Origin of the sequence: Dysgonomonas sp. ZJ279, assembly GCF_011039205.1 — a bacterium.
GTDB lineage: Bacteria > Bacteroidota > Bacteroidia > Bacteroidales > Dysgonomonadaceae > Dysgonomonas.
This window is the reverse complement of sequence record NZ_JAAKEL010000004.1, coordinates 1-230,686: the sequence shown is the minus strand read 5'-3', so window position 1 is coordinate 230,686 and position 230,686 is coordinate 1. Positions and strand designations below refer to the sequence as shown.

Annotated in this window: 181 protein-coding genes and 3 riboswitches (1 of these 184 cut by a window edge); of the genes, 57 read left to right on the top strand and 124 right to left on the bottom strand. The window is 36.4% G+C overall.

The window, feature by feature from the left end:
- Window positions 1–624, top strand: the 3' end of a protein-coding gene (locus tag G7Y57_RS07740) for a M16 family metallopeptidase (protein WP_165021850.1). 2,181 nt of this gene lie to the left of the window's left edge; the window shows 624 of its 2,805 coding nt (coding positions 2,182–2,805); the start codon falls outside the window, past its left edge; it ends in the stop codon at window positions 622–624.
- A gap of 72 nt (window positions 625–696) precedes the next feature.
- Here the strand turns inward: G7Y57_RS07740 and G7Y57_RS07735 are convergent, their stop codons facing one another.
- The 3 genes from G7Y57_RS07735 to G7Y57_RS07725 form a co-directional block, all read right to left on the bottom strand.
- Window positions 697–1,335 (bottom strand): HAD family hydrolase, encoded by a 639-nt coding sequence (locus tag G7Y57_RS07735; RefSeq protein WP_255491369.1) that lies wholly within the window; start codon window positions 1,333–1,335, stop codon window positions 697–699.
- Window positions 1,336–1,388: 53 nt separating this feature from the next.
- Complete coding sequence (locus G7Y57_RS07730; RefSeq protein ID WP_165021847.1) at window positions 1,389–3,065, bottom strand: putative transporter; 1,677 nt, start codon at window positions 3,063–3,065, stop codon at window positions 1,389–1,391.
- A gap of 223 nt (window positions 3,066–3,288) precedes the next feature.
- The gene (locus G7Y57_RS07725) at window positions 3,289–4,134 is read right to left on the bottom strand and encodes a sugar phosphate isomerase/epimerase family protein (protein ID WP_165021844.1); all 846 of its coding nucleotides are present in this window, start codon (window positions 4,132–4,134) and stop codon (window positions 3,289–3,291) included.
- Between the two features lie 220 nt (window positions 4,135–4,354).
- On the opposite strand from G7Y57_RS07725, the gene kbl reads away from it, so the two are divergent.
- The 4 genes from kbl (at window position 4,355) to G7Y57_RS07705 (ending at window position 8,498) form a co-directional block, all read left to right on the top strand.
- Window positions 4,355–5,548: a glycine C-acetyltransferase gene (kbl, locus tag G7Y57_RS07720; RefSeq protein ID WP_165021839.1), complete on the top strand. Its 1,194-nt coding sequence runs from the start codon at window positions 4,355–4,357 to the stop codon at window positions 5,546–5,548.
- Window positions 5,545–6,519 (top strand): NAD-dependent epimerase/dehydratase family protein, encoded by a 975-nt coding sequence (locus G7Y57_RS07715; protein WP_165021836.1) that lies wholly within the window; start codon window positions 5,545–5,547, stop codon window positions 6,517–6,519. Before kbl ends, G7Y57_RS07715 begins: the two co-directional genes overlap by 4 nt.
- 188 nt (window positions 6,520–6,707) lie before the next feature.
- Window positions 6,708–7,094 (top strand): BlaI/MecI/CopY family transcriptional regulator, encoded by a 387-nt coding sequence (locus G7Y57_RS07710; RefSeq protein WP_165021833.1) that lies wholly within the window; start codon window positions 6,708–6,710, stop codon window positions 7,092–7,094.
- Between the two features lie 6 nt (window positions 7,095–7,100).
- Window positions 7,101–8,498 carry a M56 family metallopeptidase gene (locus tag G7Y57_RS07705; RefSeq protein ID WP_165021830.1) on the top strand — a complete coding sequence of 466 codons (1,398 nt, stop codon included), beginning with the start codon at window positions 7,101–7,103 and terminating at the stop codon, window positions 8,496–8,498.
- An 87-nt stretch (window positions 8,499–8,585) separates the two neighbouring features.
- On the opposite strand, the gene nadC is transcribed toward G7Y57_RS07705, so the two are convergent.
- Genes nadC through nadA form a run of 3 tightly spaced genes read right to left on the bottom strand, consistent with a single transcriptional unit; the run spans window position 8,586 to window position 12,031 of the window.
- Entirely contained in the window at window positions 8,586–9,446 is an 861-nt protein-coding gene (gene nadC, locus G7Y57_RS07700; protein WP_165021826.1) for a carboxylating nicotinate-nucleotide diphosphorylase, read from the bottom strand.
- On the bottom strand, window positions 9,443–11,020 hold the full coding sequence (nadB, locus tag G7Y57_RS07695) for an L-aspartate oxidase (protein WP_165021823.1): 1,578 nt from the start codon (window positions 11,018–11,020) through the stop codon (window positions 9,443–9,445). The genes nadC and nadB overlap by 4 nt, the downstream gene beginning before the upstream one ends.
- Window positions 11,021–11,026: 6 nt before the next feature.
- Window positions 11,027–12,031 carry a quinolinate synthase NadA gene (gene nadA / locus G7Y57_RS07690; protein WP_165021820.1) on the bottom strand — a complete coding sequence of 335 codons (1,005 nt, stop codon included), beginning with the start codon at window positions 12,029–12,031 and terminating at the stop codon, window positions 11,027–11,029.
- A gap of 352 nt (window positions 12,032–12,383) precedes the next feature.
- On the opposite strand from nadA, the gene G7Y57_RS07685 reads away from it, so the two are divergent.
- The 6 genes from G7Y57_RS07685 (at window position 12,384) to cbiD (ending at window position 19,452) form a co-directional block, all read left to right on the top strand.
- Window positions 12,384–13,331, top strand: a complete 948-nt coding sequence (locus G7Y57_RS07685; RefSeq protein WP_165021817.1) for a 3-oxoacyl-ACP synthase III family protein — start codon at window positions 12,384–12,386, stop codon at window positions 13,329–13,331.
- A 57-nt stretch (window positions 13,332–13,388) separates the two neighbouring features.
- Window positions 13,389–13,589, top strand: a riboswitch (cobalamin riboswitch).
- Window positions 13,590–13,689: 100 nt separating this feature from the next.
- Window positions 13,690–14,394 (top strand): precorrin-2 C(20)-methyltransferase, encoded by a 705-nt coding sequence (locus G7Y57_RS07680; protein WP_165022014.1) that lies wholly within the window; start codon window positions 13,690–13,692, stop codon window positions 14,392–14,394.
- Window positions 14,395–14,400: 6 nt separating this feature from the next.
- Window positions 14,401–15,546 carry an ABC transporter substrate-binding protein gene (locus tag G7Y57_RS07675; RefSeq protein WP_165021814.1) on the top strand — a complete coding sequence of 382 codons (1,146 nt, stop codon included), beginning with the start codon at window positions 14,401–14,403 and terminating at the stop codon, window positions 15,544–15,546.
- Window positions 15,546–16,586 carry an iron ABC transporter permease gene (locus G7Y57_RS07670; protein ID WP_165021796.1) on the top strand — a complete coding sequence of 347 codons (1,041 nt, stop codon included), beginning with the start codon at window positions 15,546–15,548 and terminating at the stop codon, window positions 16,584–16,586. Before G7Y57_RS07675 ends, G7Y57_RS07670 begins: the two co-directional genes overlap by 1 nt.
- Before the next feature lie 5 nt (window positions 16,587–16,591).
- Window positions 16,592–17,617, top strand: coding sequence for an ABC transporter ATP-binding protein (locus G7Y57_RS07665; RefSeq protein ID WP_165021793.1), 1,026 nt, complete (start codon window positions 16,592–16,594; stop codon window positions 17,615–17,617).
- A gap of 11 nt (window positions 17,618–17,628) precedes the next feature.
- Entirely contained in the window at window positions 17,629–19,452 is a 1,824-nt protein-coding gene (gene cbiD, locus G7Y57_RS07660) for a cobalt-precorrin-5B (C(1))-methyltransferase CbiD (RefSeq protein WP_165021790.1), read from the top strand.
- A 211-nt stretch (window positions 19,453–19,663) separates the two neighbouring features.
- Here the strand turns inward: cbiD and cobC are convergent, their stop codons facing one another.
- From cobC to G7Y57_RS07590, 14 genes are read right to left on the bottom strand one after another with little or no spacing between them, the layout of a single operon-like run.
- A complete protein-coding gene (gene cobC, locus G7Y57_RS07655; protein ID WP_165021787.1) occupies window positions 19,664–20,188 on the bottom strand; it encodes an alpha-ribazole phosphatase in 525 nt (174 codons plus the stop codon).
- Window positions 20,185–20,946 (bottom strand): adenosylcobinamide-GDP ribazoletransferase, encoded by a 762-nt coding sequence (gene cobS, locus G7Y57_RS07650; RefSeq protein ID WP_165021784.1) that lies wholly within the window; start codon window positions 20,944–20,946, stop codon window positions 20,185–20,187. The genes cobC and cobS overlap by 4 nt, the downstream gene beginning before the upstream one ends.
- 3 nt (window positions 20,947–20,949) lie before the next feature.
- A complete protein-coding gene (cobT, locus tag G7Y57_RS07645; protein WP_165021781.1) occupies window positions 20,950–21,987 on the bottom strand; it encodes a nicotinate-nucleotide--dimethylbenzimidazole phosphoribosyltransferase in 1,038 nt (345 codons plus the stop codon).
- A 17-nt stretch (window positions 21,988–22,004) separates the two neighbouring features.
- Window positions 22,005–22,514, bottom strand: a complete 510-nt coding sequence (gene cobU, locus G7Y57_RS07640) for a bifunctional adenosylcobinamide kinase/adenosylcobinamide-phosphate guanylyltransferase (protein ID WP_165021778.1) — start codon at window positions 22,512–22,514, stop codon at window positions 22,005–22,007.
- Between the two features lie 8 nt (window positions 22,515–22,522).
- The gene (locus G7Y57_RS07635; RefSeq protein WP_165021776.1) at window positions 22,523–23,356 is read right to left on the bottom strand and encodes a hypothetical protein; all 834 of its coding nucleotides are present in this window, start codon (window positions 23,354–23,356) and stop codon (window positions 22,523–22,525) included.
- 2 nt (window positions 23,357–23,358) lie between these two features.
- The gene (gene cobM / locus G7Y57_RS07630) at window positions 23,359–25,179 is read right to left on the bottom strand and encodes a precorrin-4 C(11)-methyltransferase (protein WP_185153929.1); all 1,821 of its coding nucleotides are present in this window, start codon (window positions 25,177–25,179) and stop codon (window positions 23,359–23,361) included.
- Window positions 25,180–25,186: 7 nt separating this feature from the next.
- Window positions 25,187–26,377: a precorrin-6y C5,15-methyltransferase (decarboxylating) subunit CbiE gene (gene cbiE, locus G7Y57_RS07625; RefSeq protein WP_165021774.1), complete on the bottom strand. Its 1,191-nt coding sequence runs from the start codon at window positions 26,375–26,377 to the stop codon at window positions 25,187–25,189.
- Window position 26,378: 1 nt separating this feature from the next.
- Window positions 26,379–27,326: an adenosylcobinamide-phosphate synthase CbiB gene (gene cbiB, locus G7Y57_RS07620; protein WP_165021772.1), complete on the bottom strand. Its 948-nt coding sequence runs from the start codon at window positions 27,324–27,326 to the stop codon at window positions 26,379–26,381.
- Entirely contained in the window at window positions 27,317–28,324 is a 1,008-nt protein-coding gene (locus G7Y57_RS07615) for an aminotransferase class I/II-fold pyridoxal phosphate-dependent enzyme (RefSeq protein ID WP_165021770.1), read from the bottom strand. The genes cbiB and G7Y57_RS07615 overlap by 10 nt, the downstream gene beginning before the upstream one ends.
- Window position 28,325: 1 nt before the next feature.
- Window positions 28,326–29,834 (bottom strand): cobyric acid synthase, encoded by a 1,509-nt coding sequence (locus G7Y57_RS07610; protein WP_165021768.1) that lies wholly within the window; start codon window positions 29,832–29,834, stop codon window positions 28,326–28,328.
- A complete protein-coding gene (gene cobJ / locus G7Y57_RS07605; protein WP_165021766.1) occupies window positions 29,827–31,236 on the bottom strand; it encodes a precorrin-3B C(17)-methyltransferase in 1,410 nt (469 codons plus the stop codon). The genes G7Y57_RS07610 and cobJ overlap by 8 nt, the downstream gene beginning before the upstream one ends.
- Complete coding sequence (locus G7Y57_RS07600; RefSeq protein ID WP_165021764.1) at window positions 31,227–32,732, bottom strand: PepSY domain-containing protein; 1,506 nt, start codon at window positions 32,730–32,732, stop codon at window positions 31,227–31,229. Before G7Y57_RS07600 ends, cobJ begins: the two co-directional genes overlap by 10 nt.
- A gap of 1 nt (window position 32,733) precedes the next feature.
- A complete protein-coding gene (locus G7Y57_RS07595; RefSeq protein WP_165021762.1) occupies window positions 32,734–35,067 on the bottom strand; it encodes a TonB-dependent receptor in 2,334 nt (777 codons plus the stop codon).
- Between the two features lie 33 nt (window positions 35,068–35,100).
- Window positions 35,101–36,027 (bottom strand): sirohydrochlorin cobaltochelatase, encoded by a 927-nt coding sequence (locus tag G7Y57_RS07590; RefSeq protein WP_165021760.1) that lies wholly within the window; start codon window positions 36,025–36,027, stop codon window positions 35,101–35,103.
- Between the two features lie 49 nt (window positions 36,028–36,076).
- A riboswitch (cobalamin riboswitch) is annotated at window positions 36,077–36,352 on the bottom strand.
- 110 nt (window positions 36,353–36,462) lie between these two features.
- Between G7Y57_RS07590 and G7Y57_RS07585 the strand changes: the two genes are divergently transcribed.
- Both G7Y57_RS07585 and G7Y57_RS07580 read left to right on the top strand, forming a co-directional pair.
- Window positions 36,463–37,764, top strand: coding sequence for a cobyrinate a,c-diamide synthase (locus tag G7Y57_RS07585; protein ID WP_165021758.1), 1,302 nt, complete (start codon window positions 36,463–36,465; stop codon window positions 37,762–37,764).
- A gap of 13 nt (window positions 37,765–37,777) precedes the next feature.
- Window positions 37,778–38,347 (top strand): cob(I)yrinic acid a,c-diamide adenosyltransferase, encoded by a 570-nt coding sequence (locus G7Y57_RS07580; RefSeq protein ID WP_165021756.1) that lies wholly within the window; start codon window positions 37,778–37,780, stop codon window positions 38,345–38,347.
- A 230-nt stretch (window positions 38,348–38,577) separates the two neighbouring features.
- Here the strand turns inward: G7Y57_RS07580 and G7Y57_RS07575 are convergent, their stop codons facing one another.
- A complete protein-coding gene (locus tag G7Y57_RS07575) occupies window positions 38,578–40,761 on the bottom strand; it encodes a TonB-dependent receptor (RefSeq protein ID WP_165021753.1) in 2,184 nt (727 codons plus the stop codon).
- 57 nt (window positions 40,762–40,818) lie between these two features.
- Window positions 40,819–41,077, bottom strand: a riboswitch (cobalamin riboswitch).
- Between the two features lie 203 nt (window positions 41,078–41,280).
- Here G7Y57_RS07575 and G7Y57_RS07570 point away from each other — a divergent pair.
- Entirely contained in the window at window positions 41,281–42,555 is a 1,275-nt protein-coding gene (locus G7Y57_RS07570; RefSeq protein WP_165021750.1) for a DUF1080 domain-containing protein, read from the top strand.
- A gap of 81 nt (window positions 42,556–42,636) precedes the next feature.
- Here the strand turns inward: G7Y57_RS07570 and G7Y57_RS07565 are convergent, their stop codons facing one another.
- From G7Y57_RS07565 to pflB, 4 genes are all read right to left on the bottom strand, one after another.
- Window positions 42,637–44,487: a gamma-glutamyl-gamma-aminobutyrate hydrolase family protein gene (locus G7Y57_RS07565; RefSeq protein WP_165021747.1), complete on the bottom strand. Its 1,851-nt coding sequence runs from the start codon at window positions 44,485–44,487 to the stop codon at window positions 42,637–42,639.
- A gap of 17 nt (window positions 44,488–44,504) precedes the next feature.
- Window positions 44,505–45,755 carry a dicarboxylate/amino acid:cation symporter gene (locus tag G7Y57_RS07560; RefSeq protein WP_165021744.1) on the bottom strand — a complete coding sequence of 417 codons (1,251 nt, stop codon included), beginning with the start codon at window positions 45,753–45,755 and terminating at the stop codon, window positions 44,505–44,507.
- A gap of 76 nt (window positions 45,756–45,831) precedes the next feature.
- Entirely contained in the window at window positions 45,832–46,554 is a 723-nt protein-coding gene (pflA, locus tag G7Y57_RS07555) for a pyruvate formate-lyase-activating protein (protein ID WP_165021741.1), read from the bottom strand.
- A gap of 68 nt (window positions 46,555–46,622) precedes the next feature.
- Complete coding sequence (gene pflB, locus G7Y57_RS07550; RefSeq protein ID WP_165021738.1) at window positions 46,623–48,851, bottom strand: formate C-acetyltransferase; 2,229 nt, start codon at window positions 48,849–48,851, stop codon at window positions 46,623–46,625.
- 577 nt (window positions 48,852–49,428) lie between these two features.
- On the opposite strand from pflB, the gene G7Y57_RS07545 reads away from it, so the two are divergent.
- Together G7Y57_RS07545 and G7Y57_RS07540 are read left to right on the top strand one after the other, a co-directional pair.
- A complete protein-coding gene (locus tag G7Y57_RS07545; RefSeq protein ID WP_165021734.1) occupies window positions 49,429–50,160 on the top strand; it encodes a DUF5131 family protein in 732 nt (243 codons plus the stop codon).
- A gap of 25 nt (window positions 50,161–50,185) precedes the next feature.
- Window positions 50,186–51,529: a DEAD/DEAH box helicase gene (locus G7Y57_RS07540; RefSeq protein ID WP_165021730.1), complete on the top strand. Its 1,344-nt coding sequence runs from the start codon at window positions 50,186–50,188 to the stop codon at window positions 51,527–51,529.
- An 80-nt stretch (window positions 51,530–51,609) separates the two neighbouring features.
- Here G7Y57_RS07540 and G7Y57_RS07535 read toward each other — a convergent pair whose 3' ends face one another.
- The 5 genes from G7Y57_RS07535 to G7Y57_RS07515 all read right to left on the bottom strand — a co-directional run bounded on the left by G7Y57_RS07535 (window position 51,610) and on the right by G7Y57_RS07515 (window position 60,293).
- Window positions 51,610–53,883, bottom strand: coding sequence for a cation:proton antiporter (locus G7Y57_RS07535; RefSeq protein ID WP_165021724.1), 2,274 nt, complete (start codon window positions 53,881–53,883; stop codon window positions 51,610–51,612).
- A gap of 135 nt (window positions 53,884–54,018) precedes the next feature.
- A complete protein-coding gene (locus G7Y57_RS07530; protein WP_165021721.1) occupies window positions 54,019–54,735 on the bottom strand; it encodes a LytR/AlgR family response regulator transcription factor in 717 nt (238 codons plus the stop codon).
- Window positions 54,698–55,447, bottom strand: coding sequence for a histidine kinase (locus G7Y57_RS07525; protein ID WP_165021718.1), 750 nt, complete (start codon window positions 55,445–55,447; stop codon window positions 54,698–54,700). The genes G7Y57_RS07530 and G7Y57_RS07525 overlap by 38 nt, the downstream gene beginning before the upstream one ends.
- 206 nt (window positions 55,448–55,653) lie before the next feature.
- A complete protein-coding gene (locus G7Y57_RS07520; protein ID WP_165021715.1) occupies window positions 55,654–57,138 on the bottom strand; it encodes a RagB/SusD family nutrient uptake outer membrane protein in 1,485 nt (494 codons plus the stop codon).
- Between the two features lie 32 nt (window positions 57,139–57,170).
- Window positions 57,171–60,293 (bottom strand): SusC/RagA family TonB-linked outer membrane protein, encoded by a 3,123-nt coding sequence (locus tag G7Y57_RS07515; protein WP_165021712.1) that lies wholly within the window; start codon window positions 60,291–60,293, stop codon window positions 57,171–57,173.
- 610 nt (window positions 60,294–60,903) lie between these two features.
- On the opposite strand from G7Y57_RS07515, the gene G7Y57_RS07510 reads away from it, so the two are divergent.
- Window positions 60,904–63,762 carry an FAD-binding and (Fe-S)-binding domain-containing protein gene (locus G7Y57_RS07510; protein ID WP_255491368.1) on the top strand — a complete coding sequence of 953 codons (2,859 nt, stop codon included), beginning with the start codon at window positions 60,904–60,906 and terminating at the stop codon, window positions 63,760–63,762.
- 15 nt (window positions 63,763–63,777) lie between these two features.
- On the opposite strand, the gene G7Y57_RS07505 is transcribed toward G7Y57_RS07510, so the two are convergent.
- From G7Y57_RS07505 to G7Y57_RS07480, 6 genes are all read right to left on the bottom strand, one after another.
- Entirely contained in the window at window positions 63,778–65,190 is a 1,413-nt protein-coding gene (locus G7Y57_RS07505; RefSeq protein ID WP_165021710.1) for an amino acid permease, read from the bottom strand.
- 321 nt (window positions 65,191–65,511) lie between these two features.
- On the bottom strand, window positions 65,512–67,032 hold the full coding sequence (locus G7Y57_RS07500; RefSeq protein ID WP_165021708.1) for a 4Fe-4S binding protein: 1,521 nt from the start codon (window positions 67,030–67,032) through the stop codon (window positions 65,512–65,514).
- A gap of 39 nt (window positions 67,033–67,071) precedes the next feature.
- A complete protein-coding gene (locus G7Y57_RS07495; protein WP_165021706.1) occupies window positions 67,072–68,010 on the bottom strand; it encodes a DUF362 domain-containing protein in 939 nt (312 codons plus the stop codon).
- Between the two features lie 28 nt (window positions 68,011–68,038).
- The gene (locus G7Y57_RS07490) at window positions 68,039–69,931 is read right to left on the bottom strand and encodes a TonB-dependent receptor (RefSeq protein ID WP_165021704.1); all 1,893 of its coding nucleotides are present in this window, start codon (window positions 69,929–69,931) and stop codon (window positions 68,039–68,041) included.
- Window positions 69,932–69,938: 7 nt separating this feature from the next.
- Window positions 69,939–70,337 carry a phosphoribosyltransferase gene (locus G7Y57_RS07485; protein ID WP_165021702.1) on the bottom strand — a complete coding sequence of 133 codons (399 nt, stop codon included), beginning with the start codon at window positions 70,335–70,337 and terminating at the stop codon, window positions 69,939–69,941.
- Window positions 70,338–70,347: 10 nt separating this feature from the next.
- Window positions 70,348–70,857, bottom strand: coding sequence for an ECF transporter S component (locus G7Y57_RS07480; protein ID WP_165021700.1), 510 nt, complete (start codon window positions 70,855–70,857; stop codon window positions 70,348–70,350).
- A 292-nt stretch (window positions 70,858–71,149) separates the two neighbouring features.
- Between G7Y57_RS07480 and G7Y57_RS07475 the strand changes: the two genes are divergently transcribed.
- Window positions 71,150–73,720: a hypothetical protein gene (locus G7Y57_RS07475; RefSeq protein WP_165021698.1), complete on the top strand. Its 2,571-nt coding sequence runs from the start codon at window positions 71,150–71,152 to the stop codon at window positions 73,718–73,720.
- A gap of 47 nt (window positions 73,721–73,767) precedes the next feature.
- Here the strand turns inward: G7Y57_RS07475 and G7Y57_RS07470 are convergent, their stop codons facing one another.
- The 5 genes from G7Y57_RS07470 to G7Y57_RS07450 form a co-directional block, all read right to left on the bottom strand.
- Complete coding sequence (locus G7Y57_RS07470; protein ID WP_165021696.1) at window positions 73,768–74,694, bottom strand: ROK family protein; 927 nt, start codon at window positions 74,692–74,694, stop codon at window positions 73,768–73,770.
- A 7-nt stretch (window positions 74,695–74,701) separates the two neighbouring features.
- On the bottom strand, window positions 74,702–75,424 hold the full coding sequence (locus G7Y57_RS07465; RefSeq protein WP_165021695.1) for a galactosamine-6-phosphate isomerase: 723 nt from the start codon (window positions 75,422–75,424) through the stop codon (window positions 74,702–74,704).
- A 4-nt stretch (window positions 75,425–75,428) separates the two neighbouring features.
- On the bottom strand, window positions 75,429–76,226 hold the full coding sequence (locus tag G7Y57_RS07460) for a DUF1080 domain-containing protein (protein ID WP_165021693.1): 798 nt from the start codon (window positions 76,224–76,226) through the stop codon (window positions 75,429–75,431).
- A 20-nt stretch (window positions 76,227–76,246) separates the two neighbouring features.
- Window positions 76,247–77,791, bottom strand: a complete 1,545-nt coding sequence (locus G7Y57_RS07455) for a Gfo/Idh/MocA family protein (protein ID WP_165021691.1) — start codon at window positions 77,789–77,791, stop codon at window positions 76,247–76,249.
- 170 nt (window positions 77,792–77,961) lie between these two features.
- Window positions 77,962–79,152, bottom strand: a complete 1,191-nt coding sequence (locus tag G7Y57_RS07450; RefSeq protein WP_165021689.1) for a Gfo/Idh/MocA family protein — start codon at window positions 79,150–79,152, stop codon at window positions 77,962–77,964.
- Between the two features lie 120 nt (window positions 79,153–79,272).
- Here G7Y57_RS07450 and G7Y57_RS07445 point away from each other — a divergent pair, with 120 nt between their 5' ends.
- Entirely contained in the window at window positions 79,273–80,181 is a 909-nt protein-coding gene (locus G7Y57_RS07445; protein ID WP_165021687.1) for an AraC family transcriptional regulator, read from the top strand.
- On the opposite strand, the gene G7Y57_RS07440 is transcribed toward G7Y57_RS07445, so the two are convergent.
- The 3 genes from G7Y57_RS07440 to G7Y57_RS07430 form a co-directional block, all read right to left on the bottom strand.
- Window positions 80,168–81,088, bottom strand: a complete 921-nt coding sequence (locus G7Y57_RS07440; RefSeq protein ID WP_165021685.1) for an endonuclease/exonuclease/phosphatase family protein — start codon at window positions 81,086–81,088, stop codon at window positions 80,168–80,170. The genes G7Y57_RS07445 and G7Y57_RS07440 overlap by 14 nt on opposite strands.
- Window positions 81,089–81,161: 73 nt before the next feature.
- Window positions 81,162–82,586 (bottom strand): SusD/RagB family nutrient-binding outer membrane lipoprotein, encoded by a 1,425-nt coding sequence (locus G7Y57_RS07435; protein WP_165021683.1) that lies wholly within the window; start codon window positions 82,584–82,586, stop codon window positions 81,162–81,164.
- Between the two features lie 30 nt (window positions 82,587–82,616).
- Complete coding sequence (locus tag G7Y57_RS07430; RefSeq protein WP_165021681.1) at window positions 82,617–85,775, bottom strand: SusC/RagA family TonB-linked outer membrane protein; 3,159 nt, start codon at window positions 85,773–85,775, stop codon at window positions 82,617–82,619.
- A gap of 323 nt (window positions 85,776–86,098) precedes the next feature.
- On the opposite strand from G7Y57_RS07430, the gene G7Y57_RS07425 reads away from it, so the two are divergent.
- The 4 genes from G7Y57_RS07425 to G7Y57_RS07410 all read left to right on the top strand — a co-directional run bounded on the left by G7Y57_RS07425 (window position 86,099) and on the right by G7Y57_RS07410 (window position 89,578).
- Window positions 86,099–86,920, top strand: coding sequence for a helix-turn-helix domain-containing protein (locus tag G7Y57_RS07425; protein ID WP_165021679.1), 822 nt, complete (start codon window positions 86,099–86,101; stop codon window positions 86,918–86,920).
- Window positions 86,921–87,015: 95 nt separating this feature from the next.
- On the top strand, window positions 87,016–88,002 hold the full coding sequence (locus G7Y57_RS07420) for an aldo/keto reductase (protein ID WP_165022005.1): 987 nt from the start codon (window positions 87,016–87,018) through the stop codon (window positions 88,000–88,002).
- A 94-nt stretch (window positions 88,003–88,096) separates the two neighbouring features.
- Window positions 88,097–88,495 carry a putative quinol monooxygenase gene (locus G7Y57_RS07415; RefSeq protein ID WP_165021677.1) on the top strand — a complete coding sequence of 133 codons (399 nt, stop codon included), beginning with the start codon at window positions 88,097–88,099 and terminating at the stop codon, window positions 88,493–88,495.
- 24 nt (window positions 88,496–88,519) lie between these two features.
- Window positions 88,520–89,578 (top strand): NAD(P)-dependent alcohol dehydrogenase, encoded by a 1,059-nt coding sequence (locus tag G7Y57_RS07410; RefSeq protein ID WP_165021675.1) that lies wholly within the window; start codon window positions 88,520–88,522, stop codon window positions 89,576–89,578.
- Between the two features lie 157 nt (window positions 89,579–89,735).
- Here the strand turns inward: G7Y57_RS07410 and G7Y57_RS07405 are convergent, their stop codons facing one another.
- On the bottom strand, window positions 89,736–91,172 hold the full coding sequence (locus tag G7Y57_RS07405) for an alpha-L-fucosidase (protein WP_165021673.1): 1,437 nt from the start codon (window positions 91,170–91,172) through the stop codon (window positions 89,736–89,738).
- A 330-nt stretch (window positions 91,173–91,502) separates the two neighbouring features.
- Between G7Y57_RS07405 and G7Y57_RS07400 the strand changes: the two genes are divergently transcribed.
- Window positions 91,503–92,396 carry a helix-turn-helix domain-containing protein gene (locus tag G7Y57_RS07400; protein ID WP_165021671.1) on the top strand — a complete coding sequence of 298 codons (894 nt, stop codon included), beginning with the start codon at window positions 91,503–91,505 and terminating at the stop codon, window positions 92,394–92,396.
- A gap of 169 nt (window positions 92,397–92,565) precedes the next feature.
- Complete coding sequence (locus G7Y57_RS07395; RefSeq protein ID WP_165021669.1) at window positions 92,566–95,079, top strand: hypothetical protein; 2,514 nt, start codon at window positions 92,566–92,568, stop codon at window positions 95,077–95,079.
- Between the two features lie 93 nt (window positions 95,080–95,172).
- Here the strand turns inward: G7Y57_RS07395 and G7Y57_RS07390 are convergent, their stop codons facing one another.
- Window positions 95,173–96,183 carry a GlxA family transcriptional regulator gene (locus G7Y57_RS07390; protein WP_165021667.1) on the bottom strand — a complete coding sequence of 337 codons (1,011 nt, stop codon included), beginning with the start codon at window positions 96,181–96,183 and terminating at the stop codon, window positions 95,173–95,175.
- Window positions 96,184–96,434: 251 nt separating this feature from the next.
- On the opposite strand from G7Y57_RS07390, the gene gap reads away from it, so the two are divergent.
- On the top strand, window positions 96,435–97,445 hold the full coding sequence (gene gap, locus G7Y57_RS07385; RefSeq protein ID WP_165021665.1) for a type I glyceraldehyde-3-phosphate dehydrogenase: 1,011 nt from the start codon (window positions 96,435–96,437) through the stop codon (window positions 97,443–97,445).
- A gap of 69 nt (window positions 97,446–97,514) precedes the next feature.
- Here gap and G7Y57_RS07380 read toward each other — a convergent pair whose 3' ends face one another.
- The 17 genes from G7Y57_RS07380 to G7Y57_RS07300 form a co-directional block, all read right to left on the bottom strand.
- Window positions 97,515–98,006 carry a 3'-5' exonuclease gene (locus tag G7Y57_RS07380; protein ID WP_165022002.1) on the bottom strand — a complete coding sequence of 164 codons (492 nt, stop codon included), beginning with the start codon at window positions 98,004–98,006 and terminating at the stop codon, window positions 97,515–97,517.
- A 3-nt stretch (window positions 98,007–98,009) separates the two neighbouring features.
- Window positions 98,010–98,444, bottom strand: a complete 435-nt coding sequence (locus tag G7Y57_RS07375) for a DUF3788 family protein (protein ID WP_165021663.1) — start codon at window positions 98,442–98,444, stop codon at window positions 98,010–98,012.
- 195 nt (window positions 98,445–98,639) lie between these two features.
- Window positions 98,640–101,330 (bottom strand): carbohydrate-binding protein, encoded by a 2,691-nt coding sequence (locus G7Y57_RS07370; RefSeq protein ID WP_255491367.1) that lies wholly within the window; start codon window positions 101,328–101,330, stop codon window positions 98,640–98,642.
- Window positions 101,331–101,359: 29 nt separating this feature from the next.
- Window positions 101,360–102,700 (bottom strand): sugar porter family MFS transporter, encoded by a 1,341-nt coding sequence (locus G7Y57_RS07365; RefSeq protein WP_165021661.1) that lies wholly within the window; start codon window positions 102,698–102,700, stop codon window positions 101,360–101,362.
- A gap of 48 nt (window positions 102,701–102,748) precedes the next feature.
- The gene (locus G7Y57_RS07360) at window positions 102,749–103,540 is read right to left on the bottom strand and encodes a glucose-6-phosphate isomerase family protein (protein WP_165021659.1); all 792 of its coding nucleotides are present in this window, start codon (window positions 103,538–103,540) and stop codon (window positions 102,749–102,751) included.
- Window positions 103,533–105,308 (bottom strand): class I mannose-6-phosphate isomerase, encoded by a 1,776-nt coding sequence (locus G7Y57_RS07355; protein ID WP_165021657.1) that lies wholly within the window; start codon window positions 105,306–105,308, stop codon window positions 103,533–103,535. Before G7Y57_RS07355 ends, G7Y57_RS07360 begins: the two co-directional genes overlap by 8 nt.
- Window positions 105,292–106,254 carry an ROK family protein gene (locus tag G7Y57_RS07350; protein WP_165021655.1) on the bottom strand — a complete coding sequence of 321 codons (963 nt, stop codon included), beginning with the start codon at window positions 106,252–106,254 and terminating at the stop codon, window positions 105,292–105,294. Before G7Y57_RS07350 ends, G7Y57_RS07355 begins: the two co-directional genes overlap by 17 nt.
- Window positions 106,255–106,265: 11 nt before the next feature.
- The gene (locus tag G7Y57_RS07345) at window positions 106,266–106,823 is read right to left on the bottom strand and encodes a glucose-6-phosphate isomerase family protein (protein WP_165021652.1); all 558 of its coding nucleotides are present in this window, start codon (window positions 106,821–106,823) and stop codon (window positions 106,266–106,268) included.
- Between the two features lie 32 nt (window positions 106,824–106,855).
- Complete coding sequence (locus tag G7Y57_RS07340) at window positions 106,856–108,991, bottom strand: hypothetical protein (RefSeq protein WP_165021650.1); 2,136 nt, start codon at window positions 108,989–108,991, stop codon at window positions 106,856–106,858.
- A gap of 38 nt (window positions 108,992–109,029) precedes the next feature.
- The gene (locus tag G7Y57_RS07335; RefSeq protein WP_165021648.1) at window positions 109,030–112,089 is read right to left on the bottom strand and encodes a hypothetical protein; all 3,060 of its coding nucleotides are present in this window, start codon (window positions 112,087–112,089) and stop codon (window positions 109,030–109,032) included.
- A gap of 155 nt (window positions 112,090–112,244) precedes the next feature.
- On the bottom strand, window positions 112,245–113,729 hold the full coding sequence (locus tag G7Y57_RS07330) for a RagB/SusD family nutrient uptake outer membrane protein (protein ID WP_165021646.1): 1,485 nt from the start codon (window positions 113,727–113,729) through the stop codon (window positions 112,245–112,247).
- 18 nt (window positions 113,730–113,747) lie between these two features.
- The gene (locus G7Y57_RS07325) at window positions 113,748–116,711 is read right to left on the bottom strand and encodes a SusC/RagA family TonB-linked outer membrane protein (protein WP_165021644.1); all 2,964 of its coding nucleotides are present in this window, start codon (window positions 116,709–116,711) and stop codon (window positions 113,748–113,750) included.
- Window positions 116,712–116,918: 207 nt separating this feature from the next.
- On the bottom strand, window positions 116,919–117,809 hold the full coding sequence (locus tag G7Y57_RS07320; protein ID WP_165021642.1) for an AraC family transcriptional regulator: 891 nt from the start codon (window positions 117,807–117,809) through the stop codon (window positions 116,919–116,921).
- A gap of 54 nt (window positions 117,810–117,863) precedes the next feature.
- Window positions 117,864–119,384 (bottom strand): M81 family metallopeptidase, encoded by a 1,521-nt coding sequence (locus G7Y57_RS07315; protein WP_165021640.1) that lies wholly within the window; start codon window positions 119,382–119,384, stop codon window positions 117,864–117,866.
- A gap of 27 nt (window positions 119,385–119,411) precedes the next feature.
- Complete coding sequence (locus G7Y57_RS07310; RefSeq protein ID WP_165021638.1) at window positions 119,412–120,818, bottom strand: hypothetical protein; 1,407 nt, start codon at window positions 120,816–120,818, stop codon at window positions 119,412–119,414.
- A gap of 464 nt (window positions 120,819–121,282) precedes the next feature.
- A complete protein-coding gene (locus tag G7Y57_RS07305; protein WP_165021635.1) occupies window positions 121,283–122,362 on the bottom strand; it encodes an FISUMP domain-containing protein in 1,080 nt (359 codons plus the stop codon).
- Between the two features lie 110 nt (window positions 122,363–122,472).
- Entirely contained in the window at window positions 122,473–123,444 is a 972-nt protein-coding gene (locus G7Y57_RS07300; protein WP_165021633.1) for a hypothetical protein, read from the bottom strand.
- 875 nt (window positions 123,445–124,319) lie between these two features.
- Here G7Y57_RS07300 and G7Y57_RS07295 point away from each other — a divergent pair.
- Both G7Y57_RS07295 and G7Y57_RS07290 read left to right on the top strand, forming a co-directional pair.
- Entirely contained in the window at window positions 124,320–124,493 is a 174-nt protein-coding gene (locus tag G7Y57_RS07295; protein WP_165021631.1) for a histone H1, read from the top strand.
- Between the two features lie 418 nt (window positions 124,494–124,911).
- A complete protein-coding gene (locus G7Y57_RS07290) occupies window positions 124,912–126,351 on the top strand; it encodes an FISUMP domain-containing protein (RefSeq protein ID WP_165021629.1) in 1,440 nt (479 codons plus the stop codon).
- Window positions 126,352–126,637: 286 nt separating this feature from the next.
- Here G7Y57_RS07290 and G7Y57_RS07285 read toward each other — a convergent pair whose 3' ends face one another.
- The 7 genes from G7Y57_RS07285 to G7Y57_RS07255 form a co-directional block, all read right to left on the bottom strand.
- Window positions 126,638–128,836, bottom strand: coding sequence for a glycoside hydrolase family 97 protein (locus G7Y57_RS07285; RefSeq protein WP_165021628.1), 2,199 nt, complete (start codon window positions 128,834–128,836; stop codon window positions 126,638–126,640).
- Window positions 128,837–128,861: 25 nt separating this feature from the next.
- Window positions 128,862–131,360 (bottom strand): glycoside hydrolase family 31 protein, encoded by a 2,499-nt coding sequence (locus G7Y57_RS07280; RefSeq protein ID WP_165021627.1) that lies wholly within the window; start codon window positions 131,358–131,360, stop codon window positions 128,862–128,864.
- 11 nt (window positions 131,361–131,371) lie between these two features.
- On the bottom strand, window positions 131,372–133,135 hold the full coding sequence (locus G7Y57_RS07275) for a glycoside hydrolase family 66 protein (RefSeq protein ID WP_165021626.1): 1,764 nt from the start codon (window positions 133,133–133,135) through the stop codon (window positions 131,372–131,374).
- A 57-nt stretch (window positions 133,136–133,192) separates the two neighbouring features.
- Window positions 133,193–134,629 carry a SusF/SusE family outer membrane protein gene (locus G7Y57_RS07270; protein WP_165021625.1) on the bottom strand — a complete coding sequence of 479 codons (1,437 nt, stop codon included), beginning with the start codon at window positions 134,627–134,629 and terminating at the stop codon, window positions 133,193–133,195.
- A gap of 18 nt (window positions 134,630–134,647) precedes the next feature.
- Window positions 134,648–136,135, bottom strand: a complete 1,488-nt coding sequence (locus G7Y57_RS07265) for a RagB/SusD family nutrient uptake outer membrane protein (protein ID WP_165021624.1) — start codon at window positions 136,133–136,135, stop codon at window positions 134,648–134,650.
- Between the two features lie 17 nt (window positions 136,136–136,152).
- Window positions 136,153–139,170 (bottom strand): SusC/RagA family TonB-linked outer membrane protein, encoded by a 3,018-nt coding sequence (locus tag G7Y57_RS07260; protein ID WP_255491366.1) that lies wholly within the window; start codon window positions 139,168–139,170, stop codon window positions 136,153–136,155.
- Window positions 139,171–139,396: 226 nt separating this feature from the next.
- Window positions 139,397–141,049, bottom strand: a complete 1,653-nt coding sequence (locus G7Y57_RS07255; protein ID WP_165021623.1) for a DUF6377 domain-containing protein — start codon at window positions 141,047–141,049, stop codon at window positions 139,397–139,399.
- Between the two features lie 581 nt (window positions 141,050–141,630).
- Between G7Y57_RS07255 and G7Y57_RS07250 the strand changes: the two genes are divergently transcribed.
- Together G7Y57_RS07250 and G7Y57_RS07245 are read left to right on the top strand one after the other, a co-directional pair.
- Window positions 141,631–142,455 (top strand): leucine-rich repeat domain-containing protein, encoded by an 825-nt coding sequence (locus tag G7Y57_RS07250; protein ID WP_165021622.1) that lies wholly within the window; start codon window positions 141,631–141,633, stop codon window positions 142,453–142,455.
- Window positions 142,452–143,069: a hypothetical protein gene (locus tag G7Y57_RS07245; RefSeq protein WP_165021620.1), complete on the top strand. Its 618-nt coding sequence runs from the start codon at window positions 142,452–142,454 to the stop codon at window positions 143,067–143,069. The genes G7Y57_RS07250 and G7Y57_RS07245 overlap by 4 nt, the downstream gene beginning before the upstream one ends.
- Before the next feature lie 266 nt (window positions 143,070–143,335).
- On the opposite strand, the gene G7Y57_RS07240 is transcribed toward G7Y57_RS07245, so the two are convergent.
- The 37 genes from G7Y57_RS07240 to G7Y57_RS07060 form a co-directional block, all read right to left on the bottom strand.
- Window positions 143,336–144,433, bottom strand: coding sequence for a right-handed parallel beta-helix repeat-containing protein (locus tag G7Y57_RS07240; RefSeq protein ID WP_165021618.1), 1,098 nt, complete (start codon window positions 144,431–144,433; stop codon window positions 143,336–143,338).
- A gap of 28 nt (window positions 144,434–144,461) precedes the next feature.
- The gene (locus G7Y57_RS07235) at window positions 144,462–145,529 is read right to left on the bottom strand and encodes a right-handed parallel beta-helix repeat-containing protein (RefSeq protein WP_165021617.1); all 1,068 of its coding nucleotides are present in this window, start codon (window positions 145,527–145,529) and stop codon (window positions 144,462–144,464) included.
- A 179-nt stretch (window positions 145,530–145,708) separates the two neighbouring features.
- Complete coding sequence (locus tag G7Y57_RS07230; protein ID WP_165021616.1) at window positions 145,709–146,731, bottom strand: glycosyltransferase family 2 protein; 1,023 nt, start codon at window positions 146,729–146,731, stop codon at window positions 145,709–145,711.
- Window positions 146,728–147,783: a glycosyltransferase family 4 protein gene (locus tag G7Y57_RS07225; protein WP_165021614.1), complete on the bottom strand. Its 1,056-nt coding sequence runs from the start codon at window positions 147,781–147,783 to the stop codon at window positions 146,728–146,730. The genes G7Y57_RS07230 and G7Y57_RS07225 overlap by 4 nt, the downstream gene beginning before the upstream one ends.
- Window positions 147,780–148,958: a glycosyltransferase gene (locus G7Y57_RS07220; protein WP_165021612.1), complete on the bottom strand. Its 1,179-nt coding sequence runs from the start codon at window positions 148,956–148,958 to the stop codon at window positions 147,780–147,782. Before G7Y57_RS07220 ends, G7Y57_RS07225 begins: the two co-directional genes overlap by 4 nt.
- Window positions 148,958–150,487: a hypothetical protein gene (locus tag G7Y57_RS07215; RefSeq protein ID WP_221412114.1), complete on the bottom strand. Its 1,530-nt coding sequence runs from the start codon at window positions 150,485–150,487 to the stop codon at window positions 148,958–148,960. Before G7Y57_RS07215 ends, G7Y57_RS07220 begins: the two co-directional genes overlap by 1 nt.
- A complete protein-coding gene (locus tag G7Y57_RS07210) occupies window positions 150,468–151,553 on the bottom strand; it encodes a hypothetical protein (protein WP_165021609.1) in 1,086 nt (361 codons plus the stop codon). The genes G7Y57_RS07215 and G7Y57_RS07210 overlap by 20 nt, the downstream gene beginning before the upstream one ends.
- Window positions 151,550–152,695, bottom strand: a complete 1,146-nt coding sequence (locus G7Y57_RS07205) for a polysaccharide pyruvyl transferase family protein (protein ID WP_165021607.1) — start codon at window positions 152,693–152,695, stop codon at window positions 151,550–151,552. The genes G7Y57_RS07210 and G7Y57_RS07205 overlap by 4 nt, the downstream gene beginning before the upstream one ends.
- Window positions 152,696–152,952: 257 nt before the next feature.
- On the bottom strand, window positions 152,953–153,915 hold the full coding sequence (locus G7Y57_RS07200; protein ID WP_165021605.1) for a glycosyltransferase family 2 protein: 963 nt from the start codon (window positions 153,913–153,915) through the stop codon (window positions 152,953–152,955).
- A gap of 20 nt (window positions 153,916–153,935) precedes the next feature.
- The gene (locus tag G7Y57_RS07195; protein WP_165021603.1) at window positions 153,936–155,078 is read right to left on the bottom strand and encodes a glycosyltransferase; all 1,143 of its coding nucleotides are present in this window, start codon (window positions 155,076–155,078) and stop codon (window positions 153,936–153,938) included.
- A complete protein-coding gene (locus tag G7Y57_RS07190) occupies window positions 155,075–156,187 on the bottom strand; it encodes a glycosyltransferase (protein ID WP_165021601.1) in 1,113 nt (370 codons plus the stop codon). Before G7Y57_RS07190 ends, G7Y57_RS07195 begins: the two co-directional genes overlap by 4 nt.
- Before the next feature lie 8 nt (window positions 156,188–156,195).
- Complete coding sequence (locus G7Y57_RS07185) at window positions 156,196–156,663, bottom strand: S24/S26 family peptidase (RefSeq protein WP_165021599.1); 468 nt, start codon at window positions 156,661–156,663, stop codon at window positions 156,196–156,198.
- A 5-nt stretch (window positions 156,664–156,668) separates the two neighbouring features.
- Window positions 156,669–157,535, bottom strand: a complete 867-nt coding sequence (locus tag G7Y57_RS07180) for a hypothetical protein (RefSeq protein WP_165021597.1) — start codon at window positions 157,533–157,535, stop codon at window positions 156,669–156,671.
- Between the two features lie 55 nt (window positions 157,536–157,590).
- Window positions 157,591–159,270: an ABC transporter ATP-binding protein gene (locus tag G7Y57_RS07175; RefSeq protein ID WP_165021595.1), complete on the bottom strand. Its 1,680-nt coding sequence runs from the start codon at window positions 159,268–159,270 to the stop codon at window positions 157,591–157,593.
- A gap of 23 nt (window positions 159,271–159,293) precedes the next feature.
- The gene (locus tag G7Y57_RS07170) at window positions 159,294–160,403 is read right to left on the bottom strand and encodes a nucleotidyltransferase family protein (RefSeq protein WP_165021592.1); all 1,110 of its coding nucleotides are present in this window, start codon (window positions 160,401–160,403) and stop codon (window positions 159,294–159,296) included.
- 14 nt (window positions 160,404–160,417) lie between these two features.
- The gene (locus G7Y57_RS07165; protein ID WP_165021590.1) at window positions 160,418–160,690 is read right to left on the bottom strand and encodes a PqqD family protein; all 273 of its coding nucleotides are present in this window, start codon (window positions 160,688–160,690) and stop codon (window positions 160,418–160,420) included.
- An 84-nt stretch (window positions 160,691–160,774) separates the two neighbouring features.
- Window positions 160,775–161,761, bottom strand: coding sequence for a hypothetical protein (locus G7Y57_RS07160; protein ID WP_165021588.1), 987 nt, complete (start codon window positions 161,759–161,761; stop codon window positions 160,775–160,777).
- Window positions 161,762–161,792: 31 nt separating this feature from the next.
- Window positions 161,793–161,969 (bottom strand): hypothetical protein, encoded by a 177-nt coding sequence (locus G7Y57_RS07155; protein WP_165021586.1) that lies wholly within the window; start codon window positions 161,967–161,969, stop codon window positions 161,793–161,795.
- 52 nt (window positions 161,970–162,021) lie between these two features.
- On the bottom strand, window positions 162,022–164,436 hold the full coding sequence (locus tag G7Y57_RS07150) for a GumC family protein (RefSeq protein ID WP_165021584.1): 2,415 nt from the start codon (window positions 164,434–164,436) through the stop codon (window positions 162,022–162,024).
- Window positions 164,437–164,491: 55 nt separating this feature from the next.
- On the bottom strand, window positions 164,492–165,223 hold the full coding sequence (locus G7Y57_RS07145) for a polysaccharide biosynthesis/export family protein (RefSeq protein WP_165021582.1): 732 nt from the start codon (window positions 165,221–165,223) through the stop codon (window positions 164,492–164,494).
- A 120-nt stretch (window positions 165,224–165,343) separates the two neighbouring features.
- A complete protein-coding gene (locus G7Y57_RS07140) occupies window positions 165,344–166,534 on the bottom strand; it encodes a DegT/DnrJ/EryC1/StrS family aminotransferase (RefSeq protein WP_165021580.1) in 1,191 nt (396 codons plus the stop codon).
- Window positions 166,535–167,161, bottom strand: a complete 627-nt coding sequence (locus tag G7Y57_RS07135) for an acetyltransferase (protein ID WP_165021578.1) — start codon at window positions 167,159–167,161, stop codon at window positions 166,535–166,537. It abuts the gene before it with no gap.
- Between the two features lie 77 nt (window positions 167,162–167,238).
- The gene (locus G7Y57_RS07130) at window positions 167,239–167,868 is read right to left on the bottom strand and encodes a sugar transferase (protein ID WP_165021576.1); all 630 of its coding nucleotides are present in this window, start codon (window positions 167,866–167,868) and stop codon (window positions 167,239–167,241) included.
- Complete coding sequence (locus G7Y57_RS07125) at window positions 167,849–168,955, bottom strand: glycosyltransferase family 4 protein (RefSeq protein WP_185153928.1); 1,107 nt, start codon at window positions 168,953–168,955, stop codon at window positions 167,849–167,851. The genes G7Y57_RS07130 and G7Y57_RS07125 overlap by 20 nt, the downstream gene beginning before the upstream one ends.
- Complete coding sequence (locus G7Y57_RS07120; protein ID WP_165021573.1) at window positions 168,955–170,055, bottom strand: EpsG family protein; 1,101 nt, start codon at window positions 170,053–170,055, stop codon at window positions 168,955–168,957. The genes G7Y57_RS07125 and G7Y57_RS07120 overlap by 1 nt, the downstream gene beginning before the upstream one ends.
- 15 nt (window positions 170,056–170,070) lie before the next feature.
- Window positions 170,071–170,991, bottom strand: a complete 921-nt coding sequence (locus G7Y57_RS07115; protein ID WP_165021571.1) for a glycosyltransferase family 2 protein — start codon at window positions 170,989–170,991, stop codon at window positions 170,071–170,073.
- Window positions 170,952–172,073, bottom strand: coding sequence for a glycosyltransferase (locus tag G7Y57_RS07110; protein WP_165021569.1), 1,122 nt, complete (start codon window positions 172,071–172,073; stop codon window positions 170,952–170,954). The genes G7Y57_RS07115 and G7Y57_RS07110 overlap by 40 nt, the downstream gene beginning before the upstream one ends.
- 16 nt (window positions 172,074–172,089) lie before the next feature.
- Window positions 172,090–174,033 carry a polysaccharide biosynthesis protein gene (locus G7Y57_RS07105; protein ID WP_165021567.1) on the bottom strand — a complete coding sequence of 648 codons (1,944 nt, stop codon included), beginning with the start codon at window positions 174,031–174,033 and terminating at the stop codon, window positions 172,090–172,092.
- A gap of 41 nt (window positions 174,034–174,074) precedes the next feature.
- Window positions 174,075–174,593, bottom strand: coding sequence for a UpxY family transcription antiterminator (locus G7Y57_RS07100; RefSeq protein ID WP_165021565.1), 519 nt, complete (start codon window positions 174,591–174,593; stop codon window positions 174,075–174,077).
- A 1,182-nt stretch (window positions 174,594–175,775) separates the two neighbouring features.
- Window positions 175,776–177,764, bottom strand: a complete 1,989-nt coding sequence (locus G7Y57_RS07095) for a glycoside hydrolase family 97 protein (protein WP_165021563.1) — start codon at window positions 177,762–177,764, stop codon at window positions 175,776–175,778.
- 10 nt (window positions 177,765–177,774) lie between these two features.
- Window positions 177,775–179,082, bottom strand: coding sequence for an alpha-amylase family glycosyl hydrolase (locus G7Y57_RS07090; protein WP_165021561.1), 1,308 nt, complete (start codon window positions 179,080–179,082; stop codon window positions 177,775–177,777).
- Between the two features lie 11 nt (window positions 179,083–179,093).
- Window positions 179,094–180,458: an alpha-amylase family glycosyl hydrolase gene (locus tag G7Y57_RS07085; RefSeq protein WP_165021559.1), complete on the bottom strand. Its 1,365-nt coding sequence runs from the start codon at window positions 180,456–180,458 to the stop codon at window positions 179,094–179,096.
- A gap of 22 nt (window positions 180,459–180,480) precedes the next feature.
- Window positions 180,481–181,611, bottom strand: coding sequence for a SusE domain-containing protein (locus G7Y57_RS07080; RefSeq protein ID WP_165021557.1), 1,131 nt, complete (start codon window positions 181,609–181,611; stop codon window positions 180,481–180,483).
- Window positions 181,612–181,630: 19 nt separating this feature from the next.
- On the bottom strand, window positions 181,631–182,749 hold the full coding sequence (locus G7Y57_RS07075; protein WP_165021555.1) for a SusE domain-containing protein: 1,119 nt from the start codon (window positions 182,747–182,749) through the stop codon (window positions 181,631–181,633).
- 22 nt (window positions 182,750–182,771) lie between these two features.
- Window positions 182,772–184,346 (bottom strand): RagB/SusD family nutrient uptake outer membrane protein, encoded by a 1,575-nt coding sequence (locus G7Y57_RS07070; RefSeq protein ID WP_165021553.1) that lies wholly within the window; start codon window positions 184,344–184,346, stop codon window positions 182,772–182,774.
- 11 nt (window positions 184,347–184,357) lie between these two features.
- The gene (locus G7Y57_RS07065; RefSeq protein ID WP_165021551.1) at window positions 184,358–187,342 is read right to left on the bottom strand and encodes a SusC/RagA family TonB-linked outer membrane protein; all 2,985 of its coding nucleotides are present in this window, start codon (window positions 187,340–187,342) and stop codon (window positions 184,358–184,360) included.
- A 313-nt stretch (window positions 187,343–187,655) separates the two neighbouring features.
- Window positions 187,656–189,308 carry a DUF6377 domain-containing protein gene (locus G7Y57_RS07060; protein ID WP_165021549.1) on the bottom strand — a complete coding sequence of 551 codons (1,653 nt, stop codon included), beginning with the start codon at window positions 189,306–189,308 and terminating at the stop codon, window positions 187,656–187,658.
- 114 nt (window positions 189,309–189,422) lie between these two features.
- Here G7Y57_RS07060 and G7Y57_RS07055 point away from each other — a divergent pair, with 114 nt between their 5' ends.
- Window positions 189,423–189,626, top strand: a complete 204-nt coding sequence (locus G7Y57_RS07055; protein ID WP_165021547.1) for a hypothetical protein — start codon at window positions 189,423–189,425, stop codon at window positions 189,624–189,626.
- A gap of 375 nt (window positions 189,627–190,001) precedes the next feature.
- Window positions 190,002–190,277, top strand: a complete 276-nt coding sequence (locus G7Y57_RS07050; protein WP_221412113.1) for a hypothetical protein — start codon at window positions 190,002–190,004, stop codon at window positions 190,275–190,277.
- A gap of 750 nt (window positions 190,278–191,027) precedes the next feature.
- Here G7Y57_RS07050 and G7Y57_RS07045 read toward each other — a convergent pair.
- Window positions 191,028–191,741 carry a helix-turn-helix transcriptional regulator gene (locus tag G7Y57_RS07045; RefSeq protein WP_165021543.1) on the bottom strand — a complete coding sequence of 238 codons (714 nt, stop codon included), beginning with the start codon at window positions 191,739–191,741 and terminating at the stop codon, window positions 191,028–191,030.
- A gap of 508 nt (window positions 191,742–192,249) precedes the next feature.
- Here G7Y57_RS07045 and G7Y57_RS07040 point away from each other — a divergent pair.
- The 17 genes from G7Y57_RS07040 (at window position 192,250) to G7Y57_RS06960 (ending at window position 213,417) form a co-directional block, all read left to right on the top strand.
- Entirely contained in the window at window positions 192,250–192,399 is a 150-nt protein-coding gene (locus G7Y57_RS07040; protein WP_165021541.1) for a hypothetical protein, read from the top strand.
- Between the two features lie 671 nt (window positions 192,400–193,070).
- On the top strand, window positions 193,071–194,003 hold the full coding sequence (locus G7Y57_RS07035) for a DUF4373 domain-containing protein (protein ID WP_165021539.1): 933 nt from the start codon (window positions 193,071–193,073) through the stop codon (window positions 194,001–194,003).
- A complete protein-coding gene (locus G7Y57_RS07030; protein WP_165021537.1) occupies window positions 193,954–195,369 on the top strand; it encodes a replicative DNA helicase in 1,416 nt (471 codons plus the stop codon). The genes G7Y57_RS07035 and G7Y57_RS07030 overlap by 50 nt, the downstream gene beginning before the upstream one ends.
- Before the next feature lie 227 nt (window positions 195,370–195,596).
- Window positions 195,597–196,043 carry a hypothetical protein gene (locus tag G7Y57_RS07025; protein ID WP_165021535.1) on the top strand — a complete coding sequence of 149 codons (447 nt, stop codon included), beginning with the start codon at window positions 195,597–195,599 and terminating at the stop codon, window positions 196,041–196,043.
- A gap of 71 nt (window positions 196,044–196,114) precedes the next feature.
- A complete protein-coding gene (locus G7Y57_RS07020; RefSeq protein WP_165021533.1) occupies window positions 196,115–196,327 on the top strand; it encodes a hypothetical protein in 213 nt (70 codons plus the stop codon).
- 458 nt (window positions 196,328–196,785) lie between these two features.
- On the top strand, window positions 196,786–197,208 hold the full coding sequence (locus G7Y57_RS07015; RefSeq protein WP_165021531.1) for a hypothetical protein: 423 nt from the start codon (window positions 196,786–196,788) through the stop codon (window positions 197,206–197,208).
- 4 nt (window positions 197,209–197,212) lie between these two features.
- The gene (locus G7Y57_RS07010; RefSeq protein WP_165021529.1) at window positions 197,213–197,788 is read left to right on the top strand and encodes a hypothetical protein; all 576 of its coding nucleotides are present in this window, start codon (window positions 197,213–197,215) and stop codon (window positions 197,786–197,788) included.
- 63 nt (window positions 197,789–197,851) lie between these two features.
- Window positions 197,852–198,271, top strand: coding sequence for a hypothetical protein (locus G7Y57_RS07005; RefSeq protein ID WP_165021527.1), 420 nt, complete (start codon window positions 197,852–197,854; stop codon window positions 198,269–198,271).
- A gap of 14 nt (window positions 198,272–198,285) precedes the next feature.
- Window positions 198,286–198,462, top strand: coding sequence for a hypothetical protein (locus tag G7Y57_RS07000; protein ID WP_165021470.1), 177 nt, complete (start codon window positions 198,286–198,288; stop codon window positions 198,460–198,462).
- 122 nt (window positions 198,463–198,584) lie between these two features.
- Window positions 198,585–201,572 (top strand): hypothetical protein, encoded by a 2,988-nt coding sequence (locus G7Y57_RS06995; protein ID WP_165021525.1) that lies wholly within the window; start codon window positions 198,585–198,587, stop codon window positions 201,570–201,572.
- Window positions 201,573–201,659: 87 nt separating this feature from the next.
- Window positions 201,660–202,079 (top strand): hypothetical protein, encoded by a 420-nt coding sequence (locus G7Y57_RS06990; protein ID WP_165021523.1) that lies wholly within the window; start codon window positions 201,660–201,662, stop codon window positions 202,077–202,079.
- On the top strand, window positions 202,076–205,072 hold the full coding sequence (locus G7Y57_RS06985) for a hypothetical protein (protein ID WP_165021521.1): 2,997 nt from the start codon (window positions 202,076–202,078) through the stop codon (window positions 205,070–205,072). Before G7Y57_RS06990 ends, G7Y57_RS06985 begins: the two co-directional genes overlap by 4 nt.
- A 237-nt stretch (window positions 205,073–205,309) precedes the next feature.
- On the top strand, window positions 205,310–211,654 hold the full coding sequence (locus G7Y57_RS06980; protein ID WP_165021519.1) for a CotH kinase family protein: 6,345 nt from the start codon (window positions 205,310–205,312) through the stop codon (window positions 211,652–211,654).
- Window positions 211,655–211,671: 17 nt separating this feature from the next.
- Window positions 211,672–211,914: a hypothetical protein gene (locus tag G7Y57_RS06975; protein WP_165021517.1), complete on the top strand. Its 243-nt coding sequence runs from the start codon at window positions 211,672–211,674 to the stop codon at window positions 211,912–211,914.
- Between the two features lie 27 nt (window positions 211,915–211,941).
- On the top strand, window positions 211,942–212,427 hold the full coding sequence (locus tag G7Y57_RS06970; RefSeq protein ID WP_165021515.1) for a phage holin family protein: 486 nt from the start codon (window positions 211,942–211,944) through the stop codon (window positions 212,425–212,427).
- Complete coding sequence (locus G7Y57_RS06965; protein ID WP_165021513.1) at window positions 212,417–212,830, top strand: structural protein P5; 414 nt, start codon at window positions 212,417–212,419, stop codon at window positions 212,828–212,830. Before G7Y57_RS06970 ends, G7Y57_RS06965 begins: the two co-directional genes overlap by 11 nt.
- Complete coding sequence (locus tag G7Y57_RS06960) at window positions 212,827–213,417, top strand: hypothetical protein (protein ID WP_165021511.1); 591 nt, start codon at window positions 212,827–212,829, stop codon at window positions 213,415–213,417. Before G7Y57_RS06965 ends, G7Y57_RS06960 begins: the two co-directional genes overlap by 4 nt.
- A 50-nt stretch (window positions 213,418–213,467) precedes the next feature.
- Here G7Y57_RS06960 and G7Y57_RS06955 read toward each other — a convergent pair whose 3' ends face one another.
- Window positions 213,468–214,070, bottom strand: a complete 603-nt coding sequence (locus tag G7Y57_RS06955; protein ID WP_165021509.1) for a hypothetical protein — start codon at window positions 214,068–214,070, stop codon at window positions 213,468–213,470.
- A gap of 159 nt (window positions 214,071–214,229) precedes the next feature.
- On the opposite strand from G7Y57_RS06955, the gene G7Y57_RS06950 reads away from it, so the two are divergent.
- The 6 genes from G7Y57_RS06950 (at window position 214,230) to G7Y57_RS06925 (ending at window position 216,676) form a co-directional block, all read left to right on the top strand.
- The gene (locus tag G7Y57_RS06950) at window positions 214,230–214,517 is read left to right on the top strand and encodes a hypothetical protein (protein ID WP_165021507.1); all 288 of its coding nucleotides are present in this window, start codon (window positions 214,230–214,232) and stop codon (window positions 214,515–214,517) included.
- Window positions 214,518–214,627: 110 nt separating this feature from the next.
- On the top strand, window positions 214,628–214,990 hold the full coding sequence (locus tag G7Y57_RS06945; protein ID WP_165021505.1) for an MmcQ/YjbR family DNA-binding protein: 363 nt from the start codon (window positions 214,628–214,630) through the stop codon (window positions 214,988–214,990).
- Between the two features lie 2 nt (window positions 214,991–214,992).
- Entirely contained in the window at window positions 214,993–215,439 is a 447-nt protein-coding gene (locus tag G7Y57_RS06940) for a GNAT family N-acetyltransferase (protein ID WP_165021503.1), read from the top strand.
- Window positions 215,440–215,451: 12 nt separating this feature from the next.
- Complete coding sequence (locus G7Y57_RS06935) at window positions 215,452–215,892, top strand: VOC family protein (RefSeq protein WP_165021501.1); 441 nt, start codon at window positions 215,452–215,454, stop codon at window positions 215,890–215,892.
- Window positions 215,879–216,034 carry a DNA alkylation repair protein gene (locus G7Y57_RS06930; protein WP_255491361.1) on the top strand — a complete coding sequence of 52 codons (156 nt, stop codon included), beginning with the start codon at window positions 215,879–215,881 and terminating at the stop codon, window positions 216,032–216,034. The genes G7Y57_RS06935 and G7Y57_RS06930 overlap by 14 nt, the downstream gene beginning before the upstream one ends.
- A gap of 69 nt (window positions 216,035–216,103) precedes the next feature.
- Window positions 216,104–216,676, top strand: coding sequence for a type 1 glutamine amidotransferase family protein (locus G7Y57_RS06925; protein WP_165021498.1), 573 nt, complete (start codon window positions 216,104–216,106; stop codon window positions 216,674–216,676).
- 188 nt (window positions 216,677–216,864) lie between these two features.
- Here G7Y57_RS06925 and G7Y57_RS06920 read toward each other — a convergent pair whose 3' ends face one another.
- From G7Y57_RS06920 to G7Y57_RS18185, 7 genes are all read right to left on the bottom strand, one after another.
- Window positions 216,865–217,974, bottom strand: a complete 1,110-nt coding sequence (locus G7Y57_RS06920; protein ID WP_255491360.1) for an ABC transporter permease — start codon at window positions 217,972–217,974, stop codon at window positions 216,865–216,867.
- 32 nt (window positions 217,975–218,006) lie between these two features.
- Window positions 218,007–218,747 (bottom strand): ABC transporter ATP-binding protein, encoded by a 741-nt coding sequence (locus G7Y57_RS06915; protein WP_165021496.1) that lies wholly within the window; start codon window positions 218,745–218,747, stop codon window positions 218,007–218,009.
- Between the two features lie 303 nt (window positions 218,748–219,050).
- Window positions 219,051–219,566 carry a cyclophilin-like fold protein gene (locus G7Y57_RS06910; RefSeq protein WP_165021494.1) on the bottom strand — a complete coding sequence of 172 codons (516 nt, stop codon included), beginning with the start codon at window positions 219,564–219,566 and terminating at the stop codon, window positions 219,051–219,053.
- Between the two features lie 17 nt (window positions 219,567–219,583).
- The gene (locus tag G7Y57_RS06905; protein ID WP_255491375.1) at window positions 219,584–220,612 is read right to left on the bottom strand and encodes an alpha/beta hydrolase; all 1,029 of its coding nucleotides are present in this window, start codon (window positions 220,610–220,612) and stop codon (window positions 219,584–219,586) included.
- A 37-nt stretch (window positions 220,613–220,649) separates the two neighbouring features.
- Window positions 220,650–221,213, bottom strand: a complete 564-nt coding sequence (locus tag G7Y57_RS06900; protein WP_165021484.1) for a sugar O-acetyltransferase — start codon at window positions 221,211–221,213, stop codon at window positions 220,650–220,652.
- 77 nt (window positions 221,214–221,290) lie between these two features.
- A complete protein-coding gene (locus tag G7Y57_RS06895; RefSeq protein WP_165021483.1) occupies window positions 221,291–222,163 on the bottom strand; it encodes a helix-turn-helix domain-containing protein in 873 nt (290 codons plus the stop codon).
- A complete protein-coding gene (locus G7Y57_RS18185; RefSeq protein WP_165021990.1) occupies window positions 222,160–222,519 on the bottom strand; it encodes an Arm DNA-binding domain-containing protein in 360 nt (119 codons plus the stop codon). Before G7Y57_RS18185 ends, G7Y57_RS06895 begins: the two co-directional genes overlap by 4 nt.
- Window positions 222,520–222,643: 124 nt before the next feature.
- On the opposite strand from G7Y57_RS18185, the gene G7Y57_RS06885 reads away from it, so the two are divergent.
- On the top strand, window positions 222,644–222,943 hold the full coding sequence (locus G7Y57_RS06885) for an HNH endonuclease (RefSeq protein WP_165021482.1): 300 nt from the start codon (window positions 222,644–222,646) through the stop codon (window positions 222,941–222,943).
- Window positions 222,944–223,094: 151 nt separating this feature from the next.
- Here G7Y57_RS06885 and G7Y57_RS06880 read toward each other — a convergent pair whose 3' ends face one another.
- From G7Y57_RS06880 to G7Y57_RS17860, 8 genes are all read right to left on the bottom strand, one after another.
- Window positions 223,095–223,559 (bottom strand): hypothetical protein, encoded by a 465-nt coding sequence (locus G7Y57_RS06880; RefSeq protein WP_165021481.1) that lies wholly within the window; start codon window positions 223,557–223,559, stop codon window positions 223,095–223,097.
- A 161-nt stretch (window positions 223,560–223,720) separates the two neighbouring features.
- Window positions 223,721–224,242, bottom strand: a complete 522-nt coding sequence (locus G7Y57_RS06875; protein WP_165021480.1) for a hypothetical protein — start codon at window positions 224,240–224,242, stop codon at window positions 223,721–223,723.
- Window positions 224,243–224,316: 74 nt separating this feature from the next.
- Window positions 224,317–224,559: a hypothetical protein gene (locus G7Y57_RS06870; protein WP_165021479.1), complete on the bottom strand. Its 243-nt coding sequence runs from the start codon at window positions 224,557–224,559 to the stop codon at window positions 224,317–224,319.
- 899 nt (window positions 224,560–225,458) lie between these two features.
- The gene (locus tag G7Y57_RS06865) at window positions 225,459–226,568 is read right to left on the bottom strand and encodes a type II toxin-antitoxin system HipA family toxin (protein WP_165021478.1); all 1,110 of its coding nucleotides are present in this window, start codon (window positions 226,566–226,568) and stop codon (window positions 225,459–225,461) included.
- A complete protein-coding gene (locus tag G7Y57_RS06860) occupies window positions 226,552–226,881 on the bottom strand; it encodes a helix-turn-helix domain-containing protein (protein ID WP_165021477.1) in 330 nt (109 codons plus the stop codon). Before G7Y57_RS06860 ends, G7Y57_RS06865 begins: the two co-directional genes overlap by 17 nt.
- Before the next feature lie 415 nt (window positions 226,882–227,296).
- A complete protein-coding gene (locus tag G7Y57_RS06855; RefSeq protein WP_165021476.1) occupies window positions 227,297–227,686 on the bottom strand; it encodes a hypothetical protein in 390 nt (129 codons plus the stop codon).
- A gap of 213 nt (window positions 227,687–227,899) precedes the next feature.
- Window positions 227,900–229,174, bottom strand: coding sequence for a hemolysin family protein (locus tag G7Y57_RS06850; protein ID WP_165021474.1), 1,275 nt, complete (start codon window positions 229,172–229,174; stop codon window positions 227,900–227,902).
- Window positions 229,175–229,850: 676 nt separating this feature from the next.
- Window positions 229,851–230,060 carry a hypothetical protein gene (locus G7Y57_RS17860; protein ID WP_185153927.1) on the bottom strand — a complete coding sequence of 70 codons (210 nt, stop codon included), beginning with the start codon at window positions 230,058–230,060 and terminating at the stop codon, window positions 229,851–229,853.
- A 318-nt stretch (window positions 230,061–230,378) separates the two neighbouring features.
- Here G7Y57_RS17860 and G7Y57_RS06840 point away from each other — a divergent pair, with 318 nt between their 5' ends.
- Window positions 230,379–230,594, top strand: coding sequence for a hypothetical protein (locus tag G7Y57_RS06840; protein ID WP_165021472.1), 216 nt, complete (start codon window positions 230,379–230,381; stop codon window positions 230,592–230,594).
- The last annotated feature ends 92 nt before the right edge of the window (window positions 230,595–230,686 follow it).

Genomic DNA, 230,686 nt, shown 5'->3' with positions numbered 1-230,686 from the left:
TTGGCATCGCTCCCATCAGGAAACAAAAATGCCAGATATAAAGATGTGAATTATGATATAAGAAAAGGTACATATACTAATGTTTTCGAACAAGAGATGAAGAATCCTAAAGCCTCTGTATTTGATCTTTATAGCGGTACTCTAAAGAGAGATCAGAAAACACGTATAGCTCTAGATGCTCTGAATCAAGTGTTGGATATGGTATATGTAGAAACAATCAGAGAAGAAGAAGGTGGTACATATGGCGTGCGTTCGAGAGTTGAAATCAATCGTATTCCCGAAGGGCAAACAATTGTACAAATGACATACGATACCGATCCTGATAAAGCAGCTACATTGAATAAAATTATTCATAGAGAACTAGATAAAATTGCTCAGGATGGCCCTAAGGATAAGGATTTCCAAAAAGTAAAAGAATATATGGCAAAGAAATTTCAGGAAAATACTAAACAAAACGGTTATTGGAATGCAGTATTAAATGCTTATTATTTTTACAATGACGATGTTTATTCGAATTACATGACAATACTTAATTCATTGACAACTGAAGATGTAAAGGCAGTAACAAAAGCATTGCTATCACAAGAAAATGTAATAGAAGTGATAATGGTTCCTAAAAAATAAATTGAGAATATATTAAAAAGAACGAGGCTTACTATACTATAGTAAGCCTCGTTCTTTTATAATAATCTTTATTCAGATACTATATAACTCTGAAACATCGAAATTCGTAAAATCAGGAATAACTCTCACACATTTATCTATCAGTGTATCTGCCGGATGTGTTGTTGCCAAACCAATCACTTTCATACCGGCGGCTGTTCCAGCTTCAATTCCGGCATAAGAGTCTTCAAATACAATACAATCTTTGGGATCTGCACCTAGATCTTTTGCTGCTAATAAGAAACAATCGGGTGCTGGTTTACCGTGAGTGACACGAGCTGCCGATACTACCGTGTCGAACAATGTATCGAAATGTACATCTCTGTACACCCCAATTAATTTAGTATCGGTAGAACTGGTTACTAGGCCAACCTTGATACCTTGCTTCTTCAATTCATTAACAAACTTGATAGAACCCGGTATTTCGGGGTACGTCATATTCGCTTCGAATTTATCTATCTCTTCCACAAGAGCATCTCGTTCTGCCTGAGTGTATTCAGAAAAATACTTCTTTAATATGTTTGGGAGAGTTGTTCCTTTTATTATTTTCTCGAAATTAGGGATTCCTATACTATATCTGTCGGCAGCATGCTTCCAGAACTTATCGTATTGAGGTTCAGTATCGATCATAACCCCATCCATATCAAAAAGTACACAAATATTATTCTTCATATCTATATTTTCAACAGTTTTATGAGTATAAAGTAACGAATTAAAAGCTAATGTTACAAGAAGAACAATAACAATAGTTGGGTCGATATGATTCGGATAAACATAGATACCGGGTAAACTGTTGCATAAGCAACAGAAGGCTCATCACCCTCTACTGTGGAGTCAACATAACTTAAGGCTATCGGATTAGCCATACTTCCACATAGCATTCCTACACTTTTGGCATAATTGATATGCAGTACTTTCATAGCAAGTACACCTACTATAATAACGGGAATAACGGTTAGTCCAAACCCTAATCCAACCCATAGAAGTCCTTCGGGTTGTAAAACAGTTTCGAAGAAATGCCCTCCTGCATCAATACCCAAACAAGCTAAATACACAACAAGACCTAGTTGACGCATCATCAAATTCGCACTCTGTGTAGTATAGGTTGTCAGATGAAAACGTGGACCAAAAGCACCCATTAAGATTCCAACAATTATTGGCCCTCCGGCAATGCCCAACTTAATAGGAAAATTCATTCCGGGAAATGGAAACGGTAGTGCTCCTAATAGTAAACCAAAAGCAATGCCTATAAATATAGCAATCAGATTAGGCTCTTTCAATCGTTTTACTTCGTCACCCAGAATCTTAGCTACATTATTAATGGAAGCCGCTTCACCAACTACAGTTATCCTATCCCCTATTTGCAAAGACAGGTGTGGCGATGGTAATAGATCGATGCCGGCACGGTTGATACGGGTAATATTTATACCATAAATATTGCGTAATTTCAGTGTACCAAGCTTCACACCATTAACCTTACCTCGTGTAACAATTATGCGACGTGAAACAAGCTGGCTATTGTCTATGTGATTCCAATCTATATCTTCTTTATTCCAATCCACATTTTCTTGCTCTCCAAAGAGGACTTTGATACTTTCTACATCCGATTTTATGGATATAATAAGGAGGTGATCATTTTGGTTTAATACACATTCGGATGTTGGAATAGTTACCTTTCCGTCTCTCCAGATGCGGGATATTACGAAGCGTTTAGATGTATGCTTCATAATTTCGCGTATTGTTTTTCCGAAAAGTGCAGGATTGGTTACATGGAATTCGCCCACATAGGTATCCGAGTCTTTCTTTTCCTTTATTTTGCCGGAATTGTCTTTCGGTCCAAACCATGTGCGCATAAGAGCAATAGCTAATATCACCCCTACTACACCTAGAGGATATGCTACTGCGCAAGCCAGCGCCATGTCTGATATAGATTTGGTATCGTTAGGCGCTACTTGTCTTAATGCTTGTTGTGCTGCACCGAGAGCAGGTGTATTTGTTACAGCACCTGTAAGGAGCCCAACCATATTAGGTAACGAAACGTTACTGAAATAACTAAATATAAGAGTTAATAGAATACCAATAACAACGACAGCGAAAGCCAGAGAGTTGAGTCGTAGTCCTCCTTTCTTTAATGACGAGAAAAAACCGGGTCCTACTTGTAATCCCAAGGCATAAACGAATATGATTAGTCCAAAATTTTGAGCAAAATGAAGCATATCCTCATTTATGTCTAAATTAAGATGACCAACTAGAATGCCTATAAAGAAAACAAATGTAATGCCTAAAGAGACATTGAATAATTTCAATTTCCCTAGTTGGAGGCCAATTGCTGATACTGCCGAAATTATTATAATAGACTGTATGGTAGAAGGCTGTAAAATGGTATTTAATAACCAATCCATAATTAGGTTTTTTTTAATTGCGCCAAAGGTATAACATTCTCTATGATTTTATGTTCTTAAAAAGAGGGAATTTAATAGCTCAAAACCTTTAGAATAGAGGGTTATATATGTCATTTATTTAGAATAAATCAGATTATAAAGACAGCTGCGCATTATAATAAATAAAGGGTGTAAATTCGTCGAACTTATGCCCTTTATATTATCGAAAAGTAAGATCAGGGTTTTATGTTAATGCTATCATTTTACGAATAAATTCGAGACTGCCTTTCGCCAGATCGTCGGCATCGTATTTCGATCGCTGCCATAAAGATACCGCACTTGACATTCCTTCGACTGAAGAGGAGAAGTTTTCCAGAACGAGATTTCCTGTATAATCAATTTCTTTCAACGCTTTGAATAAGTCAGCCCAATGGACATTGCCTTCTCCTAGCATTCCTCTGTTACTTTCAGTCATATGGACATGTTTCAGTCTATCGCCAGCACTTATTATGGGATCATAAAAGTTATCTTCTTCTATATTCATGTGAAATGTATCAAGATGCAAATACATATTAGATACATCTAGTCTCTTTAATAGCTCTAATACATTTTCACCGGTATTACATATATAAGACTCATAGCGATTGATTGGCTCTACGCCAATATTTACACCATATTGTTGAGCATAATCGGCGACTTCTGCCCAAACATCACAGATTGTTTGTTTCTCGCTCTCTGTACAAACATTCCCCGAAAAAGAGCCAATGCCCGAATGAAGTACACCCCCAAGATGATTCAGTTCGAGTTCAGCGACTTTGTCTAATGCTTTTTTGATCAGTTGTAAAGCCTCTTTGGGATGAGTTGGTATATGTGTGTCGGCAGATAAGTTTAAGCCACACACGGCATCTATATTGTATCTGTCAAGTTGCTTTCTCACACTATTTGTATCTATCACCATCGAGTGAGGCAATAATAACTCTATGAGATCGAAACCTATGTCCGAAGCTTTCTTTATAGCGTACAATCCGGCTTCATCATTCCATAGGGGATGTATCCAGGATAATGTGGTAGCACCTAATTGGGGATTCATGGCATATCTGTTTTTTGATGAACGATAAATTGCTGATTATAAAGATAAAAACATTTCAGTTATGACAAAGGAAATGAAAGAGTTTTTTCTCGTTAAAGGATACCAATAAAATTTAAACAGGAACTTAGCTAAAAAAGCAAAAGTTGACGAGATTATTTTTAAGAGATACCTGCTTCTAATGTAACATTTTCACTAACTTTGTTTCCAAAATCTTAAAGCTATGAGTACATATAAGAATTTCCAAAATTTTCTGCAAGAAGAACTTGCAAATATACAATCTGCCGGGCTGTATAAGAATGAGCGAATAATCACTTCTCCTCAGAGTGCTGAAATACGTGTTAGTACAGGGCAAAATGTACTTAACTTTTGTGCAAACAACTATCTGGGACTATCAGATAATCAGGAGTTGATAGATGCAGCTAAACAGGCACTCGATACACATGGATACGGTATGTCTTCGGTTCGTTTTATATGCGGTACTCAGGATATACATAAAGAATTGGAAGCGGCTATCGCTAAATTCTTCGGAACAGAAGATTCTATTCTATATGCAGCATGTTTCGATGCCAATGGTGGTGTTTTCGAACCTTTATTGAATGAACAAGACGCAATAATATCAGATTCGTTAAATCACGCATCAATTATTGATGGGGTACGCTTGTGTAAAGCTGTACGTTACCGTTATGCAAATGCTGATATGGCTGATCTTGAAAAACAATTACAACTGGCACAATCGCAACGTTTCCGTTTGATAGTTACCGATGGTGTATTTTCGATGGATGGTAATGTTGCTCCACTTGATAAGATATATGAGTTAGCTCAAAAATATAATGCAATGATTATGATCGACGAATCGCACTCAGCAGGCGTGGTCGGTAAAACAGGTCGTGGAACTACTGAATTATTTAACCTTAGAGGTAAGGCCGAAATCCTAACAGGTACTTTGGGTAAAGCCTTTGGTGGTGCTATCGGCGGATTTACTACCGGGAAGAAAGAGATTATAGATATGCTTCGTCAACGTTCACGCCCCTATTTATTCTCAAACTCTATACCTCCTGCTATCGCTGCTGCTGGTATCAAAATGTTTGAATTGATAGAAAGGACTAACGAATTACAAGATACATTACATAGCAATACTGCCTATTTCGTGGAAAAACTTACAGCTGCCGGGTTTGATATTAAGCCTACTCAATCGGCTATCTGTGCAATAATGCTATACGATGCCAAATTATCGCAAGATATGGCTTCTAAATTATTGGATGAAGGAATCTATGTAACAGGATTCTACTATCCCGTTGTTCCAAAAGAGCAAGCACGTATTCGCGTACAAATTTCGGCTGCACACAAAAAGGAACATTTAGATAAATGTATTGCAGCTTTCACTAAAATAGGAAAAGAGCTCGGAATTATATGAAAAACATTTTAATTGTAGGAAGCACTGGACAGATAGGTTCGGAATTAAGTATTAGATTACGCTCGATTTACGGTGATAACAATGTTATATGCGGATATTATAAGCCGCCTTATCCTGATAATTTTTTCGATTTAGGTCCAACAGTAGAAATAGACGCGACAAATATAGATCAGATAGCAGATGCTGTAAAAAAATACAAAATCGACACCATTTACAACCTTGCGGCTATATTGTCTGCTACTGCCGAAAAGAATCCAAAACTAGGCTGGAGTGTTGGTATGGATAGCCTTATGAATTGTCTGGATGTTGCCCGAGAATTAAATTGTGCTGTATTTACGCCAAGTTCGATCGGTGCTTTCGGGAATAATACACCAAAGGATAAAACTCCTCAAGATACGATTCAACGACCAAATACGGTATATGGTATCACTAAGGTTGTGGGCGAATTACTTAGCGATTATTATTATAGCCGTTGGGGAGTTGATACACGTTCGGTACGTTTTCCGGGGATTATTTCTAATCTGACACATCCGGGTGGTGGTACTACCGATTATGCTGTAGAGATATTCTATAATGCAGTACAAGGCGAAAAGTTTACTTGTCCTGTAAAGGCAGGAACATATATGGATATGATGTATATGCCAGATGCTTTAGATGCAGCTATTCAGATAATGGAAGCTGATCCGAGCAAATTGGTTCATCGCAACTCGTTCAACATTGCATCCATGAGTTTCGATCCCGAAATGATATATGCAGAGATTAAGAAACACTATCCGCAATTCGTGATGGATTATGATGTTGATCCATTGAAACAAGCTATTGCCGATTCGTGGCCAAATTCTCTTGACGACACTTGTGCCCGTGAAGAATGGGGATGGAATCCGAAATATGATTTGGCAAAAATGACTATAGATATGATTCAGGTATTGAAAGAGCGTCATTTACAGCAAACGCTGGCCTTAAAGAAATAAAATAATTACGATTCTATACTATTTAAGAGTTATCTGTTTTGGATAACTCTTTTTTGTTTATCATAACTACCTGATTACAAGTAGTCAGTAAATAATTATATATTTTTGTCTAAAAAAATAGACTGGATATTTTGTTGTCTAAAAATTTAGACATATATTTGTTTCATACATTATAAAACATGAATATCATGCAACTAACAAAAGCCGAAGAACAAATAATGCAGATACTTTGGAGTATCGAAGAAGGTACTGTACAAGATATATTGCAAAAGTTTGCAGACAGTAAACCAGCTCGTACAACAATTGCTACTGTACTCAATATCTTGGAAACAAAACAATTTGTAGAGCATCGAACCGAAGGGCGGGTGAATATTTATAAAGCGACTATTTCGAAAGATAATTATTCTAAAAAGCAACTGTTCGGTTTTGTTAAGGATTATTTTAATGGTTCATTCTCATCCATGGTTTCTTTTTTCGCAAAAGAAAGCAATTTTACGATAGAAGAAATGGATGAATTATTAGAAGAAACTCGCCACGCCTTGAATGAAGATAATAGTGATAATAACCAACAATAAATTGCCATGAAAGAATTTATAGTTTATCTCTTACAATCGAGTATCTGCTTGAGTATCTTCCTGATTATTTATCAGATATTCTTTCGTTCCAGTACATTCTTTAAGTTCAATAGAAGTTTTTTGATGCTTGGGATGATTACGTCTCTAGCTATACCGCTTATACCCAATACGTACAATGTATATGTGACTTTACCCGCTTCGAATGAGATAGCAGATAATTCGGTAGGGCAATTGGCGGCGAATGACAGTATAGATATCTGGACAATTGTATTTGCCCTTTATATAACAGGTATGTTGATTATAATCATACGAAACATAAGAACTCTTGGCAATTTCATACAGCTACTCAGATCGGGGACCCTTTCTAAAAATAAAACTTACAAATTGATTGATACAGTTAAAGTTAATTCTCCACTATCTGTATGGAATTATATCGTAATAAATACACAAAAATTGTCGGATACGGAGAAAGATCTGATAATAAAACACGAACAAACGCATATAAATCAGAAACATTGGATAGACTTATTGTGTAGCGAATGCATGCTGCTACTTCATTGGTTCAATCCGCTGATATGGTTTTATATATTTCTATTGAAAGAGAATCACGAATTCTTGGCGGATAAAGCTGTGATCGATTCGGGGACGTCACCCGCATTGTATAAGGCAGTTTTGATAAACCAACGATTTCAGGGCCCAGTGTTTTCTTTTTCCAATTCATTTAATTATTTAAACAATTTAAATCGATTAGTTATGATTAAGAAAACTAAAAGTTCGCCAAGGAAAAGGTTTGCTGCACTAGCAATCATTCCAGCATTAGGATTGTTTTTCTGGGCTTCTGCTCAACCACGCTATATTGTAGATGAATACGCTGTATTAAACAAAGAAACCATAGCCGATTCTAACGATAGTGGAGTTACTCAAACAACAACAAAAGATGCTTCTACTAATAAGTCGACAAGTACATTACCTAAACCTAAAATGATTAATGTATTAAATATGTTAATTATTTTAGATGGTGAAACTATTACTATTGATGAATATAGTAAAGTTGCCAGAGCTGGAAAATTGGGTGAACGAACAGCAATGTTAAGTGGAGAAGAAGCTGTAGCAATTTACGGCGAAGAAGGCAAAAATGGCGTTGTTATATTTGAAACAGAAGAATATAAGAAAAATAAGCAGTCTCAAGATTCTAAAAAAGGAGTTAAGATATCGAATGATAAAGATAATAAATTTAAAGATGCCTTAATTATCATAGATGGAAAAGAAGCTTCACAAGTAGAACTAGATGCTATCAATACTGATAATATCGAATCTATTTCTGTTCTTAAAGCTGAATCAGCTATACAACCTTATGGCGAGAAGGGTAAAAATGGAGTGATCATTATTATAATGAAGAAGTAAGTAAAAAGCATTCTACCTAGATACACTAAAGGACTACAATAATTAGTAGTCCTTTATTTATTTTGAGTATAACTAATAGACATTGAACTAAAAAGCTTTCAAACTTAGATCGATGTTAGGCGCAGAATAGATTATAGCACCCGAGGAAATGTAGTCTACACCTGTTTCTACAATAGCTCGTACCGATTCTTTTGTAATACCCCCCGAAGCCTCTGTCATAGCTGCTCCATCTATCAACTGAACAGCTTCTTTCATTTCTTCCAGCGACATGTTATCAAGCATAATAATATCGACAGCTTTTGTTGCTAAAGCTTCTTTTACTTCATCCAGATTGCGTGTTTCAACCTCTATCTTTAGATCCTTGCCTTTTTCTTTCAAGTATTTTACCGTCGATTCCACGGCTTTAGTAATACTCCCTGCATAATCATTGTGATTATCTTTCAGCATAATCATATCGAAAAGGCCATATCTGTGATTCTGTGCCCCACCGATATGTACCGCCCACTTTTCACACATTCTAAAGATAGGAGACGTTTTGCGAGTATCCAGTATTTTTGTTTTGCTATCGGCTACTAATGCAACCATTTGGTGCGTATAGGTGGCTATACCGCTCATACGCTGCATACAATTGAGTACAAGGCGTTCCATCGTCAATATAGATTGAGCAGAGCCCGAAACGGTAAAGGCAATATCTCCTTCTTTTACCTCTTCGCCATCTTGCTTGAAGATTTCAATTTTTAAATCCTTATCATAATAGTGGAAAATTTCCTGTGCCAAATCGATACCGGCTAATATACAATCGTGTTTAACCAATAGTCTTGCTCGCCGTTGCATCGAAGCTGGTACACTAGCTAATGTAGAGTGATCTCCATCGCCAATATCTTCTCTGATAGCCTCACGGATGAAGTGAGTCAGTCTTTCGTGTGTTACATAGGAAGGTCTATTCATTTTTCTAAATCTTTATTATAAAAAGCTCCTCGGTTCTCTTTTTGCTCTATGCTTTGGGATATAATCAAATAAGCCACGCTTACCAGATTTCGCAATTCGGATAATTGAGGTGAAAGAATTGAAAAGTTATATATCTCTTTCACTGCTCTATATATTTCTTCTTCTTTTTGTTTAGCTAATTTCAATCGCTTATTGCTGCGGACAATGCCAACCAGATCGCTCATTAAATTTTGCAGTTCTTTGCGAAGATAATTCAATAAAACCATTTCTTCGTTGACATTCATACCTTCCTGATCCCATTCTGGTACTTTATGCAGATTGATATAATTGAAATCGTCTTCTAAAAGCCTTTTTATAGTCTTCAAAGCGGCTCTGTGAGCAAAAACCAGAGCTTCGAGCAACGAGTTTGATGCAAGTCTATTAGCGCCATGCAAGCCTGTATTTGAACATTCGCCGACGGCAAACATATTTTTGATGGTACTCTGACCGAATAAATCTACATCGATGCCTCCACATAAATAGTGGCTTGCGGGAACAACAGGTATCAGGTCTTTGAACATATCCAAACCTTCATCTTTGCATTGTTGATAGATGTTTGGAAAATGGTTCATGAATTTCTCATGATCTAAGTGACGGCAATCGAGACAGACATAATCGTCTCCTCTCAATTTCATTTCGCTATCGATTGCTCTTGCTACAATATCTCGTGAAGCAAGTTCCTCACGAACATCGTATTTATGCATAAAACGCTCGCCCGATATCGTACATAATTTAGCCCCGAATCCTCTTACAGCTTCCGATATGAGAGGTAACTGACCGGCCCTATTACTATAAAACGCAGTAGGATGAAATTGAATAAATTCCATATTGCTTATTTTGGCTTTTGCCCGATGTGCTAAGCCAATGCCATCGCCTGTTGCGATATTAGGATTGGTTGTATTTTTATATACATGCCCACATCCCCCTGTTGCCATAAGAGTTATTTTGGCAGACATTCTTTTTATCTTTTGCGTCTTAATGTCTAAAACGTAGGCTCCGTAACAATTGAGATTGTATTTGTCGAACGATTCATTCGGAATATGATGTTCTGTGATCAGATCGACAACGTAATGGTGGGTAAGTAATTCTATATTTTCAGAAGCTCGTACAGCTTCGAGTAATGCTCTTTCTATTTCTGCTCCCGTTATATCTTTGTAGTGTACAACACGATTTTCGGTATGACCTCCTTCTCGTCCCAGATCGTATGTTTCTGTATCATTCTTATCGAAGTTAGCCCCCCACTCTACCATTTCTTTTATGCGTTCGGGCCCTTCTTTTACAACTATTTCTACAGTTTCTCTTTTACATAGATTATCTCCGGCACGCAATGTATCTTCGATATGCTTTTCGAAACTATCTTTTTGAAAATCGGTAACGACCGCTACACCCCCTTGGGCATATTTAGTGTTAGATTCTTCGTCGTCCGACTTTGTTATAACAGTTATTTTTGATTCAGGTCTTTGTTGGGCAATTTTCAATGCGTACGATAATCCCGAAATTCCTGAACCTATGACTAAAACGTCTGTATATATCATCGTTTATTACTTAATCGTTTTGGATAATTCCAACATCTTGGTGATTGGGCGTAATGCTTTGAGCCTGATATCTTCGTCAAGCAGTATTTCCGGCAACTCATATTTCATACACAAATAGAGTTTCTCTAATGTATTTAACTTCATAAAATGGCATTCGCTGCAATTACATCTTTCATCCTGTGTTAATGCAGGAATCAGCTTTTTGTGAGGAGCTCTTTTATGCATTTCATGCAAGATACCTTCTTCGGTAGCCACTATAAACTCCTGACAATCATCATTCGCCACATAGTTCAATAAATTGGCTGTAGATCCTATATAATGAGCTACTTGCAATACAGGCTTTTGTGCTTCGGGATGAGCTATTAATTTCGCCTTCGGATTATTGAGCATTTGTTGGGCAATCCGTTCTAAAGAAAACGCTTCATGCACAATACAAGCTCCATCCCACAAAATCATATTGCGACCCGTTACCTGATTTATATACCTGCCTAAATTACGATCGGGAGCGAAGATTATTTCTTGATCCAATGGTAAAGAGTTAATAATATGTTCTGCATTCGATGATGTAACTATTATATCACTTTCTGCCTTAACTGTAGAATCACAGTTTATATAACTAACTACAATGGCTTTCGGATGTTTCTTTTTCATCTCTCTGAGCCCTTCGCCCGAACATGAATCGGCAAGGGAACATCCCGCCAATGTATCTGGTAGAACAACTTTCTTAGTTGGGTTTAATATTTTTGCTGTCTCGGCCATGAAGTGTACTCCACAGAAAACAATCATATCAGCATTTGTTTTTTCTGCTTCACGAGCCAATTGAAGGCTATCGCCTAGAAAATCTGCAATATCTTGAATATCTCCTGTTTGATAATAATGAGCTAATATAATTGCATTCTTTTCCTTACGTAGCTTATTTATTTCTTCAATCAAATTGATTCCCTTAGGAATTTCCATATTTAGAAAACCCCTAGTAGAAAGTGTTTCAATCGCTTTTTCTAGTGTTGACATGTTTTTAGTTTTGAAATAGAGACCGAAATTACTGAATTATCTTGTAAGGAGTAAACTTTTGGCACTATTATTTGCCTAAATCAATATATAAAGTGTTCTCGTGATTATCTGTAATACGAAAGAGAGGTTCTGAATAGTAGAAAGAGATGATAATCAAAAGTGTATAAAGTGCGTCATTATATACTGTTAAACAATCAAAATCCTTGTATTTCAATTAAATTTATTTATGCTATGGGATTAGTTAAAATAAATATAAATATGTATACTCTTAGATTTTTTTGTGATATGCCGAATATGAAAATTTGATTGTTATAGATACATTTATCACCTTCAAATTAAAAATACTGAATTTATGTATATTAATGCTGTGGGTTACTATATCCCTGAAAAACGAATTTCGAACGATTACTTTACTGATATAAATGGACTTGACGCACAATGGATATACCAGCGAACCGGAATCAAAACTCGCTCCAGAGCTAATGATAAAGAAACTATAGACTACATGTGTACCGAAGCGGTATTAGGTGCATTGCCACAATTACCATACAATGAAACAGATGTAGACCTCATAATATTCGCTTCTTATACCCCTTCGGATACTGTAGGTACAACGGCCCATGTTATTCAGAGGGAGTTTAAAATGGAAAAAGCTAAAGCATTTCATATATCTTCGGCTTGTTCTTCCGCAATTAATGGAATGGAGATTATACAGTCGTTTTTTAAGGCTAACATGTCTAAGAAAGCTCTGCTTATCTGTGCGGAAAGGAATTCTACATATTCTGATGATGCTGATTCTATAGCAGGGCACTTATGGGGCGATGCTGCCACAGCATATTTTTTCTCATCTGAACGATATTCGAGTGATGAATTGGAAATAGTTGACATCACAAGTCAGGGATTAGCACATATAGGGCAAGGGCCGAAAGCTGTTAATCTAGAACCAAATGGTGCCGGATTACGTATGCCATATGGCAGGGATGTATTTCAGCGTGCATGTATCTATCTAGTGCAAAATACTGAAGATATTATAACTAAAAATGGATATACTATCTCTGATTTGTCATATTTTATAGGACATCAGGCGAATAAAAGGATTATAAACCATGTAGTTAAAGAATTGGGAATACCTCAAAACAAGACAATGAATAATATAGAGGAATTGGGTAATACGGGTTCTACAAGTGCGTTATTGGTTTTTGCTCAAAATTATGATACATTCAAGGAAAATGACCTGATATGTATATCTGTTTTTGGTGGCGGTTATTCTGCCGGAACGTGTTTATTAAAGAAAAGCTAAATTTATATTCTCCATATTTTTTCTTGGTTACTAAAACCATGTCAATTTAATACATTATATTTGCACTAGAATTTTGGTGTTACAAGTCTGCGTTTGCCAGATAAGTAATGAAAAGGGAATCAGGTGTAAATCCTGAACAGACCCGCTGCTGTAAGTTCCATAAGTTTTTACACAAAACTTAAGCCACTGTTCATTAAGAATGGGAAGGTTGTGTAGAAGGAATAAGTCAGAAGACCTGCCAATAAATAATAGTTTAAAGCTCGCGGTAAAGGCTTATAACATATAAGACATCATGTATGTAATCTTGTTTTATTCCTATTATCAAAGGCGTTATTAATAATACTCAAATTAAGAGTTTATAATGTACCCTATTACCTTTGTTTCTCTCGGACCGGGAGAAGCTGAACTAATCACATTAAAAGGATTGAAGACTTTACAGTCGGCTGATCGGATATTCTACCCTGCTACTATAAGTAAAGACGGTGTTCAGACCTCACGTGCTTTGGATATTCTTTCCGAGTTAGATATTGATGCGAATAAATTAGTTCCGTTTCATGTTCCGATGAGCAAAGACCGTTCGTTGGCTATAGATGCTTATAACGCAGTATCGGAAGAGATAAAGAAACAATATAAAACGGGGCAGAGAATATGTGTTGTTGCCGAAGGTGATTCGGGTTTCTATTCTTCTATACAATATATATTCGATAACCTGTCAGATAGCGATTTTCCTGTAGAGCGTATTGCAGGGATTCCTGCTTTTATAGCAAGTGGCGCTTTAGCTAAGATACATATTGTAAAGCAGGAAGAAGAGTTGAATGTTGTTCCGGGTATTATATCGGCATCAGATCTGAAAGAGAGAATAGAATCGGGAAAAGTCGTTGTAATAATGAAAGTATCGCAGTGTGCAGAAGCTATTAAAGAATGTATATGTGAAAAATTGGATGCTACATATCATTATTTCGAGAATGTGGGTGTAGATGGAAAAGAATACTATACTAAAAACACATCAGATATTCTCGATCGGAAAATTCCTTACTTCTCATTAATGATTATTCATAAGTAAAAAGCTATGAACAAATTTTCGTTTCTGTACCTTATCATTATTACTATTTGCTTTTCGGCTTGCAACCCGAACAGATCACAAGAAGGAACAAACAGTTCTTCAATAAATAATTCGGACTCTGCACATATTGAGATAAAATATGCGCAAGGTTTTAAAGTGACATATTTTGATAACTATAAGTTGGTGGATATCCAAGATCCGCAAGGTGAGAGTGAAACTATTTATCGCTACGCTTTAGTTAACAGAGGACAAAGCCATGAAAGGATTTCGCAAGATTATACAATTATAGAAACTCCTGTTCGAAGCCTTATTTGCATGACGACCTTACAACTTTCCAATTTCATTAAGTTAGATGCATTAGACAAAGTAGTAGGTATGACAAGCACCAACTTCTTGTTTAATGAAAAAATGAAAGAACGAATAAAAACAGGAAAAGCCAGTCAGATAGGTATAGAAGGTAATTTCGATAAAGAGATTATTATGGCGCTCGATCCTGATGTAGTTCTGGTTTCACCGTTTAAGCGCGGAGGATATGAAGTTATCAAAGATTTAAATATTCCTCTGATTACATTTCTTGGATATAAAGAAACATCTTCGTTGGGACAGGCAGAATGGTTGAAATTCGTTGGCATGCTATTAGGGACAGAAGAACACGCTAATCATAAATTTGTCGAAATAGAAAAGAAATACAATGAGTTAAAAGCGCTTAGTGAATCAGTTACTAATAAACCAATAGTACTGAGTGGCGAAATGCGTTCGGGAAATTGGTATGTAGTGGGTGGCAAAAGCTATCTTGCAGAACAATTCAGAGATGCAGGTGCGGAATATTTCCTGAAAGGTAATGAGGAAACAGGAGGTGTAAATCTTGATTTCGAATCGGTGTATTCGCAAGGGGCAAATGCCGATTTCTGGAGGCTTCTGGTAAGTCATACGGGTGACTATTCATACGAAGTGTTAAAGTCCAGCGATGCCCGTTACGCAGACTTTAAAGCTTTTAAAGAAAAGAAAGTGGTATATTGCAATCTTCGTCAGAAACCATTTTATGAAAACGCACCGGTAGAACCAGAAGTGGTATTAGCTGATTTGATAAAGGCTTTTCATCCTGAATTGTTGCCTGATCATAAACCTGTATATTACGAATTATTGAAATAATGAGCAGAAAGCAAAATATACTCTTCTTCATTCTTATTATAGCATCCATTATTCTATTCTTTATTCTGAATCTAATATTGGGAACTATTTCGATCCCTCCATCTTCTATAGGCAAAATACTATTCAATGTTGGTGATGAACCTATTATCTGGCAGAATATTATCTGGAAATCACGTTTTCCGCAAACAATAACAGCTTTGGTTGCTGGGGCTGGTTTAGCAATAAGTGGATTACAGATGCAGACAGTATTTCGTAATCCATTAGCAGGACCATCCGAATTGGGTATTAGTTCGGGAGCAAGTCTGGGGGTTGCATTAATGATTCTACTCTCTGGGAGCATAGGGGGTATTGCCTTAAGTAAGATTGGTTTCTTTGGTGAGATTGCAGTATCGGTAGCAGCGATACTAGGGGCGTTTGCAGTCATGTTATTGATAATAGCCATATCGCAAAGGATAAAAGGAAGCGTAATTTTACTAATTATTGGTGTTATGATCGGCTATATAGCTAATGCAATAATCGGTGTATTGAAATTTTTCAGTAATGATGAGGACGTAAGAGCCTATGTAATATGGGGATTAGGAAGCTTTTCGAAAGTATCGGGTGATCAAGTCTATACCTTTGTAGCAATTATGCTGGTACTTATCCCTCTCTCATTTCTACTTATCAAGACGCTTAATCTTATGCTCTTGGGCGATAGTTATGCACGTAATTTAGGTTTGAATGTCAGGTGGGCAAGATTATATGTTATCACTTGTTCGTGTGTCATTACTGCTATTGTAACAGCATATTGCGGACCGATTGTTTTTCTTGGGCTTGCAGTTCCACATTTATGCAGGACTATATTTCAGACATCAGACCATCGCATTCTTGTACCTGCGGTTACTTTCATGGGTGCATCCTTATCCTTGTTCTGCAATCTTGTAGCTCGTATGCCGGGTATGGAAGGAGCATTACCGATCAATTCGGTGACGGCACTTATCGGTGCGCCTATTGTTATTTCAGTATTATTCGGTAAAAGAAGAAACGAGATAAATAGTTGATCGGGATGGCTAAACAAAAGACAATAGAATTACAGAATCTTGCGATCGGCTATCAGACTAAAAACAATAAGAAAGTCGTTGCCGAAAATATTACTGCTGACATTTATAGTGGTGAACTAACTTGTTTGTTAGGCTCTAACGGAATAGGTAAATCGACTCTATTACGTACGCTATCAGCCTTTCAACCTAAGTTAGGTGGTAATATTAGGGTTTTAGATAAAGACATTTCGACATATACTGAAAAACAGTTATCGACTTTGATTGGTGTTGTTCTCACCGAAAAACCTGATGTGAAGAATATGACAGCTAGGGAATTAATCGGCTTGGGTCGTAGTCCTTATACTGGATTTTGGGGTACATTAAGTGACGAAGATAATCGGATTGTAGATGAAGCTATCTCTATGATTAAAATAGAAGATTTGGCTCAGCGAATGATTCATACCCTTAGCGATGGAGAGCGTCAGAAAGTAATGATTGCAAAAGCATTGGCACAGGAAACACCTGTTATATTTCTTGATGAGCCAACCGCCTTTCTTGATTTTCCGAGCAAGGTCGAGATTATGCAATTGCTACATCGTTTGTCCCGAAAAACGAATAAAACGATATTCTTATCGACACACGATCTGGAGCTAGCTTTACAAATAGCAGATAAGATATGGCTCATAGATCAGTATTCGAGTGTAAATATAGGAACTCCCGAAGATTTATCCTTAAACGGTCAGTTAAGCAGATTTTTTGAGCGAAAAGGAATCACATTCGATATGGAAACAGGATTGTTCCGTATTGAAAACACGTATGATAAGCAAATAAGACTTGTTGGACACGGACAAAAATATGCTATGGTGCGTAAGGCCTTATTGCGTAATGGTATATTAGCGTCACGCAATATAGAGACTGATTATTATATTGAGGTCGGCAATTTATATGATACAGAAATAAAACTATACTTGATTGAAAATGAAGTGATTTTAGTGAATAGTATTGAGAATTTGCTTGAGCATATTAATCTATTTTCGTTCTTTAATAAATAAATAGTAGGTATATGATATTGATATTTGGAGGAACAACCGAAGGGCGGCACGCTGTAAAAGTTTGTGACGAAGCCGCAAAAGCATATTATTATTCTACAAAGGGCGATTTGCAGGAGGTAGAATGTGTTTATGACATTCGTTTGACAGGTGCATTAAATGATCAGTCAATGTCGGATATTTGTACAAATAATCATATCAAATTAATAATAGATGCAGCTCACCCTTTTGCTGTTGGCTTGCATCAAACGATAGCACGAGTATCGAAAAATTTAGAAATACCTGTTGTTCGCTATGAGCGTAATTATCCTGAACATGAAGACGATTTAATATGGTGCGACAATTATGAGGATGCTATAAATTATTTGGAGAAAAATAAAATAGATAATTTATTGGCATTGACAGGTGTAAATACAATCTCTAAATTGAAACCTTATTGGGAATGTCGCAATTGTTGGTTCAGAATACTAGACCGTGATGAATCCAGATCAATTGTCGAAGACTCTGGCTTTCCAATAGAAAAGGTGCTTTATTATCAGCAGGGGGAAGATGAAGAACCATTATTTAAGCAGCTAAACCCTCAAGCAATCATAACAAAAGAAAGTGGAGAGTCTGGTGGTTTTAAGGAGAAGATAGAAGCTGCACGCAATTTAAATATTCCTATACTAGTTGTGAAACGCCCTACCCTTTCATCTTCTTTTATTTCAGTATATGGAGAACATGGATTGAGAAAAATTATAGAAAAGCTTGTTCCTGACTTTTTTGAATTAAAAACGGGCTATACTACGGGTACTTGTGCCACAGCAGCCACTAAAGCCGCACTAATAACTTTATTAAATCAAGAGATTGTAAATGAGGTGAGTATAACTTTACCAAATGGCGAATGGATACGAATTCCTATAAATTTTGTAGCATTCGACAAAGAGATGGCTACAGCTACCGTTATTAAAGACTCTGGGGATGATCCAGATGTTACAAATGGTATAGAAATACAATCGACAGTTTGTTTAAACGATGCTAAACGTGGCGTTCATTTGCTACAAGGAGAAGGTGTAGGTACAATCACTTTGCCCGGCTTAGGATTAGAGATTGGTGGACCAGCTATAAATGAGACTCCCCGAAAGATGATTAAGCGGGAAGTATTTAAAGTGTTGCGACACAATCAGGATAAATTACCGAATCAGAATATAAAAATTGGGGTTGATGTAACTATATCAGTACCCAAAGGTGAAGAAATAGCAAAACGGACATTTAACCCAAAGCTCGGAATTATAAACGGTATATCCATTATTGGCACTTCGGGTATTGTAAAGCCTTTTTCATCAGAGGCATTTGTCAATTCTATTCGTCGTGAAATGCAGGTTGCCAAAGCTTTAAGGTGCAAGCGTGTAGTAATTAATTCGGGAGCAAAAAGTGAACGTTTCGTAAAAGGTGAATATCCGGATTTACCAAGTCAGGCTTTTATACATTATGGAAACTTTATAGGCGAAACGATCAAAATAGCTTCTGAACTTCAATTCAGTTATGTAACGATGGGTATAATGCTGGGAAAAGCTGTCAAACTTGCTGAAGGCTCACTAGATACACATAGTAAAAAGGTGGTTATGAATAAAGATTTTTTGATTGATACCGCTAGAGAATCAAACTGTTCAGATAAAACGATTGAAGCAATACAAAGCATTACAATGGCACGTCAGCTATGGGACATAATTCCCAATGAAGAATCTGAGTTCTTTCATCTGATAATAAAGAAATGCCATGAAATATGCGCTCCTCTACTTCCCGGTGGTGAACTGACAATATTATTGATTGACGAAGAAGGACGAATTATAAAATAGAGTTATTTTAACGTGAGTTCAATATAAGCATCCTGTACATTATGCCTATTAGCTAGAATCTGTCTTTCACTCATTCTGTTATCCCAATACGCAATGAAGGATCTGTCTATTCTATAGCAAAGAGTAGTCGAGATCCTTCACTGCGTATCGGAATGACAAATTCAACTAAAGATTTTATTTGTTATTGTTTTTTTCTTATATCGAACTCACGTTATTTTAATTCGAACTCAAATACTTGTCCGTATTCAGCTAAATTATCAAAAGCGCTCTTAAGGTTGGTTTGTCCGAAATAGACCTTTGCACAATTAATTACACCACCATGAGCAAAAACAATCACTTCTTTATAGTCATTTTCTTTTATTTCGTCGAAAAATGAAGCTACACGGTCGTACATATGTTTGAATGATTCACCATTAGGTGCAGGGTTATTAACCCAGTCTTTTTCCCATTCAGACATATCCAGCTCGTCCCATTTGTGCATTTCCCAATCTCCGAAATGCAACTCTTTCAATCGATCGTAGAGTTGAATTTCATCAGCATATCCGCAATAATTTGCCAGCTTGCGGCATCTGCTCAATGGGCTTGAGAATACAGCATCATGATCGACATCAGCTAATTTCTGCTTTACAATTTCTGCTTCCGATTCAAAAGTGTTTTTTAAAAGTACATCGGTTTGTCCATAGCATGTGCCTTGAGGGACTCCAACCGCTGTATGTCTGACAAGATATATTTTCATAAATTGAATATTCTTAATAATATAATAATTCCCAGATAAAAAGATAGTTCGCAAAGTAGAAAAGTTGCACCGCAACAATCACCTGTATAACCTTGAATCTTTTTTCTCATCAGGAAAATTAATAATATGAATACAAATATAGGAAATAATATTGCTAGCCAAAAGTGAAATTTCCATAATAAAACAAGAGGAAGAAGTCCGAAAATACAAGATATAATGGCTGTTCCGATTGACATTTTGTTATAAACGGTCTTTGATTTACTTGTCTCTGCCGTACGCGCATAAGGCAAAAATAATGTTATCTGAGAGGCGATAAATTTACATAACGGATCGCCAGCCAATATTGCTAAACAAGCTAAATGTAAATTCATATTATCGAATAGCAGATAAAAAAGCAAGAAATAAAAGATAAGGCTTATCACACCATAAGTACCTATGTGCGAGTCTTTCATTATTTCTAAAGTTCGCTCTTTTGTGTTTCCACCTCCGAAGCCGTCGAAGAAATCGGCTAGACCATCTTCGTGTAAAGCACCAGTTATTAGTAGACGGCTAAGAATAGCCAAAACTATGGCGATAGAATATGGAAGAATATGGGCTGCACTCCATAATACACCAACCATTATGACTGACGTTAGCCAACCGACAACAGCCCAGTAATTTATTACCTGTTTGAAATAATCAGGCCGTACATTAAAGGCCTTTAGTCGCCAGAAAGGCAAGCGGGTAAAGAAAACAAGTGCAGCAGCTATACTTTTCATCAATCAGAAATACTTGGTTACCTGTATTTTCTTAAAAGAATTCATCTCATTTATCATTCTTACGGCCGAATCAACAATTGGATAAGCGCATAATGCACCTGTACCCTCTCCTAACCTGAAATCAAGATGCAGAATAGGTTTAGCGGATAGGTATTCAAGTATTTGTTTATGACCTGCTTCATCCCCCTTATGTCCGAAAACAGCATAATGCAATACATTTTCATTAAGTTTAGATGCAGCGAGTAGGCAGTTGGTCATAATGAAACCATCAATAAGGATAATCATCTTTAGTTCAGCAGCTTTTAGCATTGCACCGATAGCCATTACCATCTCGTAACCACCGAAATAACGAATAATATCTTCGGGAGAATTATCTCCTTTATAGTTTTCCAGCGACTGTTTGAGTACTTTGAGTTTATGTTCTACGACTTGCCCCGAATGGTCGCAACCAGCACCGACACATTGTTCTAATGGTGTTCCGGTAAGACATGCCATCCATAGTGCAGAAGATGAAGTATTGGTAATACCCATTTCGCCAAAGCCTATAATATTACATCCTTCATCATAACAAGCTTGAACACATTCTGCTCCTCGTTGTATGGCTAGCTCCATTTCTTCTTTAGTCATGGCTGCCTCGTGCAGATAGTTGCGTGTGCTTTTACGAATCTTTTTGTCTATAATAGAGTCTTCCGCTTTGAAATCGAAATTAACACCGGAATCTACTACCTTGAGATCGAAATTATGCTGACGTGAGAGAAAATTGACGCCTGCGCCTCCTGCCCAGAAGTTAGCTATCATCTGATATGTAACTTCCTGTGGCGATGGACTGACACCTTCGGCAGCAATACCATGATCACCGGCAAAAACAATGTGGCAAGGATGGTTTAATTTGGGCTCAAGTGTTTGTTGTATCCATCCTATTTGCATGGCTAGATCTTCGAGTATTCCTAAAGAACCTTTGGGTTTAGTCAGATTGTCTATTTTTTCTTGTATGTATGAGCGAACTTCGTCTTTAGGCTTTTCGATATTGAACTGTATCATTTTTTATTTTTGGTTTATTATTTTATTTTCATTGGAATACCCGATATCATGAGATATACATCATCGGATTTATTCGCAATATACTGATTCAGCCAACCTTGTAAATCGGCAAATTTTCGTTGAATTTCATTTTGTGATATTTCACCCATCCCTATCTCATTGGTCACAAAAATGAATTGAGCATCTTGTAGGGTGAAGTTATCGAATTCAGATTTCAAGGCATCCAAAGATTGTTCTACATTGGATTCTAAGTCAAAGAAAAAGTTTGTAGCCCAAAGGGTTATACAGTCTATCAGAATTATACGATCTGCTAAATCGTGTTTACTTAGTTCTTTCTCTTCTTCTATATTTGTCCATTCTTTCCCTCTATTGGCTTTATGTCGTTCGATGCGTCTGCGATGCTCATCATCCCAGATGCGCGAAGTTGCCATATATACAGGGTGAGGCGAAAGTGATAATGCCAATTGCTCCGCATAATTACTTTTGCCTGAACGTTGTCCGCCTGTTATGAGGGTTATTTTCGTCATTCTAATTATTATTCGCCCCCTTTAAACCAATTAAGGCTTAACTGATCTATAGTCAGATATTCATTCGGAATACTGTTTATTTTTGTAGAATCGCCTTTAGCTGTTATACGATAATATACATTTTTAAGAGCTTCGTCATTTACTTGATATTCGGGGTCCTCAATAAATTGTGCCTGATAGATTCCTTCTACACCTTCTAATTCAGAGCCCTTCCATTTTATAGTATATAATGCCGCATCCATTCCCGAATATCCGTAAGTAAGGCCTCTTATCAAACCTTCTCTTGGATAAAATGTAGGATTCATAAATTCGACTTTCTTTTTAAAAGTACCGTTTTTAGGATTTAACAAATACACATCGTGTATATTTTTAAGACAACAACCTGCCAGCGGATACCAGTGTATATCTAAATCTTTATATCCATCACCATTTATATCTCTTATTTCGTCACTCATAAATGTATTATAGCTTTGCTCATTATGGTTGACTAGTTCAAATTTATTGTTTTTGAATAAATATATATCTATCAATACATCTCCATATTCAACTGTTCTTTTGATGAATAAATGTTTATGATTTGCTGAGAATAAATTCCCCAAAGAAATAAAAACTTTAGTCGGATTATATACTTCATCACCTTCTACCTGATATTCATCGGTAAAGCTTGCCTTATCTTTATTCTGAACAGCTATAGACAAAGCATTTTTCAAAATATCATCCATTCTTAAGCTATCGGAAACGTCCTTGAGATTATCAACTGTTTGCGAATTAGCTACATTATCTTTTGCCTGAAAAGATAAAAAAGTTAGTGCAACGAGTGCAGTAATCAATAGTTTTTTCATAGTTATTTTCTGAATAAATGTTTAAACTGATGCGAGTATAATTTGGACAATCCTTTACGATTATCAATAGCGTCACCCACTACAATCATTGTAGTAAGAGTTAGGTTATTATCTTTTACAATTTTAGCTAAATCCTTTAATTCTCCACGATAGATACGCTCGTCTTTCCACGTTAGTTTGTAACATGCAGCAACGGGTGTTGTAGGTGGATAATGTTCCAATAAATCTTTTTGTACATCTTCTACTACGGTTGCACTTAGAAATATACACATTGTACTTTGGGAGCGAGCCAACAAATTTAATTTCTCTTTCTCCGGCATTGCTGTGCGACCTTCGCCACGAGTCAGTATAATCGTTTGTACTTTCTCTGGTATTGTAAATTGAGATCGTAGTGCAGCCGCAGCAGCCTGAAAAGAGGATATCCCGGGGGTTATATGATATGACATATCATATTGGTCGAAATATGCCATTTGCTCTTGTATAGCGCCATAGATACATGGGTCTCCTGTGTGTAAACGGACAACAAGTTTTCCCTTATCGTAAAACTCTTTCATTGTAGTAAACTGTTCTTCCAGATCCATCGAAGCAGAACTGCGAACAACCGCCCCTTCTTTCGCACAATAAGTTAATTCAATGGGTACAAGACTGCCGGCATAGAGAATTAAATCTGCAGTTTCTAAGAATTGACGTCCTTTTACCGATACTAAGTCCGGATCACCGGGACCTGCCCCTACTATTTCGATATGCCCCTGACGAACAACTTCTGCATCTAATGCTAAAGCAAAAGTGAAATCATTACCATGGCTCAACACACCTTTGTGTTTCTCAAGAATTAGTGGACCTCCATTACCACTTTTGATGGCTGTGGATTCAGATACTCCAAAAACAGAGGTAACTTGTTGTACCTTTTCTGATGGGTTCGGGACTTCTATATCTCGTAGCTCGTCAGCCGAGTAGATATTGACAGGAATACTATTAAAGTGTGCTTGCAATTTCTTCAATAAAGGCTCATCTTTCTTGAGATCGATAGATGAAATATCCTTTATAGAAGCTTTTGCAATATTAAGTCCTTTTAGCTCCATATCAATCAATTCTGCTATTCCTTTCGGATCACAATCTTTACGACAGCCAATACCTAAGTGTAATACCTGAGGATGATAGTATATTATCTGTATACTTGCATCCGGATATAAATAAGGAGTGACAGCAATCAGTAACTCATAATTATACAAATCGATGTCTTCGTATTTGTAGAATACTTTTACATGTTCCGGGGCTGTGCGTTCCAAATACTGAGTTCCTTCGTCGTATATATCCAATAGCAGAGCTGTAGGTCTCTTATTGACGAACGATGTAAGAGGATAATTCAGATTAGCAGCGTTAGTTTCTGTAATCCAATCATATTTTTGTCCGAGAATATCCAGTGCCCACAAATTGGTATTATCGCTTTGTGTCGTTATAATAGCTTCTCCGCCTATGATGTGTGCAATACGCGTAGTCAATTCATTAGCACCGCCCACATGGCCTGACAATACAGATATCACATATTTGCCTGTACTATCTATATTTACAACAGCGGGATCATTGTGCTTATCTTTGATATATGGGGCTATGGAGCGTACGCAAATACCCATAGCACCAATGAAAACAAATGACTCTGTTTTTTCAAATATATCCTTAACACAATCATTTATAGAACAGATATGCTCAGTGCCTTTTATACTTGCTTTGGTATAAATTTGCGAATCTGTAAGCTCTTTTTTTATTGTTTCAGCTAATGGATAGCTGGATTCTGATGTTAATATAATTGCCGTTTTAATCATTTACACATTAGATTTTAAATTTCGCTTTCATTACATCTATTGTATTAAAATCATCTATTTTAATTGAAATGCTTTGATCCAATATTAGATTATTAGAGTCAATAGCACTTAAGAACAAAGATTTACTATCTTCTGAAACAGAGTTAAAGACAATAACTCCGTCTTTATTTAAAACACCTACTAATTTAGTAACTATTTCGTTCATTTTCCCTCCATGTCCACCAATAAATACAGCATCGGGATGCGAAATAGTTGAAATATCTGTTTCTACAAAGTCCCCTATAAAAGATGTTATACCGGGTGTACCAAATCTATGGGCATTACTTTCTATTAGCACTCTACCTTCTTCACGTTGTTCAAAAGTATATATTTGCAAATGAGGAAACTGCATTTTAGCTTCTATTGAAACAGAACCGGTACAGAAACCAACATCCCAAAGTACGGCTTTACCTCTTAGTTCTAACATACTTAAGGATAGTAATCTAACAGGCATCTTAGTTATCATTTTAACTCTTCCATTCAATAAATGAAAGTCGCTTTCGGGGATTCCAAACGGACGAGGGCGAGTATATATTTTTTGCAAGATGAGATTATTGGGAAATGAGAAAGTTTTGCCTATTACATCTTTTAAGTCGAATGTGGTAACTATCTCTTCCTCTTTATTACCTAATAACTCCCCCACTGATATTGTATAATTATCGTAACCATATTCGAGCATTCGTGAAGCAATCGAAGATGGGGTATGTTCTTTATTATCGGTCAATACGCCTATCTTTTCGTACCCTGTTATCAATGCTTCGTCGAATTTGTTCCATGGGCGACCGGTCAACGATACGATGTGCATATCCTGATAGGGCATCACAAGCCGATGTGCTAATAACTGCAATGAATTGAAGTAAGGATATAAGATAATTTCGGCATCCGGCATTACTCGTTGTATTGTATTAGCAAAGCCAAAAAATAAAGGATCACCTGATGCAAATACCACTACATCTTCAAATACGCTATATTGCTTAAATACATTATCCAACGGAACAGTTATACTGATCCACATATAATTTTTCGGTAATGTTCCCTTAACAATATCATGATGGCGTGCTCCTCCCGAAAACACTTTATTTGAAGTTATTACTTCAAGTATTTCGGGTGAGAAATGCTGCTCTTTATTATCGTCTATACCTATAACGTAAAATTTCATATTATCTGAAAATATAACTGATAGTTAGTATGTATATTATAACCAATGCAATCATAAGAATCTCGACTTTGCGGTTTATCCCTACGGCTATTTGCATATCGTTGGTTGTTAGGTCTTTTGAATTATCTCCGATATATGGTTTTTCTACCAATTTACCGAAATAATTATTGGGTCCGCCAAATCTACAATTGAGTATCCCTGCCAGAGCAGATTCGGGATAACCCGAATTGGGGCTTGCATGCTGATTGCCATATTTCTTGACAAACGAAAATAGTGATAGTTTTCCACTTACTACTATCATTAATAATGCTGTTAACCGTGCCGGAATATAATTTACTACATCGTCTATTCGTGCAGCCCAACATCCGAATTGTTTATATCTTTCACTCTTATAGCCTATCATCGAATCGAGTGTATTGATCATCTTATAGGCCAACATTCCCGGAACACCTAAAAGCATATACCAAAATAGCGGTGCTATAACTCCATCACTTAAGTTTTCAGCTAACGTTTCTAGCGCTGCTGTTCGTATTTGTTGTTCATTTAGTTGTGATGTATCTCTGCCTACAATGCGTGCTACTTGTGTTCTGCCTTCTTCTAATGAACTGTCGACAGCTATAAATACTTGTTCGACCTCTTTTATAAGTGTTTTTCCCGCTAAGCAATAAAAGACAATAATTGAGGAAAAAGTTATTGCTAAATAAGGATGAATTATGTTTAACCCTTTTACTATATAAAGTGTGAATAGAAAACATAAGATTATTAAACATATAGCAAATAATCCTCCTTTTAGCATCTTTCTGTTTCCCTTATTCAATCTTTTCTCTCCCCATGATATAATTTTACCGAACCCGACAACGGGATGCGGCAAACTAGATGGATCACCAAATAATAAGTCGGCAATCCACCCTATCAATAAGGGTATTATAAAAAGTAGAGTTATATCCATTGTTTAATTGATTCTACCAATAAATTATTTTCTTGCTCTGTTTGAGTCGCTATACGAAAATACCGTTCATCCAGTCCTCTGAAATTGGAGGCATCACGGATTAATATTCCGTAATTGTCTATTAAGTATTTTTTTAAGTCTGATGCTTTTTTATTATCCAACTTGCACAAAAAGAAGTGTGTATCAGTTGGTAAAATACTTAAGCCTTTTATCTGTGATAATTCGTTTTGCAATCGCTTACATTCAATCAGGTATTCATTTATATCAAGTTGTGACGACAAATCATTATCAAGGAGAAACTTACCTGCTTCTATGGCTAATTGATTGACAGACCAAGGCATACAATACGCTTTTATTCGCTTTATAAGTTCAGAGCAAGCTGTAATATATCCTAAACGCAATCCTGGGATAGCATATTGTTTTGTCATAGAATGCAACAAGATCAAATTTGGAAACTCTATAGCCTCTTCAATTGACAATAGATCTTTAGTTGTATAATATTCGTATGATTGATCGATAACAAAACAAATATCAGAGTGCTCATTTATGTATTGTTTCAGATAATCAGCACTGTATATAAAGCCATTCGGATTATTGGGATTACATAACCACACCAATTGAGTGTTCGGTTTTATATTCTCCAATTTTTCACAAAATGATAATTCGTACTTATTAATTCTGCAAGCATCCTCGTATTCGCTGAATGTCGGGATAATAATAGTAGTTTTAGCTCTTCTATATGTTTGTGCGATTAAATAAATAGCTTCTGTTGCTCCATTAGTCATACAGAAGCTATTACTATCTGCATTATACTTTTGAGCCAAGAGCTTTGCCAACGAAATAGCATCCGGTTCGGGATAAGCATGTATCGTATTTATCTGCGAACATAAATGAGCTTGTAATAATGAAAGATCAAGCTTATTGTAAACATTCGAACTGAAATTACTCACAATCGTTTTGCCATGGCTATATATGTCGTCTCCGTGTCCGTTCAGCATATTAATTTTCGTCTGTCATTATTTTATAAACCAAGTCCATATTTACATGCTCACGGATATGGTCAGCCAGCTTATTATATTGCTCTTCTTTGAAGGCTTTAAAATCGAATGGCTTATCTGATATTTTTTCGACATATGGTGCAAGCAAATAATCTATAACTACCCCATTATCTAAAATGCCATGAATATATGTTCCAAAGCATTTATTATTCAAGAAATAACCGTCATGTGTACCATCCTGCAATTGATTCAGAGGTGAAGATTGTGTATCTTTTAAAGGAACAGTTGTTCCCATGTGTATCTCATAGCCTTCGCAAATAGAATCTGAACCGAGAAATGAAAATTTAACCTGACGGGTCACTTTCTCTCCTTGTATCTCCGTAGAGATAGGTAGTAATCCTAATCCCGGCAATCGTTCTATATCCCCTTCTAAGTGTTGCGGATCACATACCTCCTGCCCCATTATCTGATAGCCTCCGCAAATACCTACAACCGTAGCACCTGCTTTATGAGCTTTAACGATGCTTTGCGCAACACCATTGCGGCGAAGCTCATATAGATCGGCAATAGTACTTTTGCTTCCAGGTATAAGTACAATATCAGCTTTTTCTATCTCATCTGTATTATTGGTATAGTAGAGATGCACACGAGGATCACGCTCCAATACATTGAAGTCGGTAAAATTAGACAGGTGTCTTAACAATACAACCGCTACATTCACTTTGCCATACGTTGCTTGCAGATTCTTAGTTTGTAACATTACCGAATCTTCCTCTTCGATATAAATATCCTTGTAATATGGTACAATACCAACAACGGGGATATGGCATAGGTCTTCGAGTATCTTAATTCCCGAGTCGAACAACCGCATGTCACCTCTGAATTTATTGATAAGAATACCTTTTACATGTTTTCGTTCCTCTTCGGTAAGCAACATAATTGAACCGTAAACAGATGCAAATACACCACCTCTGTCTATGTCGGCAACAAGTATTACATTGGCATTGGCGTTCATCGCCATTGGTAAATTAACGAGGTCGGTATCGCGTAAATTAATTTCGGAAATACTGCCTGCACCTTCCATTACAATAGGATTAAAGCGCCTTTCCAAGCGATCGAAAGCATCGTTTACTTCTTTACGAAAAACATCACGACCCTCTTTTTTGAAGTATTCATAAGCATCTTGATTCCCAATCGGCTTACCATGTAACACAACCTGGCTTGTCTTATCTGACGATGGTTTTAAAAGTAAGGGATTCATATCAGTGTGACAAGCAACTCCTGCGGCTTCAGCCTGTACAGCCTGTGCCCTGCCTATTTCCAAACCTTCGGGTGTGGCATACGAGTTCAAAGCCATGTTCTGTGCCTTAAATGGCGCAGGATGATAGCCGTCTTGCAGAAAGATTCGGCAAAATCCACTAGTTATGATACTCTTACCGACATCGCTGCCTGTACCGGCAAACATGATGGGGCGGAGTTTCTTTTTTGTTTTATCACATATTTCACACATCGCGTCCCGGTTTTAATTGTTCAGCATCATCCAGAGTAAGGATAGAATTAACTAACGTTGCAGCTAAATTACTTCCTCCTTTTCGTCCTTCAACTATCAGTTTGGGTATATTCTTAAATGGTTTGGTCATGTGTTTCGATTCACGCACATTTACAAAACCTACGGGTGCGGCAATTATTCCTATCGGGTATGCTTTATCTTTACGGATTAATTCGCATAGTTCCATTAATGCAGTCGGGGCATTTCCAAATACATAAAGGGCATCGGGATGCTCTTCTGCTGCCAGACGAATACCTGCCTGTGTGCGTGTAATTCCCTTATCTTTAGCTAAAGCTGCAACACTATCGTCGTGCAGATAACATTTCACTTCTATACCCATACGTTCCAATGCACCTTTGCGGATACCCGAAGCAGCCATTGTTACATCTGTGATAATAATGCGAACCGTACCTTTTGTAACCTCTTTGTGTAGTTTTTCTACTGCCCTATCATCTATATTCAGAATATTTTCCATGTCGAAATCGGCAGTCGTATGAATAGCATGAAGCAGAGCCCATTTTTTATCCAATGGTATATCTTTATTCTTTAACTCGCTCTCAATTGTTTGGAAACTACGTATCATTATATCCTGACCAATGCCCACATCTTCTCGTTGAGCCTCACGATAATAACCGCGAGGTGTAATAATATGGCTTTCATCGAAAAGATAAGATTGAGAATTACCGATAATGATAATTGTAAACATATCTATTTCCTCAGGATCAAATTGACCTAATGTAGTCACTTTTACCTCTTGCTCGTCGCGTCCCGCTTGGCGTACATATCCAATCGGGGTATCAGGCGAACGGTCTTTTAGAAACAATTCTATCAGGCGGTACAATTGCCAGTAGCGACCATTACTCTTAGGATTGTATATTGCAGTAACGAAGTCTGCCGACGAAGCAGCAATAATTCGTTTCTCTATCCGATCCCATGGAGTCATTAGATCGGATAAGGAAATTATGCAAAAGTCGTGACCAATAGGACACCCTAATAATGCAGCTGCTTTCTGAAAGGCACTGATTCCGGGTAGTACTTCTATTTCAATATCACTGTTTCTCTCTTTTTTCATTTCGTAAACAAGCGGAGACATACCATAGATACCTGCATCGCCCGAACTGATAACGCAAACCGTTTTACCTTCTTCGGCATATTTGAATGCTTCTTCGGCACGTTGGCGTTCTTTCTTCATTCCTGTATCTATACAAAGGGCATCGGGTTTGATAATATCTTCTACAAATTGAAAATAATATTTGTATCCTACTACTACATCCGATATTCTGATAGCATGAAGCACTGCCGGAGTTATATCATTTTTTGAGCCGGGACCAATACCTGCGACTATAATTTTTCCTACTGACATGGGTTGTTTTTATCTTTAGATTTATTAGAACAAATATACCGTTTTAATTTCTTTATTTTGCGTTTCAAATACCTAAAACCTAGCCAGACACCCGTGAAAGAGACAAGTGTTCCTCCGATCATTGTTGTCCACATTACAATATTCCATAACACCGGGCGCTCTGCCAAAAACTTAAATTTAAAACTATGTAAGCCTTGATATGCCCATTTGCGTGCTTTCAGATTGGTATTGTAATAACGAATAGTTCCATTTTTCGGATTGATATAATAAGTACTGTTGTCTGCGTCATTTATTTCAGCTTTGTAAACAGGTAACGCTAGGTGATCTGTTCTGCCGACGTAGTAATTGTCGTATTCAGTCATTAACGATATATTTATTTCCTCTTTATGTGTTTTGGATAACCTATTTCGGATCGCATCTTTATCTAATAAGAGATTGACGACTTCATCCGAAGATGCGTCGAATACGTATAAGCTATCGCCTATAATAGCCTTATACAATGGTATATTTCCGAAAGACGACCACTCTATACTTTTTACCTTATCCGGGTATTTACTTAATATTTTTTGATACGATAAAGGATAGCCTTCCGATGGAATATGCAATTGTGATTTATATAGGCTTCTGCCAATTGTCGAATCATGTGTTTTTACCATCCAGTCAGGTACATCAGCTAATGACATCATTCCACTAAAAACAAATGTAAAAACGAATAATCCGAATACGAAACCTAATATATGATGCCATTTATAAGAAAACTTGCGGTAAGGGGTTCTTACTTTTTTCTTATTTTTGTATTGTTTATAAAAAACATAAATGCCTAGTATATTTCCTCCTAAGCACATAATAGAACCGATGCCGGATAACCATACCACAACATCAGACCACAGTTGCGAATCCTGACGAAGTGATGTAAAATAAACCCAATGTGGTATTGCTCCCACCCATGTCCAAAAACGACTGTCTTTATCTGTAAATTGTAGCGCTTCTCCAGTTTTGGAAGATACGTATAATTGATGTTCTTTATTATCCGAAAAGTGAAATTTATATATGGGGAAGTCTTTTTTCAAATAACCGAATGGTATCCACTGATCTAGTTCGTAAAGCGTATCTACTTTAGTGATATTTCTATTATTCCATTGCTTAGCATAAGATTCTATTTGCGAATATGATATATTATCAATAAATAACACGGCAGTATCAATAGATATTTTATATACGCTGTCGTTTGTAACTATTTCAAATATAGGAGTGTTATATCTTATTTTTAAAGAAAGACTTGAGATGTTTTTATCTTTTGGCAAATTATTTAAGACTGAATCAATACTCGGTACACTATTAGGTAATACCTGCATATTCTGATACTTATCCTTTGTTTTTATTTTCGGAAATGTATGATAAATCATTACAAATCCTGAAAGGAACCAAACCAAGAATAGGATGCTGAGAATAGTTCCCAGCACCCTATGAATTGAATATAATATTCTTTTTAGCATATCATTTTAAGCTATAAGATATTGTTGCTAAAAAGTTTGTCGGTGCACTCGGTACCATTTGATTTCCCAGCGCTTGGTTATAGTATTTTTCATTGAACATATTATTGACATTAACTGATAATCTAATGCCACTATTCAATTTATACGAAGCCCCCATATCTGTTAACCAATAGGATGGGAAATATATATCATTACTCAAACTGCGATATACTTCATCCATATAAGAGACAGTAAAGTTTACCCCTAAGTTCTTGAAAAAACCTTTTTGTACAGTATAGTTTCCGGCAGCAATAAATGTATTTTTGGGTATAGTAGCTAAGGTCATACCTTTATTGGGGTCGACATCTAGATATTTATTTTTAGCCAAGTTCACAATTTTAGCATCTATATATGCATATCCTAGGGTTAAAGCTAAACCGTTTGTAGGATATATACTTATATCCAAATCAAATCCTTTTGATTCGGTGGAGCCAACCTGCCCGATAACATTTTTAGTTACTCCATCCTCTTCTACAGTATCCAAAGTCTTTTTTTCATTATTACGACGAATGTAATAAACACTTCCTGTTGCTTGTAATAATGACTTATAAGTATATCGTGTGCCTATTTCGGCTTGGTAGCCTGTTTGAGGTTTGAATATTTCTTTTCCTTCCTCGGGGTAAAACCTGTCGCCATTTCCATTTATATAGACAGTTTTTTCAGAATAAACATCGCTATAAGGAGTAAAAAACGAGGCCATCGATGCATAAACAGATACATCGGGATGTGGCAGATAAACTGTTCCTAAACGATAACTGAATGCTGATGTATTATTTTTAAAATACCCTTTTTGTTCTGATTTATGATATTGTCTTTTGCCATTATAAGTTGGTATACCACTCTCACTCATATATTTGAAGAAATCATAACGTCCTGCAAGCATTACTTTCCATTTGTCATTCAGTTCTATCAGGTCTTGTAGATAAATACCATGTGTATAGAATTTAGTGAGTGTAACCTTACTAAAACTTGATGTCATATAACCCATGCTTTGAGGATCATTAACTACCACTTTCGAAAACAATCCGGGACCCTGTACATCTTTTCCCAGATTATAACCGGTAAATGAATTCCGGTTCATCTGAGAGAAGTTATAACCCCCTAAAAAGTTATGTTTAATATCTCCTGTTTCTAATTTACCGGATAATTCAAATTGATTCATCAATGTTTTACTAAGATGTGAAAATCGTAGCGGAAATGTTAATTGCACAGTATCAAGTGATATATAAACTGTTGAATCTCGTAATCCGTCTTTAGATTTTCTTTTATAATAGTGGTTATAGATAGGATTATCTTCCCCACTCTCTAAATAGCTTAATTCTTCTGTTCCAAAATAGTCAATATCGTCAGAAATGTAAGAAATATAGTTTTCAAGTTTCAAACCATTCCCGAAAACCTTATCATATCTAGCTGAAATATTGAAATTCTTATTGTAAAAGAAATCAGATTCATTATTGTATCTAGCTTTTCTATTCAGTCCCGGTTGCATTTCTCCTTTTTTCAGATAGGAAGTACCATCCAGATTATAAATATCATTAGCCATATTAGGAGGCAATCCTATTTCGGTACCATAGAAATCGCGAACTGCTCCTCCCCTAACCACAATATTACTTGTTGCATCGAGTTTGTATCCCAAAGCTAGATACCCCGATAAACGATTATTTCCATTATCTCTCCAGCCTTCCTGATCTGCATAATTGATCGTTGCTCTATAGTTGAGTTTATCAACAAGTTTGCCCCCAAAATCCATTGTGGCCTGTCTGTTTTGCCAACTACCATAAGACATACGAGTATTTACCGTAGTTGTGGCGGTCGGTGCTTTTCTTGTGATATTTAGCACTCCACCCACAACCGAATGTCCATACAGAACCGAAGCCGGTCCTTTTAATAACTCTAATGACTCGACAGAAGATAAATCAGGAAATGGATTTGAGTTTACGATAGTTCTCTCATCTCTCACGCCATCAATCATTATGGCTGCATTGGTAAATCCCCGCACCGAAAACGTTTGGAATGCACCATAGCTCGTTTGCATGCGAGTACCGGGTAGAAACTTAACAGCATCTTCGAGATTCAGAATCCCTCTCATTTCTAAGTCTTTACTTGAGACACTAGTCACTGAAAGAGGCAGATAACTCAATGGCACATTAAGATTAATCATATTTACTCTTTGTTGGATAGGAGCTTCTATAACAATCTCTTTTATAGCATGAACTGTGTCGGTAATGTTTTTATATTGGGCATTAATTACCCCTGCTGCCATTATAAAAATGGCAGATAATATTATTTTTTTCATTAAAATTAATGTGTTTTTTGTGCTTACTTAGTCTTATTTCATTTTTTCTCCGGTTACTTCATAAATGGCCTTTTTTTTCATAATGCCAATTTTACGGTGGTGAGAAATAAATTTAAGGTGAGAAATAAATAGGTCTTGTATTGCAGGATTTTGCCCTAAGCCTTCCATGTGTACATCTACAGCAAATCCTTTTTCCTCTAAGTCTGATTTCCAGTCTTCTGCAATGTCGTTTTTAGCATGTTCGCCTGCTACAAAAAGAAAAGGAACAAGCACGACCTTCTTTGCTTTCATCGAATTTAGGCGCATCAATACATCATCAAATTCGGGGTAACCCTCTATTGTTGCTACAAAATAGTTATTATACCCTTTCGATTTCAACATGTAATCTAACATCGCATATTGGGCAGTAGAAGAATCGTACGTACCGTGCCCTATCCAAATATAAGCTGTGGATGTGTCTTTCTTTTGAGCTAATACTTCTATAACATTTTCATAGTCGTGTGGTGAATACAATAACGGATCACCTATACGGATTTCTTTAAAAGAAGACCGCATCTGATCCACTTCGTTGTTTAAGGCTTCCATCTCTACCCCATCGATAATACAAGTCGCTTGTATTAAGATGTGTGTGTATCCCTCTGCTTTTAATTGTTCCAGAGCCTGAGAAGCGTTCATTTTTTGAATACCCCTCTCTCCTAAACGTTTTACTACGATACGTGAAGTATATGCTTCACAAAATTCTACATTAGGAAATTCTTCTTTTACTTTTTCGTTAATAGCATCGATAGTTAAGGCGCGAGTGTCAGCATGGGTGGTACCGAAGTGAACCATCAATATGGCTACTTTGTCTCCTTTCCCTAATGTTTTGAAGATGTCGGAGGCTTCAAAATTTGGACCGGAATGAGCTGCTAGGGCATTAGAAAAAGCTAATACCATGAGCATGAAAAAGGTTTTTTTCATTATAATAATGAATAAAGTGTTAATAAAATATTCTTGACCCCGAGAATACGTATTTACTGTTTTGCTTGGCAGGTTTCCTGACTTACTCCATCTTTGAATATCCTTCCCATCGTACCAGTTATCAGTCATCAGTCATCAGTCATCAACTAGATTGTTGTTCACTGTTTACTGTTCACCGTTTACTGTTTCTGACAGTGGTATGAGTATTATTCAAAGACTTAAGAAGAGTTTACAGTAGCGGGCACTGTCTCGGATTTTAACCGAATTCCCTTTTAAATACAATAGACGATTGTCCATTAGTATCACCTAAGCGGTTGCAAAGATAGTCTTAATAAATGTTATAGGAAATAGTTTCAATAAAATAAATAAAACTTATGTATATATAAATATGATTTATAGTGTTCATTTCATATTTTTGTAATAAGAATCAGTTTTATGAGCAAGATATCCAATTTTCTTATTGCAGCCACATCATCAGGATCAGGAAAAACGACCTTGACCTTAGGCTTATTGAGGGCATTAAAGAACAGACAATTAGAGGTGCAACCCTTTAAGTGTGGTCCAGATTATATAGATACTAAATACCATGATTTGGCATCGGACGGCCATTCTATTAATCTGGATTTGTTTCTGTCTTCCCCCGGTCATGTGAAGCAATTATATGCAAAACATAGCGCAAGTAAAGATGTTTGCGTCACCGAAGGTGTTATGGGACTTTTCGATGGGTACGATCGTATGCAGGGAAGCAGTGCACAGATAGCCGAATTAATTGATATTCCTGTTGTACTCGTTATTAATGCTAAATCGATGGCATATTCGGCAGCGGCAATGCTATATGGATTTAAAAATTTCTATAAGAATATAAATGTTGTAGGTGTTGTTTTCAATTTTGTAGGTTCAGAAAGCCATTACCATTTCCTTAAAGAAGCATGTAAGGATGTTGGAATAGAGCCTTTAGGTTATCTTCCTAAGCAAACGGATATAGAAATACCGTCACGCCATCTGGGATTAAGTCTCGATAAGGAATTTTGTTTCGACGATTTTGCTGATAAAGTAGCTTTACTTATTGAAGAACATATCGATATAGATCGTTTGCTGGAAATAACAAAACAAGAGAGACCTGTTGTTTGCCTAGCGGATAAAAAGATAACAAATAAAAACTTAGAAATTGCTGTTGCTTATGACGAAGCATTCAATTTCTTCTATTACGAAAATATAGAGTATTTGAAAGAATTAGGAGATATTACTTTTTTTAGTCCTCTGTGGGATAAGGAACTACCGAAAGCAGACTTTATTTATCTTCCCGGTGGATATCCCGAATTACATCTATCAGAATTGAGCGAAAATAAATCGATGCACGAGAGTATCAGAAATTACATCGAAAATGGAGGTAAGCTATTAGCTGAATGTGGTGGAATGATGTATTTATGCTCATCTATTGCAGATAAGGATGGAAATGCTTATCCAATGGTAGATGTTTTGAAACAAAATGCTACTATGCAACAAATGAGGTTAAAGTTGGGTTACCGTAGTTTCAATTACAATGGGCAGAATATTAAAGGGCACGAGTTTCATTATTCTAAAATCGCAGATGCGGAAGACTCTATTTCTATTGCTAAAATATATAATGCAAAAGGTATAGAAGTGGATGCCAAATTATTTCGTTACAAAAATCTGATTGCAGGTTATACCCATATTTATTGGGCACAACTGGATTTATTGAGTCTTTTTGAATAAACAAAATATTGTTATGAGAATATATACACGAGGTGGAGATAAGGGCAAAACAGGAATACACGGTGGTCAGCGTGTGGATAAAGATGATATACGTATTGAAGCAAACGGTTGCCTCGACGAACTGAACAGCATGATAGGTGTTGTACGTGCTTATCTGTCTGATGAACATGAATGGCAGCAATTATTATTTCTTATACAATCTGAAATGATGGTTGTTATGTCGCATGTGGCAACACCTTCCGATATACGCGAAAAGAATCCGAATAAACTGTCTGATAATTTAGTTACGCTATGTGAGGGGCAAATCGATAACCTGACGAATAAAATGGGTCAAAATTCTCACTTTATTCTTCCGGGTGGCAATTTGGTTTCTGCACATCTGCAATTAGCGCGAACTATTGCCCGCCGTGCAGAACGTAGATTGTGGACGCTGAATAAAATAGATGAACTACCTCCTATTATATTACAATTTGTAAATCGCTTATCTGATTTATTCTTTGTCATGGCACGTTTCGAGATGAATCAGCAAGGTGATGTAGAAGAGCGATGGAAAGATTTTCTGTATAAAAAGAAAAGAGACTGAATGCACTATTCAGTCTCTTTTTGCATATAATATTTGGCGAGAATTCGATATAAACATCAGGTAATTATGAGCTCGTCTCTATCTTTCGCCCGCTCTGTCATCCCGATATACAGTGAGGGATCTTGACTACTCCTTGGAATAGGATAACAGATCCCTCACTACGTATCGGGATGACAAGTTCAAGTAAAAAAATATCAGTTATTGTTCCTTTCCTTAATATGGAACTCACTTTATTTACTAAACTTTATTGCTAAACTTACAAAGAATGTACGCCCGGGAGATAGCGTAGCATAGCTACTTCCATAAGGTCTGTCATCTACAAAATCAAATAAGTTCTCAACACCAAAGCCAGGTTCAAGTACAACACCATTCATACTTTTGAATGTATGGTTTGTCGATAAATTCCACAATTGATATGTACGTGCCCATTCGTTCGAAAAATATCTTTTGCTTTGCAGACGTCCGTTGAAATTGAAGTTTGATCTGAATAATCCCCAATCTTTAGCATAGTTTACATTCACATTTCCCGTATGACGGCTTATACGTTGAAGATCTTCTCCTGTTTCCAGATTTTTAGCTCTTACATAAGCATATCCCCCACCTGCAGTAAGGCCTGCGCCAATGTAATAGTTGAACGATACATCGAATCCTCTGATACGTGCTTTATCCCTGTTCACATATTGGTCTCTCTTTGGAAAACCATTTTCTACATCTTCGGGCAATGGTGTAACACTTTCTTTTTCAATAATGTTTTTAACTTCATTAATGTAGCCGTTTATCGATGCGGTAAATTTACCACTGATATATTCGGTACCAATCGAGTAATAGTTTGAAGTTTCAGGTTTTAAGTCCAGATTACCTACAGTAACAGTTTCTTTTGTACCATATGACTCATAGTAAAGCTGTTTTAAATCGGGAACTCTGAATCCTGCTGCATATGATGCCCTGAAATTTACGTTATCGAGCGTATACATTGCTGACAATTTAGGTGTTAATTTACTATTGAATGTTTCGTGATATACATATCTGATACCCGGTACAAACTGTAATTTATTATTCAGCAATCTTATTTCGTCCTGTGCATAGATAGCTGATGTATAAACATCTTTCGATCCGTCTCTTACATCAGTTTCATTTTTCAGGTAATCGATTCTATATTCGGTACCGACTGAAATTTTATTATATTGTCCGGCATTAAATACACCTTTCAGATTGGCATTATAGTATTTTTGACGACGAACAAATACTTCATCTCCGGCTACGACTCCGGTTTTCGTATTATCAGCTATATATACTTGCGAATAATCGAAGTTGTCCGTATTCAAATCCAATGAGATAACACCTTCATTTTTGAGAAGATATTTACCACCCAAACCGATCGAATAATCTTCGTATAGCATATTATATGCTGATACACTTGGTACGCGTATATATTTTTTATCATAAAGACTACCTTCCACATACACGCTTAATTGTTTTGTTGGAGCAACAGAAAGCTTCTGACTTAATATATCGGAGTAAAAGCGCATGGATGCTTGCGCTTCGGTATCCACGAGTTCGCCTGTTTTACTGTCTACTGTTTTCGAGTTTAATTGCCATCCATCTGATTGATTCCGTTGGTATGCCGTAGAAGATGAAAATATTCCCAGATTCAAATCTACATTTATACCTTGAGTAAACTGTCCATATTCCGAATAACGTGTATTACTCGATGCGAAAACTTTCTCTTTACGCTTGTCGGTAATAATGTTTACTACACCGGCTATGGCTTCCGAGCCATAAAGAGACGATGCAGCACCTTTAAGTATTTCGATACGTTTCACATTATTCATATTGATACGTGAGAGGTCGATATTTCCACTTACATCACCTGCAAGCCTTCTACCATCTATCAATATAAGAATATACCTATTGCTTAAACCGTTTAGCTGCATATATGTACCCATAGCATTTGGGCTGAATGTAAAGGATGGATTAAGAGCAATCATTGCATTCTCAAAAGTAGGAATATTCACATTTCTTAATTCCTTCTGCGATATTACTTCTATTGCAACAGGCGATTCTTGCGAACGGCGATGTGTTCCTGTCCCTGTAACAACAACTTCATTGAGATTTAGAAATGATTTTACTAATGTAAGTACAATATCTTCTTTCGAGCCATTTACATCTAGACGAGTAGCTTCGAAGTCCATACGACTAGCTCTTAGAGTGTAGTCCCCATTCGGGACATTGTTCAGTTCAAAAAAACCATTTGCATTGGTAACTGTTCCAATTGTCGTTTTTTCGAGACGTACTGTCGCATTTGCAATTGGGCGGTCAGTTTCGTCGACTACCCTCCCTTTTAATGTGATTTGTGCACATAAAACATTAACAAAACAGCACAACAATGCTGTAAAAAATACTTTCTTCTTCATTGAGAATAAATAGAATAAGATGTTAATAACTTATACTCTTGACCCCGAGAGTACATAAATTAATGTATTTTGCCTGGCAGGTTTCCTGACTTACTCCATTTTGAGCGCCTTCCCATCATATCAGTCATCAGCCATCAGTTATCAACGAAATTGTTGTTTACTGTTTACTGTTCACTGTTTCTGACAGTGGCAAGAGGGTTGCTCAAAACTTAACAAGAGTTTCACAGTAGCGGGCACTGTTTCGGATTCTAACCGAATTCCCTTTTAATACAAAAGATGGATATCTTTTTGTATCACCTAAGCAGATGCAAAGGTAGGATTTTTATACTTTTTATAACATATATTAAAGAAAATAGATGTCTATTATAATATCATAAATTAAATCTATATCGTATAATTTCTAATCACTAAAATAAATATTTTTAAAATTGTAATTTTTCTTATATATTTACAATTTAAATCTATAATTAAAAACACCATAAAATAATTCTTCTCTATTATCAACTTAAATATAACAACATGAAATTAACTATCAAGAGTATAATGATGTCTGCGACAGCCTCATTAATGCTATTCAGTTCTTGCTCAAGTACTGAGCCCAACACCCTAACCGCTGAAGAAGCAGCTGACGGTTGGGTTTTATTATTCGATGGCAAGACGATGAACGGTTGGCGCGATTACAACGACTCCGTACTAACCGAACCATGGCATGTAGTAGACGGCTGCATCCAAGCCAAAGGTGACGGAAGTGATGCCAGCGGTTACATCGTCAGTGAAAAACAATACGAAAATTTCGAACTATCGTGGGACTGGAAGCTATTTAAAGGCGGAAACAGCGGTATGCTATACCATGTAGTAGAGCGTCCACAATTTGCAGTACCTTATGTCACAGGACCTGAATACCAACTGATAGACACCCCTAACTTTCCCGAACCACTCGAAGACTGGCAAAAACTAGGCGTAGACTATGCCATGCATTTACCAGACACAACATTGATGAAAGTAAATCCCTACGGAGAATGGAATAACTCGAAAATCATATTTGATAACGGTCATGTGGAACATTGGCTGAACGGCGTGAAAATATTAGAATTCGAAGCATGGACAGACGATTGGTTCGACCGTAAAAACAGTGGTAAATGGGCACATGCTCCTGAATATGGTTTAGCAAAAAAAGGCGTATTCTGCTTACAAGACCATGGTTACCCGGCATCTTTCCGCAATATAAAAGTAAAAGAACTTCCACGCAAATCGAAAGAAGTATCACTCTTTAATGGAGTCGATCTCAAAGGTTGGGAAAAATACGGCACAGAGCTATGGTATGTAAAAGACGGATTACTTATCTGCGAGAGCGGTCCCGATAAACAATATGGTTATCTGGCTACCCGCGAGTATTATAATGATTTCGATCTGTCAGTAGAATTCAAACAAGAAGCAGACGGAAACTCAGGCGTATTTATTCGATCATTCATCGAAGAAGACGTAAAAGTAAACGGATGGCAAGTAGAAGTAGCACCAAAAGGTCACGACACAGGCGGCATCTATGAATCTTATGGTCGAGGCTGGTTAATCCAAATACCAGACGAAAAAGAATCAATTCTAAAAGAAGGAGAATGGAATACACTTCGCATCAAAGCCGTTGGAGACAATGTAACAACCTGGTTGAATGGCCAAGAGATGGTTAATTTCGATGACGCTAAGATTGGAGCAGGCCAAGGACGTATCGCACTACAGATTCACGATGGTGGCGGTATAAAAGTATTATGGAGAAATCTGAAGGTCAAAACTTTGTAATATATAACTATAATAACATATAATAAAGGCTGCATAGATCAATCTATGCAGCCTTTATGTTTTATATAAATTATATACAGATTACTTAGTAGCTGAAGATTGTACTTTATCAAGAACACGTAAGTAGTTACCGCCCCATATCTTAGCTATATCTTCTTCGGAATACCCTTTTCCTATTAGCTTTACAGTGATGTTGATTAAATCGTTCGCTCCTGAACAGCCTATCACGCCTCCACCACCATCGAAATCGGAGCCGATACCTACATGGTCTATACCTGCTACTTTAGCGATATGGTCGATGTGATCGATAACATCTGTCAGACTCGCTTTTTTAGGGTCTTTATTTACAAACATGTCTACAATTGCAACTTGTACTACTCCACCATTCTTAGCAATGGCACGCAGTTGATCGTCAGTCAGATTTCTGTCTTTATTACATAATGCCCGAGCCGACGAATGAGTTGCTACAACTGGCTGAGAAGATAGTTTTATTACATCCCAGAAAGTGCTTTCTCCCGAATGAGAGAGATCGATAATCATTCCCAAGTTGTTCATCTCGCGTATCACATCTTCACCAAATGGACTTAACCCCTTCCACTCTTGGGTAGATGCAGCATTCGATGTATCGCAAATATCATTGTCCTTATTGTGACACAAGGTCATATAACCGACGCCCATTTTCTTGTAGCGAGCCAGATTACTAATATCTTTACCTATGCCATAACCATTCTCCACACCGATAAATACAGCTTTCTTACCTTCTCCTTTCAATCTGATAAGATCGTCTTTTGTGTATGCAATATCACACTTATCTTTGTTCATGCCCACTTGCTTATGTACCCCTTCTATCAAGCCTGTGATATAGTCGACAGCCTTTTGCGAAGAAGCTTTATCTCGTTCACCTTGTCTTATATAAGCAGCCATATAGACACCATCCAGTTTGCCTTCTTCCATTTTAGGTAGGTTTACCTGATTAGTATCTCTGTTAGCAATATTAAAACCCGTTTTCTTAAATTCTAAAGGCGTATCTGTATGCGTATCAACAGATAGAATACGTTGATGTATTTCTTTCGCCTGACGATAAATATTAGCTTCTTTTACCATAAATTTAAATATTTCGAGCATCGTCTTATCGCCACCCATTACATGAGCTTCGGGATGCCATTGGATTGCTAAAATAGGTCTGTTGGGATAAGCTTCGATTCCTTCTATGACACCATCTGTAGCGGTTGCAACGGCTTTAAATCCGGGTGCTACATCTTTTACGGCCTGATGATGGAACGAGTTTACAAACAATTCTGTTTTATCATCAACAACAGCAGCTAATTGCGAACTGGGAGCTACTGATACATAATGTGTTCCTATTTCACGAGCTTCGGTCTGTGAATGTTTTACACTCTTATTTTCGTACTGAGAAGGAATATCCTGAATGAGTGTACCTCCGAATGCTACATTGATTAATTGCTCACCACGGCAAATGCCAAGCACAGGCACATTACGATCTGTTGCAAATTTAAGTAACATCAGCTCATATTCATCTCGTAAAGTATCGGTATCTAATGTTTCTGTATTAGGTTCTTCGTTGTAATATGCAGGATTGACATCACCACCACCCGAAAGAACAAGTCCATCGATACGTTTTACGATATCTAGCAGTGTAGCAGGATCTGTTGTTACTGGTATGATGACAGGGATACCACCTGCTTTTACAATAGATTCTGTATAAGCTGTTGCAATCCGCGAAGCATCGTTATTACTGTAACTAGCCGAAACGCCTATATAAGGGGCATGATATGTTCGATGATTTGTAGCAGCAGAATCTGTTACATGAAATATTTTTTTCAAGCTCAGAGCATCATTTGATTCCTGTGCGTTTATCGATCCGCTAGCGAATAGAGAGCAGAGGATAGTGCTAAATAAAAACTTTTTCATATTATGTTATCTTTATTTTAATCAACATTTTCAGTAGCAATTTGTTTAACCCAATCTTTACCCTCCGATAAGCGGGTTACTAATAACGAACATACTACGTTTCCGGTAGAATTGAGTAAAGTTGCAGGAATATCTACAATAGTGGCTATGATTAATAATGTACCTGCCAGTTCGGGTGAAAATCCGAAGATAGAGCAGATCAGTAACTCGCCTGTCATTCCGCCACTTGGGATAGCACCAACAACAGCACCGACAAGCAAAGCTACTCCTATTATCATAAACATATTGGATGATACCATAGACTCCTGTCCGAAGATAGTAAGTAGAAAAATAATCTTAATGATAGCTGACATTACCGAACCGTCTTTGTGCATATTTGTTCCTAATGGAATTACTGTCTCAGCTATATTAGCAGGAACGCCCATCCGTTTAGATGCTTCTATATTGACAGGTATACAAGCGGCGCTCGATGATGTTGCTATGGCTGTTAACGAAGGGGTTAGCATGTTTTTCCAAAATGAAACAAGTCCTTTTTTACCACCTGCCAGAAGTACATAGATTGAGTTTATACCGAAAAAGATAATGCATGTAAGCATAAGATATAAAAGGAAAACATGCAGATAACCATTTAGTATCTGTTCGCCGAGCCTCCCCACTGTATTTGCAAAATAACAACCCAGACCGATGGGTGCAGCATACATTATCATATTCATCATCTTTAAGATAACATTAGTTACAGCATTTAGAAAGTCGGCAACGGGTTTACCCTTCTCTCCCGAAAAAGCAGTAGCCATTCCAAAAAGTATAGAGAATATAATAAGAGGTAGCAAATTCGCTTTAGTAAGTAGCTGAGTAAAATCGGAAACTGTAAATGTATTAACAAATATTTCGGATGATGATAATTGATTTATTTGCACTTGCTGAACTGTATTCAGTAAAAAATCTGTTTTATCAATTCCTTCCAAAGGATTGTAGAATAGAGTGAAAGTATATGCGACTACAGCAGCTATAAGAGCTGTTGCCATAAATACGAAAATAATATTACGTATCACTTTCCCTACCATGTTCGACTGCTTCATATTACAAATGGCAGACGATACACTGAAAAATACTAATGGGACAATAAGTGCAAATATGAGGTTAAGGAATACATCCCCTACAGGTTTTACTATTGTTGCTCCTTCGCCGAAAATAACACCACTGATACCTCCTATTAAAATACCTCCTATCAGGCAAAGGGTGAAAGCGTAATTCTTTAGAATATTCATCTATATAAGTTAACTATTTTTCCAACTGTAAAACTACACTTTCTTTTTCAAACAAGTTGTTTGTCAGACTCTATATTTAGCTTACAGGAAGATGGTACGACTTGAAAATATCCTCTGCGTGTTCTATATCTTCATTTGTTGGCGATTGGATATCTTTCAATTGATATTGTTTTCCTATTTGTTCCCATTTGTGAATACCCATCTGGTGAAAAGGGAGTATATCTATTCTTTCTATATTGTCGAACTGAGAAACATATTTAGCCCAATCGTGAAGGTCTTTCTCGTCATCTGTAAATTGTGGAACGAGCACATAGCGTAACCACACAGGCTTTTTTATTTCATGCAAATACTCTATGAAATTCAATGTAGGTTCAAGAGGTCTTGCGGTGAGATCATTATACTTGTCGGGATTTATGTGTTTTATATCAAGCAAAACAAGGTCTGTATATTGTAATACTTCCTTTATCTTATCATTCAGCAGATAGCCAGAAGTATCTATAGCTGTATGTATACCTTGTTTTTTACATAATTCAAAAAACTCCAGTATAAAGTCTGGTTGTAATAGCGGTTCTCCACCCGATATTGTTACACCGCCATTTTTTATAAAACTTTTTACTTTCGATACTTCTTGAAAAGCATCTTCAGGACTTATCTCATATTTATAGTCATTCATCTTCCAAGTATCCGGGTTGTGGCAATAAAGACAACGCAGAGGACAGCCTTGCATAAAGAATACAAAGCGGATGCCTGGACCATCTTTTGTTCCGAAGGATTCATAAGAATGAATATAACCTTTCATTACATATCTTTTATAAATAAACAGAGAGGACATATAATATGTTCCTCTCTGTTCAATTTTTTTTATTATCAGAACGATGCTGTGATAGTCCTGTTTATCACATCTAATTGTTGTTCTCTCGTCAGCTTTATAAAATTAACGGCATAACCTGAAACACGTATTGTCAATTGAGGGTATTTCTCAGGATGATCCATTGCATCAATAAGCAGATTACGATCGAATACATTTATATTCAAATGCTGCCCTGTCTGTAAGAAGTACCCATCCATCAAGCCTACCAGATTTGATTTCTTTTCTTCAGTATTTTTACCCAATGTACCAGGTGTAATGGCGAATGTATAAGAAATACCATCGTTGGCATCCTCGAACGGAAGTTTGGCAACGGATGATAAAGAAGCGATAGCACCTCTCGTATCACGTCCGTGCATAGGATTGGCTCCCGGACCAAATGGTTCACCCGAACGGCGGCCATCAGGAGTGTTACCTGTTTTCTTACCATATACTACATTGGATGTAATAGTCAGTACCGACTGTGTAGGAATAGCGTTCTTGTACATCTTATGTGTACGTATCTTATTCATAAACAGTTCAACAATCTCCACTGCAAACTTGTCTGTATTATCATCGTTGTTGCCGAATGGAACATAAGAACCTTCTACGACATAATCGACGGCATCACCGTTTTCGTCACGTATTACACGCACTTTACCATATTTGATAGCTGCAAAAGAGTCGGCTACAATGGAGATTCCCGCAATACCAAAGGCTTGTGTACGGCGAACGTCAACATCATGCAGAGCCATTTCTAAGGCTTCATACGAATATTTATCGTGCATATAGTGGATGATATTCAATGCTTTAACGTAGGTTTCGGCAAGCCAGTCGAGAAGCTTATCAAATTTTGTCCATACTTCATTAAAATCGAGATAATCACCTGTTACTTTTTCAAATATCTCAGGGGTTACCTGTACTTTTGTTTTCTCATCTTTGCCGCCATTAATAGTGTATAATAATGCTTTGGGTAGATTGGCTCTTGCACCGAAAAATTGCATTTGTTTACCAATATCCATTGGCGAAACACAACAAGCAATACCATAGTCATCGCCAAGCTGCACTCTCATCAAGTCGTCATTCTCATATTGTAGCGAAGATGTATCGATAGATACCTTTGCACAATATTTTTTCCAAGTTTCGGGTAAATCCTGACTCCAAAGAACAGTGAGATTTGGTTCGGGAGCAGGTCCAAGATTATATAATGTATGTAGAAGGCGATAACTGTTTTTAGTCACCATGCTTTTACCCGACATTGTCATCCCTCCTATCGACTCTGTTACCCAAACCGGATCGCCTGAGAATAGTTCATCGTATTCGGGGGTGCGAAGGAAACGGACAATACGCAGTTTCATTACGAAATGATCCATCAGCTCCTGTGCTTGTTCTTCTGTAAGAATACCACTCTTAATATCTCTTTCTATATAGATATCCAGAAAGGTTGATACCCTACCCAAACTCATTGCAGCGCCATTCTGGTCTTTAATTGCACCTAAATATCCGAAGTATGTCCATTGAATAGCTTCCTGAGCAGTTCGGGCAGGTTGGGAAATATCAAAACCATAAGAAGCAGCCATTCGTTTCAAGGCTTTGAGTGCTTCTATTTGTGAACTCAATTCTTCCCGCAAACGGATAAGGTCGTCAGTCATTTCAGTCGGATCACATTCCTCAAATCTGATTTGACGCTCTGTCAATAACCTATCAACACCATAGAGAGCCACACGGCGGTAATCACCGATAATACGTCCTCTACCATACGCATCGGGAAGCCCTGTTATAATTGCATTGCTCCTAGCCTTACGTATACTATCGGTGTAAGCTGCAAATACGCCTTCGTTGTGGGTTCTCCTGTATTTGGAGAATATCTCAGATACAGTGTCGTCTATTTTATAACCATATTCGGCTAAACTTTGTTTTACCATGCGCAGACCACCGTTTGGAAAAATGGCACGCTTAAGGGGTTTGTCGGTTTGGATACCTACTATTTTTTCAAGATCTTTATCAATATAGCCTGCCCCGTAAGCATCTATTTGAGATGGTATACGAATCTCAGCATCGTAAACTCCTTTGGCTTTTTCTATAAGAAACATTTCGCTCAATAGTTTCCATAGTTTATTAGTAGCATCGGTAGCTCCTGAAAGGAAATTTTCGTCACCGGTATATTCTGTATAGTTCTCTAATATAAAATTGTTTACATCGATATCTTTTTTCCATCGTGTACCATTAAAACCAGTATATGAATCCATATCTATAGAGTGTTTGTATAAATGTTGTACAAAAGTATATAACTGGGCGTTCATATACAATCTTGTCGAAAGATTATAACAATCGTTGAGTATAATTAACCGGTAGATAATTGTATTTTCTAAAATATATTTGCCATTCATTAGCAACAGCAAAACACTTGTATTGAAAGGTAGCAGAATAAAATTTCAAATAATGAAAAAAATAAAGGGCGTTTTAGTTTTTGTTTTACAAAATGAAAATTAAATCTTTTGTATAGAAGATTTGAACCGAAATTAGAGTGAAAATATCACTGAAAAAGGGTTCGTTTTGAGTGCTTTTAATATAATTTTGAAGTGGAAAAATACTATATACAATCGTTCAAATAAAAAGGACTTTGTATTTGTCAAATACTATGATAACACAAATAAAAATATCACAAGGTTAAGCATCTTTATCAAATTAAAATTTGATAATTCTGTGAAAGTTTGTGTAAGGTGGGAAAGAGTCTGCGAAGTGATTTTGCGGACTCTTATTTTTTCTATAATTAGAGAATATCTATATTTGTAATTCTGTCTCTAATCTATAAATTATAGTAAAATGGCTCTCTGGAATCCCTGGCATGGTTGTCATAAGTTAAGTGTAGGATGCAGGCTTTGTTATGTATACAGAGGAGATGCTAAGCGCGGTATTGATAGCTCTATCGTTACTCAAACCAAAACTTTCGATTTGCCAACACGGAAAAATCGTAAAGGAGAATATAAGATTGTATCGGGTACAGAAGTAGCTACATGCTTCACTTCCGACTTTTTCGTAGAGGATGCTGATATCTGGCGGCAAGAGGCATGGCAGATGATAAGGGAACGAAGTGACCTTACTTTTCTGATGATAACGAAGCGCATCGATCGTTTCCATTTATGCCTTCCTGACGATTGGGGCGATGGCTATGAAAATGTCACGATTTGTTGTACTGTCGAAAATCAGGATAGAGCCGATTATCGTTTACCTATCTACTTGAATGCCCCCATAAAACATAAAATAATTATCTGTGAACCCATTCTTGAATCAATCGACCTGACCTCTTATCTCGATGCGAGTATAGAACAAGTGGTAGTCGGTGGAGAATCGGGAAACGGTGCCACAACTTGTAATTATGATTGGGTACTAACTCTCCGAAAACTTTGTGCTGAACGTAAGATTTCATTCTGGTTTAAACAGACAGGGGCTAAGTTTATGAAAGACGGACAATTATATAATATCCGTCGACACTTTCAGCATTCGCAGGCTCGTAAAGCAGGAATTAATATTTTGGAGCCAAAAAGAAAAAAATAGCATTACAATAGATTACCTTTGCAGTATGAAAACAAAGATTCAACTAGATACAATATTGTCTAATCTGGGCATTGATGCCTTAAACGAAATGCAGATTGCAGCTCAGTCTGCAATAATTAACGAAAAGGATACAATACTTTTATCACCGACAGGCTCAGGTAAAACAATTGCGTTTTTACTTCCCATACTGGAATTATTAAAAGCAGATGTGAAAACTGTACAATGTTTAGTAATTGTACCTTCCCGCGAACTTGCTATCCAAATAGAACAGGTTTGGAAGAAAATGGGCACAGGCTATAAAGTAAACGTTTGTTATGGTGGACATTCTATCGATACGGAACTGAAAAATTTAACGAATCCTCCTGCCCTACTAATTGGTACACCCGGACGATTGACCGATCATCTAGAACGCGAATCTTTCTCTACCGATTCAATACATACATTAGTATTAGACGAATTTGACAAATCGTTGCAACTTGGGTTTCAAGACGAGATGAGTACTATTATTAGTCAACTACGCAATATGGAAAAGAAGATTTTAATATCAGCGACTTCAGATGTTGAAATTCCCGATTTTATACAAGTTGCATCACCGAAGACTTTAAATTATACAGAAGAAGAAAAGAGCAATGCTCTTTCTATAAAGCTTGTCTTATCTCCTGATAAAGATAAAGTGGATACTTTATTCCAACTTATTTGCTCATTCAACTCAGAACCTGCACTGATCTTTTGTAATCACCGTGAAGTGGCAGAACGTATCAGCGATTTACTCACAGCTAAAGGCATACAAACAGGTTATTATCACGGAGGAATGGATCAGGATGACCGCGAACGTGTTTTGATTCAGTTCAGAAATGGCAGTTTACGTTATCTTGTTACTACAGACCTTGCAGCACGAGGGCTGGATATACCCGAAATGAAGCATGTAGTACATTATCATTTACCATCTAAAGAAAGCGAGTTTACACACCGTAATGGCCGTACGGCTCGTATGCATGCGCATGGAACAGCTTATATTTTACTATTCAAAGATGATAAAGCTCCCGATTATATACCCAATAATTTAAACGTTTTAAAAGTTCCTGCGAATAAGTCGTTACCCGAACGCCCCGAATTTGCAACAATCTACGTAAGTGGAGGTAAAAAGAATAAACTTAATAAAGGTGACATTGTCGGCTTCTTTTTACAGATAGGGCAGCTTGATAAAGCGGACTTAGGATTAATCGAAGTAAAGGACTTTATTTCGTTTGCCGCTGTTCGTTCATCTAAAGTCAAATCTTTACTGACTATTATTAAAGATCAAAAAATGAAAGGCAAAAAATACAAGATAGAGGTAGCTCGCAATGTGATTAAAAAAGAAGAAGAGTAATATTTATTTAGAATTTTTGGACAATAAAACAATAAGCGCAATGACTGAATAATCATTGCGCTTATCTATTCCTACAAATATTAAACTTTACTTGGAGAACAAATAAGAACAGATGTAGATTTATTTATCCATTCTTTGTTAAAGTGAAATAATTTATCAAAATTCTCCAAACTTATAACGATTAAATTCTGCTTATTGAGAAAAGCTTCGTTTATATATTCTAAGCTCACAGATCGAATGTGATTTGGTGCATTATGTTCAATCAATCTGATACGTTCTTTTATTGTATGATTTTCTTTGTCAGACTGATCGAGTATTGAAATTTGTGCATCTGCGTTATGAATAAGTTTCTGTGCATATGTGATAAGGAATTCATCTCTTTCATTGAAAATAGGGATAAATACATTATCAATTTCCTCTAATTCTTTATCTACCAATATGCCAACCGGTATTTTAGTTTTAGCCAGTATTAAACGTGTGTTGTTATCAATTAGAGAGTTTTCGATCAGTTTTTCTTTTCCCGTCACGGTATTTATCAATTTTTCGGGATTAATAATTTGTGTCGTAAAACCAAACACACGACCCAGTACACTTCCTTCGAAAATCGATTCTTCTAAATTCATCAGTAGTAAATCATGATCCCCCTTATTCGCTATATCAACAACATCGGAGGCAATATCATTCGATATTTTAAATAACGATATTATTTTACGATTTAGAGAATGTGCTTCTGCAATTACGGGAGCAAAGCTCTCTTTTTCATATATATCGGTATCTATCTGATGCAATCCGCTTGAAGATGCAAAATGGATAGCCGTAATGGAAGTATTATCGTCCACCCTTTTCGACAAACCGTTCGCTAACTTTACTAATGCTGCTCCTTTCGATGGATTACGGAAAAACAAGAGTAATTTATATCGGGCAAGATCATACATCTTCTCATTAACAACTTCTTTATCGGTTTTGAATATTTTATGGATTAGGTTTAGAGATGGTCCGGTCATGAAAGTGGTGACAAGAGCCATTATAACCATCATTGCGAATGTCTCAGCATTTAAGACGCCCAATTCATACCCTATATTCAAAACAACGAGTTCCATCAATCCTCGTGTATTCATCAATGTGCCAATCGTAAGACTATCGCGCCAGTTTTGTCCAACAAATCTTGCTGCTAAAGCACTCCCTACAAATTTACCAATTACAGCTACCAGAATTATTATGCCGGTAATACCCCACAGAGCAGGATCATTTAATAATCCGATCTCTGTTCTTAATCCACTGATAACAAAAAATAGAGGCAGAAGTAAAACTAAGGCTACATCTTCGATCTTTTCGATAAACATACTTCTAAAACGCATATTCGAAGGCATAATAACACCTGCCATAAAAGCACCGAAAAGCGCATGAATACCAATTGTTTCTGTAATAAAAGATGATATAAGCAATACAAGGAAAAACAATGCAACCATCGATTTTCCTAAATTCTTTTCAGACTGATACAATTCGCCTATTCTTTTCAAAAAAGGGCGTACCATTTTCATCATGAAAAAGACATAAGCTACTGCTAATAGTATAGTATATAATGAACTGACAAATGATCCTGCTTTTACAATCGCGATAACAACAGCCAGCAAGCACCATGCTGTAATATCGTCGGCGGCAGCACAGGTAATAACAACAGCTCCCAGTTTAGTTTTGTGAATACCTCGTTCCTGAATGATACGAGCCAATACAGGAAACGCTGTAATACTCATCGATATACCTATGAATAGAGCAAAAGATGAAAATTCGACATGTTCGGGAGCATGAGCCGTATATATAAAATAGGCCAACCCAACACCTAATGTAAATGGAATTATGATACTTGCATGGCTAATTACAATCGCCTCATGCGCTTTGTTTCGAAGAACTTTCAGGTTTAATTCCATACCTATGACGAACATGAATAATATTAGTCCGATCTGACTTAAAATATTTAAATTACCTAGTGATTGTAGCGGGAATAAAAACTCTGAAACATCAGGAAAGTACATACCAAGTAGAGATGGTCCGAGGACTATCCCTGCCAAAATTTCGCCAATAACCATTGGTTGTCCAATTTTTTTAAACATCCACCCGAAGATTCTGGCTACGATAATTATAATGATTATTTGAAGTAATAATAATCCTATCGAATGATGTAGGTTGCCTATGATAGAATTCATAAATTCTTGAAAAGCTGAATTCTCTAAAGATTTGGATACAATCCCTCTCCCATTTTCCAATCCTTTACCTGTGGATATAATCCAATACATTAGTGATGAGAAGCCGCCTATGATGATGATATAGAAAAATATATTCCTGATTTTTTTCATGCTCTGATCTGTAATTTTACAATTAAATATTAATTTGAATGTAAATTTATGTATATAAACAAATGAAAAACCGGAAAGGAAATGAAATCAGGTAAAAATGTAACAAGGCAGGGAAATACTGAGATGAAATCTTACTTATGGATTGGTTTTCTTCATAAAATCTATTCTGTATATATCAGATAGAAAAAAATGAATTGGAGTTTCATTATGGATAATTGAGGTGATTATTTCATCATAAGAAAAGTATTGAATTATTCTTAACGCAATAATTTCTTTTTTATTGATGCGACAAAATAAATTATCAGGCAATAGATCTAAAAGTTTATCAAAAGAGATGTTTTTAAGGATGAGAATTTTTCCATCAGACAGATGCACCATCTTATCTCGGCTATCGGTATCTGAGATTGTTATATAATTGATCTGATCGAAGTAAAGTAAAGCTTTTCCTTTTTCACTGTTCAATTGAACAAAGGTCTTCTCTTGTCGGGCTTTCTCAACCCTTTCGATAGCTTTATCAATGGCTTGTTTCAATCGATCTCGTTGAATGGGTTTACGGACATAGTCGACTGCATTTAGATCAAAAGCTTCTGCTGCATATTCTTTGTAGGCAGTGACAAATATAATTGCTTTGTCTTTTAATAGATTAGCTATCTGCAAGCCATTCATGCCACCCATCTCTATATCGAGAATACAGACATCAAATTCTAAAAGATGAATTTCTTCCAGAAATACTTGAGGATCATTAAAAGCCTTGACTACTTCTACTTCAGAAAATTGCTCGCATAGTAACTTCAAATAAGTTAAGCCGGGCAATTCATCGTCCAGAATCAAGCATTTTAGTTTTGTATTCATTCAGATTGATTTTTAAATGAGCTATGAATGCATCATCGTCTATTATTCGTTCCAATTCGTAACAACCTTTATATAGTATATCCAGTCGTTGCTCGAATGTCACATTCCCAATTCCACTTTTTTCTTTCTTTAAACTGGCTTTTGGAGATATTTTATTTGATACTGTCAGTGTAAATACATTGTCTTTAAATCCAAAAACGATCGAAATATACGCATCTTTGCTTTGTAGATCAGCATGTTTAAATGCATTTTCAATCAAGTCGATGGTAATAAGCGGTGCTAATACTTTCTGTGCATATAGCGATGCTGTTTCGTCTATTTTTGTTTTTATGGTCAATTCGAACAAAGGGCTTAATTTAATCCTATTTACTTCAATTAGGTCTTTCGCAAATTCAATTTCTTCTTTTGGTGTAACATATCTGTTTTTGCTCTCGTAAAGGATATAATCAAGAATATTTGCCAGTTTATCCAAAGCAAAATAAGTCTGGTAAGCATGCGATTGTACCGAATTTAATATATTCTTGAATAAATGAGGATTCAGTACAGTCTCGATTGTTCCTAAATGAATATCATTATTGCCTTTCTGTATAGTATTAAGACGATTTTCTATGTATTTCTTCTGCTTTTCTGATCTCTGTAAACGCAGCCATAGATATATAACAATAGAAATAGCTCCTATAATTATAAGTATTAAAATAATAGTTGTTGCCATATTTAGAGATACATTAAAAACAATGTAAAATTAATATTATATTTAAGAAAAACAGCCACTTGTTTTATTATGATTATCGTATGCCCTATTCATCTCATAATTATAGTATGAGGTAAAACGTTATAATTAGTAGATAGTTTTAATTAAAAAAGGCAAGTAATAAATACTTGCCTTTTTTATATTTAGTCTAATGACTTGATCTAATATTATAAATTTGGATTATTCGTTGTTTCTGAAGCCGGAATAGCAAACAAATAATAAGTGCTATTTGGAGCAAAAGCATCCCCTGAAGGAAACTTAGTAATGGTATGACCTTTTATGTATACAGCCTCACCTCCTACTTCAACAGGTTTCCCATCAATTACCAATGCGGTATTGTTCGGAACAGCCTTGCGTTCAACAGCTTTTTGACGTCTGATAATATCAGATAGAGAAAATCCTTCACCAAACAATTCTTTACGTCTTTCGATGAGTATTACCTCTATAAGATCTTTTTTATTTAGACCAGATAAATTTGGCTTATCCGCATTACGTGCACTCCTAAGCTCATTCAATTTTGCAATTGCCAATGGTAACTTATCTTGTTCTGCATACGCCTCTGCTTCAATCAATACCATTTCAGCTTTTCTCATTAAAACAATATCAGCAGTCTCATCGCTACGAAGCAAGAATTTCTTGTACATTAAAGCGCCCTTATATCTACTTAAATCCCACTCAAACAATTGATAACGGATATCATTTTGGTCAAAAAAATCTTTGAAATATGGGTCGGCAAGAAAACTATAATAACCGGATGATTTAGAAGATACATCTTTGTATTGAAAACTGTAGCTAGCTGTATTTTGCTCCGTTGTTTGTCCATGTCCCCATATCCATTCGGCATTCCCTAAATCATTAAAGCCTTGCAAATAGCTGGCTGTAGCCATCCATGAATAACTTGATTGTGCTTTTTCGGCATACGATTGAGCTTCTGCCCAGTTACTGGTTTGAAGATACAATCGTGCTAAAAGTCCTGCTATAACATTCTTATCTATCTTATATTTTAGACCGGATCTATTGTAGTCTCCAATAGTTTTGTAAGCCTCAGTAAGGTCATCTTCAGCCCTTTTAAATACGTCTTTTAATTGGCTTTTTGGTTTACCTTCTGTTAATATGCTCGATGGTTCAGTATAAATAGGAACGCAAAGTGCTGCAGGATCTTTTTCATAAGATAATGCGTAGAACGATGCCATATTAAGATAAATATACCCTCTTAAAGCCAAAGCTTGAGCTTTCACTCTTGCTTTCGTTTCGGGTTTTCCTTCAACACCATCTATTCTCGCTATAATGTTGTTCATATTATCTATAGTCTTATAAGCCAACGTCCAGGCGGCAGTAACAGATGTAGTACTTGTACTCGACATTGTAGAAAACTCGTAATGTCCAATGTAACCATATTTGCCCGGTTGGATTGCAATATCACTACCCATCGCATCACTTGCCAACAAGACAGATGTCCATCCCGGATTTTGGTATGTAAAGTACGTATCGAAAAGATAACTCCATGTTCCGTTTAATACCTTATCTGCATTGTCTGCATTTTCGAAGACCAGTTCACTATTGACTGAATTTGTCGGATCAATATCCATATCGCATGAATAAAGTGTTACTCCTAACAAAAGCGCCCAAAATGAATATATAATTTTTTTCATATTAATATTTCTTTTTTAGATTCGATAATTGTTTAAAACGATAGATTCATTCCGAATGAAAATGTTTTCATTGCCGGATATCTAAAGTAAGATACCCCATTTACACTTTGTTCCGGGTCTAATCCTTGTTCTCCAAATACTGTCAACAAGTTTTCTCCCTGTATATACAATCGACAAGCACCTATTTGAGCTTTATTCAATAAAGATGTAGGAATATTATAACCTAAAGTAATATTTTTCATACGTAGATAATCTCCATCGACTAAAAAACGGGTAGATTGGCTAGTCCATGCATTTGCTGTAGAAGTCTGCATACGAGGAACATCAGTATCTCTATTTTCCGGAGTCCAACGTTTCAATATTTCTTCCGACATCGCACGACCTGCGGTTCGTCCATTATTCAAAATCATTATCTTATCTTGATTATATATCTTTCCACCAAGTGCGTATGCAAATAAAGTTGAAAAGTCAAAATCACGGAACGTAATACTTGTACTAAATCCTCCTACAAGATCAGGTATAGCCGAACCCGCTACTATTTTTGAGTTGGTAGTATTTGCTTCATTGTAAACTTTTGTTTTTACTCTGTTTCCGTTAGCATCGGTTTTATACCATTGTGCCAATCCATCAGTAGGATCTACTCCGGCCCACTCTACTAAGAAAAAATCATATACTGAACCTCCTTTTGTTAATATTTTGTTGCTTGTTATAATAGGATCCTGTGGCAAGTCGGTAATTTCATTTTTATATTGGGTTACATTTGCCGAGATAGTCCATGTTAAATCTTTTGTTTTGATAGGAGTACCTGTTATCATTATTTCATAACCAACATTTTTCAGTGCACCTGCGTTTGCTGTGTAGCCACTGTATCCGGTAGAAAGAGCCTTAGGTATATTAAATAGCAAATCTTTAGAACGACGGTTAAAATACTCTATCGATCCGGTTAATCTATTATCGAATAATCCGAAGTCTACACCGAGGTTGAAATTCAGATTTGTTTCCCACTTCAAATTAGGGTTAGACATATTTTCTTTTACAAAACCAGATTCTCCAAGATTATTTTTTATAGAAAAGAGATCTTGATATGCGTAATATATTTCGTTACCACTACTATCATTTATTCTATCATTACCTTGTCCTCCATAACTGGAACGTATCGATAGCTTTGTTATTTCTCTAATATTTTTCATGAAGTCTTCTTCCGAAATTCTCCACGATCCCCCTACTGACCAGAATGTACCCCAGCGGGAATCAGGTGAAAATCTTGATGAACCATCGCGACGTATAGATGCTGAACCATAATACTTATGGTTGTAATTATAATCGATGTTACCGAAGAAGCTTAATAGTTTATAATTGTCGGAGAAGCCTGTAAAAGAATTAAGCTGACTTGCTGCTGCAGGTTCTTCGAGACCTAACGCCGGCAAACCGGTTCGTGTTCCTTCAATAAAGGCTGTGTTATATTCATAAAATTCTTGTCCGGCCAATATCTTAAAATTATGAATTGTATTAACCGTTCTGTTATAGGTAATAATATTATTACCTGTAAATCCGGTTGTACGGCTATTATACCTTGTTATTTCTCCCGGATAAGTATTATATGAACCGCTACCATACACAGGATTAGTGTAGTCATGGTCATTTTTATTAGTGTAATCAATGTTTAGACTACCTTTATACATCAACCCTTTATAAATATCTATTTCTACTGCCGTTCTTAAGGAAGCCATATCTCTGGTTATTCTATTATAGTCGAATGGAGAAGTTCCCAAGTGATTGTATTTAGGTACTGCCCCTGATGGACGATAAGGACCATAGTCAATAATTCTTTGTCCATCGGCTGTCTTAAGAAAAGCTCCTGTTTCAAGATCTCGTTCCCAAATAGGATAAAAACTAGGGATTAGACGAGCTGTATTCAATGTGTTGCTCGTGCTGCTATCATCACCTTGCGGTGCATTTTGTTTAGAGTGTATAAGTGATAAATTTGCAGAAACGCGTAACCCTTTTCTTAAATCGGCATTCAAGTTAACCCGTCCTGTATATCTCTTGAAATCAGAAGCTAAAGCAATACCTTGATCATTCAAATAACCTAATGAGATATAATAAGTGGAATTTTCACCGCCGCCACCAATATTAATCTGGGCTTCGGTACGGTTAGCATCTTGTGTATATGCATCTGACCAATTATCGTCCCAAAGAGGAGTAGCCCCACTTACTATTTTACCATCTGTGCCTACGGGTTGCGGAATTCTTGTTCCATAAGGATTGATACCTAGTGTAGATACAATATTCGATGATGCATAAGCAGCTGCTTCAGCCGGTGATTTATCGTTATAGTACAACTGATTGTTACGTAGAGCATCCCAATACAACATGAAATATTCATTTGTTGAAACTTGCTTATAATCAGCTACTGCACGCGAAGATACACCATATTTAAAACTGGCATCAATCTGTGCTTTTTGTCTTTTACTACCTTGTTTTGTTGTTATAATTATAAGACCATTAGCAGCACGAGAACCGTAAAGAGCCGTACCGGCAGCATCTTTCATTACATTAATAGATTCAATATCTGCGGGATTTATTGAGCTTAATGCACCATCAAAAGGAGCTCCATCTACAATATATAAAGGAGTACTCGAAGCATTAACAGATCCTATACCACGAATAAATATATCGGCATCTGAACCGGGCTGACCTGATACTGCTACAGATTGCACACCGGCAGCTGCACCTTGTAACAAACGAGATACACTACTTACCTGAGATTTTGCTATTTCTTTTTTACTTACTGTAGATGCCGAACCGGTATATCCGGCTTTTGATGCCGTACCATAAGCTACAACAATCACATCATCCAACTGTTGGTCGTTAAGATCTAATCTGACATTAAGAGTTCTACCTGAAACGACAACTTCTTTTGTTTCATAACCTAGAAAAGAAAATCTAAGCGTCGTAGAATTTGCAGCGTTAATAGAATACATACCATCAGCATCAGTGGTTGTACCTACACTTGTGCCTTTTATTGCGACAACTGCACCTGCAATAGGCTCGCCTGTCTCATCAGTCACTTTACCTTTTACTGCATCATTCTGAGCAAAGGCTAAAGAGAAATTTAAAATACATAAGAAGAGAAATAATAGTTTATTCTTCATAATTAGTAAAATTAAGCGTAATAAAAAGATGTTTTATTAGAGTATGTTATGAATTTTATAAATTAAAAATTTAAATGATAGAAAAATAGCTATCTAACCTTGTATATTAATACATAGTTAGTTAGTGGACTATCTATTGACTTGATATAATAACGAGCCAATTTATTCTTAATCCCTTATTTATAATATTGTTAGAGAGTTATTAGGAAAAGCATTACGTATGTTTATAATGATAGTGTTGAGAGCTAATTTTTTGACAAAGATACTATTTTTATGATAATTTTCAATAAATTATCACTAATAACAAGTAATTAATGCACATCTGACATACTCTAAAGAAGCTAAATGTGAGTATAAATTAGATTTTGAGGATAATACCAGTAATAGTTTTACGCAATTATTAGCAACAAATAAAAGTTTATTAAGTAAAGAGAAAAGACTAATACAAGCCTTCTTCAGACTACTATCAGGGGCTATACGTGGAAGAGTAGAATCTCAAGAACATACTTGTTTTACAATCAATTTATGATTAATTTTATCGGACTGTGGTTATTATAGATGGGGCACATCTTATAGTAGATTGTGTCTAATCCAGTTAACTCACTTTTACATGAAATTAACCTTGTCAACTAAAGAAGCATTTATTATGTTACCAGCGAATTACCAGCAATTAAAAGATAAATTATCTGAAAAAATTGATCCGAAAAGATTAATCACAAATCCTTTGCAGCTTCTGGCTTATGGTACCGATGCGAGTTTTTATAGGCTGACACCTAAAATTGTGGTTCAAGTACATTCCGAAGAAGAAGCAGTTGAAGTAATCCGTTTAACAGGAGAAATGAATATTCCAGTAACATATCGAGCTGCCGGAACTAGTCTATCCGGTCAGGCAATTACCGATTCTGTATTGATGGTAGCTACGCATAAGTGGAAAAGATATAGTATTTTAGACGATGGGTTAAAAATAAAACTTCAACCGGGTATTACAGGTTCACGAGCGAATATTTTCTTAGCACCATACGGTCGTAAGATTGGCCCAGATCCTGCATCTATCAATGCTGCAATGATTGGAGGTATAGCCTCTAATAATGCTAGTGGTATGTGCTGTGGAACTTCGCAGAATTCATATAAAACGATTGCTGATATTCGGATTGTACTGTATGATGGAACCATACTTGATACATCTGATGAAAAAAGCAAAGTATCTTTTTCCGAAAAACACCCTGAGATTATAAAGGAAATAATTCAGTTAAGAGACGATATCAAGGCCGATGATATTCTATATGAGCGTATCAAGCGTAAATTTAAAATAAAGAATACTACGGGCTATAGCATTAATGCATTAGTCGATTATGAAGATCCGTTCGATATTATTAAGCATCTGATGATTGGAGCAGAAGGAACATTGGCATTTATTTCTGATCTTACATATAGTACTGTTATCGATGAAAAGTTCAAAGCTTGTGCTTTAATGATTTTTGAAACAGTAGAAAAGGCTTGTGAGGCTGTCCCTTTATTGAAAGAAAGTCCTGTCTCAGCTGTAGAGCTACTAGATCGGGATTCCATTCGTTCAGTAGAGAATGATCCGGATGCCCCTGAATATTTTAGCAAATTGCCGGAAACAGCATGCGTGCTTTTGGTTGAAATACAAGGGAATGAAAAGAGTGAAATAGAACAAAAAGAAGCTGATATAAGGAGGCTTGTATCTCCTATTCCAACAATTCAGCCCTATATATTTACATCGGATCCAAAGGAATATAATTTCAACTGGAGAGCTCGTAAAGGCTTACTGTCTTCGGTAGGCGGACTTAGGAAAACAGGTACTACGTGTATGATTGAGGATGTTGCGTTCCCTATACCACGACTAGCTGAAGCCTGTGTCGCATTGAAAAAGTTATTCAAAGAATTAGAATATAATGATGCGGCCTTATTTGGTCATGCACTCGACGGCAATCTGCACATTGTCTTTTCACAAGATTTTTCCACACCATCGGAAGTAGAACGCTATTCGCAAATGATGGATGGGCTCGCTGATATTGTAGTGAATAAGTTCGATGGCTCACTCAAAGCCGAACACGGAACAGGGCGCAATATGGCTCCGTTTGTAGAAAAAGAATGGGGAGAGGCGGCTTATAAAATAATGGTCCGTATCAAAGACTTATTTGATCCACACAAGCTGATCAATCCGGGTGTACTAATCAATCCAAATCCGAAAATTCATCTCGAAAATCTAAAGCCGCTACCCCAAGTTAATGAGATTGTAGATAAATGTATGGAGTGTGGTTTTTGCGAACCCAATTGTGTTTCGGAAGGTCTAACATTGTCACCACGGCAACGCATTGTCATTGTAAGAGAAATCTCTCGGTTAAAAGAAGCTGGTGATAATCCCCAACGTTTGCAACAAATGCTGAAAGATTCTAAATATTACTCGAACGAAACCTGTGCTACCGATGGGCTTTGTGCATTACTCTGCCCTGTTAAGATTGACACAGGTAAGTTTATAAAAGACCTTCGGCATAATGAAGCGGGTAATACATCTAAAAAGGTCGCAGCATTTATCGGAAATCATATGGCCGGCATTACTTCTGCAGGACGCGTAGGTTTAAATGTGGTAAACTTCTCGCACATGGTATTAGGTGATACGCTTATGGGTGCTATTGCGGGAGGTATGCGAACCGTATCAGGGAATACAATACCTAAATGGAATAAGGATATGCCAAAAGGTGCACGAAAGATCGCACATTCTATCGCTAATCCTGGGCAGACTGATAAGGTTGTCTATTTTCCGTCATGTATTAACAGAACAATGGGGAAATCGAATGGCTATGAAAAAGGTGATCTGGAATTGACCCGAAAAACAGAAGAATTACTTATACGTGCCGGTTTTACTATTATCTATCCCAAAGGGTTGAATAGTCTTTGTTGTGGAATGGCTTTTAGCAGTAAAGGGCTGAAAGAAGAAGGTAGTCGCAAATTGAAAGAACTCGAAGAAGCATTATATCAAGCATCGGAAGGCGGCAAATACCCAATACTGTTCGATATGAGTCCCTGCTTCTATACGTTTCATGATAGTTATACAAACAAAGACATTAAAATATACGATCCGATTGAGTTTATGCTCAAGTTCGTAATGACAAAGTTGACTGTGAAAAAACCACGGGATGTAGTAAGCGTATTTCCTGTTTGTTCAGTGAAAAAGATCGGCATGGAACAACATCTTTACAAGTTAGCTCAAATGTGTTCAAAAAAGGTTACAATGGTCGAAAGCAACTGTTGCGGATTCGCAGGAGATCGAGGATTTACATATCCCGAACTAAACAAACACGGTCAAAGATATCTTCAAGAGCAAATACCTGTCAATTGTAAAGACGGTTATTCGACAAGTCGAACCTGTGAAATAGGGCTGAGTGAGTACAGTGATATTAACTTCAAATCTATATTCTATCTGATTGACGAAGTGACTAAATAACCGATATTTTACCGATTATTGCTTGCTATTTTTCTTAACTGATTTAGTTATCAGATAATAAGCACCACCTAGCAACATAAACCATATAGGAGTGACAATAAGTGCCTGACGCGTATCTTCTTTAAACCATAAAGCTACTATCAGGAATAGGAAGAAAAGCAATGAAAGATAGCAAGTATATAATCCTCCGGGCATTTTATACTTAGATTTCTTATGCAATTCGGGCTTCTTCCGTCTGAAAGCGATATAAGAAAAAAGAATCATCGACCAGACAAATATAAATAAGACTGTTGCTACGGTTGTAACGAGAGTAAATGCATGGATAATATTCTGATTCTCGAAATAAAGCAGAAATACAACCGGTAGTAAACACATACACGAAAAAATGAGACCTATTGCCGGAACTGACGATTTAGATAGTTTTCTAAACATGGAAGGAGCTTTTTTATTTGTGGCCAAGCCATACAACATTCTACTCGTAGAAAAGATTCCGCTATTTGCCGACGATGCAGCAGATGTTAGTACTACAACATAAGTTATAGTAAATGCAGCGGCAATACCTGCAAAAGAAAATAAAACAATGAAAGGACTTTCGTTAGGATTAATTGTTCTCCAAGGCATTACCGACATTATCACAGCAAGTGCACCAACATAAAACAGAATTACTCTGATTGGAATTGCATTAATTGCTTTAGGCAATGTTTTCTCAGGATCCTTAGTTTCAGCAGCAGTAGTTCCAACCAATTCGACACCGACGAAGGCAAATACCGCTATTTGGAATCCTGCAATAAACCCAGTAAAACCCATAGGGAAAAAGCCACCGTCATTCCAAATATTGTTTAACGATGTGGTTGTACCTGATGGCGTTTCAAATCCGTAAATAATGAATAGTATACCTATAGCAATCAGTGCCATAATGGCAATTATTTTGATAATGGAAAACCAAAACTCTGCTTCTCCAAACAATTTTACAGATAGAAGATTAAGACCTAGAAATAAAATAATACAAACTAATGCGGGAACCCATGGTCCTACCAAATCCGGAACTAAATACTGAACATAACCTGATATTGCAATAAGGTCGGCTGCACCTGTTACAATCCAGCTGAACCAATATGTCCATCCCACATAAAATCCGGCCATAGGCCCTAACAAGTCAGTTGCAAAATCCATGAAAGACTTGTACTTTAAGTTAGATAACAACAATTCTCCCATTGCTCTCATTACAAAAAACAGAATGAACCCAATTATGGCATAGACCAATAATATGGATGGGCCTGAAAGACTGATAGTCTTACCGGAACCCATAAATAGGCCTGTTCCGATTGCCCCACCAATTGCAATGAGTTGAATATGACGGTTTGTAAGGTGTCTGTTAAGTCCGTTGTCCGATTTGTCAGAAGTTTGCTCTGGCTCTATTTCGTTCATAATTTCTCGCTAAGTTTGATCAATTTAAATCTTTCGTTTTTTAATTCCATTTTTATATAAACAAAGCCTCATATGACTTATTTATTCCACCACTAATTATTTGATAGAACTTCCATATATCCCATACTTCTTTTGGAAACAAAGAAAGAATATAGCATTTATAAATATTAGAATTACAAAATGCGAAAAGAAATTAAAGATACAAATAAAACAATAATATTGATAAAAAACTAACAATACTATCGTTTTATAGGGTATTTAGCTACAAATAGGTTCGAAAATTATTAAAATTACAGATATATGCACCTTGAGATGGAGTATTCAAAATCCAAAGCTATCTATTTTTTCTTCGAACTTTTCACTTTCTTCGAATGGTTTAGCCTGCTTTTGGACTGTATGCCCCTCCACATGAATAGCACGATATGGACGTACCGGGCAAATAAACTCACAGCCACCACAGCCAACACATATTTCTGGATTTATGTGCGGTATTGTTAACCCATTCTCATAAGGGATCATAGTTACCGCTTGTGTAGGACAATGCTCGGCACAAGCTCCGCAATTCGTTCCATCAGTATGCACAACACAAATATCTTCGTTAAAAACAACATAGCCTCCTTGTGTAAGATGCTTTTCGTCTTTGGTGAGTGGCTTTATAGCTTCGTTAGGGCATACCTCGGAACAGATAGTACAGTCGAAATTACAGAACCCCTTTTCGAAATACATAGTCGGCTGCATAATTCCACCAAGTCCATATTCCATAAGTGCAGGTTTTAGTACTCGTGATGGGCATTTGCTGATACAGAGATGGCAAGATGTACAATGATTCGATAAATGTTTGATACTGATTGCACCAGGGGGTGCGATCGGTGTTTTTCGAGCATAGCTCTTCTCACCTACTAATGAATCGGTTTTATCTTGTACTAATAATAAAGGGGCAGTAAATGTTGCTTTCAAGAACAAACGCTTTCCTGAATCGACAGGTTTTACTATATTTTCTACTTTTACTGTTCTTCCTACTTTAGGCGTGAAACTCAATGCTTTTTTGTTACAACTTTCTAAACAGTTAAAGCAATTTACACATCGGCTATAATCAATAACATGCTCCTTACTATTTATACAAGAGGCTTTACATTTCATTTCGCATGAACCACAGCCATTGCATTTGCTTTCGTCTATTCTGATTTTGAATAAAGAAAACTTACTTAAAAATCCTAAGATAGTGCCAACAGGGCAAATTGTATTGCAATATGTGCGTCCATACTTCCAAGCCATAAACCCTATAATAAGAAAAGTCAACACACTCACAGAGAGAGCAAATACACTATTGATAAATATATCGGTTCTGTAAAAAGTATAGTTCCCGAAACTTGTGAAAATATATTCTAATAAATTATTACCTCCCATATACGCAGGGCGAAATATATTAGCAACTATTCTTCCATAAGCACTGTAAGGATCTAATAATCCTAAAATTATAGTAAATCCCGAAACAGCACCAACCACAGTTAGTGCCAATACTGACCAACGTAATATATTTTTTGCTTGACTAAAATTATGCCGCTTTTTCTTTTTAGCTGTCCGCTTCGAAAACCAAGTTATTATATCCTGATATATCCCCATCGGACATATCGAGGAACAGTAAACTCTACCAAATAATACTGTAAGTAAAATAAGAACTATCAATACTATCAAATGACCGGCTAACAATGCCGGCACAAATTGTATCCTCGGCAACCAATTGAGACTATCATTTGGTATTAATTCTACGAAGTCGAGAAAATAGAAAGTTATCAGTGTAAACAACAGGAGTGATACTCCTACACGTATTTTTTTTAGCATTGTGTGATATTTGGATGAAGAATAAATAGGTCTATGACCTTACATTTTTATTCTCTTGATATTCAGATTATCTATATTCATAGTTCCCAGTTTCAATGACTGCCCATTTGCCAGATGCCCTACATTTGCCAAAGGCATCTCACGTATCTGGTTAAAGAATTTAGCAGCTGCCGTATCTACAGCTACAATATCAGTAGAAACAAAAAGGCTCTTAGTATCTACTACATCAGCAGATGATTTTCCTTGTGGACCGTTTGTTTTCATTGTGCGATATGCGTCTACAACATTCAATACCGGTTTTTTCTGCATAGTACAAATATCGGCTATACATTGTTGAAGATCTGAGCTATGGAATATTCTTCTGTCCCAAACAATACCCATATGATTTTTCATCGAGATAGACAGATTAGCTCCGCCATGATGTTTGAGCACAGGTACGTTGATCCATACATCGCTATCGAGTATAGCTTCGTGTACTTTAGCATCTTTTATCTTTTTTCCATTAGGAAGTTGGATAGTGCGATAGTACGACTCTTCGTGTGCCGGTACAACTTTTGCTCCTGCACCTTTAGCTGCCGCTTCGATACCACTGTTTTTATAACACTTCACCCAATCGTCGCATGTATGATCGAATACAGTTACTTCTTTAGCTCCGGCAGCAAAACATTGGCGAACAATCTCTGCAACAAGCTTGGGATTGGTATTTCCGGCTAATTCAGGTGCTTTATCCCAACCGATATTTGGTTTTACAACTACCTTGTAGCCTTTCTTCACATATTTCGACATACCGCCCAACTCAGTCATTGCCCGTTTGAACATAGCATCAGGCTCGCCACCCATAACAGCAACAATATCTACAGGTTTTCCGGTCTGTGCATTATTAACTGTCTGTGCTAATATATCCATTCCTCCTTGTGTTTTCAATGTTATAGCTGCTCCTGTGATAGCTATTGTTCTTAAGAAATTCCGTCTGTCCATAGCGCTAATTATTAAATTTAATTGATCTTTAAAAACTTAAATTTATGCCACCGAAAACCGTAGCCCGTGGCATTGGGTAGCCTTTGTTAATTTCATACTTTTGTGCAAGTAGATTTTCCCCTCTTCCAAATATTTCCAATGCCTTAGTCGGACGATACATTACTCTCGTATTCCATAAAACAAATGAATTTTTCACACTCTCTGTCGGTGTTACAGCGGTATACAAGTTACCTATGTACTGTACACCTGATGATATACCCCATTTTTTTTGAGTATAATCTACACTCACATATAATTTTTGCTCGGGTGCGGCTATCACTTTGTATTTCATTTTCAGCCAACTATAATTAGCTGAAAATCGCAAATTATTATTTATCTTGTAATGAGTGGCAAACTCAAGTCCATGATTCTTGATCTTTCCTGTGTTGACATTCAATGGTTTACCATCAATCATTATAGTTTGTATGCTATTCTCTCCTTTTATATAAAAAAGATTAAGTTCCATACTCAACCTATAATTTAAAAGGTGCTGGGAGACTGACAACTCATAATTCATCAATCGTTCTTGTTTCAAATCAGGATTTTGAGGAGGAAACATATACATCTCCCGAATAGTAGGATTTCTAAAACCTTTACTTACTATCGCTTTTAATGATGTAATGTCTGATACCAAATAGTTTAGTCCCACTTGTGGAATCCAAGCCATTCCGGCATGACTGTTATTGTCTGCTCTTATTCCGGCATTTAAAACGAGTTTATTACTCAAACGCTGTTCTATATTTACATAACCCGCCACATTATTGATTCCTTTGTCTACAATATCTTTATCCCCTCTTTCATCAAAATAAGTATTCCATGCATGTCCGCTAAAACGCTGAAAATCGAACCCTGCAGTAGCCTGATTACCTTGAAAGAAACTATATGTCTGATATATTGAGACACCTAACATATTATCATTGGAACGAAAACGATAGTCTAAAGGCGCGCTGCCTTCCTTATTTGGATTATATCCATCGTTTATTTTATGCGCACCAAAATTGCAAAAGAACTTTACTGCCCCCGAAGTCTTATTATATCTGTTTTCGAGAGAGAAAGACGTCATTCCTCTTGTAACATCAGCATCATTATCGATAAGTAGTTCCGTTATCGAACCTGGATTAGACGCCTTAAAATTAGTCAAATTCAAATCTGCGAATACATTCCAATTAGAGGTAAAATCATATCCAAGCTTGGTATATCCGCTGAATTGTTCGAAATCCATATTTTCACGATGTCCATCACTACGATTATATCCAAGCGAAACGTAACTACTGAATTTGCCTGATCTAACAGCATTATTAGCTTCTGTAGAGGACGTATTATATGATCCGTACATCGATCTAAAATGTGTTTTTACTCCCGATTGTAATTGCTTTTTTGTAATGATATTGATAACACCACCCATTGCATTCGATCCGTAAAGCACTGATGCAGGCCCTCGCATCACTTCCACACGTTCGGCCATCATAGATTGATAGGAGTCTGCTAAAGGGTGTCCCATGAGCCCCATATATTGAGGATGTCCATCTATGAGCATTAATATACCTGTGGTCGGACTATCTCCCACCCCTCTTATCTTCATCCCACCGGCCGAACCGGCTGCAACACCATACCCCATAATACTCCGTCCTGTTATAAATAATCCGGGTACTTCCTCGGTTATTATCGGTAATAATGACTGCTCTAATCTATTTTGAATCTGCTTATTACCAACCACAGTTATACTCATCGGTAAATTACGCAAATTTGTTTCTGTTCGTGATCCCGTAACTATAATCTCATTCAAATGAATAGAATCGCGAACAATAGACTGAGAATAACTCTTATGTACAATAAAAAGCTGTAAAAAAATAAAAAAGAGAACGATTGATACTTTACTCATCTATTACTTATAATATCCATGGAAACTTAAAACAATCTTCGTTGTATAAAGCATAGTCTGCATTTCCGTTCACTGCAAATGTTTTTATAAATTTTGCACCTTGCAACAAAGCTACTGCCAAAGTTAAAGATGCCCCGGTTTTGACACGGTCTTCAACTAAAAGAATGCGTTTATTTTTAAACTCAAAATCGATAGGTGCAATTAGCCGTGGGCTATCATACTTTGGTTTTTGAGTACTATCCCTTAAATTGATCTTTAGCAATTGTATTTCAATATCCAATCGTTGATTGAGTATGGCAGCCGGCACTATTCCCCCATTTGCTATTGCAACTATTATATCAAAATCTTCGTTAAAAGGAATAGTTCTGAATCGCTCCAGAACCTCCTCAAATATTTTCCCTTGCATATTAATATTTTCAGAGTTTAGCGATAGCTTTCAACAGTGCAAATCCACCAAATAACTGAATCAACATTCCGGGTACTCCAATACGGAAGTCTTGTAATGCAACAAATAAATCTTTTACCATTGCCCATTCAACGAGTGTACCTATTACCTGATAACTTATCACAACTCCTAATATAGCCCAAAATGATACTTTTTCGAAATAACGTGCTGCAGATGCTGCTACTATTGCCAGCAAGCTTGATTTAGTCAGAATGATAGGTAGAACATCTACAGGAGGCATTCCGAATAAAAGATTATTGATTAACGGAGATAGGATAGCTGTAAGTAATCCAACACGTAAACCGTACTTGTAAGACGCGATTAAAGTGAAAAAATAAATAGGTAGCCACATTAATCCTCCACCGGGTATTAAATGGCTCAATTGTGGCAATACAATATTGCCGACAACAAATAATAGTGCAAAAAGATACGTTTTAGATTCCTTGTAAGTCAAAGAATAAAGTCTTGCTGTTGTTTCCATGTTAGATAGTTGTTAATTGAGAAACAATATTAGATATTTAATTTTAACATTCAAAATATCGCTAGTTAAAAACTAAAAAAAGAACCAATATATTTTATTCAGCAATTTTACTGAACACTATTTATCAGACACTTAATTCTCGTAAAAATGAAATATTAACAAATAGCTCTATCTGTTTTTAAAATTGGAGATATAGTCGAAACACTTTGTATCATTCATTTGTTATTAATTTTAATCTAATCTTAAATAGTATAAATTTTTGTATTCGATTTACAATAACAGGTTTTTGTCTATGCGTTTTACTCTAAAATTCGGTATCGTACTTTTAACAATATACAATTTGTTTTATCTGAGTAGCTCAGCTAAAGACATTTCTGATAAAATTAAGGAAGATACAGTACCCATATACTCTGATAGTTTAATAAAAAAATCTATCTATCTACCCGACTCGCATAAACGGAGTGGAATTTATAATCGTATAGTCGGCAAACATTATAGAGAATTATATTCTACCCCTATCTCTGTGAAATCAACGAGGCTTTATGACCTTTATGGAGGACTCAAATTTGTAGGTCAACTTCCTCGATTGCATGCACTATTTCTTGAAGATAAAGAAGGGCACCAATATTTAGTAAGGCCCCTTGGTGGAGCTACAACATTTATAGAATCGGACTTTTTCAAAAACACATATAATAGAGAAGATTTCAAAGACACATATCTAGATAAATTTATAGGTGATGCTTATACAATTACCCATCCTTATGCTTTCCTTGTTGCTAATAAATTGGCCGAGGGAGTTGGATTGAGTTCTTTTGATTCCGAAATATTTTATATCCCCGAAAATGCAACTACCGATACTATTGCAGATGGCACAGGTATCGCCGATAGATTGGTAAGCATTTACGACCTAAAAACATTTACAACCCAATCTAAAGTAATAGAAACAGATAATTTATTAACAAAGATACAAGAGTCTAAATCTTTTCATGTCAATCAACACGAATACATTAGAGAGCGACTATTAGACATATTAATCGGTGATTGGAATAAAACAAAAGAAAACTGGCAATGGTATGGAATTCCACAAAGCGACAGTATTGTATATATGCCTTTGGTTGCAGATCGCAGCCATACTTTTACACGAGTAGATGGAATATTATTCAAATTGATGCTGAATGTATTTGGTTTAAACAGTATAACCAATTATGACGGTAATTATAACAATCTTAAGAAAGCAAATGGTATTGGTATTCCTCTCGATGTAGCCTTGGTAGCAAGGAGTGGACGTGAAGTTTGGGAAGAGGAGGCTAAATATCTCGGGTATCTTTTAACTGATTCTGTTATTGATAGCGCTTTCAAAGAACTACCTGAAGAAATATATGAGACAAATAGCACCGAAACTATTAAAGCGAATCTCAAAAAACGCAGAGATGCTATTGAAGACATCGCTCACAAATATTATAACATATTGCAAGAAACTCCTGTGATAACGGGTACTAACGGTAATGATTTATTCGTAATAGAACAAAGTAACAGGAATACTACTAACATATGCATTTATGATCGAAACACCAATGCCTTATTATTTGATAAGGAATACGATAAAAATACTAAGGAGATTTGGCTATATGGGCTAAGTGGAGATGATATTTTTAGAATATCGGGGAAATCAAGAAGTGGTACTCCACTTACTTTAGTTGGCGGAAAAGGTACTAATATATATAATATAGAGAGAAGCCGAAACACAACAATTTATGACTATAAGAATCATAATGTTGTCAACGACACTCTTGGCGATGCTAATATCATCAGGACTAATGTGGAAAAAGTGCATACTTATGATTACACCAAGCTAAAATATCACACTGTAAACTTTACACCTTGGGGTGTCTACGACTCCGATTTGGGCTTTTATTTGGGAGCATATTTAAGTAAAACAATGTATGGATTCAAAAGATCTCCTTATAGCTATCGACATAGAATCGGTTTTAGTTATCTGGACGGATTAATGTATCAGGGATTTTTTCCTTCGCTTGACGAGAAAAATGGCTTTAGTATAGAAGCTATATTTGGTGTTGCAAACGATTTTCATAACTTCTTTGGTTATGGAAACCAAACAAATGGCCATAGGGACGCCGAAATCGAATATAATCGGGTGGATATAGGTAGATATAGCATCCAACCCTCCTACTATTGGAGATTAAGTCCCATGTACAAAATAACAGCTCAATCAACATTAGAAGTATATACTCTGAGCGAACCAACAGACCGATTCATAAATCAGGTATATGGTGATAACAGCAAGGTATTCGACACTAAGGTTTTTGCCGACGTGAATCTGACTTACGATATACATAAAGAAATAGATGCAACCATACCTGCTATTGATTTATCGGTTACCTCTGGGCTAACTTGGAATTTGAGCGATCTGAGACGTAATTTCCCTTATTTAAGATCTAAATTATCAGTGGAGATAAACTGCACCGATCGATTTTCAATAGCAACGGCGTTTATTGGAGAGGCATTATTTACTAATCGATACGAGTTTTATCAAGCAGCATCAGTTGAGCTTAGAGGCTTTCGGGATAATCGCTTTATTGGCAGACAGTCATTTTATCAGCATACTGATTTTAGATATGATTTGGGGCGATTGAAAAATCCTTTTACCCCTATTAATTATGGTGTATTTACAGGCTTTGACCATGGTAGAGTCTGGCTTCCAAATGAGCATTCCCGAACATGGCATATATCCTATGGTGGCGGTTTTTGGCTGACATTACTTAAAAAATATACGGGTAAATTTTCTTATTTTTCATCAGACGATGGTAATCGTTTCTATATCGGGATAGGTTTAGGGCTTTGATTTTGAAAAGGATAAAAATACCTGAAATATAATATATGGTTTTCTCATCACATATGTTTAAACACTAGCGCTGCCGAACCTAGAAATCCCGCTTTGTTTCCTAACGAAGCCCGTTCTATTGTAGTAAAACAAGAAGTTTCTTTCATAACCAGTTCTTTTACCAGTTTTTGAATATTGTCTATATAGAAATCGCCGGACTCTGATATCCCCCCTCCTATTATTATTTTCTGCGGTGCAAAAACATTTATCAGGCTAACAACACCCATCGCTATATAATAGAAATGATTATTCATTGCAATAATGGCTGCCTCTTCGTTTGCTTCATATCGGGATACAATATATTTGCCATCTATTTCTACATCCGTCTGGATGTCATCTATTAGCAACTTTTTATATTCTTCGATAAGGACAATTACAGCAGCGTGTGCTTCGAAGCATCCTCTTGCTCCGCACGAGCAAGGATTTCCATCGCAATTGACGATGATATGACCTAGTTCTGTACCACGGTTTCTGTATCCTCCATAAAGTTGCCCATTCAAAATCAAAGCTCCGCCAATACCTGTTCCTATGGTTAGAAAAACAGCATCAGATATTCCTTTGGCTCCACCATAGACCACTTCGCCTAACCCCATCAGATTAGCATCGTTATCGACAAATACTGATAAGCCACTATAAGTAGCTATTATTTTTCGTAGATTCTGATTATCCAGCTCAGGTAAATTATTTGCAAATAGTACAACGCCATCATCAATAACCGAAGGGACACCGATACCAATCCCTATAATTGAAAAATTAGAAGAAGATGCGACAACCCGAATTTCAGTAACAATCGCTTTAAGAAGATCTATAAGACTAGTCATATTATCATTCGATTTAGCAGATCTGAAGGATTCATATAATATATTCCCATCATTATCTACAAGAGCATATTTTATATTAGTACCACCAATATCTATCGCTATAGCGTGTTTCATAGTATTATTATTTTAAATCTCCAGCTGCTTCTTTATCCAAAAGACAAATAACATTAGGATGAAGCCATAAAAGAGAAGCCGGTAAACCAGTTGTTATTTTTTTAGATAGAAAAGATCGCGTGATTTCGCGTTTATTCACACCATTTATAAGAAGAATTATCAATTTAGACTGCATTATATCAGCCATGCCCAATGTAAGTCCATATTGAGGTTTACTATCCTCTCCTGCTACCATAGAATGTTGAAGCGATTGAGGTGAAAGGGCTGCAATATGACAATTAGGCTGCAAAGAATCAGCAGGTTCATTAAATGCTATATGACCATTCATGCCCAATCCTAAAATGCAAATATCAATCGGCCCTCTCTTCTCTAACTCCGATTGAACTCTTTTATATTCTTTTTCCGGGTGTAAAGCATCACTTTGAAATGAAACATAGCGATCTTCAGTTATCTTCAATGGTTTAATAACATATTCTTGCAAATAAGTCTCACATGTCCCCGAATGGCTCTGTGGCAATCCTCCCCATTCATCCAGTTTAATTACTTGGATTTGAGAAAATAATTCCGGACGATTTGAATACTCCTTACTTAGCATCTCATACATTCGTGTTGGAGAATTGCCTGTTGCAGCACAAATCTTTATTGTTTTGTGCTGCAACAGATTTCCAATAATAATATCATTAGCCTTACGACTCAATTGATCATAAGAGTCGCACAATTCTATTTTCATTAAGTTAGAGTTCTTTTATGCGAATATTACGGAAGCAAACGCCATATCCGTGATCCTGAAATCCGATATAGCCCGGTTTTTTGCCACAGTCTAACATTAGTTCATAAGCATCAACACAGCTTTCAGGATCTTTACTGAATTTACTGAACTTACTTTTATCGACTAATGCTTTCCAAACAGGTGTACCGAATTTAAAATCCAGAATAAGAGTATCATTCATATAGTGATAAACATGTCCTTTATACAAAACAATTTTGGTCTTATTCCAGTTTCCATAAGGTTTTACTGGTTGTGGAACAGGAGGAATCATATCATATACAGCTCCTGCCTGACGATTTCCACCAACGCCTTCCCAAGCATCGGGCATATTTTCGTTATCAAGCAATTGGTATTCGGGACTTGAGTAGTAAATAGGTTTCCCTTCAATTTCTTGTGCTGTATAAAAAATACCGCTATTTCCAGCTTTATCTATTTTCCATTCCACTTCAAATACGAAATTTTCGAATTGTTTGTCATACATTAGATCACCACCTTCAGGATCGATTGTGTTTCCACTTCCTTTAAAAGTTATAAAGCCATCTTCTACAACCCATCCATCGGGTACATCTTTACGGCAATAGCCACGCCATCCGTCAAGTGTCTTTCCATCAAACATGGTTATCCATTCTCCACCTTCGGGTATAGCTTCTTCAGCACAATCAGAGTCTTTTACAACAAGTTCCTGACTACTTTCTTTTGGTGTGCATGAAACAACTAATAGTGTTGCCAGTACAATGAGAATGCCACAATATTTTATTTTCATATTTTTGTTTTATAAGTTATTTACAATTTTAATTCTTCCCAACCTTTACGGTATTCTCTTTTCACAAATTGATTAGCAGCTTCGAAATTGGTAATTCTCATATTTGCTCCATCCCATTGATATGTGATATTACGACCGGGATAAAGAAAAGCTTCCATTTCGCCATAAACCGAATCATTACGTTTCACTTCTTCGCGAATATTATAACTTCTGAGAATCAGATTACCCATCAGTACCGCTTCTGTTAGTGGCCCTGCATAACCTTCGAATGGTGATTCGACTTTCGCTTTATCATAGCCGGTAATACACGAATCGATCCAAGCCCAGTAATGTCCATTAGTACCGCCTTCTATCCTCTCATATTTCTGAGGAAGGTTTACATCTTTAGCAAAAAGTGGTTTTTTACTACCATCATTTACCCATAATCGGGGATCAGATCCACCCCAACCGCAAGATATCTTACCTTTAGTTCCTACAAACACTGTCGCTCCTTCAACATCAAGGGGATCTAGGTCTCCCATTGCAGTAGTCATATCTGCATTAGGATCTATTTCGTCGAAACGTTCGGGCATAATACCTCCGTCCATCCAATATAAATCGAGATTCTTACCGTTTTGCTGTTTAAACTTAAAGCGAATAGAACTTGCTACCGGAGCACTTTCCGGATAATAGGCTTCTTTAAAAATATCAGTAAACTGATTGGTTACACTGCAACTAACCTCACTTGGATATCCCAGACCGAGTAATTTGAACGGAGGTCCGATAATATGACATCCCATATCACCTAGGGCACCTGTACCGAATTCCCACCAGCCACGCCAGTTAAAAGGGATCAGATTTTCAATATAGTCGACATGCCGAGCTGTACCGAGCCATAAATCCCAATTCAATTCTTTTGGCACAGAAGCTTTTGCGGTAGGCCATGGGATTCCCTGAGGCCATACAGGACGATTTGTCCAACAATAAACTTTTTGTATATCACCTATCAAATCTGCATCGAGCCATTCGCGCATAGTTTTCATTCCATCGCACGAATTACCCTGATCTCCCATTTGAGTAACAACCTTATATTTTTTTGCGGCATCGGTCAATATACGTGCCTCATAAATATCGTGCGACAATGGCTTTTGCAGATAAACATGTTTCCCCATCCGCATTGCTCCAAATGCCTGAATAGCATGATTATGATCCGGTGTAGAAATACATACAGCATCAAAATTCTTATGCTCCTTTTCATACAATTCGCGCCAGTCTTCATAGAGAGGAGCTTTAGGGAATTTCTTTTGCGCACCGGCAGCCATGCGTCCATCAACATCGCAGAGATAGGCTATTACCGCATTCTTTCTCGGTGTATTTACCAAACACTCGAGATCGGCTGCGCCCATACCTCCACATCCCAATTTGGCAATGTATAGTTTATCGCTCGGAGCCATGTGTCCTAATCCTGAGACAGTAAAACTCGGAAGAATAGTTAAGCCTGCAACTCCAGTGGCCGCAACACTAAGAAACTTCCTGCGAGACATTTCTGCCGCTTTTAGGTTTTGTTTTTCATTTATTTCTTTCATTAATAATTTTTTACAAGTTAACAATATAATTGATTGATTAAATTTAATTTAAATGCCGGAATAACCAATATTTTGTGAAAGTTTATTATTTAGCTTATCTTAAATGAAGGAATAAAATACGAATACATAGTTTAATCCTTGATCATAAAATCGAAATTCATCTCATTTGATCACCCTATTACCGGCCATTTAAAAGAGGATTGTAAATTAATTCTTTTGCCTTGCGCCTGAGACTGGCGTGCTGCTTCAATAATCTCCAGAACGTGCAAAGCATGCTCAGGATTAATAAGGGTTTCTTTGCCTGTTGCCAGATATTCACAGATAATGGAGGCACCCTCTTCCCAAAGAAAAGTACCCTGATCGGTCGCAAATCGCTGTGTTTTCTCGTTTGCGACTGTAGCCATATCCACACCCGATGGTTTCCAATCATATCCTATCATATGCATATTTCCTGTTGAGCCTGTAACGGAGATAGTTGGTCGTTCCTGACCTGTACCCTCATGTCCATAGGGATCGAAATAGTTGAATCCACACTGAATATGGGATAGCACATTATTTTGATGTTCCATTATCACCATTGCATTGTCTTCCGCAACCACTTGTATATGACCTTTATCTCCTGTGTTTCTAGTCGGGTCTACAATATTTGTCATTGCTATAATCGATTTTGCAGGTCCAAATAGTCCTGTCAGGGTAGAGATATTATAGACACCTAAATCTGGTAAACTGCCACCTCCTTCTTCGAAGAAAAACGCAGACCAATTGGGTCCTTGATGTCCGTAATGAGCATGTGCAGCCGCAATACGACCTAGATTTCCTTCATTTATTTGCTTAGCCATAAATGCGAATTGCGGACTATTTACAACCGCAGGAGCACCCCATATACGAACTCCCTGACTGTTGGCAAGATTATATAATTCACGCCCTTCGGCATAAGTATTTGCCATAGGTTTCTCACTCCATACATTTATTTTAGCCATTAATGCCTGACGGTTCAACCTTCCGTGCTCTTGCATATTGGTAAGATTCACTAATAAATCGAATGGAACTCCGGCCAGCATCTTATCAATATGGGGATACCAATTCTTTACACCATATTTTTGTGCAGCATTTTTTGCCCTATCAGGTAATATATCACAGACACTTACTACTTCGGCATAAGGGCATTTTGACAAATGAGGTAAATACATACCCGATACACTTCCACAGCCAATGATACCTACACGAGTCTTTTTATTATTCGTAGCACCAAAAGCCGGCGAAGATAGTGAAGCTTCTAAAGAAGAGGTTCCGATTATAGGTGATGCAATTACTGCGACTCCTATTGTTCCTAAGCGTTGAATAAACTGTTTTCGGTTCATATCTTATTAATTAGTTAATAAACAAATTTACGTAATAGCCATGATGAAAAAATAGATAAATCTTGCCCAAGCAATGGATTATTATTGCTAATTTTATTACAATTAAAATGCTAAACCTAAATGACACAGATTAAACATGGATTTCATGGACAATGGAGTATTATACTTCCATTTTTCATTGTAGAAGAAATGGATAAAAATTCCATGATGAATGATTTATATTTCCATTCTTTGGGTTATTTCCCAAGTGCAAAATATCATTACATTAGTCGCCCGTCCGGCAGTCCTGAAAATATTCTTATTTACTGCACAAAAGGAAGCGGTTGGTTCGAATTTAATGGAAAAGTTCATGGGGTAAAAGAAAACCAATACATAATATTACCTGCATGTATTGCACATCGTTACGGAGCCAATAATTCTGACCCATGGACAATCTTTTGGATACATTTCAAAGGATACAAATCTGATTTATTTAAAAATGAATTCGGAAAAATAATTTCTATTGATCCGGAGAATAATTCACGGATTGATGAACGCTTGAAACTATTTGAAGAAATATACAATGTATTATCAGTATCGCATGATAATAATGCACTGCAATATGCAAATTTTGGACTTTCTTATTTTTTAGGTTCGCTATTATATGTTAAGACTCATAGAAGTTCAAAATCTGAAGACAAATATGGAACTTCATTAATTCATCTTGCAACGCATTATATGAATGAAAATATCGGAAACAAACTAAAATTACCCGATATAGCAAACTATTTCGGGTATTCTACATCTTATTTTTACAGGCTATTTTATAAAAATATGGGAATACCGCCAATGGAATATTTCAATCAACTCAAAATTCAGCGATCTTGTTACCATTTACTAAGTAGCACAATGAAAGTTAACCAAATATCTATGCGGGTTGGCTTTGAAGACCCATATTATTACTCCCGGTTATTCAAAAAGACAATGGGTATTTCTCCCGCAAGATATAGGGTATTAAATAAGCTTTCCGATAAGTTTACCGGAGAGTGAAAGTACTAAGTACAGCTCTGTGATCCGAAGGATAATTATCAAACATAATATCACTTTTTGAGCTAGACTCCCCTACTATTTGGGTATTTGAAAGTTCAAACCCATTTCCCGAAAAGAAAACAAAGTCGATACGATCTAAAACTTCTTTATATGCCTGACTTTCCGGCAATGGAGTCCATGTATGTCCCGGATTCTTAACTTCATCGGGATAAAAGAATCTGTACGAATCTGTCATTCCGCCTTTATCAATAAACGCTTTTGTCGATGGCCATTGAACAGGAATCTTACATAATCTGGCTTCTACTGCTCTGGCAGTCCAGTCTAGACAAGAAGGTTCGTTAAAATCGCCGGTAAGAAAAATGGGGTAACCTTCTTTACGAACTTCTAGTATATCAGCTATATTAGAATTAACATCGGCCTCTCTGGTGGCCAAAGCTGAACTAATAGCTTCTTCGGGAGTATTGAGTATAGGACCGCCGCAATACTCTATTCTATTTAACTGATATGGTTCGTAAGGGCAATACATCAGATGAACATTAAACATCCATACAAAATGATTATTATCAATCTGGATTTTCACACCATGCTTGTTGGCAGAAGTGTCAATTATCGGATATTTGCTGATAATAGTTTGGCTTTCAGAATATGCATATGAGTGCCATCCAAGACTACCGGCAAGGTGTACTGCAATATTTTTGCCATCACGAGTAGACTCTTGTACTCCAATTATATCAGCCCCACTTTTGGCGAAAACTTCACCTGTAGATCCAATGGATTTTCCTCCTCCAACCCATATATTAAAACTCATCACTTTTAGCTGAATTGTGGTGATATCCTGCTTTTTGTTACATGAACAAATTGTGATTGCAATAAATATACCTAATAGGTATTTTAAAATAGTATACATGATTTTATTTTAAATTGATTAAAAAATAGAGAGGCTATTTCGAATATTTAAAATAGCCTCTCCTTTCATTTAGTTACTTAGTCAGCCAAATAGGCGTGTTTGTATTATCTTCTCCTTGCAGGCTTATAGCTTGTTTATAGTTATTTCCGTTATAATTTTGTTCTGTATCGGGATATTTCCAGCGTACAGGTATTTTCCCTCCATTCAGATTACCTGTCCCGGGGTAAAGATAAGGCATACCGGTACGACGAATATCGAAAAAGACCTCATAACCTGTATTGAAATAGAATGATATCCATTTTTGAACAGCAATCTGCAATAAACCTTTACTTGGTTTGAAAACAACATTTTCTCCTATCAGATATTCGTCTACTTTAGCTGATAGTCCGTAATATTCGAATGATCCCCGTATTCCATTTTCATAATAGGCTTTAGCACTACCGCTTATCCAGTTTTTCTGTGCTGCCTCTGCTAGTATAAACTGTAGCTCTGCATAAGACATGTAAATACCTTTTTCACCAACAGGATCGTGGCTATATCGCTTGTTTATGAGCGATTGATTTTCACGTCCTCCATTATATGACACAGCATCTTCTTTACTCATTGCACATGGCACACCCACAAATTCGGGAGTACCGCTATTTACAGATGACAATGTTGGCTGAGCCATTGCATTAATACGAGGATCTTTGTAAGTCAAAAGAGTATCAGCGAGAGCTTTGCCTAAAACAACTTCTCCGGCGTCGAATCCAGGTGCATTATAACTTGGGAAACGATTAGGTGAATCTGGCAGGTAAGTGAGAGCTGCCATATCATCGTTACTTTCAAAAATGGGATATTTAGCAGGATTATCGACAATTGTTTTTATTTTAGTTTTTGCATCGGGCATTTTATCGGAAACTCTCATTAATAAACGTAAATGAAGAGAATTTGCAAATTTTTTCCATTTCAATATATCTCCGTTATAAAGAATATCTCCCGAAATAGGCACTCCATCAACATCCAATAAATCATTTGCTTGCTCCAAAAATGCCAATAGACCAACATAAACATCTTCTTGTTTGTCGTAAGTTGCCATATACACCCCTTCTTTACCTTTGAGGGCATCACTAAAAGGAATGTCGCCTACGCAATCGGTAGTTCTGGCAAACAAATAACATTTAAAAATAAGCCCTATACCTTTAAAATTATCATTACCTACATTTTCGGCCTCCAATATAAGATTGTTGGCATTGCGCAATATCGAATAATCCCAGTAAGGAGTACTATACCAGTCGTATCGTCCGAGAGAAACAACCCAGTCACGAGCTGCCAGATGTTGGGTAACTACACTACCTCCTACTCCGGCATCTACTACTGAATAAGTAAGATAGGGTAAGAGTAGATTAGGCACAATTGTTTCAGGTTTGTTTTTATTGGTATTCGTATCCTCAAAGTCTTTGGTACAAGAAGAGGACGATAACAATATCAAAGCGAATATAAATATATATTTTTTCATAACGTTTTATTTTTGAATAATGAATATTTATCAGAAAGAAACGCTTAAGTTAAACCCAATACTTTTAGGTGTAGGTATTTGAGCATCTTCGTTTCCATAACCTCCCGACTCGGGATCTATATGTTTAGCCTTCGACCACATCCATAAGTTTCGTCCTGTTACTCCTACCGAAACATTACGTAATGAATAATTTTCAGATATTTTTATCTGTGGAAAAGTATAAAGAAAAGCTATCTCACGTAGTTTCAGATAAGAAGCATCATAGCTGTTTGTTTCGAAAGAATCACGACTATGGTAGCGTCCGATCCAATCACGTAAGCTGACATTTACATCATTCTTTTCATATCCTGTAACATTTCCGTCTCCATCGGTAATTTCCATTACACCCTCACCGATCAGACCTTCTTCTCGTTGGTTTCCTATGGCTGACTCTGCCAATACTCCACCTTCCATACCTTTTGCTAAGGTACCCGAGTATATACGGCCGCCTTTTCTATAATCAAGCAATGCCGATAATTTAAAGTTTTTGTATATAAATGTATTTTTCAAGCCGGCCATCCAATCCGGATTATAGTTGCCATAACATTTCACTTCGTCTTCCCACACAGGTAGACCGCTTCTGTGAATAATTTGTCCGTCCGGAGTATGTTTGAATCCCCAACCATACAAGTCCCCCATACGTCCGCCTACACGTGCCTGAGCGTAGCCTGACATATTATAGTTAGTTATTCCTTCTGCCAACTCACGAACATAAGCACGATTAGTAGACCAATTTAGTATTACCCCCCATTCAAAATCTTTCAATTTTAGAGGTACTGCATTTAATACCACTTCAAATCCACGGCTTTCTATTTTGCCCGCATTTGTCATTCTTGAAGTGTAACCCGATGTCGGTGCAACAGCCATTGATAATATCTGATTGGTTGCAACGGTATTATAATATGAAAAATCCACCCCCAACCTATCGCCTAAAAAGCGAATATCTAAGCCAACCTCAGCACTGTTAATTTTTTCAGGTTTCAGTTCACTATTATATAATGCGCCATCTTCACGGGCAGCACTCGTACTTCCCCATTTATCAGCAAACTGGTATACAGGAATTAGCTGATACGGATCTGTATCGTTACCGACCTGAGCCCATGATCCACGCACTTTGAAAAAAGAAATGGATTTTGGTAATTTAACCATTTCAGAGATCAAAGCACTCATCGATACTGAAGGATAAAAATAAGAGTTATTATCAACAGGCAAAGTACTAGACCAGTCGTTACGGGCTGTAATATCAAGATACAACATATTTTTGTACATGAGTTGCCCCATTCCATAGATACTGTTAACTGCTTTCTCCGTGTTTTCTTCCCTGACAACAGGAGCCGATCTTGCATTTTCGAGGTTATAAACCCCGGGTATTTCTAACTCTGAAGCTCTTGAACTGGTTTTTCGTATAGAACGGTGCATTCTATTACCACCTAAGGATACTTTATATTGGAAATCGGATCGGAGAGGTTTATCCCAAGAAAGCAAAAAATCAGAGTTGCGTTCCTCAAAAATAAAGTTATTCACCGTATACATCCCATTTGGATAGTTTCTAGAACTATAAGCACGTTTGATGCGAATATTGTCATCGTACCAGTCTGTACCTGTTCGTCCCATAAGCGAAAGCCCATCTATAATATCAAGATTGAAAGACAGGTTGCCGTAAAGGTGATTTTTCAATTGAGATTGGGTATTTTCATATAATGTGAAATAAGGATTGTCCATCCATGAATTATTAAAGTTAGATTGTTCCAATCCTTCCCTATTGGGAGCCCAATAATTTTTTAAAGCTTTCACATCTTCATTCATTCCCCACCACGTGAAGCTATACATTATGGGTTTATCCCAATAATTAATCTGTGGCATATTATCGCTTTTATTCTGCACATAGTTTACATTGGCATTTACACGTAAAAATTTAGTTAGCTTATAGCCTGCATTAAGAGAAACAGTATTACGCTTCAGGTCTGTGTTTGGGATAATTCCTTTCTGATTCATATTCGTATAAGAGAGTCTATAGTCTCCATGTTCATTACCATTGCTTATAGATACATTGTTGGTAAATACAGTTCCCGTATCAAAAAAATCTTCGAGGAAATTCGGATGAGCGACCCAAGGCGTAGCAATACGTTTTCCGGTAACCGGATCAATAGGACTTGCATATTGTGGTATCTCTACAAAACCACTGGCTGTAGTTGGATCCGGCTGATTTAACTTGGGCCCCCACGAATAACCTGCGCCATCATTTTTCCCTCCTCCTTTCCCATCTACATATTCATACTCAAAGTTTTCTCCTCCTCCGTATTTGTACTGATAATCAGGTGTTCTCAACAACCATGGTTGGATAATCAAATTTGTATTGTAAGTAATACCCATACCCTTACTTTTCTTTCCACTCTTTGTTGTAATTACTACAGCACCATTTGCAGCACGACTTCCATACAAAGCTGCAGCTGTAGGTCCTTTCAATACACTTATTGATTCTACATCATCCGGATTAATATCACCGGCTCCACCACCAAAATCCATTCCATCAGTATTGAAGTTGCTAGGATTGTTATTAATGGGTATCCCATCCACAACAAAAAGAGGGCTATTATTAGTCAGTGAAGTTTCACCTCTAATAGATATTCTCGGTGATCCACCAATACCTCCCGACGATACATTTGTGATCTGAACTCCGGCTATTTGTCCGGCTAAGGAATTAAGCATGTTAGGATCCCGCACCTCTGTCAGCACATCTCCTTTGATATCCTGCACAGCATACCCTAAAGCTTTCTTCTCTCTTTTGATACCTAAGGCCGTCACAACAACTTCATCTAAAGTTCTGCTGGAATCTTGCAATGTAACATTTACAACTTTGTTTTTCTGAACGGTTATTTCCCTAGTGACAAATCCAATATAAGAGAATACCAGTACATCTCCTTCTTTTGTATTGATTTGATACTTACCATTATCATCAGATATGGTACCAATTCGAGTGTTTTTTACTACAACACTTACGCCTATCAACGGGTTTCCCTCAACATCTATCACATTTCCGGACACTTTATCAGCATCCTGATTTGGAGAGTTAGTTTGAGCAAAAACTGTAGCTGATAGGGAAAACATCACTATAAAGACAGTGAGCTTTTTAAATAAAAAAGTTTTCATAATAGTCAGTTTTAGATTAGGTTAACATGACGAATTTAGGGGATATTAAATCTAACTGAAATGGATAAAAACTGTTTAAAAAATGGATTATTATTGCTGATTTAGGTATTAAAAGCATTTTAATGAAAAGGATGAGTATAGTTGCTTTAAAAAGCATCTGCCTTCAATGATAATATGTGTTAAATTGTGTTTAATGTATTGAAATAAATTACCCTAAACCCCACCATTATGAGAAATATAATCTCATTAGATCGGATTTCTTTTTCCATTTCAAATATAGTGACTCGACAAACAAAATACTATATTTGTAAAAAAGATATGTTATGGATTTTGGACGCAACGAATCATTGACATTTAGTTATTCCGATATCTTCTTCAGTTATTACTTCAATGATAACAGAACATGCACATCAATGGTTAAAAACCACATGCTTGTATATATCTATTCTGGGGAACTACTTGTTGAACAAAAGAAAAAGAAAACAGTAATCGAAGCAGGAGAATGTGTTTTCTTGCGTAGAGATAACCGGGTAGATTTAATAAAACAAGCTGAAAATGGAGAACAGTTCAAAGGTATTTTTATGATCTTTAAACGCAATTTTTTACGTGAATTTTATCAGACAATTGATAAAAAACAACCGAAGATAGAGCCTCATAAGGAATTATCAAGCGTAGTGAAGTTGCCACAAACACCCGATATCACAAGCCTGTTTCAGTCTATGACGCCTTATTTCGATTCATCAATAGAGCCAGCTGACGAACTTATGAAGTTGAAATTACATGAAGGTGTATATTCCTTATTAAATATAAATCAAATGTTTTATCCTGTTCTCTTTGATTTCACTGAACCATGGAAAATAGACATACTTGATTTTATGGGAGATAACTACATGTATGATCTATCTATTGAAGACATTGCACACTTCACCGGTCGGAGCCTTGCCACATTCAAGAGGGATTTCAAAAAGATAAGCGAATCCTCTCCTCAGAAATGGCTCATGGAAAAAAGATTGGAAATTGCTTATGATAAAATTCGCAATGAGAATAAAAAAGTGTCCGATGTATATCTCGAAGTCGGGTTTAAGAACCTCTCTCATTTTTCATCAGCATTCAAAAAACAATTTGGATATTCTCCGACCAAGTAGAATATTGAGCTGCATAACAAATAATCTTTGAGCCACAGGGAAAACAACCACTGTGGCTCTTTTGTTATCTTTGTATTACAACTAAAATATATATGATGAAAAAGCGCATATTAGGAAATACTAATCTGGAAGTTTCTGCTATTGGATTAGGGTGTATGGGAATGAGTTACGGCTATGGTCCGGCTTCCGATAAAAACGAAATGATCTCGCTGATTCGTAAAGCATTTGATCTTGGTGTTACACTCTTCGACACAGCCGAGATTTACGGACCATACGCCAATGAAGAACTAGTAGGAGAAGCCTTGTCTCCCATTCGCCACAAGGTAGTGATAGCAACCAAATTCGGCTTCAATATCGAGAACGGAAAAGAGACAGGGACCAATAGCCGCCCCGAACATATAAAACAAGTAATAGAAGGATCGCTTAAACGTCTTAAGACAGATATTATCGACTTATATTACCAGCATCGCGTAGATCCCAATGTGCCTATAGAGGATGTGGCCGGAGCAGTAAAAGACCTGATACAGGAAGGTAAAGTAAAACACTGGGGTCTATCGGAGGCAGGTGTAAAAACAATTTGTCGTGCTCATGCCATTCAGCCGGTTACCGCCGTACAAAGCGAATACTCTTTATGGTGGAGACGTCCCGAAGATGAATTATTACCTATGCTCGAAGAACTTGGTATCGGTTTTGTTCCGTTCAGCCCATTGGGTAAAGGTTATCTAACAGGGAGGTTTGATGCCAATACAAAATTTGCCGGAAATGATTTTCGCAGCATACTTCCACGTTTCACACAGGAAGCACTTGAGGCTAATCAGGCTATTGTTGATCTGGTAAAAAAAATAGCAGAAGAGAAAAATGCAACACCTGCTCAAATAGCATTGGGATGGCTGCTTGCACAAAAGCCCTGGATCGTACCGATACCAGGTACTACGAAAAACCATCGCCTGCAAGAAAATATCAGAGGAGCAGATGTGAAACTGACAGTGGAAGATATAAGCAACATGAATGAAGCCAGCTCAAAAATCGATTTGATGGGCAACCGCTACCCAGAAGAACTTGAAAAAAGGACAGGACTTTAAGTAGCGTAATTACACAACTAATCCCCTTATTTGGGATATCCAAGGGCATTGAATGCGATAAATTATTTAAATAAAATATTACCAAAAAAAGAATATGAAAACATTCTCACTATTAATTATGCTACTGATATCCACAACTATTTTTGGACAGAAGCCAGATTCAGATATGCAACCATCTTCAATAAACAATAAAGTAAGACTTTCAAAAATCATTGTCGACCCTCTGCATTTAGATGAATACAATATTTACCTGAGAGAAGAAATTGAGGCGTCTATGCGATTGGAACCCGGAGTGCTTACATTGTACGCTGTATCTGAAAAGGAACATCCTAATCGGATAACAATACTTGAAATTTATAGCAACGAAGAAGCTTATCAGAGCCATATCAAAACTTCGCATTTTCTTAAATACAAAGAGGGAACATTGGATATGGTGCAGTCTCTTGAACTGATCGATACTATTCCACTTATTCCAGAACTAAAGATAAAATAAATAGAACTTAAAAATTAAATAATTATGGGAGCTGAAAAAACGAAAGCATTTGGTACTATAGCAGCAGATGCACCTTTAAACGAAATGAATATTCAACGTCGGGAAGTAACATCAAAAGATATTGAAATTGAAATTTTGTACTGCGGTGTATGCCATTCAGACTTACATACAGCACGCAACGATTGGGGAGGTACTATTTATCCTGTGGTTCCGGGACACGAGATTGTAGGAAGAGTAACCAAGATAGGAAATGAAGTTACTAAGTTGAAAGTAGGCGATTTAGCTGGAGTTGGATGTCTTGTCGATTCGTGCAGGGAATGTAATAGTTGCGAACATGACTTGGAACAATACTGTCTAAATGGATTTACAGGAACATACAATGGTGCTGACAAACACTTGGGAATACAAACTTACGGCGGTTACTCAGAAAAAGTAGTTGTCGATGAACACTTTGTATTAAAGGTCCCTGCGAATCTTGACTTGTCTGCTGTTGCGCCATTGTTGTGCGCAGGAATTACAACATGGTCACCTCTTCGACACTGGAATGTAGGAAAAGACAGTAAGGTTGCTGTTGTAGGTTTAGGAGGTTTAGGACATATGGCTATTAAACTTGCTAAAGGTCTTGGTGCAGAAGTTACTTTGTTTTCAAGAACACCGGGAAAAACTAAGGATGCCAAAGAACTTGGTGCAGATGAAGTTGTAATCTCTACCGATGCAGAACAGATGAAATCTGTACAAGGCAAATTTGATTTGATTATAGATACCGTTCCTTACGTTCATGATATCAATCCTTATGTTTCGACATTAAATATCAGTGGAACGCTGGTTTTAGTCGGATATTTAGGCGAGTTAGACCCTATGTTAAACACTGTTCCAATGATTATGGGGAGAAAAACGGTAGCAGGTTCTGTAATCGGAGGTATTGCTGAAACACAGGAAATGCTTGATTTCTGTGGAAAACATAATATCGTTTCCGAAGTAGAAATCATTAATATTCAGGATATTAATATAGCTTATGAGAGAATGCTTAAGAGTGATGTACGGTACCGCTTCGTTATTGATATGGCTTCTTTGAAAAAGTAATCACGACAATCGCTATATTAGTATTTCAAAGACATAGTAAAGCCTTTGGTGGTATAAAGAAACACAGGGGCTATATAAATAAGGAAAGTCCATAAATTTAGACATTACAGCTGATGAGAATCTTATTTTCATCAGCTGTAATTTTTAATAAATAATATTATTTCTCTTCCGGTTTAAATGAAAATGAAAGAGCAGGCTGATCTAGTGGTAAACCATTAGGAACAACGACTTCAATACTTCCATCCGAAAGTTGTTTCCAGTTAACAGCCTTTCCTGTTTCGACAAAAATAACCTTCGATCCTTTTATCGGATTATTGCCATTCCATACAATCTTCTTTGGTAGAGGTTGCCCTTCCTCAAGACAGGTGATAGCATAAATAGTCTCAGCATCTTTACTTTGTGTGAACCATGTTTTATCTGAATTATAGTTCGGTGTTATTCGAGTTCCGTAAATAGCCTTTTTATTTTTACTAGTCCATGTACCTATTTTTTCTAAACGTACCTTAATATCTTCTGGTAAAGTACCATCTGGATGTGGACCTATACCTAATAGAAGATTACCTCCTTTTGCAACAATCTCTACCAAAATATGAATGACTTGGGACGGTGATTTATATTTATCGCGAGGAGTCCAAGACCAAGCGTATCCCAAAGTAATACAGCTTTCCCATGGATTAGACAACTGTGTATCAGGTATTCCTCTTTCGGGAGTTTGGTAATTCTCATATTCACCCGGAACAGTACGATCTACAACTAATAGTCCCGGCTGATGGCTGCGGGCCATAGCGGCTATGCGAGGCATATCTATATTTTGTTCTCCCATATATGCTTCTCCATATTTCTCGGCATCACCTGGTCTGGCCGGACGTACCCAACCTCCATCAAGCCATAAAATATCCATCGAACCGTAATCGCCATTCATCAGTTCTTCTATCTGGTTATAGGTATACTGTTTAAATCTGTTCCATCTATCGGGATTAATTTTTATGTTATAATTATTATTTCTATTTGGAGTCGCATATTTGTCCCACCAATAGTTTTGTGAGTGCCAATCGGGTTTTGAATAATAAGCTCCAATCATATATCCCTCGTTTCTGAATGCATTAAATACCTCTTTTGCTATGTTTTTGCGAGGATGGTTTTTGAAGGCACCTTTTGTTATAGAAAAATCGGAATATTTGGTATCGAACATATTGAACCCATCATGATGTTTAGTTGTAAATACAACATATTTCATTCCAGCCTTTTTTCCCGATTCTGCCCACGATTCTGGATCTAGTTTTGTTGGATTAAACTCGTCTATAGTCCCCCAATACTTTCTTTTATCCTGATCATAAGTTAAAATGGTATCGCGCGTAATCCAATCTTCGGAACAAATAGACCATGATTCCACGATTCCTAACTGCGCATATAAACCATAGTGAATAAGCATCCCAAATTTTTGATCTTGCCACTGATCCAATTTTTCCAATACAGCCGGATTTTTCGGCAGTATATATGTTTCAGATCGTCCATGTGTATAGGTTTGTGCATAAATAACACTGAAGAAACACCAAATAAAAACGCTTCCTAAGATTAACAGTTTATTTTTCATAATATTACATTTATTTATTAAAGGAGTTAAGGTACTGATAATATTTTAATTGATTATCCTCATTAGTCAGAATTTTAACACATACAAGCAATAGAGTTATCCTAAGTTCCCTATTTACTTTATACACCCACTTTTCACAAAGTATCCCCTTATTTTGATACCAATCTAGTTTATAATAAATTTTGACGAAGATAAGAATAGAACTTCTTTGACTATCTTTGAAAATAAATATATCATTATATAAAACTCTATGAAGTCTATAAAAACAGATATATCCATCAAAATATGTAGGGTGTAGAGAGTGAGTTTTAATGAAAATAATATGGAGTAATGAATGAATCTATTCAAATTAGATACCTGATTGCAAATGAACAAGATGCTACTTGGGGGTTAACCGTAAATACGGTTGGATATCAGCAGATTGAACCTAACTCTATCTATCCCCCACAGATTCATCCCGAACAATATTTTTTCTCGATACAAAAAGGCAGAATACTTGATGAATGTATACTATTATATATAACTCAAGGTAAAGGTACTTTTGTTTCATCAAGCCAAAAAATAATAGAACTAAAATCCGGAGATATGGTACTTTTATTCCCGGGTGAATGGCATTCTTACAGTCCCGATAAATCAACCGGATGGCGTGAATATTGGATAGGATTCAAAGGTATAGACATGGAATCCCGCATCGAAAATGGCTTCTTCTGTAAGCTAAAACCAATTTTCAATGTTGGATCTAGTGAAGAAATTGTCCAGCTTTACATGCGTGCTATCAGTAGTGCAAAAAAACAAGAAATCGGATTTCAACAGATATTGGCTGGCATCGTCACTTATTTACTAGGAATTGCTTACTCCCGAAACAAGCTTTTGAGTTTCGAAGACGTGAAAGTAACCAATCAAATAGATAAGGCTAAAATGATTATGTTCGAGAATTCACATACAAACATTACACCTGAGGATATAGCGAATCAAATATGTGTCAGTTACTCTTCGTTCAGACGCATTTTCAAACAATATACAGGTCTGTCACCACTTCAATATATACAGGAAATACGAATTCAAAAAGGCAAAGATCTATTGGCTAATACACTGTTAACAAGTCAGGAAATAGCTTTCCGTATTGGCTATGAAAATCCGGATTATTTTTGTGCGATTTTCAAAAAAAAGACAGGCTATTCTCCAATAAAATACAGGGAATTTATACAAGGAAAAAATCTATAATTCTATATCCATCATCTACCAGATAAGTATTACGATCATTTCCTATAGTATATTGATCATATTACACAGTTCGTTTTATTCCCAGACAAGTATATTTGTGTGATAAAAGGGCTTTGCCTTATTTTATAATCAGTCCAATAAATAAACAATTGCTATAAAGAATAAACTGATGAGACTTAAATCTATACTATTTACCTTTACTCTTCTGCTTGTTTCACAATTTCTCTCTTTGCACTTACAAGGTGCGACAGGTAAGAATAGCGGAATAAAACATGATCCTGTTTCAAAAACTGTCAAAATTGCTGATTCTAATCAGAATCTTTTACTTCTGATTGATTATTCAAACGGATGTAAGATTACCCAATTAGATATAAAAGGGAACAATACACTATCCTCATCAGGTATTTATACAGGAATCAAGACTATGGACAAAACAATTTATTCCAGTATAAATGCTAGCGATATTAAAGTAACCGAGACTAAGGAAAGCATAACATTGAGTAATATAGCTTACGGAGGTAATTCTATCAAAGTAAATGAATCATGGATTTTCAGACTCATTGGAGACAAAATCAACTGGAATATTCAACGAGACTATAATTCCTCCGGAGAATTAGATGAAATGGCATTTTCACAATGGAATTTTTCCGACCTTACGGTATGGAAGGGCGGTATCATAGATAATGGTGGTATGGTTTGGTGTAAGTACTTACCCGGTGTAAATGATACTTATGGCGTACACACAGGAGGAGTAACCTTCTGGAATCCCGATTCGGGAAATGCTTTACGAATAATAGCCGGAGCAGATAAAGAAAATTCCATAGCAGCAAAATATTCTCATAGTGATAAAAATGAATTTACATATACACAATTTGTTACCAACGAAGAGCTGGGGCAACGCCATAATCTGAATAGGTTTGTTTATCAAAATTCGGATGTATTTTCACCTTTCGAGGTTAAAAAAGGAAGTGTGTCGATAAATCTCGAATTAGAATATATTGATTACTTTACTGAATACTCAAGAGGAACGTTACCCGGTATAGATGCAGAAGCAGTACGCGAACTTCTTAATACCACAGGTAGATACGGAGTGGTTGATAATAATATTATAGGAGCAAATGGCTGGACTACAAATTGGAAATGCCTTCACGAACCATTCTTTGCTCAAATAGGTATGGCTGTAAATGACAAAAATTACACGAAAAATATGTCTGCCACCCTCGACCAAGAAAGAGATTTAGCTATGCTTCCTGATGGTCGTGTATTATCCCGCTGGCATAATGCGGCTGACGACGAAATGCCCGGCACATTCAATCCCAAAACCGGTTACTATGAAGCTAAATGGGGTTATACTGTCGATTCTCAGACAGGCTATGTAATCAATACCTCCGAACAATTCGATTTGTGCGGTGATGTCAACTGGTTACTTTCACACAAAGAAAGCTGCGAAAAAGCCCTAGATTGGCTGATCAAGAGAGATTCAAACAATAATGGTATATTCGAAATGATGAATAATGGCATTGCAGAAGAAACCGCAAGCGATTGGCTCGACATTGTTTGGGCAAGTTTCGAGAATGCATTTGTCAATGCTCAAATGTATGAAGCACTTAATCTATGGGCAAACTGCGAACAAATCCTCGGTGATAAACAAAAGGCAGATTATTATTCAAATGTAGCCTTAAGGCTTAAAATAAGCTTTAATAAATCTATCGATGAAGGAGGTTTCTGGTCACCCGAAAAGAAACAATATGTATATTGGCGAGATAAAGATGGCTCCATTCATGGAGATAATATGGTAACACCTGTAAACTTTGCAGTCATAGCTTTTGGCATATGTGACGATCCGAAACGAGTATCTTTGATCCTTGACGAAATAGAAAAGAGAACTACTGCTGAAAATCTTTTTCACTGGCCTCTTTGTTTCGATTCTTACAAGAGAGAAGAAGTGCAGTATGGTAATTGGCCTTTTCCTAAATATGAAAATGGTGACATCTTCCCAACTTGGGGCTACATGGGTGTAAGAGCATACGTGAATTACGACAAAGGTATTGCGCTTAAATATATCCGCAATATACTCGAGCAATATAATAAAGACGGTCTCTCCTCGCAACGGTATAGCCGAACAACTCAACTAGGTTTAGGTTCTGACATTTTAGCTGGGATATGTACCAGTGTAACGGCTCTTTATCGGGATATTTATGGCATCCGTCCAAAGTGGAACAGAATGGGGATAGAGCCCAATATGTCTGAAATTTTAAATGGTACCGAATTTTCATATACTCTTCGAGATACGGTTTACCATCTGAAACTAAGTGTCGATGATTATTCTATGAGTACTGACGAATTTTCAATTAAAAGTAAAAACAGTTTCGGAGCGAATAAAGTCGGATCAAAACTCACCTTTTATCCCGAAAATAAAGAAAATATGCTCCTTGTTGTAAAAATCGATTCAAAAAAGCCTTTCCACATGGAAATTAACAATTGGGAAAAAGATGAATATTCATGGACAACAACATCACCTAACAAATATGAATTTACACTTACAGGATTGATTCCTGATTCGAAGTATAAACTTTTGATAAATAATAAATCAAAATACATCATAACAAGAAAAGATGGTAGCCTCTTGATTAAAGAGAATTGCACATCCCCTACTCGATTTAGTTTAAAAGAAATTAATTAATATTTCATCTGATTAAATAAACTAATTATATATGATACTATGGTATATAACCGATAAATACATTTTGTTCAGAAGTTAAGACACTGTTTTCTGTCATTCCATATTAATTAAAGCAGATTGAAAACTCTTGCGATATTGAGCTGGAGTTACTTCTAAAACATTGATAAACTGGCGACGCAAGTTTTCAGCATTCTTGAGTCCGCAATATGAAGCTATTTCATCTAATGATAATTGTGTCTCAATAAGATGCTGGCATGCATTTTCGACTCTCAATTTATTGATGTACTTTGCAGGAGTAACCCTTAATTCACGAACAAAAACCCGGGCAAAATTACGGGGGCTCATTGCAACATATTCTGCCAGCTTCTCTACTGTTAGTTCTTCTCTAAGATGTTCCAATATCCATTCACAGACCTTCCTTATAATAGGATTACCTATACTCTGGCAATCTAAAAATGTACTAAATTGTGATTGATTTCCGGGTCGTTTCAAATATAAAACCAGCCATCGGGCAACATGTAAAGCAAAAGCTTGCCCCATATCCTCTTCTAGTAAAGCCAGTGCCAAGTCCATACCTGAAGTAATTCCAGCAGAAGTGTATACATTGCCGTCTTTGATAAAGATTCGAGCTATCTGAACATCTACCAATGGATACATTTGCGCTAGTTCTTCATTTTTAGACCAGTGGGCAGTAGCTTTTTTCCCATCAAGTAGCCCTACCTCTGCCAGAATAAAAGCACCGGAACATACCGAACAAATCCTGCGAATAACTTTCGATTGTTCTTTCAACCACTCCAACATCTTATTTTTAAGACTTTGATCGAGGTGTCGGGCTAATCCTGTAATTATCAATGTATCTATTGAATAATCTATTTCGGTATAGCACCTTTCACTCAGTATAGGTAATCCGGAAGATGTATTTATTAGTTTGTCTGGCCCCATAGATACAACATGAGTCACATATCTGAAATCAACTTTATTCTGAACGAGATCAAACTCATCAATCGCTTTGGTAAAAACATCCAAAGGACCTGCCGTAGTCAGCAAAGTAGAATTCGGAGGAACTAATATTACAATATGTCTTATTTCCAACTGCTTATTCATCTTTTTCGTATTTCAATAATTAAGTAAATGATAGTTTTGATGCTATCCTCCCGAATTATAACAGACTATTGCTATGATGCTTACCAAAGTAATAAAAAGGTCTGAGACCTTAAAAGTAAGTATTATTTGTCAAAGCAAAACAATTATGGCAGAAATTGCATATTTTTTGTCATTACAGACAAACTTATTATGGTGTATCTTTGTTAAGACTAAAGACAATAAGAAGTTTTATTATTTAAAATCAGATTATTATGGGAACAATTAAGGTAGGTATTAATGGTTTTGGACGTATTGGACGCTTAGTATTTCGTGCTGCACAGAGTAGGAAGGATATCCAGATTGTCGGGATTAACGACTTAATGGATGTCGAGTATATTGCTTACATGCTTAAATACGATAGCATCCATGGACAATTCGATGGAACGATCGACACCAAAGATGGCAAACTTGTTGTAAATGGCAATGCAATCCGTGTTACAGCCGAGAAAGATCCGGCTAATCTGAAATGGAATGAGGTGGAAGCTGAATATATTGTAGAATCGACAGGCTTATTCCTAACAAAAGAAAAAGCTCAGGGGCATATTTCTGCCGGAGCAAAGTATGTAGTCATGTCGGGCCCATCTAAAGACGATACTCCGATGTTTGTTCCGGGTGTGAATGATGATAAATATACAAAAGGCACGCAGATCATTTCGAATGCATCTTGTACAACAAACTGTCTTGCGCTGGTAGCGAAAGTATTGAACGACAAATTCGGTATTCTGGAAGCTCTGATGACAACAGTACATTCTACAACTGCTACACAAAAAACCGTAGATGGCCCGTCAATGAAAGACTGGAGAGGTGGACGTGCTGCTTCAGGTAATATTATTCCTTCTACAACCGGTGCAGCTAAGGCTGTAGGCAAGGTTATTCCCGAACTGAATGGAAAAATAACCGGTATGTCGTTCCGCGTTCCAACTCTTGATGTTTCAGTAGTCGACTTAACAGCTCGTCTGGCTAAAGAAACAACTTATGAAGAAATTTGTAAGGCTATGAAGCAAGCTTCGGAAGGTTCTTTAAAAGGATATCTTGCATACACTAAAGACGATGTTGTATCATCTGATTTTATAGGAAATCCATATACGGCTATTTTTGATGAAAAGGCAGGGATACAATTAAGCCCGACTTTTGTCAAAGTAGTTGCATGGTATGATAATGAATGGGGATTTTCCTGTAAAGTGTTAGATTCAATAGCTACGATGAAAAAGGTTAATGGATAAAGGGTAACTATCTAAATAAATAAGTAAACAGGCTATCAATTGATATAGCCTGTTTTTATATATAGGTTTTTATAACAGTTGCATTGCAATTTCCGCGCAAGCTTCTGCATCAGCCAAAGCATGGTGGTGATTAGTGAGAATATATCCGCAATCGGCAGCTACAGTATGAAGCTGGTGATTAGGAAGATGTTTCAATTGCCGTCTGGACTCTGCCAATGTACAATAAAACCGATAGTCGGGATAGTCCATCTGATAAGTTTTGAATGCAGCTTTAAGACATGCTTCATCAAAGCCTTTGTTATGTGCTACTAACGGAAGCCCCTCAATGAGAGATTCCACTCGAAACCATACTTTAGAGAATACTGCTTCTTTCACTGTATCTTCGTAAGTTAAACTGTGAATACTACTGTTCTGAAGACTATAATAGTTGGGTTCGGGTTGAATAAGGCTATAGAAACGGTCTGTGATAATACCGTTCCTGACAACAACAATTCCTATACTGCAAACACTGGATAGTTGTTCATTAGCTGTTTCAAAATCGATAGCTGCAAAATCCCGTATCATTTATTTCAGGCTTTTCTTGTATTTTATAATTTCTGTCAAATCTGCCAGTTGTTCTCCTTTCTCAATATCGAGTATCAACGGAATTAATTTGCCGATGGCATCTGCATTTTTGAAGCTTTCTTTAATTTCGGTACTGATTTCGAGATCGTAAATTCCGCCACGTGTTTTCTCTGTAAAATAGAAACCGGTCTTTATAAATTTCGCCCAAATAGAGAGCCAAAAAACTGTCTTTTTCTTATAGACTACTTTACAAAACCATGACTTGCCATCTTTATAAAATCTCCATTCATATTCCATTTGAAATTCTGAACAGATAATCTCTAATAGTTTAGTATAAACTACGAAAAGATCTTTTCCTAAAGCCGCTTCCAAGACTATATCTGTTGGTTTTACCTCTTCTTCCCGTAAGAGTTGGATCGGATTTTCTGTTTTCATTGTATTTTGTTTTTAAGGTTGAATTACACCAATAATTAATGTCTCTATTGTATTATATAATACAAAGATATAATTTAATTGATTCCCAGTAAAAGGTTGAAATAAAACATTATCAACAAGCTTTTATTTTAAATAGTATATAAAAAATCCCTGCCTAGGATGAGGACCAAGCAGGGATGTCATTTACTAATCGTATTACAGCTTAACGACTTTCAAATAATCAAGAAATGCATCATTTTGATCTTTTTTCCCATGCGACATATTACTATCGAATCCTTTGTTTTCCGGATTCAATCGCAGCTTAATAATATGAGTGCCAGCAGGGATGTTTTTTAATATCAAGTAATTCGACGTTGTCCATGTATTCCAGTCACCAGAAGATTCTAAGATAAAAGTACCCGTATCTACATCATCTACAAATACCGAACGGATATAGCAATATACATCGTGAGGGCCTCTACCGTTAGAGCCTATCAAAGCAACTCCATAATTTCCGGCTTCCTTAATATCTATTGTCAACTCTACATTTGCGCTGTTATTCGCCATATCTTCAATATAACCTTTTCCCGAGAAACCCTTAGCAGAATTTTTAACAGTGCCTTTATATTTTGCATCTTCTACTTCATATATATTTATCGAAGTCGAATGGATAAATGGGTTGGATAGATCAGACTCAAAGCCTTTTTGATCGACAGTATACACCGAGTAAAAACCATTAGGTTTATTATTCAAATCATAAGGTGAAGTTGCAGTTTCATTGATATTAGCATCATACACGAAACTCTTCAACCCTTCATTTTGAACCCATGATAATTTACTGTTCTCTTCTTTCAATACTGGTTCTATCGGTGACCAACATTTACGTGGACCAGCTTCTACCATGTTGATCTTAGTTGAAATATTCGGATCTGCTTCCATTTCTATTTCAATGTCGAATTTGCCTTTAGATGCGGCAGGTAGTTCGAAAGGTAAGGTTTGTACTTTGCCATTGACTTTTAGCGATTTTACTTTATTACCTAAGCCGTTTACAGTAATATCCAAAACGGCATCTCTATATTTGAAATTTTTCAAATGTAATGCTCCGTTTATCATATCGGATGGAACAATAGGATTGAATTTTAATCCTGTTTCTGTCATTTCCATCCCGAATAACATACGATATACAATACTTACATAAGAGGCTACAGACCATAACTGACGATCGGAGTTTAATGCCGTATTACGATCATATCCTGTATCATGAGTCATATTTTCTTTATGAGTAAGGAACATAGCCCCTTGTCTTATTTGCGATTTCATAATATGGCTTGCCGCTGTCATATTACCAACTCGTTTTGCAGCATACATATACGGTGTTTGCCATACAGCCCACACACTTTTGTTGTGATAAGCAAAATCGTCAGGGATAGTAGGATACAATACCGCAGCTCCGTATGGATAAAGAGGAAAATTCTCTACTACATTCACCGTTTGTTCGGGTGAAGTTGCACCTAGCAAGGCACATAAACCGTTACCCATCACATCTACCCGTTGAGTAGATCGGTAGTTCAAATATTCAGGGTATAAATAAGCAGTGTAGAGACTACGCTCTTTATCCCAGAAATATTTATTTAATCCGTTTTTAACCGATGTGTAATATTTCTCCCAAACATTTATTTCTTCATCACTTTTGCCCAACATTTTACCCGACTTCATCAGAATTTCGTACATAAACATGTGTAAGGCATTAGTTCCGCTGGAAAATGATTCTCCGATATTCTCGTTCGAAAACCAGTTAGGGTAAGTATGTGTACGCCAGTCCATAGAACAGGTTTCGCCTCTGAATAAACCGATGTTCTTGTCAAAAGCCACATGGATATCTTTTGTAGCAGTATAGCTTAAACCATCATACACTTCGGCCAGCCATTCCTTATCGCCTGTTGATAAATAATATTCCCACGCAGCAAGTGCCCAAACTACCCTGTCGGTAGAGATAGGCCATGAACCGCCTGTACCTGTATCCTGAAGCGCTTCTTTAGGATTGTCCAAAGTTTGCTTGCGGAGTGTTTTTTTAGATATATCCTGATGTATCCACGAGAATGAGAAATACATGCTGTAAACCACATCGCGTGTCCATGTATCCGGCCATAAAGCACCTGTACTGAATGTAGAATCGGAACGAAGATTCATCTGCATTTCTTCTAAAGCCATATTGTACAATGCAACAACCATTGTATTGTTGTCAGCCGTAAACTGAGGAAAAGCAGAAATATCTTCCTTCAATTTCCAATGTCCGCCATCACCATGATAATTTGATAGTATTTCGGTCGGCGATATAGCTTTCGATGTACGTAATCCAAGAAAAGAAGCTTCAACAACACTGTCCGGAGACAATGTATAAGGTAGTAAAGAACCTTTTTCTCTGACAACCGTCCAATGCGAATTGAAGTCTGCATTTCTATCCAGCGATTCGAGTCTTAAACCATCTGGTGTTTGTGTCAGAAACTTATCTTCACCTCCCGATAGATTGGATATCGTAAACCAACCACAATTTTTCATTTGGCGAATGCCGAAGCCTTTGTAAGACCATGTCAGGTTATTTTCGTTAGCATTTTCAGTATCCTTACTGACTACATTACCGTCAGCATCTAACTGAAGATAGTTACCTGTCTTTTTATTTTTAAATTTTACGCTCTCTGTTTCTGTCGATTCTGCTATCCACAGATAGCTATCGTTTGCCGGTTCTTTTCCAAATTTTATAGATCCGTTATCTTCGTAGATATATTCTCCTGTCTGGCGGCATTGGAAACTCCATTCCGAATACACGTTTTCGTTATTCCCTTTGTTGGAACAGCCGGTGCTGATCAGGAGTAAAAAGAGACCTATATAGTTTAATAACTTTTTCATGTCTTCATATTTTAGTTAATATCGATTTTTTATAATCCTAATTCTTTTTCTATTTGTTCTAACGATTTTCCTTTTGTTTCGGGAATCCATATTTTAACAAAGATAAATGCCAATACGGTGAATCCTCCAAAGATAGCAAACAGCCATTCCAGCCCTAACGAACTTTTAATGATAGGCGCAAACTGGATAGTAAGGAATGTACACAACCATGTTATCGCAGTAGAAAAAGACATAGCCAATCCTTTTATCCTATTCGGATATATTTCGGATATAATTACCCACATTACAGGAGCAAACGAGGCTGCAAAGAACGATATATAAACTAATAACGCAACCAGCACGCCTGTATTGTTTGTACTTGTGCCCGAAAACTCGTAAGTAAGGTAAGCTAAGGCTATTGTCATGCCGACAGCTCCCCACAAGAGAAGAGTTTTACGTCCTTTCGAGTCTACAAGTCTTAGAGCTACGATAGTCATCAGAAAGTTGATAAGACCTACTATCATCGATTGGAAAAGTGAATCTTCTTTCATGGAACCTGCTGCCTGAAAAATATCGGGCGCAAACATAATAACTGCATTTACCCCCGTTATTTGTTGAAATGCAGCGATGAGTGTTCCTATGAGTACGACTTTACCGGTTTTCCCTCTGAATAATTCTCCGATCGAAACTTTATCCTTCGCATTTTCTGCATTGATAGAACGTTCTATCTCGGGTAAGTCTTCTTTTACAAAAGTTTCACCACCAATTCTTTGCAGAATAGCTACAGCCTCTTCTCGTCTGCCTTTCGCTAACAACCATCTTGGACTTTCGCAAAACGAAGTAAGCAGAAATATTAGATAGAACACACCGAAAACAGCAGGAACAGCCAACATATATCGCCAGCTATTATCACCGAGATCGACAAGTAAGTAATCGAAAACATAAGCTAACAATATACCGATCGTAATAGCAAACTGATTGAGTGATACGAGCCTTCCTCTATCTTTAGCAGGAGATATTTCCGATATATACATTGGAGCTACAACCGAAGTTGCACCCACTGCGATACCCGATAACACTCTGAATGCAGTAAGCAACATTGCAGATGGAGCCAGTGCGCATCCCAATGCAGATATAATATAGAGAACAGCAGTTACTGTCATAACCTTTTTTCTACCATATTTTTCAGTTATTCCTCCTGTGAATAAAGCACCTATCAGACAACCGATAGTCAGCAATGCAGCGACAGTGCCTAATCCGCTGTCAGACAGGCTGAATTCACTTTTTATCATGTCATTCGCTCCGGCAATACCCGCCATATTAAGTCCGAACATCAGTCCTCCGTTTATGGCAACGAAGACAATCCAGTATAAGTATTTATTATTTGTCATGGTATCTATATTTATTTAGTAAGTAAATATAATTAGAAAGTAGGTAACTTAAGGTGTAAAATTCGTCCAGACCTCTTCTTTTAACTGAGGTCGTGGTACATATAGAAACGTATCAGGATCGTCCTCGAATATCTTATAAATAGATTTTCCTTTTTCTATTCCGAGATTCTCGTAATTTTCAGGCGATTTACATATTAATTCCGATGGGTTGTAACAAGGGTTAGCTATCCATTCAATTTTATTTTCATTGTTGAATATGGGAAACCAAGCTATTCCCTTGTGACTCCTTACCCCATCGTAAACAAATCCATAATCTCTGTCGCACCATGCGCCGAATGTCAGTGGCTTATCAGGGTTTGCACTGATTGTAGCATGTGCCCAATAAGGGGGAACTATCACTACATCACCCGGTTTTGCATATACAGCAAAACATCTTCCCGGTTCATCTTCCGCATACTCCTGCATATAGATAATAGCTTCTCCCGACCAAATTTCATATACTTCGGGTGTAGACCATCCACTATACAGAGAAACTTTGTGTATATGTCCCTGACTTCTGATAGGTTCTTTGCCCAGTTTGCCGGCAGCATAAGTAACTACGCCATAGAGAAGATGCAAATCGTTTAGTAATTGGCGATGTGTATTTTTCCCTACATCCATTGCAATCGTATAGACGGTAGAAGGTCCATCGCATTCAGGATTCATCAGACTCTTGCGAATATCATCCAATCGGCGATTTTCAACTTCCGGTCCAAAAACATCGGTTCCATAAATGAAACCCATTGGGTTTTCTGTCATTTGGATAGAAAACCCGGGATTAAATATATTTGATTCAGGCATGGTTTCTTACATATGCTTTAAGAGTTCCACATTTCTGTCCTTCCGATTCACCATAAGGTCTTATTGTATATTCACCTACGCTTGCAGGAATAATGAAAGTCTCCGCATAGTGAACTACAAACGGCTCGAATGCCTTAGTCGGGCTTTCGATTATTACTTCACGCCCTTCTACCAGATTCAGTACATTTACACAATCGTTTGTATTATGCAGTACCGATTCGGTAAACCAATGCCTGCGAGTTTCGATAAATTCACGTTCATGCAAGCCTGTATGCTCTTCTATCCAGCCTTCGCCTTCGCCAACCACAGTGACACGATCAAGAATTTCTTTCTTTACCCAATCTTCAGTTCTATCCCATTGTATTACATTTTTGCCATGTTCTACATTTATAGGACGAGGGCGACCATCCAAACCGAGGCGTTCCCAATCCCATAGTTTGAATGTGAAAATAAAAGGGGTCGCACTTATTTCCAATACCATAGAATCTGTACCCGAGCAATGAATTGTTCCCGCAGGAATAAGTACATGATCATGTTTTTTCACAGGATAACAACCTACATATTTATCAGTATCGAATTTCCCTGTTGTTTGAGCTTCTCTTAAGTCATCTATCATTGCATCTGAGTCAACACCATCTTTCAGTCCGAGATATACTACTGCATTATCTTGTGCATCGAGCATATAATAGCTTTCGTCTTGCGTATAGTGCATTCCGAATTTATCTTGGATATATTCAGTCAAAGGATGTACTTGCAAACTAAGATTGCCGCCTTCCATTGTATCCAATAGATCGAATCGGATAGGGAATTCATCACCGAAACGGGCATGTACCGGATCACCTAACAGTTCTTTTGGATAAGCAAATACGAGGTTTATAGACGGAATCTCAAACTTAACACCGCCAAAGCCTAAGAAAAGACTATTCTCTTCGGGAACACAATCGAAGCACCATGCAAAATTGATTTGATCATCGTCCAATCCGCAGATTTGCTTCATCCACTGTCCACCCCAAGGGCCCGGGTCGAAAAATGGTACTACACGGAATGGAATATGCACAGCTTTCTTTAGCCCTGCTATCACCGCTTCGCCTGTCACCATTTTCGGTTCGTCTTTTGTATTTGTATCTAATACAAAATCCCATTTAGACATTAATGTTTTTTTGAATCTGTCGCAGACACGCCAATCAACAAAAAATCCTCTTTTGTATTGAAGCGATGCTCTTTCGGTTTTATTATTTACACCTATATTACTGATTTCGTTTCGGCGGAAGCGCATTTGTATTTCCCACCTTGCCATATCTGCATATACAAGAATATCGTATGTTGGTTGAATATAAGCCGCTCCTACTCCATAGATAATAATAACCCCTTGTTTTACTTCACAAATAGATTGTCTTACTTTCTCTACTTTTTCAGTATCAAAATAACAGTCGATATTGAATCGGGTCATATAGCCGAATATCTCATCGTCGGTTATATCTGCTTTCAGCTTATCATTCAAGACTGATTCAGATAACATTGCTTGTGAAGAATTGATGAATATAGCTGAAGCAAAAACCTTTCTTATATTCGTTTCAACTTCACTGTCAAGTACCCCTTGATAGCATTCAATCACCATTATTTTTTTCGGTGTTGTTACACTATCTATTTTTTCCTGCATCTGTTTAGTGATATTTTCCCACCCCACCGAGCACTTATTATGATGGGATGGTACTTGTATCACAGGGTATTTATCATAGTTTGGCGATTTGTCAGTATATCGTTTCATGTTTTTTTTCTTTTACGTTTATTAAACAATGTTCTATTCCTAATAATGCAGCATTGTCGCCTTCTTGTGCAACAACAATGTTTACCTTACCCGAAGGACACCATGCTAATTTATCAACGCGCTCTTTGAGATAAGGGATAATGACATCGCTGCTTTTCATTATGCCACCTCCCAGAACAATTATTTCAGGATCGTAAGCATGTATATATGTTACTATAGCTGCACTCCATACATTCATACATTCGTTGCGAATCGTGATAGCGTCACTGTTACCATTATTCGCAAGCGAAAATATTTCCTTGAAATCATATTCATCAGCACGTGCTTTAAATTCTGGTGTCAGCGACTTATTGTCTTTTATTATGACAGGCAAAAAAGAGGAAGAAGCTAGTGCTTCTACACAGCCGATATTACCACATGTGCACCTTCTGGCTTTGTAGTCCACTACAAAGTGTCCGCCTAATGAGCCGGCTTGAAAATGCTCGCCATGAAGTACTTTTCCATCTATTATAACACCCGTCCCTATGCCTGTTCCAATAGTCATCATCACCACGTTATTACGTCCTTTAGCTGCTCCATATTTCCATTCGCCCATTGCTGCAAGGCGCGAATCGTTATCCATACAAAAAGGAACAGCCCAGTTCTCTTTAACCCATACGTCAAGTTTCAGGTCGCAAGCATCATCGTATTTATCATTTGTAGATATAACTGTTTTCTTTATTGGATTTACTAATCCCGGAAATGCCAGTCCTATGCCTGATAATTGCGAAGGCTCAATACTCTCTTTAAGAAGAAGATCATTAATGGCCTTTTCGATAAATGGCAAGTTAGATTCCAAACCTTTTCGGGAATTTGCATCCAAAACAGTGAATCCGATGATTTTGCCGGAATGTATCAATCCTATTTTTACGATTGTACCTCCTAAGTCTATTCCTATGCTATACATCTTGTTTCAATTTAGATTAAGTTGGGGACTCCATTTCTATCTACCAAGCGACAGGCAAACCCGTTTTGGGCTATTTCCTCGTAATTATGTCCTGCGTCAGAAGGCCAGCAAGCTCCAAACGACAACATCTGATTGCCGGTATTGGCTACACGATGTGCTATGCCTCCGGGTATGTAATGCAAACTACCGGGAAACATTCTCTCTGCCCATACTTTTCTTTGTTCATCCATAAATATGAGCATGCCTTCACCTTTCAGACCCCAATAAAATTCTGCTCTGTCTATATTTGCATGAAAATGTCCTTTAGTCATGAAATATTCATCGCCTACTTTACCCGGGTACAAATAAGTAATCCCAAAGTATAGTCCGCCCGGTGTACCCTCTTTTACAGGTAAGAAACTGCTGACTTCATAAACAAGCTTTTCTTCTTGTATTTGCAGAAAGGCTGCTTCGTCTTGAAATATGCCTTTCAGGTCCTTCATTCTACGTACCGATTTTTCAACTTTGTCTCCGATCAGATTATCATCCGCGAAAAAAAGTGCTGGATTGATGATATTAGATGTGCTCATAATTATTTGTTTTAGTATTTATATTTCTTGAATTATCTTAGTGCTATTGTTAAGCTATTCGATTTGGAAGGATTTAATTTTATAGTATTCGATTCTTTGTTTTTAGCCCACTCTCCGAGATGAACATATATTCCTATACAAGAACTATCTGTCAACTTATCTATTGTCAAATTAGCCTCATTTCCAGCTTCATTTACTTTCAAGGTAAATGATAGTTTGCCAAATGGTGTAGCTATATCTTTCAGACTAGTTTCCATACCTGCCTGCAACCATTCTGCCGGTAAGCCTTCGAGTAAGTGCATTTCATTTCCTCTATCGAGTGCCAATAAGTGAACTGTTAAACGGACAAACTCTGCACTCCCCCAATTGTGTGGCATTTCGCCCCAAAATTTAGGTTCCAGATCTCGTGGATTTTGTTCTTCACGCCATGCGTATAATGGCGAAGCATGATTTGCAAAAGCATACAGAGATTCATAGGCGCTTTTACTATCACCCATCCAAAGACATGCGTGACCATAGAAGCTTGCGAAATAAGACCAAATTCCGTCGGGCATCCAACCTGTTCCCATAACGATACCTTCCTGTAAAGTTGTATGAAGCATATTGATAGTTCCTACAGCAATCGGATCTTCTTTTTCGAATATTTGTCCCGGATATATTCCCTGACAAAACGCCCATTGTGCACGTTGGGGCAATGCCTGAAACTTAGGGTCCATTAATACTGATAAGTACTGATTTCCGAAAGCATCTGTTTGCATATCACGATGGGCAGCAGCTTGGAATGTGTCATAAAAGTCTTTGTATTCTTTATCCCATTCTTTTGCATCTTTCTTTTCGCCGATCCAATTAGCTGCCTGAATCATAGCTTTAAGCCCTGACAGGTTCCAATATATATTAGTATATTCTGCCTGATCTTTTCCGCCCCAAAGTCCGCCGTCTATATCTCCCGGAGGTATTAATCCATCGTCGAGAGGGATATCATTGTCAAGAGTTGTCTTTCTTAATTCTTTAATATAGGCAACCGTTTTGCGAAGTTTAGGCCATATCGATCTCAACCATTCCTTATCTTGTGTCAGCATGGCATGGCGAACACATGTCCATAGTACAATGCCATTTTCTTTCCAATAGTTAGGAGTCATTTTTCCGAACTTTCCATTCTCCTGTTGAAACGAGAGAGTATAATCTATTCCATAGCGGGCATCTTTTCCTTTGTCGAGCATAGTCGCTGTTTCAAGGAAGAAAGCGCCGTCGGTGATCCACAAGCCACGATAGCAGGTTGGACCTACCTGAAAAGATATATTACCATCTTTAATTTCGCGTGCCTGCCAGATTCCCCTGATAGAAGCGTCCAGAATATTCTGAATTTCCTGATCGGGAACAGATATATGTCCGTAAGGTATTTCTGTTTTGTTTTCCCAATAAGAAATATGCTCTTCTTTTATTGTATTGATTTTATTATTTAATGATTTAGCATCTGCCTTAAGTTCATTAGCAAGCAGCGATTGTTTCCCATTGTCGTAGAGAACAACCATTTGTCTTTTTTCTCCAGCAGCCATTTGTATGGAAGCTAATTCGAGAAATGTTTTAGAATCGCTAAGTACTTTTCTTACTTTTACGATCTCTTCACTGACAACAAGTTGTTCTTTATTATTGATAGTCACGACCCGACCTTCTACTTTGACTTCATGCTCAGAGTTGATAATCAAAACAGGATTAATTGTTTTCAGGGTGTTTGTTTTATTTTCTACTGTTGTAAGAACGATATCTTCCCTGTTCCCCTTCTTCGTGCTTATTCCTTTTTGAATATAGTCTAGTCCGGTAGCAAAAGCCTCTTGGATTATTTCCATTCCTGCATACGAACTTTCGGTAACTACAATAGGAACACGAGGTGAATAGAGTTTTTGATCGTTTATTTTTACGTTCTCATCAGCTAAGACATGCACCACAGTACGAAACCCCTTATTGTTTGCGTAAGGATAAAATTTATCACTGCCAAACTCATATAATAGTTGTCCTAAAGGTCCAACCACCGTTTTGCAAGTGTCATCGGGTAAAGAAGTCGTAGAGGCGTGCCACTGTGGCGCATATCTGTAGTCTACTTTCAATGTTTGGGCATACAGAGAAAATATGCCAACAATGAATAATATAAATAATAATCTCGTTTTCATTTGTATATATTTTTGATGATTAAATCTTTATCTTTTATTTATAATTTCACTTTCAGCTTTTTCAGTATCTCTTCACCTATCGGTCGATTTATTACAGAAGGAGTTATCAGTATATAACCGCCCTTCGTTTTTGTATCTACAATTCTTACTATACAAGGGTATCGTTCGGTAGTCATCGGATAAAGCAGATTTTGCTTTGTGTTTGTATATGCGAGAACTTCGAATGTCCAAGGTTTAAACAGTGCAAAATCAGTATATGTAGTGTTTACAGGGAATGCTTCGGACGATAGCCCTTCTAATACTGTCCCATCGCAAAAGTCTATACCTGATCCCTCTATTTCGAAACCGAATAATCCATTTTTGGTACTCCACGAATTGAAAAACTGTTCGCTTCCCCAATAATTGACACCTTTTCGTTTAGGATGGGTTAATCCGATATTCGGGAGAGCATCGTCTGTTGCCTGCCATTCGTTTGCGGTTGTTTGTATACTGACGTTTGGTGAATTTGATTCGGAAAAACCGAAATCCATTCCGTCGTCATACAGCTTTACATCTATTATATTCGAGGAACCGAATTTCAATGCATTATAAGCATCAGAACCAGCTTTTACTACATACATACGGCTAAGCATTTTATAGCGGTGCGAGTCCGGATAATCAGTATTAGTCGGATATTCTTGTTTTATAAATTGCTCCATATCCCGATAATTGGCAACATATGTATTGTTGATAAATACACTATCGAGTCCAACGAGAGCTCCAAGTTCTATATAAATATCTTTTCCCTTGAAAGCGGAATTTAATGTAAATTCAGAAGTGTAATTGCCGTTCTTCTGATTCGGATATGTATTGTTTACATGTGGAGTGAACAACCAGTCTTTTAAATATTGCCTGTCTTTTGCAGGAAGATATTGATACCAATCGACAATGCCACCCTGCTCACCCAAAATGCCCGCTCCATCTTCATCACTCTTCGGGTTCACTGTAGCACCATAGAAAACGACTGTTCCACCTTTGTTTACATAGGCCTCTAAGGCTCGTTTTATATTATTACCTGATTTAGTATAGAGTGGTAAGCTATTTCCTTGTATAATAAGCTTGTTGTATGATGAACCAGCCATATTTGCTAACGATTCGACATTGATCGCATCCAATTCGAGTTCCGGTTTTACAGAATGAAATTCGGGATCATAAAATATTGCGGTTTTACCTTCTCTTAATTGGGGTACAGTAATTTTCGATACTGCACTATAAGTTCTCTCGTTGATAACCGGTTTTACATATTGTTTTTTGTTTGCACCTATTACATTTACATCATCTAATTTATCAACATGTACATATTTTATACTGGTATCTTTTACTGTTACTGTTAGTTTTCCATTTTTACAGTTGAGTAACATATTCCCGTTTGGTGTAGGTATTTTACACTCATAATCTTTCCAGTCGGCAGGAACAGCGGGAACAACTTTTACTTCTGTCCAACCCGGTGCAAGTGTTTCCACACCCATCAGGTCTTTTACTACTACTTCTAGTAGATTGCCTGCGGCAGTAATAAATACATTGCCGCCAATAGATGTACCGTCTGTATCAAGTGTTTCTTCTATTAGTCCGGGGTACTTCTCATCTTCTATTGTCGAAGCAGCTAAGTCTAATAATTTATAAGCCCCTTCTTTATCATTGCATCTGAAACGTGCTTCTACTTCCCATAGATTCCACCAAGGCCATACTTTCACATTCTGGTCGTTCTCTAGCCCTACATGATTCATACGTGGAACGATTGTTATAGAACCATAGTCGCACCAATTATTTTTCTTTAAATAATCGAGTGTCTTTTTAGCTCGCACGTCATCAGTCGCATGCATTTTGAGCAATATGGATTGGAAAGTCTGTGAACTACTTTCACTGACAATATCCCATAGAGTCATGCTGTTGAAGTATTCTTTTTCTTTATTCCAGTAAACAGTATTAATTGCGTCTACGGTTCGTGTATATAGTTTCTGCAGGCGAGCTGCTTCTTTTTTATTGCCTATTTCTGTTTCTATTTTAGAGAAATAATCTAGTGCACATGCATACATTGCATTCGTTGCCAATGTACTGACGCCATTAGTTGTTAGCATCATAATCATGTGATCCATAAATTCGGTAACATCCGTGATTAAGCCATCTTCATCATAATCTCTGGTAATCCAGTGATTGATCCACGGTCTGATTATATCTGCATCTTTTTTTAGAGTTTGAATATTACCCGAATGGAGGTAATAATTCCATGACGAACGAGCCGTCCATCCTATTTCGGATGATGTGCCTCCTTGTGAAGGATCATTTGAGTTTTTACAATCCTGAGGCGACATTAATGCATATCTATTCAGGTCGTAATCCAACGATTGTCGAGCCATTTTTGCTCGTCCCGAAACAAGTCCTCCGGGTAACATTCCTGAACCTAAATCGCGAGCCCAGATGTCTTGCCAGCGAAATAATTCGCACAGCATAATTTCGCCGTTATATCCCAGATCTAATAAAAATTGGGAAAATGCAACTGACTTATTTAGAGTAGTATTTGGCGATTTTAGTACTAATTGTTGTGTATAGATTTCCTGCAGCAAAGTATTCATAGCTTCATAGCTTTCTACAGAATCAAAATTTTCATTTTGTGTAAAAAAAGTGTAGCTTGTGCCACCATTATGAATCTCTTTTTTGTATAGTGGTATAGAGTTTTTTAGTTCAAGTTGGGTTTTTATATTTACAGGCGATTTTACACAAATAGTAAAACCTGTAGCTGGTAATACGCCATACATGACATGAACCGAATCTCTGCCTATTCTAATATCATATGATGCTCCTCCAGGAAAGAAAGTAGAATTCCATAAGGTACTTGTAGGTAGTAATTCTTCTCTTCCTTTTAAGAAATGCAACGATCCATCGAGTTTTAAATCTTTTGCGGCAATAAAACGTTCGGGTGTTGTTTTTACTATATATTTCCCATCCCCTATCAATGAGGTAGGAGCTTTTCCGATGTATCGCAAAGACAAATTATCTTGTCCCCAGAAGCAATTGGAAGATAGCACCAATAGAAATATAATTATTGATATTTTTCTCATAATCAGCCTTTTTAGAGGGTGTGTAAACTCAGTTCATATTGAATATGAAGCAATAAAATAGCCTGTCTCAAAAGTCTATAGACCTTTCAGTTTAAAATTCTCCATTACTCCTCAGATAATAGACCTCTGAGACATGGCTAAGTAAAAGTCAGTAATTAGTAACCCGGATTCTGTTTCAAATGTGGGTTTTTATCCATTACCGCCAGAGGTATTGGAAATAGGTAAGTGTGTTTATCAGCAGGGTCTTGATTAGGTTTAAAATCCCATGTTCCCTTGAATGCATCGAAACGTATAAGGTCGTTTCTTCTCCATCCTTCAAAAACAAATTCAAAGCCCCGTTCTTTAAGTAATAAATCAAGAGTCAGAGTAGGCAATGGTTTTGCCGGGCTAAAGTTGCGTTCTCTTACTTGATTTACAATAGTACGTGCACTAGGTTCGTCTCCTTTACGCAACAAGCATTCTGCTTTCATGAGTAAAACATCTGAGTATCTGAATATAGCAAAGTCGTTATTCAGGTGATTTTTACCTCCTTTTTCAACTTCCCATTTGAATAGTCTCGCTCCTTCATTCTCGTTTGCATTCGCAAAATCACCAACTTCGATTGTGAAATCAAGAGGAGTAACACCATCACGTATATAAAGAGTTTGTCCATCAGCAGAATATTGAGGTCCTATTAAGAATGAAGCATAACGAGCATCATCTTTATCAAAACTTTTCACAAAACCAGGTACTGCGCAAGGTCCGTTCCACGAACTGAATTGTACATCGAAAGTTGTATAGTTGGAGTAATGCCAAGACATTTGGTAAGGGATAAAATAACCTCTGAAATATTCTGCATCGTAAGGTATAGCAAATATATTTTCGGTAGAGCCTTCATTCTTTACTTTGAAATTATTGAAGATATTAGGTTCTAATTGATACAAACCCGATTCGATAACTTTATTGGCATAAGTAAGACATTTATCCCATTGAGCTGTACCGGTATATACTTGAGCATTCAGATATAATTTTGCTAAAATTGTATATGCAACCCATTTCGTAGCTTTAGCATACGTACTTGCGTTCTTGTCTTCGGAAAGCCCTTCTACTGATTCCAATAATTCTTTTTCTACAAAATCGTAAACTTCCTTACGTGTATTATTGGTTGGTAGTGTACCGTCGAAAGACGTAACAATAGGCACATTGCCTATATTGTCGAGCATCATAAAGTACCAGAAAGCCCTGATCGTTCTCAATTCAGCATAAGTACGCTCTTTGTTTTCAATCTGAACGGCTGTCTTATCTAACATGTCAATAATCTTGTTGACAGTAGTTACTTGCTCGAACCGCCAGAAGTCAGGAGTTTCTTTTGCAGACCATTCATGTGTATGGTATCGTAAATGGATACCGCCCGAATACCAATCCAGTCCGCGTGCCGGAATCATATATTCATCGGTAGTAATTTCTTGCATCCAGAAATCATTATTGACATAGTTGACTAATGTTCCGTATGCAGGGCCAATCAGTGAATTCATTTCTTCTGTCGTACCTCCGAATTCATCTTGAGGTGTTACACTATAGAAATCTTCATCGAGATCGGTACAAGATGTAAGTCCCAAAATGCCGGACAGAAATATGGATAATATATATTTTCTTTTCATGATATACGTTTTTGATAGTTAAAATGATACATTTACTCCCAAAGAGAATGCCCGTGTTTTAGGATAATAGTTTCGGGCATCTATACCCAATACCAGTCCGTCAGCGTTTACTTCTGGGTCTATACCTGAATAACCTGTTATAATAAATAGATTATTAGCTGTGGCCGAAAGTCTTATATTTTTAATTTTAGAGCTGGCAGGTAGTTTGAAATCGTATCCTAAAGTAAGATATTCCATGCGGACAAAACTTCCGTCTTCTATATAGTAAGAAGAATATACCAACGGTTGAGCTGCTTTATCAAGAGCCGATCTCAATACATTACTTCCGGGCATACGGTTTATATCGTCCAGATACAGTCCTGTAGAGTTAGCAATATCGTTTCCAAATACTCCTCTCATCATAAATGACAACGACAGGTTTTTATATTGGAAAGAGTTCGACATATTCATAGTAAAATCAGGTTGTGCATTACCAATCACCGTTCTATCGTCTGCATAAACAAATTTTCCATCTTTACTTACATCCTCATATTGGAATATACCGTTTTCATCTTTGCCTGTGTATTTTGCACCATAGAATGTTCCGATAGAATAACCCGGTTTAAGTATTTGAGGTGTCTCCTGTAATCCGTTTAGAGACCATTCGCCGGTGTAAACTACATCCAGTTTGAATTCGTCGTTCGACAACGATTTAAGTGTATTCTTGTTTTTAGCGAAATTGAAGCCCAGATCCCATTTGAAATCCTTAGTATCAACCATTGTTGCTTCTACAGACAATTCAATCCCTTTATTTTCTACTTTACCTACATTCGCCATCATAGTTCTGTATTGATATGGAGGTGTAGAAACGGGATAATCATAAAGCAAGTTAGATGTTTGTTTATTGTAATAATCTATACTTCCTCTTATTTTTCCACCCAAAAGGTAGTAATCGAATCCGAAATCGAGTTGAGCAGTTTCTTCCCATTTCAAATTTGGATTTTCGTTTTGATTAGGAGCATATTGAGTATAGAAGCTTCCATCGCGGTAGTAATATCCGGCAGCACCGTATAATGCAGCAGATTTGTAGTTTCCTATATCCTGATTACCTGTAATACCGTAACTGACACGCATTTTAAGATCGTCTAAGAACGAGATATTCTTCATAAAGCTTTCTTCGCTGATTCTCCAAGCCACAGAACCCGAAGGGAATGTGCCCCATTTATTATCTTTACCGAATTTACTCGAGCCATCTCGTCTGATTGTTCCGGTAAAAATGTATTTTCCGGCCATAGAATAGTTCGCTCTGGCATACATCGAAATCAGTTTGTTTTTTTCTTTCCAACTTGTTACATCAGATGGATTCATAACACCTTCTGCTGCACCGAAGTTATTGTACATAAATTTATCATTGATAAATCCTCTTCGTTGAGCCATAAAGTTTTCAGTCGAAAAATCCTGATAAGAATATCCGGCTATTGCGTTTATTTTGTGTACTTTATTAAATGTTTTATCGAAAGTTAGAGTAGTTTCCAATAGTCTAGTATTATCTTCTACTGTCGAACGTCGTGCCAATCCGTTTATTTGCTCTGCGGTTCGCGAATCTTTCGATTCGTAATAACCGTTCAGTCTATTAGTTCTTGACAACGAACCATTAACCGCAGCTGTAAACATATTTAAGAATTTGTATTCAACCTGGATACGTCCCATAAACTGATTGCGTTTACTTTCTGAGGTCATCTGTTTCAACATTGCTACGGGATTGTAATACTCGTATCCCGATACTTCTTTAAATCCTCCGTTGTCGTCATAAACAGGAATGGTTGGATTTAGATTCAACGAATATGCAAATACATTTGTGGTAGGAACACTTGTCCAGTCTTCGATTGCTGTATTAGCATTCAGTAATACTCTAAGATTACCGTCAAGAGCAGTCTGATCGAAAGATATATTTGCGTTCAAACGTTGCAGACCATTATCAAGTACAATTCCTTTTTGATCGAGATAGTTCACAGATGCTCTGTAAGTAGAGTTTTCTGTTCCACCCATCAGGCTTAAATTGTGATTTTGAGAATACCCTGTTCTATAAATTTCTTCATTCCACTTTGTATCCCCACCATAGTCCATGGCTTTTGTAATATCATTATCTTTTACATATTTTCGCCATTCGTCAGCAGTGAGCATATCCAGATTGTTGGCCAAGTTTTCTACTGCAAAAAATCCATCATAAGTAATAGATGTTTTACCTGCTTTACCTTTTTTTGTTGTAATCAGAATAACGCCATTAGCGCTTCGTGCTCCATATATAGCTGCGGCAGAAGCATCTTTCAATACACTCATCGATTCAATGTCTTGCGGCGCTACGCTATTTAATGACGCTCCGGGAACTCCGTCTATTACAACTAATGGTCCGTTTCCTCCCATCAAAGAAGTAGAACCTCTTAAGCGCATAGTGGCACTTTGAGTCGGATCACCTCCGGGTCTTGTGATTACAAGTCCTGAAACTTTTCCCTTTAGCAATTGGTCGGCAGATGTTACCACACCTTTATTAAAGTCTCTTTCGGAGATATTAGCTACAGACCCAGATAAGTCTTTCTTTTGTATTGTACCATAACCGATAGCAATTACGTCATCCAACATAACAGCATCGTCCTCCATAGTTATTCTAATATTTGTTTCGGAGCCAATAGGTATAGTTTGAGATTTCATACCAATAAGGGTCACTTTCAATTCTTTCGACCCTGTGGGCACATTAATTGAGAAGCGTCCTTCATGGTCGGACATAATGCCGACATTTGTCCCTGTTATTGTTACCGAAGCACCCGGCAAGGTTTCGCCTGATGCACTTACAACTGTACCTTTAAGTATTTTGTCCTGTTGTGTTTTAGTTTGGGCCGATAGGTTTATCCCAATTAAACTAAAACCAAAAATAATCAGGAGCATTCTTTGACAAAAACGAATTATTCGTTTGTCTAAAAGATTTTGATTTGATTTTTTTTTCATACCATCAGATTATTAAGATTTTAAAATTTAGGTAGCTTATTTGCTAAATACGAAAGTTTAAGGTGAATTGCTTTTCTACATATATTAATAGAAAAAGCCTTTATTATTACTTATTCATAGGCATTAAACATTTATGTTACAATGCAAATGTATTTTTAATAATAGAGGCTATTTTATGCGATTCTCGCCAATACTTCTGGTATCTTACTATACTGGTACTTTTCTGTTTTTAGCGCCGTATTTTCTTTGATATTCTGACGGTGACATATTAGTAGAACGCTTGAACTGATCAATAAAATTAGACAGATTATAAAATCCGGATTCTATGCTAAGAGCAGATATTGTCATCTTATCTTCAATCAAAAGTTTTTTAGCATGACCTATGCGAACATCATTCAGATACTGTACAAAAGTTTTCTTTGTGCGATCTCTGAAATAGCGGCAAAAGGCATTCGGAGTTAATCCGACAAGCGACGAGACTTCTTCGAGTCGGATTGGTCTGGTAAAGTTTCTTAATATATATTGATATACTTTGTTGAACCGCTCAAAATCGCCTGAATTTAGAGTGTTGCGGGTATAACCGACACTGGCTAATGATTCGTATTCTTCGGCAGAAGCCATTTGTTCGAGTAAGAGTATTAGTTTTGCGATGCGACCTGCACCATTCTCATTTACATATTCATTTATCAATTTACCGATCTCTTCTCTCGATTTACCTACGAACTTTACTCCTCTCTCTGCTTTTTCCAACAAAGATTTTATATTGTCCATTTCCGGTAGATTGAGTAGATTAGCACCAAATAATTCTCTCTGAAAAAATAAACATAAGCATGAAGCCCGCAAGTTCGATTCCTTGTGAAAGAATATATCGTCATTTCTCCATTCGTGAGGTAAATTTGCTCCTATTATACACAAATCGCCCTCACCATATTCTTCTATGTGATCACCTACAAATCGTGTTCCTGTTCCTTCGAGAATATACATGATTTCGATTTCAGGGTGATAATGCCAAGGGACAATAAAGTGGGGCAGTTCTTCTTTATAAACATTTACATAGCTAGCTGGTGTAAATGGCAAATCCTGATATAATGGTTTCATAGGTGTTGGTGTTAGTAATGGTTAATGATATGTTATGTACTCATTTTATATATTTTAAGGTGTTTTCCAATTCATTTCTAAATCTAAAGGATAGCTGGGTCTGCTTACGTGTTTAAATGGAAGTGTTCGCATATCTAAATTGCAAAAGCCTGAAGTAAGTGCCATCAAGTGTACCGGAGCTATGTCTCGAAGCTCAGGATATAGATAACCTAGTTTTACTACAACAATTTTAAAGTCAAGTGGATTGAATCCTATTTCTGTAAAATCCCGTACTTCGATAAATGATCGGCGTGTACTAATTATAGCAACTTTAATCCCATCAATATCGACTACTGCGGCGGCTCTTGGTGTTTTTAATATCGAATCCGGTGATAAATATATAACTTTCCCTTTTACTTGCAAGGGTTTTCCAAAAATATAATCGACTTTTCCACCAAGTTTAACATTAACATCTTTACCAATGCCAGTTTCAACACATTTTCTTAATGCGTCATTATCTACAATACCAGCTACAAATGCGTCTTTAGAGTTGTATTTTATCAAAGCTTCTAATACTTGAGTATTATCGCCCGGAGCTCCCGCTGTTGTATTATCGCCAGAATCGGAAATAAATACTGTTTTATCATATTCACCGGCTTTCACAATCATCTCATCTATTGTGCCTTCGGGCACATCCAGTTTCATTTCGGTTCTGCGATCCCATATTTGTTGAGCTAAATTATTCGCTTTTGTTTTGGCTATGTCAGCATATTTTTCATCTTTTGCTACAACAAACACACGCATAGCTGAGCGGGGAAGATCTGCCCAGCAATATCCTGCGAATATAGAAGCATCCATCATTCCTTCTGCTTTTGCAACATCAGGAATTTGAGCATATATAGAGTGCAAAGGTTCGACTTCGGTAATACTTTTCTCTCCGGGCACTAAGATGGGAATTATCACAGATTCGATATGCGGTTTTAAATCTTCTTTTATTGCTTGAATAAGAAGTGTAATTGCTCGGGTCTGTGTTTCGTTTCCATCTCTATGTGGAGCAGTACGGTAAGCTGTAAGGATATTGATGTTTTTTACAAAATCGGGCGATAAATTACCATGTAGATCAAAACTGCCACTTATAAGAACATCATTCCCTACAATCTCTCTTATTTCTTTTATCAAAGTAGCTTGTGCATCTTCATAACCTTCTACATGAAGTGCGCCATGCATATCCATATATATACCGTCCAGATGCCCTGCATTCTTTATGCTATCAAGTATTTCTTGCTTGTATTTTTCAAATATTGTACGCTCCACTATACCCCCGGGCCAAGCATAGGCATGAAGAGTAGGGATAAGTTCCACTCCTTCGTTACGGCAAACTTCAGCCCACGGCTCATCTTTTAATACGTCTTGACCTCGTAAGGTTTTAAAATCAGCTTCTGTAGTCGGCAACGTGGAGAACGTATTAGACTCGTTACGAATCCCCAATGTTAAGATACGTGTACTTCCATTGCCTTTATTTTCTGTTTTGCAAGAAATACAGAGCATTGTAAGGAAGGCTCCTAATAGGATATAAATAAATAGGTGTTTTTTCATAGCTACTTTTTTGTTTATTAAATTATTCTAGGGTTTTAGGCTCAATATTTTTTTACTGTTTAAGAAAAATGGAGGTACTATGGCAGGTATGTTCGAAAGTGGTAATATTTCTTCAGGTAAATTAATGCCCAACTCCTCGATCATAAACGTACGTCGAGCCATACATCTGTTGTAGGTATCAGGGTATTGCTCTTTGAGTTCTTTTTGCAATTTTTCGTCTGCGATAACGATACCGTCTTCCATTCTTGACGAAAAATATTTCTTCGATCTGGGAATAATATCTACTTGAAGATACATTCCTGAGCGAATCTCATCTTCTGAATCTTTATATATAGGAGAACTGACCCATTCGTCGAAGTGAATTAAATGACCGGGATTGAGATAGACACCAAAATCGTCGAAAGGAAGGAGTTTATCTATCAGTTCTCTGAAAACTTTTCCTTTTGTACCGATTTTCATTGTCTCATACCATTGGGCGCAGGCATAAAAATAAGGCGCAGCAAGATTTTGTACATATTCTCTCGCATACTCAGGTAAATCGCTTTCGTTTTCTGCTACCCACCCTGCACGGCAAATATTACTGCCCCAATAAGCGATTCCGGTAGAGCAAGGCTCTCCTTTTTTAATTATAGCGCCAACAGGACTGGAGAGACCTATATGTTGATTTCCCGAACTTTTTATCCCTGTATGGCAACCTAACGGATAACCTGTATAATGATGTTCTGCAATTAATTCAAAATCGGTAATACCTGCTCTGAAATTTTTAAATAGATTTTTAAGACCTTCGGATGCCATCACATTTACAAATTCAAAATGGGCTATTTCGAAAGCTGATAATATTGATTTCAATCCGTATGCAGGCGACATCAATATATCTGAAGCATTCAGCACATTATCGTATCCGCAGATAGAACGGAGTTTGTCAACTATAAATGATGGAATTTCAATCGCTTTTTGATAGTCGGCAAACTCAATGTCCGAATAATATTTCCAGCCCATACATCCTACTTTCGAGTCATCATTTATTCCTTCTCCTCTCAATATTTCAGCCAATCCCCTACTCTCGTCTCTTGGCTGGCTAATTAGCGAAAATGGTTGGTATCTCTCATAACGGAGTTTACCTGCATTGTATAAAGGTGATACGGTTAAATGCCCCACACATTCATTGCCTACGAGCATAAGAGGCGCTCCCTCTTTACTGATTATCATTAGTGCTTCTTCGAAACGAGGGTCAAAATGAGCGAGATACATCAAGTTAGCAAAATGTTCGCGATCTCCATACACAACTAGATGAGTCAGATTGCGATGTTCCATCATTTCACGACATTTGGATATACGATTTTCTATTTCTTCGGCTTCAGGATATATGATAGGAGAAGCAAGACCAAATTCGGGCCAATTGATTTCTTTTAGATATACGTTTTCGTTTTTCATGGTTGTATAAGAATATATGTTTTACAAATATAAAATTCATCTATAATCATTTTGTATCTTATTTTAGCCAATAGTTATAGTATTTTACCATAGCCAATGATAAGATACCAGAAAGTTAGTTAATAAATGGAAAAGTTAGAAATGCATTTCTAACTTAGTCTATATTAGAGTATTATTTACTTGAGTTTTGTACACTTTCCAATATCTAAATAATTCAACTTGTTTATTCTCAATATTTAATACTAATCTGAAAAGTATCAATTCAGTAAACAGGGAGCAGGAATAAATAAATGATATTTACGCTAGAAATAGTTTTAAAGCAAGAAAAGTGGCTTAGACAGCCACTTTTCTTGGTACGGAGAAAATAATTACTCCTGAACTCTATCAAATAATCATAAGAATAAAAGGCTGCTAATTGCAGTATTCTAAGATTATTTGTTTGTATTTATTGCATATTTCTCTAATTATTGAACATCTTTCACACAGCGCACAGGCAAATAGTAACTGGCAGCCATAAGCCTAATTCCATGCTGGGTTGCTGTATAAAAAACGAATGTAAGTGCTCCCAATACTTCGTATCCGCCCGAAATAGAGGGATATCTATTCCAATAATATCCATAAGAATCAATATTTGTTGCGGCACCATTGGCATATACAGCTCCTGTCAGCACAGCATTGAAGCCCCCTTCCTTCATTGGTCTACTTTTCCCTAAAGGCGTTACATCCATTTTCTGAGCATTTCCTGCATAATTTGCGTTCACTGAACTACGCGAAAATTGACAAGGATTTTCGGTGATTGCACGAAACAGTGTATGCCAATCATCCTGAGAGGGTAAATGCCAGCCATCAGGACAAATGCCTTGAACTTTATCGGGAAATTGCTCAACGTAAACAGGCGCTTTACGTGATGCAGCAGCATAATTATAAAAAAAGCCGTGCTCGCTTACCTTAGCCGGATCAGCCATAGGATAAGTGTACAACGGCTCGTCACCGTTACCCATATTTGTCTCACTAGGAATTGTAAATTCAAGATCTGTACTCGTTCCATCGGCCCATTTTGTAGCTCTCACGTTTTCTAACATCCACCAACCGGCATCTGTATTCGCTGATTTGAATCTGCCAATTTGATAATTAACCACTTCGCTACCTCTCACATCGGTTAACACCTCTGTTTCTCCAATAAATTTAGAAGCTTCACCCAGAGGTAACCATTCGCTGCCGCCCCACAAGTGTACTCCCGGCATAACATTGGCACAATCATCTCTCTTAACATTATAAACCATTAATCCTGAATGCTTAAGCCATGCATCATTAGTATTTTCAATTTTATTATCTCCCATCTGTAAGATTTTTAAATCAGGTATTATAACCCTAGGAAGAAGCAATCCTTTGGTCGAAGTTGTCTGGTTAGTCGAAGGCACTTCTTTTAAGTCTAGCAATGCTCCATCTGTAGCTTTTTCGCCAGAGCCGATCGTAACCTGAGCCCAAAGTATATTTTGTAAAAACAGTGTAAATAATAATAAATAAATTTTAATGTACTTCATTTCTCTATGTGTAAAATTTGTTTGTAAATTATATAGTGTATTATTGTGTCGAAGCCTAAGCGAAAAGTTATAGTTTGTATAACTATAACATAATTTGTTCTCGGCTCTATTTATAATATATTTCCCATCGAGTTTACTGACTCCCTTTGCTTTCTAAAATACTCGTACCTATATACTTGTCCGCTAGCCGATATTAAAGTAGAGTGTCTTCTAATTGAGTCAATCCACTCCTTCTGTTTTTCACAGCTTTGGGCTGATTGGGTATCCACACCGCTTATTCCATATAATCTAAGATGTGCATATTGATTATCTGCATATTGAAAATGACTATATGATGCTTCTATATTGATGTTAGATAGATATATAAAAAACTTTTCTCCTGTGCTGTAAGTTCCACTTTCTGCAATATCTTCTACATAACCAATTAAATCAAGAATCTCTTGTTTAATCAATTGCAAATCGTCCCCACTTATTAATTGCAATTGATAGAAATACTCTATATCATATTGTAAAGACGTGAATACATTTTGGTCTAATATTAGTACGGAAGAATTAATATTTTGAGCTTCTCTAACAAATTGTTTTTGTAATTCAAATATGGTCGGAGGGATAACTACCTCATTATAACTAGTATTATAGGAAGACTTCCCTAATTGATGTAGCCATTTAAAATACTGAAATCGTGAAAGATGGGGGCACTCCAGATAAAATACGAAAGGCAAGGTATTAAGAGCATACCTAGCTTCAGAATCGGAGTATGTTGTCATTTTCTTGAAAAAATTGATGCAAACAGATAGTCTATGTGTGTAAAGTTCGACTTCAAAGTGAGGCTCATGGGCATCTAAATTGAAAGATACATTCTCAGCATGATAATTAAGAATTTTATCCATCGAGAAATTAAACTTCCTAGATAGTAATGCTGTTTCTTCCAAAGAAAATGAAACCTCCCCCCTTAGTCTTCTGTAAACACTTTCTTTTCCAAGAGGTAATGCTTCCAATAAAACAGTTGCTAAAGTTATTCCTTCGGGCAAAGTTCTTTGAATTTCCTCTACTATTCTCTTATTAAATTCCAACTGTGCCATAAAGCTATTTATTTCCTACATATCGGAGTCTTGTAAAACGGTACAAACATATATAATAAAGAAATGATTGAAAGCGTCCAGTTGTTCCTTTATAAGCAAGTTGAGGCCACTAATCGTTTCGAATATCGGACACAATCAAATAAAAGTCTCGTTAATGAGGAACTAAATCTAACTATTAAGATTACATTAATCCGTTTCAGCAGCTTGTCTAGACATTAATCACCTCTTTGTGTGCCTATTGAATTTTATTAATCTTTATATTTGATCGAATCAACAAAGTCTCACATGTGAGACTTTATCTATTTTGTTATTTTGAGCCATCGCTATACTCTCCATTCCTTTACTCGCTACAATTTAGCCAAGCTTTACGGACAATTAATTATAACTGAAGTATCACTTTTCACAAAATATCAGAAGTTAAAACGGTATAAAAGCAATATTTGAATTGTCAATACAGGCAAGAAATAATGTAGAAAGAAAGCTTGTACTAAGCCTTTGTGCAGTTTTGTAAAGCTTGTGTTAATCAAACCCTTTGAACCACGATAATTCGCATTTTTTTAACATATCCTAATTCCGAGGAGTCCCAAAGACTCAATTATAATCTCTGATTATTTTACCTCTATAATATATGTTCCAGTTATCTTTTGCATAAGCTATCCCCCAAGTATTTATTTGATTTGCTAATATACATATTTGAATGAAAAAATCAGAATGATAATTTTGATATCGACATCTTATATGAAGTAGAATATCCAGTTTCAAAAGCGGATCTTATTAAAATAAACTACATTGTTAAAAACTAAAACTAGTGTTACTTTGTTTATTTTCTACTTCAAATTATCTTTGACCGAATTTTTAAATAAAAAAAAATGATTATGAAACAACAACTAGAGAATTTAAACCAATTATTTGCAGATTTTACTAAAGACGCTACGCAACAAGTAGAAAGTGGAAACAAAGCAGCCGGAACTCGTGCAAGAAAGGCTTCCTTAGCAATAGAAAAAGCTTTGAAAGAATTCAGAAAGACTTCAATAGAAGCTTCAAAGTAATATAATTTTACATTTTGTTTTAAGGTGATCGAAAGGTCACTAGTGGTCGGAAGAAATTCCGACCTTTTTTTATATTTTGAATAAATACAAAGAGATTACTGTCACGTTAACTTTGTAGCCAATATTATACATATATTTATAATGGTTTGGTTGTAAATATATAAACAAATCAAAATCAAACACTTAAACAGAAATAGATCAGTTTATAATCAAACGTGTAACAACAAAAAACAATCAGAATATTTTTCTTTCCACCACTTATAATTCCAACATAGTCTTCGTATATGGAGTGATAGAATTGAATGTTAAATTAAGACGAGAATGCAGTTAACTTTTTTTCTTATTCTTTTTTTTGTACTTTTGTCCGCCGATTGGAGTAATCAATAACATAAACTTACATTCAACGTAGCTTTTTAATATGAAAAAGAACTTTACAAAACATTTTTGGGTATACTTCGTGCTGTTTTTAATTTCCTCTATAGTAGCAAATGCTCAAGCTACTATCGGAAGTCATGTAACCCCTAATACAGGAGCATTGCTCGATCTAAAAGAAAACGCTGATGGTTCCTCAAACAAAGGGCTGGGTATGCCACGAATATCACTCAAGTCTTTAACTATTGATGTCGCAGGTGGGGAGACCAATATGGCTCCAACTCTTGATGGTACAACAACTGCCGACATCTGGGATAGAAATGAACACATTGGCTTATTGGTATATAACGTGAATACTGTTGAAAACCAAACTAATCGTATATGTCCCGGCATGCATGTTTGGGATGGTGAATTTTGGCAACCAATAGCATCCTATGCCGCTCCAATCGAAGTAAAAGAATTAGATAACACTCAACCTATTGTGCGCGGATTTCAATACTTGGACCCTTCAGTATCTGATGGTTGGTCGCTAGATAAACAGGCTGACCGATTAGCAGGAAAATATAACTTAGGACACAATACAACCAATAACACTCCCGATTTGCAAGATACCAGAGGTACGGAAAGTCGCACATATACCACCTCCCGTTTTTATGTAGGATATAAAACCATAACAAGGTCATATATTGTGAAACGCAATAATAGTTGTGATCCCGTATCTAATCCGGCATGGACCAGTGTAGAAAACATAACCCAAACAGAGAAAGTATTTACAGATGGTATTTGGATGACTCAGCACCTGAATACAACAAAAATGCCTAATGGAACAGACATTCTTCAGTTTTCGGAAAGTATGCCTGTTGGAACCCCTCATTACCAAATGTTAAGTAGTGATCCGGCCAATCTTTATGGCTTGCTATACAATTGGTACGCCAGTATCAATGTAGGATCAGGAGCAGGGCAAACACCCAATCCCGGAGATGCCAATCAGGCCGGTAGTAATCAAAGTGATGTCAATATTCAAGGTATTTGCCCTTCAGGCTGGCATCTGCCAAGTGATCAGGAATGGACTGACCTCGAAAACGGAATCATCAGAAAAACCAGTGTGTTTAGTAATGTACCCGATTTAGGAGAAGCAAAGATGATCGGCTATGACGATATGGACTGGCGTGGTATTGATGGTCTGGGGCGCGCAATGAAATCAAAAACAGCTCTTGCCGGAAAAGTTGCAACGAGAGGAGAAAGTAACACGGCTCTTTTAGGAGGCTTTGATGCTTACTTAACAGGGCACTATAATGCTGATATTTCTAATCCCACTTACAAAGAAAACAATGCCTATTTCTGGTCAGCCAGTAGTTTTGGAGCAACTGACGGTATGCGTCGCTCTCTTTATACTGAAATTAATTCACAGGCTATACATGGGGGCACTCATCGTGGATGGAGCGCTAGGGTAGATTTATTCAGTGTACGTTGTAAGAAAAATTAGGAACTTATATAAGTACTTTCTTTTTCTCTTATATTCTTAGTCGAAAAAGAAAGTAGATTGACTCATTAAACAAATCAATTATATCTTTTTAGGTGGACAATTAAAATTGTCCACCTATTTTTTTAAGTTCAGATAAGGAAAGCATAGAGATAAAAAACAAGCTAGAAGAAAATTTCGGAGATCAGTGCGACTCTGTGGTTAAAAGTCAAGACGAACTCAAAATAAATAAGTCCCAAGAAAAATCTTGAGACTTATTTATATTACAATGAAACTAAATGATATATCCTTATAGTTTTTTCAAGCCTTTGGTCTGAGTCTTATCAGTCACTTCGAAAATGCTAATTGCATAACCACCACCCGGAGCAGATGACTGTGTCAATTTAGACTTATTAGTCACAACAACTTTACGTACAGTATATGACTGTGGATTTGTTTTATAATGAGCATCTTTTGCATCGGCGTATATAGTTGCAATATACGTTTTATCAGCATCTAAGAAATCGAAAATTATATTCGATGTATAACCTTTCTCTCCTGCAACATTACCTACAAACCAATTATTTGTTCCTTTTGCTTTACGAGCTACCGTAATAAATTCTCCCGGTTCTGCCTCAAGATATTTACTATTATCCCAGTCTATAGCTACATCTTTTATAAATTGAAATGCATCCATAAAACGTTCGTAATGTTCAGGGAAATCGGCAGCCATTTGCAATGGACTATACATTGTTACATAAAGTGCCAATTGATTTGCCAACGTAGTGTTTACATGCGAATTATTATCGGGATTAATTGTATTGATATCCATTTCGAATATACCCGGAGTATAATCCATAGGACCACCCATCAAGCGGGTGAAAGGTAATATAGTTGTATGATATGCTTTACTTCCGCCGAATGCCTGATATTCTGTTCCTCTGGCAGATTCCTGCGCCAACAGATTTGGATAGGTACGGTGTAATCCTGTAGGGTGAACAGCTTCGTGAGCATTAACCATTATCTTATAGTCGGCTGCTTTCTTTATTGCATATAAATAATGATTGTTAAGCCATTGTCCGTAATGATATTCGCCACGAGGTATCATATCACCGACATAACCGCTTTTTACAGAATTATAGTTATTATCTACCATAAATTGATATGCCTGATCCAGATGACGTTCGTAATTGCGAACCGAACCTGATGTTTCGTGATGCATCTGCAATTTTACATTTTTGCTTTTTGCATAATCGCGTAGCATAGCAACATCAAAATCGGGGTAAGGTGTGACAAAATCAAATACGTAGTCTTTGGTTTTACCGAACCAGTCTTCCCAACCTACATTCCATCCTTCTACCAGCACTTGATCGAAGCCATGTTTTGAAGCGAAATCGATGTATCTTTTTACATTCTCGTTATTAGCTCCATGTTTTCCATTCGGTTTAGTTTTCGAATAATCGGTAACGCCTAGTTGCACACTCGGCAGATCGGTATATGCCCACGAACTTTTGCCTGTAATCATTTCCCACCATACACCCATATATTTTACAGGTTTGATCCATGATGTATCTGCAATCTTAGAGGGTTCGTTCAGATTCAAAATAAGTTTAGAAGCCAGAATATTACGGGCATCGTCACTCACTACTACCGTACGCCAAGGCGATTGACATGGTGTTTGCATATAACCTTTATCACCTCTTGCATCAGGTGTTAACCACGACTCGAAAGTGAAATTGCTATCATCCAGATTGAGTGACAAAGCAGAATAGTCTACCAATGCAGCTTCGTGGATATTAATGTATATGCCATCGTTCGATTTCAACATTAACGGTGTTTGAACACCTGTTTGCGAAAATTGTGTTTGCGAAGCATTATCGGTTACAGCACTCTTGAATAATCCTTTTATTTCTGACAAGTTAGAGATAACATAATCATACTCTTGCGTATCATAATCGCCCGGAATCCAGTATGCTTTAATATCGCCCGGCATAGCAAATTGAGTTCTTTCTTCTTTGATCACAAAATAATTCAGATCGGCTTGCTGTGGAAACTCGTAACGAAAACCAAGACCGTCATTAAAGAGACGAAAACGAATTACAATCTGACGATTAGTACCCGACTGATTTAATGTTACAGCCAATTCGTTATAATTGCTGCGAATTTCGTTTACTTCACCCCAAACTGGTTTCCATGTTTCATCGAAAGTTGATGTCTTGGTATCCACTACACTAAACTTATCGTATAAAGAAGTCTTTGGATTATTACTTTTTCCATTCATTCCCATTTCTGTACCAAATTCAGCTGTCGGATTTTCGTCTTTCAGTTCGAGACCTAGTTTACTGGTTTTGATAACATCCTTACCCTTATAAGTTAGTCTATAAGTCGGTACTCCCCCACCCTGAACCGAGAAGTTCATAGACAGATTACCATCAGGTGATTTTAATTCTTGTGCCATCATGTAATTTGCCATAGCAGAGATACACAACAGTAAAAATAGTTTCTTCATTATCCTCTTATTATTTAGTTTTGAATTAATTTACGGATATGCTTACAGTCCCTCTTTCATCTGGTATTTTTACCCAGCATTCCTTAGTGACTTCATTCCAAGACCATTGTACAGATTTAAAATCTAAGTCTATATTTTTTATAATATTATCGGCTTTTACATTCTTAACATCCTTACCGTTTACAAGTATATTTTTAGGTTTAGCTTCCAAATGATACTTTAAAACGATATTTCTTTTGTTCGATTGCTTGAAACCATTATCTGTAGATACAATTTCGGTTGAATATCCATTATCCAACGTCGAACAAGTAAATTTAGTCTTCGAAAAAATATCTTTCAAATAATCCTGATTCTCTCCTTCGTCTTCATACAACTCAAAACTAGTGCTTTCGCCTGCGTAATTTGGAAAAATGTCGACAAATACAGGGAAATCTTTTTTCTCATGGATATATTGCATGATTGGCATTTGCGGAATGATAGACCCTTTCTTTACGAAAATTGGAATTACATTCAATGGTGCTTTATATGCTATGGTCTGTCCTCCAAGATAAACGGTTTGTTTATCATTAAAATCAATCCATTCGCCTTCGGGTAAATAAACACGTTTTACTCGCTCTCCCTTTTTCAATACAGGAGCAATTAACAATTCTTCTCCGAAAAGAAACTGATCGTTTATCTTAGTTGCTTCCTCATCGTTCGGGTATTCCATAAACAAACCTCTCGTTATTGGTAAACCCGTGTCGTGCGCCTTGCGGGCATAGGTATAAAGATAAGGGAACAGTTGATATTTCAATTCGATAGCAGCTTTACTGTTTTGTTCTGCTACTTCGCCAAACATCCAGGGTTCTGCTGCATTATCTCCTTCGTGATGCGCACGACTCAGCGGATTAAACACACCGAATTGCATCCAACGGATATACAACTCAGCCATAGCCGGATAATCGGTTATATCACCACAATACCCCGATATATCTGTAGTCCAGAAAGGAATACCACCTAGACCGGCAGAGATACCCATAGCAACCTGATTAGCCATTTGACCCCATCCTTCAAGCACATCGTTTCCATTGCCACTATCGCCGGTCCATCCGAATGTATAGCGCTGAAGCCCTGCATAAGCAGCACGTGTCATCTGAAATACACGTTTATTGGGATTACGTTTTTCAAATTGTTCTTTTACAACCTTGTCCCATGTCAATCCGTATACATTATGTATTTTGGCATGCATACCTAAGTGATGCTTCATATTCAGACGATCCAGATCTTCTTCGTTACTCCAAGCAGGCTCGCCCATGTCGGTCCAGAACCCTCTGACACCATCATCCAATGGCTTTTGTTGGAGTTCACCCCACCAGTCGGCAACTTCGGGTAAAGTGAAATCAACCACCCCACAATTGCCTCCCCAAGGCCATGGCATATCGTACGATTTCCCTGTACGAACATCTTTTGCAAAATAGCCCAATCTGTCTGCTTCTTCCCATTGTTCTTTTGTAGCTTGCGAAACGACAGGGTCTTGCGACAGAATCATTTTGAAGCCTTGTTTATTCAATGTTTCGAGCATAGCTTTAGGATTGGTATAATTGCCTTTTCGCCAGTTGAAATCCTGAAGTCCTTGCGTCCAGCCAATATCCTGATAAATAATATCGCATGGTATCTGACGTTTACGGAATTCGGCAGCTATTTCTAATGCTTGCGCCTCCTTTGTATAAAGTCCGCGACATTGCGAAAACCCAAGTGCCCATTTGGGTGGCATAATCGGTTTCCCTGTCAATGAAATATATTGTTCCTGAATTTCTTTATAGTCTTTTCCGAAAATAAAGTAGTAAATAAACTCACCATCAGGTGCTTCAAACGAATAGTATTCATCTGATTCCGTGCCAAATTTAAACTCTGTTTTATAGGTATTATCAAGAAAGATACCATAACGGTAGCTACTCATAAAGAAAGGGATACTTTTATAAAGCGGGTCTTCTGATGTACTATAACATGGTTTATCACTGTTCCACATCTTATAATCACGACCACGGCGATTCAACGGGCCTGTTTTTTCGCCCAACCCAAAGAACTGTTCATCTTTGCGCAATACTTTATAGGCTTTTTTAGCGGTAGAATCTGATACGTGCCCGATCTCTTTGAAATCGCTAAAAATTAGCTTTTGCCATTTATCGAAGATTTGAAGTTGCATCGGATCCTTATTCAACCTGATGCGTAGTTTAGATGTATATATCTCGTAACAAGCAGCTTGTTCGTCCACATTTATCTCGCCTACATCTTCCAAACTTTCGTTCACAACAGCAAATGATTCATTTTTACGGGTAAGCTTACCTGTAGGATCGAACCATATCTTTACTACCGAACCACTATTTATAGTCAGCGAGAGCTTTGCCCCATCTTTACTATTAAATATTACCTGATTGCCATTCTTTGTATAAGAAATACATTCTTTCGCATCCTTATTAGCAGAAGCTAAAAGGCTTAACGGAATCAACAGAGATAGCAATAATATATATTTAATTTTATTCATTTATTTTGTTTTTATTGATATTCTACAACAACCATATCCCAATATTTGAGAGATGGCAAGTTAAATACAACTTCGTTTCCCGTTTGATTAAACGTAATTTTCTGTGCAACTCCCTTATTTGTGTCAGGCGATGCAACCCAAATATTTTTTACAGGTTTTGCTGCAATCATTTTCAATTCAGTATCAGCAATGAGAACCGGTTCTGCCTGGGTTCCGTTCTTATCTCTCCACTCCATTGTATTGGCGTTGGTAAAATTAATCAGATGCAATACATCTTTATCGGTAAAGCGCTTCCCTACTACCGCCACATTACCTTGTTGAGCCGGCCAGCTATTCAATGCCATTTTAGAATTGGTACATTGCAGATTGTAAGTGGTGAATGTACCACCGTCACGCAAAATATTCTGATAGGCAACCAAGAAGTCATAATAAGTTACCATCGACTGCTTCAGTTCCGTCTTCATTTGCAAGTTAGAGTTCGGGAAGTATTCGTTTGCCAGATAATGCTCTCCTAATTCGAGATGAGACGCACCGAACGAGAAAATCACGGCATTAGTCAATAATACACCCGGAGCATTTACAAATCCTGCACTGTTCGACTTGTCATAATTCATGTATGCAGCCAGAACTGTTCGTTTCGTATTATTGGTATATGTATCGTTATTTTGGATGATTTGAACTAGTTGTTCGAACGATTTATTGGGATCCCACACTTCAGTATATAAGAAATCGACATCCGATTTGGCAATACTCTCTTCTTGTCCGAATTGATTAACAGCATTCATCACCAGACTTTTTGTCGGATTAGCCTGTTTCATGGCTGCAATAAACGATTTATAGGTATTCTGGAGTTTAACCACATTGCCATTGTAATCATAAACAGTACCTCTGTCACCCAATTGATCGATATGATAGCCATCGAAATCGAATACGCTGTACACATCCTTGTTTCGTTGTATCAGATAATTCTGCCATTCGGTATTCGCAGGATTGGTAAGATAAACACTACTGCGAAACGGAGCATCAAGATGGTGATTATCTTTTTCATTATGATCTGCATCTTTGAAAATATACCATTCTTCTTTTACTCCATCTGCCGCCGCATTACTTAAAGCACCGAAAGCCAGATTGTAGAATGTCGCTTTCATACCTTTATTATGAGCTGCACTGATATATCCTTTTACAGTAGAAAGATAATTAGGACGCCCTATTAAATCGATCCATGAATCAGCAGGACTTTCGACTGTACCAGCCAATGGTCGTTGATGGTCGTTCATCCAATCGTAAAATTGGATGCCATTGATACGATAGCGGGTCAGTACATCTATGTTTTTCTCTATTTGACTATCTGTCAACTTTCCATATCCTGAAAGGAATCCGTATCGTGGAAACTTCTTCCAGTCTGACGAGACATCGATACCAATACTCTGATGTATAATCTCTTTACTGTCTGTTGACTCATATATATCAACCAGATAGCCCTTGAAATCTTCGGATGGAGCTACCCAAGTCCACGATTTACCTGACAGGTTTTCTTCCTTGATAACTTCACCCAAATACGAGTACCGTACTTTCAAATTATTACTGGGATTATCTTTCAATGAAAAATGAACTGTCTCACCGGGTTTATAAACAGCCTTATCGGTATTGAGATCGAGACTCAAATAGGTATCGCCAAAGGTTATAGGATCATTCTTTGTATCGTAGTAATCATCGCACGATATCAAGAAGAAGCTACACAAGGCTACTGCTAAAAAATTATATATTTTTTTCATGCTATTTATATTTTACTGTGGTGCCGTTTTCTACGACACCACAGTTTGTTTAACTTATTAATTTTTCTTAATAACAACAGTTTCTTTCAACTGGTCGAATTCGATTGTATAACTACCAGCTTCTGTTATCTTCCACTTGTAATCGAGTCCTGCACCTTTAGCAGTAAATACCATTTGTTGTAATTGTCCGTTTGCCGGCATATCACCCTTAGTAGCTGTAAACCAAGCACCGTTCCAATCGCTTTTTTTATCGCAGGTAAATTTCAACTCACCGGTATTTAATGAACCTGACCACTTAAATTTATAAGGGGTATCACCTGCACTCATAGCTGTAGCATTACCGATATCCCATCCGTTAGCCGAAGCATCTCCTACCAGATAAATCATTGCATAAGGAGTAAACGGAGCAATATTAATCTTCATCTCACGCGTATCTAATGCTATTTTATAAACTCCTCCAGGGATATTCCATTTATTGTCGGGATCTCCTGCCCATTTAACGACCTTGGTAGCTTCTATTCCTGCTCCATTGGTTTCAGGACGTAGGAAAGCTGCATCCCAGCTACCGGAGACTGTTCCTATTTTAAATTCTCCTCCTGCCGAAAGGTTGTCATTGTAATGAAAAATAAATGGATCAAGTGGGTCTACCGTCATCGGTTTAAAACTCCATCCCGTAGGATTTCCTACAAACCATAGTTCTGTAAACTCGGCACCTTCGGTTTTTTCTATATAAATAGCCAACGATGCGAGATTGAGCGTTATTTTATAATTTCCACCTTCGGTAATCTCAAATTGCTTATCATACGGATCATCACCATTTTCACGTAAGTAAAGTTTGGTGTTATCAGACCCGATATTATATGAAGGCGTGAATTCACCAAGAGTAGTTATAAATTTGAACTTACCCGGATTTAATCTCCCACTCCATGTAAACCCTTTTGGTGTATTCTTTATAGCAGACATTTCGGTTGCGTTATCAGCACTCCATCCGTTAGGAGTAGCATCACCTATCAAATATAAAGTCTTAGTTATGGGCTTATGTGTTTTTATTTTTATCGTTTGAATGTTCGACATAGCTGGTTCAACAGCATCAGAAGCAACGGTAGCCCTTACACGTACATCTAATATGACTTCTGTTTCAGTTGCTATTCCCCATGAAATAAGCAGATCGTTCAGTTCTTCATTTTTATAATCTTTTTGATATGTGTTTTGTCCCAGATCGAGCGTAAGTCCATTCTCGAAATTATTTCCCTGTACATCCATTTGGAATGTGTAAGAGATAGCACTATTAGTCCCTTGATTAGAACCCGATGTCCATGAAATAGTCAGGGCATTTGTTTCAGGATTAGTTGCATCCAATTCGATGTTCTCACTCGAAGCTTTCACTTCCAGTGGCTGATTTCCTTTGTTGTATTCCGTATTATCTTCATCGATACACGAAAAGAAAAATAAGGAAAACAGAGTCAATAAACTTAATATTTTATATGATTTCATAATGCATTCATTTTTTGATTAATAGCCTGTGTTTTGAGACAAGTTAGGATTAGCATCCCGTTCTTTTTGAGGGATAGGGAATAGCAAATGTTTACTTGTTGCATTGACTTTTCCGATAGAGTGTAAGAAATTTAAAGCGTATTGTCCATTGTCAAGACGAATCATATCGAACCAACGATGCCCTTCGAATGCCAACTCGATACGGCGCTCTTTGATAATTTTCTCACGCATTTGATCCTGATTTAATCCTTCCACATCTGCTCGTGTGGTTAGTCCTGCTCTTTTACGCACCTGATATAATGGCTCTTGTGCATCTTTTGTTCGTCCCAATTCGTTTAAAGCTTCTGCTTTCATTAGTAACACATCTGCATAACGTAATACGATTATACTAGCTGAATTAGTATTATAATCGGGAGACACAGATAGCGGTACTAAAAACTTACGAACATTGTAGCCTGTACTCGACATCGATTTCTTATACTGTTTGCCATCGAATGCCGGTCCTCCTTCATATAGAATAGTTTTATCTTTTCGTTTATCATTTTCTTCATATTGGCTTACAAACTCTTCAGTCGGTTGATTCCAGCCATATGCTCCGCCGACCCAACCGCTGTTGCGTGGACCCATATAAGTACTTAACCAATTAGCCTGGTTATCATCATCCCAAAAACCTGCTTTTGTAAGCCCGTAGTATTGAACTTCAAATAATGATTCTGCTGTATTTTTATTCTGTTGTTCGCCACCGAAGCAGTCGCTATAATCGGGATTGAGCGTATATCCTAAACTTTCTACAAGATTGCACATCTCCAAACATTCCTGATATCTACCCAATGTCAGATACACTTTGGCTAACATACCCGCTGCCGCACCTTTAGATGCACGACCTACATTACTGCCTTTGTACTCTTCTCTCACAGGTAATAAGTTTATAGCTTCTTTCAGATCGGGAATGATAACGTCATTATAGATTGTCATCTTATTGGTACGTGTCGGAAGTAAATCATCACCTGGTTTCAATGTCGTCACAGCCATTGGCACATCGCCAAACAATTGGACTAATATAAAGAAATAGTGTGCACGAAGGAACCGAGCTTCCCCGAGACATCTGTTTTTCAACGCCTCATTGATATTTATGTTCGGAATATTTTCGAGAACAGTATTGCAATAGAGAATACCGGGATTAGGCCCTCTCCATATATCAAGCGCAGCTGCATTGTCGGTTGTAGTCACGAAATTGGCTAGGGTAATAGTTTCTATACCATCGGTTCCACCACCTGCTCCAACCTCACTGTTTCCGGCAATAATATCTAGTGTCCAGATTCTCATATTATAGAGTTTAGGACGTTGGAGCGGTTGGTAAGCTCCATTCACTAAGGCAATAGCAGATGCTTCGTCGTTTATAGCTTCTGCACTAGGATCTTCGAATGACTCTTTGTCTAAATAATCGGAGCACGAAGCAAATAGAGCCGAGATGGATATTAATCCTATATATAATATTTTTTTCATAATCAATGTTTTTTGAATTAGAACTTAACGTTTACACCAACACTCAATGTACGAGTAACAGGGTATGTGCTTAAATCGACACCACTTACATTTACCTCAGGATCGAATCCCGAATATTTTGTAAGAGTAAGTAAGTTTTGGCATGAGATATAAAAACGAGTCATACCAAGGAATGCTTTTTGTGAAATAGATCTAGGTAGTGTATATCCCAAAGTCAGATTCTTCACTCTCAGATACGAACCATCTTCTATAAAACGGTTTGAATGGCGCACGTTTTGGTTAGGATCGCTATATATAGCACGTGGTACGCTATTGCTTGTACCCTCGCCAGTCCATCTATCCAGCACTTTTATTGTCTGATTTTGTGGTATAGACATACTTTCCTGCCATATTCTGTTTGCGTTGTATATATCGTTACCTGCAACACCTTGCAAGAAAATTTGCAAATCGAACTCTTTGTAAGCAAAGGTATTGTTCATCGAGAATGTCCATTCGGGTGACGGGTTACCAATATAGGTACGGTCATCTGCATTGATTACACCATTATTGTCTAAATCTCTGAAACGGATATCACCCGGTGCTGTTCCTCCCGGCACTTGTATAGCATATCTATCAACTTCTTGCTGATTTTGGAATATTCCATTGGTTACATAGCCGTAGAATGAACCAATAGGATGCCCTTCGGTGTTCACTCTCACTTTTGTCATGTTAATGTCACCTCCTACAAATAAAGGAACTCCATCGTTCATGCTTATCACTTCATTTTTATTGTAAGACACATTGAAATCGGTATTCCATTCGAAAGCTCCTTTCAGGTTTTGAGAAGAGACAGTAAGCTCTATACCTTTGTTTCTCACCTTTCCTGCATTTATACTAGGAACATCTATATCCGAATACCCTGTTGTGATAGGCACCGACATCGGCACCAACATGTCGGACGTATTCTTTATATAAGCATCAAGAACAACATTAATACGCTGATTCAATAAAGACAAATCTACTCCGGCATTAAATTGTTTTACTGTTTCCCATCTCACATTAGGGTTGGGCATCACTTTAGGGTATAGTGTCGAAACAGGAGTTTCGTTAAATACATATTGTCCGGTTTTCAATCGTGTAAAATAAGCATAATTGTCTATACCGGCTTGGTTTCCTGTTTCACCATATCCTGCTCTCAATTTGATATCGCTCACCCATTTATTCTTGTTATAGAACGATTCTTCCGACAATCGCCATGCTGCCGAGAAAGAAGGGAATGTACCCCAACGATTCTCTTTAGAGAAACGAGATGAACCATCACGACGGATAGTGGCAGTCAGTAAATATTTGTCAGCATAATTATAGTTGGCACGACCAATGAATGATAGTATAGACCAATCGTTTTTAGTACCTCCTACAGTAGGGTCTGTTAAGCCATTATTCAATTGATTATTGTTGTCTGTAAGAAAATTCTGAACACTTGCGCTCATATTGTTATATACATTATTTTGAGCGCTCGATCCGACCATTACATTCAAATGATGTTTTTCCTTGAATGTTTCCATAAAGGTTAGTGTATTATCCCACAGATAAGTCATACTCTTATTCGACTCTTCATAAAGATTCGATTGTGGTTGGGGAATTGGCTTCCAGTTGTACTTAGGATAGAAATTACGTTTGTCCCAGAACTTGAAATCAATACCTCCTAAGGTTTTGAACGTAAGGTTGTTCATTATCTTTATTTCGGCAAAAGCATTAGCCAACACATTATAACCCTTTGTTTGTTCTTTATTCAAGGTGGCACTTCCTATCGGATTCCTTATATCCCCATATTGATAGGCTGGTTCTCCCGGTCCTGAAAATGAACCATCTTCGTTAAATACCGGTTGAGTAGGCAGTGCAGCCATAGCATCGCGGACACTGTATGAACCCTGTTTTTTGATATCATGGCTCAACGTTACATTATTCCCGAATTTCAACCATGGACGAACTTTCGATTCGCTATTGAATTGAAATGTATAGCGTCGGTAAGAGGTATTTAATATAATGCCTTCCTGATCGAGTACCCCTCCTGATACATAATAATTACTTTTGTCGTTACCTCCCGAATAAGATAGGGTATAGTTTTGCATAACTGCCGCACGGAACAGTTCATCAAGCCAATTAGTACCAGTACCTAAGGCTGAAGGATCAGCAAAATCAGGTCTTTGAGTATAATTCGGATTGTTGTAATTCTTGATCATTTCGTTATGTAACGATGCAAATTGGCTGGCATTAAGCATTTTTGGCATACTTGTAGCTTCCTGTACTCCCCAATTGGCACTTAGGGAAATAGAGCCATCACCCGATTTTCCTCTTTTTGTTGTGACAATTACAACACCATTTGCTCCACGTGAACCATAAATTGCAGTGGCCGAAGCATCTTTCAAAACATCGACAGACTCCACGTCTTCCATGTTCAAGGCATTGAGTGGCATATCGGTAGGAACATTGTCTATTACCAATAGAGGTTCACTATTGTTTATAGTACTAATGCCACGAATACGAAAAGAGACGTTATCGCCCGGTTTTCCGGATGATATAACCTGTACGCCCGAAGCTCGTCCCTGCAATGCTTCACCGATATTGGCTACAGGTTTGTCTTTGATCGTTTGGGCAGAAATAGACGAAACAGACCCTGTCAGGTCGCTTTTTCTCATCACTCCATATCCTACAACTACGATTTCGTCTAGAATTTTAGAATCTTCTTTCAGAATAATCTTCAAATTTGATTTTCCTAAAGTAGGAATTTCTTGGCTTACAAAACCAATGTAAGAGATTGTAAGTACGGCGTTGTTATCGACATCCAATGAGAAAACTCCGTCGATATCGCTAATCGCACCCGTCGTGGTACCTTTCACTACTACCGAGGCTCCTATAATAGGCTCTCCCTGTTGGTCGGTTATTACTCCTGTAATTTTGTTCTGATCCTGAGCCAGTATATTCAGGCTGAACAGCATACACATAAATATGAAACATATTCTATGTAAGCTCGTAAAAGATTTTACATTCATCATGGCAAGGTGTTTAAATTAAAATTAGATTTTGAATTAGGATAAAAGGTAGTTTTGAAGTTTGGCTATTAAACCTCTTCTAAACTGATCTCTACAAAAATAGGGTGAGTATAAAGAAAGAAAAACAAGATATAGAAATAATATAGATAAGACATTAATATAAATGTCTTATTAATAGAAACATAAGGTGTTTTTGGATGCTAATAAAAGTAGATAGGATATCCTAAAATTAGCTATTTTTTGTAAATTTGACTCCTATTTTTGTTACTAAAAGTTCAAATTCTTCGCGAGGTACAGCTGCTTTATTTCTTACCCTTGTACGGTAATTGTAAATAGTATTTGCAGAATAATGGAGGAAAGATGCTATCTTGGAACTATCGACGATGCCCAATCGTATAAGAGCAAATATACGTAATTCTGTATTCAATAATTCATTTGGTTTCAATACAAAACGCTCTTTTTCGAGAAGCAGTGAATTGAAATCCTCAACAAAACTAGGATAAAGGTGTAAAAATATATTATCAAATTTATCGAAAAGATCTTTCAACTCATTGTCGATCATATCACGAGACTTCAACATCTTATAAAGCTCGTCCAGCCTTTTTTCTACAGCTTTTTTGTTCAGTGTGTTCTGATACTTCTCCAACTTATTTATATACATAGAACACAGATCGAGAAAGTGTCCGATATATGTTTCTTTAATTCGGTTCGCTTCAGACAGTTCACCATTAAGATTGTTGAGTTGGACATTATTCTTTTGCAAATCGGTATTCAGTTCGTTCAGTTTTACATTTGTACGGTAAAGTTCTTTTCGAATACCGGCTACTCTTTTCATTTGCCTGTATACATATATTACAGCAGCAATTAAAAATAAAGATAACAGACTGACAAGGATGAGAAAAAATAGCAAACCCTCTTTTTGCTTATTCACCTTATCTTGATATGCCGTATCTATAATCGGGAATGCCTTAGATACTTCGAAAGTTCTCAATCGGGCATTACAGAATATAGCATCTTCCATCGAAGATTTGATACATTTATAAGCATTATCAATGTTGCTCATTTCGTAGAATACACCGGCTAAAGCTTGTAACGAAGCATTTTCTTTAATAGCATTCTTTATATCACAAACAGCAGAAATAGTATAATATACTCTTTGCTGCTCAATATTGTTTTCTTTCTTATAAACATTAGCTAGTGCATAAGCTAGTACCGCTCTTTCATGATCTTCTAATTTTGATTCTTCCAAAAGATTTTGTAAAATCTGTTTTGATTCTTCCAATCTATTCTGATCCAGCAATTTTTCGGAATATACTATCTTATAATGATTAGATGTCTTATCGAGTACATTTAGAAGTGAATCACGATATAAATTGCTTTTTGCATAATAAATATTTGTATATAAGTTATTGGACGAATAAGAACTATACAATAGTTTATATGTATCGTAGTAACTGACCAAAAGTTTTTCAGGCATTGTTTTTCGATCTATGCTCCTCAACAAGTCTATAGATTCTATATACATTCCGGCAATAGTATATAAGGATGCTAAAGCTAATTTCGATTCGTCGATCCACAATATATTATTCAGTCGATGCGCTATCTGTAAATTTTCTTGAGCAAAGTGTATGGCCGAGTCCGATATATAGGTTTTATATTGATCGTACAATTTCAGATTAATATCATAGCGCTGCACCTCTGATATATTGGGCGTTTGGAGCATTCTCTTAATTTCTGATATTTTTTGCTCCTTCACATGCATATACACCTCCTTATTATCCAATAATTTGCTTAAATATTGGAAAGTAGTGTCTTTTTCTATAGCAGAATATATATAGCTAAATTGCAAAAATACAAATATCAAGAGTAAAGATTTCTTCATTGCTTTGCATATAAATAAGCTTATCGGCAAATATAAAACTATTAAACAAATTATTGTAAGTATTTAACTTAAAAGGTGATTTTGTAGTATTGTTTACTTCGATATTGATAAGATATTATATGGTGAGATTGGTATATTCGTTTTTAAGTGGTATTTGATATTCGATTAGTAATCGCAAAAGGTAATAAAATAAGTTATTGGTTGTCTTTCGAGTATACGAGTAAACTATAAATATTTAATTGTCATTCATTTCAGTTATTCCATATTTAAGATATGTTCTAACTATACTTCCATGAGAAAATAAAATTGTGAAATTTAATTATATTTGTACCTGAGAAATTAATTATGGAAAGTTTGACAATAATATATCACCAAACTTTCTTGCATATATCATAGAAAAAAAATAATGCAATCAATCAAAGATGATGGGTCGAAATTCCCTTTAAATAATACTATAACATTAGCAGACTTTATACAATACGAAATACCTGTCGAAAAATTAGGTGAATTCAATATATATATATATATATATATATATTCCTGATTATTATAGAAATTCATATAATGGTACCATATTTATCATGGAAAATGAAGTTGCTGTAAAGAACCTTTTTCTTGATGATCTGGAAAAAGAGAGCAAGAACAATCCCTTTTTTGTTTTCAGGAAAAATGTATCTGTCGAAAATGCATTAGTACAAATGGAAAAAGATTTTGGTCCTGTAACTACATTTCAAGGAGATGTTATAGCCCGGAATATTTGGATGGGAGGAGGAGAAACTACTTTCGAAAAAGACGTAACAGTTGCACAGACATTCATTGGGGTATACAACCATGGAACAACCACAGTTGAAGGTTCTCTGGCGGCTGAGGTTATTATATCATCTGATCATGCATTAAGAACTAAAAATATAAAAAAAGGTTATATAATTGGACGAAATAATGACAATACAGAATACGAACTAATAGATATATTTCAAAGCAAGTATTATGATAAATGGGAGGAGGTACTTAAGGAAAGCAATATACTGAAAGCAATTCTAAAGGGCGAATCCATTATCAGCGATAAATCAATACAAAGCTCACTGGAAAAACGGTTTTCCAAGTTACAGGAAAGTAAAATAAAGAAACTGGATTTATCATACATGGATTTGGAGAATATCCCCGATAAAGTATGGGAACTGGATGAAATCACTGTATTAGATCTTTCAGGAAACTACATAGATACTATTTCGGATGATATAGTGAAGCTAAACAAATTAAAAAAAATTAGCATAGATAATTGTGAATTCACTTCTTTTCCCGAAATATTATCTCAACTTACAAGTCTGGAAGAAATAGAATCAGGCTATAATCAGATATCTGATTTGCCTGATAGTTTTTCGTTATTACAATCCCTGAAAAGTTGAAATTTGATGAATGCCATTTTGAAATAGTTCCCGATGTATTATATAGCCTACCTCAATTAACAGAACTGGACATCTCCTCTCAGAAAACCAATAGTAAATTATCGATAGATAAATCATTTCCTAAACTAAAAAAACTTAATTTAGAAAGAAATTTTCAACCTAATATCCATTGTATTCAACCCCAATTGGTCAACCTAAATATCTCAAGTTGCAAATTAAATTCTTTTCCTGAAACTATATCAAAAATGGAAGATATATCCATATTAGGCATGATGGACAATCTTTTCACTTCTTTTCATTTTGAGATAGAGAAGCTTGTAAAGCTGAAAGATTTCTCGTTCGACCTTTCTCTATTGGACGAAAAGAGCATACAAATATTGAATGGATTATCCAAACTGACAACACTTAGGTTAAATATAGACAATACGACATCCGAGGATATAGAACAGCTTTTGCAAATAGGAAACTGGACTAACCTTTATACTAATGATGTCATCGAAGATATGTTTGTAGGAAAAAAAATATTAGAACGAAAAAATCTGCGATTGATAGAAATGAAAGGCGAGAAGATGAATTTGAAAGAAGCTCGTGCTTTGCTTGGGATATTAGTGTAATTATTCTTTCAATTTAAAGTCCACCAAAATTGTGGTCTTATCAAGCGATGTACTTCCGTGTATGCAGGATAATATAGTACTATAATCTTAATGAAAGAATCAACGTTTATTTACGATAAAAGCCCATCAGATTATTTCTGACAGGCTTTTATATTTCTAAATATGTATTTCTTTCTTCGGATATCTCTTAAAATGCTCGTATCAAATATATGGGCATAATGACGGAGCATCTTTCCATGCTTGCTCGCTTATGTAAGGCTTCTCTTTTAATAACACTTTGCATAATTATCAGTCTCCTTAATATATCCTGTTTGAGTAGAACAGTTTAACGCTCGCTCCTTAAATTCTATGTCATTCTTATTTGGTCCTTCGAGAGGCATATATACGTCTTCTGAAGTACTTGCAACCATATATGATTCCCATCCTTTTAGAGTGTTTCGCATCAGACGAATCCTTTTAGCATTGCTGCTAACTATAATGGCCGAATTATCGAATTTATTGTCTGTAGCTTCTATGTCTGTGGTGTAGTAATTGACAAAACACAAACCTTCACCTTTGGTATCTTTAAATTCGTTGTGATGAATATTAACATATTCGACCCACGATTTCCAAGGATGCAACGGATCAAGCCAATCGGTTTCGGGTTCTAAGTCTATTCCGCAACCCGGTGCCATCCCGCCTATATCGTAAATCTTATTGTAGGCTATTTCGACATTGCTTGCATGTATAATACTTATTCCTTGCATGCTATTATGAAAAATCTCACAGTTAACGATCTTAATATTCTTATTCAATCGTTTCTCGTTGGGTGCTATAAATCCATAACCAACCCACATGGCACTGCCTCTGAAGTTTTCCATTTTTACACCATCTACTATAATATTTCTCGAACAGTTTATTTCGATAGCGCATTCACTAGGTTTCGTATTGTTCTCGGCATCATACTTATCCTTGTTACCGATCAGATGCCCTCCGATGATAGTTACGTTTTCTACTTCATCTATACGAATCAGTTTATGCACGTCCTTGCTGCCGGGCTCAATATATAATGTAGCTTCTGTCAAATCGAAAGTGATATTATTGGGTATGAATATACCATTACCATTATCATAGCCTGTAGCACCTTCGCTACGTATCAGATACTCGCCCTTAGCGAGCTTTATTATACTATACCCTTCGTCTTTAGCCTGTTCGATAGCTTTATTTATTCCGTCGGTGGTTTGTCGGGCATTCGATTTGTTGGCCGAAATTCCAAATTGAGAATTATTTATAACAAATACATTACTCGGCTCAGAATCATCATTAGAACATGAGTATGCAAGTAAAGATACTAATAGGATTAAATATATATATTTAGCTTTCATTTGATTTATTTCTTTTATAACAATGAGATTATGGACAAGTAAAATTCGGAGTTTTGGTTGAGTAGTCTGTTATCTTGTAACAGATATTCTTCTTATCGCCCTCAGTGGGGATACAATAATCTTCACTCAGACCATTTTCACTACTTGCGCTGATATAGATAGTGCCTGTATTGGTCAGCGTATTCTTATAGATTTGTACTCTTTGGCAGTGTATGCCAAATATATTTAAGTTTTCAAAATAATTTTCAGATATCTCTATATCACTCCCACCCCAAAGCCTCATTCCATTGCTACAATTTTCTAATGTATTGTTGCTTATTTTAACGTTTCCCATCACACTTTTCCACGCTGAGTTAGGATTTATATCGATTGCATATTGATCTATGCCTCCCTTAATGTTAGAAATCTTATTGTTTGATATTTCAAGCCCTTTATTTTCAACTGCATGAATACCATGTTTACCACAGTCCGAAATATCACATCCGGTAACTTTTACATTTTTAGAAGGGAACCTTCCATGAAATGCTATATAAACGTATGTCGTAAATATAATACCACTTCCTGTTACACTTTCTATTTTTACATTTTCTATTTTTACATCTCTCGATGCTATAACCTGAATACCATACCCTAAGGCATGGTTTTTATTCGCATGTTGAGCTCTATCTCCAATAATATGTCCACCTCTGACTGTTACATTTTCGGCATGATCTATCTGTATCAATGCATAGTGAGGAGCGTCGTTTGGCTCTACATACAATCTGGCTTCACCCAGATCGAGAGTCATATTGGTCGGCACGAATATACCATCGGTGGCATACCAGTCGCTCTCATTAACACAGTATATCAGATAATCTCCTTTGACCAGTTTAACGGTATTATATCCTTCCGATTTTGCTTTTGCGATAGCCTTATTGATCCCATCTGTAGTTGCCTTAGCTTCTGTCTTATCTGCTCTGATACCAAAGACATTGTTGTCTATTACATATATTTTTTCAGGAACCATACGCATATCTGCATTCTGGTCTTCGTCTTTTGTACACGAAGAGACAAGCAGACACATAACCATTAAGAGCTTACTATAATATCTTATCATTATGAGTTTTATTATTGTTAAGTTAAAAAATAATAGAATTCACTTTTTCAAAAAGTTCAAATTTAATTTTATACACACCTACATTATGTTATAAAATCACATTAATATTCAAATTATTAAATTATATTTAATACATAAAGGTATATAATAAAATAATAGATATAAAATATATCAAATTATTATCGACTCATTATCAGTAAAAGAATATAAAGTATATTTGCTTTACCATTCTTAGCAGCCCAGAAAAACAGGCGCCAATGGAGTGGAAAATACTTGAGTGGTAAATTCTTCACGGCTAAACGATATTGCTCTTGGGTTATTATCTGTTTTATTACGTTTATTTTATCTTGTGTACTTCGCGGGGACTTACATTCATTTATCCCCTGCCCTATCAGCCCCAGTGCGATCCGACTGTTAAGAGCTTCATTAAAATCGGAAGGAAGATCGTATGCCACAATAATATCCGACATCATCGAATAAAGATTTATCCACCGTTCATTGAGATTTTTGTTATGACCTCCGGTAAATGACTTTCCACTTTTACGGTAGTGATACATAGCCTCGTTCACATAGAATGCTCTTTTTATACGAGTGAATACTTCTATATTAAACAATACATCTTCGGCCGAGCCAATAATATTTGTATCTACAAATCTGGTTTCTGAGATTACATTGCGAGAATAGAGTTTTCCCCATACAGTTCCCCACGAATGGAGTAATGTAGGGTCACACAGTTCTGCTCCAATAGGACCTATAATCAGACGATGTAAGGACTGTATATTGTTTTCGTCAAACAACCTATCCCCATCCATTAAAAAACGCGGAGCATTCTTCCCATTCACAAATTCGCGAGTATATGCCCAAAGCACTATATCTATATCAGAGTCTCCTATCAAAGTTATTGCTCTCTCGCATGTGGTGACATCTACCCAATCGTCCGAATCTACAAACATGATCCATTCCCCTTGTGCTTCCTCTATAGCTCGGTTACGCGCCGAGGCTATACCACTGTTTTCTTGTGTAATCATTTTCAAACGGTGGTCTTTTTTCGAATATTCGGCTAAAATAGAGCCACTTTTATCTTGTGAACCATCGTCGACACACACCACTTCTATGTTGCAGTAGGTTTGCTTCAACAGACTATCCAAGCACTTAGCCAGACAATGTTCTACATTATAAACCGGTACAATTATACTTATCATAAAATCTTGAAAAGTTCATCCCACTTGCCAGCAATGATGCTAACATCATAACGCCGTATATTACGACGGGCATTTCTACCCATTTCTTTACGCAATTGTTCATCTTCAATCAGTAAAGAAAGCTGTTTCGCAAATTGTTTTATATTGCCATTCTCAACTAGAAAACCGTCTTCTCCATCCTTGATTATATCTCTCGGTCCACAGGGACAATCAAAAGCTACACAAGGCACTCCACACGCCATAGCCTCGATTAGCACCATTCCGAAGCCCTCGAATCGAGAAGGTAATACATAAATCGAAGATGCCAGATATTCGTTCTGTATATCTTTAACCGGTTTATTTATATTTATAGAAGCTTCTCTTATAATCTCCGGCAAATTACTATTATCTGAAACCGAACCATATATGTCGATACTCCAATCCGGATACTTATGCCCAATTAGTTTCCAAGCTTCTGACAAACGTTCATAACCTTTCTGAACCGAGACTTTTCCAACACTAATAATACGTTTATTATTTAATTTAGAAACCGAATCGGGATAAAAGGGAAGAGGATTAGGTATTACCTCGATATTTTTAGATCTCCACTGCTGCTTGTTATCACTTGTCAGAACAATAAATCTATCATAGAGCCTACTTCCTATATCCATCAATAATAAAGATACTTTTTGTTTTAGATTTGGATTCTTACCATGGGTAACCATCTCTTTCGAAACATGTCTTTCGTAAATAATCTTGGCTTTACAGCCAATCCATAGGGGTACAAAAAAACCCTTTAATCCATCATCGCAAACGGAAATAACATCGGGGGCAAATTCTTTGACTATACGTCTTATACCCAAGAAATATTCGGATTTACTCTTTATTACCTCTACCGAACGAAAAACTATTCTGGAACTGAACTTATAAAATGGTTCTTTCTCTTTCTCATTAAGAGATACTATACAAATTTCATAACCAAGATTATCGGCAAGGTACGACGCCTTTACAGAGAGTACACGCTCAAGACCTCCAACTCCTGTTATTCCGTTAGTTATATACAATAACCTCATAATAATCTATATATAAGCTCTACTTCTTTAGAGTTGCCATAATCGGTAATCTCCATATTCTTACGAAACTCTTCTTGTAACGACTTATTCTCTATAAGAGATTGGATTCTAGATGCAGCACCATCGATATCCATAGGGACAATGAGACCGTCGAAACCATCTATCAATTGGCTGGCCGAAGTATTAAAAGCAGTTATCACAACCGGTTTCCCCAGTATTTGTGCTTCCCGTACGGTAACTGCTTTGCCTTCGTAACGCGAGGGTTGAATATAAATATCACAAGCGGCAATATAAGGATAGGGATTCATTTTCTTACCCAAGATAATAAAATGATCGTGCATTCCACATTCGTCAATTGCATTTCGGACTGTATCTTCATCTCCATAACCGATGGCATACCACTTGACAGGTAATCCATTCTCTACCAGTTTGGCACAGATACGCACAGCTTGATCCAATGCTTTCGGATAACAGAAACGTCCTACTGTGAGAAGCTTTATCTCTGCATCTAATTCCGGCTTTTGCAGGAGAGCCTGTTCTCTGACAAAATTTACAGAAAGAATATTTTCAATAACGACAACTTTATCAGACAAAGATGGGAATCTTGATATGAATGCTTTTTGGGCATCTTTCGAAATAGCAGCGATATAATCGTATGCACCCCACGACTTCAGTTCACGCCCCACATCTATCGCAATATTCGAGTAATCGGTATGAATCCATGCCACCTTGCATTTCGCATTCACTTTGTCTTTCACTATATTATGCGGTGTTATAAAACTTATTGCCAGATCGTAAACAATATCGTTTATCGGAGGCAAATAAGGAGTAGTAGCATCGGCAACATATTGATATATAGAATAGTTTTCTCCGTTAGTATTCCTTTTACCAAATCGTCTTGCCTGATATTTAGCCTGCAACCGCCCCAAAGCAATCCTCCAATATCCTTCAGCAGCGATCTGAGTTATAGGCCGCGTTAGAGTTGTATAGGCTGGAATTTCGGGTAGTAGGTTGACCTTCGATGGTATAAACTGCATTAATTCACCCGAATGACGATAGATAAAAAGATCCACATCATAACATGAATAGTCGAAACTATCCAGAAGACCCAGTAAGGAGCGTTCCACTCCTCCTATCTCCATATATTGCATAGAAATGAATAGCCGTTTTTTCATTATTTAAATATCTTGAGCAACATTGGTTTAATATAAGTGAATATAAGGCTTCGCATTTCAGTTGTCCTACTAAACAATATATAGTATAGCCCTATGGGAACGACTAACGAAATAATACTCTTGAGAACAATGCCAATCAGTGAGTTGTCATCCAAGAGATAGCACAGATAATAAGTGACTACCCAAGAAATAAGTGCAATCAGCGTATATTTCGCATAACTTATGAAATAGAGCCTGAGTGGTTTCTTGAATGTATATTTGTAAACAAGAAACGGAAATTGCCAAAATCCTATAGACAATACACTTATGGTTGAAGCAAGTAAAACCCCTGTAATACCCCAGAATTGCACAAAAATGAGAGATAGTATCAGGTTAGCACATCCTTGTATAAGCGGAGAAAATTTGTCTTGTACAAATATGCCCGATTTCACCTTAAATATTTGAACTGAGATACGCATACCAAAAATATAAAGGTTGATCAGGATAACAGCTACGGTAGCTATATCCAATAAATATTCGGAACCTAACCACCAAACAATAAATGGATTAATTGTATTTGAAAGTACAATTACAGGTAAGGATATTATAATAAAATTAAGTAAGAATATGGTATTGAAAACCTTATTGACATGCTCAACACTTTCCGTAGCTATGAGGTTACCGACACTCTCCGAGAAACTATTTAAAGTGTTTGTGACAATATTATTTATATAGCTTGTTATCAATGTATAATTTGAATACAAACCAACTATCGCAATGCTGACAAATGAAGATATAACAATATTGCCGGTCGAATGCATCAAATATCCCCCGAGACTATGTAGAAATAAAGCTTTTGAGTTCGTTATGATTCTTTTCCGTGTAAGTTCGTCAACCTTGTATTTCACTTTCGTTCTAATATATGAATACAGTTGATTGACTTTATAGGTAATAGCTACATTGTACCCTACAAGAAACAGAGATTCAATAATCAGATATAAAATATAATTTTTCGTATAGTATAGTATAGCCAGTTTTGTCAGGTTCAACCCAACTTGATATACCAGATTGATACGTACTAGTTTATACTGCTTCTGATCTGCATTAATTAAAGACCATTTGTATGCAGCGAAATAAGGAACTATGCTGTTGAACAGGAAAATGAAAAATACAACAGAGACATACTTCAATGATTCCCCGTCTTTAATAAATACATCAAGAAAAGGATATATTGCCAACCCCATTAATAGTACGCCGAGGCTGATGTAGCGATATATCTTTCGGTATAACTGTACGAGTGCAATGATTCTTGGCTGATCCTTTTCTGCAAGCGGTTTATACAAATTATACACTATACTGGTACCAAAACCGCCTTCAAGTAAGGATACTACACTCAGAATATTGAGCAATAACCCATTAAGCCCCAAATACTCGACACCTATGTTATCTACGAAAACTTTTCGGGTAAGAAATCCCAGAAAAGTCATCACTAGCATAACTGAGATACTGGCTATGAAATTCTTCCGCGAGTTATCCGTTCGCATATTCATTCAGATCTTTTGACAACTTCAATGCAATACCCTGTGCGAATGGCATAACTGAAAAAGAAGTAGAATAATAACCGATACCTTTTGTATCGCCCTGACAGAAATCTATAGCACCAGTTCTACGAGTCTGTCGCATCAACTGCTTTTCTATCCGAAAGGCTGCATCCAAAAATCGTGTGTCAGAATTTATCCGATATGCATTTACCATCAATAAACCTATCAAAGCTGTACCGGACGACTCGCATGTAGCCTCATTATTGAAAAACATAGCACCGAAGCCACCACCCTCTTTTTGATAAGATAATAATTCTTCTGCTAACGAAATTATGCGAATATCAAGCGATCCGCCCGTATTAGAATCCACAAGCCCCAGTATGTACCATCCGATACCTCGTGCCCAATCATATATTCCTAAAGGAACATCTCGAACTATATCATAAGCATGTGAGGGAATGGAAGAATCTGCCAATTTCGCTTTGTCATATTCTTCTATTTGTTTCATGGCAAGCTCACCTTCTCCACAGAGGACAAGAAAGGGAGTAACCATGCCTATTGTATCTATAAACCTCACATCTGGAATAGTAGCCCGATAGGGAATAGTCTCTTGGTCTCCCTTCAATTTTGTTAGGAGAGAAATAATAGTTTTCTCGGCTATTGGAGTTAATGCTTTATTTTTTTTTAGAATATATGCCAACAAAGCTTCATCGATATGTGTGGGATCTTTTTTCCAATTGCCGGTTGTAGTATCTATTTTTCCGTTACTATATCGGACAGCCTCAGTTTTGCCGAAAGCCATCAACAGACCTGCTGCTTGCCAGCTTTGTATTGTTCGGTTACGATATCTGCCACGCAACACATCATAAAGTACCCAATAATTATTGTCTGTTAGTTTTACAGTTGGAGGCCTATCTAACCATTTACGGGCTCTCGATTCGATTGCCTTTTGCCACTTGAGCCGATCATCCCATCTGCCTATATGAATTCTGGCTTGCCACTCACAAAAGAATAAGATAAAGTCGAACCCAACAAAAATAAGAAGTATAGCAAACAGCGATATAATAACTATCATATTTTTGTAATTTCTTTTCTGGCCTCTGCAGCTTTTGCTTTATATTGCCCCATAACCAAAGCATAATGATTTCTGATATCAGCTTCGTGTTCATATATATATTTAAAAGCTTTAACTAGCTGGTCATCCTTTGTTAACGACTGTACAGGTACTACATAATTATCCTCCGTTCCGAAAATATCACGTGCTATTCCCCTCGCTTTCACCGAATAGCCTACAACCAAAGTCGGTACACACTCTGAATATGCAGCAATACTGGCATGAGTACGTGCTGCTATAAAAAATCGACAGCGGGCTATATACCCCTTGAGTTCCGATGCTGCGGTATCTTCTATCATAACGATCCTTCCTGTATGAGCAAAACGATTGTATAATTGTAAAAGAGGCTTTCTGTCATCATTATGTGTCCATACTACATGTGGAATTAATGCAATATTCATATCCGATGTAGCCATTATATGTTCTATCAACCCGATATAATTGTTCAGCGTAGAATCTTTGTTTGTTTCATAACTGATAATCATGGGACTTATGTTGATCCCTACCGTATTCCCGTCTTTAAAGCCTTCAGGCAAAGGGAGATCTATCCGATTGAGTTGGAATGCCGGATCGGGGAACAATGATACTTTAGCTAAACCTTTTTTCTTTAGCGAATTATAAGTTATACTTTCGCGGGCAATTATCAGATCGAAAGCCGCAAGATCATCAAAAACTATATCATTGTTTATTGCCTCCTCTTCTATTGAACAACCCCATAGCACGGTTTTTTTTCCTAATTCTCTGACTGCTCTATTAACTAACAGAATGTGATTGTTGATTCCATAGCAATAATTATCACCTCCTATACTCATCATCAAATCACTCTGCTTTGCTGCTTTGAGGATAGGATCGAAAGCTAGTCGGTCAAATTTCTCCACACTACCGCTTATCCGAGCCAGGAGGTATCGCATGGAAAAACGGTTAATTGGCTTTTGGGCAGCCGACAATTTGCAGCATTTAGTCAATCCGTATTTTGCGTCTTCTTCAGGAGATGCCGAGAATAGCTCAAAATCGATATTTTTCAATATTTTTGCTGTCGATCTGACTATCGCTTCGCATCCGTGATTTCCACTTCCTCCATGTGGTGAAAGAATAATTTTCATATTAGTAAATGTAAAATTTGATGGTATATTTTTTCAATGTAATTATCTGATATAATTACTCTTGTATAAAATTCGTCTTGACTTTTGAAAAGTCTTTCTTCTTACTCTCTGTCATGCTGAACGATAGTGAAGCATCTTACAACCGAGATCCTTCGTTCCTCAGGATGACAAAATAATACGAAAAACAAAAAGTCAAAACCACTTCATAGATAACAAACAGGTCTGAAACCTTTACTTTGACCTCAATTCGATTTTTCTTATTTAGCCCTTCGCTGTATCAACCACATCAGTCGATAAAATTTTCCGGACATACCCATTCTCAACCAACTTGGAATGGGTATTGTGTATTTATTAAAAGCTCTCAGATCATTCAAAAACTCAATACTAAAAGCATTTTTTATCTCTTTTACAGATAACTTATTACTCATTACCAAGTCGTAAGCGATACCCCACAGACGATTTGATAAGTATATTTGAGCATTTGAACTATTGATCTTTTTCCTCTTGAAAAAGGAACAGATAATCTTCCACTGTGTGTAATTATTAGCAAAGTTTCGACTATGCGCCGAAGAAGAAAGCGATCCTTCCGATAAAATCCGGTAGTTATAATCTGCTGTGTTTATTACAAAGATGTTGGTTACATATTTCAAATATTCCAGATTGAATATCAGATCTTCACCATACTGAACTCCTGATGGAAACCTTATGTTGTTGCTTTTAATTATATATGAATGATATAACTTAACAACTGGTCCGTATAACAAGAACTTTCTATTTAATTCGACAAAACGGTTGGAATCTTCACTTCCAATTATAACCAAACCTTGAGTTGCAGTATTTATTTCCGTCGCTAAAGGGCGAACCAGTTTCATACCACCGACGATTAGTTCTGCATCAACTTGCATCATCGCCTCGTAAAGTCGGGAGAGGTAACTCTTGGCAACAGTATCATCACTGTCAATAAATGCGATATATGTTCCTGATGCGTGCTCTATTCCCAGATTACGTGCAGCAGATACTCCAGAATTTACAATATGGAATACTTTGAATCGACCATCCCGGCTAGCATATAAATCACAGATACTACTACTGCGATCGTTAGACCCATCATCTATAAGCAAACACTCCCAATCCTCGAATTGCTGTGCAATTACAGAGTCCAAGCATTCTTCCAGATATGCTTCAGTATTGTAAACGGGTATTATAACCGATATCTCCATACTCTCTTTGATCTGTGATGCTAATTATCAATCACATTATATATTTCATTCATTTGACGTTCTAATGAGAAACGGCTACCTCCTTCTATTGCCTGGGCTGTATATAGTGTAGTCTGCTCTGCATTTTCCAGGATATTTTTCATCCCGTTTAACAAAGCTATATCTTCATTTTCAACTATAATCCCCCATTCGTTACGTTCTCCCAGAAGTTGTTCCATTTCTGCACACATGACACTAATGACCGGAGTTTTCAGAATCAGAGCTTCAGCCACAACCAAGCCGTATCCTTCGTAGCGTGACGAGAAAACGAGCCAGTCTGCTACCTTGATGTACGGATATGGATTACTTTGATAGCCTAATAATCTGACAATTCCCTCAAGCTTCCATTCTTTAATTAGCTCTTCCAGATGTTTCCTTTCTGCACCTTCACCTACTATCCATAAATTGAGGTTAAAACCTTCAGCAATCAACTTGCCGACAATAGGTATCAATCTGTCATATCCTTTTTGTGGAACTAATCTTCCGACTGATATAAAGAGTAAAGTATTTTCCTTTCTTTCAACAGTAAAGAGAGAAGACATTCTTCGTATCCCTTCAGTATCGATGGGGTTGTATATAACTATCGACTCATGCAAAAACAACTCTTCGACTGATTTTTGTACACTTTTGGAAACAGAAACCACCTCGTCAAAAGATAAATAGCACTTGATTTGCTCATTCATAGATCGGAATGCGATATCCGTCCACGGATATAATTTCAAATCGATATGAACCCATGCTATTTTTTTATTAGAGCGACCACCGCTGACAATCCTTGTAGCATATCCTTCGATAAAAGCAATCTCAATGTCAAATTTATCCCTTAAATAAAGCTGTCTGAAAGCACGTGGAGAAAAATTATCATATACAATCAAATTAATCTTATTATATATTTTAGCCCAAATGCGACCTGCTTTCGATCTCTTTTTTTCTAGGTTCTTAAGAATACTTATATATTTAATATCAGCGGGATAAAACTCATTATTAATATCTTCTTCCCTGTAATTTACAAGTGTAATATTATATTTTCGTCGGTCGAAATTATTTAAAAATACCTGCAATACTCTCTCTGCTCCTCCGCCATATAGTCCATTAACGACAAATGCTATATCCTTCTTTTTCATCTTAACAAATCTTCTATGGGTTTCATTAACGACGATATGCTAAAGTCGTTACCTCTTTTTTGAGCTTTCTGAGTTAACATGGCGAGATAATCACGATCGTGTATAATTTTTCTTAACGGTTCTAGTAAGGTCACATCTTCATTTTCCACAATGACTCCATAGATGTTATCGCCTAAAAGTTCCTTCATTCCCGAACACAGTGTTGTTATTACAGGAAGTCCGAGAATCAGAGCTTCCGTTACAACTGTACTATATCCTTCGCATCGTGATGAACAAACAAAAATGTCGCTGGCTAACATGTACGGATATGGGTTAGAAATAAAACCCCAGAGCTTTACATCGTCATTCAGATTGTTTTTATCAATATAATCAGCTAGTCCTTCCTTTTCAGGTCCGTCCCCTAATATCCACAATTCAAAATCACAACCTTCATTTTTGAGTTCGTTAATCACCTTTAATAGTCGATCATATCCCTTTTGCTCTACAAGACGTCCGATAGTAACAATACGAAGTCTACTCTTTATAGGTAAAGAAACTTTTTCTTTGGATTTACTGACGATCTCATCACTATCAATCGGGTTATAAATAGTATTAGCTTTTATCCCGAACTTCGCATTAACCGATTGACTGACAGTCCTTGAAACACATATTACTTTTTCGTATTTCGAGTATGCTTTCCTTTCTTTATCTATCGAAGAATAGACCAAACCTTGAGTCCATGGATTAACCAGCATATCTGTATGTACCCATGCAATCTTACGCTTATTGGGCGAATGTGCAAATAGCTTTGTTGCAAAGCCTTCGCAAAAAGCAATTTCGACATCATTCCCTTTTGGAACAAACAAATTATAAACTATCCGTAAAGGCAAATAGAAATAGATCAAGTGGTATAATATCTTATATAAAATCTGATTACGTGTTTTTATTAATGGCTTAAATTTTACAAATCTACTAATCTGATCCACATATACACCGTTGGCTATTATAGTAGCCACAGTTATATCGAATTTATCCTTGTTTATATGATCTATAATTGTAGAAAGTGTTTTTTCTGCTCCACCACCAGCAAGCGATTCGATAAAAAACAACACTTTTATTTTTTGTTCCATGTCCTTGATTATGTATATGCAAAAGTCTTAATGAAAAAACCTTTCATTTTTCTAACGAAGAATAAATGATATTGATATATTGGTCGCCACAATCTATTTTGAACAAAAAAACGACGTTTTTTACAGTCTGTAACTTTACCTGTAGGGCTAATAATGTATTCTACCATACCAACTATATCTTTCTCCTCAATATATTCTCTAATATATGGCTGATTATCTCCTTGAAGTATTAGCTGATTTTCATTGATAGACACCAGACGATGCAATATGTATTTTTCCTTATACACAAAGAGAAGTATAATACCAATCCTCAGATATTGTTTTTGATAAGATGTTAGTACCACTTTATGTTCACCATTTAACAAAGTGGGATACATACTTGTCCCCTTAATTTTCAGTTCTACCGAATTGCCCGAATTAATAATATTTCTAACATTAGTAAAAAACAGATTATTGGATATTTCTTTCACAGCCATATAAATCAATATATTGTAGTATATGCGACCTCAGCCGCTTGCCTGTCCGGACGACATTTTAGTTCATATACAGGTGTATCTTTAAGAATTTTATCTAAGCAATAAATTATTTTCTCGGAGAATGACCCATCGTATGCTAAAAAAGGAGGAAAAGATGGATATATAGCCCCAATAGAATTTAGCTTACTTGAGCAACTCATTTTATTCTCCGGATATTGACTTAGTCTGACCATTGCTTTTAATGGAACTATTTCTTGCCGGTAACAGTGGGTTTTACCGCTCCATGGAGACCCACAAACAAATATTTTGTCGCCTTCGATACGTAACAGAGGTGAATCGTCATTCAGTAAGTAAGTATTTTCAATATATTGCAACCATAATCTTGTATGTGTACTTTTACCTGTTCCTGACTCACCAAGGAATAGAACGGCCTCCGAATCTTTGACGATCGTTGATGCATGTATTGGAAGCACTTTTTCTTTCACTGCCGGTAAAGAGTACGCAATCCACATGGCAAATTTGATAGATATTGAACAGTTGCAAGAAGACATTAAAACATCATTGCTATGCGGATTATAGATAACGCTTACAATCTTACTACCATCCTGCCGGTGCATTTCATAGAGATACCCTTCTTTACAAGTCGAAAAAGAGTGCTCTATATCCAATACGTTAAAACGATGAACATGGCAAACTTCTGTAAAGTAAGCAGCATCCACATTTTCGTCCATGCGGATGAAAATATCAATATTAACTTCACTTTGATCATCGATTTCGAATACATCAAACTCGGGTAATCTAGTCAATTGTTGCATAGTACTTTCTCCACTCAGCTCCACTTTCAAGCCGGCTATCGAATATATTTTTCTCATTATTTTAAAACTGTCAAAACCAAAATTTTCTCACTCAGTTGTTATAGTGAAATAATTATATGTCTACTATGCGATTGCAGAATTGGAGTGTACTCTCCCGATGCGAAATGATCAGAAGAGTGAAATTATCAGAAGTTAAAGAGTGTAGTAAAGAAACAATATCTTCCTCTCTTTTTGTATCCAGAGCAGATGTGGCTTCATCAACAAAGAGAATTTTCGGATTTTTATACAATGCTCTTGCTATCCCAATCCGCTGTTTTTCACCTCCGCTAACGGTTGCTCCTCCCTCTCCTATAATCGTATCTAAGCCATCTTTAAGACTCTCAAACCATGGCTTAAGTCCCACTTGGTCAAATATCTCCAATATCTTATCGTTATCCGGTTCAGCCGTTGACATCGCAATATTTTTAGTTAGAGAATCATTTTTTATAAAGACATCCTGCTCTACATAACCGACCTCCTTATGCCAACTTTTTCTGTTTTGAGAGGATAACTTAACTCCGTCAATATATACACCACCTTTCTGGGGAACATAGAATCCCAATAGCAGATTGAATAGGGTACTCTTCCCAGCTCCGGAGACTCCTCTAAAACCTATAGTTTCACCCTTATGTATCTTTAAAGAATAATTTGAAAAGACAGGTGTATCGATCTCGAAACCAAAAGTTATATCCCTTAGTTCTATTTGTTGACTTAAATTTATAGGTTGGGAAATCTCTTCATTATTGTTCTTATTATCATCTTCTTCTATCCCTTTAATCACATCAATTATGTATTGGTTATTCTGAAGAGTGTGCCAACCGTTTACCATAGCTAGTAATGATGGCATTACTCGGATAGCTGTAAATCCAAAGATTATGAAAGAATTGACAGAAGTGTTGTTAGTCGTTCCTTCAACAAGCAAAATAATCAGTGCAATAACTGTGCATATCTGAAAAATCACTGATGGAATTTGCTTATAAACAATATTTTTAATGTCTGCTTTAAATATCGTATCAAGTCCCTTATTAAAGTCTTCATTTGTTCTCTCAAATGAATCATTAACTTTTAATGTTACATATCCCTTTAGGCTCTCCTGAACTATCTGAGCTTGTTTGCGACGAGCTTCGTATGCTTCGGACCCAATTTTTTTAAGTTTATTTCTGACAATTACCAAATATATCAAAGAAATAGGCACCAGAGCAGCCAGTAACATCAAAGATGTCATAGGAGCAAGCCAGACTAAAAAGCCGATCAATAATAACATTACTACGAAGTTAGACATCAAATCCAAAATGGTTTTGATAATGTTTGTCGCAAATCCATAACAAGCACCATTGATGTGAAATGCCAGCTGTGATGAATACGTCTGGCGTATAAATAAGAGTCCCTTGTTATGATAATAATTATAAAGTCTTCGGGAGTAATGTTTATATATTTCCAGATAATATTTATTCTGAATATTTCCGAGCCAAATTGTAATTATACTTTTGAATGGTAATAATACCAAAGCAACTACCCCCAACATGATACCGAATTGAGCTAGAGAATCCAATCCTATGAGTTGGAATAGCCGAGCCATAAACGAATCCCCGCCTTTGATACTCGATGGATTCATAATTACGATAATGATTGGCAACAACGAAGCTAAGCCAACTAGATCTAACAATCTATTCAGTATCCCAATGATGACTATTCCAATCGCTCTCTTTCGGAATTGATGAGGGAGCAATTTAATGTATAAATTTATATTCATGGCAAAAATAGGCTCGAACTGAATTAGATCTTCGATGTTTTATTTGTAGAACGCCATCTATGTTTTAACAGATAGGCAAAATAGCTTTTGATCTCAGGGAGTAAAAATTCTGTAATATCTACCTTACCCAAATATTTTCTATATATATTATTTCTGCGGAAAAGATAGTGCAATACACCAAAAACAGGGATATGTATTTTAGGATTGACTCTGTACCGCATTATTGTTTTCAAGATAAATTCTTCTGTTGCTGCTTCTCTTTTTTGTGGAATTATGAAATAGGGATTGAATCCAAGATAGTTAGAACAGAAAGAGTTGATATGGCATACAAATTCTTTTAACCCCAATTCGTCTATTTGAGAGGCTAACAACTCACTGTCAATATATTCTTCGTTTTTACTGAAAAACATTGTCCAGTCACACATCTGTCTAATGTTTACATCCAGACAACAAAAATGTCTGAACGTATGACCTATTAGGTAAAGAGCCGCCGCCTGTGGCGGAAGCTGATAAATATTATCCCTCTTTATAGTAGGGCAAGTATTTTGAGAGAACATGCCGTTAAGCATAATCTCCATTTTCTGATACAATTGGCTTTCTCTTTGAAATTGTAAAGCAGTATCAAAAAATGTATAATGATTTTCTATGGGTATCCCATCTATTATAAAAATGGAATGTTTCTCTATTCCCTCCTCTTTTTTTATTCCGAGAGATGAGATCAGATCATTAGCTTGTTCGGCTTTCTTGAACAAATAAATATCTATATCGCCACTCTCTCGAAAATATGGAACAGGATATAATTCAGATATGGTAACCCCCTTAATTATAAGAAGAGCTATATTATTTTCTGATAGTAAATTTGATAACTTCGCAATAATACATTTATAATGGTCGTATCGTTCACAGCCTTTTACTACATTTACACACCAACGCAACTTCAATTTACGAGGCGGTTGTGACTCTTTAGGTAAGTACTGTAAACCACCATAACACAATAATAGCACTCCTTGTCTTACAGAAAGTTCAAACAATTGCTCCCAATCGTTACTTTCTGCACCAACAAATGTTGATGAGCAACGATCTATTTTGTTTTTATCAGCATTCAGACTCAGCCGAAGCAGTGAAAAAAACATATTTACTGAATTTATCATTGCTGCTCGATCAGTCTGTTTTGAACTAATACATCAATCCAAGCTATAGCATCCTTAGTGGCCAGCTCTCTTTCTATACCAAACTCCTCCACAAGAGAGGCGGCTATATCTTCTGCTGTAAACTCCTTATCTTCATAGATATTCCATAACAAAAGAGATGTATCGTTGAACGATACTATTTTGGTGGTATCAACACCGTATGTACCCTGCAACAGTATAATATTCTCTCCTCCTACAGACTGTATTTTAAAACCTTTTCGAATTCTCATATTGATATATTTAGAAAAAAATATAAAGGATTATTATTCTACAGAAGCAATAATAATCCTTTACAGTATTAATTAAGGTAATTTTTATTCGACAATTTTCTTATAATCGAAATTCAAAATATTCAATCCTGCCGGATTCAATCTCGTTGCTACACCACTACCTTGTAGTTTCAATTGTTCTTTCCCTTGATTATAGAAACAGATGGTTGCTGTATAGTTAAAGCCCTCTTCTGTCGGAAGAGCAAATATTGGAATAGCATAAGAACCCAATAATTTATACTCTTCCATAAGACTTCTTATAGAACGTGCTTGCATATTTATAGTCGTTGACATTAAATCTGTTTTCACAGCTTTGTTAGGTATTATGCAATCATTCAAATCTTCAACCAACGAAGAAGTCGTTAGTTTATTTAAGTCTAATTCTATTTCGGTATAGAAGGGATATGAACCGATTGCTTTAACCTCATACACTATCTTGTCAAACATTTTGTCCAAATGTTTTGAATCTTGAGGAGTTCTCAGACTAACTCGACCTTCAATCATTGTACCCAAATGATAAAATTGAGCTAATTTAGAATCTTTTGTGTTTTCAGCATCAAATTCAAAAGGAGTGGCCACCATTGGACAATACATACCAAATAGAGCTGAATTGTTAGTCGCTTTATCTTCGGTTATTTCAATATTTTCTCTTCCTACAACTAGAATATGACCATTCTTCAATGTAACCTTAGATTTCTTAGGAACATGGTACGCTCTATAAACCTGCTTACCCTGTCCGGATTTCAGTCTTCCAGAAAACTGAGCTGAACTTTTAGGTGTTTCAGCTGCATAAGAAAACAGTTGCTCTACACCATCAACATCTAGAATCTTTACTTGGTCAACAAGATCCCAACTAGTTGCTCCTCCGGGAGCCACTATACTTTTGAGACTTCCCGATTCGGTACCTATTGTTACATTTACATAACCATGCGAAGTATTGTCAGTATTGTCAGTTTTCTCATTTTCTTCACTTTGCGAACATGACCATAAGCCAATTGCTAACGTTAATGTAGCAAATATTATTTTCTTCATCGTTTTTTCTTTTTTAGTCGTCATACTTTAGTTAAAAATCTCCCATTGTACTACCTCCGTCTCCGTTACCGAAGCTGTTTGTAGTAAAATCATTTGCAGCTCCTTTTATTTCCACAGACATGGCAAAGCCTTCTTCCACATCCACCTCAATAATCTCGATAAGAGGGGATACATACTCTTTTTTCATTGCTTTTTCTTCGCTTTTCATTTTGTTCTTTGTTTTGTTAATATTATGGGTTAAAAAACGCTCAAGATTTTTTTTAATTATAGTTATTTTTATTTTTAATCTTTTTATTATGTTCAACATAGCCATAGCCGTATCCATAACCATAAGCCTGCCCGGAACGACTAACACCATAAATTGATTTTTTATTAAAACTGACTGCATTCAACAAAAGCATTACTGATTGCAAACTACCCTCCTTAACTATACTGTTCAGAGCATCTATAGCCGAAAATTTGGTGTAGTCGGATCTTACGATGTACAAAGTGCAATCAGCATATTTACTGATAATGAATCCGCTAGAAACAACTAGAAATGGAGCAGAATCAATTATAATATAGTCATACTCATTGCGCAACTCGTCCAACGTTTTCTCTAATAATGGAAGAGAGAGCAATTCACTCGGATTTAGTGGTATCGGACCCGCCGGGATAATCTCTAAATTTGGGGTACTTTCATGAGGAATTATGACCTGATGTATGTCGTCCACCATACCTGCCAAATACGTAGACAAACCTTTCTCTTTACTATCTATCCCCAGATATTTACTAAGTGCCGGCTTATGTAGATCTGCTCCAATCAATAGAACCTTTTTTCCTAAATATGCTAAGGATAAAGACATATTAATAGAAACAAAGCTTTTCCCCTCCCACGGTCCCGAAGAAGAAATCTGAAGAATTAACCCTCCTTGTTTTTTCTTATTGATAGTAAAGTTCTCTAATTTGGTTCGCAGCATGCGGAAACTCTCGGTAAGGGGATCACGACCTGTAGCCGTTATTATATGGGCTTTCATCGGCGACTTTCTGTTCTTCAATGCCGAAGGAATAGCTCCTAATAACAGAATGTCTGTTCGATCTGTAATATCTTTTTCAAAAATAATTTTATCACGAAATATATTCATAATCAACACAATGAACACAGGCACAAAAATTGATACAATCAATGCAAGCATATATATATCCCCCCCTTTTGGATAAATTGGGAAGTCTGACCCAAAGGCTTTATCTACAACATAAGCTTGATTAGACAATGATGATAACATGAGTAATGCCTCTTCCCTTTTTTGCTGTAAGAGAGTATAGAGCGGCTCCTTTACTTGCTGTAAACGTGACATTCGCGTTAGGGCCAGTTGCTTTGAAGGCATTGCGATCAATTCGCGTTGATTTAAATTTTGTTGTCTGGTTGTAGATTGTAACTGGAGTTTGTAACCAGCCTCTAAATTATCTATTGACTGCTTAATATTCTTCCTCAAAGTAGCAATCAAATCGTTTACTATTTGAACCTTAGGATTATTCTCACTAGATCCTGCTAACATCCTGTTCCGATCAATAATGTATTGATTATATTGTGAGATAGACATGTTTAGAGTACCATCAGTAATACCTATATTGGCTGGAATAAGCTCATGAACATTACTCTCAAAAGATTTTTTAATATTAGCCAATAGATTAAGTTGTAATCTGAGTTCATTCGAGCGTTCTTTATATCCTTGTTCAGAGTTCATTGCAATCTGAGACTGCGAACCAAGATCAACCAACTCATTTGCTGTTTGATATTTGGTAAACGATCCTTCCACTTCTTCCAGTTCATCCTCCAGTCCCATGATGCGTTCATCGAGGAATGATATCGTACTGAGAATACTTTGACTATCGTTTTCCTTAGTCAGAATATTATATTCGTCTATTAGCATATTCAGTATATCCTCTATTCGTTTGGGATGCTTTTCTCTTAGTGAGATAATTAAAGCATCCGGCTGTTGGGCCGAAGAGGTTATTTCCAAAGCTCCTGTCAATGCTCTCGCAGCATTTTCTACATTCGAGCGAGTAATACGCATCTCGCCTATTAGTTTGGAAACATCTATATTTTCTTGTGCAGTTAGATTGAAACTACCAACAGGTGTGTTAACGATTTGTCCGAAATTAATTTTTCGGGCAGGTAATGATACTGGTTCGTTATTTACTATCAAAGAGTCTATAAATATTTCTTTCCCTGTCGAAAATGTTATTTCCAGATTAATGTCAACCTTCTCATAATTGGCTTTGGGTTTAAACGAAAACTTAACAGGAGAGTCTGTATATTGCTCTTTATCAATAAAACGACCTTTGCTGAAATACCTAACATTAAAATTACCCAGCTCAACAACACGGCTCATCAATGTTGCCGATTTCAATATAAATATCTGATTATCGGGGCTAGTCTTATTCCCTATACCCAAAGTATTAGATATTAGCTGATAATTATCGGAATACTGAGTTTGTTGATTCTTGAGAACTACAGTTATATTCTTCTTATAGACCGGTGTAGTGTAGCGAATATAAAAATAAGCCCCTGTCAGACATAATATTATAGACATGAGTAATATATACTTCATGTTCCATAAAATAGTGCTTATTTTACGATAATCTACTTTGATTGCTCGTTCCTTATCGTTCAAAAATTCTCTTTCAGTCATGATTGTATCAAAATATTTTTATTGGAATATAGCCTACAACACAGTAATTGCTTAATTAATTGAAAATCAAAACTGCCATTGATATCACCAATCCTAAAGAAGAGGCAACTAATGGAATGATGGTAGATTGACTCGATCCCGAAAATGTACGGGATGAGGTTGGAGCCACATAAATAACGTCGTTCTGACATAAGTGAAAATATGGAGAAGATAAAATATCAGATTTCCTAAGGTCAATTCTTATATGCTTGTAATTACCATCTATTTCGCGAATTAGTAATACATCGTCACGTTTTCCCCCCAGAGTGAGGTCTCCGGCCATACCCAAAGCCTGTAGGATCGTTGTTTTTTCGCTTGGCATAACATAAGTTCCCGGCGTACGCACTTCTCCCAATATTGTTACTTTATAGTTCATGAAAGATGCATTAACAATAGGGTTCTTCACATCTTTGGATATCGTGTCAGTAAGCCAATTGGACAGTTCTCGCAAAGTAAGACCTTCAACTTTAATTTTCCCTAATACAGGAAAAGCTATATAACCATCGATATCAACCATGTAGACCATTGGATCATTGTTATAAGGCGCAACAACCTCTTTGTCCGGAGCTGAAACAATGATACCAATCATATCATCTTTTTTTATTTTAGGCTCATAATTATGATAAGCAGTAAGATTTTTCATATCAATCTTATCAATATCCTGAAAATAGACGACCTTCTTGGACGAACAAGAACTAAGTAAAGTTGTGATAAGTATTCCTATAAATAATTTAGATGGAATTTTCATAATTCTTTTTTTGTAATTTATCTGTTTAAACTAAAGAACAGAAGGCATGCTTGCTCTTTGGTCATATCTTTTATCTTGGGTGAATATAAAGTAGAGATGGTATCTATATATACCTCACCTCTAGTTTGCCGAAATTAATTCGGTCTGCCGATCTGACTTTTCTGTCTTACTATTGTATATATATTTCTTCAACTCGGTCACCACCCTCTTTACATCATCATTTGTCAGTGCCGAACCGGAAGGCAGGCAAAGCCCTTTGCGGAAAAGCTCTTCTGATGTGCCATCTATATATGCAGGACATGAATCAAATACCGGCTGCATGTGCAACGGTTTCCAAAGTAGCCGTGACTCGATATTAACAGAATCGAGATACAAGCGAATATCATTTACTGTTACTTCTAATATCGTATTGTCGATAGTAATGCAGGTTAACCAATAGTTAGAATTAAATGCCTTGTCTCGACATTGCATAACAGCTATTTCATCCACATCAGCCAGCAATTCTGAATATAGAGCATGAATCTCTCGCCTTCGCGACAAATACTGTGACAGTACTTCCATCTGCCCCCGACCTATTCCTGCACAGATATTGCTTAGTCTGTAATTGTAGCCTATTTTTTCATGGTGATAATACGGCTTATTTTCTTTCGCCTGAGTTGCAAGAAAAACAGTTTGCTGTGCCTCTTCTGTATTTTTACAGATCAAAGCTCCACCACCCGAAGTAGTTATCATCTTATTTCCATTGAATGACAGTACTCCGAATTCTCCAAATGTGCCACATTTACGCCCTTTATATTCAGATCCTAATGCTTCTGCTGCATCTTCTATTATTGGAATATTGTATCGTGATGCAATGGTAATAATCTCATCCATTTTCGCAGGCATACCATAAAGATCCACTACAATAATCGCTTTGGGATATTTCCCTGTCTTCATTTTCCTATCAAGAATAGCTATTTCCAGTAATTTGGGAGAGATATTCCATGTATCAGCCTCACTGTCGACAAATATTGGTGTTGCACCTTGATATACAATAGGATTGGCTGATGCCGAAAATGTGAATGATTGGCATATAACTTCATCACTCGAACCTACGCCCAATTGTACCATAGCCAGATGGAGGGCGGCTGTTCCGGCACTAAGAGCTACAACATGGCATTCCTGATTAAGAAAACCTTCAAGATCTTTTTCGAATCCGGTTACGTTCGGACCCAATGGAGCCACCCAATTTTTATCGAAAGCATCTTGAATGTACTGTAGTTCGTGACCACCCATTTGGGCGATAGACAACCATATTTTTTTTGATTCCATTTACTTGATTATTTTGGCAGGTACTCCCACTACAGTTCTTCCAGACTCAACATCTTCTATCAACATCGCCTGACCTCCTACTATACTGCAACTACCTATTTTGATTTTTTGTATGGAACAACATCCTATACCCAAATTAGCTTTTTCTTCTATTTTCGTAAATCCTGCAAGATTAACGCCGGGAGCCAATGTTGCGAATTGTCCTACTGTAACATTATGACCAATAGAGCATCCAGCATTAATTGTAACAAAATCTCCTATTTCTGTCTCAAAATCAACTGAACTCTCCGGATATATTAAAACTCCACGTCCTATTTTCACCCCTTTTGACAGCCAGGAATTAGGAGATATAAAGTTTGGATATTCCACATCATAGGGATTTAGTTTTTTTGAGATTGCCTCTTTTGCCGTCGGAGAGCTCATGGCTATAACGATACATAAATTATCTATTTTGTTAGATTGCAAATAGCCTATACCAAATATCGGCAACCCGCAAAGCTCACCCCCCACTTTATTTACATCCTCATCTATAAAACCCAGTATATTATATTCATTGTCAAACATTTCTATGTTATATACAATGAATTTACCAAGATCTCCTGCACCAAAAACAATTAAGTTTTTCATGTAATTGTATTATTTTGACATCCTTATTTTTAGCTTAATATTCAATCTTTTGCGTAGAGTGCACCAAGTACGATTACTTATTCCAAGTCTGATTGAAATTGTTGACAATATGTATCGAAAGGAATCATAGTTATATTCTCATTTGAATTAATTCCATCGCGAATCACAATTTTTTGTATTGTCATCCATATAATTTGAATGTCTAATTTAAAATTCAGATGGTCGAGATACCATACATCATATTCAAATTTTTGCTCCCACGAAATGGTATTTCGTCCGTTCACCTGTGCCCATCCAGTTATTCCCGGTCGCACTTTATGGCGGCAGGCCTGTTCAGATGTATATAATGGAAGGTATTCTTTCAACAACGGACGTGGACCGATGAAACTCATATGACCGAGTAACACATTTATCATTTGTGGAAGTTCGTCTATGGAGGTTGACCTCACAAACCGTCCTATTGGATGAATTCTTTCTGAATCGGGTAATAACTTTCCATTCTCATCCCGTTTATCGTTCATTGTCTTAAACTTAACAATTCTGAAAACTTTCCCATTCTTTCCGGGTCTTTCCTGAAAAAAGAAAGGGCATCCATGATTGGCGATAGCTAAGAATATGCTTATGAACAATAATACAGGTAACAATAATGCAAGCCCAACAACAGACCCTACAATATCAAAGATTCGTTTAATGAAGTTGCGATACATTCTGATAAAATTGTAATAATGCATTCCACACATTCTGGTGCGAAAACTTTTCAACAATATGTACTCTGGCATTCAAACCCATTTCCTTTCTTAATGCAGCATCTTCGGCAAGTGATTTCATAGCTTGGTAGAGCTGATCTATATTATGAGGTTCAATTAGAAAACCTGTCTTTCCATTGATAATAATCTCGTTACATCCACAAATATTCGTTGCTATAGTAGGGAGTCCCATAGATCCGGCCTGAAGAGGTGTATTAGGGAAACCCTCACGATGAGAGGGGAACACAAAAACATCGGCATCTGCGAGATATGGGCGGATATCGTCTCTAAATCCGACACTTGTTACTCGGTTTCCTTGCCTAATCCACTTATGACAACTATCGCTTAGGGGATCAATATCTTGTTCAAAAGGACCCACTAGAACCAACTCGGCATTGTCCAATCGTTCAAAAGCTTCTTTCAATTCTTCTATTCCTTTATCGCGTACAATTCTACCGACAAAAACAAAACGTGTAACGGTATTATCCGAAATCTTGGGGATGGGTTTAAAATATTCCACATCTATACCATTGATATTACCGTTGGCTAAAACCTTCGATAGTTTGTTCGCTTTACAAATATTTATCAGTTCTTTCCTTACTCCTTCTCCTTCAGGAATAACATGTGTAGCAGCTATACATGTTAATTGATCCATTGTTTTGAGTAGTTTACTCATATACCCTTTTTTCCATGGAAAAATAAGCCCGGTAAATGTATGCATCCTTACGGGCACTTTAGCTGCCCAAGCCGCTACCATAGAGAGCAATCCTGCTTTAGGAGTCAGCGAATGCACTATATCCGGCTTCTCTTTGCGAAAAAGTATATATAAATTAATTAGAGCTCTCAAATCCTTGAGTAGTGATATTCTGCGCTCTATACAAAGTTCAACAGTACGTATTCCTTCTCTGTCTGATATTTTCCTATGTATTTCTTTGTCCGGTGATGCAACTCCTACTACTTCGTAGTAATTATTCAAAAATTGAAGCTGCCCGCGCAATAATATATCAAGTGAAATGGGTGCAGCCGCCACACGTATTATTTTTTTCATCAACTGACAAATACTAGGTAAAATGTGTATAGGTAGGAAATTACCACAGTGTACCCGATCTTAATCGGCTGATCACTCCAAAACTTTTTCATAAATAATGGATAAATCAATATCAACGGTATAAGGAACCAGGATATTTGTGCAAAACGATTTGAAAAACTTGCTCTGATTACGATAACCCAAAAAGCATTGGTCATTAAGTAAATATTGAATAGCCATATATAGAATTTATCTGTATATTTTTCTTCGAATATAAAATAATACCCAACTGAAACAGGGATTGCACTGTATAATAAAAAATCCCACCTGAAACCGGTATAACTGAAAACATCTTCACTATTATTACCTGAAATATAACCTGCAAAACGGTCATCTTCGATCAAATTGCTCCCGGCGAGTATATTTGCAACGGAATTACCTACAATTAGCGAAAGAAGAATGCAACCTACCCAAATCCAAAAATATATTTTAGAGTCTTTTATGAAGAATGCCATTCCTGCCGCTATAAGTAAGAGGTATAAGGATTTATGAATCCCCAACCCCAAAATAGACAATATTACCATTATAGTAATATTCCGTCTAAAGGTCAAGGCTAAAATTATTATTGAAGCAGCCATCCCATTCCGAATTCCGTTGACTCCGTAACTCCAAAATGTGAACATAGCCATTACGACTATAAATGGTATCAGATAATCTTCTCTGAAAATACGCTTAAATGCCCACCAGAGCGCCCCTACATACGTTGTTGCACAAAACAAAAAGAAGAAATGGACATTGCTATATTTAGCAAACCAAAACATTATAGTATTAAAAAACCATTCTCCATCTTTGAGTATTTGGAACTGATCGATATTCATTTGCAATCGATAAAACGAGTGCGCATAGTTTACAGTATCTCCGAATACATATGAGATGGGACGTAATCCCATATATAAAATCACTGCGATAATGACGATGAAGCCAATTATATTATTTACCGCTCTCACTTCAGGCTTAAATAACCTGCCCGAAAAACATTCGAATGCGGCAACTATAATTAAAGCGAACACCAAATAGTTAAAGTAATCAGTATATAAATATGTGGGGATGTAATCAATCATATTAGCTTCTGATTCCTATTCAAGGGTCATAAATTTGTTACGCTTATATTGAAATAAAAGACACAAGTATAGTACAACCCCAAAAGGTATAGCCAACACTGTCATAAATTTGAATGGCGACTCAGATATAAACCTAGAGTTACGACAAATTATACTCGAACTAACATAATGCATAGCTTCAACAAATCTCCGCTTGTGTGAGGGATGATGTTTCATAGACTCCTTACGTATAAATGCGAACCCCTGCGGATTACGGAAATATTGTCGGTACATATTCATTGAAGAACCATCAATCTGGTAATCGACATAACATAGTACCTCATTTATTGTCAACAGCTCATATTTCAAATCAATAAGCTGGTATTTATAACCCAACCCGACATATTTTTCACCCTCGAAAAGAGGATACTCAGGTACGCTTCTTACTACCGATGTGCGATAGACAAGTTTTCGATCTCCACGCCCACCCCGAGTATAGAAACCTGAAAGAGTAGTCTTATCTGTCGTAAATTCAGTTCCGATTATTGTTCCATCAAATTTTGCATCAAGACCTATAATTCCTGCATATTCATCAGATCCATGCTTTTCCCACTTATTGACAATAAGCTCTACTGCATTATCAGCAAGATAATCGTCCGAATCTATACACACATTCAATTCTGTATCTATCAATTGATATGCAGTATTATGTGCTCCATGCATTCCTTGATTTTTCTGATAGTGATATTCGATAGGGATTTTACCTTCAGCAATCCAGCTCCTAACCAAATCGCCTGTAGAATCTGTAGATCCATCATCGACTATTAACCATTTGAAATCAGACGAAGTCTGACGCAAAAGGCTCTTATAACACAAGTCGATTGTATGAGCACGGTTATAAGCAGGAGTGAATATGGTTAGCGTTGGCTTTCCGTTATATATAGATTTTGAAGCCATTCTGCATTTTTATTTATATCAAATCCCATATCGATAATTTCCTGTGAACAATTCTTCCGATCTTTATTTTCTGCTATTTGCAATGCTTTTTCTGCCCATTCTGTAGCAGGCTGTTCCAGTGATAGGAAATTTACCAGTTCGGGTATAATAATTCCGTCTTTAGGTATTTTTGTTGAATTTAGAACTTGCAATCCTGATGCTTGAGCCTCTAGTTGTGCCATTCCCAGACCTTCAAAATATGAAGGGAAGATGAATATATCCATTCCTTGCAACAGATCAGGAATATCTGAACGGCTTCCCATAAACCTTACACTTTCCTTTAGCCCCAATCGCAAGACTTTTTCTTTCACTTTGCTCTCCAAGTCACCACCACTACCCACAAGTACTAATAGTGCAGATGGTTCGCGGCGAACGATTTCAACAAATATGTCTAAAAGAAAAAAATGATTTTTGGGTTGTGAGAAACTTGATACATTACCTACAACTAGTCGTTGTACCCACTCATTGTTAACTCTTATTTTTTCTCTTCTTAGAGGATTGAACATTAATGAATGTGCATCGATTGCATTTGGAAAAAAAATTACTTTTTTCATTATTTTTTTCCCAAATAACCATTTTGCAGAACCCCAACCGCAAGTGAAATAATGAGTTAAATAAGGTCGCATTGCCCACTTAAGAACATTTCTTACAGGCATCTTCATATCAAATCCACAAGGTTCGCTATGTGCATGGGCAGCAATAAATTTAAGACCTCGTTTATGAGCCTCCTTGTATATATAGTAACCTAGTTCGGAGCAATGACCGTGTATTATTTTGTATTTAGGGTGTATGTCAAAAAAATCGGATATTGACTTTTTATATGACGAAGTACGAAAGATATTAATAGGAGGAAATCTGAATATTTTACATCCCATACTTTCTATTTCATCTTCATAAGCTCCCCTTTCTTCACGGTGCACAATGAAATCAAAAATGACTTTAGAACGGTCTATCTTTCTAAGATAATTCATTACCATGGTCTCTGCTCCTCCTCTATTGAGGATCGTAAAAAGCATTAATACCCTGACCGGTTTTTCAGTCATACCCATTTTTCTATTTCTAACTGTATGTTACAAGCTCTTCTTCATCAAAAACCTCGAACTCCGAATTGTTACTCTTGAATTCCGGAACAATCTGTTTCATCATTTGGACAGTGCTCGTAATATCTATTTTTTCAGCATATCCCATGAGCTTTATTACTTGAAGTGTTAATTTTTTATCGTCTATTTTATCACCCTGTACTATCCTTATCTTTTTATTTTTAGTTATTTGAGTAGATTCAGCTTCTGTCAGTAGCTCTTCATACAGTTTCTCTCCCGGACGAAGACCGGTATATTCTATTTTTATATCTTCATCAGGGATAAATCCAGAAAGTAATATCATTTTTCGGGCAAGATTATCAATGTTTACCTGTTCTCCCATATCAAAAACAAGAATTTCACCACTTCTTCCCATAGTTGCAGCCTGTAAAACCAGTCTGCAAGCTTCGGGAATTGTCATAAAGTAACGTATCATCTCGGGGTGGGTAACAGTCACAGGTCCCCCACTCGCTATTTGCTTCCTAAATAGAGGGATGACAGATCCATTACTACCCAATACATTTCCAAAACGAACTGTGATAAACTGAGTATGAGATGAATTGTTATTCAATCCTTGTATGCACAATTCGGCTATGCGTTTTGTAGCTCCCATTACACTCGTCGGATTCACCGCTTTGTCAGTAGATATCATTACGAATTTCTCTACTTTATTAAGTTGTGCGTGACGAGCAATATTTATGGTTCCTCCAATATTAGTAAGAACTCCCTCACAAGGGTTATTTTCTATTAAAGGAACGTGCTTATAAGCTGCTGCATGAAATACAAAGTCGGGTTTATTTTGCTCGAATACATTTTTGATTCTTGTATTCGAACGAACATCACTCAATATAAAGGTAATATTCTGGTTGGGAAACTTCTTTTGCATATCAAGCTCCAAATTATGCAACGGTGTCTCTGCAATATCCAACAGAATCAATCGTTTCACACCAAAGCGTGCCAATTGCACTGAGATCTCTCGTCCGATAGAACCTGCAGCACCTGTTACTAATACAACCTTATCACTTACTTCTTGATATACAGCCTCTACATCTATTGTTATTTCGTCGCGTTGCAAAAGATCTTCTATATCAATGTGTTTTATTCGTTGTCGTACATCCTGTTTCTCTAATGGGTGTATTCTACCACTCATCAGCATTTGCACATTATGCTCTATGCAGCTATATACCAATCTATTATGCTCATAGTTAAAATCAGCATAATTGGTAAATATAATATGAGTTATATTTTGCTTAATAGAAAGTAATAATTTACTCAAATCGCCATCCCAAGTATAGATTCGTAAACCTGCGATTTTGAATCCTTTTTTCCGGTGCTGCCGGCTTAGTATTCCGACAACCTTGTATGGAACTTCATCATTGTTATTAATTTGAGAGGCAAGTAATGGTGCATATTCACTATCTCCATAAATTAGCACATTGCTTGTCGGCTTATCGTCTCTATGCAATATCGAGTAATAAATACTTACTATAAAAACCCGAGAAAATATCATAAAGAACGAAGATATAAGCATGTCCAATAGTCCGCAGGTAATAGCATCATCTGCATCTAAAATATCTTGTTTTATAACAATCAATGATATTAGTAGGGATTTGATAACCAAAAGGAAGAATATCAGTTTGAGTTCACGGAGCGTGGAGAATCTTATACTGGTCTTGTATAATCTAAATAAAAATAACAAAAGTGTAGAAATTGCAATAGCCAAAATCAGAATGAACCCAACAGAGTCCATTATACTATTCTTTTTTTGTATAAACCAAACAAGCAATAAAGCACATAATGTACCGAAAGAAGATAAGAACAAATCAGTAGTAAATACAATACCCCGATTCAAGTATTGCAAATTACGTAGTTTATCTCTATAGCTTGTATTGATAGAAACGAAACTTCTCTTTAGTAATGACATTTTTTATATTCTAGCGTTAAGGTAAAATCTGGCAAACTCATTTAATTCAGTGCTTTACTCAATATATTTGCAGGAACTATCAATTTAAAAGTAGCAATTCCTTCAAGTCGTATGAGCATTTTACTGTTATTTTTATCAGTGCTTATCAGCTCTCCCCTAACACCTTTCAAAGATCCGTCAACAACTTGTACACGATCTCCTTTTTCGTAAATTTCGTCCAAAGTGTATTCTACACCACTTTCACATATCAATTTGAAATCGTCCATTTGCTTTTGCGGCACAATAAGCAGACTCTTACCATCTATAGACTTCATGTATGAGATTTTGACTCCGTAATCATTAGCTATTGACATACCGGTATGAAAATCTGCATATATAAAAACAATATTAGGAATAACAGGCGTCCAGACTTCAACCTTTCGATCTTTGCGTTTGCGAACTTCTTTTCGGAATGGTATATAATTCTCCACTCCAAGTTGCTCCAGCTTTTCTTTTATTAGTCTTTCTTGGTTGCGTCTTACACGAGCTGCAAACCACACATTTGATTTGTAGTATAACATTTGTGAAATTGTTGAGTTGTGAAATTTGTCAAGGTGATATATCTATTGTCATCCCTATGGAACGAAAAACCTCAGTTCATTGAAGTCTGCTTATGTTGCTTATCATCAGCGTAACATAAGAATGCAACAAATAGTGCTTAATTTTGATGTGATAATTAAAGCGTTAGCGATTTTGTTTCTCATCTCTATTTCAATATTTTACAATGAAATAATGAGGTTAAATTTTTCGAGGAAAGCAAAAGCTTCGCTATTGAAAGATACATAAATACCCTTTCAAAAATAAAATGTTTTTAGATTAGATGAAAATTACGGATAGCACTAAGTACTCGCGTGTGTCAGACAATCTTTATAAATTTAATGCTAAACGTAATTCTAAACAAGAGAATGCGATGTATTTGTAAATCTTTTAAATAAGGCATTTCTCGTATCAATAACTTATTGTGTAATTAATTTCATGCAATGTTGTCAAAAAAGAACATTAAACAATAATCTCATAACACACTTGTAGACCACTTTGATCTACTTTAGTCATTGATTATTCATTAGCCAAAGGTAGATAAAGGTGGAAAATAATGCCGAAATAAAACATATCTATCTTTTCATAAAACACGCTATTTTTTTCATAATAAACGCCAATTTCTAAAAAAATAGCTAATATGTCGATTTATTGGGGGGGGGGGAAGATAATTCTTTTTTATTTTAGTTATCTACTACATGTTTTTTTCTGTTAGATATAATGCATTTATCTTACTGCTTTATTTAAAATTATCAGTTCATTTTCCTTTCCCTCTCTACTTGGTCATATGATAAAAAAATAATGGCATAAACCTTGTTTTTGGTTTATTTATTGCCACAAGTGATTCACGATTCCATTTACATATTTCTTTACTCCAACGAATGGCGAGAGTTCTCAACGTCAGTCTATATGTTATTTTTCACCAACCCTCTGAGATATTAATAAGAACCTTTTCGGGAACCACGATCACCAAAAGAATGGCTTTAGAAAAAGTTGGGCATATCTTTATATAGGATAAATAGTTAAACACCCACCAGCTAAATACTGATGGGTGTTTCTATTCGATTTTCTCTATTCCGCTTCTTTTCGTTCGACTAGTTCAGACACTCTTAATTTACAAACAGTGGATTTTATCCCTTATTTTCAATAACTTATATATTACTTAATTATTTCATTTTAGAAATCATTATGGCAGTACCGCCACTAGATGCTAAATCGATGTCCAAAACGGAATTGGATGAAACTTCAGTTTCTTCGATACTAATAGGATATGGATTTGTTTCATAATTGGCACTTTTGCCATCTTTATAAATCTTAGCTGTATATTTCGCATTTTTGTCAAGGAAATCTAACGGTAAAGATAATTTACGACTGTCTCTGTTAGTAATACTCCCAACAAACCAATTATCACTATTGCGATCTTTACGTGCAATTGTTACGTATTCCCCGATTTTTGCATTTGGAACTACAGTCTTCGACCAATTTGTAGGACAAGAAGTGATAAATTGAAATGGTTCAGGATTTTTTTCGTAATTTTCTATCATATCCGATGCCATTTGTAAAGGGCTGTATAAGACAACAAATAAAGCCAATTGTTTAGCCAATGTTGTCCTTACCCGAGTATTAGGAAGAACCGGATTGTTGAAATTGAATGTTACCGGTGTAAAATCCATAGGTCCAGCCAGACCTCTTGTAAAAGGAATGATAGTAGTATGTTCGGGCGGATTGCCTCCATCGACAGACCATGCATCCCATTCTTGTCCACGAACGCCCTCTTGTGTCATCAGGTTAGGATAAGTACGTTGCAAGCCTGTAGGCATTACCGGTTCATGATTATCAATCATTATCTGATATTTTGCGGCGGTTTCAATTACTTTGCGATAGTGACGAACCCCATATTGGCTACTATGCATTTCTTTGTTATCCAATATTCCGCCTACATACCCTGTCTTCACTGCATTTACACCATATTTTTGATAAAAAGCAAAGGCATCTTCCATCTGGTTCTCATAGTTCTTGGTTTTACCACCTGTTTCGTGATGACCTATCAATTTTACATTTTTTGATGCAGCATAATCTGTAATTTTAGCAATATCGAAATCGGGATATGGAATTGAAAATTCGAACGACTGCCAATCTTCCCATCCTTTATTCCATCCTTCGACAAGTACACCTGCAAAATTATGCTTCGCAGCAAAATCAATATATTTAATTACGTTTTCGGTTGTAGCTCCATGCTTTGGGCCTTGATCCCATGTATACTCTTTCATGTGCATACCCCACCAGATGCCAATATAACGACCGGGAGTAATCCATGAAGTATCTTCTATTTTACTCGGTTCATTTAGATTGAGCATCAGTCGCGAAAGGAGTAAATCCCCTGGCGAGTCTGCAATAATCATCGTCCGCCAAGGGGTAACGTGTGGAGCTGTCATAAATACTTTTTCTCCGCTTGCCCATGGTGTAAGATATGTTCTTAATACAGTCGTTTTGTCTTCGGGATATACATTCATGGCTGCATAATCTGTCAGATTTGCTTCGTGTATCGTTAAATACATTCCATCCTTCGTTTCCATTGTCAACGGAGAACAAACAGTATCTAATTCATTTACAGGAGAAGCTTTATACAATCCTTCGTAAAACTCGGTATTATAAGGAATAGACCATGCCTTATGATTGCCTGTAAGAGCAAACTCAGTAAGTTCATTCATAACAACAAAATCTTTCAGGTTCTCTTGCTCCGGAAATTCGTAGCGAAAGCCTATACCATCATTAAACGCACGAAAGACTATTGTAAACTTACGTTTCAATCCGCTTTTTTCTTCGATATTGACAGCCATTTCATTATAGGTATTGTCAACAGATATCTCTTCACCCCAAGGTTGTTCCCAAGTTTCACTGAAAGTGGAATGTTTTATATCCTTGATTTCAAATCCATTGTTTAGATTGCTGTCTTTCAGCGTGAAACCCAGAAAGGATTTGTCTAAGATTGGTTTATTTTCTTTGTTTACTGTATAATAAATCTTTCCGTCATCCAGTCCGACTTGCAATTTAATTTTTCCGTCGGGGGATGATATTATATCCGAGTAGTTGGAACTACAAGCAGATGTAATCAGTAGTATAAATAGTAGAAAATAGCTGATTATATGTTTCATTTCTATAATTTTATTTTAGAATTAAATATTCATAGGGCTTTAGAATCATTGTATTACCTAAGGTCATTGAGTTTCCCGAAAATAAATTAGTGAATTTCTTGTTGCTCAAATCGTATGGAAGCTCCATCTTTTGTTCTGCATTTCTTACGTTAATAGCTACAATGACTTTTTCGGTATCCGTATATCTCTCAAACAACAGTATGTTTTGGTTAGGATATGTTTTCAGGTCTCCTTTACGTAACGCTTCATTTATATTATATATCTGAAATATACGTTCGTATTCTTTTCTTAGTCTGTTATTTGCAGACCAATCGACAGGTGTATACCTGAAGAAATTAATCGCTTTTGGATATCCCACTTCCTGCGAACTGTAAATCATAGGACATCCCGGCATATATGCCGAAACCAGAAAGGCTGACATAGATCCACGTTCACTATTAAATTCCTCAACAGGAGATTGCTTTTGAGTTTCATCATGATTCGTGCTGAATCTTAGTTTTCGCTTACCTTTTGGTATTGCTTTATACTCCGCTTCGTTGGCAGAGAACAGAGCTGTTGCACACGAATCTTTCAGATACACATCACGCATGGCTTCCATAAAATCCCATGCATAATTAAGGTCGAAACCAACATCGAAATGGTCTTCTCTCTTTCCTTCCGCCAGCATGAGTAGCTTATGCCCGGGTATACTCCTCAACGTGTCATTTGCTTGTTGCAGAAAGTCGGCAGGAACAAAATCAACCGCATCGCAACGGAATCCGTCAATACCGACTTCTACAATCCAATATTTCATCGCATCTATCATCGCTAAACGCATATCCTGATTGTTGAAATTGAGATCAGCTACATCATTCCATCCTGTTCCTGCCGGCGAAATAATGTTGCCAATACTATCTTGTGTGTACCATGCAGTATTCTTTATCCATGGATTATCCCATGATGTATGGTTTGGAACCCAATCGATTATAACTCCAATTTCTTTGTCATGACATTGAGTTATAAGCTTCTTGAAATCTTCCATCGTCCCAAATTCTGAATTAACCGATTTATAATCTTTCACACAATAGGGCGAATTGACCGATTTCTCTTTTCCTATTTCATGTATAGGCATAAACCAGATAATATTTGCCCCTAATTGTTTTATTGAATCAAGATATAATCCGATTGCATTAAAAGATTCCTTTTCAGCAAATACACGAGGGTTTACCTGATATATCACAACATCGTCCAACTGGGGCAAGGTATATGTTTTTTGCCCTTGCCGAGCACAACTCAATAGGGTAAATAAAAGGCAAAACGATAATAAATATTTAGTCATTATTCTATTGTTTATTTAACATATATACTATAGCCATTCGCAGGAAGTTCTATTTCTGTTTGCAAAGAGAAATCCTGATTCCCTCCTTTCAGATAATCTCTGAAAGTACCTAATGGTGTGGTATTACTGAATTTGAATTTTATAGAATGATCTGTAAGATTAAGCATAGTTATGACTTCATTCGTTCCTCTTTTTCTTGAATACACGAATATATCTTCATTATTAGTCGGATATACTTTCAGCACTCCTCTGTTTGTTCCGTCTTCGAGTGCAGGTTGTGTTCTTTTTAACTGGGTCAGTTTTTTGAACAGATCGTTATATGTATTATTAGCTGGTGTCCATACCACAGGGACGACATCGAACAGTCCCATCACTTTATCCATACCTATTTCCTGCCCATTATAAATAAGAGGCATATCGTAGATTGTGAAAGACAATACTGTAAGAGGTAATACATTCTTTCCATATCTGGTAAATTCTGTGCCGTCGTATGCATTCAGGTCGTGATTTGTAAGGTAAATCATTCGCCCTTTATTGGTATAAGCATTGTTGCTGAATAGTTTGTTACACTCGCTCACCAGATTAGAAATATTGTTGGTCTTGCCAAAATCGTTCAGAGCAGTATTGAAACTCCAGGCGTAATCGTAGTCGAATACCTGCATATAAGAAGCATTATCGCCTTCGCAGAGCCATGTTATTTCTTTCACTTTATCTATTTCCGTACGTGCTTCGTGCCAGAAAGAAAGGGGAATATATGTAGCTGCGTCACATCTGTATCCATCTATATCAAAACTTTCAACCCAATATTTCATGGCATCGATCATTTCTGCACGCATATCCGCATTTTTATAGTCCAACTGAATTACATCACTCCAATTTTCGGGAGAATACGGACGTACACCATTTTTCGAAGCATAGAAATTAAGGTGATTACCAACCCAAACATGATCCCATGCTGTATGGTTTGCTACCCAGTCAAACCATATTTTTATACCCGAAGCATGTGCCGTGGCAATTAGTGATTTCAGATCGGTATCTGTACCATAGTCGGGATTAATGGCTTTATAATCTTTTATAGAATAAGGGCTGCCCTTCGTTCCAATTTTATTTTTCTCTCCAACAGGATGTATAGGCATGAGCCATAATATATCTACACCCAACTCTTTGAGTCTTGGTAAATCTTTTTCCAAACCTTTGAAATTGCCTTCGGCTGAGTAGTTGCGAATATTAACTTCGTAAATTACATTGTTGTTTTTGCTTACGGGTGTTATTTCGGTATTTGGTATTTCTTGCCAATTATCATCTTCATCGTCACTACAACTATAGAATGAGAATATTGCAATAAGACCCAGTACGAATAATTTAATTGTATTCATAATCTATATTTTTTTTCTATCTTTAATTTCGTATCTTAATAATGTAATGAGCGGTAAGGTCATTAAAGTAGATGTCGTATAAGCCGGGCTCGTTTATAGAAGCTCCGCCACCATCAAAAACGCCTTTTCCGTACGGAATATCAAATTCTCCGCCACCCCAGTTATTAGCCCAGTCTTTGTTGCCTCTGAATTTGCATGCAGTACCCGATTCGAACAGATATGCAATATGCCATTGGTGTGGATCGTAAGCAGATTTAGTCATTAGCGGTTCATTATCCCATCCACAGAAACCACCGATAGGTCCCATTGTAGTATAGTTTTTTGCTGCTGATGCATCATAAGGTGTAAGTGTCCATGTCATATTTATGATATCGATAGTTACTGTATAATAACCCGGCCCAGCATAAAATGCACCTGTATCGCCAAACTCTAGTTTACCACCCTCTCCGGCACAGTACATATTGTTGTAGCCACCTAAGAATTCTTCAGCGCAGAATTTGAAATAAGCACCTTCATTTCCATTTGCAAAATATCCTGTATATGTATAAACACCATCTTCTACATCGTTACTATTGCGATACATAATAAAGTCGGTATTATTAGGATTCCATCCATTCATATCTCCTATTATATAGATGTGTTTAGATGATTCGGGATCTGGCACAGGTGCTACATAGATATAGGGTGTAACTACGAGTGTTAAAGCTTCCGAATAAACAGATTCCCCAGAACCTCCCGATGTTTTTACACGAATGTTTATATTTTGAATAGTCTTACTTTCTGCTCCCAGCATTTGTGCAATGGCTGTATTAAACTGCTGCGTGTATATGTCTGCAAATAGTTTAGTAGTTGAAACCAATATAATCGGTTTAGAAAAATTATTGTCTGATAAATCGGCTTCGATGTCATACTGTACATTATCGACATAGAGTGCTTCTCCCGATTGATCAAAGAAACGTGCTTTTGTCCAGTTCAATCTGAATAAGAAAGGGTTTTGATCTACTTCGGGTTGAGTTAAAACCCACTCATTACTAGCTAATGAATTGAGTACAGGTTCCGTAGTCGATATACTGCCGATGCTTTCATCGTTGCTGCATGCCGACATTAAAGTCAGCATACAAAACAAACTTATTATATATTTTATTTTCTTCATGTTTACAGCGATTTATAGGTTATTCTTGTGACAAGATTACAAAATGATGAGTTATGTCATTGTAATTAATTTTATACGTTCCCGGAGTTTTTATATCTGTTCCCGCTCCGTCAAAGACAGCTTTTCCATAAGGTATATCACTCGAATCACCACCCCAGTTGTATACCCAATCTTTATTTCCTCTGAATTTACAAGCGGTAGATATTTTAAATTCGTAAGTTATACTCCATTGGTGAGGGTCATAAGCAGACTTGATCATTGCCGGTTCATTATCCCAATCGCAAAATCCACCGATAGGGCCTATTGTATTATAAATCATATCAGCTGATGCGTCATAATCAACGATGGTATAAGTCAGCTCTTTCAGATTGAGGGTTATTGTTTTATAACCTTCTGTTTCGTTATGGAATGCACCATCGCTCATTTCGGCATATACAAGTGTAGTCTCATCATTGCGTGAATACATTTTGTTAGTACCCAAATCTTGTTCAAGTATAAATTTGAAATAAGTATTTGCTGCAAGCCGGCCTGTATAGGTATATATTTCCTCATCAGAATTATTATTACGATACATTATAAAGTCTGTATTCGTATTGTTCCAACTATTCATATCACCTATAATGTAAAGGGCTTGTAACTCTTTTTTCGCTTCATATGGTGTGATTGAAACGGGCAGTGTATTTCCCGAAATAGCTAAGCCTGCCATATTTTGTCCATAATCGGCTACTATCCGCAATTCGACATCAATAGCTTCGTTAGGTAATGCCCCCAATTTATTCAGTAGTAATAAGTTTATATCATTCAGATAAATATTGGAAGAAAGAGTATTGGTTGCTGCCAAAACTTGAGCCGATGCAAAATTATTTCCTTTTCTGTCTATCTGAAGTGTGTAATTAACCGGCCCTGCGGGTCGTGGGGTATTTTCGCCATCGAAGTGAAACACAGTTTCAGTCCATGTTACAGTAAATAACAGAGGGTTGGTTCCTTTCGCAGGTTCTTCCAATATATAGTTTTGAGCCGGCAAATTATCCAATATACTCGTCTCCACATGAGTCAACACGGGGGTTTCGTCTTTGTTACAGGCGCAAAGAGCTAATATGCAGAAGAGGGATGCTAAAAATATTTTATATGTTTTCATTTTCTTACTTTTAAATCATTAATTAGAAGCCTTTATTCTGGGTCAAGTTTGGATTTGCCGTCAACTCGCTAACAGGCAAGGGATACAATTTAAATTTGTCATCAATATTTGGTACACCACTGAAGACTCCGTTTTTCCATGGCCATGAGTAGTTTCTTGTAAAACGATCGAAACGTATCAAATCTGTACGGCGGTGTCCTTCCCAATACAATTCGCGTGAGCGTTCGTCAAGAATAAACAACAGGTTAAATTGCGTATCACTCACTTTTGATATTTTGGCTCTCTCCCGTAAATCATTTACATAAGTACGAGCCTGGTCGCGTGTACCACCTTGTCCTCCGCGAAGAACCGCCTCTGCATACATCAGATATACATCAGCCAGTCGGTACATGGGAAAATCGGTATCCGAAAATACGCTGTTAGAACCCGGTGTGCCATCACTATTCATATTTGTATATTTTATGACAGACCACCCTTTGGCGAAATCATACCAGGTGGAAGTCTCTAGTGTGCGGTTTTCTTTCCAGAAAAGAGCACGTGCATCGTTATTGTCGAACAAAACAGATAATGTTTCTCGGGCACGTATACCTGACCACGCTTGTGTAAACCCGAAATTGGCGCTAGGATCCATATCCGATTTGTAAGAAGCAGCCAAAAGAAAGGTTGTACCACCATAAGTAGTTGCTTTTAGTCCGTCGAATACAATAGGGAAGATAATTTCCGATGAGTTATGATTATCAGCACCGAACATATTTTTATAAGTAGGATCGAGCGTGTATCCTGCCGATAATATTTTATTGAGATATGTAAGGCATTCAGTGTACTTCTTAACCCCAATATATACTTCGGCATTCAAGTACAATTTAGATAGAATCATCCAGGCTACAGGTTTGGTTAACTTACCATAAGTAGCCATTCCATTATTTGTCGGAAGCTCATCTTCAATATCCTTCAATTCAGATTCTATCCAAGAGAAGAAAAATGCACGGTCTTTTTGTTCCGGGAAATTAGTAGTTACACCGGCTGCTTCGTCTATATACGGTATATTAGAATATAAATCCATTAGGAAGTAATAATTTAATGCCCGTAATGCTCTTATCTCTGCACGAAAAGTATGAATCTTGCTTCTAAGTTCAGGATCAACGTTACGTTGGTTTAATCTTTCGTCTGTGGTTTGTCTCATAAACTCATTGGCGTAAGCAATATTCATATACATACGTGTATAGTTTAATGATATGAAGTGATTACTTGAATTCCATTGACAAAATTGTAAACTTCTAAGTGTTTCATTATCCCAAGCACCTATGACTTCGTCGGTACATAGTTGCTGCAAATTCCAGTAGGTTCTTATAAAGGTAGCTTCACCTTGATCATCTGCTGCAATATCAGGTTGTCCCGCAGGGCCTTCATTACCGGAGAGTGCAAATCCGGCATATATCTTAGCTACAAATTGTTCGTAAGAATTGGGGTCTTCCCATGCTCTCTCCGGCAATAAGACATTACTGCTTAATGGTTCTGTATTCAAATCATCAAGGCACGATGAGAATAAAATGGCCAGGCAGCTACAGGCGATTAATATACTATATATTTTTTTCATGATTGTGTCGTTTAAAAATTAAGATTTACACCAAATAAAATAGTCAGAGGTCGGGGATATATATTGCCATCTATACCACCATATACTTCAGGGTCTAGTCCTTTATATTTTGTAAAGATGAAAGGATTCTGTACTGCTCCATATATTCTGCCCCCGAAAGGAAGTTGTTTGGATCGCATAAAAGACCATCCGAGAACAATATTATCAACACGAAAGAATGAAGCATTCTGCACATAATAATTGGAGCTATTTTGTCCTGTTTGGAAATTCGTATCAAAAGCACTTAGAGGACGGTTTACGAGGAATTCATTTGCGAACACTGATGCAGAACTCAGTGCTGCACCTGTGGCAGCTATTTGATTATAGTTGAAATTTCCTAAACTGCCATGGCCGGCAATAGCTACATCCCAGGCTTTCCATGTCAATTTGGTATTAAGTCCAAATGTCCAGTCGGGTGTACTTTTCTGATAGACGAATAAATCGTCCTGATTTATGAGGCCATCGTTGTTTCTGTCTTTGTAAAAACCTTCGATAGGTTTACCCTGCTCGTCGTAAATCTGTTCGTATACAAAAAAGCTTTGTGCCGATTCTCCTGTTTTAAATACTTTCACCCCACTATTAGGTATGGGTGTATCGACGTTTCCTAAGTTTAATTTCGTTATTTCATTTTTATTATATGCTACATTACCACCGATTTCCCATGCGAGATCTTTTGTTACTATAGGAGTTCCATTTAGTGATAATTCAACACCCGAATTCTTTAATGATCCAACGTTTGTAACGATTCTTTCTCTGAAATTTGTTCCTGCGGCTACTCTTGTTTCTTCATTTATCAAATCGTTTGTTTTTCTATGATAAATGTCAATAGAGCCTTCGATACGATTTTTCAAGAAACCATAATCCAGTCCAACATTATATGTCGTTGTGGATTCCCATTTCAGATCAGGGTTATAAGCTGCCGGACGAAGTAATGATACCCAATTGCCTTGTCCGTCGGTATATCCGCGTAGATAATTAGCTTCGTTACCTGAACTTTGTTCGTATGTACCCATATAAGCATAGTCTCCCTGGTTGATATCTTGTTGCCCTGTTATACCCCAACCTAATCGGAATTTCATATTACTTATAACATTTGAATCTTTGAGAAAGTCCTCGTCAATCATTCTCCATGCCAATGCTAATGAGGGAAATAAAGCCCATCGATTGTTTTTGTGGAAACGGGATGAACCATCTTGACGCAAAGTGAAAGTCATAAGATATTTATCTTTTACACTATAGTTGAAACGTCCGAAGAATGAAATAATGTAATGCTCTGTTGCGGTATCGTTGAAACTTACTAAGAGTGGATTTCCTGCAGCATCAAATTTGCTTATACGGTGACCGATATTGCTATCCGATCGCCAGTAATGTTGCCATGAATATCCTCCCATCACATCGAATTTACTATCCAGAAAATCGAGCTTATGAAAATATTGGCTATATAAATCGAAAGTTGTATTTCGGCGTTTTTGATCCCAGCTCGAATCTAATCCACCATAAATATAATCGGAAGGAGCATTTTCCGGTATGTATTTAGTACCCTCACTTTTAGAATAATCCATTCCTAAATTGAGGTTAAAATGCAGATCGGGTAGAAAATGTAACTTATAGTCAAATTGTGCATTTCCGATAAAGTTATATACATTCGATTTATCCTGAGTCATTTCCAGCATAGATACCGGATTTATAGTTGCTACCTGATTGGGAACAGCTCCACTCATCCATGTAAAAAATCCTCCGAAAGGGCTGTTTTCATCATATACCGATTGTGTAGGGTCCATACTGATTGCAGCTCCAATAGCACCCTGATTGGCAAAACGGTTGTGGATATACATCCCTCTTCCGTTCAGGTTCACTTTCAAATGATCATTAAATAAAGTAGGGGATAGTGAAATACTACCTGTGTAACGTTCCATTTCCGATGTTTTGAGAATACCTTGCAGGTTAGTGTAACCGAATGATACACGGTAAGGTACATTTTTCACAGAACCGAGGGCACTTAAATTATGTTCTGTATTTATTGTAGTGCGGAATATTTTATCTTGCCAGTTAGTGTTATCACTACCTAGCTTACTTTTCATTTCTTCGAAGTTACTATTACCAGAGAATGCATTATCTATAAAAGCACGATAACCATCGCCTGTAAGTACATCAATTTGATTTTTAGGCGTACTTATAGAGAAGTTGCCGTCGTAGGTTACTTTCACTTTGCCTGTAACACCTTTCTTCGTAGTAATGATGATAACTCCGTTTGATGCGCGTGAACCATAAATTGCAGTTGCCGAAGCATCTTTTAAGACTGTAAACGATTCAATATCTGTAGGGTTTACTGTACTCAATATATTACCGACCCCACCCATTCCTTTATTGTCGAGAAAAACTCCATCGATTATAATTAACGGATCATTACTAGCTGATAAGGAAGAGCCGCCACGTATACGTATGGTCGCTCCGGCACTTGGCGATCCACCTTCATTGATAATATTTACCCCGGCAACCTTACCCATTAGCATATCTTGAGCATTAGGTGCAAAACCTCGTACTTTGGTATCGGCTTTAATGCTGGATATCGATCCGGTGGCATCGCCCTTGCGTACTTGCCCATAACCGATAACAACCACTTCGTCTAATAACTTAGTATCTTCTAAAAGAATGATATTTAATTCTTTTTGTCCAGTGTAAGCAATCTCCTGACTGGTATATCCAATATAAGATACCACAATGGTAGCACCCTTACTGATCCCAGATAAAGAATAATTACCATCAATATCTGTTCTTGTTCCATTAGTCGTGCCTTTTACAACGACACTGGCTCCAATAACTGGTTCTCCTGTTTCATCTTTTACTATACCTTTCAGACTCTGTTGTTGAGCGAAGGCATTAGAGGTAAGAAATAATCCAAAAAGTAGAAATAGGATAAATCTTGTCGTTTTTTTCGATTTGAATTTTTTTTCCATATGTATTAATAATTTAATATAGGTAGTATTTTTCGTGGTTGACTTTTAGAATGAAGTAGCCCCGGTAAGTGGGTAATGTGGTTAATTTATTTTCATGGGTATATTTTCATTTGATGGTTATTAAATATTGAAAGGTTGCCAGCAAATATAATGAGGTAAATGCACTAATATAGCGTGTAAGTAAATAGCTAAGTAACTTTTAGTAAAAATGATATGCAAATAAACTACTGATATATAGACCAGTAATCTAATTCCTAAAATCAGCTTATGTAACTTGTGGATATTCGTTTGAAGTAAAAAATAGAATACAATATTAGCTTTTTGGCGTGGAAATATGCCTTATCGCTTCTTCAAAATCAATTTCCTGATTCAGCACTTTCGATTTTACTTTACTTCTGTAATTGTAGATTGTGCGAAGTGTATAATGTAGAAAGGTAGCTATTTTATTGCTATCTGTTATACCTAAACGTATCAATGCAAATACACGAAGTTCTTGGTTCAGTATTTTTTCGTTGTTTACGGCATAACGTTCTTCTTGTCTGAGCAATTTGTTAAATTCCTCAACAAAGTTGGGGTAGATGTTTAGGAATGCATTATCGAAATTAGTATATAATTCCTTTAACTCACGAACAGAATCTTCCGATGCAGATGTCATCTTCAGTATCTCATTTGTTTGTCCGGCTTTAATCTTTCGATTTACAGTAATTTTAAAAGCATCGAGTTTATCAATGTACTGGGTACAAATTTCAAGAAAGCTGCCTATAAATTGCTCTTTAATGCGGTTTGCTTCGGCAAGGGAAAGATTTGTATGGTTTTGATTTTCATTCGCAATTTTCAAATCCTCATTTAATATACTCAAACGTGAATTAATCTGTTCTATTTCATTCTTTGCTTTTGATAATCTTCTTACTTGTTTCACTACAAAATAGATGGCTACGAGCAGAATACAAGATAAGAGACTAACGATAATAAGCAAAGTCCTGAGCTTATCTTGCTGATATTCTCTGTCTAGTTGGTATGCCTTATCAATAATGGGTAGGAGTCTGGACGTTTGAATATTTCTTAACCGTGCATTATAGAAATTTGCATCATCCAAACTCTTTTTTATATAATTATTAGCTCTTTTTACATCGCCTTCTTCAAACAATAAAACAGCGAGGGTACGCAATGATGTGTTTTCTTTTACCGAAGCCCTTATATCTGCAATTGCAGACATGGCTAAATATATTTTTTGCTGCTCCCGATCTCCCTTTTGTTCATAAAAATATGCAAATATAGATGTGAGAATTGCATAGTTCCTTGTGTCGGGTTTTACATTTGAGAAATAAGGGAATAGAACTCTTTCTGCATTCTTAAAGTCATTTATCTCGATGTAGCGTGTTCCATAATTAATAGCGTGTTCATAGGTGTTTGTTTCTACTGCCTGCAATAATGAATCCTGATAGTTTCTTCGTTTTTCTATTAAATTCTGAATATCAAATCCATTCTGATACTCAAGCCAGTAAATATAGGAATCGGCATATGTGTAATAATAGTCAATCAGCTGATCTTTGGTTAATTCCTTACTGTTTATTGCGTTGAGAATTTCAATCGCTCTGGTGAATATTCCGGCTTTAGCCTGAATACGTGCCATTTGTATTTTACTTTGATGAAGCCAATTTTTATTACCTAATTTTTGCGCAATATCAATCGCTTTTTGAGAGTATAAATAGGCAGAATCAAATACAAAAGCCTCATATTCTTTGGAGAGATTTTGGTAAATCAGATATTTATTCTCATCATTTATATTTTGTTTATCAAGCTGTTGTTTGTATTTGTTAATATATGCTTCTTTCTGTATGGTGTATTCTTTTTCATTTAGTAAAGTATTATCCAATTCAATCAACAATGAGTCTAACCTTGATTCAGCAGAGATTGAACCAATTGCAAATAGCAAATAAAAAATGGAGAAAACAAAATGTTTCATTATTTGTCCTTTATGGTAGATTCGATTTACATAACAAAGATAGAACTTTTTAGAGATGTGTCGTATCTTATTTTGTATAAGTTCGTCTATTTTATCTCTTGAATAAGTCGTATTATGCTTTCGGAAGTGAAGGAGGTAACAGAACTTAATCTTGAAAAAAGAGAATTGGCTTCATTGGCCAGAATAGCATATTTCGAAGCATTGGTCGCATTGGTTTGCTCTTGGAATAGGTCGTTTATACTGTTTTCCTATAATCTATCTATATTTGTATTCTTGGATACACAAAACTATAGGAAAATAGAAGAATGGAATATGTGAATAGGAAGTCTTCTAGACTAATTTAAAATTGTTGATATAATAAGTAAGTGTTAGTTTAGTAATCGCTAAACAACTAATCATCAACACTTCTTTATGTACAAAGTACTAAGCAAAGATATAATAGAAAATGAAATATCGCCTCATTTGTCAACAGCAAAACGAGGATATGAGACAAATAGTTGTCTTATATGATTGACAAATAGCGTCTTATACAAACTTAAAACAGGTATTCAATGGTATATGCTTCCGGTTACCAGTTTGTTTTTATATGTTGTATTGAGTTATAAAACTGTTTATTAGCATTTTCGTAAATGGAGTAAAAATGGAGAATGGAAAAGTTCATGGGTACATATTTTGGAAAATAATAAATCAAAATTGGATTCATCTGTATCATCCATTGATGTAAGTCATACCAGATCTTTGTGTGGAGGTGAACAGGTTGAATTTCAAACCCGCAAAATGAACAAAACAACTAATACACTCTATATGACATATAATCAATGCATACCGATAGCCATATCGTCACCTATTTCAGGCAATCACCATGATTTATATCAGATTGGTTATCATTTAAATGAATTGTATACAACCGTAGCTCTACATGCCGTAGTAATATTATTATCGGATATGTACCCTAAGGCGTGTCTATAACAATAGTATAGGAGACGAGCTATTACTTACTGTGCCCGATGTAGTGAAAGTATATGCCTACGTATTCGTTGCCAATTGTGCGAAGTCTGCTCTCATTGTCAGACGTGATGTAAGTGCCTGAAGTGTCACCAACCAACGGTTGTGGTGTAAGTCGCTACATTAGGAGCACCTACTATCGGCACATCGTTTCTTAGCCATTGATAATTGGACGAAATTGAACCTAAAGATCAACACACTTAATATCAATGTGTTGAATAAAAAAATCAGTCCCACGAATAAACCCACTCGGACTTTTCGCCAATTTTCGTCATAATATATTGTATCAATGAGCTTTCATTGTAAAGATTATATGAAAGAATAATTTTATATTTTAAGAAATAATTTCAGTCATGGACGATAGATTTACATATTTAGAGAAATATAACTTCTGGAATGGAAATATTTCTGAATCGGGGTTTACGCATAAGAATTACATAGGTAATATTTTATAACATATTAGAAATAAATTAATCAAGGTATTGAATTTTACTTTTAATAGCATTCTACAACTATTCTTGAGATATCTGAGTATTCCCATTTATTACAACCAAAACTCTCTACAGTTTACTGTGATGTAACCTAATAGTAGTAAAGTTGCAATAGAATTAAAAGTATTTTTTGATTTTCATAGTTCATAAATAAAATATATATAATAATAGCTCATTTCATATCGTAATTTTATAGTTGTTCTCCTCATTTATTTCCCAACCTCTATTTTCTCATTGATCTGTCTGCGATCTTAATAACATTATATAATTCATGGACATCATTAAGCTGTAATTTGAAATCATCTCCATAAATAGGGTTTAAAGAATGGCAAGTAATTGTTCCTTTTTCCATATCATGGTCTACTATTTGTTTTATCATGATTCCCTCCTTGTGCACTATGACAAAATACCAGTCTCTGTAATACAACTTGCATCTCCATAAATCTTTTTTCACTTCCCTCCCTAGTATAATATCACCATCACAGATAGCACTTCGCGAATCGTTATCCATGCTATCCCCCTCTACTTCGAAACACATATACTTTCCGTGAAAAGTACGATCTGTAATTACCGGTATTGTCGGTAATTCTTGTATATAAGCACCATCTCCATAGCCAGAAAGATAACCAGCACGAGCGCGAATAGGAACCAAGGGTATCATTTTAAACTCAGACATAGAAATAGGGGTTGTATTCAAAATAATTAAATCTTGTTTCAGCATTTTACCTTCCCCAGAAATAAGCCAGCTATAGTCATAGTGTGAATATACAGAGAGAATTTTGCGCGCATAATTAGGAGTTATTTTTTTTACCTTTCCATTCAGGATATCATATATCGGCTGAGTTCTTGATAAACCTATTGACTCCGCAAATTGATTTGCATTTATTTTTTCATTTGCTAAAATAGAATTTAAAATTATGCTACCGATTGTCTTCATATTACTGTAAATTACTGTATACTTGTATTTGTAATCAATACCTTACCTTCTATATTGCTTCTGTTTTTTTTACGATTGAAATGCGTTAAGTTCTTCTTTATATTTTTGTTACCTATATTTTATATGAAATCAAAGCAGTTGAGCAGTTAAATAATGTTAAATACAGTAAAATACTTTATTCATTTACTTTTTTTACTGTATTTAACTGTACATTTATACAGTGTAAAAAACTTATACACTTGCAAAGATAAGAGATTTAAGTAAATAGAAGCAATTAATATATAAATATCATTTAGCAATGAGATAGGCAAATTATGTATAAGCGAAATTTGATGTATCAATAGCTTATAGTATCAATGAAGTCACTTATGTATTAGATGTGATTCGTATAACAATAGATCTCAATTCTAACAGCATATTCTCACCAACGTTGAAGCATAACTATAAGAGATAATGTAGAATTCAGTAGTACTAAATGTGTTGTAGACTAGATAAGAAATGAATCGCTATGAAAAAGAATAAAACTAAGACAAACGGATATACTATTACTGCCATATTTATAAGCTTGCTAATAATCTTCTCAGTCTTATACATCAAATGGTGGATATATGATAAAGAAGCTAAAATCGATAAGAGGCAGATTCTATATATGATATAGGGTGTGACAAATACAAAGATATCTTAGAGTTTCCTTTGAAATGATACTATAGTATACCCACATTAATTGAAAAAACAATTATTTGACAATTGAAAATCATTTCAGGTGACTGATAGGAATGCCTGTCATTTTGGATGTATTGCTCATCTGGCAGAGCATGAGGTGCACATATAAAAAACATACAAGCCGGATATTTAATCATTTGTACATTCATAATACAAATTTGAGAAAGTGAAATTATATATAGCTTTTCAGGTCTAGGAAAGTATATAAATCCGACAAAAATGAGAGCCGTTTAAAATTATTATCTAACAGTGATTACATACGCAAGAATGAAGAAGAAGATTCGGAAAGAAAAGAAAAAGAATAAATATCCTATGAGTTAAATACAATGAATCCTTTAATTATGCGGTTTAATAATTATTCTATCAGACATGGTAAAATGGCTTCATATATTGATAGTTCCAAATTTTTAAAGTGATAAAAAAATGAAAACAATAAAAGATTTTACAACCGATGAAATTAGACACGGGATAATCAGGTGTAAGCATAAATTATCCTTTCATGATTATGGATTAATGAGAACAGCCGAAAGGGTGAAAAAGGCTCTTATTCAATACGAAAATGAGCTCAAGCGTAGAAGGCAAAACAAATTAGAATTTAAGTAGATTATGGCGAGACCTAAAAAAAACAATGCTGATTATTTCTCGCACGATAGAGATATGAGAGATGATCGGAAAATAAAAGCTTTACGATCAAAATTCGGTATTCTTGGTTACGGAACATGGTGTATGTTACTAGAGTATTTAACTGGTTTAGAGGACAATGAAATGCAAGACGAAGAAATAGAAATAGAGCTTGTTGCAGGTGACTTTGGTATTTCTGTAACAGAAATATTAGACATCCTTGATTATTGCTATCGATTACACCTTTTAGTTCGAAAAAACGGTATTATTTATTCAAAATCTCTTAAAGAAAGATTGGCTCCTGTATACGAAAAACGCAATAGGGCAAAGCTTAAAGCTGAAAAACAATCACAATCTAACTGTAAGTTTCACAGCGATATTAGCGACAGTGGTGGGATTTCTGTTACAGAAATCCCACAAAGTAAAGTAAAGGAAAATAAAGTTTCTAATTTATTATCTACTAACGTAGATTGTAAAAATCATTCTAATTTATTACTTGCAAATCCCAATCAGAATTTTTTTTTAATTAGCGAAAGTTTGCAATCAAAAAAAGAAGCAGATAAACATACGAAAATAAAACCCATAAATTACAAAGAGATTATTTCAATTTACCACGATACCTGTATTTCTTTTCCTAAAGTTCTAAAATTAACAGAATTACGAAAAGAAAAAATGCGAGTACGGATTAAAGAACTTGAAAAGCAATTCAAGGATACTCATTATAAAATTGTAATTCGGGAATTATTTACAAAAATGGAAGCTTCTGACTTCTTGCGTGGAAATAACAAAACTATGTGGAAAGCCACATTTGACTGGTTATTCGATAATGGTAAAAACTGGGTAAAAGTATTTGAAGGAAATTATAATAATGAAAAATCGACACAAGAACAATTCAAAAAACCAACAATTGTTGATTAGTGAGCCACTAGGCAAAATACAGCCTCAATCTATAGAGCTAGAGTCTGCTATACTCGGAGCATTGCTAATGGAATCTAAAGCTTATCAAGACATAGAAGATATTTTGACATCCGATGATTTCTATACTGAAATACATCAAATAATATTCAAAGCAATTTTTAATTTGAGCGGAAAAAGAAAGCCCATCGACATACTCACCGTTGTTGAAGAACTAAAGGCAATGGGTGAACTGGAGTTTATCGGTGGTCCCCTGTATATAGCTGAATTGACGGAAAAAGTAGCATCTTCTGCACATATCATTTTTCATGCTCAAATCATTAAACAAAAGTCACAAGCCAGAAAATTGATACGAATAACATCAGAGATACAGGCAAAAGCTTTTGATGAAACACAGGATATAGCCGAAACGATCGAATGTCTTGAAAAATCATTTACAGAATTAGTCACAAGTTCCACAGTTTCCAAGTCTATTGGAATGCCAGAAGCCTTAACCATAGCCCTTGATAAAGCAGCTATGATTCAAAAATTAAAGCAAAATGGCATTCAAATAGCAATACCGACAGGTCTGCATTCGCTTGACGAAGTGTTTGCCGGAGGATGGATGTCACCTGATCTGATTGTTTTAGGAGCACGACCAAGCATGGGGAAAACTCAGAATGCTTTATCGTTCGCAAAAGCAGCATCAATGAATAACAAAGACGTATTCTTCGTATCTATTGAGATGACAGCTACACAGCTTGTAAATAGATTTTTACTTGAAGATAATCGTATTAACGGGTATAATCTTCGTACCGGGCAAATGAATATGCAAGAATGGGCTGCTATGGATGAGAGAGCAAAACAATTATGGGATATGAAGCTGAATATTGGCGATGATCACAATATACGATATTTAAATAACATTAAGTCTGAAGCAAGAAGACTAAAGCGAAAGGATAAATTAGATGTAATGATTATTGATTATCTGGGATTAATAAAAACCAATCTGAAATTCGCAAGTCGTTATCTCGAGATAGGTTATATAACTGGTGAATTGAAGAATCTCACGAAAGAATTAGATATCCCTATCATCCTGCTTTCACAGCTAAGCAGACCGATTAAAGGTGTTGCAGTGAAAGAACCTCAATTAGAGGATCTAAGGGAATCGGGAGATATCGAACAAGATGCAGATATCGTTCTATTCATACACAAACCCGACTACTACGACTCTGGTGCGATAGATTCTAAAAATGAGCCGTGGAAAGGCCGAGGCAAGATTATTATTTCGAAATATAGAGAGGGTGCACGCAATAATTCGGTTATCTTTTATCATGATGATCGATACAAAAAGATTTGGGATAATCCACAGCCAAAAACCTCTCCATAACCCTATAAAATAAAATCAATAATCCAATAGTAAATATGATTTTGATTTACTTTTCCAGTTTTATTATACACAATATCAGAGATAGTAAATAAAACTAAAATATGCATAATAACCTTTCTAAAACTTTATGAAAGTATATCGAAGAGTGGTAGTACAAGGGACAATAGTTAACATTAAGTTTTTTATAAATCAAAAAACCAACAAAGTTTTATTTAATACAACGGAACATGGAACGAATTAAAAATGAAGGTATACTTCGAAAAAGAATCGAAGATATAGAAGATTATCAAAAACAATCCGAAAAATTACAAAAAATAGAGATAGTAGTACTCAAACCCGAATTGGAAGATCTCCAAACAATCTCCACTATTTATGACTGGGTAAAAGAGCTTTGTCATAAAAAAGATGAAATAAATAATTCAAGATATGCCGAAAAATATTATTTTCTGATGGTCGCAGCTCTACTCTATTCACCACGGATATTCGCAGGATACTTTTTTGAAAGAGGTAAACGAGATGCAATAGCGGAGGTATTACAGCTGTCCCCTTCTCACATTTCAAATAGTCTGAAAAGTGTTTGTTCGTGGTATAAGTTTTACCGAGACTTCCAAGTGTCACTGGACTATCTCTACAGTGAGATATTGCTTAGAATTGAGCTAAATGGTTTAAAATAATTTGAAAATAAGGATACTACCTCTTATGAAAAAATCAGAATAACAATTCCTGAAAAATAAATAATACAGTCATGAAAAAAATAAATGAAATCACCTTCGATCAAACAGTGATGATTAACAGCATTCTAGGTTATGTAGACTTTATTGGTGAAACCGAAATTATATTAGTAGACACCAGTAATATAAAGCATACTATAAAAATATTTGAGATCGAGGAGGTGTACTCTAATGAAATTGTGCATTTTTATGATTTATCAGTACATAAAGTAGAAAATAGTACATGAAATCACTATTAAAATTATATTGATTCAATTCGCTTACAAGTCAATATCTGATAAACTACTGTATAATAATTCCATGGCAAATACTTTGCAGGAATTATTAATGAACTTACAAACTATTCTACAACTATTTAGTCCCCACCTTTGAAACACTTCTCTAGTCTTTCGATTGTATGTAATTTTAATCAAAAATAATTTTAATCAAATTACTCAATGAAAGATTTAAAAAAATGCACTAAAAGTGACGATTTGGTTACAGGAAAAGCCTCTGCTCAAGACTCATTTGGAATTAAGCGATAGTAAAAACATATGTCCCTTAGAATAAAGAATACAACACCTAGTTGTTGGAAAAAAACTTTGAAACGAGCAAATGAGGAACTATCCGAGCTATGTATAGCCTAGAGAAAACAATACAATTAATTCTGATCGGCTGAGAGTCGAAGCAAAAAGATATTTAGCAAATGATTACAACAGAAATTATAGAAACAATTATACACAAGGCTTTTAAGTCTAATCCTATTTTTGGAGCTTTTTCCGAAATAGAGAAAGGAGACTTAGCACCCACTACAGAAGAAAACAATCACGATCGGATCTCCATCTGCTGTAAAGAATCAGATAACAAAGGGTGGCAAAATTCATCTGCATACGCGTATATTTTTGTTCCGGATGTCAAAGTAAATAATATATATCAAAAAAACGATGAGAAATTAAATGCTTATGAATTAGAAGCTATTAAGCTATTTAAGTACAAGACATTCGACGAAACAACAGACGAAACAGTATATTATCAGTTAGAGAATATAACCAAAGAAAAAAAAACCGATACATGGAGTCATGTTATCACGGTAAAGTTAAGAGTAATAAATTCAAATTTTAAATTGTGAGATTATGGGAAAAGAAGTTTCATTAATAGGTGTAAAAGCAATCTTTTATGGTGCTGCCATCTCGACAGTAGCGACACCATTTGTAGATGGAGATGCAACAAGCGGATTATCACCTGCTGAGCTAAAAGCATTCTTGGCGAATACAGAAACCAAGAAAGTAAAAAACATACATGGAGACAACTGGAATTACGAAAAAGCAAAGGCGTCGAAAAACTACTACAAAAACAAGTTGACAGGTAAAAATTACCGTAGTTCAACTGATGATCCGGGTGTATCAAAGATCACTTTCTCTATCGGTAAGTATGACTTTGATACAAAAGCTGATTTTGAAGGAGGTAACGCAAGTGCTGATAAATGGTCAGCTGCATCGAAATATACTCCGAAAGATTTAACTATTGTAGCACTAACGGAAGATAATGTTTACATCGTCTACCCAAAAGCTGATATTATTGCTGGTGGAGTAACGACTGATGATGCAGTAGCTATATCGATTGAAGCAACAGCGCTTGAACCCGATATTCAATTGGAATCGGAGGTTCAGATTCATAAATCAGCCGTTGATTCAGCTACTAATCCGTGACAAATTAATTGTATATAACCAAAAGGTGGGTGTTATTCGCCTACCTTTTTTTATTAAGAATATATGACAAACGATGCGGCTAAATTAGTTTCTGATTCCCTCTTAGGGACAGACTTCAAAACAGTAATGTTAGGCAGTGAAGGATATACAATTAAGCCTCCTACAATAAAGATTATTTGCCGTGGATTGGCTTATTGGTCTAAAATGAATTTTAATTTGGACATACAGAATAAAGCAGATGCTATTGCTCAAATACCAAGAAGCTACAAAGAAATGCTAAAGGGATTATGTGTTTTCATTATTGGTGATGTGAAATTTTGGAAGTACAAAACATATCGGCTCTCCCGTAAACTTGAAAAGTGCACGCCAAAAGAAATAAACGAAGCAATTGTGATTGCAATTAATTTAATTGGTTCAGATGATTTTTTTCTGTGTGCTCGATCGTGCTCGAGCGTAACAAAAATAGTAGCAAAACCCAAATAATAGGTAACGATATCATGCACGGTCAGATAGCGACATTTATCGACAATCTTCACCTCTCCTACAAAGAGGTATTTGAAGTAATACCCTATAGAAACCTGATAATGATGCAACAAAATAAACTTCATGAGGCATTCGGAGATATCATGAAGAAAACAAGTAGTAACGAATTGTTCGCAAATATAAAAGGATAAGATAAGATATGGCAGATTTATATTAAAATGCAGGAGCTGAACTCTTCATCAAAAGAGGTAGAATATGAAGGTTGTATATTATTTAAATGTTTAATGTGATAAAGCAATAAAAAAATACAGACATGGTAAAGAAAGACGAATTTTTTGGAAAGTTTAGTAATGATATCAAAAAAATGCTTACAGATAGTTTGAAAGCTATCACAAATAATCAAAAAAAAATATCAAATGTTGATGAAACTATAAATAAATATCGAAAAAGAAATATCGAAGCAGAAAAACCTTCATTAGAAAATAAAAGTCTAAAAGCTTTAACTAGTGTACTGAATGAAGAACTATTCGAGTCTATACTGAAAAACGAGACTATTGATCTATTAAAAATAGTCAAACCTATTTTGGGAGAGGTCGCAGATGCTGCAAATAAAGTTTTATCTCCTGATGCAATAGAAATACCACAAACAGTTGTAAATGCATTAATGAAATTTGATTACGCATTTGAAGATCCGATACCGATAAAAACACCAATAGACGGGCTTGAATTTTATTCCATAGAGAAATGGGAAGAATTTTATCGTGATATGAAAATTTCACGAGAGAAAGATTTAGCAAATTTATCATCGACAAAATATCAAGAACGTTTGATTGAACATGCTCAGTTTGATGCGATAATGAAAATTGAGCTTAAACGACATAAAGAGTTATCAGATATACGTGAAAAAGAAGTTGAAGAAATGCAACTCCGATATACAGACGCCGAGTTTTGGCTCGAAATGGTCACAGCAACAAGTGAATCACCTGCCGAAAAAAGAATCAAGAATAGTGAAGCAAGGCTATCTGTAAATAAACACGCTGATTTGAATAGACAATGGATCATGGACAGAGAATCATCTGCATTTACAAACTTATTTAATTATGAAGCCAAAGCAAATGATGTAGTTGCTTACCCAAAAACATCCACAGTAAGACCATCTCAATCTATAATTCCAATACATGGCATCGATAATCCTGTTGAGTTAAAGGAAGTGGAAGTAGAAGGTAAGGATTTAGCACCTAAACTAAAAGATAAGCTACAAGCGGATGCGGATAAGGCACAAGCCGATCTTATGGCACGTATTCAGGCTATGAACAAAAGGCTCACTGGCTTTTTGGGAGGACAAAACACAACCTTCGAGTCATACCTGTCGCAACAATTAGCAGCAATAGATTCCAACTATGCAGAACAGATAATAAAAGCAGGAGAAAACCAGGAAACCATAGCTACATTACAAACCAAAAAGAAAGAAGAAAAAGGAGAAGTCGTTAAAACCGAAATGGCAAGTATAGCGATAGCTGAGAGTACTGAATTAGAACGGCTCAAAGGTCTGGAATCGGTTGGTATGACTGAACTGTACGAATCTAAGAAGTTAGAAATTACAAAAAAATATAACGAAGAACGCCTTAAAGTGCAGCAAATAGCCGCCCAAAACGGTAACGGTGATGCGAAAAAACAAATACCACTACTCGAAGCCCAACAAAAAAACCTAGATCAGCAGAGTCCTATAAAATCGCCAAGAGGAATAGTTGAAAAGTTAGTTTTTGACCAAGTGAAAAATGGCTTCGAGAAGATGGGAGACTCCGCTGAAGATGCCGAAGCCAAAACAATAGGAGTCTTCAATGCCATTAGTACCAATGCAGGTAAAGTATCAGGTTGGGTCGGTAGCTTGAAATCTGTTTTTGGAGGAATGGACGAAAGCCTCGACATGGTAATGGACACCGTGGGTGGTATCGCTCAAGGATTTGCTTCCGGAGGCCCTGTTGGTGGCGCATTAGCAATAGTTAGTCAAGGTATAAAACTATTCGGGGCGGCAACCGAAGCTGAAAAACGTCATCAGGAAGCTCTAAAGAAAATAGCTGAAGTTACTAAAGCCGAAGAACATGCCTATCAATTAGCTATCAAGCTGAAAAACCTGAAATACGAAGACGGCGATACGATATTCGGTTCAGACCCTTATGGCAAAGCAATAAATGCGGCTAAAGTATACAAGACCTCGGTAGAAGACGCTAATAAATCGCTGAAAGGTGATGGATTGCTAAAACCAAAATCAGGAATATTCGGTTTATTTAAGCCGCAGGAGAAAAGTGATTTTGCTGCCCTCGAAAATATTCAGATTGTAACCGGCCATAAAAAAACAGGATTGTTCGGCATGGGTAAAGGTAAAGACCTCTACTCTGGTATTACGAGCAAATACAAAGACTTGATAAAAGCTGAAGGAGAACTTAATATAGAACGCGCCAAGTCAGTTTTAGCAAATGAAAAAATGTCCGATTCAGACAAAGCGGCATTCCAAAGCATGATAGAGAATGCCGAAGCCGTAAAACAAGCTTACGGCGAAATGAAAAACTATCTGACAGGTATTTTTGGACAATTGGGTAACGAAATGACTAATGCCCTTGTCGACTCTTTCAAAAAAGGAGAAGATGCATCCGAAGCCTTCTATAAGAGCGCAAGTAAAATGGTTCAGCAGCTTGTCAAGGATATGATATATTCCGTTACCATTGCTCCTATTGTTGCCAAAGCGCAAGAAAATGCAATGAAAATAATGGAAGATACCTCTCTCTCGGACGAACAACGTATGGACAAACTGATGACCGTAGTAGATAATATGGTTGAAGGAACACTTGCCGCTTCGGGACACGGAAAGCTTCTGTACGATTATGCTAATCAAAAATGGGAAGAAAAAACGGGTGAAAATTTTGAAAATACAGATGCAGAAGAATTTACGCAATCATCATCCAAAGGAGGATTCGAGACTATGACACAAGATCAGGCCGGAGCATTGGAAGGACGGTTCACAGCTATGCAAATGAATCTGATATCTATCGATGGCAATGTATCTAGAATAGCATCATGGAACCAACCAATAGCTCAAACACTCACTATAGATTCATTATCGGTTCCACTAAATGTAATGAGTGGTTCGGCCTTAAGGGTTGAACGAATGATTGAGGAAAACAGGGTCGTCGCTATTAATTCTTACTATGAACTGAAAGATATTAATAAGAATACAAAAGAATTGTATCAGATGAATGAACGGTTAAGTGATATCGAGAAGAATACGAGAGGGTTTAAATAATTAAACCTTTACGCATCTGTTTACTCGAATTCTGCTATTTGCTTCACAGAATTTTAATCTATATATACCTTTAAAATAAAACTAGAAATGCTTAGCGAGACTTACATAAATAACAAAAGCCTATGGGCTAACTATAGTGCCAGATTGATAGATGATTCTTTCGACAACTTAGATATGCATCCGCCTATAAAAGCGTATACTTCTAATGATTTGAGAGGACATGATGGTGTCCAAATATTTCTGAATAACCCCCGGGTAAATAAACGGCAGGTTATACTCACCTTTGCTATTACATGCAACTCAAGAAAGGAGCTAAGAGCAAAGAAACAGGCATTGGAAGCCGAATTATCAAAAGGGCTTATTCTTTTGAAAGTAGTTCCCAATAGAACTACATACAAGTTGATTTTAGATGAAGAGAGCACATTCACTCTTTCGTCAAGTTTGAGTTCATGCACATTAACGGTTCGTTTCACAGAACCCAACCCTAAAGACCGCATTAAATTATGATTGAGATAGGATTAATAAAATATGCACCTAGCGATTTAATTGTAGATATATTCGATAAGCAAGGATCTATCAAAGCTAAATATGTAATAGGTGATGATGCAATTTATTGCAATGAGTTGATGAATCAACACTATATCGAGTTTAGCTTTGTGCTGGATCGATTTGAGAGGTTTGATCGTGGAGATTATTTATTCTACGAAGGCTATAAATATTATGTTCTGAGCGATTATATCCCTGAAGAGTCGGATAGTTCTACATTCAAATATACTCTCCGATTTGACGGCGAGGAGATGATGGCGGCAAGCGTGCAGTTTTATTACTTAAGTCAGGGGCTCAAAGAATCAACCTGGAGTTTGACTAGTAAAGCAAGTAGCTTCCTGCAAGTGGCTGCCGATAACCTGAACCGTTATTTTGATGTTACAGATTTCGCAGTCGGCACAGTAGAACCTGCTGAAATTAAATCTATGTCATTCGATAATTCCTACGTATTCGATGCCTTGACTAACATAGCTCAAGAATTTGAATGTGAGTGGTATATCTCGGGGCGAACTATTAACCTTGTACAAAAACTAGCTGAAGGTGCAGAAGTAGATTTCGAAAATGAAGTATCTGTTTTAAGGATGAGTAATTCACGAGGAGCAGCCGACAAAAAGATAACTCGTATGTTGGCTCTAGGATCATCACGAAATATCCCTACCAATTACAGAAGTGTCGGAACAGGAGAAGCTGTTGATGCAATTTATCAGAAAAGACTTCGTATCCCTGCATCCAAAGGCAATTATATTGATGCCAAACCAAACATGACACCGGAAGAGGTGATAGAAGGGACTGTGGTATTTGAAGATGCGTACCCTCAATTTGAGGGGATAATCGAAACTGTTTCGATAGTGCCATGTACAGATACAGATACTAATACAAAAGTAGTTACCAACTGGAATGCTTACCGTTTTACGGATTCGAAGATTAACTTCAAAAAAGATTACCTTTTACCTGGTACTGACTTAATGATACATTTCAAAAGTGGTAACTTGAATGGATTTGACTTTAAGGTAATGTTTAACCCACTAAATAAACCTGAAACAGATGCAGCATCACAGGTGTTCGAGATTTACAGAGACGAATATACAAATATTCCGAATGATATATTCAAACCTGTAGAGAAAGATGAATATATTCTATATGGCTTCAATATTGCCCTTGTAGGAGATCAGTATGTGCCGAGGGCTGAACAGGAGCTATACGAAAAAGCTGTGAAGTGGCTAGATAAGAATAACAAAGATACCGATCTCTACGAGTGCCCCACTGTTATTGAGTACTTCTATAAAAATAAGTATGACTTACAAATAGGCAAGAAAGTGCGCCTTATTAATGATCGGTTTGAAAACGGATACCGTAGTAGCCGTATTATGGGATTTGAAAAAAAGCTGATCAATAAATACGATGCCGTGTATAAAGTAGGTGATAACCCGGAATATAAACGGATCACAAATTTAGAAGAAACGGTAAAAGAGCAAGAAATAATTATAGAATCTAATACTAACCAAAGCCTTCAATCTCGCCAAAATGGTGTGAGAAATACCCAAAACCTGCGCGCACTGAAAGGCCTAATATTCGATCCAGATGGTTACTTCGACAATACACAGATCAAGCCTAATAGTATCGAAACGATGTACCTTGCCGTGGGTGCAAAAAGCCAGGATTTCACAACAAGTGGAGTGAGCATAAAAACAAATAAGGATGGTAATAGCTATAGGGCTACTTTATCAGTAGGCTATATCAATCATCGTTCTTTGTGGTGGGGAGGAGAGACGGAAACTCCAGCGTCCAATTCACCAAAATACACATGGAAAGTAACACAAGCTTTCAATCAGATATTACAAGACAATGCAGCTTCTTATTACATGTATGTGAAAGCCGAAAAGCAAAGCGATTCGGCTGCATGGGAGTTGACTACCAATCAGTTGAAATATGCAGATGATACTAACTATTTTTATTTTCTGATGGGTGTTATCTACCCTGCGAAAGAAGATAGGCGAGATGTATCACTTACTAACGGGATGGCCTACATATCCGGTGGTAGTATTTACGGGGATGTCATTAAGTCTATCAATTATGTAGATGATGAGGATAAAAATGAGGGTAGTAAATATGATTTGAATAATGGCAGTATTCGGATAGGTAATAAGGTTAAAGGTTTACTTTTTGATGCCACAAATAAGGTATTTAAACTTTTTGGGATTACTCTTGAGTTTAGAGACTCTAAGGATAAGATAGTTACGCAAATAAAAGAAGATGGGTCGGCATTATTTTGTAATGAAAATGTATTGTTTAATAGTGATGGATCAGGGCAATTGGCCAAAGATATTAGATGGGATAAATACAATACTATGTTTATAGGTGATTTTGAAATATTCAATTCATTTTTACGATATAAAAAAGCAAATGGGACATCTATATACTTGGGAGATGGCATTAATTCAGCTATAGATAACACTGATAGTACTTTTTTAATAAACAATAAAAATACAGACTTAAGTCAGAAAATAATTATAAATATAAATAGTCAACCGCCCTCATTTGACAATCCTCTTATGCCTCTTCAAAATATAGCGTTAAATATATCTAAAGGTGCTTTCAGGGTAAGCCCTAACAACATTATAGACACCCCCGGACTTTTGTTTGCAGGAAGAATTAATAGTTCGTGCGGAGTTTTGTATATGTGGGGAAGAGGTGGAAGAGGTAAATTGAACAAGGATAGTTCATTTGCGCCTTCAAGAATTAGTGAAGGAGAGTATAAAATAGAACATTTTTTAGGGCATAATAATTATGTCGTTAATGTTACCCCTTATGATTATCCTGCCGACTGTGTTTCAAGCCTACATTCAGTTACTAATGATGATTTTGTAATTCTGTTTAGAAAATTTAATGCTGCAAAAGTAAATACCAATTTCTTTTTTACTGTATTCGGGGAGAACACTAATGACTCATATTAGGAAAACATTAGGATGAAACAATTACCTCTATAATAAAACTTTGAGCTATATAAAACTTTAAGTTTAAAATACAAAGTTATACGTAGATGCTAACCAGTAAATGCATTTATAGGATTTGCTGTTATATCTGTTAATCTCTATAATCAAATCTTTCTCCATCTGTTTATCTCAGGACTTCGATTCATTTCGTTGGCTTTTTCTGTATATCTATCTTTATAATAAAACTAAAATATGAGCATGAAATTCTACAAAGGGGAGTCAATAAGCATTGTATTCACTGCTTACGACAATAATAAAAAACTTATTAATATTAGCGGGTATACGAAAGAGATTACTTTATTTACACCTTTTTCATCGAAAATAGTAAAGGGTGTAACTGCAATCGACAATAATTCTTTTCGTGTAGAAATAACTGCTGCTGAAACCTCAAGTTTAGAGCATGAAGGATGCTTTAATATAATACTTAGCCTAAAAAAGGGAACTGAGGTGAAAATAGGAAAGAGTATACCTTGCGAACTTCTTGACATTGAAAGTTCAGGTTGCAACCATTCAGGTCGTCTTTCGATTGATAATAGAACTATAAATGTCGATATGGGCATTGATAGTAATAGTATCAACTTCGAGATGAATTTTGGCAATGCAATAAACATGATAGGTGGTACGGAAGCCGATGCATATATAAAAGAAGCCGTAAAGGATAAAGCAGACAAAAAAGAATTCTTCAATGTATCTCAGTTGAGAGCTAAATACAATTATAGTGATAAAAAAGCTGCTCGTGAGGATGTACCGGACTATCTAAGAGCTTTAGGACAGGTTATAATATACCAACTCTCTACTGGCGACTGGATAGCAGAGCAATTTATAGCAGAGATAGCTAATAATAATCTATGGATAGCTGACTCTTCTTGGAAAGCTTTCGGATCGGGTGGTGTTTTAGATGTTTCCGAAGCTCAAAAGAACTACGCATTTGAGTCTAATAATGCTGCTAGAGCAGCCGTAAAATTACACGACAGAAAAAAAGGGCAACTTATCATTTATAAACTGTCCGGACTAGGCTGGGTTTATGAAATGTTTGTTGGCGATGATGTCGCTGCTTGGACTAATGATACTAAGTGGGAGCAGATAATCACGAGTAGAGCCCTTCAATTATTATCAGAGAATATTGATACACAGTTTCGCAAAGTTACTGAAGAAGTAACCAAGATCGCTAACCGTAAAGCAGATAATGTCAGACTTACCGATGATAATAAGCTGCAACTCACAAGCAACGGTACTGACATAGGAACCCCGTTAGAGCTTCCATCCGGAATAATTAATCTGTCGTACAAAAATAACATCGAGTTTGAGAGTGGATTGGACGCCAGAAAAACTGTAAAAGCTACAGACAGAATATTAGGGCAGATCATCACCTATAAACTAAACGACGGTACTTGGATATTAGATCAGTTTATCGGCGAATCAGTCGGTTCATGGGAATCGGAAGGCAGCTGGGTGAGTTATGCCCTCTTAAGAGATCTATCCCCAATCTTAACCGAACTGGACTTATTACAAGGTCGTGTCGAAAATCTGGCTAAAGTTATCAATACCAAAGTCGATGGCGCTTACACTGAAGATGTGGACGAAACAACGCTCGATCTAATTCTTACCTCGAATGGTGAAGAAATTGCCCGAACAGCCATACCTAAAGGGGGTGGAAGTACAGGCCCGGCCGGAGTCGTTATGCGATTAAGAGCCGTTGGCAGTACTTCTCTTGTTGTTGGCGATGATTCGGATGCTATCGTACAATATAACTGGACATCCATTGATCAGGAAACAGGTGGTGATACCGGAGAAGGTAACGTGTATATTACAGTAAATGGTATGCCGGCTTACAGTGGCGTTGTTCCCCAAGGTGACAATCAATATAATGTCAGAGATACCCTGAATCTGGGTGCAAATATTGTCCGTGTCCGTCTGACTGATGGCTATAATAATGTAAGGACAATCACATTCAGCGTTCAGAAAGCTTCGTTGATCCTTACATCTACATTTGCCGATGATATTATTTATAAGACAAGCCCTGTAACATTCAGATATACACCTATTGGTGCAGGCGATAAGAAAATAAGATTTTGGCTGAATAATATCGAACTCGCACCTGAGATAACTACCGCTTCCGGAAAACAGCTCACAAGAAATCTTACAGCATTACAATCAGGTGCTAATTCTATACGAGTAGTTGCAGAAAGTTCGATCGATGGGGCACAGCTGAAAAGTAATGAACTATTTTATGAGTTCATCCTTGCAGATACCGGAGTAACAGAGCCGGTGATAACAATATCTTATAGCAAAATAGAGGTATCTCAATTTGAAGTAATAAGCATTCCTTATCTTGTTTATGATCCAATTAATGCTATAACGACTGTTGAACTGGCAATAGACAATATAGTAAGACAGTCTTTACAAGTTCCCCGATCAAGACAGCAATGGGGTTATTCAGCTATTGAACAAGGTAACTTTAAAATGGAAGTACGATGCAGAAATGTTTCCAGAAGCCTTAATATTTCAGTTGTAGCTTCAGAGTTTGATATTACTGAAGAAAAAGGCGACCTGCGATACAAAGTATCTGCAATAGGTAAATCTAACAATGGTGCAGACAGAGCTTCGTGGGCGTATGGTGATTATGATGCCATATTTAAAAACTTTCTTTGGGCTGAAGATGGTTGGCAAAAAGATGCAGCCGGAAATAACCATTTACGCCTGATAGGCGACTCATCTGTCGATATCGGCATAAAACCATTCAATAGTGCTGTAGTATTGAACGGACTCACACTCACTATTGAATATGCAACTGCTAGTGTAACCAATGCTGCAGCTGAGATTATATCCTGTATGTTCGGTGGAGTAGGTATCGTTATGACTCCATCTTCTGCAACTATCAGCTCAGGGCAATCAACATTGAGTGCCAGATTGGATAGCTCAACTAAAACAAGTATTTCCTTTGTAGTAGAAAAATTAGCAGATAATCGTCTTATGTATTTATTCATAGATGGCATTATGTCAGGATCTATGCAATATCCGAGTACAGATAACTTTGCACAAAATACGCAGCAGGGTCTGACTATTAACTCTGGAGGTAGAAGTTGTACAAATATGGTGTATTCGATTAGGTGGTATGATAATAATTTAAATTTTGACCAGATATTTGGTAACTATATTTTCGATATTGAGAATTTTAATGAAAAGATAGCTCTGTATCAGTTTAACAATATTATGGATGCTTATGGAAGTATCGATTACAACAAAGCATTGGAGTTTTTACCTTGTTTGACATTTATAGGTGAGTTACCTACAATTAAAGGGACTAAAAAAGATAACGATATTTTATTTGAAGATCGTAGAGCTCCTTTAAATTCATTTACCGCAGTAGGAGCTAAAAATGATGTTCAAGGTACTTCTTCCCAATTCTATCCCAGAAAGAATTTCAAGTTTACGTTGACGAATGGATTAACTCTTTCTGAAACCGGAGAACATCTTGAAATGTATCAATTGCAAGGAAAACAAATTCCTGCCAAGATATTCACTATGAAAGCTGACTTTGCGGAGTCTTCCGGAACACATAATACGGGTGTTGCCATATTAATTGATGAAGCGTTAAGAAAACTTGATTATAAAATTCCCCCACAAGGTACTGATGATAGAGTTAGAACAACTATTTACGGTTTTCCTATCCTTGTTTTTCATAAAAAAACAGCTTCAGACAATTCTGAATTTGTAGGTAAATACAACTTTAACGATGATAAAGCATCTACACAAGTATTCGGGTTTACTCCTGGTTGCGAGTGTTGGGAGTTCCTGAATAATACAGCTGATCGTTGTTTATTTAGAAATGCCGACTTTACAGGCACAAATTGGTTAAACGACTTTGAGGGACGTTATCCGGACGGACATACAGATGCCACTAACTTATCTAAAGTAATTACATGGGTTTATTCGTGTATTGGTAATCCTACTAAGTTCCGACAAGAACTAGCCGAACACTTTAATGTAAATTGGCTTATGTTCTACTGCGTAATGACAGAACTTTACGGTATGGTCGATCAACGTGCCAAGAACATGATGTTGACTACATACGGTGAGCGTGGAGTAACCGGTGAATTGATCTGGTATTTCATATTCTATGATAATGATACTGTATTAGGTATTAATAATGAAGGTCGGATCGCTTTTGAATATAACATCGAGTCTCAAGATATTATCGGTAGTGGGCATGTTTGGAATGGTTGGAATTCCGCATTATGGACTCTTGTTGAAACTGAATATAAAACAGAACTTCAAGCAATGTATAAACGTATTAGAGAAAATGCGTTATCTGCGAATGCTACTCTTGAAGTATTACAAGGTCGGCAGTCTAGTAAATGGAGTGAAACCATTTATAATCAAGATGGCTACTTTAAGTATATAGCCCCACTAACTGCACCCAACCCGGGAAGTCAACCTAATTCGGCATACTTGTATGCATTACAAGGAAGTAGAGCCAGACATCGAATCTGGTGGACCCAAAATAGGTTTTTGTATCTTGATAGTAAGTACGCTACTGGAGATTTTCTCAGTGATTATGCCACTATGCGACTTTATACACCAACTACATGGACAGGCGTACAACCAAATGCAGATTTCACATTAACTCCAACTAAAGCTGGTTACTTACAAATTAAGTATGGGTCGTATGCAACGACCGCTGTTAGAGGTTCTGCCGGAACTCCTTATGTTATAAAAGCTCCGACCGGGACCACCTTCAATGATACTGAGACTATTATTTATGGTATCAGTTCCATTAAGTCATTAGGGGATTTAGCTCCTAAGTATCCGGGGACAGTTGATATAACAAACGCAGTTGCTTTGGAGGAACTTATAGTCGGTAGTTTAACCTCAGGCTATAAAAATAATAACTTGACAGGGTTACACACTGGGACTAATGAGATGCTTAAAAAAGTAAATGTTGCTAACTGTCCTAACTTGCAACAATCGCTAGAGTTATCTAAATGTTACTCTATCACGGAAGTTGAAGCGCGAGGATCCGGTATTACAGGGATATCTTTACCATCATCAGGAGTCCTTAAAACAATGTATTTACCTGCAACTATAGCATCTATTTACATTAAGAATCAACCTTTGTTAACAATACTGTCTTTAGCAGGATATGCCAATATTACGACAGTAGTTATAGATAATGTTCCTAGTGTAGATAGTTATGCCTTAGTTAAATCATGTATTGCAGCAGCTAATTCGAAACTTAGTAGAGTAAGAATTATAGGTATTAATGCAAATGACTCTTCACCTTCTACCTTAGCAGTTTTATCAAGATTGTCCGGAGAAGATGAAAATGGTAATCCTACTGAAACAGCTGTAGTTACAGGTCAATTATTTGTATCTCAAATATCTCAGTCAGGATTAGATAAATTTAGACTATTATTCCCTCAATTAACAATTACCGCAGGAACTATTATTGATGTTATTGATTTTGAAGATTCAATAGTAAAGAATTTAGTAGTCACTAAATGGGATACCAATGGTGATGGTGAGATAAGTTCATCGGAAGTAACAAATGCTGTTATACCAACAGGTATGCTTACTGGAACTGGCGCTAAACTATTTAATGAACTTACTTACTTTAAAGGTGGGGTAAGTAATATTACCGATATAAATACATTAGAAGAAGTAAGTATAAATCCTAGATATGCTGTGTTAAGAGATTTACCAAATCTACAAAGATTAACTATAGGCTCTGAAGGAGAATCATTAATAGATACACCTTCTTTAAATTATAATGTTGTGACTAATACTTATGAGGTTCCTACAATTGTTGTAAGAGGAAGGTATTATGAAAATTCAAGAGGGGGATTTATATTAGCTAAACAACAATCAAATACAGGAGAAGATTATTATAGAGCAGTTTTACCATTAAGAGGACATTCAGCTGTAGTAATAGATGAAAAAATAGTAATGCATATTAACGATTTTAAAAATAGTACATATCCTTGGGGAAGTAGTTTAATAAGTTTAACCTTAAATAATGTAAGAAATTTCACTCTTCCTTATTTTCAAAGTTTAAACTCATTAACTATAAGAGGATTTTCAGAAACAGTAAATGATGTTGTTATAGGAAGAAATCCTTTGAATACATTGATTATAGATGATACTACTGGAAATCCACTTACTACTTTTGCCATTACATCTATTACACTCGCATCTTTAACTGTTACTAGACTTACTTGTAATAATTTATCAGGATCAATATTTTCTATGTTAAGAAGCGATGGAGGTACTCCTGGAATACTAGAGAATGTGGATTTACCAGCAACCTATATTCCTGCTAAAATCTCACTATCAGCCGCTTATGGCGTTGCAGTATATAGGAATCTAAAATTAGTACTTAGAGCTAATTCTGTTATTCCTTTAGAATATAATGATTCAGCGGTTTATCAAAACTTAACAGCAGTGTATGTACCAGATAGTTTAGTCTCAGCCTATAAAGTTGCAACAAATTGGAGTGGTGCTGGTTTTGTGAATAAAATATTACCAATAAGTTTATTAGGTTAATAAAAAATAAAAATAATATGGAAGAAAAAGATACAAAAACAATAGTGATAAGAGAAGAGGAAGAAATTATAGAAGAAATTGTATATGATTTTCCTCCTACAGAAGGAAAAGTGTGGAGAAGAAAAATAGATGGATTAACCTTCTGTCAAATCGAAAAATTAGGAATGTTATTCTTTGTAAATGGTAAAAGGTTAGATCAACCTATTGTAGAGACAGCGGATGATTATGAATTGGTAGATATAACAGAAGATCAAGTATAATCCCCCCAATAGTTTACAAGTAACTTTATGACAATATTGTTTATTACAAAATATTTAGCTGGTGACATGATCTCTTTGGTTAAAGAGATCAAAATCGCTCTCATTCCTTTCTTTCTTGTGCTTATAGCCATGATAATTGATTTAATCTTTGGCATCCAGAAAGCAATATCGTTAGGAGAAGTAAGAACGTCATACGGACTAAGGAGATCAGGTAAAAAGTTTATAGAGTATTATTCAATCTTGATCTTAGCTTTAACGGTCGATATATTAGCGTCAATAGTTGACAGTTACAATTTGCCATATATCACATTTACAGTAGGGGTATACTTAGTAATTACTGAAGGTATTTCAATCAGGGAAAAAGCATCCGAAAAGGAGAGACGCAAACAGAATAAAGATATAGGTATGCTTTTGACTATTTTCGAAAACAGAGGCGATATTTTGAAAACCATCACCGATATAGCAAAAAGAGAATTAGAGAAAGAAAAGGAGGAAAAACAAGATGCAGAATAAAGCGAGAGGGCTAAGAAATAATAATCCGGGTAATATTCGTATCAATGCAGATGTGTTTCAAGGAGAAGTAAGACCCTCAAAAGATAAATCATTCAAGCAGTTTGAAACAATGGCTTATGGATATAGAGCTATGTTTGTGGATCTATCTAGCAAAATGAAAAGAGGGGTTAATACCATAGAGAAAATAATAGAGATTTATGCCCCTCCTTTTGAAAACGATACAGAGGCTTATATAAATTCAGTATCTGTAAGGTCTGGTATTGCTAGAGATAAAATATTGTCAGAAACAGACAGTGCAGATTACATTAAAATAGTTGCTGCTATGTCTAGCGTTGAAAATGGAACTCCTGCTGTGATGAGTGATGTAGAATGTGGTTTTAAAATGCAAAATCGTATCAGATGAAAAGCTACATAATAACTGCTCTATTATCATTTATTTTAGGTGGATTGATATTCTTTTTTATTGGCAGATCAACTATTCAAAATGAGGTGAAAACTCAGTATTTAAAGGGAGAAACTATAATAGGATCAGTTAGTAATAATAAACTAGCTCCTATGTCAGAGGTAAAGCCAGACAAGCCTATATTACCAACAAAGAATTTAGAAATACAATATAACGATACAGGGTGTATTAAATATATCTATCAGGTGGTAGACACTTCAGCCATTATTGAAGACTATATTCTAAAGCGTTCCTATGATCTAAAAGTATTTGATACTAAGACTTTAGGTGAGTTAAAACTATACCCTACTATCCAGTATAATAAATTGACATCTTTTGATTATGATTTTACGCCTATGGAGAAACAGACCACAGGCTTCAAACTGAAAGTGTTGCAACCATTTGCCTCGGCCTCTTACTCTACTTTAAATTATATTGGTATTGGGGGTGGTGTGTTCTATCATAAGATAGGTATTGAGTATCAGCATCAGCGAGGAATATTTAATAATGATAACGGGCATCTATTTGGATTGAAATATAAATTTTGATATTTTCACTTTTTAAAAATAGATGTTCCGTTATTTTTTAAAAAAATACTCTAAAGTGATTTAATCCAATAATCTATTTGGTAAATACCGGAGATCTGATTTATAGGTATTTCAATAGAATGCGCTGAAAGCGATATGCTATAAAGTGTATCGCTTTTTGTATTTATTGGCAAAAATCTAGTTATAGTATCATTATCTTGAATAGAAATAAAATGGGCCTTGTTAAAATCTATTTTATCAATATTTACAATGTTATTCACTCCGATCATATCTCCAGTTTTTATTTCCTCTAAATATGAAGTGCCATAAAATTTAAAAAAGTGAAGTGCATTCACATTCTCAATACTTACATGCCCGATAACTTTGCAATTACATGTTGGATTATCAGCATAACATAAAGTGATATTATCTGAGAATATTTTCGTTGGTTTGTACATTTCACCCAATCCACTAATCAGCCAATTTAGGTCAATACTCAATTTTTCATTTGAGCCTATTGCCTGTATTGTTTTGCAAGATGGCAGACTTTGTCTGCCACTAACTATATCGTAAACAGTTGTATATCCAACATTCACTTCTTTGGCGAATGCTTTTAAATCGTTTCTAAATCGATCAGAAATAATAAATTGAATTCTTTCATTAATACTCTTCATGTAAATAAAAGTTAAATAAATACGCAATTGCGTATAACTGGAAATATTATATTAATATTGTGACAAACACCCTACCTATATTTAAAGACATGAATGTACCATTCTCATAAAATATACATTCACTATCCTAGTAATAATGGAAACCTTAAATATAGTGTTATGAAAAAGAACGACAAAGCTACAAATGTCGAATTTTTATTTATTCTTTCGGATTACCCTGTATTGGAATCATGGTATATCGAAAAATATGGAAATAATAAATATATAGCATTAAAAGCATTAGTTGATGTTTTTAATGTCGAAAATAAATATTCAATTTTCAAAGACGATATTATTATATGTGAAATAAATAGCTCAATTACATCCACTATTTACGATATAATGCCTAACTTAAATGCAGTATTATCAGAGAAAATAGTGTCTATTAATAGAAGTGTGATGCTATAATTACGTACGGTCATTAATATGCCTTAATAAGGTACTAAAAAAGGAAAAACAGCTATAGAAACTGCTTTCTCTTAAATTTAGTGGAGAAAAAACTCTATTATTTACATTTTATGAATATCGAAGAATTTCGAGAATATTGCCTCTCAATAAAGGGTTCTGAAGAATCGATTTCTTTACAGACTCGCAAAATACTGGTGTTTAAAGTGATGGAAAAGGTATTTGTCTATTTCACGCTGGAACCCGAAGACGGAATTTTCAAGGCATACCTTAAATGTAATCCCGAGAGGTCGGTTGAATTGCGTGAAAAATACAATGGAGTAAAGCCCGACGACTTTAAAACCCTTTTGTGGAATTGGATTACGTTGGAAAGTGATGTATCTGATGAGTTGATTAAAGAGTTAATTCAGCATTCAGCAGATGAAGTGATAGAAAAACTCCCCAAAAAGAAACAGGAAGAATATTTCAATATTTAGTTATGGAAATCAAATATATTTCAGAAAATAAGAAACAGTTTCTCGATTTATTACTTTTAGGTGATGAGTCGGAAGATATGATAGATCTTTACCTAAATCGTGGAGATATGTTTGCGTTGTACGATGGTAATTTAAAAGCTGTTTGTGTAGTTACACAAGAGGATAATACAACCTGCGAACTGAAAAATATTGCTGTATATGAGCAATTTCAAAAACAAGGCTACGGAGCTGCACTTATGCATTATATTACCGAATACTACAAAGGAAAATATGAAACGATGATTCTGGGTACAGGAGACGTTCCGTCGATTTTATCATTTTACAAGAAATGTGGATTTGAACTCTCTCATCGAATCAAAAATTTCTTTACAGACAATTACGACCATCCAATGTTTGAAGAAGGTGTTCAACTAATTGATATGGTTTACTTGAAAAAGAGTTTGAAATAAAAAAATAGAGATATGAGATTAAACAATGTGCGACTATTAGTTAAAGATTATACAAAATGTTTTAATTTTTATACAAAACAAATAGGTTTAGAACCTGCTTGGGGAGATGAAAATAGCGGATATGCAAGTTTTAAAGTTGCAGATGGCATTGAAGGCTTAGCCATATTTGTGTCGGATTGGATGGCAGAAGCAATTGGAAATGTAGATAAGCAAATCCCTGTTGATTGCCGTGAAAAGATGATGATCGTTTTAAATGTAGACAATGTAGATAAAGAATATCAAAGGCTAAAGGAACGTGGTATTGAATTCATCAATGAACCACATGATATGCCCGATTGGGGAGCGCGTGTTGTTCATCTGTATGATCCGGAAAATAATTTAATAGAACTATTTACTCCTTTATCTCAAGAAAATTGGTCTGAAGATCTTTTGATAGAGAATGAAAAATTCTAGATCATCACAAGAAGTGTTTGATTACGTAGTTTCAAAAAAGGCTGTTATGCCTCGTACAGCATTACGTTATGCCATTGAAAAAATGTCTGCTAATTTAAAGGCAGAAGCAATGGAAAAGGAAACAAAAAAAATTAACGGCTGATTAGTTACTGACATACTGTTGTCATGCGAGAGTGCTACTTTTGTTTTGAATTTTAAAAATTAGAAAAAAATGAAGAATGTGTATATATTTCTTTTCGAAGGCTATTCAGATTGGGAAATAGCTTACTTAACTCCCGAAATAGCAAAAAACGAAGGGTTCGCTATAAAAACTTTTAGTGCCGACGGAAATTTTGTCAGATCAGCAGGTTATTTACAGGTCATACCAGAATATTCGCTTAAAGACATAAAAACAGAAGATATCGACATCTTGATTCTTCCCGGAGGATTTCCTTGGGATGGCGAGTTGGACTATATTTTACCATTGGTAAAGCAATTATATGATAAACATATAACTATTGCAGCAATCTGTGGAGCAACTATATTCTTAGCGAGAAAAGGATTCTTGAACGATGTTAAACATACGAGCAACGATCTTCAATATTTGAAAATGGTCGCTCCGGAGTATACAGGTGAGCATCTTTATCAGCACGAAAAGGCTTATTCAGATAAGCATATCATAACTGCTAATGGAACTGCTCCTATCGAGTTTGCAAAAGAAATATTCGAGTCCATTTCTCTATATGATTCTACCCGAATCGAAAAATGGTATCAATTATTCAAAAATGGTATTTGGAGCGAATAATGAAATCTCTGGCAAAAGAAGTTTATTAATTTTCAACAAAGATACTTTAAGCATCACTTTAAATATCTAAAGACAAGTGTCGATTTGAGATTTAATTGAAATAAAAACACACACTCAAATAATGCATAAATATCCCTATTTTTCACTATTTGAGTGCAAATATATTGTAAATCACGAGAATCGTAAATTCAATCCCACTTAAATAGTTTCATACCTATAACTAAACAAATAATGCCAAGAGCAGATAACATACAAGTCGGATAAATCATTTCCATCCATCCGGCTCCTTCATTAAAAATGCTTCGGACTCCATCGGTTAGCGCAGTCAAAGGGAGTAGCTTAATAACTCCGATGCTCCATTCGGGGAAATTATGGTAACTAAAGAAAATACCTGATAGCAACATCATGGGCATTTGTACAGCATTAATCAATCCAGTGCCGACCTCCGTTTTAGTAGTACGGGATGCAACCAAAATAGCGATTCCTGTAAAAGCGAGATTACCGGACAGAAACAAAACAATCAAAGCTCCGATGTTTCCCTGTATATGAATATCGAATATTAGCCATGCAAAAAATAGCAAAATCAGAGACTCAACTACATTCATAAGAATGCGGACAAACATCAATGCAAATAGGAAATTCGATTTTTTCATCGGAGTTGCAACCATCCGCCTTAACAGTTTCTGAGATCTTCGTTCAATGATTGTATAACTAACTCCCCACATAATAGAACTCATCAACCCGAAAGCAATCAATCCCGGAATCAGGAAGTCGATGTAACGAACACCCATCAATGTCAATGGCTCTATATCCGTATTCTCAGTATTTATGCTTGTCTCAGGCGATTTTACCAATGCCGAAAGCTTCATGTATGCTAATTGAGATTGGGAGTTGAGCGGATCAAAATGATAAACGGCTTTTCCCAGCGAGTCTGTAACGATCACATCTGCTTCACCTCTCTTTAATGATATGATAGCTGAATTCCAATCGCTTTGTGAAAACTTAAATACAGTATTACCCAGTGTTTTGTCGCTGATTTTCCAATTTTGAATGTTTTCTTCTTTGCTTTCCGCATCTGTACCATAAACATTGAGAAGCGAATCTAGCTCTGTTTGATTTTTTTCAACAAGAACAATATTAAATTTTGATTCTGTTTGCTGTGTAAAAGCCAGTCCCAATCCGATGGAAATAAGTACCGGGAAAACCATACCCCAAAAAAGGACTTCCGGTTCACGGACTGTCATCAGAAATTGGGTTTTGAAGAGTTGATATAATTGATTGTTTTTGATTGATTCCATTATTGAAATAATTGAAAGTATACAAGTATTTATTAAAGTACTACATTTCCATTCTCACGAAGAGCTTTTCCTGTGAGATTGATGAATAATTCGTCGAGATTACGGGACTTTTCGTCCAATAATTCAATCAGTTTCCCTTCCTTTAATATTTTCCCTTCATCAATAATGATGATACGGTCACAAAGCGATTCCGCTTCTTCCATATAATGGGTTGTCAGGATTAGAGTGGTTTCTCCTATGTCTTTTAATTCTTTCAGAATATTCCAAAGGTCGAGTCGCGAGTGTGGATCGAGTCCGGTAGTGGGTTCATCCAGAAAAAGAATTTGCGGAGTATTTAATAATGCTACACCTAAAGCAAGCCGTTGCCGCTGACCTCCTGAAAGTGTTCCTACCATCGATTTTCGTTTACTTTCCAGCCCTGTCAATTCGATGATTTCATTCGCTCGTTTTTGACCAAGCCGGAAAAAACTAGCGAACAGGCATAAGGTTTCAAAAACAGTCAGCTTGTCGGAAAAACGTGTTTCCTGCAATGATAGACCAATAATTGACCGAAGTTCTTTTTCATTCTTTTGCCAATTTTTACCCTTCAACAGAATTTCTCCCGAATCCGGTTTTTTCAATCCTTCCATCATTTCAACCATTGTTGTCTTTCCCGCTCCATTAGGGCCAAGTAAAGCCACAAATTCTCCGGGAAGTATTGCGAAAGAAATACCTCTTACAGCATGTACATCCTTGAATGACTTATATACGTCTTTTACTTCTATCTGATGCATTATATATTTATTAACCCCATCAATTTATCATTGGGGTGATAAAAGTAATAACGAATTTTATGAATACAAAGTTTTGGTCTTTCTTAATATATATTATTTGATTATAAAAAATTTCAATAGAGATATTCAGATAAAAAGCATACGGAAAGAATTAGCACGATATAAAGTAGATATACTATGCTAAAATTCACCACCAAACAATTTATTGTGTAAGGTGTAAGTATCTTATATGCAGCCCCCACCTATGTTACCACCTGTTATTGAAAGAAGAATAATAACATATTATAATAAAAATCTCGCTACTTATTCCTCTACTATTTCAAAAACTATCGTTACCCTTCCAGCCCCAAGAGCACTTTCCAATCCCGAAGCATTATCAATAACTCCAATCCTGCTATAACTGTACGAGGTCGAGAAACTCTTATAGAACAATACCAACGTTCTCGAACCGAAAAGCATAATATCGCCGTTACGGATAGTTCCCGGACTGAATGCTGCTGTAGGCAAGCTGTTCGGAAGGTCGTAATACTTTTCGTTTCCAGCGTGTTCTGCCATATTTATCGTTATCGGAAGCATAGCCCTGAATGCTTTTGCCGTTTCATTATTTGCAAGAGTGGCTGAAAATGTTTCCGAGCCGACTTTTATCCTAAGTTTCATACCTTTATTTTCTGTATTATCTTCTCCACCATTGTTATTATTGTTATCGTCGGTCTGCCCGCTTTCGGGAACTTTAGGCGTGGCAGGAGGATCATCCGAGCTACACGCCGAAACATTCATTGCTAGTAATACGGTGAATGCTATTATAAATAATTGCTTCATAGCTTTTGATATTCGGTCTATCTTAAATGTTCCCTAAAGAAGGATTCCAGTTTATCGAATGGTATAATATCCAGACGGTCGTATAAATCCACATGAACAGCCTGAGGGATAATCATTAACTCTTTGGGATCGCAAGCTGCTTTGTAAGCGTCTTCGCTGAAATAGCGAGAATGTGCATTCTCCCCTGCAATCAGCAAAACGGGTCTTGGCGAGATTTCTTTTATATAGGTTAAGATCGGCATATTCATAAACGATAACACATTGGTAACTGTCCACGAACCGTTTGAATTTATTGAACGCGGATGAAAACCCCGCTCCGTTTTATAATAATCAAAGTATTCTTTTACAAATTGAGGTTCATTGCCTTCAATTTTGTCAGGCAGTCCTTTGGGGGCTAAATCCGGAGTCCTATTTTCTGCATCCACCCAACGCTGTAGGCTTAATTGCTCTAATGTTTGGGTTCGTTGCTCCAATGTTGTGGTATCGAAATAACCGTTGGCATTCACTCTCGACATATCGTACATACTTGTGGTTGCTACGGCTTTAATTCGTTTGTCGACAGCGGTAGCATTTAACGCAAAACCTCCGAAGCCGCAAATACCAATGATGCCTATTTTGTTTCGGTCAACACTCGCCTGTATTCCTAAATAATCAACAGCCGCACTGAAATCTTCGGTGTTAATATCGGGCGATGCTATATGTCGGGGCTCGCCTCCGCTTTCTCCCGTATAAGAGGGATCAAAAGCAAGCGTAATAAAACCACGCTCTGCCATATTCTGTGCATAAAGTCCCGAGGACTGCTCTTTTACCGCACCGAAAGGACCGCTGATAGCAAGAGTCGGTAATGCGTCATTGCCTTTATTTTTCGGAATATACAAATCGCCTGTAAGCGTAATTCCATAACGGTTTTTGAAAGTTACTTTCTGACGGGTAACCTTATCACTTAAATCAAATGTATAGTGTTCTTTTTGCTCTGTATAATTCATATTCTCTGAATTTTGATTGTTCGTTTTTTGATTTTGGCTATATGATTGTCCTAAAAACATTAGGGTTAAAACTGCCAGGATTGATAGTCTCTTCATTTTATTCAATGTATTTAATGATTTTCGCAGGAATACCGCCTACAATCGTGTTGTCGGGTACATCTTTTGATACTACCGAACCTGCCGACACGATAGCGTTTTCGCCAATGGTTACGCCTTGAAGGATAGTTGCTCCTGCCCCAATCCAAGCGTTCTTTTTGATATGAATAGATTTAGGTACAAGCGAATGCCTTTCTTCTGGCGAAACAGGATGCCCTTCAGACAAGATACTGACGTTGGGGGCTATCAGGACGTTATCTTCGATGCTGATACCGCCCAAATCGAGGAAAGTACAGTTGAAGTTGATAAATACGTTTTTACCGATTTTGGTATGCTTTCCATAATTGATATAAAAAGGGGTAAATACGGAGACACTTTCGTCTATTATGCTATCTGCAATCTGGCTTAACAAATTTCTGATCTCAGCAGGATCAGAAGAGCTGTTCATTTGCAAGAGTAGTTTTTTTGTGGCATAAGAAGCCTCCCGCATTTTATAGGCTTGTGGGTCGTCGCACGGTATAGTTTCTCCGTTTTTCAGCCGCTCAAAAATATCTGCTTTATCCATCTTTGTGTTTTTTAATACAAAGATCGTGATTTATCAGCCTTTACAGTTAACGATTTTCAAACCGATGATTAAGAAATTCAAACTATCGATTCCCTGAGAGATTTTGGATTTGTTCCAGTATGTTTCTTAAAGAAATTATTGAAGTAAGTCGGATATTCAAAACCGAGAGCGAAGGCGATTTCTGATATATTCCAATCCGTATGTTGCAATAAAGCTCTTGCTTCTGCAATAATCCGTTCCGTAATATGTGTGGTGGTCGACTTGCCTGTGATTTCTTTTATGGCACGATTTAAATAGTTGGTGTGAATATTCAGGGTTTGTGCATAATCCTGTGCTGTCCTCAGTTGCAGCGGGTGGTCGAAAGTTTCGATTGGGAATTGCCTTTCCAGCAATTCAAGAAATACAGATGTAATGCGTGCAGTCGCTTTTTTAGTTTGGTGATAATGTTCTGTCGGTTGCAGTTTTAACGCCTCGTGAATAATCAGGCTAATGTAGTTCCGAATTAGTTCATCCTTAAAAGTATAGTCATTTTCCTGCTCTTCAATCATTTTCTGAAAAAGTGTATTCAGAAACAGCCTTTGATGCTCTGATATCTCTAAAACAGGAGTTCCGTCAATTTTGAAGAACGGCGATTGAAGGAGGCTCTCCGAGCGTTCAGATTGTTTCAGAAATTCTTCAGAAAAAAGGCAGGTATACCCAACGTATGTAGTTGATATTGTTTCCCATGAATAAGGGATATGCGGGTTGCCAAAGAACAGAATTGTACCTTCCTGCTCAAAGCTTCTGTCGGCATAGTGAATAACGCTTTTACCGGTAGTAAGACAAATCTTGTAGAAATCTTTACGACTATAAATGCGTGTGGCATTACTGTCGTCATCAATCTGAAATGCCTTGAAGCCTTTTAGCTTGAGTTCATTGTTAAACTCCGAAATGATGCGTTTTGCTTTCATAGTGTAAAGATATGAAATTCAAACTTATTGTATTTAAGTTTTTTTGTGTTTTTAGAGTGAAAGGGCTCATTATGTTCGCGAAAAATCTCAAGTAAAGTGTATCTCTCAGGCTTGTCTCTACCTAAGAAGCGGCTAACCACAGCTTCAGCAGTAATGTGTTCAATGCCGTCTTGTTCTAAATCCCGATGAATCCTGATAAATTTCGCACGAATTGAATCAAGATACATATTTAATTCATTTGCCAGGAGAGAACGCTCATAGGCTTTGCCTTTGGCGGTATCCCATAGCTTCGGGTTGATAGTATTCTTTGCTGTCGTATCGGTTCGGATTCCGTCTACGGTGACTCTAACAACTATTGCAGCTCCTCCATATACTGAATATTGCTACCATTATCTTGCTATATACAAATAATTTAACCTTTTCGAATCTATTCCTGTAACGAAATTGTAACGCTTTACAATGACTTAGAAAAATACCGAATTGTTTTTAATTCTAATAAGTAGCTTCTACAATCAATGGTACGAAAAAATCCACAAGAAAAAACTCCTTTATATTAATGGCTTGGCTCTTTGTCCCAATCTACATAGGGCTTTTGATAGAGGGCATCTTACAATAGATGAAAGCTATAAGGTCGTTGTAGCAAACAATGTTGAAGAAAATACAGATAACTCTTCTTCACTCAAACAATTTGAAAATAAAACGATAATTCTACCTAATAACTTATCGCACTATCCCAAAGCAGACAATCTGCTATGGCACAATGAAAACGTATTTAAATAAAATAATAATAATAAGCAGTATAATATTATCCTCATGATCTAGTCAATTGGTAATTCCTCTAAACAACAACTTGCAAATGATTATTTTATGAATAGGTAATTTGTGGTCGCAAGTAAGACCCCTTAACAAATTTAAAGAAATAGCTTTAAGATTATAACTCTTTCATATTCTTACACCGAGATGTATCTATGGCGCGGATATAATCTGACTCGGCTTCTATTGCCAGTACTGCCGTATCTGCTGCATAGATACGAATTTTGCGTCCCTCTACCTCTCCTTCCACCTTCACAGTGGTGTTGTCTGCGTCTACTGGTCTATATGATTTGCGTAGTCCGCTACCAAAATCATTGATGAGTTTATCATTCACGCTTGCCAAAGTAATGTTCATGCTGAGCTTCTTGCCCACAGCATCTTCCGACACATCGATAGTGATGACCGGTGGATTTTTTCGAACTCCCCAATCTTTTGCAGTCAAAGGTTCTGGCTGATCATAATCGTTAACATTTATCACTTGTTTTTCGATAAGCTGTACCGATTCTATTGGGTTTCCATAACTCACTACCAATCTCAGATTTTCGTTTTTCCTAAAGTCAAGACTTGTAATTTTGTTATCCATGCAAGAGAGCCTATACAAGCCCAAACTAGTGCTAGTATCGAGACCCTGAAGCCTATTGTCGCTACAATCCAAATGAATCAAATTAGTATTAGCAGGAAGCTGCAAACTAGTGAGGCGATTGACCCGACACTCCACTTTCTCAAGCTCTGTACAATTGGAAATCAAGAGTTCGGAAAGTCTATTTGTGGAACAATATAAAAAGTATGTAGCTCTTTGTTATTACCCAAATCTAATTTTTCTATAAAATTTCTTCCACAATCCAAATTGTCCAATCGAGTGCAAGCCGACACATCTAGTTCGGTGAGTTTGTTGTTGTAGAGATCTAATCCTCCGAGTGTTTTACATTGTGACAAATCGATAGATTTCAACTGGTTATCTCTCAAACTTAAAAATTCCAAACCAGAAGGAATATTAAAATGGCTGAGATTGCATTTCCAGATAGAGAGGTTTTTAGGGGAGGGTGTGTCCCCAAACTCTAGCTCTAGTCCTTCAATATTATACAATGTAACTCTCTCCAAAGACTTGAAGGGAGACAAATCAAGCGAGAGACTCCTAAAATCTGTAAGGTCGAGAATCTGTAAGTCCTTACAAGTCTCAAAGTTTGGACATTTACCTTCTGATCTTATACTCAAAAGGCTAAGATTTGGACAATGCCTAAAATCAATGTTAAATTCTCCAACCATACACAGCGATTTCAACGAGGTACATCCCACAACATCCACTTTTCTATCTGAAGTTCCCGCATCATTAGCAACGTTTAAAATGTCAAATTTTTGTTTTCAGAAATATCAACACTGTACACACAACAAGGATAGGGAGAGTCCTTATAGTTCATAGATATAGACATACTTTTGGCAAGCGTATTGTTCCCATAGATTTTCACATCTCCTTTTGATTTACATTTTATTTCAATATCGTATATTCCGTAAAAGTCATAAGATGGCGTGGATTCATACTTTTTGAGTTCTCCATCGCCCAAGTCTAATGTCACACTTGCCATAGAATCGGCTGATGAAATGCTCAACCGAAAAAAGGAACTCTCAATATCGTCACACACGAATAGTGGCTATTGTGCACTCCTCTTGTGCTGTGACAGATAATATGCTAAGGGTAAATAATATATAAATAAGATATTTCATCTAGTAACAAGTGAGTTTGGTTAAACTACAAATATAAGGGAAAAAGCTTTACCACCAATCAGAAGTTTTTCAGAGTATCATCGTTTTCAAATCAATAAACAATCTCCTTTCAACTAAGCTTGCTTTTGCAAGCTTTTCTTTGTCAACAAGGGGACCCAGATGGATATTTTACCAAGTAAGAGCGCCAAGAAAAAACAGAGTGAGCTATAATAAATCTCTTACATTTATTTGAGACTAATTGAAAAAATGTAACGATTTTGTAACGAATTTATGTGAATAAAGGTGCTATTTTATGACTTATTTTGAGAAGATTGAATGTCTGAAGCTATTTAAAATATTAATAAACAACCACTTATGTCATTTACATCTCCAAGGGTTCGATTCCATACATCTCCTAAAGAAAAACCCTTGAAAATCAATGATTTTCAAGGGTTTACATCTTATCTTTTTGTTCCAGCGGAGAGAGAGGGGACATATACCCCATCCTATACCGCTATAAATGAATGCTTTAAAATTCTGAAATTTTGACTGTCCCCGAATTCGTCGGTGCGTGTTTCCGCAAAACTAACTGAACGTCATACTGTTACAAAAATATACAAAATTATCTACACTGCAAATGTTTTATTAGACTATTTTTCAGAAAGTTATAATAAATAATTCGTAAAGCACTCCTTTTTTTCGGAGGGAACTGTATTTTGAAGTTTCTATTTAAGGCTTCTTTTAATGAAAAATGGAAGTAAACTGGACCTCTTACTTATACTTAAAACCGTCTAAATCTTTGAGCTAAAATATCCTCACACTTATCAGTTATAAGATCAATTATTTCCATTCCTTTTTTACGAGGGATACGGATATTTTCACCTACAACCAGCATGTCTTCTATTGTAGGATTACCATTTTTATTTACTGAGGTAGCGTGTTCTCCATTGTATCCTTCTCTGCTAAGAGTCAAATCGTATGCCGGGGATAAAGACCAGTTACCATTGCGGCAAATGAAGCTAAAGTTTTTAGCATGATCGTCTTTGTTGTCTGTTAGAATATTAAAAACCATTCGACGAAACATTTCATCGACCTGTGCAGGATCTTGTGTGAGGAATCCTGTTAAATGAAGCAATGTCTTGTAGTCGAGTTTTGGGTTATGGATGGATTCGCTGAGTAATGCTCCTGCTGTAGCAATATGTAAGCGACTATAATTATCAATATCGAAACGTTTACTGGCAAAATATTTGCCTTGCAAAAGCTTAAAGTCTGATACTTCGATACCACATGAACGGGCAGTTTCATTATATAGAAATTCCATTTGTCCCATATCTATGGGATCATAAGTATGCCTAAATTTCACCAGCCAGGGACCTTCTTCGTCACGGTATAAACATTTAGGGCGGCAACCTCCTGAGTTACCACTATTAAAATAGAGTAGATCTGCTCCGGTATCTGTTTTTTCGGAAAGGACATCCAGTGCCAATTGCTGTAAATAGTCTAACTCGGGTAAAGCTTTTTCTTTTCCGACAAATGATTCTGGAAGATAAGATAGAGCTCCCATTCCCGAAGTTCCGACAATACTTAATCGTTGAATAGGGGTAAGAGTACTGTCGTCTATTCCTTGTTTTCTTAGTAAGCGATTGAGTAAATAGCGTCCATAACCATCAGGCAAACTATCTTCAAATATGCCGAAGTTACCCCAAAATGGTTCAGGCTTAGCGATAAATAAATTCGATTTTAATGGCAATTCTATAGGAGAAATAGAAAAACCGGACAAAAGCCAACTCTTGTCGTACTGAAATGCACACAATCTATTATCGGGCGTCATCGTCAAATCCCCAACCTTTTGGTCACGGTATTGGATGAGTAGTTTATTTACCTGTTTCATTACGGCTCCCTCTTTTTCGTTCTTTATTTTTATTGATCATCTCAAGTTCTTCCATTGTATCGTAAAGTGGTTGAGAAAGTAATTCTTTTATTTCTTTTGTATAACCGAGTGCTTTAGCCAAGGCTATATAGGAGGTTAAGGAAATTACAAATTTTTGCTCAAACTTGGCTATTGTTGGAGCAGGAATTCCACTTATCTCCGAAAGAGTGTTCCGTGAAAACCCTTTTTCTAAACGTCGTTTCTGAAGATTTTGTGCTAAAATCTTCTGGATATCGGATACTGTGTCAATATCAAAGTTGTACAGTAAAGGCATATTATTATATCTATTAATAAACAAATACAAAGATAATGAATATAATAATATACATTATAAATAAATATATTTTTACACGATAAACTTGGTTAAGATAAAAGACTTTATTACTGTTATTGTTGCTTCAGATATTGTAATCGCTTAACTTAACTCGTATGTCGCTTTACAAAACTGAGAGTTCTTCCTTCAGTTTGTCAAGATTTATATTTTGATCTCAGTTATCTCCAGCCTATTCTAGAAATCATCAAACGATAATTAATCAATCTCATTCTCCCATTTTTTGTGTCAATAACCTCCTATTACGCATTGATAGGTCTCATATAAAGTTAATCCTCTATAATTTAACAGACAATAAAATATGTTGTTTATTTTATTAATAATGTATTCCCATCTTTACCAATTTGTTAGGTGGCATTTATTTATTTTCTAAATAATTACTTACAATATCCCTAAACTCTGTGTCTAAGTTGATTTTATCTTCACATATAAGATTTACATATATTTGAGTTTCAAAAATGCCATTATTGACTCGTTTCAGATACTTTTTCAGTTCTCCCAATTCTTTAAATAAGTAATCTTGTTTTTTTAGCATCCATTTACAAGAAAACAAACAATTAGGAGTATTACTACATTGCTTAAGTTCATCATCTAGAATTTCAATAGATACCCCATTGCTTGTATTTTTAGCCGAATAACCTTTGCAGGTTGAAAGGGCATCAACTTTTGTAAATTGTTTTGTATTTAGATATATGTCTATGTTAACAATTTCATCAATAGCATTCTTTTCTAAAGAACTATTAATCATCTTTGAGTCCTTTAACTTATAATCTAATCTGACATCACATTTATCCGTAACCAGATGTGATATCCAATGGAACATGAAGGGTATTATAAATTTTATAAGTTTGTTGCTCCTTATATGAAGGTGTTGAAAAAAGATTTTGAGAAGTCTACCCAAGGCTATAGTATAGCTTAAGAAAACAGGTATCTTAAATACCATTTTCTTCGTGAAACTATATTAATGTTTTGTAACCAACACCTTATCTATTCGTTGACCGTCTTTGTCGACCACCTCTAGCTCATATTTATCAAATATAAACCGTTCTCCGACTTCTGGTAAAGTATTATTCATACTTATTATTAAACCTGCAAGGGTAGTAAAATTGCCTTTCATATAGTTATCGGGATTAATATCGAAATACTTCATAAACTCTATAAACGAATACTGCCCGTCAACCAGCCAGCTGTTTTCATCCCGTTGTATTATCTGGTATTCATCCTGTCCTATTTCACTAATGTCTCCCAACAAGGCATCCACCACATCATTCATTGTTACAATGCCTACGGTAGCACCATATTCGTCGATAACAATGCCGTAATGTATCTTCTCTTTTCGGAATAATTCAAGCACTTTATAGGCATACATATTTTCATTAAGAAACAAGGCAGGAGTTACAAAATCGCTGATATTGAACTCTTGATCCGTAGCTATCGGGAACAGGTTTTTTAACAGAACAAGACCGAGAATATCATCCAGATTACCCTTTTTGCATACAGGGTAAGCCGAGTGTTTTTCTTCGTTTATCTTATTTTTCACAACATCCCATGTATCGGTAGTATTAAAAAACACAATCTCGCCCCTGTGTGTAAGCAAGGTACTTACTTTCCTGTCTCCCAACTCGAACACCCTTTCCACTATATCCTGTTCTATGCCTTGAATCTCTCCACCCTCAGCACTTTGTCTTATTATGGACTTTATTTCCTCTTCGGATATTTTATCATCCGCTGTATTATTAAGACCGATTATTTTTAAGAGCAGGTCATTTGTTACAGTCAGTAACCATACAAAAGGGGTGGTAAGTACGGACAGTATTTTCATCGGTTTAGCCAGTATAATGGCTATACGTTCGGGAAACGCCATCCCTAACCTTTTGGGCAGTAATTCTCCTAAAACAATGGATAGAAAGGTAACGGAAACCACTATAATAGTCACAGCAATATCATGTGCATAGGGTTTGACGGCATCAAACTGATTTAAGAAGCCTATAAGATTACCTGTTAATTTCTCTCCGCTATAAATACCCAACAGAATTCCGATCAGGGTTATTCCGATTTGAACAGTCGATAAAAATCTGGCAGGATTTTCTGATAGCTCCAGTGCGGTTTTAGCACCCTTGCTCCCTTTCTTTTTTGCATTCTCCAGTTTGAATTTTCGGGAAGTGACCAACGACATTTCCGACATCGAAAAAATGCCATTTAAAAGAATAAGTGCTATAATAATAATTATTTCCATATAATTTTCTGTTTAATCTTGCTTTACAATTTTGCTATTGACTTTCTTATTCAATCAATTCTACTTATATATTAATAAAACTGTGTTATTAATCAGTCGGGATTCAATTCCCTATTGGCTGATAGCATTGTTCGAAGCTCAAAGAAAATAAATAATCTTTACAATCCATATAAGCGGGCACAAGGATTTGTCTTGTTTGAGATTATACTCATGCGTTCAATTCTATATACTTTGTGATTGATTACAGCCAATAAATACGTTTTCTAACGAGGTAATAAGGGTTTAGATGCAAAAAAACAGTTTCTATATACGAAATCGACCATTACGGAGAACTTATTTTTTAGATTGTATTTTAACAAATAGCTTTGCTGTAAATTTAAAAACAACTAAAAAATTAAAAATGTATCGTCTCTATTGATATGTCACACTTTAGTGCTTATTTCTCTTTTATACCTACCTGAACCATATGCAATATAAAAGAATTTATTTCCTCTGACGATTAAAAAACCTAGCTCTTCCATCCAGAATAATCACTCGCTATATAAGAAAAATTGAGATATATAATTTAAAGTTTTATTGATATTAGTGAATATTATGAGGTCGTGCTTAGCTATAACTGACAAAAAAATAAACAGAGAAGGGAGTTGCATTAAACATCCCCTAATTCTGAATTACACTATTTATCAATACTACATAAATCGATTAGCATATCCATTAACTTTTTATCACCAGTCCAGTCCGGCAGATTTGCTTCAATTGGAATATTCACTTTTTCCAATGCCTCCCGTTTCATTTCAGTATCAGCCTTTGCATAAATCTCAGTAGTTGTAACACTGGTATGTCCAAGAAGATCTCTTATAATATCCAAACTTTCGGATATTATCAATTATCTGATTATATAAACTATGTATGCTCTAATTTTTATAAGATCAATCTAATCTTATGCTAAATTTATTACTATAACTAGATACAGCAATACATCACATATACTATACCTAGCTCGGCACCTTAGATATTGTTTAACTAGTTGTTCTCATAAGAATTTAAACAATTGATTAAATAACAGACAATTACACCCAATACCCTTCCACTATTGTGGCCTTTCGATTTTATTAGTTCACTTGATCTGAGATGTATTATAATGAACCGTTACAACATCTGAGGCTGTGGCACTGGCGCTTCGGTATCGGCTAACCATGCACAGTTGAAGCAGGCATTCGTTATAGCCAATCGTAAAGCAAGAGAGTTAGGGCTGGTTATATCTTCTAATGTATGCTCTACCGATTGCCTGCTCGATCCGGCAGACTACCCACATATTCTATTCGTCCATTGTTCCGAAAACGTATTGTACAAACCTATTACAATGGATATTAATGGAAATATACGCTGTGTAAGACTGTCTTGTCCTAAAATAAGTTGACAGATTATGAATAATAAATAGTTAGCTTTATCATAAAAATATATATTCCTATCCTAGGTTTACATCGAATGTTTTATTTCGATAGTTTTTAT

Excerpts from the sequence above, each read along its gene's own strand:
- G7Y57_RS07445 (WP_165021687.1), top strand. The coding sequence starts at position 79,273 with ATGACACAGATTAAACATGGATTTCATGGACAATGGAGTATTATACTT.
- G7Y57_RS06855 (WP_165021476.1), bottom strand. The coding sequence starts at position 227,686 with ATGATTAATAGTTCTTTAGAAAAGAATGCTATTGATGAAATTGTTAAC.
- G7Y57_RS06925 (WP_165021498.1), top strand. The coding sequence starts at position 216,104 with ATGAAGAATGTGTATATATTTCTTTTCGAAGGCTATTCAGATTGGGAA.
- G7Y57_RS07545 (WP_165021734.1), top strand. The coding sequence starts at position 49,429 with ATGGCTCTCTGGAATCCCTGGCATGGTTGTCATAAGTTAAGTGTAGGA.
- pflB (WP_165021738.1), bottom strand. The coding sequence starts at position 48,851 with ATGGATTCATATACTGGTTTTAATGGTACACGATGGAAAAAAGATATC.
- G7Y57_RS07480 (WP_165021700.1), bottom strand. The coding sequence starts at position 70,857 with ATGGAAACAACAGCAAGACTTTATTCTTTGACTTACAAGGAATCTAAA.
- G7Y57_RS07570 (WP_165021750.1), top strand. The coding sequence starts at position 41,281 with ATGAAATTAACTATCAAGAGTATAATGATGTCTGCGACAGCCTCATTA.
- cobJ (WP_165021766.1), bottom strand. The coding sequence starts at position 31,236 with ATGTCAGTAGGAAAAATTATAGTCGCAGGTATTGGTCCCGGCTCAAAA.
- G7Y57_RS07285 (WP_165021628.1), bottom strand. The coding sequence starts at position 128,836 with ATGAAGAAACTATTTTTACTGTTGTGTATCTCTGCTATGGCAAATTAC.
- G7Y57_RS07090 (WP_165021561.1), bottom strand. The coding sequence starts at position 179,082 with ATGACTAAATATTTATTATCGTTTTGCCTTTTATTTACCCTATTGAGT.
- G7Y57_RS07230 (WP_165021616.1), bottom strand. The coding sequence starts at position 146,731 with ATGATAAGTATAATTGTACCGGTTTATAATGTAGAACATTGTCTGGCT.
- G7Y57_RS07200 (WP_165021605.1), bottom strand. The coding sequence starts at position 153,915 with ATGGAGATATCGGTTATAATACCCGTTTACAATACTGAAGCATATCTG.
- G7Y57_RS07125 (WP_185153928.1), bottom strand. The coding sequence starts at position 168,955 with ATGAAAAAAATAATACGTGTGGCGGCTGCACCCATTTCACTTGATATA.
- cbiE (WP_165021774.1), bottom strand. The coding sequence starts at position 26,377 with ATGAAATTTTACGTTATAGGTATAGACGATAATAAAGAGCAGCATTTC.
- G7Y57_RS07420 (WP_165022005.1), top strand. The coding sequence starts at position 87,016 with ATGAAAAAGCGCATATTAGGAAATACTAATCTGGAAGTTTCTGCTATT.
- G7Y57_RS07225 (WP_165021614.1), bottom strand. The coding sequence starts at position 147,783 with ATGAGGTTATTGTATATAACTAACGGAATAACAGGAGTTGGAGGTCTT.
- G7Y57_RS07530 (WP_165021721.1), bottom strand. The coding sequence starts at position 54,735 with ATGAATACAAAACTAAAATGCTTGATTCTGGACGATGAATTGCCCGGC.
- G7Y57_RS07535 (WP_165021724.1), bottom strand. The coding sequence starts at position 53,883 with ATGAAAAAAATCAGGAATATATTTTTCTATATCATCATCATAGGCGGC.
- G7Y57_RS07140 (WP_165021580.1), bottom strand. The coding sequence starts at position 166,534 with ATGGAATCAAAAAAAATATGGTTGTCTATCGCCCAAATGGGTGGTCAC.
- G7Y57_RS07435 (WP_165021683.1), bottom strand. The coding sequence starts at position 82,586 with ATGAAAAAATATATATTTATATTCGCTTTGATATTGTTATCGTCCTCT.
- G7Y57_RS07390 (WP_165021667.1), bottom strand. The coding sequence starts at position 96,183 with ATGAATAAGCAGTTGGAAATAAGACATATTGTAATATTAGTTCCTCCG.
- G7Y57_RS07465 (WP_165021695.1), bottom strand. The coding sequence starts at position 75,424 with ATGAAAATAGAATTGTGCGACTCTTATGATCAATTGAGTCGTAAGGCT.
- G7Y57_RS06915 (WP_165021496.1), bottom strand. The coding sequence starts at position 218,747 with ATGCATCAGATAGAAGTAAAAGACGTATATAAGTCATTCAAGGATGTA.
- G7Y57_RS07585 (WP_165021758.1), top strand. The coding sequence starts at position 36,463 with ATGAGCAAGATATCCAATTTTCTTATTGCAGCCACATCATCAGGATCA.
- G7Y57_RS07590 (WP_165021760.1), bottom strand. The coding sequence starts at position 36,027 with ATGAAAAAAACCTTTTTCATGCTCATGGTATTAGCTTTTTCTAATGCC.
- G7Y57_RS07415 (WP_165021677.1), top strand. The coding sequence starts at position 88,097 with ATGAAAACATTCTCACTATTAATTATGCTACTGATATCCACAACTATT.
- G7Y57_RS07060 (WP_165021549.1), bottom strand. The coding sequence starts at position 189,308 with ATGAAACATTTTGTTTTCTCCATTTTTTATTTGCTATTTGCAATTGGT.
- G7Y57_RS07315 (WP_165021640.1), bottom strand. The coding sequence starts at position 119,384 with ATGAAAAAACACCTATTTATTTATATCCTATTAGGAGCCTTCCTTACA.
- G7Y57_RS07075 (WP_165021555.1), bottom strand. The coding sequence starts at position 182,749 with ATGAAAACATATAAAATATTTTTAGCATCCCTCTTCTGCATATTAGCT.
- G7Y57_RS07715 (WP_165021836.1), top strand. The coding sequence starts at position 5,545 with ATGAAAAACATTTTAATTGTAGGAAGCACTGGACAGATAGGTTCGGAA.
- G7Y57_RS07010 (WP_165021529.1), top strand. The coding sequence starts at position 197,213 with ATGGGAAAAGAAGTTTCATTAATAGGTGTAAAAGCAATCTTTTATGGT.
- G7Y57_RS07220 (WP_165021612.1), bottom strand. The coding sequence starts at position 148,958 with ATGAAAAAACGGCTATTCATTTCTATGCAATATATGGAGATAGGAGGA.
- G7Y57_RS07615 (WP_165021770.1), bottom strand. The coding sequence starts at position 28,324 with ATGCTGAACGGACACGGAGACGACATATATAGCCATGGCAAAACGATT.
- G7Y57_RS07490 (WP_165021704.1), bottom strand. The coding sequence starts at position 69,931 with ATGAGTAAAGTATCAATCGTTCTCTTTTTTATTTTTTTACAGCTTTTT.
- G7Y57_RS07310 (WP_165021638.1), bottom strand. The coding sequence starts at position 120,818 with ATGAAAAACGAAAACGTATATCTAAAAGAAATCAATTGGCCCGAATTT.
- G7Y57_RS07635 (WP_165021776.1), bottom strand. The coding sequence starts at position 23,356 with ATGAAAAAACTATTGATTACTGCACTCGTTGCACTAACTTTTTTATCT.
- G7Y57_RS07275 (WP_165021626.1), bottom strand. The coding sequence starts at position 133,135 with ATGAAAAAAATATATAATTTTTTAGCAGTAGCCTTGTGTAGCTTCTTC.
- G7Y57_RS07440 (WP_165021685.1), bottom strand. The coding sequence starts at position 81,088 with ATGTATACTATTTTAAAATACCTATTAGGTATATTTATTGCAATCACA.
- G7Y57_RS07345 (WP_165021652.1), bottom strand. The coding sequence starts at position 106,823 with ATGAGCACATCTAATATCATCAATCCAGCACTTTTTTTCGCGGATGAT.
- G7Y57_RS07565 (WP_165021747.1), bottom strand. The coding sequence starts at position 44,487 with ATGAAAAAGTTTTTATTTAGCACTATCCTCTGCTCTCTATTCGCTAGC.
- G7Y57_RS06955 (WP_165021509.1), bottom strand. The coding sequence starts at position 214,070 with ATGAAGAGTATTAATGAAAGAATTCAATTTATTATTTCTGATCGATTT.
- G7Y57_RS06945 (WP_165021505.1), top strand. The coding sequence starts at position 214,628 with ATGAATATCGAAGAATTTCGAGAATATTGCCTCTCAATAAAGGGTTCT.
- cobT (WP_165021781.1), bottom strand. The coding sequence starts at position 21,987 with ATGATACAGTTCAATATCGAAAAGCCTAAAGACGAAGTTCGCTCATAC.
- G7Y57_RS07040 (WP_165021541.1), top strand. The coding sequence starts at position 192,250 with ATGAAAAAGAATAAAACTAAGACAAACGGATATACTATTACTGCCATA.
- G7Y57_RS07035 (WP_165021539.1), top strand. The coding sequence starts at position 193,071 with ATGGCGAGACCTAAAAAAAACAATGCTGATTATTTCTCGCACGATAGA.
- G7Y57_RS07365 (WP_165021661.1), bottom strand. The coding sequence starts at position 102,700 with ATGACAAATAATAAATACTTATACTGGATTGTCTTCGTTGCCATAAAC.
- G7Y57_RS06870 (WP_165021479.1), bottom strand. The coding sequence starts at position 224,559 with ATGGCAAGTGTGACATTAGACTTGGGCGATGGAGAACTCAAAAAGTAT.
- G7Y57_RS07175 (WP_165021595.1), bottom strand. The coding sequence starts at position 159,270 with ATGAATATAAATTTATACATTAAATTGCTCCCTCATCAATTCCGAAAG.
- G7Y57_RS06920 (WP_255491360.1), bottom strand. The coding sequence starts at position 217,974 with ATGGAATCAATCAAAAACAATCAATTATATCAACTCTTCAAAACCCAA.
- G7Y57_RS07485 (WP_165021702.1), bottom strand. The coding sequence starts at position 70,337 with ATGCAAGGGAAAATATTTGAGGAGGTTCTGGAGCGATTCAGAACTATT.
- G7Y57_RS06980 (WP_165021519.1), top strand. The coding sequence starts at position 205,310 with ATGAAATTCTACAAAGGGGAGTCAATAAGCATTGTATTCACTGCTTAC.
- G7Y57_RS07250 (WP_165021622.1), top strand. The coding sequence starts at position 141,631 with ATGGAAAATGAAGTTGCTGTAAAGAACCTTTTTCTTGATGATCTGGAA.
- G7Y57_RS07670 (WP_165021796.1), top strand. The coding sequence starts at position 15,546 with ATGAGCAGAAAGCAAAATATACTCTTCTTCATTCTTATTATAGCATCC.
- G7Y57_RS07470 (WP_165021696.1), bottom strand. The coding sequence starts at position 74,694 with ATGAAACACGCTATAGCGATAGATATTGGTGGTACTAATATAAAATAT.
- G7Y57_RS07525 (WP_165021718.1), bottom strand. The coding sequence starts at position 55,447 with ATGGCAACAACTATTATTTTAATACTTATAATTATAGGAGCTATTTCT.
- G7Y57_RS07705 (WP_165021830.1), top strand. The coding sequence starts at position 7,101 with ATGAAAGAATTTATAGTTTATCTCTTACAATCGAGTATCTGCTTGAGT.
- G7Y57_RS07375 (WP_165021663.1), bottom strand. The coding sequence starts at position 98,444 with ATGAAAACAGAAAATCCGATCCAACTCTTACGGGAAGAAGAGGTAAAA.
- G7Y57_RS07135 (WP_165021578.1), bottom strand. The coding sequence starts at position 167,161 with ATGAAAAACTTAATTGTTTTTGGTGCAGGAGATCTTGGTAAATTCATT.
- G7Y57_RS06910 (WP_165021494.1), bottom strand. The coding sequence starts at position 219,566 with ATGAAGCAATTATTTATAATAGCATTCACCGTATTACTAGCAATGAAT.
- cobM (WP_185153929.1), bottom strand. The coding sequence starts at position 25,179 with ATGATTAAAACGGCAATTATATTAACATCAGAATCCAGCTATCCATTA.
- G7Y57_RS07280 (WP_165021627.1), bottom strand. The coding sequence starts at position 131,360 with ATGAATAAAATTAAATATATATTATTGCTATCTCTGTTGATTCCGTTA.
- G7Y57_RS07725 (WP_165021844.1), bottom strand. The coding sequence starts at position 4,134 with ATGAATCCCCAATTAGGTGCTACCACATTATCCTGGATACATCCCCTA.
- cobU (WP_165021778.1), bottom strand. The coding sequence starts at position 22,514 with ATGACGAAAATAACCCTCATAACAGGCGGACAACGTTCAGGCAAAAGT.
- G7Y57_RS07685 (WP_165021817.1), top strand. The coding sequence starts at position 12,384 with ATGTATATTAATGCTGTGGGTTACTATATCCCTGAAAAACGAATTTCG.
- G7Y57_RS06880 (WP_165021481.1), bottom strand. The coding sequence starts at position 223,559 with ATGGATAACAAAATTACAAGTCTTGACTTTAGGAAAAACGAAAATCTG.
- G7Y57_RS07070 (WP_165021553.1), bottom strand. The coding sequence starts at position 184,346 with ATGAAAAAAATATATAGTATATTAATCGCCTGTAGCTGCCTGGCCATT.
- G7Y57_RS07595 (WP_165021762.1), bottom strand. The coding sequence starts at position 35,067 with ATGAAAAAAATAATATTATCTGCCATTTTTATAATGGCAGCAGGGGTA.
- G7Y57_RS07080 (WP_165021557.1), bottom strand. The coding sequence starts at position 181,611 with ATGAAGAAAATAAAATATATAATAAGTTTGTTTTGTATGCTGACTTTA.
- G7Y57_RS07425 (WP_165021679.1), top strand. The coding sequence starts at position 86,099 with ATGGATTTTGGACGCAACGAATCATTGACATTTAGTTATTCCGATATC.
- G7Y57_RS07460 (WP_165021693.1), bottom strand. The coding sequence starts at position 76,226 with ATGAAAATAAAATATTGTGGCATTCTCATTGTACTGGCAACACTATTA.
- G7Y57_RS07360 (WP_165021659.1), bottom strand. The coding sequence starts at position 103,540 with ATGCCTGAATCAAATATATTTAATCCCGGGTTTTCTATCCAAATGACA.
- G7Y57_RS07185 (WP_165021599.1), bottom strand. The coding sequence starts at position 156,663 with ATGGCTGTGAAAGAAATATCCAATAATCTGTTTTTTACTAATGTTAGA.
- G7Y57_RS07735 (WP_255491369.1), bottom strand. The coding sequence starts at position 1,335 with ATGAAGAATAATATTTGTGTACTTTTTGATATGGATGGGGTTATGATC.
- G7Y57_RS07370 (WP_255491367.1), bottom strand. The coding sequence starts at position 101,330 with ATGAAAAAGTTATTAAACTATATAGGTCTCTTTTTACTCCTGATCAGC.
- G7Y57_RS06935 (WP_165021501.1), top strand. The coding sequence starts at position 215,452 with ATGAGATTAAACAATGTGCGACTATTAGTTAAAGATTATACAAAATGT.
- G7Y57_RS06960 (WP_165021511.1), top strand. The coding sequence starts at position 212,827 with ATGAAAAGCTACATAATAACTGCTCTATTATCATTTATTTTAGGTGGA.
- G7Y57_RS06975 (WP_165021517.1), top strand. The coding sequence starts at position 211,672 with ATGGAAGAAAAAGATACAAAAACAATAGTGATAAGAGAAGAGGAAGAA.
- G7Y57_RS07015 (WP_165021531.1), top strand. The coding sequence starts at position 196,786 with ATGATTACAACAGAAATTATAGAAACAATTATACACAAGGCTTTTAAG.
- G7Y57_RS07100 (WP_165021565.1), bottom strand. The coding sequence starts at position 174,593 with ATGTTATACTACAAATCAAATGTGTGGTTTGCAGCTCGTGTAAGACGC.
- G7Y57_RS07095 (WP_165021563.1), bottom strand. The coding sequence starts at position 177,764 with ATGAAACATATAATCAGCTATTTTCTACTATTTATACTACTGATTACA.
- G7Y57_RS07410 (WP_165021675.1), top strand. The coding sequence starts at position 88,520 with ATGGGAGCTGAAAAAACGAAAGCATTTGGTACTATAGCAGCAGATGCA.
- nadC (WP_165021826.1), bottom strand. The coding sequence starts at position 9,446 with ATGAATAGACCTTCCTATGTAACACACGAAAGACTGACTCACTTCATC.
- G7Y57_RS07205 (WP_165021607.1), bottom strand. The coding sequence starts at position 152,695 with ATGAAAATTATTCTTTCACCACATGGAGGAAGTGGAAATCACGGATGC.
- G7Y57_RS07300 (WP_165021633.1), bottom strand. The coding sequence starts at position 123,444 with ATGGCACAGTTGGAATTTAATAAGAGAATAGTAGAGGAAATTCAAAGA.
- G7Y57_RS07610 (WP_165021768.1), bottom strand. The coding sequence starts at position 29,834 with ATGTGTGAAATATGTGATAAAACAAAAAAGAAACTCCGCCCCATCATG.
- G7Y57_RS07160 (WP_165021588.1), bottom strand. The coding sequence starts at position 161,761 with ATGAAGAAAATAATATTTGCTACATTAACGTTAGCAATTGGCTTATGG.
- G7Y57_RS06940 (WP_165021503.1), top strand. The coding sequence starts at position 214,993 with ATGGAAATCAAATATATTTCAGAAAATAAGAAACAGTTTCTCGATTTA.
- G7Y57_RS07165 (WP_165021590.1), bottom strand. The coding sequence starts at position 160,690 with ATGAGAATTCGAAAAGGTTTTAAAATACAGTCTGTAGGAGGAGAGAAT.
- G7Y57_RS07305 (WP_165021635.1), bottom strand. The coding sequence starts at position 122,362 with ATGAAGTACATTAAAATTTATTTATTATTATTTACACTGTTTTTACAA.
- G7Y57_RS07155 (WP_165021586.1), bottom strand. The coding sequence starts at position 161,969 with ATGAAAAGCGAAGAAAAAGCAATGAAAAAAGAGTATGTATCCCCTCTT.
- G7Y57_RS07495 (WP_165021706.1), bottom strand. The coding sequence starts at position 68,010 with ATGGACAGACGGAATTTCTTAAGAACAATAGCTATCACAGGAGCAGCT.
- G7Y57_RS07330 (WP_165021646.1), bottom strand. The coding sequence starts at position 113,729 with ATGAAAAGAAAATATATATTATCCATATTTCTGTCCGGCATTTTGGGA.
- G7Y57_RS06850 (WP_165021474.1), bottom strand. The coding sequence starts at position 229,174 with ATGGAAATAATTATTATTATAGCACTTATTCTTTTAAATGGCATTTTT.
- cobC (WP_165021787.1), bottom strand. The coding sequence starts at position 20,188 with ATGAAAATATATCTTGTCAGACATACAGCGGTTGGAGTCCCTCAAGGC.
- G7Y57_RS06995 (WP_165021525.1), top strand. The coding sequence starts at position 198,585 with ATGGTAAAGAAAGACGAATTTTTTGGAAAGTTTAGTAATGATATCAAA.
- G7Y57_RS07025 (WP_165021535.1), top strand. The coding sequence starts at position 195,597 with ATGGAACGAATTAAAAATGAAGGTATACTTCGAAAAAGAATCGAAGAT.
- G7Y57_RS07430 (WP_165021681.1), bottom strand. The coding sequence starts at position 85,775 with ATGAAAACTTTTTTATTTAAAAAGCTCACTGTCTTTATAGTGATGTTT.
- G7Y57_RS07055 (WP_165021547.1), top strand. The coding sequence starts at position 189,423 with ATGCTTTCGGAAGTGAAGGAGGTAACAGAACTTAATCTTGAAAAAAGA.
- G7Y57_RS07065 (WP_165021551.1), bottom strand. The coding sequence starts at position 187,342 with ATGGAAAAAAAATTCAAATCGAAAAAAACGACAAGATTTATCCTATTT.
- G7Y57_RS07455 (WP_165021691.1), bottom strand. The coding sequence starts at position 77,791 with ATGAAAGAAATAAATGAAAAACAAAACCTAAAAGCGGCAGAAATGTCT.
- nadA (WP_165021820.1), bottom strand. The coding sequence starts at position 12,031 with ATGTCAACACTAGAAAAAGCGATTGAAACACTTTCTACTAGGGGTTTT.
- G7Y57_RS06900 (WP_165021484.1), bottom strand. The coding sequence starts at position 221,213 with ATGGATAAAGCAGATATTTTTGAGCGGCTGAAAAACGGAGAAACTATA.
- G7Y57_RS07270 (WP_165021625.1), bottom strand. The coding sequence starts at position 134,629 with ATGAAATCATATAAAATATTAAGTTTATTGACTCTGTTTTCCTTATTT.
- G7Y57_RS07325 (WP_165021644.1), bottom strand. The coding sequence starts at position 116,711 with ATGAAAAAAAAATCAAATCAAAATCTTTTAGACAAACGAATAATTCGT.
- gap (WP_165021665.1), top strand. The coding sequence starts at position 96,435 with ATGGGAACAATTAAGGTAGGTATTAATGGTTTTGGACGTATTGGACGC.
- G7Y57_RS07260 (WP_255491366.1), bottom strand. The coding sequence starts at position 139,170 with ATGATGAATGTAAAATCTTTTACGAGCTTACATAGAATATGTTTCATA.
- cbiD (WP_165021790.1), top strand. The coding sequence starts at position 17,629 with ATGATATTGATATTTGGAGGAACAACCGAAGGGCGGCACGCTGTAAAA.
- G7Y57_RS07240 (WP_165021618.1), bottom strand. The coding sequence starts at position 144,433 with ATGAAAGCTAAATATATATATTTAATCCTATTAGTATCTTTACTTGCA.
- G7Y57_RS07500 (WP_165021708.1), bottom strand. The coding sequence starts at position 67,032 with ATGCTAAAAAAAATACGTGTAGGAGTATCACTCCTGTTGTTTACACTG.
- G7Y57_RS07045 (WP_165021543.1), bottom strand. The coding sequence starts at position 191,741 with ATGAAGACAATCGGTAGCATAATTTTAAATTCTATTTTAGCAAATGAA.
- G7Y57_RS07210 (WP_165021609.1), bottom strand. The coding sequence starts at position 151,553 with ATGATAGTTATTATATCGCTGTTTGCTATACTTCTTATTTTTGTTGGG.
- G7Y57_RS07180 (WP_165021597.1), bottom strand. The coding sequence starts at position 157,535 with ATGAGAAAAATATATTCGATAGCCGGCTTGAAAGTGGAGCTGAGTGGA.
- G7Y57_RS07190 (WP_165021601.1), bottom strand. The coding sequence starts at position 156,187 with ATGGAACAAAAAATAAAAGTGTTGTTTTTTATCGAATCGCTTGCTGGT.
- G7Y57_RS07405 (WP_165021673.1), bottom strand. The coding sequence starts at position 91,172 with ATGAAAAATAAACTGTTAATCTTAGGAAGCGTTTTTATTTGGTGTTTC.
- G7Y57_RS07020 (WP_165021533.1), top strand. The coding sequence starts at position 196,115 with ATGAAAAAAATAAATGAAATCACCTTCGATCAAACAGTGATGATTAAC.
- G7Y57_RS07515 (WP_165021712.1), bottom strand. The coding sequence starts at position 60,293 with ATGAAGAATAAACTATTATTTCTCTTCTTATGTATTTTAAATTTCTCT.
- G7Y57_RS07450 (WP_165021689.1), bottom strand. The coding sequence starts at position 79,152 with ATGAACCGAAAACAGTTTATTCAACGCTTAGGAACAATAGGAGTCGCA.
- G7Y57_RS07215 (WP_221412114.1), bottom strand. The coding sequence starts at position 150,487 with ATGAATATGCGAACGGATAACTCGCGGAAGAATTTCATAGCCAGTATC.
- G7Y57_RS07540 (WP_165021730.1), top strand. The coding sequence starts at position 50,186 with ATGAAAACAAAGATTCAACTAGATACAATATTGTCTAATCTGGGCATT.
- G7Y57_RS07005 (WP_165021527.1), top strand. The coding sequence starts at position 197,852 with ATGACAAACGATGCGGCTAAATTAGTTTCTGATTCCCTCTTAGGGACA.
- cbiB (WP_165021772.1), bottom strand. The coding sequence starts at position 27,326 with ATGGATATAACTCTACTTTTTATAATACCCTTATTGATAGGGTGGATT.
- G7Y57_RS07170 (WP_165021592.1), bottom strand. The coding sequence starts at position 160,403 with ATGTTTTTTTCACTGCTTCGGCTGAGTCTGAATGCTGATAAAAACAAA.
- G7Y57_RS06905 (WP_255491375.1), bottom strand. The coding sequence starts at position 220,612 with ATGTTTTTAGGACAATCATATAGCCAAAATCAAAAAACGAACAATCAA.
- pflA (WP_165021741.1), bottom strand. The coding sequence starts at position 46,554 with ATGAAAGGTTATATTCATTCTTATGAATCCTTCGGAACAAAAGATGGT.
- G7Y57_RS07710 (WP_165021833.1), top strand. The coding sequence starts at position 6,708 with ATGCAACTAACAAAAGCCGAAGAACAAATAATGCAGATACTTTGGAGT.
- G7Y57_RS07265 (WP_165021624.1), bottom strand. The coding sequence starts at position 136,135 with ATGAAAAAAATATTATATATAGGATTAATATCCATCTCGGCTCTATTT.
- G7Y57_RS07675 (WP_165021814.1), top strand. The coding sequence starts at position 14,401 with ATGAACAAATTTTCGTTTCTGTACCTTATCATTATTACTATTTGCTTT.
- G7Y57_RS06985 (WP_165021521.1), top strand. The coding sequence starts at position 202,076 with ATGATTGAGATAGGATTAATAAAATATGCACCTAGCGATTTAATTGTA.
- G7Y57_RS07475 (WP_165021698.1), top strand. The coding sequence starts at position 71,150 with ATGCGTTTTACTCTAAAATTCGGTATCGTACTTTTAACAATATACAAT.
- G7Y57_RS07320 (WP_165021642.1), bottom strand. The coding sequence starts at position 117,809 with ATGAAACCATTATATCAGGATTTGCCATTTACACCAGCTAGCTATGTA.
- G7Y57_RS06875 (WP_165021480.1), bottom strand. The coding sequence starts at position 224,242 with ATGGTTGGAGAATTTAACATTGATTTTAGGCATTGTCCAAATCTTAGC.
- G7Y57_RS07030 (WP_165021537.1), top strand. The coding sequence starts at position 193,954 with ATGAAAAATCGACACAAGAACAATTCAAAAAACCAACAATTGTTGATT.
- G7Y57_RS06930 (WP_255491361.1), top strand. The coding sequence starts at position 215,879 with ATGAAAAATTCTAGATCATCACAAGAAGTGTTTGATTACGTAGTTTCA.
- G7Y57_RS07520 (WP_165021715.1), bottom strand. The coding sequence starts at position 57,138 with ATGAAAAAAATTATATATTCATTTTGGGCGCTTTTGTTAGGAGTAACA.
- G7Y57_RS07730 (WP_165021847.1), bottom strand. The coding sequence starts at position 3,065 with ATGGATTGGTTATTAAATACCATTTTACAGCCTTCTACCATACAGTCT.
- G7Y57_RS07355 (WP_165021657.1), bottom strand. The coding sequence starts at position 105,308 with ATGAAACGATATACTGACAAATCGCCAAACTATGATAAATACCCTGTG.
- G7Y57_RS07105 (WP_165021567.1), bottom strand. The coding sequence starts at position 174,033 with ATGTCATTACTAAAGAGAAGTTTCGTTTCTATCAATACAAGCTATAGA.
- G7Y57_RS07580 (WP_165021756.1), top strand. The coding sequence starts at position 37,778 with ATGAGAATATATACACGAGGTGGAGATAAGGGCAAAACAGGAATACAC.
- G7Y57_RS07335 (WP_165021648.1), bottom strand. The coding sequence starts at position 112,089 with ATGAGAAAAATATCAATAATTATATTTCTATTGGTGCTATCTTCCAAT.
- G7Y57_RS06865 (WP_165021478.1), bottom strand. The coding sequence starts at position 226,568 with ATGAAACAGGTAAATAAACTACTCATCCAATACCGTGACCAAAAGGTT.
- G7Y57_RS07115 (WP_165021571.1), bottom strand. The coding sequence starts at position 170,991 with ATGGCTTCAAAATCTATATATAACGGAAAGCCAACGCTAACCATATTC.
- G7Y57_RS07085 (WP_165021559.1), bottom strand. The coding sequence starts at position 180,458 with ATGAATACAATTAAATTATTCGTACTGGGTCTTATTGCAATATTCTCA.
- G7Y57_RS07400 (WP_165021671.1), top strand. The coding sequence starts at position 91,503 with ATGAATGAATCTATTCAAATTAGATACCTGATTGCAAATGAACAAGAT.
- G7Y57_RS06990 (WP_165021523.1), top strand. The coding sequence starts at position 201,660 with ATGCTTAGCGAGACTTACATAAATAACAAAAGCCTATGGGCTAACTAT.
- G7Y57_RS06965 (WP_165021513.1), top strand. The coding sequence starts at position 212,417 with ATGCAGAATAAAGCGAGAGGGCTAAGAAATAATAATCCGGGTAATATT.
- G7Y57_RS07350 (WP_165021655.1), bottom strand. The coding sequence starts at position 106,254 with ATGTATAGCATAGGAATAGACTTAGGAGGTACAATCGTAAAAATAGGA.
- G7Y57_RS07665 (WP_165021793.1), top strand. The coding sequence starts at position 16,592 with ATGGCTAAACAAAAGACAATAGAATTACAGAATCTTGCGATCGGCTAT.
- G7Y57_RS07295 (WP_165021631.1), top strand. The coding sequence starts at position 124,320 with ATGAAACAACAACTAGAGAATTTAAACCAATTATTTGCAGATTTTACT.
- G7Y57_RS07120 (WP_165021573.1), bottom strand. The coding sequence starts at position 170,055 with ATGATTGATTACATCCCCACATATTTATATACTGATTACTTTAACTAT.
- G7Y57_RS06895 (WP_165021483.1), bottom strand. The coding sequence starts at position 222,163 with ATGAAAGCAAAACGCATCATTTCGGAGTTTAACAATGAACTCAAGCTA.
- kbl (WP_165021839.1), top strand. The coding sequence starts at position 4,355 with ATGAGTACATATAAGAATTTCCAAAATTTTCTGCAAGAAGAACTTGCA.
- G7Y57_RS07575 (WP_165021753.1), bottom strand. The coding sequence starts at position 40,761 with ATGAAGAAGAAAGTATTTTTTACAGCATTGTTGTGCTGTTTTGTTAAT.
- G7Y57_RS07505 (WP_165021710.1), bottom strand. The coding sequence starts at position 65,190 with ATGAACGAAATAGAGCCAGAGCAAACTTCTGACAAATCGGACAACGGA.
- cobS (WP_165021784.1), bottom strand. The coding sequence starts at position 20,946 with ATGAAAAGTATAGCTGCTGCACTTGTTTTCTTTACCCGCTTGCCTTTC.
- G7Y57_RS07150 (WP_165021584.1), bottom strand. The coding sequence starts at position 164,436 with ATGACTGAAAGAGAATTTTTGAACGATAAGGAACGAGCAATCAAAGTA.
- G7Y57_RS07235 (WP_165021617.1), bottom strand. The coding sequence starts at position 145,529 with ATGATAAGATATTATAGTAAGCTCTTAATGGTTATGTGTCTGCTTGTC.
- G7Y57_RS07290 (WP_165021629.1), top strand. The coding sequence starts at position 124,912 with ATGAAAAAGAACTTTACAAAACATTTTTGGGTATACTTCGTGCTGTTT.
- G7Y57_RS07600 (WP_165021764.1), bottom strand. The coding sequence starts at position 32,732 with ATGCTAAAAAGAATATTATATTCAATTCATAGGGTGCTGGGAACTATT.
- G7Y57_RS07195 (WP_165021603.1), bottom strand. The coding sequence starts at position 155,078 with ATGAAAAAGAAGGATATAGCATTTGTCGTTAATGGACTATATGGCGGA.
- G7Y57_RS07130 (WP_165021576.1), bottom strand. The coding sequence starts at position 167,868 with ATGTATCGCAACTTCATTAAACGAATCTTTGATATTGTAGGGTCTGTT.
- G7Y57_RS07255 (WP_165021623.1), bottom strand. The coding sequence starts at position 141,049 with ATGAAGAAATCTTTACTCTTGATATTTGTATTTTTGCAATTTAGCTAT.
- G7Y57_RS07000 (WP_165021470.1), top strand. The coding sequence starts at position 198,286 with ATGCACGGTCAGATAGCGACATTTATCGACAATCTTCACCTCTCCTAC.
- G7Y57_RS07145 (WP_165021582.1), bottom strand. The coding sequence starts at position 165,223 with ATGAAAATTCCATCTAAATTATTTATAGGAATACTTATCACAACTTTA.
- G7Y57_RS07340 (WP_165021650.1), bottom strand. The coding sequence starts at position 108,991 with ATGAAAACGAGATTATTATTTATATTATTCATTGTTGGCATATTTTCT.
- G7Y57_RS06970 (WP_165021515.1), top strand. The coding sequence starts at position 211,942 with ATGACAATATTGTTTATTACAAAATATTTAGCTGGTGACATGATCTCT.
- G7Y57_RS06860 (WP_165021477.1), bottom strand. The coding sequence starts at position 226,881 with ATGCCTTTACTGTACAACTTTGATATTGACACAGTATCCGATATCCAG.
- nadB (WP_165021823.1), bottom strand. The coding sequence starts at position 11,020 with ATGATATATACAGACGTTTTAGTCATAGGTTCAGGAATTTCGGGATTA.
- G7Y57_RS07510 (WP_255491368.1), top strand. The coding sequence starts at position 60,904 with ATGAAATTAACCTTGTCAACTAAAGAAGCATTTATTATGTTACCAGCG.
- G7Y57_RS07110 (WP_165021569.1), bottom strand. The coding sequence starts at position 172,073 with ATGACTGAAAAACCGGTCAGGGTATTAATGCTTTTTACGATCCTCAAT.
- G7Y57_RS06950 (WP_165021507.1), top strand. The coding sequence starts at position 214,230 with ATGAAAAAGAACGACAAAGCTACAAATGTCGAATTTTTATTTATTCTT.
- G7Y57_RS07395 (WP_165021669.1), top strand. The coding sequence starts at position 92,566 with ATGAGACTTAAATCTATACTATTTACCTTTACTCTTCTGCTTGTTTCA.
- G7Y57_RS07560 (WP_165021744.1), bottom strand. The coding sequence starts at position 45,755 with ATGAATATTCTAAAGAATTACGCTTTCACCCTTTGCCTGATAGGAGGT.